Origin of the sequence: Pararhodobacter sp. CCB-MM2, assembly GCF_001691415.1 — a bacterium.
Lineage (GTDB): Bacteria > Pseudomonadota > Alphaproteobacteria > Rhodobacterales > Rhodobacteraceae > Pararhodobacter.
The window spans coordinates 54,856-261,548 of the sequence record NZ_LRRR01000004.1; the positions used below are offsets into that span (position 1 = coordinate 54,856).

Consider the following 206,693-nt stretch of genomic DNA (forward strand, 5'->3'; position numbering starts at 1 on the left):
TGTCGTGAGCCTCGAGACCCGCATCGCCCAAGGGCGCGGCGACGAGCCGGCCGATCTGGTGCTGAAGGGCGGCGTGGTCTGGGACATGGTCACCGGGGCGAAGATCCCCGGTGACGTCGCCATCTGCGGTGACCGGATCGTCGGCATCGGCGCGGAGTATGAGGGCAAGCGGGTCGTCGATGTGACCGGCAAGCTGCTGGTCCCGGGATTCATCGACACGCATCTGCATATCGAGAGCTCTTGCATCACCCCCTATGAATTCGACCGCTGCGTGCTGCCGCGCGGGGTGACGACGGCAATCTGCGACCCGCATGAAATCGCCAATGTCTGCGGGCTGACCGGCATCCGTTACTTCTTGGATGCCTCGGCCCGGACGGTGATGGATATCCGGGTGAACCTGTCCTCCTGCGTGCCGTCCACGCATATGGAGACCTCGGGCGCCATTCTGGAGGCCGAGGATCTGGCGCCGCTGGCCGACCATCCCCGCGTCATCGGGCTGGCCGAATTCATGAACTACCCCGGCGTGATCTATCGCGATCCGGGCTGCATGGCGAAGCTGAAGGCCTTCGAGGGGCGGCATATCGACGGCCATTCGCCGCTGCTGCGCGGCAAGGATCTGAACGCCTATATCTCGGCCGGCATCCGCACCGAGCATGAGAGCACCTCGGCGCCCGAGGCGATCGAGAAGCTGCAGAAGGGGATGCGGGTGCTGATCCGCGAGGGTTCGGTGTCGAAGGATCTGGAGGCCTTGGCCGAGATCCTGACGCCGATCACCTCGGCCTATCTGTGCCTGTGCACCGATGACCGTAACCCGCTGGATATCGCCGAGCACGGGCATCTGGATTACATGATCCGCCGCCTGATCGAAAAGGGCTGCGACCCGTTGGCGGTCTACCGCGCGGCGTCCCTGTCGGCGGCCGAGGCCTTCGGACTGAAGGATCGCGGCCATGTCGCGCCGGGCAAGCGGGCGGATATCGTGGTGCTGGACGACCCCGCGCAATGCCGGGCCGAGATGGTGTTCTGCGGCGGTGTGCTGGCCTCGGACGAGGCCTTTGCCGCGCGCGAGATCATCGAGCCGGTCGCCCGGGGTTCCGTCCATGTTCCGGCATTGAGCGCCGAGAGCTTCCGCTACGCCTCGAACAACCCCGAGACGCCGGTGATCGGCATCTGGCCCGGCAAGATCCTGACCGAGCATCAGACGGTGCAGGTTCCGGCCACCGATGGCGACAAGCGGCCCGACCCGGCGCAGGACCTTGCGCGGATCACGGTGATCGAGCGGCATGGCAAGAATGGCAACATCGCCAATGGCTTCGTGCGGGGATTTGCTTTGAAGCGGGGGGCGATCGCCTCGACCGTCTGCCATGACCACCACAATATCGCGGTGATCGGCGCGGATTATGCGGACATGCAACTGGCGGCCGAGCGGCTGGGTCAGATCGAGGGCGGTTTCGTCGTCGTCGAGGGCGGCAAGGTGCTGGCGGAATTGGCACTGCCAGTGGCGGGGCTGATGTCGCTGGAGCCTTTCGAGCATGTGCGCGACCGGTTGGTCGAGCTGCGCGAGGCGGCGAAATCGCTAGGCGTCGAGCTGGAGGAGCCGTTCCTGCAGCTGGCCTTCGTGGCGCTGCCGGTGATCCCGCATCTGAAGATCACCGATTTCGGCCTCGTCGATGTCGACAAGTTCGAGGTGATCGGCTGAGCGGCTCTCGGTGAAAAGGGAAGGGGGGCTGTCTGCCCCCCTCGTCGCTGCGCTCCTCACCCCCCGAGGATATTTCCGGCACAAAGACGGGGGGCTCAGAGCTCGCTGTCCTCGTCATCGGCCGTGGGCTCTTCAGAGCCATCGGGGGCGCGGAAGCCGAGGGCAACCACGTATTTCTCGGAACTGTCCGAGCGGCTGGCGGGCGGCTTCACGTTGTGGACCTTGGTGAAGCGCCGCTTCAGGAGCTGCTGCAGATCCCCCTCGGCGCCGCCGGCGAGGACCTTGGCGACGAAGGTGCCGCCCGGGGCCAGCACGTCGAAGGCGAAATAGGCGGCGTGTTCGCACAGGGCCATGATGCGCAGGTGGTCGGTCTGCTTGTGCCCCGACGAGGCCGCGGCCATGTCCGACATCACCACATCGGCCTGACCGGCGAGCCAGTCCTTGACCTTGTCATCTGCGCCGTCCTCGAGGAAATCGAGGACATGGGCCTCGGCACCGGCCAGCGTCTCGACCTCCTGCAGGTCGACGCCCAGCACCGTGCCGCGGCGTTTGCCCTTCTTCTCGCCCAACGCATTCACGCGCTCGACCGCGACCTGCAGCCAGCCGCCGGGGGCGCAGCCCAGATCGACCACCCGCGCGCCGGGCACGAGGAAGCGGAACTTGTCGTCGAGTTCGATCAGCTTGAAGGCGGCGCGGCCGCGGAAGCCCTCACGCCGCGCGCGGGCGACATAGGGGTCGTTGAGCTGACGCTCCAGCCAGCGGGTCGAGCTGAGCTTGCGGCCCTTGGCGGTCTTGACCTTGACCTTCAGGTCGCGCTGCCCGCGCCCCGAGGTGTTCTTGGTCCCGCCCGGTTTCGAGCCACCCGATTTTCCCGGCGGAGTCGCCATCATCCTGTCCTTTCGCACGCCCGCCACGGATCGACCGCAGCGGGATGGCTACATAGCGCAAAGGCTACAGCCCCGCCAGCACCCCGTCGCGGGTCATCTGGGCATAAAGCAGCCCTTCGCGCAGCCCTCGGTCCGCGACGGACATCACATCCGTGGGCCAGACCCGCATCAACGCCTGCAGGATCGCCGCGCCCGACATGATCAACCCGTGACGCTCGCGTCCGATACGGGGATCGGTGCGGCGGCCTTCGGGGCCGAGTTGCAGGTAGTCGCGGATCACCTTGTCGATCTGGGTCGAGGTCATGCGCAGCCCGTCGACCTTGTTCCGGTCGTAGCGTTTCAGCCCCAGATACGAGGCCGCCACCGTCGTCACCGTGCCCGAGGTGCCGATGATCTGGAACCCTTCGCGGGGCGCGGGATTCTCGTAGGGCGAGAAGTCCTGCAGCTGTTCCTCGAAATGCCAGGACATCAGCGCGAAACGGGCGGCATCGTCTTCGACATCGGTGAATTGTTCGCGCAGGGTGGCCACGCCCAAGGGCACCGAGATCCAGTCGACGACGCGGGGCGCGCCGGGCTTCACCGGCGGCATCTCAACCGAGCGCAGGCCCAGCTTCACATCGAGGATCGAGCGGCGTCGTTCCTCGGGTGCGACGCCCGAGAGGTCGAGCCACACCAGCTCCGTCGAGCCGCCACCGATGTCGATGACCAGCAGTTGCTCGGTCTCAGCCGCCACGAGGGGCGCGCAGGAAATGACGGCAAGGCGCGCTTCTTCCTCAGCCGGGATGATCTCCAGCCTGAGGCCGGTCTCGCGCTGGACCTTGCGGATGAATTCGCTGGAATTGCGGGCGCGGCGACAGGCCTCGGTCGCGACCAGACGCATGCGGCGCACGGAATGGTCGTCCAGCTTGCGGCGGCAGATGCGCAGGGCCTGCACCGTGCGGGCCATGGGGCCATGACCCAACCGGCCGGTGCTTTCCAGCCCGGTGCCCAGCTCGACGGCGCGAGAGAAGCTGTCGATGACTTCAAATTGCGCGCCGTTGGGCCGCGCAATCAGCATGCGACAGGAATTGGTCCCCAGGTCGAGGGCAGCATAAACCCCCCCATCCGCGGGACTAGTTTGGCGCTTCGGCTCTGTTCCGCCCGGAGTCCGCCCCTTGCGGTTCGGCCTCGACGATTTCGGATGCGCCGCCGCGCCTGCGGGACGCTCGGGCGTCATCGTAACGCCCTCCATTTCGTGTTACCCCCACCCTAAAGATGGGCCCGGTCGCGCGCAAGGGATCGAAACGCGACGGCAGGCTATCGACGGGGCTCACACCAAGCCCGGCGCGCCTCGCCCTGAGTCACGAGGTGGTGAACAGGCGGGAGTGCGCCTAGCGGCCTTTGGCTCAAGGCCAGACCGCGCAACCTTTTGGGGGAACCTTCCGCGCTTCGTTGCGTTATCTCGTCAATCAAGGGGCAACAGGCCCCGCTTTGGGAAATGACGGGAGAATACCGATGAAAACCCTTCTTGCGACCGCCGCTGCCGCAACCGTTCTGGGCACTGCCGCCTTTGCTTCGGGCCCGGTGGCCCCGGCGCCTTACGTGGCCCCGGTGACTGTTGCTCCGGTGGCGACCTATGACTGGACCGGTGCCTATGCCGGTGCCGGTGTCACCTACGGCCGTATGGGCATGGACACCAACGGCGGCGCGCTGGACTACCCGGACGCGACCGGCTGGGGTGGCAGCGTCATCGCTGGTTACAACTGGCAGCAGGGCAACATGGTCTACGGTGGTGAAGTCGCGCTCGACTTCTCGAACCGCGATGGCAGCAACGATTGCGGTATCGCCGGTCAAAGCTGTGACAGCTTCGCCGACCACCAGGCCTCGATCCGTGGCCGCGTCGGTTATGCCATGGACCGCTCGCTGATGTTCATGACCGTGGGCTATGGCTCTGACTCGCGCTCGGTGCGCACCTCGGTCGCCGGTGGCGACGGTGCCCGCTTCACCGGCCCGATGCTGGGTGTCGGCTACGAGCAGGCCGTCGGCAATGGCGACTGGACCATGCGCGGTGACCTTGAGCACTACTTCTACGGCGACGAAGACCTGAACGGTGTCACCACCGACGGCGATTCGAGCCTCGTGCGCTTCTCGCTGATCCGTCGCTTCTGATCGGCGACGATCCCTGAACATCACCGGGTTTCCCTGAACCCGCTCGACCGCCCCGGATCCTGTCCGGGGCGGTTTTTTCGTATCCGAGGATGCCGGCGCCTATCCGACACGGATCGCCCACGGATCGCCCGCACCTCATGATGTGCGTGAGGATTTTTCACATCCGGCCCGCTGGCCAAGCGGGGCGCGCGGCTGGTATCACTCGCGTCGCAAGCCGCCGGGGCCATGTCGCATTCAAAGCGGTGACAGAGGCCGCGACGGGTCACAAACGGGGAAACCCAGCAGGAGCGCGCCGCATGTCCGACGAAGTGATGCAACCCGTGACCATCGTCTATTGGCGCGACATCCCCGCGCAGGTGATCGTCGGCAAGGGCCGGCGTGGCGCCAAGGTGCAGCTGCCCGAACGCTTCGAACAGGCGATCGACCGTTGCGCGATGAAGGTCGGCGCCCGCGATACCGACAGCTACCTGTCGGAATGGCGCAAGGGCGACCCCTACGATGTCGCTGGCGACCAGCAAGAGGTCGCCCGCGCCGAGGCCGCACGGCTGGAACAGGACTACGACGCAGAGACGATCAAGGCGCTGATTGCCAACGACGGCTGGCAAGCGCGTGGCTAATCTCTGGGAGGTTTTCATGGCTCTGTTCCCCTTTGGCCGCAAGGCCGCCCCTGCCGCGACCGGCTCGGAAGCGCTGGCCGCGTTCCTCAACGGTTATTCCATCGAGGTGATGCCCCGCACGGCTGAGAAGGTTGCCGATTTCCGCACCCTTCTGCCCGCTGGCACCCGCGTCTACATCGCCCATATCGAGGGCACGCCGATCGAGGAAATGGCCGCCACCGCCAAGCGCCTGCGTGAGGAAGGCTACGAGCCGATGCCGCACTTCCCGGCCCGGATCATCGCCGACCGCGCGATGCTGGCCGATTGGGTCGCGCGCTATCAGGGCGAGGCCGGCGTGAAGCAGGGCCTGATCCTGGCCGGCAACCCGCAAAAGCAGCTGGGCGCCTTCGATTCGTCCATGCAGCTGCTGGAATCGGGCTGCTTTGATGGCTTCGAGCGTCTGCATGTCGCCGGTCACCCGGAAGGCAACAAAGACATCGACCCCGATGGCTCGGACCGCATGATCATGGAAGCCGCGCGCTGGAAGCAGGCGTTCTCCGAGCGCACCGACGCGAAGATGGCCATGGCCACGCAATTCTGCTTCGAGGCCGGTCCGGTGATCGACTGGGTCAACAACCTGCGCGCCAACGGCATCGACCTGCCGGTGCATATCGGCGTGGCCGGTCCCGCCAAGCTGCAGACGCTGATCAAGTTCGCCATCGCCTGCGGTGTCGGCCCCTCGCTGAAGGTGCTGCAGAAGCGCGCGATGGATGTCTCGAAGCTGCTGCTGCCCTACGAGCCCGACGAGTTCCTGCAGGCGCTGGCCGAGCACAAGGCCGCGAACCCGGACTTCGGCATCGAGTCGGTGCACTTCTTCCCGCTGGGCGGCATCAAGACGAACGCCGAATGGACCCACCGTCACGGCCAGCGCCCCGTGCGCGACGCCGCCTGAGGATTCGGAACTCTATGCCCCGCACCGCGCTGCTCTTCGATCTTGACGGCACGATGCTGCACACGGATCCGATCCACTATCAGATCTATGTGGAGCTGATGGCGGCGCGGGGCATCCAGATCGACGAGGCCTTCTACAACGCCCATGTCCACGGCCGGATCAATTCCGATGTGTTCCGCGAGTTCCTGCCCGAGGAGACGGACCCGCAAGGCCTGTCCGACGCCAAAGAAGCCGAGTTCCGTCGCCGCCTGCCGCGCCCCTATCCCGCGATGCCCGGCCTGACCGCGCTGCTGGACCGGGCCGAGGCTGCGGGCCATGCGATGGCCGTGGTCACGAATGCCAATCCGCTCAATGCCGAGGCCATGCTGCAGGCCATCGGTGAGCGGTCACGCTTCGATATCGTCATCAGCGGCGAGAAATGTGCCCGCGGCAAGCCGCATCCCGATCCCTATCTGACGGCGATGGACCGCCTCGCCATTGCGCCCGAACTCTGCATTGCCTTCGAGGACAGCCCCGCCGGCATCCGCTCGGCCCGTGACGCCGGTGCACGGGTGATCGGTATCCGCTCGTCCCTGTCCCATGACGCCCTCATTGCTGCTGGCGCCCATGCCAGCATCCAAGATTTCACCGATCCCGCGCTCGAGCAGCATCTCGAACGCCCAGAAGGAGCCCTGCCATGACCCGTACCGTCCTCGAATCCGCCACCAAGACGGTGGTCATCGGCTTTGACGAGCCGTTCTGCGTGATCGGCGAGCGCATCAACCCGACCGGCCGCAAGAAGCTGGCCGCCGAGCTGGAGCTGGGCGATTTCTCGACCGTCGAGAAGGACGCGCTGGAGCAGGTCGTCTGCGGGGCCACCGTGCTCGACATCAACTCGGGCGCCGTGTTCTCGAACAAGATGGCCGAAGATCCGCGCTATGCCGACAACAACTTCGTCGAGCCGCCGCTGATGAAGCAGCTGGTCGAGGTCGTGCAGGCCGTCACCGACGTGCCGCTCTGCATCGACAGCTCGGTTCCCGGCGCGCTGGAAGCCGGCCTGATGGCCGCCAAGGGCCGTCCCTTGCTGAACTCGGTCACCGGCGAGGAAGAGCGTCTGGAACTGGTCCTGCCGCTGGTCAAGAAATACAACGTGCCGGTCGTGGCGATCTCGAACGACGACACCGGCATCTCGGAAGACCCCGATGTCCGCTTCGCCGTGGCGAAGAAGATTGTCGAGCGCGCCGCTGATTTCGGCATCCCCGCGCATGACATCGTCGTCGACCCGCTGGTGATGCCGATCGGCGCCATGGCGACCGCCGGCCATCAGGTCTTCGCGCTGGTCCGCCGTCTGCGCGACGAGCTGGGCGTGAACACCACCTGCGGCGCCTCGAACATCTCGTTCGGCCTGCCGAACCGTCACGGCATCAACGGCGCCTTCCTGCCCATGGCCATCGGCGCCGGCATGACCTCGGCGATCATGAACCCCGTGCGTTCGCAGGAGATGGAGGCGATCCGCGCCGCCAACCTGCTGATGAACCACGATCCGAACGGCGGCGAGTGGATCCGTCTGGCCAAGGTGCTGGAAGCGATGAAGGAAGGCGCGACCTTCGCCGAAGCCTCGTTGGCTGCGCAGGCCTCGGCCTCGGGCCGTCGCGGTGGTCGTCGCGGCCGCGGCTGATCTCAGCCCCTCACAATGAACAACGGGCGCCCTTTCAGGCGCCCGTTTGCGTTCAAGACCTAGGTCTCACCCGCGCGGCAGGGCGATGATCGCGCGGCCGTCCAGATCGGCGACCTCGACATGATCGTCGAACCAATGCCAGGCCACGTCATGGCAATCGGCCGAGAAGACGGGCGTCGCCAGCGTCTCGCCAGTGGCAAGGTCGACAACAGCGTTGCGGATCACCGTCACCAGCTGCGAGGTGCCGGGATCGCCCGAGAAATACTGCAACAGCGCGATCCGGCCGCCGTAGCGGGGCAGCACTACGAAATCCAGAACGCGCGGGATCACCGGCGCATCGGTCAGCAGCGGAATTTCCAGATCGGGATGGGTTTCGCTGACGGCGGTGAAGGCGAAATTCTCGCCCTCGACGACGTACCAACCGACGGCTGAATCACTCGGCTGCGGCAGATCGCATTCCGCCCCGGCGGCCGAGGCAAACCCGACGAGGGCCAGAGAAAAGGCTGTCGCGAAGCTTTTCATCGGCCCGTCCTTTCGTCGCCCTCTGCACCATGGGGCCGAGTCTGCGCAACTCGGCCTCAGGATTCAACCGGCGCGGGCACGGGAACGCCCCCGATGCGCGGGATCACGCCTTTGCGGCGATGGCGGCAGCAGCCCCGCCCATCACGGCAGCACTGAGGCGATTGGACAGCCGGACCGCGCGCGGGGTTTTCAGGAAGGCCCGCGCCCGATGCGCCATCAACATCCACAGCCCATCCGCCACGGCCAGCACCACCACGGCCACCGCCGCCAGCGAGGCCGCCGCGCTGAAGCCCGCCACCGGCAGCTCAATGAGCGAGGGCAGCAGGGCGAGGTAGAACACCATGATCTTCGGATTGCCCATGGTCAGCGCCAGTCCCGCGCCGAACATCGACAGGGCCGAGCCCTTCTTCGGCAGCTCCTTGCCCGCCGTGTCGGCCGGCGCGCGCCACATCTGCACGGCCATCCACACCAGATAGGCCACGCCCGCCCATTTCAGCACAGCAAATCCCGCCTGAAAGGTCTGCGCCAGCGTCGTCAGGCCGGTCAGCGCCATGGACAGCCAGATCACCTCGCTCACCCACATCGCCGCCACGAAGGGCAAGACATCCCGCCAGCCGCGCGACAGGACGCGGGCCACCAGCGCCGCAATCGACGGCCCGGGCGAGCCGGCGGCGATGAACAGGGCGAGGGCGAAAACGGACAGTGACAGAAGATCCACGGCAAACTCCTCCAACTTGGCCCGCCAGCTTGGCCGCGCCCCAACGGCATTGCAAGCCGGGTCGCGGTTTCCCATGTGCTTCGCGCCCCGCGCAGGCTATCCTGTCCCGGTTCACGCGTTCCCCGGAGTGCCGCCGATGTCCCGTCCCAATGCCCGCAACCTCGCCGGAGCGGTCGCCCTCGTGGCTGTCGCATCGCTGGCCACGCAATACGTCGTCTCCAACGCGCGGCCCGGCATGGGCGACCCGCTGACCACCCTGTGGTCACTGGCGCGCTATTTCACCATCCTGACCAATGCCTTGGTGGCCATCGGCTTCGGCGCTTATGCCATGGGCCGGCGGCCGTCGGACCGGACAATGGCGGGGATCGTACTGGCCATCGGCCTCGTGGGGGTGGTCTATCACCTGCTGCTGGCCCCGTCCTCGCCCCTGCAGGGGCTCGATTTCTGGGCCGATCTGGGCCTGCATACGCTGGTGCCGCTGGGGGCGGTCGGCTGGTGGCTGGGTTGGGGCGGCAAGGGCCTGCATCTGCGCGATTTGCCCTATTGGGTGGTCTGGCCGCTGGCCTATTGCGCCTATGCCCTGATCCGGGGCGCGGTGGACGGGCGCTATCCGTATTTCTTCCTCGATCTGGGCACGCATGACGTGGCCTTCGTCGCCACCTATGTCGCCGGGATCAGCGGTGGGTTCCTCGGCGCCGGACTGGCGATGCTGGTGCTGGCGCGCAGCCTGCGCGCGGTGGGGATCTCGCGCTAAGGGCTTGACGCAGATCAACGTGGGCGCCGATGCTGGGGGCTAAGGTCACCTCACACGCGAACACGGGAGTTGAGCATGTACAAGCACATCATCGTCGCCGTTGACCTCAGCCATGGCGCCGCCGGCAAGGCGCTGATCGTCAAGGCCGTCGACCTTCTGGACGAGGGCGGGGTCATCCGTCTGCTGCATGTCCTCGAGGACGTTCCCAGCTATATCGCCGCCGAGCTGCCGCGCGATCTGAACGACCGCCGTCAGGCCGAGGCCAAGGTCGAGCTGACGCTTCTCGCCGACGGCGTCGCCGCCGATGTCCAGAGCGAGATCCGCACCGGCGCCGCCGCCAGCCAGATCCTGCAATGCGCCGATGACAATGGCGCGGATCTGGTGATGATCGCCTCGCACCGTCCGGGCCTGAGCGATTATTTCATCGGCTCGACCGCCGCACGCGTCGTGCGTCACGCACAATGCTCGGTGCTGATCTCTCGCTGATCAAGACGGGGCCGGAGATCCCGGCCCCTGCCACTCAGGCGATCTTATAGCCTTCGTCGCGCAGACGCGCGGCCACGGCGGCGATATGCGCCGGGCCGATCTCGCAGCAGCCGCCGACCAGCGTCGCGCCCTGCCGCACCCAGCCCATGATGAATTCCGCATAGCGATCGGGCGTCATCTCCGGTCGCGGTGACAGGGCGTCCACCGTCGGGCTGTCCTTCAGGAACTCCGAGGTGATCTGCGTGAAGCCGTTGGCATAGGCGCCGAAGGGCTTGCCGAAACGCGCCAGCACCGGCATCGCCTGATCCATCGCCTCGGGGGCCGAGCAATTGGCCAGCACTGCGTCGACCCCGGCAACCAGCGGCGCCAGATCCGCCACATCCTCGCCAGAGCGCAATTTGCGGCCATCCTCATCATCCACGGTGACCGACAGCCACAACGGCTTGGTCGGCGCCCCTTGCCGCGCACCCTCGATCAGCGCCGCGGCATGGGCAAGCGAGGCGACACTCTCCCCCAATAGCACATCGACCCGCGGGGCGAGGATTGCCGCCACCTCGGCATATTTCGCGACGGCCTCGGCATGTGGCGGCAGGGTATCCGGCCGATAGGACGCCACCAGCGGCCCCATCGACCCCGCCAACAGGCCACGCCCCTGCGCATCCCGCGCACGCTCGGCCTCGCTCAGCGCCGCGTCGTAGAGCGCTGCAAAGCGGTGATCGAGGGCCACCTTCACCAGCCGGTCGTGGTGGATCGCATAGGTATTGGTCGTCGCGAGGCTCGCGCCGGCGGCGAAGTAATCCGCGTGGATCGCCTGCACCATGCCGGGATGATCCATCATCACCCGCGTGGCCCAAAGCGGCGTGGGCTCATCGCCCGAGCGGCGGACCAGCTCCTGTCCCATCCCGCCATCCATCAAGGTAATCGTGGTCATTGCTACGCCCCGAAAAGAACTCCCGCGTTCCATGCGCCGCGAGACCGCCACCAACAGGCGATGGAATGACGCTATGCGCCGTCTACGTCCCGCTCACCATCCGAAATCCGCACAGAAACGGGCGCCACGTCGACGCCGCCCCCCTCATCTTCGTTCTGAAAGTATCCTCGGGGGGTGAGGAGCGCAGCGACGAGGGGGGCAGACAGCCCCCCTGCTTCCTTACCGCATCCGCTTGGACTGCCGCATCAGCAACACGCCCGCCACGGTGACCGCAAGCGCCACGATGCCGATGATGATCGTCGCCAGCGCGTTCACATCCGGGCTCACCCCCAGGCGCACCTTCGAGAAGATCACCATCGGCAGCGTCGAGGCGCCGGGCCCCGAGACGAAGCTCGCGATCACCAGATCGTCCAGCGACAGCGTGAAGGCCAGCAACCAGCCCGAGACGAGGGCCGGGGCGATCACCGGCAGGGTGATGTCGAAGAACACCCGCACCGGCCCCGCACCGAGGTCGCGCGCGGCTTCCTCGAGGCTTTCGTCCATGTCCCGCAGCCGCGACTGGGCGATGACGGCGACATAGGCGGCGGTGAAGGTCGCGTGGGCGATGATCACCGTCAGCATGCCCCGGCCAGCGGGCCAACCCAAGACGCCCTCCATGGCGACGAAGAGAAGCAGCAGCGACAGGCCGATGATCACCTCGGGCATGACCAGCGGGGCGGTGATCATGCCGGTCATCAGCAACTTGCCCCGGAACTTGCCGAAGCGGGTCAGCACGAAGGCCGCCAGCGTGCCCATCACCGTGGCGATGGAGGCGGCCCAGGCCCCGACCTTGAGGCTGATCCAGGCCGCGCCCAGCATCTGCCCGTCGTCCAGAAGTTCCCCGTACCAGCGCGTCGAGAAGCCGCCCCAGACGGTGACCAACCGGCTTTCGTTGAACGAGAAGATCACCAGCGAGACGATCGGTGCATAGAGGAAGGCAAAGCCCAGCGTGGCCACGATGGGCAGGAACCAGCCGCGTTTCATCAGTCGCGCTCCTCTTGCCGGTTCTGCACCGATTGCAGCCACATGGTGGGGGCGACGACGAGGAACAGCATGACGATCGCCACGGCCGAAGCCACGGGCCAATCGCGCGCCGAGAAGAACTCGTCCCACAGCGTCCGGCCGATCATCAGCGTATCGGGCCCGCCGAGCAGCGCCGGGATCACGTATTCGCCAATGGCCGGGATGAAGACCAGCATGGAGCCCGCGATGATCCCCGGCATGGACAGGGGCAGCGTCACGGTCAGGAAGGTGACCGAGGGGCGCGCGCCAAGGTCGCTGGCGGCTTCCAGCAGCGCGTCATCGAGCTTCACGAGGTTGGCGTAGAGCGGCAGGATCATGAAGGGCAGGTAGGTGTAGACGATGCCGATATAGACGGCGAAATCGGTCTGCATCATCACCAAGGGCTCGTCGATAACACCGAGCCACATCAGCACGTTGTTGATGACCCCCTCGCGGCGCAGGAACCCGATCCACGCATAGACCCGCAGCAGGAACGAGGTCCAGAACGGCAGGATCACCAGCAGCAGCAGGATCGACCGCCGCGGCTCGGGCGAGCGGGCGATGTAATAGGCGATGGGATAGCCCAGCAACAGCGCGAAGATCGTCGAGATAAAGGCGACCTTGATCGACGACAGATAGGCATTGAGATAGAGCGCATCGCCGAGGATGAAGCGGTAGTTTTCGAGGCTGGCGATGATCTCCAGATTGCCGTCGCGATCGGTTTCCCACAGCGGCGAATAGGGCGGGCGGGCAATCATCGTCTCGGCCAGCGAGATCCGGCCCAGCACGAAGAACGGCACCAGAAAGAAGACGAAGAACCACAGAAGCGGGATGGCGATGACCATCCAGCGGTCCGACCAGCCCATGCGCCGCGAGATCAGGAAGTAGACGAAGGCGGGCGCGATGATGAGAAAGAGCGCGGCTTGCAGTCCGGGCGGCAGCGCGAGCCAGCCGACGAACAGCGCCCCGGCCAAACCCGCGAGACCCGCTGCCAGCATGGTCAGCGGCTTGTAGCGCCGGGGCTTCGGCGCACCCTGGCTTTGCGGGTCAGGGCTCATTGCGTCAGCACCCGGAAATCGCTGGGCTCGAAGCCGACATGGACCTGCTCGTCCCAGGTGATCGGCGTGTCGCGACGCGATTCATTGGCCTGCGTCACGCGGATCAGACGGCCATTGGCCAGCCGCACCACATACGACGACATATGGCCGACATAGCCCATGTCCTGCACCACGCCGGGCACGGAATTGGCGATGTCGGGGCGTGGCTCGCGGGTCAGCCAGACGCGCTCGGGGCGGATCGCCAACCAGACGGTCTGGCCTTGCGTCAGCCCGGCGGTCGGCGGCACCACCACGGGGCCGAGGTCGTCGGTCTCGACCCGCATCAGGTCCGGCGCGGCGGGGCCGGCCTTGCCTTCGATCAGGTTCACCGAGCCGATGAAATCCGCGACGAAGCGGGACTTCGGCGTCTCATAGATCTCGCGCGGCTCGCCGACCTGCGTGATCACGCCCTCGGTCATCACGCCGATACGGGTGGCGAGCGTCATCGCCTCGTCCTGGTCGTGGGTCACGACGATGAAGGTCACGCCCAGCGTTTCCTGAATATTCACCAGCTCGAACTGGGTCTCCTCGCGCAGCTTCTTGTCCAGCGCGCCGAGGGGTTCGTCGAGCAGCAGCAGCTTCGGCTGTTTCGCCAAGGCGCGGGCAAGGGCCACGCGCTGCCGCTGGCCGCCGGACAGCTGATGCGGCTTGCGGCTGGCGAATTTCTCCAGCTTCACCAGCTTCAGCATCTCGCCCACGCGCTCATAGGCCTCGGCCTTGGACTTGCCTTCGCGCAGAAGGCCATACGCGATGTTCTTTTCGACCGACATATGCGGGAACAGCGCATAGCTCTGGAACATCATGTTCGTCGGCCGCTTGTCGGCGGGAACGCCCGCCATGTCCTGCCCGTCGATCAGGATCTGCCCCGCCGTGGGGGTCTCGAAGCCCGAGAGCATGCGCAGGAGGGTCGACTTGCCGCAGCCCGATCCGCCCAGAAGGCAGAACAGCTCGGATCGGTACACATCGAGGCTGACATCATCGACCGCGGTAAAGTCACCGAACCGCTTGGTGACATTGCGGATCGAGATGAACGGCTTGGCTGCGGGGTCCCGCCACGGTTTGGTATTCGCGGCAAGTGCCGGGTTGCTGGTCATCGAAACGCCTTTGCCGAAGGAAAATGCCCCGCCCGAGGGTACGGGCGGGGCTGGTAGGTTACTGACCGGTCCGCACGCGGGTCCAAAGGCGCGTGATCAGGCGGTCGGTCCGGCTGTCATGCGGGCGCAGGGTCCAGAAATTGGCCTGGGTTTCCGCCGGCGGGTAGATGGTCGGATCGTTCAGCACTTCTTCGTCGATGAACTCGTTCGAGGCAGCGACAGCGTTCGGATAGGCGACGTAGTTGGTGTTCGCCGCAGCGACATGGGCGTCCATCATGAAGTTGATGAAAGCATGGGCCGCTTCCGGGTTCGGCGCATCGGCGGGGATCGCCATCATGTCGAACCACAGGTTCGCGCCCTCTTTCGGGATCACATAGGCCACTTCGACGCCGGTGCCGGCTTCCTCGGCACGGGCCGCCGCCTGCAGCACGTCACCCGACCAGCCGACCGCCACGCAGATCTCGCCATTGGCAAGGTCCGAGATGTATTGCGACGAATGGAAATAGCGCAGCGAGGGGCGGATGGTGTCCAGCATCGCCACGGCCTGCTCAAGGTCCGCCTCATCGGTCGAGAGCGGGTCGAGGCCGAGGTAGCGCAGGGCCGCCGGCAGGATCTCGGTGTGGTCGTCGAGGAAGGCGATGCCGCAATCCGCCAGCTGCGAGGCGATCTCGGGATCAAACACGAGGCTCCAGCTGTCGACGACGTAATCCTCGCCCAGACGCTCGGCCACGGCGGCGGTGTTGTAGCCGATGCCGGTGGTGCCCCACATGTAGACGACGGCATGCTCGTTGCCCTCGTCGAAGGAGGAGGCGAGGCCCATCAGATGCTCGTCGAGGTTCGACCAGTTCGGCAGCAGCTCGCGGTTCAGCGGCTGGTAGATGCCGGCTGCGATCTGGCGCTGCAGGTAGTTGCCGGTCGGCACGACCACGTCAAAGCCCGACGAGCCGCCCAGCATGCGCGCTTCCAGCGTGTCGTTCGAATCATAGACGTCGTAGTTGACGGTGATCCCGGTCTCGGCGGTGAATTGCTCGAGGGTTTCCTCGGCGATGTAGTCCGACCAGTTGTAGACGTTGACGACCTGCTGGGCCTGGGCCAGGCCGGTCGTCGAGGCCAGCGCGACCAGGGCGGTCGTCGTCAGCATTGTGCGCATGGATTTCTCTCTCCGTTGGGCCCCTTGCGGGGGTTCTGTTGGCTGGACTCTGAAGGTCCTTGGCCAAAAGTCTGCGAAAATATGATCAAAACCTCAAGCAAGGATTTTTCCCGCACCCCGGACCCGAGGGCTGGACGACTCGTCCAGCCCGCGAACGCGCATGCCAATGGCAAGGACGTTATCCAGTGCCTCAGGAAGCGGCAAGCATCTCGCGACGCAGGAGAACTCCGGTCTGGGATTCGTCCAGATCGACATCCGCCATGCCCAGAATTTCGCCTTTTGCCACGTCCCGGCGCAGTCGAACGCGATGGGCCAGACCGATCGGCAAAGACGCGTTCCGGGCCGAGGTTTCCGCAGGGCACGCCTTGCCCCAGACGGTGTAGCCGCCTTCGCCATCCAGCATCTCACCGGCCCTCAGGTCGCGCTTGGCGACCGCCACGGCATCGCCCCGCCATTCCCGTGTCTGGCCCGTGGCCTCGCCCCGCAGCGCGGCCGAGAGGACGCTGACCGACAGTTCCATGCCGATCAGGTGGAAGGGTTTGTACATCGCCGCATATTGCCCGGTTTCATCCGTCGGCAGGCCGTATTGCTTGAAGCAGGCAGCGGCGTAGTCACTTTGCGCCTTCAAGACGACATAGACGCCCCAGCGCAGGTCGCGGAACACGGGCCGCCCGTCGCGCTCCAGGGACGAGACCACCTCGACCATCCCGTCACGCTTCAGCTGCCCGCCGACCGAGCTGGGCCGGAGGATACGCGCGAGGTCATCGACGCCGCAGGGCGGGAAGGCAAGGCCGTCCTCCGGGACATCCAGCCCGCAGGCATTGGCGATTGCCGCCATCTCGATCGCCGATTTCGTGCCGTCGAGGAACGAGTTGAACATCTGCGGGTTCATCCCCGCCTTGGCCGCTTCCTCGGGCGTGAGGCCGTAATGCGGCCAGACGCCATCCGGCGTCACCGAATGGTAGATCGGCAGGTACTTCGTACCCTTGCCGGCCGCGGCGACCTCGAACCCCGTGGCGCGGGCCCAGTCGACCATCTCGCTGACCAAAGCCGGCTGATCGCCATAGGCCATGGAATAGACCAGCCCCGCCGCGCGCGCCTGCTTGGCCAGCACGGCGCCCGCCAGCACATCGGCCTCGACATTGACCATGACCACATGCTTGCCGCCATCTAAGGCGGCGCGGGCGTGGTTGAGGCCCGCCTCGGGCGCGCCGGTCGCCTCGATCACCACATCCGTCTGGGCCTGCGCCAGCTCCAGCCCGTCATCGATGAATTGCGTCGCGGCGATGCGCTCGTCGCTCCAGCCCACCGCGCGGCAGGCGGCGCGGGCGCGCTCGGGGTCCAGATCGGCGATATGGCTGACGGTCAGCCCGGCGATATGCGGCACCTGCGCCAAGAACATCGAGCCGAATTTCCCCGCGCCGATCAGGGCGGCGCGGACGGGTTTGCCGTCTTCCCCGCGGGTGCGGGCCAAGGTGGACAGGTTCATGCAAAGCTCCCCTCTTTGCGGCGGCGCATGAGGATCAGCGCCATCAGATTCAAGGCCGCCGGGATGGCGAACACCAACCCCGGCAGGTCGATCCAGGCCCCATCGCCCGAAACGCGGGCAAAGACCTGAGTGTAAAGGATCGGCGCCACGATCATGCCCATCGCATGCAATGAGGACAGCGCGCCCTGCAGCTCGCCCTGTTGGTCGGCGGCGGCGCGGTCCGACATCTCGGCGCGCAGGGCAGGGTTCACCAATCCCGACAGCGCCGAGATCGGGATCATCACCAACGCCAGCGCGCCGTTTTCCACGAAGACCAGCACCGAGAAGGACAGGATCGCCGCCAGCGTCCCCAGCATCATCGCCCCCCGGCGTCCGAGGTGGCGGATCGCCGGGCGGATCAGCACGCCCTGCACCACGACCGCGCCGACGCCGTACCACGCCAGCGACAGGCCGACCTGTCCGGGTGTCCAGCCGAAGCGGGCGGTGGCGAAATAGGCCCAGACGACCGGGTAGACGACGAAGGCGAATTCAAACGCCGTGTAGATCGACAGGTAGCGCCCCAGACCCGGCAGATGGGTGATCGCCCGGAAGGCGCCGAACGGGTTGGCCCGGCGCCAGTTGAAGGGGCGGCGATGCTCGGGCCGCAGGCTTTCGCGCATGACCAGCGCCCCGAAGGCAAGGTTCAGCGCGGTGATCGCCGCGGCGCCGATAAAGGGCGCGCGGGTGCCGTATTCGGCCAGCAAGCCACCGACCGCCGGCCCGAGGATGAAGCCGAAGCCATAGGCCGCGCCAATGAGACCAAAGCGCTGGGCCTTCTCCTCGGGCGTGGAGATGTCGGCGACATAGGCGGTGGCGGTCGAATAGGTGGCGGAGGTGATGCCGTTGACCAGCCGGGCTAGCAGGATCAGCCAGACCGTCCCGGCCAGCGCGAGGATCACGTAATCCCCGGCCAGCACCAGCAGCGACAGCAACAGGATCGGCTTGCGCCCGAAGCGATCCGACAGGTTCCCCAGCACCGGTCCGAACAGGAACTGCATCACCGCGAAGCCGCCCGTCAGCACGCCGCCCCAAAGCGCCGCATGGGACAGATCCTCGCCCGTCACCTCGCGCAGAAGGTCGGGCATGACCGGCATGATCAGGCCGAAGCCGATGGCGTCCAGCACCATGGTGGTCAGGATGAACAGCACGGGCAGGGATCGGCGCATTGGCGGCCTCAGGGCTACATTTTCAACGAAGGGGTCAGGAATTTGGAGGAAAACCCTGACCAAACTATCACTTTCTCAACTTTGTAGATGTCCCGTGTCGCGCAGGAAGCCGGCCAGCGCCTCGGCATAGGCGTCGGGTTGATCGACGCAGGGCAGATGGCCGGCACCCCGGATCAGCTGGAAGCGCGAGCCGGGGACCAGCTCGGCGGTCTCGCGCACCAGATCCGGCGGCGTCGAGCCATCCTCGGAGCCGGCGATGGCCAGCAGCGGCAGGCGCAGACCCGAGGTCGGGGTGTAGAAATCCGTGCCCGAGATCGCATTGGCGCAGCCGACATAACCCTGCAGCGGCGTGCGGGTCAGCAGGTGGCGCCAAGCCGTGACCTCGGCGGTCTCGCGGAAGGCGCGGGGGAACCAGCGCTCCAAGGTGGCATCGGCGAGGGCCTCGATCCCCTCGGCCTCGAGCGTGGCGATGCGCTGCCGCCAGACATCCGCATTGCCGATCTTGGCGGCGGTGTTGGACAGGACCAAAGCGCGCACCAGATCCAGCCGCTTCACCGCAAGCCCCTGCGCCACCAGCCCGCCGATCGACAGGCCCACGACCATCGCGTCCTTCAGCGCGAGGTGATCCATCAGCCGCTCGGCATCGCGCACCAGCGCACCCATGGAGTAGGCGCCGCCGGGGGCATCCGACAGCCCATGCCCGCGCAGCGAATAGCGCAGCACCCGCAGGCCCCGCGGCAGCAGCGGCACCAGCTTGTCCCACAGCCGCAGATCGGTCCCCAGCGCGTGGATCAGCACCAAAGGCGGCCCCTCGGGATCGCCGGACAGCTGGTAGTGCAGGCGAATGTCGCCCAGATCGGCCATGTGCATCTGAAATCTCCCTTGGTGCCCAACATCGGCAGTTTTCGCGTCCTCGGCAAGCGACCTTGGCGCCATGACCTTGAACAGGCGGGGCAAAGTTGCGATCTGGGGGGCCGGAGGTACCCATGCACCAGACCAATCCCGTCCTCGATTTCCTGCTGACCCGCCGCTCGCGCCCGGCCGCTGCCCTGACCGCGCCCGCGCCCGACGCCGCCGCGCTGGAGGTCCTGATGACCGCCGCCGCCCGTGTGCCCGACCATGGCGCGCTGGTGCCGTGGCGCTTCCTCGTGATCGGGCCCGCCGCCCGCGCGCGCCTGTCCAACCTGATCCGCGAGCGTGGCCCGGTGCTGGGCATCGACCCCGCCAAGGTCGAGAAATCGGCGATGAGCTGGCAGAACGCGCCGATGATCGTCGGCGTGGTCTCGGCCCCGGTGCCGTCCGAGAAGGCGCCCGAGCTGGAGCAGGTCCTCTCCGCCGGCGCCGTCTGTGCGGCGTTGGTCAATGCAGCGCTGGCCTCGGGCTGGGGGGCTGCGTGGATCACCGGCTGGGCGGCCTTCGACCGAACGTTCCTTGAGGACGGCCTCGGGCTGCAACCGGGCGAACAGATCGCCGGTTTCGTCCATATAGGAACCTGCGAGACCGCGCCGGCGGAGCGTCCGCGCCCGGATCTGGCCGCCATCACGCAGCATCTCGACGTATGATCCTCGGTTCGATCTTCGCGGCGCTGGGGCAATTCGACGACCCGCGCTTCCGCCGGGTGGTGCTGATGGGCCTCGGCCTGTCGGTGCTGCTGCTGGTCGCGCTGTATGTCGTGCTGGTCTGGCTGATCTTCTGGCTGGTGCCGGACTCTGTGTCCCTGCCGTGGCTGGGTGAGGTCGGCGGGATCGACACCGCGCTGTCGCTGGCCTCGATCCCGCTGATGCTGGTGCTGTCGGTGTTCCTGATGGTGCCAGTCGCCTCAGGCTTCACCGGCCTGTTCCTCGATCAGGTCGCGGATGCCGTCGAGGCCCGCCACTACCCGATGCTACCGCCGGCCGAGGGTGCACCATTCCTCAGCCAGCTGGCCGACGCGCTGCGCTATATGGCGCTCTTGATCGCGCTGAACCTCGTGGGGCTGCTGATCGTCATTTTCACCGCCGGGACCGGCCTTGTCGTGTTCTGGGTGATCAACGGCTTCCTGCTGTCGCGGGAGTATTTCACCGCCGTCGCCCTGCGTCGCATGGCCCCGGACGAGGCGCATAGGATGCGGCGCGCCAATACCGGTACGCTTTGGATCGCGGGCGTGTTGTTCGCCATCCCGCTGTCGATCCCGGTGGTGAACCTGTTCGTGCCGGTTCTGGGCACGGCGGCCTTCACCCATCTGTTCCACCGCCTCGCCCGCGGCTGAGGCAAAGGCACCGGCAGACAAAAGCAAAGGGGGGCGTCGCGGCCCCCCTTCGTCGTTTCAGATCTCGCCCATCATCCAGCGGTGGAAGATGTCCACGTCGCGGATGGTGATCCAGCCCGACAGGATGATCGCGCAGATCGCGGCCCAGATCACCGCCGCGACGATGGTGGTGATCAAGAGCTTGCGCTTGAAGTTCAGGTTATGCGGCGCCGAGGAGGGCGTGCCGGCGACGACCTGACCCGCCTCACCCTGCGTCGTGGTGCGCAGGGGCAGCACGCAGAGCAGCGTCAGGAACCAGACGAAGGCGAAGATGACGAAGGCGGAGAAGGGGGGCAGCATCAGACTTGCTCCAGTTCGACGAGGCAGCCGTTGAAGTCCTTGGGATGCAGGAACAGCACGGGCTTGCCATGCGCGCCGATCTTCGGCTCTCCGGTGCCCAGAACGCGCGCGCCCTCGGCCTTCAGCTTGTCGCGGGCGGCGAGGATATCATCGACCTCGTAGCAGATGTGGTGGATGCCGCCCGCGGGGTTCTTCTCGAGGAAGCCCTTGATCGGGCTGTCATCGCCCAAGGGGTACAGCAGCTCGATCTTGGTGTTGGGCAGGGTGATGAATACCACGGTCACGCCGTGGTCGGGCTCGTCCTGCGGGGCACCGACATCGGCGCCGAGCGTGTTGCGATATTGCGCCGAGGCGGCCTCGAGATCCGGCACGGCGATGGCGACATGGTTCAGACGGCCGATCATGGCATTCCCCCCTGCGAGTTAACCTGCATTCCCGGGTTCAATATAGGGCAGGGCCAAGAAAGCAAGGGACGCATGGCCGCAGGTCGCGACGTCGCGGGTAACGATCTTGGCCGATTCCGAGTCGATATTTACCAGCTGGAAACCAATCTGGCGCAGCATGGAGGCCTGCCATGGAGAATCCAGATGCCTGTACCTGCCTTCCAGTCGTCCCGCTCGCGCCCTCCATCTCCCTATCAGGGCCGTGTTCCCGCTCCTGTCACGCAAATGGGCCCCTCGGCGGGCAGTTTCGCGATGCCGCCGCGCACCATGCTGCTGGTCGAGGATAGCCGCTTCGCTGCTGAAGCCGTGCGCCTGATCTGCCGCCGCGCCGGTATCCGCCTGCGCCGTGCCGATTCGCTGGCCAATGCCGCGCTGCACTTGCGGGTCTATCGCCCTGACATCGCCCTCATCGACCTCGGGCTGCCCGATGGGTCGGGGCTGGACCTGATCGCGGCGCTGCACCGCTCGCATGTCCGCCCGCGCCGCATGGTGGCGATCAGCGGGGATCTGTCCCTGCGCGACGCCGCGCTGCAGGCCGGGGCGGATGCCTTCCTGCTGAAGCCCATCAGCCTGACCCGCCATCTGGCGGTGATGACCGGCGAGGCTGCCGACACCGGCGATACCGAGCGGGATTGGGAAGCCGAATGGGACGAATACTGCGACAGCATCGCCGAGCGCAATGCAGGCGCCGATCCCATGGCCCTGCGCGACGATCTGCGGCTGGTACATGACCTGCTGCAAGGCGCGCCTGAGCCGGGGAAAGTGGCCTACGCGGGCCAGTTCCTCGCCTCCGTCGGCCATGCGATGCACGACCCCGCGCTGGCCGAAGCGGCCCGCGCCGCCAGCGAGGCCGGTGATCGCCATTCCCTCGCCGCGCTGGTCGAGGCCAAGAAGCGCCGCACCGCGGATCTGAAAACCGCGATCTGAGCGGACTTGCAGGACGCCAAGCATGAGGGGGCCGATTTGGCCCCCTTTGTCATTGTCGGTCTAAACGGCGCCGGTTCTGCCGAAGTGCGTATTTGTTGCAGAGTGAAGGGTCAGCCGCCGCCGATCAAGGCGCCCGCCGCGAAGACGAGGGCGCCGCCCAGCACCACCTGGAAGGTTGCGCGCAGGAAGGGCGTGTCCATGTAGCGGTTCTGGATCCAGACGATGGCCCAGAGTTCGACGAAGACGACGATCATGGCGATGATGGTCGCGGTCCAGAAATGCGGGATCAGATAGGGCAGGGCATGGCCGAGGCCCCCCAGCGTCGTCATCACCCCCGCCGCGATCCCGCGTTTGACCGGAGAGCCCCGGCCGGACAGCTGCCCGTCATCCGAGGCCGCCTCGGTGAAGCCCATGGAGATGCCCGCACCGATCGACGCCGCAAGACCCACGAGGAAGGTCGTATGCGTGTCCTGCGTGGCGAAGGCGGTAGCGAAGATCGGCGCCAGCGTCGAGACCGATCCATCCATCAGACCGGCCAGCCCCGGCTGCACCCAGGTCAGCACGAATTGGCGATGGGCGGTCGCATCCTCGGCCGCGCGGGCGTCTTCGCCCAGATGCTTGTCTTCCAGCGCATGGGCGGCGTTCTCATGGCCCAGCTCGGCCGCGGCCAGATCGCCCAGCAGCTTGCGCGTCGCCGCGTCCGAGGTGCGCTGCGCGGCCAGCTGGTAGAAGGACCCCGCCTGCCGCTCCATGGCCTCGGCCTCGGTGCGGATCTGTTCCAGCGACATCGTCTCCATCAGCCAGACGGGTTTGCGGGCATAGAACCCCGCCACATGCTCGCGGCGGATCAGGGGAATCACCTCGCCGAAGCGGATGCGGTGCAGGGCGATCAGCCGCTGGCGGTGGCGATCCTCCTCTTCGGCCATGCCGTCGAACACGGCGGCAGACGACGGGTAATCCGCCCGCAGTTTCTCGGCATAAGACCGATAGATGCGCGAATCGTCCTCCTCGGACGAGATGGCCAGTGCCAGGATTTCCTGTTCCGACAAGTCCTTGAACCGTCGGCGGTTGCGGTAGCTGGTGAGCATGGGAGGTCCCCTGATTTCTTGGAATCATTCTAAACTGTGCCGCGTTGCGCCGACAAGGGGCCTTGGGGTCGCAGGCCGCGCTTGGCGCAATCGGGGGACGCGTGGTTCAATACACGGGCATCGTGGCGCGTGGAGGGTTCTGGAATGGCGTGGAAACAGGCAGGGCTGATGGCGATCCTGGTCGCAGGCTTGGCGACCGGGGCCTCGGCGCAGCAGGCGTGGCAGCTGGCCGGCCAGTTGGAGGCGCCCGCCGGCGCGCGGATCGGGCCGCTCACGGCCTCGGCCAGCGGGGCGCTGGCGGCGGGGGTGATCTGGCAGGAGGACGGCACATTCGCGGGCCGGATCTGGAGCCTGCCGGACGGATTGATCCTCACCCGGGTCGAGGGGGTCTTCCCCGCGCTCTTGCCCCTGCGCTTCGCCCAGAGGTTCGATGACCCGCAGGGCCTGTCCGGCGCGGTCTATGCCCATTCCCGCCGCGCGTTGCGGGCGTGGCAGGTGGTCGACGGGGCGCCGCTGATCGATCAGACCTTCGAGGGCGAGACGCTGGTCAACGACATCGCCTTCGACGCGTGGAACGGTCGCTACATGGTCAGCCACGACATCGGGGCCATCGACGTGCTGGGGCGCGACGGCGCTTGGGTCGCGCAGATCGAGGCCGATGCGCTACGCCCGCATGAGGATTTCACCTTCAGCGATGACGGGCGGTTGATGGTGCTGGCCTCGGCGGCTTTCACCCTGACGGCGCAGATGCGGGATCTGCCCTATGATTGCGCGCAGGCGGATTGCGAGACGGCCTATCGGGATCTGGTGGGCTCCTATGGCCCCTATGAGCGGCTGTTGGCGGTCGACCGGGCCGGGGCACGTCTGGCCAGCCTGCCGGTGATCGACCCCGCCCATGCCGGAGAGGCGATGGGCGCGACGCGGCCGGTTGCCGTGCCGACCGTGCGGATCTGGGCAGAGCTGCAGGATTGGCGCAGCGACATGCCCGCCGTGCTGGAGCTGACCGGGTTCGAGATCCCGCCCTATCGGGGCGCCTTCTCGGAGGACGGCACGCGGTTCCTGTCGTTGGAGGAGGGCGGTCGCCTCAGCCTGTGGGACGCAATGGACGGCAGCCTGCTGATGCAACGCGAGGGGGTGCAAGGGGCCACCTTCGTGCCAGGGGGCGAGGCGCTGTTCCTGCACCTGACGAATGGCGAAAGCTGGATCGCCGGCGCCAAGGAGGGCGTCCTACGCCAACAGCTTCCGCAACCCGCGGCCGAGGTGCTGTTTGGCGAGGGTGGTCGGGTGATGGTCACCTACACGCCCGGCGAGCCCCTCGCGCGGGTCTGGCGTCAGCCCTGAGTGACGCGGAACCCGGCGTGGCGGTCGTGGCGGCTTTGGCCCGTCCAGTGCACGAAGGGCCAGGCGTAGTACCAGATCAGCCCCAGCGCGATTAGGGCCGAGAGGGCGATCACGCCCCAGATCCCCAGCGCCGTCACGGGCAATCCGCCCGGCAGGGTCGGCAGCACGGCGATCAGCGCCAAGGGGCCAAGACGCAGGGCCTCGCGCCACAGGGGGCGGGGGCGGCCCTCCGGGACGATCCGCAGCGCGAACAGGCGCTTGCCCGGCGTCTGCCAGCCGCGCGCCGTGAACCAGGCCGACAGCAGGGCAAGCAGCAGCAACGTCGTGACCGAGCCCCAAGGCTTCGTCGTCACCGGCTCCAGCGCGGCGTTCACGGGGACGGAGAGTTGGCGGCTGGTGCGCTGGGCGGCCTCACGGTCGTCGGACAGGACCACGCGCAGCTCTTGCCCGTCCGGCAAGCCGAAGAGGGTGCGATCACACAGGCGCAGGGTGTAGGGGCCGGTATCGCCGAGGATCTGGCTCAGCCATGCCGGCGCCTGTTCGACGGGCGCGCAGGTGAAGCCGCGGACAGCGATGACGGGGGCGGGCAGGCGCATCCCCGCGCCGGTAAACGGCAGGAACAGCGCGATCACCACGGCGGTGACGAGCAGGCTGTCGACGACAAGGGCCAGCGCGCGCCGGACCAGAAGGCGGGGCGGCGCGCTGGCTTGCATGTCTTAAATATTCTCGGGCTGCGGCATGCCGAGGACGTGGTAGCCCGAGTCCACCATGATCACGTCGCCGGTCGTGCAGGCGCCGTAATCCGAGCACAGGAACACCGCCGCGCCACCCACGGATTCCAGCGTCGCGTTGTGGCGCAGGGGGGCGTTGGCCTCGGTATGGCGGAAGGTCTTGCGCGCACCGCCGATGGCCGCACCGGCCAGCGTCTTCATCGGGCCGGGCGAGATCGCGTTGACGCGGATCGCCTGCGGCCCAAGGTCATTGGCGAGGTAGCGAACCGAGGCTTCCAGCGCCGCCTTGGCCACGCCCATCACGTTGTAGAACGGCGTCACCCGGTTCGAGCCGCCGTAGGTCAGCGTGATGATCGAGCCGCCCTCGGGCATCAGTTCCGAGGCCCGGCGCGAGATGTCGATCAGCGAGTAGCACGAGATATCGAGCGAGTTTTTGAAGTTCGCGCGGCTGGTGTTGGTGATCCGGCCCGCCAGCTCGTTCTTGTCGGAATAGGCGATGGCGTGGACGACGAAATCCAGCGTGCCCCAGCGGTCCTTCAGCGCCGCGAAGGCCGCATCCAGGCTCTCGTCGCTGGTCACGTCGACATCCACCAGGAAATCCGAGCCGACCGAGGCGGCGAGCGGTTCGACCCGCTTGCCGAAGGCCTCGCCCTGATAGCTGAAGGCCAGTTCGGCGCCCTCGGCGGCCAGCGCCGAGGCGATGCCCCAGGCGATGGAACGCTCGTTGGCGACGCCCATCACCAGCCCGCGCTTGCCCTTCATCAGATCGGCCATGGATCTTACTCCGCGAATTTCGACATCACGAGCGTGGCGTTGGTGCCACCGAAACCGAAGGAGTTCGACAGCACCGAGTCATGCTCGACGCCCTCGCGCAGTTCGGTGCAGATTTCCTCGGGCTTCAGCTCGGGGTCCAGCTCGGTCACGTTGATCGAGGGGGCGATGAAGCTGCCGTTCAGCATGAGCAGCGAATAGATCGCCTCATGCACGCCGGTGGCGCCCAGCGAGTGGCCGGTCATCGACTTGGTCGAGGCGATCGGCGGCACATTGCCCTCGCCGAAGACGCGGCGCACGGCCTTCACCTCGGTGACGTCGCCCGCCGGCGTCGAGGTGCCATGCGCGTTGATATAGGTGATCTTGCGATCCTTCGGCAGGGTCGAGATCGCCAGCTTCATCGACCGCTCGCCGCCTTCGCCCGAGGGCGCGACCATGTCATGGCCGTCCGAGGTGGCGCCGTAGCCGGTGACTTCGGCATAGATCTTCGCGCCACGGGCAAGGGCGTGGTTGAGTTCTTCCAGCACCACGACACCGCCGCCGCCGGCGATGACGAAGCCATCGCGCGAGGCGTCGAAGGTGCGAGAGGCGGTGGCCGGCGCGTCATTGTACTTGGACGACATCGCGCCCATCGCGTCGAAGAGGCAGGACAGGGTCCAGTCCAGCTCCTCGCCGCCGCCGGCGAAGACGATATCCTGCTTGCCCATCTGAATCAGCTCGGTGCCGTTGCCGATGCAATGCGCCGAGGTCGAGCAGGCCGAGGTGATCGAGTAGTTCACGCCTTTGATCTTGAAGGGCGTCGCCAGCGTGGCCGAGTTCGTCGACGACATGCAGCGGGTGACCATGAACGGCCCCATACGCTTGGGCGAGCCCTTCTCGATCACGGTGTTATGGGCGACGAAGAAATTCGAGGTCGAGGGACCGCCCGAACCCATGATCAGGCCCGTGCGCTCGTTCGAGACCTCGGCCTCGGTCAGGCCGCTGTCGGCGATGGCCTGCTGCATGGACAGGAAGTTGTAGGCCGCACCCGGGCCCATGAAGCGCAGGTCGCGCTTGTCGATATGCGCGGCGAGGTCGATCTGCGGCATGCCGTGGACTTGGCTGCGGAAGCCGTGCTCGGCATATTCGGGGGAGAAGACGATGCCCGAGCGTCCGGCGCGCAGGCTGGCCTCGACTTCGGCGGCAGAATTGCCGATGGGCGAGATGATGCCGATCCCGGTGATGACGACGCGACGCATGAATGCTCCCTCTTCGTTGGCCCAATAGCTTAGGCGTGGCGTATGTAGCCACGCCAAGCTGAAATTACTACCGCTTTCTTGTGCTTTGTCCCGCCGCAGCGCGGCATCGGGCAGGGCCTCAAGGCCCAAGCGCTCAAGGTTTACGGAAGGTCATGTATTGCGGTACGCGGCCTTCGCGCAGCGCCTTCTTCTCGTAGCGGGTCGAGAACCAGTCGGGCCAGGCCTCATGGCTGTCCGACACCAGCTGGAACCCGGCCTGCGGGACCTCTTCCAGCGTCTGGCGGGCATAGTCCGGAATATCGGTCGCCACGCGGAACTCGGCACCCGGTTTGCAGACCCGGAACAGCGGCTCCAGATGGTCCTGCGTGACGAACCGCCGACGATGGTGGCGCGCCTTGGGCCAAGGGTCGGGGTAGTTGAGGAAGACGCGCTCGAAGGTGGCATCGGGCAGCACGTCGAACAGATCGCGCACATCGCCCGGATGCAGCTTCAGGTTCGGGCAGGGCTGGTCCCGGAGCAACCCGAGCGCCATGGCGACACCGTTGACGAAGGGCTCGCAGCCGATGAGGCGGATGTCTGGATAGCTCCGGGCCATATGCGCCATATGCTCGCCGCCGCCGAAACCAACCTCCAGCCACCACGGGCCATTGCCGGGGATCGCTTGGTTCAGGTCCAGCACATGTCGGTCCGGGTTCTCGTCGATCGACACGTCGCGCAGCCGCAGGGCGGGCAGGTCCTGCGTCAGGTATTCACGCTGGGACGAGCGCAGGGTCTTGCCATGCACACGGCCGTAGAAATTGCGATGCGTCCGCAGCGCGGCAAGCGCGGGATGCGGCGGCAGGTCGGGTTTGGAGCGATCCTCGGTCATGCGCGCGCTCCTACGCGGGGCAGGGGCGCGGCGTCAAGGTGTCACCCCCGTCCGCGATAGGTCGCGACGCCCTGATCGGGGATCCAGACGCCTTCTGGTGCGGGGCCGGTCTGGAAGAACACGTCGATGGGAATGCCGCCACGCGGATACCAATAGCCGCCGATCCTGAGCCACTCGGGGTCCAGGAGCTCGACGAGGCGCTTGCCGATATGGATCGTGCAATCCTCGTGGAAGGCGCCGTGGTTGCGGAAGGAGAAGAGGAAGAGCTTCAGGCTCTTGCTCTCGACCAGCCATTTGCCGGGGATGTAGTCGATGACCAGATGCGCGAAATCGGGCTGGCCGGTCATCGGGCAAAGCGAGGTGAACTCGGGCGCGGTGAAACGCACGACGGCCTGCGTGCCCTCATGGCCATAGGGCACGCGCTCGAGCTGCGCGTCCTCGGGCGAGGTGGGCACGGCGGTCGTCTGGCCGAGCTGGGTGAGGCCGGCGGTATCGGTCTTGGGCATCGGGGACTCCCTCAGGGTTCGCGGGTCAGGCGCGCTGGATCAGGAACAGGCCCAGCCCCATGAACCCGATCCCCGCCGCGCGCAAGAGGGTGATCGGCCGCACGATGGCGCCAAACAGGCCGAACTGGTCGATGGCTGCGGCCGAGACGACCTGTCCGAGCAGCACGAAGAACACCGCATTGCCGACCCCGAAGCGCGGCGCGACGAAGGTGACGGAGAGGACGTAGAAACAGACGAAACAGCCGGCGAGGAAGAGATGCCAGGGCTGGCCGGGCAATTGCGCGAAGCCGGCGGGGCCCTGGGTGAGGAACATCACTACGACAGCGCCGGTCAGCGCCACGCAGAACAGCACCACGGCGGCGACAGTGGGCGAGCCGATCCGCGCGCCGAGCTGGGCGTTGAGGGCGGCGAGGATCGGGATGCCGATGCCTGCGGCAAGCATGATGGCGGCGTAGCGCAGGGTCTCGGGCATCGGGTCTCTCCGGGAATTGGCCTTGCGCAAACCTGACGTCGGGCAGGGCACAAGGCAAGGGCGGGTTTCACCCTCGTCCGGCATGCCTCCGGCACGCAGGCCTCGCGCGACCAAGGGGCCTCGCTTCGCTCGGCCTAAGGGGGCGCTGCCCCCAGCCCTCGGCTTGGGCCTCGGGGGTTCGGGCCTGAGGACGCGCCACTGGCGCCTCCTCCGGGCGGCCCTCACCCCCCCCCCGGGATATTTGTGGAACGAAGATGAGAAAGGACGCGCGCCCTGTGTTTCACTCTGCGATAAATACTCGGCAACGGAGCCGCAGCGGGCAGGAATGGAAAAGGGCGCATTGCGCGCCCCATCACCTTGTTTCAAATACTCATGCGGCGCCAGCAACAGGGCGTGCCGCGTGGTTCAGAGTGCCGCTTTCAGCGCGTCGATCAGGTCGGTGCGTTCCCAGCTGAAGCCGCCATCGGCCTCGGGGGCGCGGCCGAAATGGCCATAGGCTGCCGTGCGCTGGTAGATCGGGCGGTTCATGCCCAGATGGGTGCGGATCCCACGCGGGGTCAGGTCCATGCTGCGGGCGACGGCGCGTTCGATGGCCTCGTCATCCACTTGGCCCGTGCCATGGGTGTCGACATAGATCGACAGCGGCTTGGCGACACCGATGGCATAGCTCAGCTGCAGGGTGCAGCGCTTGGCGAGGCCCGCGGCGACCACGTTTTTGGCGAGGTAGCGCGCGGCATAGGCGGCCGATCGGTCGACTTTGGTGGGATCTTTCCCCGAGAAGGCGCCGCCGCCATGGGGTGCTGCACCGCCATAGGTGTCGACGATGATCTTACGCCCGGTGAGGCCCGCGTCGCCATCCGGCCCGCCGATCACGAACTTGCCGGTCGGGTTGACGTGCCATTCGGTGGCGGCGTCGATCCAGCCCCCGGGCAGGGTGGTGCGGATATAGGGCTCGACGATGGCGCGGACGTCGTCCGAGGTCAGATCGGGGTCCAGATGCTGGGTCGAGAGCACGATCGAGCTGACGCCCACCGGCTTCGAATCCCGGTAGCGGATCGACAGCTGCGACTTGGCGTCCGGCCCCAGCGCCGGCTCGGTGCCGTTCTTGCGGACCTCGGCCAGTTTTTTGAGGATGGCATGCGCATAGAGGATGGGCGCAGGCATCAGCTCGGGCGTCTCGTCGGTCGCATAGCCGAACATGATGCCCTGATCGCCGGCGCCTTCATCCTTGTTGCCGGCGGCATCGACGCCCTGGGCAATATCGGCGGATTGCGCGTGCAGGTAGCTGTCCACGACCATGTTGGCCCAGTGGAAGCCGTTCTGCTCGTAGCCGATGTCGCGCACGCAGTCGCGGGCGATCTCTTCGACGCGGGAAATGACCGAGGCCGGGCCGCGAACCTCGCCCCCGATCACCACGCGGTCGGTGGTGGCAAAGGTCTCGCAGGCGACGCGGGATTGCGGGTCCTCGGCCAGGAAGGCATCGAGGATGGCGTCGGAAATGCGGTCACAGACCTTGTCGGGATGCCCCTCGGAGACGGATTCCGAGGTGAAGACGTAATTCGTTCGGCTCATGGGAAGGGTGCTCCATTAGGTGTCGCCGTCACGCCAGGAAGCCGTTGTGACGGAATAATGACCCGGCTATCCCGAGCACGGGGCAGCGTCAATGCCTTTGTCCGTTGCCTTTTCCGCGTCTTGTCGCGGCATAGGCCAGCATCAGCCCTGCCAGCGCCAGCAGCAGATGCCAGGGCGCATCGCCCCATCGGGCATAGGGCGTGGGGGGCAGGGCCCCCGGCAGCGCCACGTCCAAGGCCCCCATCTGGTCGAGGCCCAGCTGTGCCGTCACCCGGCCGCGGGCGTCGATCATCGCCGAGATGCCGGTATTGGCGGCGCGCGCCAAGGGCAGGCCCAGTTCGATCGCGCGAAGGCGGGCCTGGGCGAAATGCTGGAACGGGCCGATGCGGTGGCCGAACCACGCGTCGTTCGTGGCCTGCAGGATCCAATCGGGGCGTTCCTCGGTCCGCAAGTCGCGGGGGAAGACGGCCTCGTAGCAGATCACCGGCAAGGCGCGGCCGGCGGGGCCGAGGTCCATCAGCGCGGGGCCGGGGCCGGGCGAATAGCCCGCCAGCATCCGCGCGGCGAGGCCGCCCCAGCCCTGTTCCGCCGCCCAATCGCCGATCACCGGGATGTATTCGCCGAAGGGAACGAGGTGGTGCTTGTCATAGACCTGCCCGACCTCGCCCGAGGCGTCGATCAGCGCCAGGCTGTTGTAATAGCGGGAAATACCGCCGTCATAGGTCTCGCGTTGGATGCCGATCACGGTGGGGACCTGCGCGGCCTCGGCGACCATCAGGAGGCCGTCGCCGGGGTTGTTCAGCAAGAAGGGCACGGCGGTCTCGGGCCAGATCACCAGATCGGGCGGCGTGTCCGACGAGGCCGCGCTGAGGTCCAGATGACGCTCGAAGAACGGGCGCACGAGATCGCGCTGCCATTTCTGGTCTTGCGGGATATTGGCCTGCACGAGGCGCAGGGTCACGCCGGGACCCTCGGGCAGGGGCTGGGCGAGGCGGTTCTGGCCCCAAAGCCAGCCCCCGGCCAGCGACAGGGCGGCGACGCCGGCGGCCAGCCCGGCCAGCAGACGGCGCGATTGTTGCCAGCGCAGTGCTGCGACGGCCAGCGCGGCGGACAGGCCTAGGGTCAGGGCCGAGAGCAACAGGGGGCCGCCGAGGCTGGCCAGCTGGTCAACGGGCGTGCCCACCCAGATATGACCGGACAGCGCCCAGGGGAAGCCGGTGAACAACAGGCCGCGGATGTCTTCGAACACCAAGATCGCCAGGGCGATGCGCCAGACGCGGGCGGTGGGGCGCAGGGTGGTGCGGCTGGCCAGCCAGGCGGGCAGGGCCCAGAACAGCGCCATCCCGCCGGCCATCAGTGCCAGTGCGAAGGGGGCCATCCATCCCGTGCTGGCGGCATCGACGAAGAAGGGCTCTACGATCCAGAGCATCACCGGCGCGAAATGCCCGAGGCCCGTCAGCATCATCCGCCCCATCGCCGCACGGGGCGAGGGGGCGCGGGCCGCCAACCAGAACGCCCAGCCAAGGCCGAGGATCGTCAGTGGCCACAGACCCCAAGGCGCCTGACCGGGCGCGGCCAGAAGACCGGCGGCAAGCGCGGCCAGACCGCTCCGGCTGGGCAGGAGGCGCATGATCAGGCAGTGCCGGGCAGGGCGGCTTCGTCCTCGGTGCCGGCGGTCTCGGGGCTGCGAGACTGGCGCAGACGCACGCGCTTCACGCGGCGCGGGTCGGCATCGATCACCTCGATCTCGTAACCGGCAGGATGCTCGACCACCTGACCGCGGGCCGGAACACGGCCCAGCAGCAGGTATACAAGCCCGCCCATCGTATCGACATCCTCGTCCTCGATGCCGACGCGCAGGTCGTAGCCCGTGGCATCCTTGAGGTCATCGAGCATCGCCCGGGCCTGGATCAGCCAGGTGTCGGCGCTTTCCTCGGTCCACAGATGCTCGTCTTCGGTGTCGTGCTCGTCGTCGATCTGACCGACCACCTGCTCCAGCAGATCCTCGATCGTCACCAGCCCGTCCACGCCGCCGTATTCGTCGATCACCAAGGCCATATGCGTGCGCTCTGTCTGCATCTTCTGCAGCAGCACGATCAGCGGCATCGAGGGCGGGACATAGAGCATCGGTCGCAGAAGCGAGGCGATGTCGATCTCGCCGCCGAGGTCGAAACCTTTCTTCAGCACAAGATCCTTGAGCAACAACAGGCCGATCGGCTTGTCCAGCGTCTCGCTGTAGACCGGCAGGCGGGAGAACCCACTCTCGCGGAAGACCTCGATCAGCTCGTCGCGCTCGGTATCCTCGGCGATGGCCACGATCTCGGCCTTGGGGATGGACACATCGGCCACCCGCAACCGGCGCAGGTTGGCCAGCCCCGGCAGGACCTGCCGCATGGAATCGCTGAGCGCCGTATCGGCCTCGCTTTGCGCTTCCTGTGGCGAGAGCGCCTCGAATAGACGGGCAAAAAGCCCCCGATTATGGGAATTGCCGTCCGGACTCTGGTCGTCGCCGTCGGAACTGTCGGCCGCGGCGGGCGCCCCCGAAGTGATGTCGCTCATGGGTCCTTTCCGAACCTGTTACCAATCAATCGAGCCCGGCCACGCCGGACTCGTCGTCTGCATATGGATCGGCGATGCCCATGGTTGCAAGGATCGCCACCTCGGTTTTTTCCATCAAAGCCGCATCTGCGTCGGTTTCATGGTCATATCCGAGTAAATGAAGTGTTGAGTGTACCACCAGATGGGTGACGTGATCGTGAAGGCTCTTGCCCTGCTCCTCGGCCTCGCGCGCGCAGGTCTCATAGGCCAAAGCCATGTCGCCCAGAGGTTCCGGGTCCTCGGCGGTGCCGGTCTCGGGCTCCTCGGGCAGGGCGCCGTCTTCCTCGGGCGACAGGTCCCATGAGGGCCAGGACAGCACATTCGTCGGCTTGTCCTTGGCACGGAACTCGGCGTTCAGAACCTTGATGCGCGCGTCGTCGCAGGCCAGCACGCTCACCTCGAAACAGGCGGGATCATGGCCCAGATGGACAAGCGTCGCGTCAATAGCCGAGCGCGCCAGAGGGTCGAGTTCCCCCCAGCGCGGCTCTTCGTCGTTGATGTCGAGTTGCACGCTCATGGCGAGCGGACATGCCTTTCCGTGGGACCGCTCAGACCTGCGAGGGCGATTGCCGGTCGTAGGCCTCGATGATGCGGGCGACCAGCGGGTGGCGCACGACATCGACGGCGGTGAAGTAATTGAAGCCGATACCTTTCACACCCTGCAGGATGCGCTCGGCCACGACAAGGCCCGAGGTCACGCCGCGCGGCAGGTCGACCTGCGTGCGGTCGCCGGTGATCGCCATGCGCGAACCCTCGCCGAGACGGGTGAGGAACATCTTCATCTGCAGCTCGGTCGCGTTCTGCGCCTCGTCGAGGACGACGAAGGCATTGGCCAGCGTACGGCCGCGCATGAAGGCGAGGGGCGCGATCTCGATGCGCTTTTCTTCCAAGAGCTTCGGCAGGGTCTTGGCCGGCAGGAAGTCGTTCAGCGCGTCATAGAGCGGCTGCATGTAGGGATCGACCTTCTCCTTCATGTCGCCCGGCAGATAGCCCAGCTTCTCGCCGGCCTCGACCGCGGGACGCGACAGGATGATCCGGTCGACATGGCCTTCGATGAAGAAGTTCACCGCGGCGGCGACAGCGATATAGGTTTTGCCGGTGCCCGCCGGGCCGATGCCGAAGTTCAGCTCGTTCTCGAACAGCGAGCGCGCGTAATCTTGCTGCGCCTTGGTCCGGGGGGCCACGTTCTTCTTGCGGGTGCGGATCTCGACGGCGCCCGTGCGGAACATCTCGAGCTGCTTTTCCGCCTTCTCTCCGGCCGAGAGGCGCACAGCGCCATCCACGTCGCCCGATTCCATCGGCTTGCCGTCTTTCAGGCGGGAATAGAGTGACTTGAGCGTTTCGGCTGCGCGGGCGCGGGAATGCTCCTGGCCCATGATATGCAGCTGATTTCCCCGATGGATGATCTGGACGCCCAGCTCATCTTCCAGCTTGACCAGATTGCGGTCGTATTCGCCGCAAAGGTCGACCAGCAATCGGTTGTCGGCGAATTCAAGCAGGGTCTGCATGGAATCACCGGCGGTGGGCGGGGGTGTCAGCGCGCTGATGCCCAAATGGCTCTCCTCTCTGAGGTCCCGGGCTGGATCGTCGGGTTGATCCGTGTGGGATGAGTTCATGCTGCCCCTCAATTGCACATGTCGCAAGCGACGTTCGCATGACAGATAATCACGGAACGCGCAGTGTCCAAAACTAGTTCCTCTGTGGGATAAATATGCGACATCTGGTGCAGAGGGCGCACACTCCCACTAGGGATCGGAAGTCTGATTGACTTTTCATGGGTTTCGACGTTCAATTCGCGCCGTGGTTCCCGTGCTCAGACACGCTCGGCTGCCAAGGAATTGGGCGCCGATCCGGTGATGCGGACCCGTACCAGATCCCCCGGTTTCGCGTCGCAATTGCTCACATGCACGGCATGCAGGTGGTCGGACTTGCCCACCATCTGGCCCGGCAGGCGGCCGGTCTTCTCGATCAGCACGCCGACCTCGCGCCCGACCATCGCCTCCTGTGCCGCGCGCTGCTGTTCGGTGATCAGCGCCTGCAGACGGTAAAGCCGGTCGTCCAGCACCGAATCGGGCAGCACCGGACGCTCCGCCGCGGGCGTGCCGGGGCGGGCCGAGTATTTGAAGGTGAAGGCCGAGTGATAGCCGACAGCCCGCACGAGGCTCAGCGTGTCCTGAAAATCCTCCTCGGTCTCGCCGGGGAAGCCGACGATGAAATCGCCCGACAGCGCCAGATCCGGCCGTGCCGCGCGCAGGCGCTCGATCAGCGCGAGGTAGTCCGCCGCCTTATGCTTGCGGTTCATGCCCTTCAGCACCCGGTCCGAGCCCGATTGGACGGGCAGGTGGAGATAGGGCATCAGTTTCTCGACCTCGGCATGGGCGGCGATCAGGTCGTCCGTCATGTCATTGGGATGCGAAGTCGTGTAGCGGATGCGCCAGAGCCCGTCGATCTCGGCCAGCGCCCGCACGAGGCGGCCCAAGGTCCAGACCTCGCCGTCCGGCCCCTCGCCATGGTAGCCGTTGACGTTCTGGCCGAGCAGGGTGAGTTCTCGCACCCCCCGCTCCACCAGATCCCGTGCCTCACGCAGCAGGCGCTCGACCGGACGGCTGACCTCGGCGCCGCGAGTATAGGGCACAACACAGAAAGCGCAGAACTTGTCGCAGCCCTCCTGCACGGTGAGGAAGGCGGTCGGGCCGCGGCTGGCGCGGGGGCCCTTCGGCAGGCGCTCGAACTTGTCTTCCTCGGGGAAGTCGGTGTCGACGGGACGGGCGCCCGCGCGCGCGGCCTGCTCCATTTCGGGCAGGCGGTGATAGGTCTGCGGGCCGACGACGAGGTCGACGACCGGCGCACGGCGCAGGATCTCCTCGCCCTCGGCTTGGGCAACGCAGCCGGCGATGCCGATCTTGAGGTCCGGATTGGCGTCCTTTAGAGGGCGCAGGCGGCCCAGTTCGGAATAGACCTTCTCGGCGGCCTTCTCGCGGATATGGCAGGTGTTGAGCAGGATCATGTCCGCATCATCGGCGCGGTCCGTCGTGACATAGCCGTTGGCGCCCATGGCCTCGGCCATACGCTCGCTGTCATAGACGTTCATCTGGCAGCCGTAGGTCTTGATGAACAGCTTTTTGGGCGCGGTCATGAGGAAATCCTGTCGCTGGTTGCGCCGCAGATAACCCGGAACGCGGCCCGCTTCAACGTCGAGGGCCAGGTGAGGTTCTCCCGCCCGTCGCTCGCGGATCTGCGATCCACTCCCTCCCGTAGGGCCGGGCGGGGGGACTGCCGTCCCCCCCGCGCCCCCCTGCGGATATTTTGGGAGCAAAGATGAGAGGCGGGTGGAGGCGGAGCACGATCCTCCAGGCCTCCGTCCATCTTCGTTCTAAAAATATCCTCCGGGGTGAGGCCGCAGGCCGAGGGGGCGGACAGCCCCCTCCCTTTTGCCGAGCGAAGCGAGGCTTGGTCGCGCGAGACCTGCTTGGCGGAGCCATGCCGGGCGAGGGCGAAACCCCTCACCCTTGGTCAAAGCGTCTGAAACAGCCCGGAGATTCGCTGGGCTTCCTCAGCCATCCCCCAGGGCGGGTTCACAACGAACAGGCCGGAGCCAATCATCCGGTGCCCCTCACGTGCGGGCGGGAAGCGGACCTCGTGGCGCAGCGCACCCTCGTTCTGTGCTTCCAGCGCCGAGAGCATGGCGCGATGGCGATTGTCGGTCAGGATCGGGTACCAGAGCGCGAGGATGCCGACATTCCATTTCCGTGCGATCTGGGCGAAGAACTTCGGCATGGCCTCATAGTCAGACGCGGTCTCGAAAGAGGGATCGACCAGCATCATCCCGCGCCGCGGCTGCGGGGGCGTCAGCTCCTGCGCCTTGGTGAAACCATCGGCCTTGTGGACGCGGACCGGAAAGTCGAGCATCGCCTCGTTGAGGGCCGCGTACTCCTGCGGGTGCTTCTCGGCGAGATGGACATTGTCCGTGTCACGCAGCAACAGCGCCGCCACCAGGGGCGAGCCGGGATAGGCGCTCGGGCCATGATCCGCGCGCACCTGTTCCAGAACCCGGCGGTAGGGATGCCCGGCAGGTAGCTTCGCGGCAAGCCGGCCGATGCCCTGCGCGGCCTCGCCGGTCTTCACCGCCTCGGGCGCCGAGAGGTCATAGAGCCCGCGTCCGGCATGGGTCTCGAGATAGGTGAGCGGTTTGTCCTTCTGCACCAGATAATCGAGCACCCAGGCCAGCAACGCATGCTTGTGGACATCCGCCAAGTTCCCGGCGTGATACAGGTGCTGGTAGCTGAGCATGGGTCAGGTCTTGCGGCGCAGGCGCACGACGACATCGACGCGCGCGATCTCGCATCCCTCCGGCGGCTCGGGCAGGCGCAGAATCTCCAGCTGGTCGGCCGGGGCGTCAGTCAGCTTCTGGCTGTCTTCCCAGAAGTAATGCGGATGGTCGTCGATCCGTGTGTCGAAATACGAGCGCGAGGCATCGACGGTGATCTCGTTCAAAAGCCCCGCCTCGCAGAAGGCACGCAGCGTGTTGTAAACGGTGGCCAGCGAGACCTTCTCGCCGCTGTCCTGCGCGGCAGCAAACAGGCTCTCGGCCGTGACATGCCGGTTCTGCCCATCCCCCATCAGCAGCGAGGCGAGGGCGAGGCGTTGCCGCGTCGGGCGCAGGCCGGCCTCGGTGAGCCAACTTGCGGCGACGTCCTGGGCCTTGGAAGTCTGGGGGGCGAATTCGCGCATCATGCCCCCTTATAAGGCCCGAGCGGGCCCGGATTCAATGGGGATGCGCCGGCCGGCCCTGCTGACTTGCTTTATCAACCCGGTTTGCGTGCCTTGTCAGCATGGCGCCCGGTGGTTAGACGGGTTCAAGCAACTCCGGAGGATCAAGAGCATGTCGCAATACCCTAGCCAATTTGACAAGGAAGCCCTGCTGGCCTGCGCCCGCGGCGAATTGTTCGGGCCGGGCAACGCGCAGCTTCCGGCCCCGCCGATGCTGATGATGGACCGCATCACCGAGATCTCGGGCGATGGCGGCCTGCACGGCAAGGGGCATGTCGTGGCCGAGTTCGACATCACCCCGGATCTGTGGTTCTTCGATTGCCACTTCCCCGGTAACCCGATCATGCCGGGCTGCTTGGGCCTCGACGGTCTGTGGCAGCTCACCGGCTTCAACCTCGGCTGGCGCGGCTGGCTGGGGCGCGGCTATGCGCTGGGCGTCGGTGAAGTGAAGCTCACGGGCATGGTGCGCCCGGACCGCAAGATGTTGACCTACAAAGTTGATTTCACCAAGGCGATCCAAACGCGCCGTCTGACCATGGGCGTGGCCGACGGCATCGTCGAAGCCGATGGCGAAGTGATCTACCAGGTCAAGGACATGAAAGTGGCCCTGAGCGAAAGCTGAGGCAGCGCTTCGGGGCGGGAGAGGGGTTTCGCCCTGACCGCCCGCGCCCTTCGGGCACAGGCGCCTGCGGGCGACCGGCAAGGGGGGCTTTGCCCCCCTCTTTGGCTTCGCCAAATTCACCCCCCAGGATATTTTCGGAACGAAGATGAACGCCGTCGCTGCTAGGGCTGCGCAGGCAGCAAGCGTCCTGATCTCTTCGTTCTGAAAATATCCTTGGGGGTGAGGCCGCAGGCCGAGGGGGCAGATAGCCCCTTCTTTTCTTTTGGCGCCGAGCGAAGCGAGGCGCCCGGTCGCGCGAGGCCTGCGTGCCGGAGGCATGCCGGACGAGGGCGAAACCCCCTCTGTCGTCAGGGCAGGGGCGTCACGCTGACAGGCGCGCCACCGTCGCGGCCGAACAGCAGCACCTGGCCATTCTGATCCACCACCACCAGCCAATCCTGCGCGAAAGTCACGGCTGCAGGAATTGAGCCTTCGGGCAGGATCACGCTCTCGGGCAGCTGGGGCAGGGGCGCGGCCGAGCCCAGCCTCGTGACAAGCAGACCGACGATGGTTAGAAGGCCCAAGATCATCACCACCATCAGCGTGATGACCAGCATCTTCAGAAAACGCAGATCCGCAGGGAGCGCTACCGTGTCGTCATCAGAAGTCTTTTCGGCCGGGGGCAGCGACGCGGACATGGACGGGGATTCCCTCGAGATCGTGGTGGTCATCGGGGCGAACCCGCCCGACCGTCTTGATAAGGCGCTGGCCCGCGATGTGCCAGAGGAAGCGTCTCTCTCGCGCTCGCGTCTGGCCAAGCTGATCGCCGAGGGCGCCGTCAGCCGCGGCGGAGAGCCGCTGACCGACACCAAGGCCAAGGTCACCGAGGGCGAGGAGATCGTCATCGCCATTGAGGCCGCCGTTGAGCTCGACGCGCTGCCCGAGGATATTCCGCTCACCGTGCTCTACGAGGACGACGACCTGATCGTCATCGACAAACCCGCCGGCATGGTCGTCCATCCCGCGCCCGGCACGCCGCGTGGCACCTTGGTCAATGCGCTGCTGCATCATTGCGGCGACACGCTGTCGGGGATCGGCGGGGCCAAGCGGCCGGGCATCGTGCACCGGATCGACAAGGACACGTCGGGCTTGCTGGTCGTGGCGAAGACCGACCGCGCCCACCATGGCCTCGCCGCGCAGTTCGAGGCGCATTCCGTCGACCGCGTCTATCAGGCGCTGGTGAATGGTGTGCCGGATGCAGGCGACCCGCGGCTCAAGGGCGTCAAGGGCACCAGTTTCGAACAGGGCGGGGTGCTGAAGATCCAGACGCGGCTCGACCGTCACCGCCATGATCGCCAGAAACAGGCGGTGTTCTTCGACCGCGGGCGCCATGCCGTGACCCGTGCCAAGGTGCTTGAAGCGATCGGCACCCCGCCGCAGGTGGCGCTGATGGAATGTCGGCTGGAGACGGGGCGCACCCACCAGATCCGCGTGCATATGGCCCATGTCGGCCATGGCCTCGTCGGTGATCCGGTCTATGGCGGGCGGCGCAAGGCCTCACCCAATGCGCTGCCGGCTGGCGGGGCCGAGGCCTTGGCGGCCTTCCCGCGTCAGGCGCTGCATGCGGCGACGCTGGGGTTCATCCACCCCGTAAGCGAAGAGCGGCTGACCTTCGTCTCGCCGCTCCCCAAGGATTTCCAGGATCTTCTGACCACGCTTGGTGGGTAAGACTGGGCGCCTAAGCGGCCGGGACATAGGCGTCCCGGCGCTTCGCGTCCTCAGCAGCGGCGACCGCGGCCGACCGGATCGGCATAACCGCCAATATCGCTGTCGGTGCAGCTGCGACGGCCCCGGCCATTGCCGACCGGATCGGCATAGGCGCCGCCGTCGCTGTCGGTGATGCCGCTGCGGTAGGTCACGATCCGGGTGCCGCCACGACCCGCGCCGGCCGGATCGGCATAGGCGCCGGTGTCGGCATCGGTGATCCCGGTCGAGACGCAGCCCGCCAGCGCCGTGGTGCCCCCGAAGGTGCCCAGCAGGAACGCGCGACGGCCGAAGCCGCGGCTGGTGGTAATCTCGGCATCGGTCAGCGTGGCTTTCTTGCTCTTCGCTTCGTCTGACATGCGCAAATCTCTCAATAAAGTGAATCAACCCTCCTACTTTGGGCGCCCGTCATGGCTGCGTCAAGGAAATCAAGGGCTCAGACCCGTTTCGTGATCGGCGCAGCTCCCCCATTGCAACGCGGCCGCCGATCCTGTCCAATCGGCGCATTACGACAGGGCCCTGTCCCCGCGCGTGCCGGTTTTGTGTCCCGCGCCATGGGCCCGCAAACGGGAGTTTTCGATGAAGGATTCGCCAAGCCAGCCCCAGACGGCGGCCCAGCCCCCGGTGGATTTCGCCGAGGCCATTGCGCCCCTGACCACCGAGGCGTTCTTCGAGCAACATTTCGAGAAGACGCATCTGGTCATCCGCCGCGAGGACCCGGACTATTACACCCGGCTCCTCTCGTTGCCCGATATCGACCGGGTGCTGACGCAGATGCTGATCCCGGCCGAGGACATCAAGCTGGTCCAAAAGGGCCGGACCTTCACCGACGACGACTACATCATGCCCTCGGGCTTTGCCGATCCGGTGCGGGTGATCAACACGTTCGGCGAGGGCGCGACGGTGGTGCTGCCGGGCCTGCAGAAACGGCTGCCCAAGCTGCAGGCCTATTGCCGCTCGCTGGAGACGGTGTTCAGCTGCGATCTGCAGACCAACATCTACTTCACGCCCCCCGATGCCCAGGGCTTCAAGACGCATTACGACAGCCACGACGTGATTGTCCTGCAGATCGCCGGCTCGAAGACCTGGAACATCTACGAGAGCCCGTTGGAACTGCCCCTTCGCAGCCAAGGGTTTGAGCCCGAGGGCTTCGAGGCCGGCGCGCTGATCGACACCTTCACCCTGCAGGCGGGCGACATGTGCTACGTCCCGCGCGGCGTGGTGCATGACGCCCGCGCCACCGACGAGCTGTCGCTGCACATCACCACGGGTCTGCTGACCCCGCGCTGGATCGACCTGATCGTCGAGGCCGTCTCGCAGCTGGCTCTGGACGATGCGGCCTTCCGCCGCGCCGTGCCGCCGGGCTATGCCAACGAGGGTTTCGATCAGGCCCCGGCGCGTCAGACCTTCAAGGACCTGCTGCAACGCGCCGTCGACGGCATCGACGCCGGCGCAACGCTGGACAGCTTCGGGCATGAGTTCCGCCGCCGCCGCATTCCGGTGGTGCCGGGCCAGCTGATGCAGATGTTCAACGCCGAGGCGATCGGGCCCGGCACCGAGCTGCGCCGCCGTGCCGACCTGATCCCGCTCCTCAGCCTTGAGGGCGACGAGGTAGTGCTGGCCGTCTTCGGCGCCGAGATCCGCTTCCCGGCCCATGTCGCAGACAGCCTGCGCGATGCCCTGGGGCGCGAGGGGTTCCGGGTGGGCGAGCTGGCCGGCGATCTCGACGAGGCCGGGCAAGCGGTGATGACGCGGCGGCTGGTGCAGGAAGGCGTGCTCTTCGCGGTCTGACACTCAGCGGGGAAGGGCCCTGCGATGGAGGCCTCCGTCATTCTGATCCTTACAGCCATCGCGCATTACGCGCTGCAACTGGCGGTGCTGTTGCGAGCGCTGATCCGACCGGGGCGCGAGGCCACCTCGCGGCTGGCCTGGGTGCTGGTGATCCTGTCGGTGCCGGCCTTGGGCGTGGTGCTTTACCTGCTGCTGGGTGAGGTCAGCCCGGGACGACGGCGGGCCGAGCGCATGCGCGCCGTGCGCGCGGGCCTGCCGACCGAGGCGCCGGGCATCGCGCAGGCCGAGGTGCCCGACCGGGCCGAGGCCGCCTTCGGGCGGGCCGCTTCGGTCAATGGCTTCGCGGTTTTGCCCGGCAACCGGGTCAGCCTGAGCGACGACGCCTCCGGCCAACTGGCCGCGCTCGTTGAGGCGATCGACGCGGCCGAACGCCACGTGCATATCGTCGTCTACATCTGGCTGACCGATGAGACCGGCCGCGCTTTGGCCGAGGCGGTGATGCGCGCTGCCGCACGCGGCGTGACGTGTCGAGTGATGGTCGACGGCCTCGGCTCGCGCGCCCTGGTGCGCTCGGATCTGTGGCGCGCGATGACGGCGGCCGGGGTGAAGACGCGGATCGCCTTCGACACGCGCTGGGCGGCCGGGCGCTCGCTTCTGGGGCGGGTGGACATCCGCAACCACCGCAAGATCTTCGTGATCGACGGGGCGCTGGCCTTCTGTGGCAGCCGCAATTGCGCCGATCCGGCCTTTCTGCCCAAGGCGAAATACGCCCCGTGGCACGATGTGCTGATGCGGCTGGAGGGGCCGGTGGTCTGGCAGGTGCAGGCGCTGTTCGCGGCCGACTGGACCGGCGGCGGCGGCGACGCCTTGAGCGCCGAGCTGGCCGTGGCCCCTGCCGCCGCCCCGGACGGCGTGCCCGGGCTCGCCTTCGGTACCGGGCCGGATCTGTCGCCGGGGGCGGTGGCCGATGTGGTCGGGTTGTTGCTGGCGGCGGCCCGGCAGGAGGTGGTGATCTCCACCCCCTATTTCGTGCCGACGGCGGGCCTGCTGGAGCAGCTGCGCGCCACGGCCCTGCGCGGTGTGGCGGTGACGCTGATCCTGCCTGCCCGCAACGATTCCCGCATGGTCGCCTTCGCCAGCCGCGCCACCTATCCGGGGTTGATGCAGGCGGGGGTGCGGATCGTCGAACATGCGCCGGGCCTTCTGCACGCCAAGACCCTGCGGGTGGACGAGGGGCTGATGATGCTGGGCTCGGCCAACCTCGACCGGCGGTCCTTTGAGCTGAATTTCGAGAACAACATCCTGCTGGCCGATCCCGTCGCCACCGCCGATTTGGCGGCGCTTCAGACCCGTTGGATCGCGGCCTCGCGGGTGTTGACGGCGGGTGAGGTGGCGGGCTGGTCGCTGCCGCGCCGGCTGGCCCATAACATCGCGGCGATGATCAGCCCGGTGTTGTGACAGGTCCAAAGGGGGAACTTCGTGCCTTGAACGACGTTGTTAGCGTCCCTAGATACAAAATCCGACGGATCACGGGCCGCAATCCGTGTAACCCGAAACGATCCTGAAAGGAGTACACACCCGGTGGCCGATTACACCAGCCTTCCCGCCCCCAGTCCCGAGCAGGGCCTGAACCGCTATCTGCAAGAGATCCGCCGGTTCCCCATGCTGGAGCCGGAAGAGGAATACATGCTGGCCAAGCGCTGGGTGGACCATCAGGACACGGGCGCCGCGCACAAGCTTGTCACCTCGCACCTGCGCCTCGCCGCCAAGATCGCCATGGGCTATCGCGGCTATGGCCTGCCGCAGGCCGAGGTGATCTCGGAAGCGAACGTGGGCCTGATGCAGGCCGTGAAGCGGTTCGACCCGGAAAAGGGCTTCCGTCTGGCCACCTATGCGATGTGGTGGATCCGCGCCTCGATCCAGGAATATATCCTGCGGTCCTGGTCGATGGTGAAGCTGGGCACGACCTCGGCGCAGAAGAAGCTGTTCTTCAACCTGCGCAAGGCGAAGGCCCGGATTGGTGCCATCGAGGAAGGCGATCTGCGCCCCGAGAATGTGAAGCAGCTGGCCGAGGACCTGAGCGTCTCCGAGCAGGAGGTGGTTGACATGAACCGCCGTCTGGCCGGCTCGGACGCGTCCCTGAACGTGACGGTCGGTGGGGATGAGGGTTCGTCCTCGTGGCAGGACTGGCTTGAGGACGAGGATGCCGATCAGGCCGGCGCCTATGCCGAGCGGGACGAGTTCGAAGCGCGTCAGCAGATGCTGATGGAGGCGATGGATGTCCTCAACGAGCGTGAACGCGACATCCTGACCGAGCGCCGTCTGGCCGAGCCGCCGGTGACGCTGGAAGACCTGAGCGCGAAATACAATGTCTCGCGCGAGCGCATTCGCCAGATCGAGGTCCGGGCCTTCGAGAAGCTGCAGGGCCGGATGACCGAGATCGCCCGCGAGAAGGGCATGATCCCGGCGTGACGTGTAGGGTGGGGTTTCACCCCACCTTTGGACGCGATGGTGGGGTGAAACCCCACCCTACGGGGGGCACAGTAGACCCTGCCCGGAACAAGGCCGTAGGCCGCCGGGCCAGCGCCGGCCCGGCTCTCCCGTCACGCCATCATCACCGGATAAAGCGTCGCCACCAAGAGCCCCGCCATCGTCCAGTTGAACGCCCGCAGCCGCGCCGGATCTCGCAGCCAGCCGCGCAGCAGCACCCCCATCCCCGCCCAGGAGCTCACGCTCGGCAGGTTCACCGCGCCGAACACCAGCGCCACCAGCGCCACCGACTGCCAATCGGCCTCGGGCGCGTAAAGGGTGCAGGCAGTCAGCGCCATGCTCCAGGCCTTGGGGTTCACCCATTGGAACCCCGCCGCCTGAAAGAAGCCGAAGGGCTTCGCGTCCAGCTGCGCCTCGCCCGAGGGCGGCGCCGAATGCGCGATCTTCCACGCCAGCCACAGCAGATAGGCCACCGAGGCCACCGTGAGCACGTCATGCAACGGTGGCCAGAGCGCAAACAACCCGGCCAGCCCCACGCCCACCAGCGCCGTCATCACCGTGAACCCCACGCCGATGCCCAGCATATGCGGGACCGTCCGCCGGAAGCCGAAGTTCACGCCCGAGGCCAGCAGCATCAGGTTGTTCGGCCCCGGCGTGATCGACGAGACAAAGGCATAGGCGATGAGGGCAAGGAGCAGGTCTTGGGGCAGCATGGTCCGAAATCCGAGATTGACGCGCAATCCTATGCGGCCCGACCCCGAATTGAATTGCGTTGATCGTGCCGTCGGCGCTATCTGTGCAATCCATGACCGACATCGACGCCATTTCCGACAAGATATTGCGCGAGCTTTCTCGCGACGGCCGGATCTCGAACCTCGAGCTGGCCGAGCGTGTCGGCCTCTCGCCCTCGGCCTGTCTGCGCAGGGTGCAGGACCTTGAACGGCGGGGCGTGATCAAGGGGTATCGCGCGGTGCTGGACCCGATGCAGACCGGCAAGGGCTTTGTCGTCTATGTCTCGGTCGGCCTCGGGACTCATACCAAGTTCAGTCAGGAGAGCTTTGAACGGGCGATGAAATCCGCCCCTCAGGTGCGCGAATGTCACAATGTGACAGGCACGATCGAGTATCTGATCCGGGTCGAGGTCGCCGATCTGGCGGCCTACAAGCATTTCCACACCGAGATCCTCGGCACCCTGCCGCAGGTGACGGCCATCACCACCTTCGTCGTCATGGGGTCGCCCAAGGATGAACGCGCCTGAAACCGCATCAGACCTCAAGGTCTGGGCCCGCATCGGCCTCCTCAGTTTCGGCGGTCCGGCCGGGCAGATCGCGCTGATGCACCGCGAACTCGTCGATCAACGCCAATGGATCGACGAGGCGCGCTTCTTGCATGCCCTCAACTTCTGCATGCTGCTGCCGGGGCCCGAGGCGATGCAGCTGGCCACCTATATCGGCTGGCTGCGCGGCGGCTGGCGTGGCGGCATGATCGCCGGTGGCCTCTTCGTGCTGCCGGGCGTCGTGGCGATCATGGCGCTGAGCTGGATCTATGTCCTCGCCGGCGATGTCGCCTGGATCGAGGGCGCGTTCTTCGGCCTCAAGGCCGCCGTCATCGCCATCGTCGCGCAGGCCCTTGTCCGTATTGCAAAAAAGGCGGTGAAAGGCTGGGTTCAGGCGGCCATCGCGCTCGCCGCCTTCGCCGCGCTCTTCGTGCTTTCGGTGCCGTTCCCGCTGGTCGTGCTCGCCGCCGCGCTGATCGGTTGGCTCATGGCGCGCGGGCAGGGCGCCTCCGAGGCGCCGCCGGCCCGTGTCTCCACCCTGAAGCCGGCGCTCATCTGGGCCGCGCTCTGGCTTGGGCCCGTCGCGGCGCTGATCTTGATCCTCGGCGGCGACAATGTGCTGGCTCAGGTCGCGCTCTATTTCAGCCAGATGGCGGTGCTGACCTTCGGCGGCGCCTATGCCGTCTTGGCTTGGGTCGCGCAGGCGGCGGTCGAGCAGTACCATTGGCTGACCGCGCCGCAGATGCTCGATGGCCTCGCCATGGCCGAGACGACCCCCGGCCCCTTGATCATGGTCACGCAATTCGTAGGCTTCATGGCGGGCTGGCAGGCGGGCGGGCTGTGGCTCGCCACCCTCGCCGCGCTGGTCACCACCTGGGCCACCTTCGCGCCCTGCTTCCTGTGGATCTTCGCCGGCGCGCCGCATGCTGAGCGCCTGCGCCACAGCCCCGCGCTGGCGGGCGCCCTCAGCGCCGTCACCGCCGCCGTGGTCGGCGTCATCGCCAATCTCGGCCTGTGGTTCGCGCTGCACACGCTCTGGCCCGGCGGAAGTTTCGACCCTTGGGCTGCCGGGCTGACGGCTCTGGCGCTTCTCGCGGCCTTCGCACTGAAGGCGGGGCCGGGCGTGCTGATCCTCGGGGCCGCAGGGGCGGGCATCGTCCTGCGCCTCGCGGGACTGGTGTGAGCCCTCGCAACGCGCTATCACCCCCGCGATTGCAGCGCTTCGAGGTTCCCATGTCCGCCCACGCCACCCCGATCCCGATGACCGCCCGCCGCTCTGGCCCGCTGAAGGGCGTGGCCGAGGTGCCCGGCGACAAGTCGATCAGCCACCGCGCGCTGATCCTCGGTGCGCTCTCGGTGGGTGAGACCTCGGTGACCGGGTTGCTGGAGGGCCAGGACGTGCTCGACACCGCCGCCGCGATGCGGGCTTTCGGCGCCACCGTCACCCGCCATGGCGAGGGCGAATGGACGGTCAACGGCGTCGGCGTCGGCGGCTTTGCCGAGCCGAGCCAAGTCATTGACTGCGGCAATTCGGGCACCGGCGTGCGCCTCATCATGGGCGCGATGGCCACGACGCCGATCGCCGCGACCTTCACCGGCGACGCGAGCCTGAACAAGCGCCCGATGGGCCGCGTTACCGACCCGCTGGCCCTTTTCGGCGCCAAGGCTGTCGGCCGCGCGGGCGGCAAGCTTCCGCTGACGATGATCGGCGCGGCCGAGCCGGTGCCGGTGCGCTACACCCTGCCGATGCCCTCCGCTCAGGTGAAATCCGCCGTGCTGCTCGCCGGCCTCAACGCGCCGGGCGAGACCGTGGTGATCGAGCCCGAGGCGACCCGCGACCATACCGAGCGCATGCTGCGCGGCTTCGGCGCCGAGGTCGATGTGCAAGAAACGCCCGAGGGCCGCGTGATCACCCTGAAGGGCCAGCCCGAGCTCACCGGCCAGCGCGTCGCCGTGCCGCGCGACCCATCGTCTGCCGCTTTCCCGGTCTGCGCCGCCCTTCTGGTGCCGGGCTCCGAGATCACCGTCCCCGGCGTCTCGCGCAACCCGACGCGCGACGGGCTCTATGTCACGCTTCTGGAAATGGGCGCTGACATCGCCTTCGAGAACCCGCGTGAAGAGGGCGGCGAGCCGGTCGCCGACCTGCGCGTGCGCTACTCTCCGGACCTCAAGGGCGTCGAGACGCCCGAGGACCGCGCGGCCTCGATGATCGACGAATTCCCCATCCTTTCGGTCGTCGCCTCGATGGCCAAGGGCACGACCGTGATGCGCGGCGTGAAGGAACTCCGCGTCAAGGAGAGCGACCGCATCGACGCCATGGCGCGCGGGCTTGAGGCCTGCGGCGTCAAGATCGAAGAGGACGAGGACACGCTCATCGTCCACGGCACGGGCTCGGTTCCGGGCGGCGCGACCTGCGCGACGCATCTCGACCACCGCATCGCCATGAGCTTCCTCGTCTTGGGGATGGTGTCGGAAACGCCGGTCTCGGTCGATGATGGCGGGCCGATCGCCACGTCGTTCCCGATCTTCGAGCCCTTGATGTCGGGCCTCGGCGCGAGCGTCTCGCGCGACAATTCGTGACGCGGCTGGTCAACTGGGGTCTGCCGCTGCTGACCGCGGCGGTCTATGCCTATCTGGCGGGGTACCTGGGCAGCCAATTGCTGCGCGAGGCCGGGGGGCTTATGCCCTACGACCTGCGCATCCTCGGCTACGACCTGCATGCCGCGCGAGACTTCCTGCGCGCGCTGACGCCGGAGGGCTTCGCGCTGTACCAAGGCCCGGTGATGGTCGCGGATTACCTGTTCCCGGCGCTGATGGGCCTGTGCTTCCTGTGGTGGATGCGGCCGTTCAAGGGCGTGTTCGGCATGGTCTGCATGATGGTGGCGATCAGCTATACGGCGCTCGATTGGGGCGAAAACATGCTGATCCAGCGCATGCTGGCGGCGGGGCCTGATTGGGTGAACCCCTCGGACATTTTCGGGGCCAGTGCCTTTACGCAAGGCAAGTTCGCGGTTTTCGCCTTGGCGGCGGTCCTGGCGGTGCGCGCAAGCTGGCGTCGCGTGAGGCGGTGAGACCCGGGGGCTTCGCGCCCCCGGACCCCCGCGGGATATTTATAGAGCAAAGATGAAGGGGCGCTTGGTTGTGCCCCTCACCTTGTTTCAAATACTCTCTTGCGGGGTGCCAAGGGGCGCCTCAAAGGGGCGGGATCGCCCAACTTTCACCCGGCGCGAGGGCGCGGAAGGCATCGGGCGCAACGTCCTGGGCGCTGAGGGCCTCGGTCAGGGCGACGGGCGGGGCTTCGCGACCTTCATCCGTCAGCTGGAACGTCCCCCAGTGATGGCCCACGCCCCAGCGCGCGCCTGAGAGGCGGAAGCCTTGCAGCGCCTCATGCGGGTCCTGATGCTGGGCGCGCATGAACCAGCGGGGTTCGTAGGCGCCAATCGGCAGGATCGCGGCGCGCAGGGGGCCGTGGCGGGCGGGGAGGTCGCGGTAGGGGCGGCCCTCGTCGAAGCCTGTGTCGCCGATATGCAGGATCTTGCCCGAGGGCCCTTCGATCACGAAGGCGGCCCAGAGCGCCATTGAGCGGTCGCGGGTGCCGCGCGCCGACCAATGGTGGCAGGGCTCCAGATGCACGGCGAGCGGGCCAAAGTGCAGGATCTCGCCCCAATCGGCGGTCAGCACGCGCAGGCCCGTGCCCTTGAGGATCGCGTCATTACCCAGAGGCGTCAGCACTACGGGATCATGCGCGGCCTTCAGGCGCTTCAGCGTCAGAAGGTCGAGGTGGTCGTAATGGTTGTGGCTCAGCAGCACCGCGTCGATCTTCGGCAGATGCGCGAAATCGATGCCGGGGTCGGCGACGCGGCGGGGGCCGGCGAACTGGAAGGGCGAGGCACGTTCGGACCAGACCGGGTCGGTGAGCAGGTTGAGGCCCGCCGTTTGAATGAGCAGTGTCGCATGGCCGACCATGGTGATCGTCAGATCCGCCACCTGCGCCTCGGGGCGGGTCTTGGTCACCGGCACGCGGGCGGGCCATTGCTGGCGTTGCCCCTCGCGTTGCCAGCGTAGCATGTCCCGAAAGCCGCGCGGGGCCTCGCCGCCGGGGTTGAAGAAGCGCGTCCCGTCGAAATGGTCGCTGACAGGGCCGGAATAATAGCGGTTGCGGGGCATGCAGGTCTCCTTTCCTCGCATATCGGGCCTGTCTCGCGGCTTTCAACCCCGGCAGGCTTGCGCTAGGCAGGCGGAAAACACAGGAGGCCCGCCATGATCTTCACCATCGCCGTCGACGGACCCGCCGCAGCCGGCAAGGGCACGATCAGCCGCGCGCTGGCCGAGGCCTTCGGCTTCGCCCATCTCGACACCGGGCTTCTCTATCGGGCCGTGGGGGCCAAGGCGGGCGACCCGGTCGCCGCCGCGCGCTCGCTTTCGCCTGAGGATCTTGCCCGCGACGATCTGCGCAGCATGGCGGCGGGGCAGGCGGCAAGCGTCGTTGCGGCGATCCCCGAGGTCCGCGCGGCTTTGGTCGCCTTCCAGCAGGATTTCGCCCGGCGCGAGGGCGGGGCGGTGCTCGATGGTCGCGACATCGGCACGGTGATCTGCCCCGGCGCCGAAGTGAAGCTCTTCGTCACCGCCTCGGCCGAGGTGCGGGCCCATCGCCGTTGGCTGGAGGTCGGCGGCGACGAGGCACAGGTGCTGGCCGAGGTGAAGGCCCGCGACGAGCGCGACATGAACCGTGCCGATGCGCCCCTCAAACCGGCCGCCGACTCGATCCTGATCGACACCTCGACCCTGTCCATCGACGAGGCCGTGGCGCAGGCCGCGGCGATCGTCCGCAGGCGGCTTGGCTGAACCTTCCTTTGCCTTGAACCCGGTTCAGGCTAGAACAACCTGAAGCATCCCAGGAGACCCGATGTCCGACGCCCCGCACGATTCGATCCTCAAAGCCGTCATCAAGCCGGTGCACCGCGAGGGTTATCCTTTCATCGGCATCTTCGCCGTGGTGACGCTGGTGCTGTTCCTGATCTGGCAGCCGCTGGGTTGGGTGGGCGTGGTGCTGACCGTCTGGTGCTATTATTTCTTCCGCGACCCGGACCGCTACACCCCGCAGCGCGAGGGGCTGATCATCAGCCCGGCCGACGGGGTGATCTCGCTGATCGAGCCCGCCGCACCGCCCGCCGAACTCGGCATGGGCGACACGCCGCTGACCCGCGTCTCGGTGTTCATGAACGTCTTCAACTGCCATGTGAACCGCCTGCCGATCGCCGGCACGGTGACCGCGGTCAGCTACCGGCCGGGCAAGTTCTTCAACGCCTCGCTGGACAAGGCGTCGGTGGACAACGAGCGCAACTCGGTCGCCGTGCAGATGGCCGACGGGCGCAAGTTGGCCGTGGTGCAGATCGCAGGCCTCGTTGCCCGCCGCATCGTCTGCGACGTGAAACCCGGCACTGTCCTGGAAACCGGCGAACGCTTCGGCATGATCCGCTTCGGCTCGCGCCTCGATGTCTACCTGCCCGAAGGGGTGGAGCCGCTGGTCTCGCTGGGGCAGGCGATGGTTGCGGGTGAAACCGTTCTCGCCGATCTGCGTTCTGATGAGACACGCCGCACCGCCGAGATCCGCTAAGCCATGACCCAAGAGCCCCCCATCCCCGAAGACGACGCCGAGGCCGCCGACCGCCGCACGCTTCCGGTCGTGCAGCTGATCCCCAATCTGGTGACGCTGCTCGGCCTTTGCGCGGGCCTCACCTCGATGCGCTATGCCATGGCCGAGGCCTATACCACGGCGGCGGTGCTGATCGTGCTGGCGGCTTTGGTCGACGGGATGGACGGGCTTCTGGCACGCAAGCTGAACGCGGCGAGCCATTTCGGCGCGGAACTCGATTCGCTGTCGGATTTCGTCTGCTTCGGCGTCGCGCCGGGCGTCTTCGTCTACAGTTTCACGCTGAACCAATGGCCGGGCCTCGGCTGGCCGTTGGTGCTGGTCTACGTCCTCTGCGCCTGCCTGCGTCTGGCGCGCTTCAACGTGAACCGCAACGCGCCCCCGCCACCGGGCCGGGCGCATTTCGTGGGGGTTCCGGCCCCGGCGGGCGCCATGCTGTGCCTGCTGCCGATCTACCTGACGCTGGCCGGCTGGATCGACATGCGGGATTGGCCGGGCGTCTCGGGCGTCTATGTGGCAATCGTCGGCCTGCTGATGATCTCGCGCTTGCCGACGCCGTCGCCCAAGGCCTGGCGGGTGCCGCGCAACCGCGCCGTTTTCGTCATGGTCGCGGTCGCGATCTATGCGGGCGCCCTGGCCACACGGCCCTTCGTGGTGCTGGTTCTCTCGGATCTTGCCTACCTTGCCGTGCTGGCTTGGGGCAGCTGGAGAGAAAGGGCGCGTCTCGCGTGATTTTCGCGCTTGACGCCCTCCGTCAGACCCCCTAGAGAACGCCCTACGCGCGGTTGTAGCTCAGTTGGTTAGAGTACCGGCCTGTCACGCCGGGGGTCGCGGGTTCGAGCCCCGTCAACCGCGCCACTTCTTCCTCGAAGGCCCCGTTCAGGGGTCTTTTTTTATGCCCGACGCCATGGCGCGCCCCTGCAGGCGAGCAGGGGAGAGCGAGGAAGATCAAAGGCTTGATCGCCGCCTACGTTCCGCCATGGCAGAATCAGAGCGCCGCGAATCCCCGGAATTCCTGCTGCCAAAGATCGGTCCTTCGGGGGGCGCGAAAAAATTTTCAGCCGGAAAAGCCAACGTCTGTTGGCTGCGATCATCATTCCGTCACATCCCCTGTCACGCCGGTGTCTTTTTCGCGCATTTCGCGCTTGACCCTATCCGCCGGACCCCCTAGAGAACGCCTCAACGCGGTTGTAGCTCAGTTGGTTAGAGTACCGGCCTGTCACGCCGGGGGTCGCGGGTTCGAGCCCCGTCAACCGCGCCACTTCCTCCTTTGGGAGGGATGAAACAAAGCCCCGCAAGGGGCTTTTTTCATATCCGGATTTCCCGTTTTCCCCGACTGGTACTGGCCGGCGCGAATCGCGCCCACTGGCGTTTTCAGGCGCCAAGCGATACCCTGCGCCAAACTTCCGGCATCGAGGCGAAAATGATTGCAGTTCAAGGGTTTGAAGGGCTGAAAGTCGGCGTTCTGGGGCTCGGGCGCTCGGGCCTTGCCACCTGCGCCGCGCTGAAGGCCGGCGGCGCCGAGGTTTGCGCTTGGGACGACAGCCCCGAGGGCCGCGCCAAGGCCGAGGCCGAGGGCTTCACCCCCGTCGATCTGACCCGCCAGACGGCGATGGAGAATTTGGCCGCGCTGATCACCTCGCCTGGTATCCCGCATCTCTATCCCGCGCCGCATCCGGTCATCGCCGCGGCCCTCGCCGCCGGGGTGCCGGTGGACAATGACATCTCGCTCTTCTTCCGTGCGCTGGCCGACAGCGACGAGGCGCCCAAGGTCATCTGCGTCACAGGCTCCAACGGAAAATCCACCACCACCGCGCTGATCGCGCATCTTCTGGCCGAGGCCGGACGTGAGGTGCGCATGGCGGGGAATATCGGCACGGGCGTGCTCTCCATCGACCTGCCGGACGAGGAGGGCGTCGTCGTGCTGGAGCTGTCGAGCTACCAGACCGACCTCGCGCGCCATCTGGCCCCGGATGTCGCCGTCTTCACCAATCTCAGCCCCGATCATCTCGACCGCCACGGCGGCATGGGCGGCTATTTCGCCGCCAAGCGCCGTCTGTTCACCGAAGGCGCGCCCTCCCGCGCGGTGATCGGCGTGGATGAGACCGAGGGGCAATATCTGGCGATGCAGCTGGCCGAGGGGCCGGACGACAGCCGGGTGATCCGCATTTCCTCGGGTCAGAAGCTGCAGGGGCAGGGCTGGTCCGTGTTTGCGCGCAAGGGCTTCCTGTCCGAATGGCGCAACGGACGGCAGGTGGCGTCCATTGACCTGCGCCCCATCGCCGGGCTGCCGGGCGCGCATAACCACCAGAACGCCTGCGCCGCCTATGCCGCCGTGCGCGCGCTAGGTCTGGCGCCGCGGATCATCGAGGGGGGGCTTGCGAGTTTCCAGGGCCTGCCGCATCGGAGCCAGCTGATCGGCGAGCGTGATGGTGTGAAATTCGTCAACGATTCCAAGGCGACGAATGTGGATTCCGCCGCCAAGGCGCTGCAGGCCTTCCCCAAGGTTCGCTGGATCGCCGGGGGCCTCGGCAAGGACGGCGGGATCGCCGCTCTGGCGCCGCATCTGGGGTCGGTCACCAAGGCCTATATGATCGGCCATTCGGCGCGAGATTTCGCCCTGCAGCTGGGCCAGACCCCGCATGAGATCTGCGAGACGATGGAGCGTGCCGTCGCCCGCGCTGCCGAGGAGGCCGAGCCGGGCGAGGTGGTGCTGCTGGCCCCGGCCGCGGCGAGTTTCGACCAATATCCGAACTTCGAGAAGCGTGGCGATCATTTTGCTGCGCTTGTGCAGGATCTGCTCAAAGGATAAGCGGTTCTGCAAGCGGGGCCGTTGGAGGGGGGCGCTGCCCCCGTCGCTATGCGCGACTCCCCCGGGATATTTGGAGAGCAAAGATGGCGCAGGTCGATGATTCCGTGGCGCAGGACGGCGACAGCCTGTCCGGCTTCCTGCTGGCGCTGGCCGCCTATCTGATCTGGGGCGCGCTGCCTTTGTACCTGCATCTGGTCAACCATGTGCCGCTGCCCGAGGTGCTGGCCCATCGTGTCGTCTGGTCGGTGCCGATCGCGCTGGTGGCGTTGATGATCCTCGGGCGGACGGCGGATCTGAAGCGGGCGCTGCGCTCGCCGCGGCTTTTGGGGATGGCGGGGCTGACGGCGCTGTTCGTCTCGGTCAACTGGAGCGTCTATCTCTATGCGATCCAGTCGGGGCAAGTGCTGGACGCGGCGTTGGGTTATTACATCAACCCGTTGTTTTCGGTCCTGCTCGGCGCCTTGGTGCTTCGCGAGAAGTTGACCCGCCCGCAATGGGCGGCGGTGGCGCTGGCCGGACTGGCCGTCGTGGTGCTGACCGTCGATGCCGGAAGCCTGCCACTGATCTCCTTGGCGCTGACCGTGAGCTGGGGGATCTATGCGCTGCTGAAGCGGGCGCTGCCGATCGGGCCGAACCAGGGCTTTACCTTGGAGGTGATCCTGCTCGCGCCCTTCGGCTTGATCTACCTCGGCTGGTTGGCCGCGCGGGGCGAGATGGTCTTCGCGACGAGTGGCCTGAGCGACGTCCTGCTGTTGCTGGGCTGTGGCGTGGTCACGGCGGTGCCCTTGATGCTGTATGCGAACGGCGCGAAGCGGCTGCGGCTGACGACCATCGCGCTGATGCAATACATCGCGCCGACCTTCGTCTTCCTGATCGCCGTCTTCGTATTCGGCGAGCCCTTCGAGGGCGCGAAACTGGTGGCTTTCCCGATGATCTGGGCCGCATTGGCGCTGTATTCGGCCGATCTGTGGTTCCGACGTCGGTAAGTGACTGGCCAGAGTCCTTCGTTCGCGCTATCCTGTGTGTCGAGACCCGGACAACCGGGCGTTGAACATATCGATTTGGCAGATCGAGCAGGACAGTCATGACGGAAATGGTTCATGGCAGCATCCCCGCCCAGCAGGGCGAGCCGGTGCTGTCGCGCTGGTGGCGTACGGTGGATCGCTGGACGATCAGCAGCGTGTTGTTGCTGGTGGCAATCGGGCTTCTGTTGGCACTGGCCTCGTCGCCGCCGCTGGCGACCCGCAACCATTTGCCGCCGTTCCATTATTTCGAACGCCACCTGATCTTCGTCGCGATGAGCGTCGGCATCATGCTGTTCGTCTCGATGCGCAGCCCCGAAACGGTGCGCCGCTGGGCGGTGTTGGGCTTCATCATCGGCTTCGCCACCCTGCTGGCCCTGCCGGTGATCGGCACCGACTTCGGCAAGGGCGCGACGCGCTGGCTGTCTCTGGGCTTCACCTCGATCCAGCCGTCGGAATTCGTCAAGCCGTGCCTCGCCGTGACCGCCGGCTGGCTTCTGGCTGCAGGGCAGGACCTGAACGGCCCGCCGGGACGGCTGATGTCGCTGGGCGTGACCGTCGCGACCGTGGGTCTGCTGGTCATCCAGCCGGACTTCGGCCAATCGGCGCTGGTGCTGTTCGGCTGGGGCGCGATGTATTTCGTCTCGGGCGCCTCGATCGTCATCATCACCGGGCTGGCCGCGACCGTCGTTGGCGGCGGCTTCATCGCCTATAACGTCTCCGAGCACTTCGCCCGCCGGATCGACGCCTTCCTCAGTGCCGAACTCGATGCCCGCTCGCAGCTGGGCTATGCGACCTCGGCCATCCAGGAGGGCGGTCTGTGGGGCATGGGCGTGGGCGAGGGGCAGGTGAAATGGCAGCTGCCCGACGCCCATACCGACTTTGTCATCGCCGTCGCGGCCGAGGAATACGGCTTCCTGCTGGTGGCCCTGATCATCGCCCTCTACGCGGTGATCTGCCTTCGCGCCCTGATGCGCCTGACGCGCGAGCGTGATCCCTTCGTGCGCCTCGCCGGCACCGGCCTTGTCGCCATGCTCTCGGCGCAGGCGATGATCAACATGGGCGTCGCCGTGCGCCTGCTGCCCGCCAAGGGCATGACCCTGCCATTCATCAGCCAAGGCGGCTCGTCCCTTCTGGCCATGGGGCTGATGACGGGGATGTTGCTTGCGCTCACTCGGTCGCGCCCGCAGGGTGAGATCTCTGAACTTCTGCAGAACCGGGGACGTTGAATGGCACGCCACGCAGGTCGCAAACCCCCGCTGGCGGTGATCGCTGCCGGGGGGACCGGGGGGCATATGTTCCCCGCACAGGCTTTGGCCGAAGAGCTGCTGGCCCGGGGCTGGCGCGTCGTCCTCTCCACCGATGCCCGCGGCGCGCGCTATGCCGGCGGCTTCCCCGAGGCTGTTGAGCGTCGCGTCGTCGGCTCCGCCACCTTCGCGCGGGGCGGGGTGCTGGCCAAGCTGCTGGTGCCGTTCCGCATCGGTGGGGGCGTGGTGAAGGCCGTGGTGTCGATGCTGCTGGACCGCCCCTCGGTCGTGGCGGGCTTCGGCGGCTATCCCTCGATCCCGGCGCTGTCGGCGGCGACGATCCTGCGCCTGCCGCGGCTGATCCATGAACAGAACGGCGTGCTGGGCCGGGTGAACGAGATCTTCGCCAAGCGCGTCTCGGCCGTCGCCTGTGGCACATGGCCGACCGCCTTGCCCGCCGGGGTCGAGGGCATCCATACCGGCAATCCCGTGCGCAGCGCGGTGCGTGAACGGGCCCGCGCGCCCTATATCGAACCTGGACCCTATCCGATGTCGCTGGTGGTGATCGGCGGCAGTCAGGGGGCGCGCATCCTTTCGGACGTGGTGCCCGCCGCGCTGGCGATGCTGCCGGACGGCCTGCGCCAGCATCTGCGTGTCGCTCAGCAGGCCCGCCCCGAGGATCTGGACCGCGTGATCGCCGCCTACGACGCGGCCGGGATCGACGCCGAGGTCGAGCCCTTCTTTGCCGACATTCCCGCCCGTTTCGCCGAGGCGCAGCTGGTGATCTCGCGCTCGGGGGCTTCGACGGTGGCGGATCTGACGGTGATCGGCCGCCCCTCGGTGCTGGTGCCCTATGCCGCCGCGATCCGGGGCGAGCAGCATGCCAATGCGCGCGGGCTGGTCGAGGCTGATGCCGCCGTGCTGATGCCCGAGAATGCCTTCACGCCCGAGGCGCTGGCCGATGCCGTCACCTCCATCCTGACCCAGCCGCAGGCCGCGGTGCAGATGTCGCTGGCCGCGCAGCGCCTCGGCATCCCGGATGCGGCCGCCCGCCTTGCCGATCTGGCCGAGCATCTCGCTGGCCCTCCCGCCTGAAAGACCACGCATGAATACGCTGCTACCCGCGGGGCTGGGCCCCATCCATTTCATCGGTATCGGCGGCATCGGCATGTCCGGCATCGCCGAGATGCTGCTGGGGCAGGGCTATGCCGTGCAGGGTTCCGACGCCAAGGGCTCGGCCATCACCGAGCGTCTGGCGGGGCTGGGGGCGGTGATCCATGTCGGCCATGAGGCCGTGCATGTGCAGGGCGCGGCGGTGGTCGTGGCCTCGACCGCGATCAAGCCCTCGAACCCGGAATATGCCGAGGCCAAGCGCCTTGGCCTGCCGGTCGTGCGCCGCGCCGAGATGCTGGCCGAGCTGATGCGCCTGCGCCGGACCATCTCGTTGGCCGGGACGCATGGCAAGACGACAACGACGACGATGATGGCCGCGATGCTCGAGGCCGGCGGCTTCGATCCCGGTGTGATCAACGGCGGGATCATCCATGCCTATGGCTCGAACGCCAAGGACGGCGCGGGCGAGTGGATGGTGGTCGAGGCCGACGAGAGCGACGGCTCCTTCAACATCCTGCCGACGCATGTGGCCGTGGTCACCAATATCGACCCCGAGCATCTTGAGCATTGGGGCGATTTCGACGCCCTGCGTGAGGGCTTCCTGCGCTTCGTCCAAGGCATTCCCTTCTACGGCCTGGCCGTGCTGTGCATCGACCATCCCGAAGTCGCGGCTTTGGCAGAAAAGGTCCAGAACCGCCGCGTGGTGACCTTTGGCTTCCGGCCGGAAGCGGACGTCCGGGCTGAGGGGCTGAGGTTCGAAAAGGGCAAGGCTTGTTTCGACATTGCCGTCGGCCACGGGGTAGAATGTCGGAAAATTGACAATGGGACCCTGCCGATGCCCGGCGATCACAACGTCTCAAACGCTTTGGCCTCGGTCGCGGTGGGGTTGGATCTTGGAATGTCTGACGACCAGATCCGCGCCGCTTTGGCGGGCTTTGCCGGGGTCGGTCGCCGCTTCACCCGCGTGGGTGAGGTCGGGGGTGTCACGATCATCGACGATTATGGCCACCACCCGGTCGAGATCGCCGCCGTGATCAAGGCCGCGCGCCAGTCGCTGGGCGGAGAGGGGCGGGTGATCGCCGTGCACCAGCCGCATCGCTTCACGCGCCTGTCTTCGCTGTTCGGCGAGTTCACGCGCTGCTTCGACGGCGCCGATGTCGTGGGTATCGCCGAGGTCTATTCGGCGGGCGAGGACCCGATCCCCGGTATCGACCGCGACCATCTGGTGGCGTCGATTTCGGCGCATGGCCATGCCTCGGCGCATGCGCTGAAGACCGAGGATGATCTGGAAGCCCTCGTTCGGGCCGAGGCGAAACCCGGCGACATGGTGGTCTGCCTTGGTGCCGGTACAATCAGCGCTTGGGCCCATGGCCTGCCGGCGCGTTTGCAAGACTGAGGATCCCGAGATGAGCCCCAACACCCTGATCGTCGTTCTCTTGGCTTTCGCGGTGGGGCTGGTGCCAGGATGGCTGCTGGGCCGCAATACCGGCGCCTGGGGCGCTTTGGCCTGGGCCGCGCTGTTGGTCTTCACCATGTTCGGCCTGATGGCGATGGGCCGGCTTTCGGTCGGGTTCAACGGCCTCGCCTATAGCGCCGGCGCGATCATGATGCTCGCCCCCGCCGCTTTCGGTGCGCTGGTCGGCGGAGGCGCGAGCCTGCTGGTGAAGCGCAAGCCGTAAATCAGATCAGGCGGCGAGGCGTTTGCGCCGGGCGCGCTCGGGTTCCGCCATGCTGCGGGCTTGCGGACGCGGCAAGGTGCGCGGCGTGGACGGGCGTGCGCGCTGGCTGCGGTGATCTTGCCAGGCTTGAGCCGCTTCAAGCAGCAGGCACAGGGCAAAGCCGACCATCGTCGCCCCGGCGTATAGGCGGCCGTCGTAGATCCCGTTCAGCATGGCAATCAGGACGGCGCTGCCGGTGAGGCTGGCGGCAATGGCGAAAGGGCGGAACTTGCGGCGCATGTCGGCCGAGGGGAGCGGGAGGCGCGGCAGGGTCAGGGCCTGCGGCTGATCGGGAAGAAGGGTCATAGAGAGATATCCGAATGTGTTCGCGAGGTTGCAGAGCCAACGCCGCCACACCGCGCGAAGTTCCGCCGAAAAACGCTCGCGCCCGGCAAACGCTTTCGTGATCGACGGCAGGCTGGCCCACGGGCCGCGCGGATGCCCTTGCTCACAAGGCGCGGGTGGCTTTCAGGGCGGCAATTCTGCCACAGGAGCGCCGCAACCTGAGCGGGTGCCGGACCCTTGGTTGCGTCCCTCATCAGACCCCGGACGTCGCTAGAAATAGCGGTCCGTCGCGAACGAAACGCCTACAGCTTGTGGTTTCGGCGCCTGAAAGGCGGTCTTGTTGCGGGCCCGTATTGCGGCGGGATCGGGGCGGCACCGGGGCAGGGCGCGCAAAAAGGGAGTTGGAAACGCAGGCGTTTGCGCTAGAATGCTTCCACGGGTGCAGATTTGTTTTCTGGCGGGCGTTCCATGGTCTTGGAGCCGTCTGTCGTGATCTGTGCCGCAAAAATGAAAGCAGGCCGACCGGGCAACAGATCCGGCGGTTGAGAGGGGCCCAAAGCCCCCGGAAGAAAGGGGTCGCAAAGACCCCGCGAGAGGCAGAGTTGGTGGGCATGTCGAGCAGGGCAGCCCCCACAGTGGCGGTTTTGATGGGCGGACCCTCGGCTGAGCGCGAGGTGTCGCTGTCTTCGGGGCGCATGTGCGCGGCCGCGCTGCGGGAGGCGGGATTCAACGTCGTCGAGGTCGATGCCGGCCGCGATCTGGCCGAACGGCTGGTCGCGCTGAAGCCGGACGCCTGTTTCAACGCGCTGCATGGCCGTTGGGGCGAGGACGGCTGCGTACAGGGCCTGCTGGAATGGCTGCAGATCCCCTATACCCATTCGGGCGTGCTGGCCTCGGCGCTGGCCATGGACAAGGAACGCACCAAGCAGGCCTATCGCGAGGCCGGGTTGCCGGTCGTGGACAGCCTGCTGGCCTCCAAGGACGCCGTGCGCGCGGCCCATGTCATGGCGCCCCCCTATGTGGTGAAGCCCTATAACGAGGGCTCGTCCGTCGGCGTCTGGCTGGTGATGGACGAGAACAACGGCCCGCCCCAGCTTGATGACGCGATGCCCGATACGGTCATGGTCGAGGCCTATGTGCCGGGCCGTGAGCTGACCTGCTCGGTCTTCGGCGACCGGGCGCTGACGGTGACCGATATCGTCACCACCGGCTGGTACGATTACGACGCCAAGTACAAGGCGGGCGGCTCGTCGCATGTGGTGCCGGCGCAGGTCCCGGCCGAGATCTTCGACGCCTGCATGGACTACGCGCTACGGGCCCATCAGGCGCTGGGGTGCCGCGGCCTCAGCCGCACCGACTTCCGCTGGGATGAGGCGCGTGGCCTCGCCGGGCTGGTGCTGCTGGAGACCAACACCCAGCCGGGGATGACGCCCACCTCGCTCAGCCCGGAACAGGCGGCGCATTGCGGCATCAGCTTCCCCGAACTCTGCCGCTTGCTGGTGGAGGACGCCTCGTGTCAGCGCTGAAGAGCGACGAACCTCCTGCGATGCGGGCGCGCACGGACAGCGCCTGGGTCTGGCCTGACCGGCTGGAAGTGACGCCGCCCGCGGTTCCCGCCGGGCGGCCGGTCCGTTCGCGCAGCCTGCCCAAGGGCCGTTGGTCCATCGACATGCCCGACCGCGCCTGGCCGCCGCTGCCCGAAGGCATGCGCGCCGCTCGCGGTCCTGAGGGCGACTTGCTGGAGCCCTTCGCCGAGGAAGAGCCCGAGCTGGACGCCGTCCCGTTCGAGACCGTACCCGCCCCGCGCCGCCCGCAGGCCGATCTTGACCGCCCCGAAGCCCCGGTCACACCCGCCGTGCCCGGCTTCATCGCGCAATCGCGCGCCGCGAAAGGGTTCGTCGGTGGCGGGGACACGCCCGAGGGCGGCTTCAGCTTCCAGCTGGGGGCCAATGCTGCCGCCGTCATGGATTGGCCGGTCGAGGACGAGGCCCCGCGTCGCCATGACCCCTCGCCGAGCCGTCTGGCCTACCGCCTCAACCGCATGTGGCTCACCCCCGGGATCCGCCGCTTCGTGCGCTTCGGTCTGCCGCTGCTTCTGGTGCTGTCCTTCGCCGCCGGGTGGATGTCGAAGCCCGAGAACCGCGCCATGCTGGAGGCCTCGATCAACGGTGTGATCGACCATGTGCAGAACCAGCCGATGTTCCGGGTGAACTCGGCTGAGGTGATCTCGGCCTCGCCGGAAGTGGCCGAGGGCGTCGAGAGCCTTCTGAACCTGCATTTCCCGGTCTCCTCCTGGGATCTGGACCTTGCCGAGCTGCGCGCCACGGCGGAATCCCTCGATGCCGTCGAAGGGGCCTGGCTGCAGATCCGGTCGGGCGGCGTGTTGGAGATCCGTTTGACCGAGCGTGTCCCGGCCATGGTCTGGCGCGCGCCGGAGGGGCTGTACCTCGTCGATGACGAAGGGCACCGCGTCGCCCGGCTGGCCACCCGCGCCGCCCGCGCCGACCTGCCGCTGATCGCCGGCGAGGGCGCCACCGCCGCTGTGGCCGAAGCACAGACCCTCTGGGCTGCTGCAGCGCCGATTCAGTCGCGGATGCGCGGCCTCGTACGCGTGTCTGAGCGCCGCTGGGACGTCGTTCTGGACCGCGATCAGCGCATCCTGTTGCCGGCCGAAGGCGCCCTCGAGGCGCTGGAACGCGTCGTCGCCATGTCCGAGGGCGTGCAGCAACAACTTCTGTCCCGGGACGTGCAGATCGTCGACATGCGCAACCCGGCCCGCCCGACCCTGCGGCTGACCGCCGCCGCGATGCAAGACCTCACCCGCAACCGCAACCAGTCCACCGGAGCCTCAAGCCGATGACCGTTCTCTATGAATCGCAACGCGCCATGCGCAACCTGCGCCGTCAGGCCATGCAACGCGGTGTCATCGCGGTGATGGATGTCGGCACGCACAAGGTGGCCTGTCTGATCCTGAAATTCGGCGTCTCGGACGGCCCGCGTGAGGGCTCGGGCGTGGGGAACATGGCGGGGCAGGCGGCGTTCCGGGTGATCGGCGCGGGCACCACCTGTTCGCGCGGCGTCCGCTTCGGCGAGATCGTCGCCATGCGCGAGACCGAACGCGCCGTGCGCACCGCCCTGCAAAACGCGCAGAAGATGGCGCAGACGCGGGTAGATCATGCGATCCTGACCTTCTCGGGCGGGGACATGCGCAGCTACGGGCTTGAGGGCAGCGTGGAGCTGGAGAGCGAGCGCGTGAGCGAGAACGACATCGCCCGCGTGCTGGATGCTTGCGATGCGCCCGATCTGGGCCATGGCCGCGAGGCGCTGCACGCGCAGCCGGTGAATTTCGTGCTCGATCACCGTTCGGGTCTGGCCGATCCTCGCGGGCAGGCCGGTCGCCGGCTGGGCTGCGACATGCACATGCTGGGCGTCGATACGGATGTGGTGCAGAACCTCGTGCATTGCCTGAAGCGCTGCGATGTCGAGGTCGCGGGTCTGGCGGCGGCGCCCTATGTCTCGGGCCGGGCCTCGCTGGTCGAGGACGAGCAGGAGCTGGGCGCGGCGGCAATCGACCTTGGCGGCGGCACGACCACGCTGTCGATCTTCATCAAGGGCCATATGATCTATGCCGACACCGTGCGGCTGGGCGGCGATCACATCACCGGTGACATCGCCAAGGGTCTGCAGATCCCCTATTCGACGGCCGAGCGGATCAAGACTTTCCACGGCGGGCTGATGGCCACGGGCCAAGACGACCGCCAGCGCATCGAGATCGGTGGCGATAGCGGCGATTGGGAAAAGGACCGGCGGACGGTCACCCGCTCGGAGCTGATCGGCATCATGCGCCCCCGCATGGCCGAGATCCTCGAGGAAGTGCGCGCCCGTCTGGATGTCGCGGGCTTCGACCATCTGCCCAGCCAGCAGATCGTGCTGACGGGGGGCGGAAGCCAGGTTCCGGGCCTCGACGGCATGGCGGCGCGCATCCTCGGGCCGCAGGTGCGGCTCGGTCGGCCGATCCGCGTGCCGGGTCTGCCTCAGGCGGCGACGGGGCCGGAATATGCGGCCATCGTCGGGCTGTGCCAGTATGCGGCCCATCCCCAGGACGAATGGTGGGATTTTGACATTCCTGCCCAGATGTTCGCGGCGCGCCCGCTCAAGCGCGCGATGAAGTGGTTCCGCGACAACTGGTGATTGCTTGGGCGCCTGAATGTCAGACATTCGGCGCCAGCCTCATCTCAACATCGACATGAAAGCCCCTGATCGCGCGTGAAAAAACGTGGATCGGGGGTTCTGCCTCCAGACCCCTCGCGGCAAATTTCCGCGGGAATCTAAGCCTTTGCGTGGTTTTGGTTCGTTTTTTTGATGACGCCGATTCTCGCTCAGGTTAAGATTGGTACAAATCTGGCAAATCACCAATGACCGGATGACCACCGAGCAAATCGGCCCGGGAATTCCGGCAAAAGAATACAGGCGGACAGAATGACTCTTACCTTCATTGCGACTGAACCTCAGGACCTGACTCCGCGCATCACCGTATTCGGGGTGGGCGGTGCCGGCGGCAACGCGGTCAACAACATGATCGACCAAGCCCTCGAGGGCGTCGATTTCGTGGTGGCCAACACCGACGCTCAGGCGCTGCAGCAATCGAAGGCCTCGACCCGCATCCAGCTGGGCGTTCAGGCCACCGAGGGTCTGGGCGCCGGTGCGCGTCCCGAGGTCGGCGCCAATGCCGCCGCCGAGACGCTGGAAGAGATCATGGACCATCTGGCGGGCGCACACATGTGCTTCATCACCGCCGGCATGGGCGGCGGCACCGGCACCGGCGCCGCGCCGATCATCGCGCAGGCCGCGCGTGAGATGGGCATTCTGACCGTCGGCGTCGTGACCAAGCCTTTCGCCTTCGAGGGCGGCAAGCGCATGCGTCAGGCCGAGCAGGGCGTCGAAGAGCTGCAGAAGGTCGTCGACACCCTCATCATCATTCCGAACCAGAACCTGTTCCGCCTCGCCAACGAGCGCACGACCTTCACGGAAGCCTTCTCGCTGGCCGATGACGTGCTGTATCAGGGCGTGAAGGGCGTGACCGACCTCATGGTCCGTCCGGGCATGATCAACCTCGACTTCGCCGACGTCCGCGCGGTGATGGACGAGATGGGCAAGGCCATGATGGGCACCGGCGAGGCCACCGGCGAAGACCGCGCCCGTCAGGCCGCCGAGAAGGCGATTGCCAATCCGCTGCTTGATGAGATCAGCCTCAACGGCGCTCGCGGCGTGCTGATTAACATCACCGGCGGCCATGACCTGACCCTGTTCGAACTCGACGAGGCCGCGAACCTCATCCGCAACAAGGTCGACCCGGAAGCCAACATCATCGTCGGCTCGACGCTGGACCCCGAGATGGAAGGCGCGATCCGCGTCTCCGTCGTCGCCACCGGCATCGAAGCGCAAGCCGTCGTCGCCGACGTCCCGCGCCGCCGCATGGCTGAGCCGCTGAACGCCGATGTGCCGGCCGTCGAAGCCCCGGTCGAGGCGCCGGCCTACGAGGCCCCCGCTGCCTACGACGCACCGACCTACGACCATGGCTACGAGGCCCCGGCGCAGGAAACCGCCTACGAGCAGCCGGCCGACGAGGTCCCGATGTTCGAGCCCGCCGCTCAGGCTGCCCCGGTCTACGAGCCGCAGGCCTATGAGCAGCCGAGCTACGAACAGCCGGCCTACGAGCCCGCGCCCGCCCGTGCCGCTGCCCCGCAGCAGCCGCGCATGGCCGCCCGTGCCGAGCCCCGGATGCCGGAACAGCGCATGCCCGAGCAGCGTATGCCTGAGCCGCGCATGGAAACCCGGGCCGAGCCGGTGCAGGAAGATTTCTTCCTGGAAGACGTGCTGGACGAAGACACGCAGCGCAGCCCGCGTCGCACCGTCGTGACCGTGCAGCCGCAGCCGGTCGCCAAGCAACCCGCGCCGCAGCCGGCTCCCCAGCCGATGCAGCAGCAGCCCGCGCATCAGCCTGAGGCCGCCTATACCGCGCCGCGTCGCAACCCCGGTGAGCCCAGCCCCGAAGCGCTGGCCCGCCTGCGCCGCGCCGTCGAGAAGCAGCCCGAAGCCCCGGCCGCGCGCCGTCCGATGGCCCCCGCGCCGCAGCCGGCCCCGCAGCCCGAGGCCCGTCGCGGTGGCATCAGCGGCCTGATCCATCGCATGGCCGGTGGCCATGGTGGCAGCCAAGCCGCCGCCGCTGCCGAGCAGCCGGCACGCCACAACCGGGCCCAGCCGCAGGTTCAGGCCTATGACGACGAGCCGCAGCATCGCGCTCAGGACCAGATCGAGATCCCGGCCTTCCTGCGTCGCCAAGCGAATTAAGCTGTAACAAACGATCACTTCGATACCTCGAAGTTCCTTAAAGAGCCGGCGAAAGCTGGCTCTTTTCTTTTTGTTTTCAGAGGGATACGGAGGGGCGTCCGGGGGTGCGCGGAAACTCGCGCATGCGTGAGACCTCTGTTACATCGTGTTACAAAGCGTGACTTGAGCATTGGATAACGCGCCCGTAAGGAATTTGTGAGCCGAGCAGCGTCGGGGGTTTTCCCTTACGCCTATTCCAAACAAGCCGAGGGCAAACTCGTGCAGACCACTCTTTCGCAAGTCACCCGCTTCGACGGCGTCGCCCTGCATTCGGGCCTGCCCGTCGCGCTGAACGTGCACCCGGCCCCTGCCGGTCACGGCATCGTCTTCGACCGTCTGGATCTGGACCTTCCGGCCGCTGCGCGCCGTGTGAAGGTCTCGCCCGAGGCGCTGATCGAAGCCAACCTCTGCACCAAGATCGGCAACGCCCACGGCACCACCGTCGCCACCATCGAGCACCTGATGGCCGCTCTGGCGGGCTGCGGTATCCACAACGCGCTGATCACCCTCGACGGCCCTGAGGTTCCGATCCTCGACGGCTCGTCGCGCCCCTTCGTCGCCGCCTTTGTCGAGGCCGGCATCCGTGAACTCTCGGCCCCGCTGCGGGCGATCCGCGTGCTGGCCCCGGTCGAAGTGCGCATGGGCGACGCCTGGGCCCGCCTGGAGCCCGCCGACACGCTGTCCATCGCCTTTGAGATCGACTTCCCCGATGCCGCCATCGGCCATCAGGAATACGAGCTGGAGCTGTGCAACGGCACCTTCGTGCGCGAACTCAGCGATTGCCGCACCTTCTGCCGTCAGCAGGACGTGGATTTCATGCGCGCCAATGGCCTCGCGCTTGGCGGGAATTACGAGAACGCCGTCGTGGTGCAGGGCGCGGATGTGCTCAGCCCCGGTGGCCTGCGCCGCGCCAATGAGCCGGTGCGTCACAAGATGCTCGACGCGATGGGCGATCTGGCTGTGGCCGGTGCGCCGATCCTTGGCCGCTATGTCGGCCACCGCGCCGGTCACACGCTGACCGGCCGTCTGGTGCGCGCGCTGATGGCGCAGCCGGGGGCCTTCGAATGGGTCACCGTCGACGCTGAACAGGCGCATTCGATGCCGGGCGCGGGCGTTTGCGACGCGGATCTGCTGGCCACCGCATAAGCGAGGCTTCGCGCATCGGTGGCGGCTGTGGTAGACACCGCCGAACGGGCCCGGATTTCAGCGCATTGCCGTTTTGCGTGTCCTCTGCAAACATGTTACGAGACGCCCGGGGATTGCCTCCGGGCAATCGGGATTCGGCCCTGAAGGGGCGGTGAAGAAAAGAGGATCGGCATGGCTGGCACCGGGGTTGGAGGGGCGCGGAAGCTCTCCTCGCTCATGTTGACGGGGGCGCTGGTGCTGGTGCTCGCGGCCTGTTCCAACGAAGTCGGCGAGACGGAGCCGCTGGACGGGTTCACCGCGGAGGAGATCTTCGCGCGTGGCGAATATGTTCTGGAGAGCAGCAGCCGCCCCGAAGAATCGCTGCGCTATTTCCGCGAGATCGAACGCATCTACCCCTATACCGACTGGGCGCGCCGCTCGATCGTGATGCAGGCCTATGCCCAGCATCAGGCGGGGCAGTACGATGAGGCCCGTGGTTCGGCCAACCGGTTCCTCGATCAGTATCCGGGCGATCCGGACGCGGCTTGGGCGGCCTATATCGTCGCGCTGACCTATTACGACCAGATCGAGGACGTGGGCCGCGACCAAGGCCTGACCTTCCAGGCGCTCACGCATCTGCGCTATGTGATCGAGCAATATCCGAACACCGAATATGCTCGTTCGGCGGTGCTGAAATTCGACCTCGCCTTCGACCGCCTCGCGGCCAAGGAGATGGAGATCGGACGCTTCTATCTGGCGCGCGGGAATTATCAGGCGGCGGTCAACCGCTTCCGCGTGGTGGTCGAGGATTACCAGACGACGACGCAGACCCCCGAGGCGCTGCATCGTCTGGTCGAATCCTACCTCGCCCTTGGTCTTCGGGCCGAGGCGCAGACGGCTGGCGCGATCCTGGGCCATAACTTCCGCTCGAACCCGTTCTACGAGGACAGCTTCCGTCTGTTGACCGAAGCCGGGCTGACGGATCAGGCGGACGGCGAGAGCTGGCTGCGCGAGATCTACCGTCGCACCGTGCGCGGCGACTGGATCTGACGGGAGCATCAGGCCGCCATGCTGCGCAGCCTCGCCATTCGGGACATGCTGTTGATCGACCGGCTGGACCTTGAGTTCCGGGCCGGTCTCAACGTGCTCACCGGCGAGACCGGCGCGGGCAAATCCATCCTTCTCGACAGTCTGGGCTTCGTGCTGGGCTGGCGTGGGCGGGCCGATCTGGTGCGTCAGGGCGCCGCGCAGGGCGAGGTCGAGGCGGTCTTCGATCTGGAGCCGGGTCATCCCGGTCTCAAGGTGCTGGAAGAGGCGGGTATCGGCTACGAGGACGAGCTGATCCTGCGCCGCGTCAACACCGCTGAGGGGCGCAAGACCGCGTGGATCAACGACCGCCGCGCCTCGGGCGATGTGCTGCGCGCATTGTCCGAGACTTTGGTGGAGCTGCATGGCCAGCATGACGACCGGGGCCTGCTGAACCCGCGCGGGCATCGGCAATTGCTGGATGCCTATGCGGGCGTCGAGGCGGAACTGTCGGCGGTGCGCGCGGAATGGCGGGGCCTGTCCGAGGCACGGCGCAAGCGGGAAGGGGCAGCCGAACGGCTGGCCGGTCTGCGCGCCGAAGAGGAATTCCTGCGCCACGCGGTCAAGGAGTTGGACGCGCTCGACCCGCAACCGGGCGAGGAGGCGGAACTCGACGCGCGCCGCCGCCTGATGCAGGCCGCTGCCCGGATGGCTGGGGATGTCGCCAAGGCGCGACAGGCTCTGGGCGAGGACGGGGCCGAGCGGCTGGCGCTGGACGCGCTGCGTTGGCTGGAAGATGCGTCCGAAGGGCTGGAAGGCCGGCTCGACGCGGCCATCGAGGCGCTGAACCGCGCGATCACCGAATTGGGCGAGGCTTCAAGCGAAGTCGACGGCGCGCTGGACGCGCTGGACGCTGACCCGGCCGAGCTGGAGCGCGTCGAAGAGCGCCTGTTCGCCCTTCGGGGGCTGGCGCGCAAGCATTCCGTGCTGCCCGACGATCTGGGCAACCACGCCGCCGCCCTGCGTGAGCGACTGGAGGCGCTGGATGCCGGTGACAACGGCGTCGCCAAGCTGGCACAGGCCGAGGCCGAGGCGCGCAAGCGGTTCGACGCGGCCTGTGCGCTGCTCGGTGAAAAGCGCCGTGCAGCGGCGGGGCAGCTCGATGCGGCGATGGCCGCCGAGCTGGCGCCGCTGAAGATGGAACGCGCGGTGTTCCAGACCATCATCGTGCCGTCCGAGCCGGGCCCCGAGGGCGCCGAGGCCGTCAGCTTCGAGGTCGCCACCAACCCCGGCGCGCCGGCGGGGGCGTTGAACAAGATCGCCTCGGGCGGCGAACTCTCGCGCTTCCTGTTGGCGCTGAAGGTCTGCCTCAGCCGGGGTCAGTCCGGCGTGACGATGATCTTCGACGAGATCGACCGCGGTGTCGGCGGGGCCACGGCGGATGCCGTCGGGCGTCGTCTGCGTGCGCTGGCCGAGGGCGCGCAGGTGCTGGTCGTCACCCACTCGCCGCAGGTCGCGGCGCTTGGCGCGCATCACTGGCGGGTCGAGAAACGGGTTCACGAGGGCGTCACTCTCAGCCATGTGACGCCGCTTTCCGCCGATGAGCGTATCGACGAGATTGCCCGCATGATTTCCGGCGATACCATATCGGATGCGGCGCGGGGCGCGGCGAAGGCGCTGATCGGCGCCTGACGCGATCCCGCTGCCACGAATGGCAACGGGCAGGGCGCGAACCCTCCCCTGATCGAGGAAGAGCGGACATGAAAACGCGTATCGTCATCCTGGCGGCCCTGGCGGGCGCCACCCTTCTGTCGGCCTGCGGCGACGTGCCGGACATGCGCCGCGGCTTTCCCATCCGCTCGGGCGGCGGCTCGTCAGGTAGCACGACGGTCATGCCGGCACCGATGCCGACACCGGGGGCTCCGTCCTCGTCGGCGGCCGAGAATGCCTGCATGAGCGCCGGTCGGGATGCAGGCTTCGGCGTCTCGGGTGTGGTGGGTACGCAGGAGGTCTCGGGCGCAGATGGCATCGCCACCTCGCGCGACGTGATGCTCAGCGTGACCCGCGGCGGGCAGGCGCTGCAGGTGCGCTGCAGCTACAATTACGCCAGCGCTTCGGCCCGGATCATGACCCTTTAAGGCCCGCGCAGACAGCAGAACGCCCGGCTCTGGCCGGGCGTTTCGCATGTCGGGGGAGGGACCCCTCAAGCAGGGTTCGGTACGGCCCCGGAGACTTGAGCGGGCGCTTCGGTGGCGGCGTTACGCTCGGCCTCACGCTCGGCGGCGGGGTTCGGACGCGGCGCCCCGGTCAGGGTCCGCCAGGCGTCGTATTGCGACTGGAAGACGCGGCCGTTCAGGTCGTGCAGGAAATGCGTCTTGCCCAGACGGTCGGTCACCGGACCCTTCACCTCGGACAGATGCAGCCCGATGCCCAGATCCTTCAGCCGCGTGTTGATCGCCTCCAGGCTCTCCAGCGCCGAGAAGTCGATCTCGTTCACCGCCGAGCACATCAGCACCACGTTCTTGATCCGTTGACCCGAGGCGAGACGATCCTGGATCAGGTCCTCCAGATAGCGGGCGTTGACGAAATACAGGCTCTCGTCGACGCGCAGGGTCAGCAGATCCTCATGCGTCTCGACCTTGTGGCGGTTGATGTTGCGGAAATGCTGGGTGCCCGGGACCAGACCCACCTCGGCCACATGCGGCTTCGATGTCTTGTAGAGGTGCAGGCCAATGGACAGGATCACGCCGGTCGACACGCCGGTTTCGACGCCAAAGCCCAGGGTCAACAGGATCGTCGCGGCGACAGCGAAGAAGTCGGCCTTGGAGTAACCCCAGGTCTTCTTGAGGATCGAGAAGTCGACCAGCGACAGCACGGCAACGATGATCGTCGCGGCCAAGGTGGCTTTCGGCAGGAAATAGACCAGCGGCGTCAGGGCGACGGCGGCGATGGCCAGACCCACGGCGGTAAAGGCACCCGCGGCGGGCGTCTCGGCGCCTGCGTCGAAGTTCACGACCGAGCGGGCGAAGCCGCCGGTGACAGGATAGCCGCCGGTGAAGGCCGCGCCGATATTCGCAGCCCCAAGGCCGATCAGCTCCTGGTCCGGGTTGATGCGCTGGCGCTTTTTCGCGGCCAGCGTCTGCGCGACCGAGATCGACTCGACAAAGCCGATGACCGAGATCAGCAGGGCCGGCACGAACAGCTGCTTCAGCAGCTCAGGCGAGAAGGACGGCATGGTCAGCGGCGGCAGCGATTGCGGCACCTCACCCACGACGGCCACGCCCCGGTCCCCCAGACCCAGCGCCCAGGTCAGGACGGTGGTGACGACGACGGCCGCGACCGGGCCAGCCTTGGTCAGCACATCCGACATCCGCGGCCCAAGGCCCATGGCCCGCAGGCGCGGCTTCAGACCCTTGCGGACCCAGAACAGGAAGGCGGTGGCCGAAACGCCGATCACCAAAGTGATCGGGTTGGTATCCCCCAGATGCGCGAACAGGGTCTCCAGCACTTCCAGCAGGTTATCCCCGCCGGCGCTGATGCCCAGCACATGCTTCAACTGTGACGCGGCGATCAGGATGCCCGAGGCCGTGATGAAGCCCGCGATCACCGGATGTGACAGGAAATTCGCGAGGAACCCCAGCTTGAACACCCCCATCACCAGCAGCATCGCGCCCGACAGGAAGGCCAGCGTCAGCGCCGCGAGGGCATAGCCCATGGTCCCCGTCTCGGCGATGTTGCCGATGGCAGCGGCGGTCATCAACGAGACGACGGCCACCGGCCCCACGGCCAGCGCGCGCGAGGTGCCGAAGATCGCGTACAGGATGATCGGTGCGATCGAGGCATAGATGCCGGCCTCGGGCGGCAGGCCCGCCAGCAGGGCATAGGCCAGCGATTGCGGGATCAGCATGATCGTCACGATGACGGCGGCGATCATGTCATTAGAGAAGGCGTCGCGGTCGTAGCGGCGGCCCCAGTCCAGAATGGGCAGGTATTTGGCGAGGGACATGGGAGGATGCCTTTCAGCTCGGGCAGGGTGGGCGCCTGTCAGACGGGCGCCCGGCTTTCGTTCATTGCGATTTGGCGGTGACCTTCTCGGGCGTCGCCATCCATTCCTTCCCGCGCAGCATACCCTTCCAATAGATCGGGGGCAGAAGTTTTTCCTTCAGCAACCAGGCCGCGCGGGTGGGCTTGGTGCCATCGACGAGGAATTTCGGGAAGCTCGGCAGCAGCGCACCGCCATAGCCGAACTCGGCCAGCACGATCTTGCCGCGCTCGACAGTCAGCGGGCACGAGCCGTAGCCGTTATAGATCGCCGAGGGCGAGCGGCCGTCGATGTCGTCCGCCACGTTCTGCGCCACCACCGGCGCCTGCATCCGTGCGGCGGCGGCGGTCTTGGCGTTGGGGGCGTTCATCACGTCGCCCAAGGACCAGATGTTGTCATAGGTCTTGTGGCGCAGGGTCGATTGATCGACATCCACCCAGCCCGCCGCATCGGCCAGAGGCGAGACGCGGATGAAATCGGGCGCGGTCTGCGGCGGCACGACATGGAGCATGTCGAAGTCCATCGTCACTGTGGTCGGCTCGGTCTCGGGCTTCGCGACCTTGAAGGTGGCGGTCTTGGCTTGGCCGTCGACGGCGATCAGGTTGTGGAAGAAATTGGTCTCGATCCCGTATTTCTTCACATAGCCTTCCAGCGCCGGGACGTAATCCTTGACCCCGAACAGCACGCCGCCCGCATTGTTGAACTTGACCTCGATATCCTTCAGCACGCCGCGCTTCAGCCACGCGTCCGAGGACAGATACATCGCCTTCTGCGGCGCACCGGCGCATTTGATCGGCATCGGCGGCTGGCTGAAGATCGCGCGGCCCCGGTTCAGATTTTGCACCAGCTCCCAAGTATAAGGCGCGAGGTCATAGCGGTAGTTCGAGGTGACGCCATTGCGGCCCAACGTCTCGACCAGACCGTCGATCTTTGCCCAGTCCAGCTTCAGACCGGGGGTGACGATCAGGCGGGTGTATTTCACCACGCGGCAGCCATCGAGGATGACGGCGTTATTCGCAGGCTCAAACGCCGCGACGGCGGATTTGATCCAATGGACGCCCTGCGGGATCAGGCTGCCCATGGTACGGGCGGTGGATTGCGCGTCGAAGATGCCGCCGCCCACCATGGTCCAGCCGGGCTGGTAATAGTGGATGTCGGCGGGGTCGATCAGCGCGATGTTCAGCCCCGGCTTGCGCGATTTCAACGAAGCCGCGACGGCAATGCCGCCCGCGCCCGCGCCGACGATGACCACGTCGAAGCTGGCATCGCCCGTATCGGTCGGTGTCTTGCCGCCATTGGCGATGCGCCGTGCGACGCCGTTCATGTCATAGCCCGCGGCCTTGGTCGCGGCGAGGATCTCGGGCAGGGGGCGGGTCTTCGCCATCGACAGCGACCACAGAGTGGCCGAGCGCGTGCCGGTGCGGCAATAGCCCAGGATCGGGCCGGGGAGTTCGCGCAGCGCCACCTCCATCGCCTCGGCATCCTCATCGCGGACCATGCCGGGGGTCACGGGAACATAGCGCGCCTCAAGGCCCTGTGCCTTCGCGGCGGCCTCGATTTCCTCGAACGTCGGCTGGTCCGCGCCTTCGCCATCGGGACGGTTGCAGATGATGGCGCGGAAACCCAGTGCCTTCGCCTCGGCCACATCGGCGAGCGAGATCTGCGGGCTGACGGACAACGTGTCCGAGATTTTCTTGGGGTCCATGAAATCCTCCTCCTAAGGCCGGTCGCCGGGGCAGGCGCCCGAAACAGAGACGCGAGTTACAGGTTTTGCCGGGACGGGTCTGTGACTGAGTCACGTCCGTATAGACAAATTCGAACTTTTGAATACATCAAGTGATGCGAAGATGCAAGCCCTCCCGTTGCGGCCGCATCCTGCGCCGAAGTTCTGAAGAAAAAGCGAAAGGGGCCCGGCAGTTGGCCGGACCCCTTTGAGACGGGATTGCAGGTCGCTCTGGCTCAGGCGTGCGGGAAGACCCGCCCGTCAAACAGCTTGCGCGCGGTCCGGAGCGTACCCGCGCCAGTGACCGCGCCCGCGTCATCCGTCTCGATCAGCACCTCGGCGGCGCCGGTCGGATGCTCGATCAGATAGCGCCCATCCGCGGGGATCTGCGCCAGCTTGGCGGCGGGCGAGCCCTCCAGCGTGCAGGCCGTCGCCACGCTGACCGCAGCGAAGACCCCGATCGAGGCATGCGCGCGGTGCGGGATGAAGCTGCGGGTGTTGATCGCGCCGCCCTCGGTCGGGGCAGACACCAGCGTCATCTTCGGCACCGACTTCTCGGTCACGTCGCCCAGATTCATCATCGGCCCGACCTTCAACCGGATCGCCTCGATCTTAGCTTTCAGCTCGGTGTCGCCCTCCAGTCCCTCGCGGCTCTCCTGCCCGGTCTTGCCGAAAGCCGAGGCCGCCATAATCACGCAAGGCATGCCGTTGTCGATCAGCGTGCATTCGACGCCGTCCACCACGTCCACGATATTCCCGGACGGCAGAAGCTCGCCGCACATGGAGCCCGCGATATTCTGGAATATCAGCGGCACCGGCGCATGCGAGCCCGGCACGCCGTCAATCCGCGCCTCGCCGGCGTAATTCACCCGCCCACCCGGCGTCTGCACTACGGCTTTAGCCACTTCGCCCGTGTTCAGCATATGGATCCGCACCGGCGTCTCATCGCCCGCCACGGCCACCAGTCCCCGCTCGATCGCCGCCGGCCCGACGCCGGCCAGAATATTCCCGCAGGCCTGCGCGTCCGAGACCAAGGCCTGATCGACGAAGACCTGCAGGAACAGGTAATCCACATCGGCATCTTCCCTCGTGGACGGCCCGAGGATCGCCACCTTCGAAGTCAGCGGATCCGCCCCGCCGATCCCGTCGATTTGCCGCGCATCGGGCGAGCCCATCACCGCCAGCAGCAACGCATCCCGCGCCGCCACCTCGGAGGGCATGTCAGAGGCCAGAAAATACGCCCCCTTCGAAGTCCCGCCCCGCATCCAGAGGCAGGGAATGCCATCCTCAACCGGATTGCCCATCTTTACTCTCCAAATATCCTCGGGGGGTCCGGGGGGCAGACAGCCCCCCGGGGATCAGCCACTAAGACCGTCAGATGTATTTCAGACCCTTCTCGGCCAGCCGCGGACGCATGTTGTAGATGTCGAGCCCCAGCTCGCCCGCCGCCAGCTTCACGCGCTTGGCTTCCTCGGCATCGAGGCGCTTCTGCGCGGCGGCCTGCACCTCGGCAGCTTTCTCGCGCGGGACGACGACCACACCGTCATCATCGGCGATGATCACGTCACCCGGATTGACCAGCGCGCCGGCGCAGACGATGGGGATGTTGACCGAACCCAGCGTCTCCTTGACCGTGCCTTGGGCCGAGACGGCGGTCGACCAGACACCGAAGCCCATCTGACGCAGATCGCGCGTGTCGCGCACGCCCGCGTCAATGATCAGCGCCTTGCAGCCGCGCGCCATGGCCGAGGTCGCCAGAAGGTCACCGAAATAGCCCATGTCGCAAGGCGAAGTCGGCGCGAGCACCATCACGTCGCCTTCCTGCAGCTGCTCGATGGCGACATGGATCATCCAGTTGTCGCCGGGCGCGGCCGAGATCGTCACGGCCGAGCCGCAGATCGTCAGGTCCTGCTGGATCGGGCGCATCTTGCAGCCCATCAGGCCCGTACGGCCCTGCGCCTCGTGCACGGTTGCGACGCCGGCCTTGCCGAGCGCTTCGATGATCGCCTTGTCGGCGCGGTCGATGTTCTGGACGACAACAGCCATTTTCGGCCCCTTTTCAAAATGGAATGCCCGATAGGTGGCGGGAGACGGAAGCGGGGGCGCCGTCGGCGGGCGCCCCCGTCCTGATCGCGCTCCGGGCCTGCGCGGGCTTGCTACCGCGCGGCGCGGACCTCCCCGCGATCAAAGGCCCGATGAAACAGGCGAGGGGTCAGAGTTCGTCGACGGTGCGCGGGAAGATCGACTCGAAGCCTTCCGCGTATTTGCAGTCGCGACCGCCCGACATCCCGCCCGAGTTGCGCTTGAAGTGGTTGGCGCGCTGCTGGGCCACGCGGGTGTAGTATTCCCACAGGTGGACCTGGCCGTTCATGGCCTCCATCGCGGCTTTCTTCTTCTCCCAGACCGGGGTGATGTCGAGGAAGACCGACGGCTTCCAGCCCATCTGCTCGGTCTGGTGCGGCTCGAACAGGTAGACCTGCGGCGCGCCCAGAACCTTCTCGCCGGGGTTATGGCCCCAGGCCTGCGCGGTGGCGCGGCATTCCAGCACGATCTGCGTGGTGTTCATGTGGTCCGAGTTATACGGGTCCCAACGCGAGTGCGACATCATGAAGGCGGGCTGCACGTCGCGCATCACCTGCACCAGTTTCATGCGGTCGTCGCGGGTGAAATCCATCGGATAATCGCCGAGATCGAACTCCACGAGGTCATGGACCCCCAGCGCCTTGGCGGCGGCCTCGGCCTCGGCCTTGCGGATCGACTTCACCTCGTCGAGGGTCTTGCCCTCTTTCCACAGCTTGGCGCTTTCGCCGCGCTCGCCATAGGACAGGCAGGCGACGGTGACGTTGTAGCCCAGCTCGGCATGCAGCGCGATGGCGCCGCCGCAGCGCCAGACGAAGTCGGCGGCATGCGCGCTGACGATCAGCGCGGTTTTCTTTTTCTCGGTCATGGATAGCTCCTCCAGAACTGGGGCGAAATGTGCGGCCGATGCGGCGGTTTGTCCAATCGGAAACAGGTGCGCCGGTATAAGGACGTGCTATTGTCGCCTAGAATACAGAGGGGGGAGAGGCACCATGGACAGGCTGGCATTCATCGGTTTCGGCGAGGCCGGGCAGGCTTTCGCAAGCGACATCCGGCGCGAGGCCTTGGCGGGGATCGCGGCTTTCGACATCGCCGGTCGCCAGAACGATATGGTCGCGGCAGAAGTCACGCCCGGATCGCGGGCAGAGGCCCTGTCCGGGGCGGCGGCTGTCTGGTGCCTGGTGACCGCCGACCGGGCCGAGGAGGCGGCAACCGATTGTGCCGCGTTGCTGACGCCCGGGGCGTTCTGGTTTGACGGCAATTCCTGCTCGCCCGGGGCCAAGCGCCGCTCGGCGGCGGTGATCGAGGCCGCTGGCGGGCGCTATGTCGATGTGGCGATCATGGCGCCGGTGCATCCGGCCCGCGCCTCGGTCCCCTTGCTGCTGGCCGGCCCGCATGCCGAGGCGGCGGCGGCATGGCTGGCGGGGATCGGCATGGCCGGCACGGTGGTCGGGGACGCGGTCGGTCAGGCCTCGACGATCAAGATGCTGCGCTCGGTGATGATCAAGGGGATCGAGGCGCTGACAGCCGAAAGCCTGCTGGCGGCGCGCCGGGCGGGGGTGGATGGAAAGGTGCTGGCCAGCCTGCAACGCTCGGACCCCGGCTTCGACTGGACCGCGCGCTCGGCCTATAACTTCGAGCGAATGGCACATCACGGCAAGCGCCGCGCGGCGGAGATGCGTGAGGTTGCGAAGACCGTCGAAGAGCTGGGCCTCGCCGGGCGCATGGCCGCCGCGACGGCGCTGTGGCAGGACGAGATCGCGGCACTGGCGGTCGACATGGGCGAGGGCACGGACGAGGCCTTCGGCGCGCGCGCGGATGCCCTTCTGTCGGCCCTCTCGAAATGACGCCCAGCCTGCGCCATCTGCGGGTGTTTCTGGCGGTGCTGGACGAGGGCACGGTCACCGCGGCGGCGCGCGTTTGCCATGTCTCGCAACCGGCGGCCAGTCAGGCGATGGCGCGGCTTGAGGCCGAGGCGGGCATGGCGCTGATCCATCACGGCAGGGAAGGCGCCGGGCCGACTGAGGCGGGGCTGGCCTATGGGCACCGGGTGCGCCGGGCCTTGGCGCGGCTCGATACGGCGCTGGCGGCCTTGGCACCCCGGCTGGTGCTGACGGCCACGCGGGCGCAGCTGATGGCGCTGATCGCCGTGCGCGACGCCGAGAATTTCACGCTGGCGGCCAAGCGTCTGGGCCTGTCTCAGCCCAGCGTCCACCGCGCCGTGACACAGCTGGAATCCGAGGCCGGGCGGCCCCTGTTCAAGCGCACGGGCAAGCGGATGCAACCCGCCCGGGCGGCGCAGGCGCTGGCCGATGCGGCGCGGCTGTGTTTCTCCGAGCTGGAGCAGGCGGCGGCGGAACTGGGCGATATGGCAGGCCGCGAGGCCGGGCAGATCGTCATCGGGGCGATGCCCCTGTCGCGCTCGATCGTGTTGCCGCGCGCACTGGCCGAGTTCCGGCGTCAGCGACCGACGCTGCCGTTGCGGATCATGGACGGCCCTTATGAGGACTTGCTGCTGGGCTTGCGGCGGGGTGAGATCGACCTGTTGATCGGGGCCCTGCGCCAACCCGCGCCAGTGCCCGAAGTGGTCGAGGAGGCGCTGTTCACCGACGATCTGGTTCTGGTGGCGCGACCCGGCCATCCGCTGCTGTCCGGCCGGCCCGATCCGGCGCGTCTGGCGGATTACCCGTGGATCTTGCCGCGCGAGGACACGCCGTCGCGCGCACATTTCGAGACGGCCTTGTCACGGCTGGGCGGGGCAGGGCTGTCGCGGCCGGCGACCATCGAATGCGGCTCGGCGGTATTGATGCGGGAGTTGCTGCTGTTGTCCGACCATGTCGGCTGTATCAGCCGCCTTCAGGCCGGGGCCGAGATCGCGCTGGGGGCGCTGATCCCGTTGGAGCTGGCGCTGCCGGACACGACGCGCGCCATCGGGGTGACCACGCGCGACGATTGGTTGCCCACCGCCGCGCAGGCGCAATTCGTGGAAATCCTGCGCCGGGTTGGCCAGACGCTGTGACGTCCGGCCCTGCCCGAGGCGATACGATTACAGCGGGCGACGATACCGCAGCATCACGGCGTTGGTGCCGGGGTTGTAATCGCCAATGTCGGCGTTGCTCAGGTGGTCGATGGACAGCATGACGCTGGAGCCGCCGGCAAAGCGATAGCCCACACCGAACAGCGAGCGGATCTCGATCGCATGGCCGAGGTCGGTCTCGTTGTCGTGGTAGAGGCCGGGCATGATGCTGCCCTCAAGATACCACGCCGGGCCGAGGTTCGCCTGAACGGCGAAACCGATCCCCAGCCAGGCATCGCCCAGCTCGTTGACGCGACCGGCGGTGGCGAAGGAGCCGGTGAAAGCGCCGGTGTTGAAGCGCGAGGGGCCCTGAAGCTCGAAACCCAGCAGCAGGGCATCCGATTCCGCGCCTTCGACATGAGCACCGAAATCGAAGGTCAGGCTCTGACCCGAGGCATTGTCACTGGTGGCGGCGAGGGCGGCGAAGGCCAAAGCGGCCACGGTAACGCCAGACAGCAGGGCCGCGCGGCCCCGTTGGGTGAAATTCAGCATGCTTGCCTCAATATGTTTGCTCGGCCGGACTTTGGCGCCAGCCGTTCCGATCAGCATTGAGGGGATGGCGCGCGCCGGTCAAGCCTTTGCTTCCATGCCGTTAAGCAAAGCACGCAGTCGTGTCCTGGTTGCATCGGGCGCCACTGTTGAAAGCGGCGCCCAGCGTGTGATCAGAGGGTCGGACCTTCCGCGCGCGCGATCTGCAGGGCCAGCTCGGCGCGGGCCTGGGCCATGAAGAAGGCGGCCTCGGGCGTTTCGGCGATTCGGGTGGCCATCCAGGCCTGCACCGCGATCCAGCCCGCGCGCAGGACGCTGTCGGCCATGCCGGCTTGCCGGGTGCGGTCAGGCTCGGCCATGGCGCGGGCCATGAAGGCGGCGAAATCCTCGATCACGGCGGCCATGGCGGGGTGGTTGGCGCATTCGGCACGGGCGCGGGTCAGGAAGATCTCCAGCGCCGCGCCGCCGTCGCCCAGCGTCTGACGCAGGAAGAAATCCTGCCCCTGCATGCCGGTCGTGCCTTCGTAGATCGCGAAGACGCGGCTGTCGCGCAGGCTTTGCTCCAGCGGGTAATCCTGCGTGAAGCCCGCGCCGCCCAGCACCATGATTGCCTTGCCGGCGGTGTCGAAGCCGAGCTCGGCGCCGAAATTCTTGATCAGCGGCAGCATCCAGGCGTTGAGGCGGCGGGCGTCCTCGTCCTCGGCGGACAGGTCGGCCGAGGTCGCGGCCTCCAGCATCGCCAACCGGTAGAGGTCGATCGCGGATTTCAGCGCGATGAGTTGGCGGCGGACATCCGGGTGCTCGATGATCGGCACCGGCGGTTCCTTGGGATTGCCACCCTGACGGCGGTCCTGCGCATGGATCGCGGCCACGTCATGGCATTTCAGCGCGGTGCCGAGGCCTTGGCAGGCCACCGTCAGGCGCATGTGGCGGATCATCGTGAAGAGCTGTGCGAGACCGCGCCCCTCGGTGCCGATAAGGCGGGCCGGGGCCTCGTCGAACAGCAATGCGCAAGTGGGTGAGCCATGCAGGCCCATCTTTTCCTCGATGCGGTCGCAGGTCACGCCCGGGCCGCGCTCGACGAGGAACAGCGACAGGCCACGCGTGCCCGGCTCGGTGCCGGTGCGCGCCAGCAGGCAATGGCCGATGCGCTCGCGGATGTCATGGTCGCCGAAGCTGATCCAGATCTTCTGGCCGCTGACCTTCCAGCCGTCCCCGTCCGGCACGGCCCGCGTACGGATGCGCCCCACATCCGAGCCCGCGCCGGGTTCGGAAATGCAGATCGTCGCACAACGCTCGCCGGCGATCAGGGCCGGAACCCAATCGTCGCGCATCTCGGGCGCGGCCCATTCGGCCAGCAGCAGGGCCGCCGAGCGGGTGCCGCCCACGGACATCATGAAGGCGGGGGCGGCGCGCTCGAACAAGGGGTTGGCGGCGGCGAAGAGCGTAAGGGGCATGCCCATCCCGCCGAAATCCTCGGGGTGCTCAAGGCCCAGCCAGCCACCCTCGGCGAGGGCGTCGAAGGCGGCGTGATAGGCCTCGGGGACCGTGACCTTGCCGTTTGCGAACTGGGCGCCGATGCGGTCGGCCGGGATATCCACCGGGGCCACGACGCTTTCCGCGACCTTGGCGGCCTCGGTGAGGATCGAGGACAGGGTTTCATCGTCAATCGCCCCTCGCACGCGCGCCCAGTTGGGCGTGCGGTTGAGGGCGTCGATCATGGCGTCGGCATCGGCGGAATAGGTCACATCAGGCTCGGCAGATAGAGGACAAAGGCAGGGGCGGCGATGGCGAGGATCACCACGGCGAGGTCAGCCACGAGGAAGGGCACGACGCCGCGGAAGATCTGCGCCACGGTGGCATATTGGCTGGCGACGTTTCGGATGACGAAGACGTTCATCCCCACGGGCGGTGTGATCATGCCCACCTCCAAGAGCTTGACCAGCAGCACGCCGAACCAGACGAGGTCGATACCCTCCTGCCGGAAGATCGGCAGCAGCACGGGCAGGGTGACCATCATCGCGCCGAAGGGCTCCATGAACATGCCGAGGATCAGGTAGATGATCACGACGATCACCATCAGCTGGACATAGCTCAGGTCCGCGCCGGCGACGAAGTTCGACAGGAAGCCCGAGAGGCCTGTCATGCCTAGGAAGCGGGTGAACATCGCGGCACCGACGCCGATGATGAACAGCGAGGCCGAGGTCTGCAGCGTCTCGATCATCGAGGTGCGGAAGATTTCCCAGCTCATGCGGCGGGTGATTGTGCCGATGATGAGCGAACCCAAGGCGCCGACGGCACCGGCTTCGGTTGCGGTGAACAGGCCCGAGAACAGCCCGCCGAACACCACCAGCATCAGCAGCAGCACCGGCCAGATCTTCAGGATCGCGCGCTTGGTATCGACGCCGTCTGCGTCCAGCGGCCGCGGCGGGGCGATATCGGGGCGCAGCCAGCAGGTCAGCAGCACGATGATCGAATAGCTGACGGCGGTGACGAGGCCGATGGTGATGCCGCCGACGAAGACCTTGGTGATCGAGGTCTCGGCAAAGACGCCATAGACGATCATCAGGATCGAGGGCGGGATCAGCGCGCCGATGGTGCCGCCCGCGGCGATGGCGCCCGAGGCGAAGCTGGGCGAATAGCCCGAGCGGACCATTTCCGGGATGGCGATCCGGCCCATGGCGGCGGCGGTGGCCAAGGACGAGCCGCAGACGGCAGCGAAGCCCGAGCAGGCGAAGATCGACGAGATCGCCAGCGCGCCCGGCACCCGGCGCAGGACGGCCTTGGCCGCCTCGAACAGGCCGGCGGTGAGGCCCGCATGGTACGAGATGAAGCCCATCAGCAGGAACATCGGCACGGCGGACAGGGTCCAGTTGGCGATGAAGCTGAAGGGGGTGTTGGCGACGATGCCGATGGCGGGCGTGAGGCCCAGCATCCAGGCCACGCCGCCGAACGAGACGCCGATCAGGGCGATGGCGACGGGCACGCGCAGGGCCAGCAGCACGAACAGGGCTGCGACGCCGAAGAAGCCGGTGGTGATGCTCATGACGCACTATCCTTGGGGGCGGTATCCTTGACGCGCGGATCCTTGGTGGGCGAGACGAGGCGGATGAAGGTGACCAGCGCGGCCAGCCCGAAGCCCAGCGGCGGGATCCAATAGGCGGGCCAGGTGAAGACGCGGGTCTGGTTGGCCATCAGGAAGCTGCCGCGCGCGGTGTTCGACAGCGCGGTTTGCAGCGTGACCCAGGCCAGCACCAGATAGACCAGCGTGGTGATCAGCGAGACGATGCGGTCCGACACGCGCTTGGTCCGCGGGCTGAGGAAGCCGTCGATGAACTCGACCGAGACCATGCCGCCCGATTTCTCGACCCAGGCCAGCGGGATGAAGGCCAGCGAGACCATGTAGTAATGCGTCACCACCTCGAAGGTGGCGGGGACCGGTTGGTTGAACAGGTTGCGCAGGGTGATGTCGACGGCGACGTGGGCCATCAGCGCCAGTGTGGCGATAGCCCCGAGGACGGCCAGAAAGGCCAGAGCCTTGTCCTCGATCAGTTCCAGGCGGTTCATGGGGGAGTTCTCCGGCTTGGCCGCAGGGGCCCGTGACGGATGGCAGGGCAGGGCCGCCGGGCACCGCATGGGGTGCCCGGCGACCGGTTCATTCGGTTACTGACCGTAGGTGTTCATGTCGACATGCGACCAGACTTCGTCATAGACGCGCTGGGCCATCTGCACCGGGTCGCTCTCCACCTCGTTGGCGACGCCTTCCCAGTAGCTGTAGAGCTCTTGGAAGCGGGCGATGCGCTCGGCGGCATCGGTGATGCCGTAACGCTCGGCCGAAACGCTTGCGGCGGTTTCGGCTTCGGTGGCGATGAACTCGGCCACGGCGGCGGCGAATTCCGGGCTGGCTTCGTGGATGTTGATGCCGGCCTCACGCGCGGCGGCCTCGGCCTCCATCGGCATCTCGCGGCCCCAGCGGTCGGTGAAGTCCGCGTTGGCGCGGTTCGCGGCGCGGGCCATGGCTTCGCGGTCCTCGACCGAGAGGCTCGCCCAGGTGATGCCCGAGGTGTGGAAGTTCGAGGTCGACTGGTACAGGCCCAGCGGCACGAACAGCACGTCGGTGATCACGTCGACCAGACGGAACGAGATCAGGTCAGCGATCGAGGCCATCGAGCCATCGACGACGCCCTGGCTGATCGCCTCGAAGGTGTCGTTGACCGAGATCTGCGCGGGCACGGCGCCGAAATGCTCGGCGAAGCGGGCCCAGGGCGCGCCGCCCGAGCGCAGGCGAAGGCCTTGCAGGTCCTCGATGGTGTTGACCGGGCGGGTGGTCAGGATCTCGTAGACGTCCGAGGCGCCCGAGCCGAGGTAGACGAAGCCGAACTCGGTCATCTCGGCCTGGCAGGGCTCGCATTCGACCATGAACTGGGTCATGGCGGCCGCGGCAGCCTGGCTGTTGCCCGAGGTCAGCGACAGCTCACCGGCCAGCGACATGTAGGGCAGTTCCGCCGGGAAATAGAGGGGCAGGAAGTTGCCCACTTCGGCGACCTGGCTCAGCAGCGCGTCCTTCATCTGGCCGAGGTTGACCACTTCCGGGCCCAGCGTCGTGGTGCCCAGACGGCCGTTGGATTCCTCAGGCAGATATTGCGCGAAATTGGTGTAGAGCACGCCGTTGGCCGGGTGGGCCGGCGGCGCTGCGGGCGCGATGCGCAGGACGCGATCCTGGGCGGCGGCGCTGAAGGCGAGGACCGACGCGGCAAGCGTCAGCCCGGCAAGTTTCGTGAGTTTCATCTTTTGTCTCCTCCCAAAGACGCCCGATGTGCTCAGAGGTTCAGAAGCCTCTGCGCATTCTCTTTCAGGATGAGGGGGCGTACCTCGTCCCGAAAATCCGCTTTCTCGAAATCTGCCAGCCAGCGGTCCGGCGTGATCGCCGGCCAGTCCGAGCCGAACAGCATCTTCTTGCGCAGCATCGTGTTGGCGTACTGCACGAGAATCTTGGGGAAATACTTCGGCGACCAGCCCGAGAGGTCGATGTAGACATTGGGCTTGTGGGTCGCGACCGACAGCGCCTCTTCCTGCCAGGGGAACGAGGGATGCGCGAGGATGATCTTCAGGTCGGGGAAGTCCACCGCCACGTCATCGACCAGCATCGGGTTCGAGTATTTCAGCCGCATGCCCATGCCGCCGCGCATGCCTGCGCCGACGCCGGTCTGGCCGGTGTGGAACAGCGCGATCGCGCCTTCGTCCTGAATGGCCTCGTAAAGCTCGTAGGCCATGCGGTCGTTGGGGTAGAAGCCCTGCATCGTCGGGTGGAACTTGAAGCCCTTGATGCCGTAGTCGCGCACCAGTCGCCGGGCCTCGCGCACGCCCATCTTGCCCTTGTGCGGGTCGATCGAGGCGAAGGGGATCAGGATGTCGTCATTCTCGGCGCAGAGCTGGGCGATTTCCTCGTTGTGGTAGCGGCGGAAGCCGGTCTCGCGCTCGGCATCGACGGCGAAGATCACCGCAGCGATCTTGCGCTCACGGTAATATTGCGCGGTTTCGGGGATCGTCGGCAGCATGCCATCGGCCCCGGCCGGGTTTTTGAAATAGCGCGCCATGCCGGCCTGGAACTCGTTGTACCCGTCGTCACGGCAGGTATCGCAGGGCTCCTCGGCATGCGTATGGATGTCGATGGCGATGATCTCGTCCATGTTTATGGGCATTCGGGCGGCTCCTGGAAGTTCAGTTTCTTGAGCAGCACGAGCAGCGTGGCCATTTCCTCGTCAGAGAGGCCCACGCGCTCGGCGCGGTGCACGGCCAGGAAATGGCCGCGATAAGCTTCGAGATGTTCCTTGCCCGCCGCCGTCAGCGACAGCAGGACCGAGCGGCGGTCCTCAGGGGGCACGGTGCGCGTGACATGACCCGCGCGCACGAGGCGCTGGATCAGCTTGGTCATGTGCGCGGGCTTGATGTTCAAGGTCCGCGCCAGCGTGCCCTGCTTCAGCTCGGGATTGAGGCCCAGCACCCAAAGGACGGTGAACTCGCCCGGCCGCACCTCGGTATCGGCAAACTGGGCGAAGAACTGGTCATAGGCGCGGGTCTGCGTCATCCGCAGCATGAAGCCGACCGAGCTGGTCAGCTCGCCCAGCTCGACGGCATCGTCTTCGACCGGGGCGAGCGTGCTCTCCATGGCGTCACGCGTTCGGGTTGGTGACCTTGCCTGCCCGCTTCGACAGGAAGGCATTGAGGCGCGCTTCGGCCTCGGGCGAGGTGGCGGTGAAGGACGAGATCAGGCTTTCCACCCACAGTCCGTCGTCCTGCGCCATGTCGTTGATGCGGGGCAGGGCGTGGATGATCGCGTAGTTCGACAGCTCGGCATTGGTGGCAGCGCGGGCGGCCATCTTCACGGCCTCGTCCAGCGCCATGCCCTCGGCCGCGACATAATTGACGATGCCCCAGCGTTCGGCGGTATCGGCATCGACCGAACGGCCGGTGAGCATGAGGTCGGTCATGCGCGAGACACCCATCAGCCGCGCCGTGCGGGCCGAGGCGCCGCCGCCGACGAAGATGCCGCGCTGGCCTTCGGGCAGGGCGAAGAAGGCGGTCTTGTCCGCCACGCGCACATGGACCGAGGACGCCAGTTCCAGCCCGCCGCCGACGACCGCGCCATGCAGCGCCGCGAACCACGGCAGCTTGCCGCGCTGGATGCGGGCGAAGACTTCGTGCCAGCGGCGCGAGCCCTGCACACCCTCGAACGGGGTCTTCTTGACGTGTTCGGCAAGGTCCAGACCGGCGCAGAAATGCGGGCCATGGCCATGGATCACGGCAGCCTTCGCGCGGCCCTCGATCTCGGTGATGGCGCTGTTCAGCTCCTCGACGAAAGCGTCCGAGATCGCGTTGCGCTTGGCCGGGCGGTTGAGGCCCAGAATGGCGACATCGCCGTTATACTCAAGTGTGAGGTAGTCCATGCCTGACCCTGTCGCAGATTGTTTGCGAACCGCTCCTCCCCGGCTTCCTCCTCCGGTCGATTCTTGAGGCGCAGTATCCCGGCAGAAAGTATCCGTGTAAACAATTAATCGCTATCCGTGGAAAAAGTATCTGTGTAAACAATTTCCGGGGAGGACTTTATCATGACAGAATCACCGTTGCGTTCCGTCCGGCTCTGGCAGCCCGAGATCGAGTGGGAGCACCGCGAGGACGGCAGCCTTCTGGTCTGGCAGAAGGGCAAGTTGGACGCCTATCCCGTTCGGATGTCGGACAAGATCCACGAATGGGCCGGCAAGACACCCGATGTGACCTGGATGGCCGAACGGGGCCCGGACGGCGACTGGCAGCGCACGAGCTACGCCGAGATGCTGGCAGCGGTCAGGGCCATCGGTCAATACCTTCTGGATCTGGGCCTCTCGACCGAGCGGCCGCTGGTGATCCTCTCCGCGAATTCGGTCGCCCACGGTCTGATGGCCTTAGGCGCGCAATATGTGGGCATCCCGTCCGCCGCCATCGCGCCGGCCTATGCCCTCGCCTCGGGCGAATACGGCAAGCTGGAATCGGTGCGCGACCAGATCACGCCGGGCGCCGTCTTCGCCGAGGATACGACCCCGTTCCTGCCCGCCATCGAGGCCGTCTTCCCGGGCCTGCCGCTGCTGGGCAAGGCCGGGCCCGGTCTGGCGCTGGACTGGGCTGCGCTGCTGGCCACCCCGGTGACCGAGGCTGTCGACGCCGCCAACGCGGCGACCGGCCCCGATACCGTGGCGAAGTTCCTGTTCACCTCGGGCACCACCGGCAGCCCCAAGGCTGTCACCCAGACCCAGCGCATGATGTGCGCGAACATGGAGCAGATGACCGAGTGCTACGCCTTCCTGCGCGACGAGCCGCCGGTGATCCTCGATTGGGCGCCGTGGAACCATGTCGCGGCGGGGAACCTCGTGTTCAACGCGACGATCTATAACGGCGGCACCTTCTATATCGACGGTGGCCGCCCCACGCCGAAGATGATGCCCGAGACGATCCGCAACCTGCGCGAGGTCGGCACCAACTGGTATTTCAACGTCCCCTTCGGCTACGAGATGCTGGTCGAGGCGATGGAGAACGACCTCGAGCTTGCCAAGGCCTTTTTCGGTAAGCTGCAGTTCAAGTATTACGCCGGCGCCGCGATGGCCGCGCATACTTGGGCCGCGCTGGAGAAGCTGGCGATCAAGGCGACCGGGCAGCGGGTGCAGTTGGGCACCGGCCTCGGCGCGACCGAGACGGCGCCCTTCGCCATCTTCAACACCGATCCCGATGCCGCGCCCGGCAACCTCGGCGTGCCCGCGAAGGAAGTGATCCTGAAGCTGGTGCCGGTCGAGGGGAAATGGGAGGTCCGCGTCAAGGGGCCGAACGTGACCCCGGGCTATTGGCGCAATCCCAAGCTGACGGCCGAGGCTTTCGACGAGGAAGGCTTCTACTGCCTCGGCGACGCGCTGAAATTCGCGGACCCGGATGATCCCTCAAAGGGCTTCTTCTTCGACGGGCGCGTGGCCGAGAACTTCAAGCTTTCGACCGGGACTTGGGTCGGCGTCGGCGCTTTGCGCGCGAAACTCACGGATGCGCTGGGCGGCTATGCCCGCGATGCGGTGATCGTGGGCGAGGGCGAGGACAGCCTCGGCGCGCTGCTGGTGCCGTTCCGTCCGGCGATCGAGAAGCTGGTGCCGGGCGGCGAGGGGATGGCGGATGCCGAACTCTTCACCCATCCGACCCTGCGCGCGGAACTGGCCACGCGGCTCAAGGCCTATAACGCCACGGCGACGGGCTCGTCGCTGCGCGTGCCGCGGGTGATGATGCTGGTCGAACCCTTGGATCTGCAGAAGGGCGAGGTGACCGACAAGGGCTCGGTCAACCAGCGCGCGGTGCGGGCGCAGCGGGCGGATCTGGTGGCGGCGCTCTATGCGGGCGACGCGCGGGTCATCGAAAGCGGAAAGGGCTGAGAGATGCAGATCGACGGAACTTCGGTCCTGGTGACCGGCGCGGGCTCGGGGCTGGGCGAGGCGACAGCGCGGATGCTGGCGGCGCGCGGCGCGAAGGTGGCGATCCTCGACCGCGACGCGGCCAAGGGCGCGGCCGTCGCGGCCGAGATCGGTGGCGTGTCGGCGATGGGGGACGTGACCTCGGAGGCCGATGTGAACGCGGCGCTGGACGTTGCGACCTCGGCGCACGGCGTGCCGCGCATCGTCGTCAATTGCGCGGGCATTGGCACCGCCGGGCGCGTCCTGGGCCGTGATGGCCCCTTGGCGCTGGAGGCCTTCCAGCGCACGATCAACGTCAACCTGATCGGCACCTTCAACGTGCTGCGCCTCTCTGCCGCGCGGATGGCCGAGGCAGAGCCGCTTGAGGATGGCGAACGGGGCGTGGTGATCAATACCGCCTCCGTCGCGGCCTTCGACGGGCAGATCGGGCAGGCGGCCTATTCGGCCTCGAAGGGTGGCATCGTTGCCATGTCCCTGCCCATCGCGCGGGAATTGGCGCGAGTCGGTGTGCGGGTCAACGTGATCGCGCCGGGGATCTTCCTGACGCCCTTGCTTTATACCTTGCCCGAGGAGGCGCAGAAGGCCTTGGCGGCCGGCATTCCCTTCCCGCAGCGGCTGGGCGATCCAGCCGAATTCGCGGATACCGTCTGCTTCATGGCCCAGAACCGCTATATCAACGGTGAATGCGTGCGGCTGGACGGCTCGGCCCGTTTGGCGCCGAAGTGATGGCAGGGCCCGGGGGCGCGTCCTCCGGGCCTTGTTGCCCCGCGGTGCCGTTGGCCTGCGTATTTGGGGCAGAATGAAGGAGCTTTCGCCGCGCCCGTGATTTGTATACATTCGGTGTATACACGGGGGGATTATGTCGGAAGCGAAATCGGAATCGAAAAGCGTCAACCTGACGAAGCGCGCGGTCTATGAGCTGCGGCAGCGGATCATCCATGGCGGGTTGGCAGGCGGCACGCGGCTTTACGAGGTCGCGCTCTCGGAGGAATTGCAGATCTCTCGCACGCCGGTGCGCGAGGCGATGTCCCGTCTGGCCGAGGAGGGCCTCTTGGAGCGCGCCTCGGGCGGCGGGTTTCAGGTCCGCAGTTTCAGCTACCGCGATGTGACCGATGCGATCGAGCTGCGCGGCGTGCTGGAAGGCACGGCGGCGCGCTTGGCGGCCGAGCAGGGGGCCGACAAGACGGCGCTGGCCGAGATCGGCGCGATCCTCGACGAGCTTGATGATTGCTTCGCGGGCGAGGCTGGTGAGAGCCTCGATTTCGACCGCTACAGCGAGTTGAACGGGCAATTCCACGCGAAACTGGCGGAATTGTGCCAAAGCAACGTGATCCTGCGCGAGCTCGAGCGGGTGAAAAGCCTGCCCTTCGCCTCGCCCTCGGCCTTCGTGCTGGGCAGCCAGCAAACCCGCCGCTCGCTGCAATCGCTGGTCGTGGCGCAGGCCCAGCATCGGGCGCTGGTGCAGGCGATCGAGCGGCGTGAGGGCGTGCGGGCCGAGGCCATCGCGCGCGAGCATGCGCGCATCGCCCGGGCCAATCTGGAGCAGACCTTCATCACCGAGACACAGGCGCCCGATAGCCTGCCGGGGATCGCGTTGATCACGCGCTGAGATAACGAGGGTCGTGCATACAAATTTTGCCGATCCTGACGCCAGCCTGACAATTCCGCTTGCAATACCGCTCACTTCGCCTATCCATGTATACATTCTTGCCTTGGGAGGAGAATCGAGATGGCTGCTACCAGCCTTGAAGCCCTGATCGCTGAGCAGGGCGGCAACCCCGTCCAGATGCTGCGCAACTCGAAGATCGGCATGTATGTCTATCCGGTCGTCGCGCCTGAATTCTCGAACTGGCGTGTCGAACAGGAAGCCTGGCGCAAATCCGCCGTGCTGTTCGACCAGTCGCACCACATGGACGAGCTGATCGTCGAAGGTCCGCAAGCCACCGAGTTCCTTGCCTATCACGGCATCAACGCCTTCGGGAACTTTGGCCTGAACCGCGCCAAGCACTACGTCCCGGTCACCCCGGCCGGCCACGTGATCGGCGACCACATCATCTTCCGCGAGCGTGAAGACAAATATGTTCTGGTCGGCCGCGCGCCCACCTCGAACTGGCTGATGTTCGCCGCCGCCTACGGCAAGTGGAACGTCCGCATCCGCTACGACCCGCGGTCGCCGTCGCGCCCCGAGGGCGAGCGCGTCCTGCGTGAGCATTACCGCTTCCAGATCCAGGGTCCGGATGCCGGCGCGATCTTCGAGAAAATGAACGGCGGTCCGATCCCGGACATCAAGTTCTTCCACGTCGAATGGATCAACATCGGCTCGAAGAAGGTCCAGGCACTGCGCCACGGCATGTCGGGCGCGCCGGGTCTGGAGATCTGGGGTCCGTACAAGGACAAGGACTACATCCACGCGACCGTCATGCAGGCCGCCCGCGACGCTGGCGTGAACCTCGTGCAGTGCGGCTCGCGCGCTTACTCGACCAACACGCTGGAATCGGGCTGGATCCCGTCGCCGCTGCCGGGCATCTACACCGGCGACGGCATGACCAAGGCCTTCCGCGAATGGCTGGGTACCGACATGTACGAAGCGGCGGGCGCCATCGGCGGCTCGTATGTTTCGGACAACATCGAGGACTATTACGTCAACCCGTTCGAACTGGGTTATGACTTCTATATCGGCTGGAAGAAGGACGACTTCGTCGGCAAGGCCGCGCTGGAGAAGATCAAGGCCGAAGGTCCGAAGCGCAAGAAGGTCACCTTCGAGTGGAACCGCGACGACGTTCTGAAAGTCATCGCCTCCAGCTTCGAGCAGGGCACGCCCTACAAGTGGATCGACTTCCCGCAGCCGAACTACGCCTCGTCCTCGGCCGACATGGTCGTCAACGACAAGGGCGCGATGGTCGGCATGTCGATGTTCAACGGCTACTCGTTCAACGAGCGCTGCCTGCTGAGCCTTGGCGTGGTGAACACCGACGTGCAGGTGGGTGACGTTCTGACCCTGAAATGGGGTGAGCCCGAGCCGACCGGCAAGACCTCGACCGAGACCCACAAGCAGGCCGAGATCCGCGTGCGCGTCTCGCCGACCCCGTATTCGTCGGAAGCCCGCACGAACTACGCGGACAGCTGGCGTACCCGCTCGTAAGAGCCTTGGGGCGGCGGTGGGGAGACCCGCCGCCGCCTGACGGAGGGTCTGGGCCGCGACCCACAGCTATAGCAGTCTCTTATGGTGGTCGCCGCAAAAAGAATTTTTTCGCGCGGCGAAGTTGGTCATAGTGGCCCGGACGGATCGTTTCGAAACGGATCGTACCGTTCAGGGGGCGCGTGAACGCCCCGAACCTTGGGAGGAACTACCATGCTCGATTTCTCGACCCTGCGTCTTGCGGGTGCGGCGGCGACGGCTGCCGCGATGCTGGCCGCTCCGGCCGGTGCCACCACGCTGCGCTTCGCCCATTGGGTGCCCCCGCAGCACACGCTGACCGCCTCCACCATCGAACCGCTGCAGGCCGCCGTGGCCGAGGCCGGCGTCGAGATCCAGGTGTTCCCCGGCGGCGAGCTGGGCGCTGGCCCGCTGGAGCAATATGTCCGCGCCGTGACCGGCGTTGCTGACATCGTCTGGGGCCTCGAGGGCTATACCTCGTCGCAATTCCCGCGCACCATGATCTCGGAACTGCCGGGCGCACTGCCCGAGGGCATGACCGGCTACGACATGCTGTGGAACGCTCAGGAAGCCGGCCAGCTGGACGGCGAGTTCCCGGGCACGCATCCGCTGGCGCTGTGGCTGTCGGAACCCAACATCTTCATCATGCGCGGCCATGACATCCGCACGCCCGCCGATCTGGCCGGCCTGAAGATCCGCGTGTCGGGTTCGGCCGCTGCCGCTGCCGTCGAAGCGCTGGGCGCGACCCCGGTGCAGATGCCGGCTGGCGAGATCTACAACTCGCTGCAGACGGGCCTCATTGACGGCGTGATCACCGGGGCCTCGGCCGTGGGCGACTTCCGTCTGGACGAAGTGGCCGACAGCTACACGCTGGGCGCGCCGCTCGGTCGCATCTCGTTCTACGTTGTGATGAACCAAGGCGCCTATGACGGTCTGTCGGACGAAGAGCGTGCCGCGCTCGACGCCATCGCCGGCCGCACCCTGTCGGCCTCGGCCGAGGAGGGCTGGAACGCCCGCGCCGCTTCGGTGATCGAGTCGCTGAACGCGGCCGGTGACAACACCGTCTACACGCTGACCGACGAAGAAGCCGCCGCCTTTGGCGAGTTGACGCTGCCGGTGCGTGACGCGGTGGTTGCCGGTGTCGACGGCGGCGCCGACGTTCTTGCGACGATGCAGGGTCAGTAACTTGCTGGCTACGCTTGATAAAGTTGCGGGCAGGGTGATTGCCCTGTCCGCAATGCTCGGCACCCTTGGCTTGATCGCCGAGGTTGTCGTGATCCTGATCGACGTGGTCGGGCGCTATTTCGGCTCGCCGTTGCGCGGCGCGCAGGACATCACCCAGATGGGCATGGTCGTGCTGGTCTTTGGCGGCATGGCCCTGTGCGACCGGACGGGCGGGCATATCGCGGTCGACCTGTTCGAACGCTCCATGGCCAAATGGCTGGTCCGGCTGACCGACATCCTCGGCGCCGTTGCGGGCTTTGGCATCTTCGCGGGTATCGCGTGGAACATGTGGAAATCGGCGGCGATCTCCAACATGCTGAACCTCGCCACCAACATCATTCACCTGCCGAAGGACTGGTTCCAGTACTTCGTCGTGGTCTGCTGCGTGATCACCGCCGCGGGAATGCTCCTGCGCGCCGTTTCGCTGATCCTCGGGGGACCGTTGCGCCATCCTGAAAGCCACACGTCATGACCGAATTCCAAGTCGGCCTTCTGGGCATGGGCGCGCTGTTCGTTCTGCTGGGGTTCCGCATTCCCGTCGCTTTCGCCATGTTCGTGGTGGGCTTCTTCGGGATCTGGAACCTGCACAGCCTCAACGCGGCGATGAACTACCTCGCGTCGGAAAGCTTCACCATCGCCTCCTCGGCCGAGCTGGTCGTGGTGCCGCTGTTCATCCTGATGGGCAACGTCGCGACCGAGACCGGCATGTCCCGCCGCCTCTATGACGCGGCCTATGCGATGATCGGCTCCGTCCGGGGCGGTCTGGCCTCGGCCACGATCATCGGCTGTGGCGGCTTCGCGGCGCTGTCAGGCTCGTCGGTGGCTTCGGCCCTGACGATGGGCAAGGTCTCGCTGGGCGAGATGGACCGCTTCAAATACGACCCGCGCCTGTCGACCGGCGCAGTGGCCGCAGGCGGTACGCTGGGCATCCTGATCCCGCCGTCCACGGGCTTCGTGATCTACGCGATCCTGACGCAGGAATCGATCGGGCGGCTGTTCCTTGCGGGCGTGTTGCCGGGCCTTTTGCTGCTGCTGATGTTCGTGCTGACCGTCATGGTCCAGTGCTGGCTGAAGCCCGAGATGGGCCCCGCCGGTCCCAAGACCACCACCTCCGAGAAGTTTCGGGCCATGGTCGGCGCGCTGCCGATCCTGTCGGTGATCCTGCTGACCATCGGCGGCATCTACACCGGCATCTTCTCCCCGACCGAGGCCTCGGCCGTCGGCGCGGGCCTGATCATCGCCATCGGCCTGATCTCGCGCAAGCTGACGCTCATGGCCTTCTGGAACGCGGCGAAATCGTCGGTGGTGACCACGGCGACGGTGATGTTCATCCTGATCGGCGCCCATATGATCATCCCGTTCATGGCGCTGAGCCACATCCCGCAGGAACTGGGGCATTTCCTGTCCGAGCTGGACATGCCGCGTATCGTGGTGCTGTTCCTGATCCTCGGCTGCTACCTGATCCTGGGCTGCTTCCTTGAAGGCTTCGCGATGCTGGTGCTGACGATGCCGATCTTCTTCCCGGTGATCCAGCAGCTGGGCTTCGATCCGATCTGGTTCGGCGTCCTCGTAGTGCTGACGCTGGAGATGGGCCTGATCTCGCCGCCGGTCGGTGTGAACGTGTTCATCGTGAAATCGGTGGCGCCGAACGTGCCGCTGGGCACGATCTTCCGCGGTGTCGGCCCGTTCTGGGTGGCGATGATCGTCACACTCCTGCTGCTGGTCGCTTTCCCGCAGATCTCTCTGATCCTGCCCAACACGATGATCAACTGACATGACCACGACCCTGCTGATCCCCGGACTTCTGTGTGATGCCTTCTGCTGGGAGGCGACGCTCGCGCGCCTGCCCGATGCGAAGGTGGCCGACCTGTCGACGCAGGACGACCTCACGCAGATGGCGCGGGATCTGCTGGAGCAGAACCCCGGCCGCCTTCGGGTGGCCGGGCATTCCATGGGCGCCCGCGTGGCCATGGAGATGGCGCGCCTCGCGCCCGAGCGGATCGAGAAGCTGTCGCTGTTGGACACCGGCATCCATCCGCTGAAGGAAGGCGAGCCCGCCAAGCGCGCCGAGATCGTCAAGTTCGCCTATGACAACGGGATGCAGGCGCTGGCCGACCGCTGGCTGCCCCCCATGGTCTGGGCCGAGAACCAGAAGAACACCGCGCTGATGGCCGGCCTCAACGCCATGGTCCTGCGCATGAATCCCGACCTGCACGCGCGCCAAATCAACGCGCTGGTCACGCGCCCCGATGCCTCGGCCTATCTCGACCAGATCACCTGCCCGGTGCTGCTGATCGTCGGCCGTCAGGACCAATGGTCCCCCGTTTCGCAGCATGAGGACATGCTCGCGCTGCTGCCCGACGCCCGTCTCGAAATCATCGAGGAGGCGGGTCACTTCGCCCCGGTCGAACGCCCCGATGCGGTGGCCGACCTGTTGTCCGAGTTCCTCAAGGACTGAACCGATGCAAAATCCTGACCCGGGGGCGATCCCCGAGACCCCGCTCTTCGACCGGGAACGATCCCACATGGGCTACGAGCTGAACAAGATGGCCATGGCCCTTGTGTCCGAAGCCAACCGCAAGGCTTTCGCAGCCGATGAGGAAGCCTTCCTCGACCGCTACAAGCTGAGCCCCGAACAACGCGCGGCCGTGCTGGCCCGCGACTGGCAGGAGATGGTCCGCCTTGGTGGCAACATCTTCTACATCCTCAAGATTTCGGCGCTGAACCCGATGCCGGTGACGGCCATCGGTGCGGCGCAGGTGGGCATGGATCACGAGGATTTCCTCGTGCAACGCCTTGGCAAGGAGCGCCGCAATGGCTGAACTCATCGGTGGCTGCGGCACCTCGCATGTGCCTTCGATCGGCATCGCCCTGGACCGGGGCCTGCAGGACACGCCCGACTGGAAACCCTTCTTCGACGGCTACATCCCGGCGAAGGAATGGATCGCCGAGCAGAAGCCCGACATTGCCGTGGTGATCTTCAACGACCATGGCAACGCCTTCTTCCTCGACCGCGTGCCAACCTTGGCGCTGGGGGTGGCCGAGGAGTACCAGATCATCGACGAGGGCTGGGGCAAGCGGGACATCCCCGCCTTCAAGGGCGCCGCGGATTTCAGCTGGCACCTGGCCGACGCGATGGTCGAGGGGCATTTCGATCCGCTGATCTGCCGCGAGATCGAGCTCGACCACGGCATCCAGGTGCCGATGGAGCTGTTCTTCGGCCGTCCCGCCGAGTGGCCGGTGAAGATCGTGCCGATCTTCGTCAACACCGTGCAATACCCGATCCCCACGCCGCAGCGCATGTGGGAGCTGGGCCAGCTTCTGCGCAAGGCGATCGAAAGCTGGCCGGGCAACGAGCGCATCGTGGTCTTCGGCACCGGCGGTCTGACCCACCAGCTGCAGGGCGCGCGCGCGGGCTTCATGAACCGCGACGCCGACAAGGCATGGCTGGCGGAGATCGGTCCCAACCCCGAGAAATATCGCGGCTGGACGCGAGAGCAGTTCGTCGAGACCTTCGGCTCGGAAGGGGCGGAGCTGATCATGTGGCTGGTGATGCGCGGCTGCATGGACGCGGAGGTCCGCACCGTGATGTCGCATTACTACGCCCCCGCCTCGATGACCGGGGCCGGCATGGTGGTGCTGGAAAACGAGGGCGCGGCCTGATGTTCTTCCTCATGCGCTGCACCCACCGCGAGAATGCCGACGAGGCCCGCGACGCCCTGCGGCCGGCCCATCGCGAGTGGAACCGCTCGGGGGCGAATGGCCTCGTGTCGGTGATCACCGGCTCGGCCCTGTGGACTGACGAGGGTGTGGCGCTGGGGCATTGGGGTGTGATCGAAGCGGCCTCGTTGGCCGATGCGCGCACCTATATCGAGGGCGATCCCTTCGTGACCGGAGGGGTCGTGACCGGGATCGAACTCACGCGGATGGCGGATGGTTTCGCCGCCGACCGCATCAACCCCCGCCTGACCGTCTGAGGGAGGAGACATCATGGCCCTGTTCAATTTCCGCAAATCCGCGCCGACCGATGGCACGAAATCCGAGCTGCTGCCGGGTCTGCTGCAAGGCGCCTCGATCGAGGTGATGCCGCGCACCGCCGCCAAGGTCGAGAGCTTCCGCGACATCCTGCCTGAGGGCACCCGCGTCTATGTCGCGCATATCGACGGCACGCCCATCGACGAGATGGTCGCCACCGTGAAGCGCCTCACCGACGAGGGCTTCCCGGCCATGCCGCATGTGCCCGCGCGCATCATCGACAGCCGTGCCACGCTGGAGACCTGGCTCAAACGCTATCGCGAGGAAGCGGGCGCCGAGCAGGCGTTGGTTCTGGCGGGCGGCGTGCCGACGGTGGCGGGCGAGTTCACCTCGGCCATCGACCTTTTGAAAACCGGCGTGTTCGACCAGCTCGGTTTCAAGCGCCTGCATGTCGCCGGTCACCCCGAGGGCAACAAGGACATCGACCCCAAGGGCGGCACCAAGGTCGTCGACGAGGCGCTGATGTGGAAGCAGGGCTTCTCGCAGCAGACCGATGCCGAGATGGCCATCGCCACGCAATTCGCCTTCGAGGCCGGTCCGATCATCGCCTGGGCCGAGCGGCTGGCGGCCATGGGCGTGACGCTGCCGATCCATCTGGGCGTCGCGGGTCCGACCAAGCTGCAAACGTTGATCAAATTCGCCATCGCTTGCGGCGTCGGCCCCTCGCTGGGCGTGCTGCAAAAGCGGGCGATGGATCTGTCGAAGCTGCTGTTGCCGTTCGAGCCGACCGAGCTGCTGGAGGAAATCGCCGCCTACAAAGCCGCGCATCCCGAGAGCCTTCTCGACAAGATCCACATCTTCCCGCTGGGGGGGATCAAGACCTCGGCGACGTGGCTCGGTGAGAACAAGTGACTGACCGGGGGGCTGCCGCCCCCCGGTCCCCCTGCGAGTATTTTCAACAAGATGATAGGGCGGGGAGCCACGACAGGCTGGCGTCGGTCGGGCCGTTCGGACGGTATTCTGCACCGAAGGGGCCGGGCCAGTCGAGTTGGGGGAGCAGCGCGGCATAGTCGACCGCGCCATGATCCGGCGCGCCGCGATCCGGGACGGCGGCGAATTGGACATGGCCGATGAGCGCGCGGTGGCGGCGGTAGGTCGTCAGCACGTCACCCTCGGTCCGGCCGACATGGTAGCAGTCGAACATCAGTTTCAGGTTGGGAAAGCCGAGGGCGGTGCAGGTCTGCGCCGCCCGTTCCTGTGTCGGCAGATGGTAGCCCGGCACGTCATGGGCGTTGAGCGCCTCGATCAGGATCGTCAGGTCGGGCGCGGTTTCGCAGGCATGGGTGAGGTTGGCGCGGAAGGTAGCCTCATCACCGTCCTTGCCCGCCATCACATGCACCGCGCGCGTGCCGGTGGCGCGGGCATAGGCCACGGCCTCGTCAATGGCGGCGCGGGCTTCGGCCTCGCGGCCCTTCAGCGCGGCGAGGCCGAACTCGCCGGGGCCGCCGGGGCGGGTGTTGAGGCCGATCATCGGTAGGCCGGTCTCGGCCAGGGCCTTCGCCACTGCTTCGGGTGGGGTGGTGTAGGGCCAGTGGCATTCGACGGCCTTGAAGCCCGCCTTTGCGGCGGCGTGGATCGCCTCAGTCAGCGGCAGCTCGGTCCAGAGGAAGCCGAGATTGGCCGAGAAGGCCCTCACAGCGTCACGACATGGTTGTCCCAGGACCGGGACCGCAGGCCCAGCGGGCGCGCGCGACCCTCGGTCACCTGCAGCACGCCGCCGCCACCATCCGTGGTCAGGAAGCCGCCGGGGCAGGGCGCGAGGCCGCAGACATCTGCCCGCGCCGTCGCGCCGAGGAAAGTCCCTTGCGCGTCAAAGCGGTGCAGCCGGTTGCCGCGGGGCGAAGTGATGCCTACCTCGCCATCCGAGAAGGCGCAGGAGCCGGCATAGCCCTGCATCAGCGCCTGTTCCTCGGCCGGGGCGGAGGCGAGGATCGGCGCTTCGCCACGGCGGTGCAGACCCAGAAGCGGGACCACCTGCGACGGCTCGCCCTCCCATTGCATCGCAAAAGCCAGAACCCCATCCTCATGCGCCAGATGGCGGATCGAGTTGAAATGCAGCGAGGGCTCCAGCGCGACCCGTTCGACCACCTCATCGCCCTGAATATAGACCAGCGAGGGCGCCATCTCCGGCACGTTCAGCTTGGTGCGGTCGGTGGGATCGGTGGCGATGCCGCCATTGGCGACGGCGAAGACGTCACCCGGCAGGCGCAGCACCTCATGCGGGCCGATGCCGCCGGTCTCGATCTGGCCCAGGCGGCGATACTCGCTGTCCCAGATGCCGAGGAAGCCCTGGCTGTCCGAGGCCCGCTGCTCGACCGTGTAGAGCGTGAGCCCGTCCTCGGTAAAGGCGCCGTGGCCATTGAACTGCATCCCCTCGGGCGGGGTCAGCTGGCGGATCAGCGCGCCCGAGCCGCAATCGAGCACCAGAGCGAAGGCACCGGGGCGGCGGGCGAAGGCCACGGCCTCGGGCCGGGTCGGATGCGCGGCACCGGCATGGCCACGGGCGGGCAGGGGCAGGCGGAAGGTGTCCGCGCCGTCCTCGGCGATGCCGAAGAGGGCGTAGGTGCCGTCAGCCTCGCGGGCACAGGCCAGCCAGCGGGGGCTGCCCGCATCGGCCCAGGAGGGTTTCGGGGCGGCGACGGCCATCAGGCCGGCAAGGAAGGTGCGGCGCGAGGTCATGGCTCAGTCTCCGTCCAGCGAGTTGAAGCCCGGCGCGATGCCCATTTCTTCGCCGATATGCACGATCAGCGCATCGCCGGCGGCGCGGATGCGGCCCTGCCAACTCTCCAGCCGGAACCGGGCCTGTGGGTCTTCGACGTCCTGAAATGCCGGGTCCTCGATGCCGGCGCCAAAATAGGCGGCGGCGGAGAAGGCGCTGTCGACGGCCTCGACGGAATGGCCGGCCAGCGACTGCGCCATGGCCTGGATCGCGGCCATCGACAGCTCGATATTGCGCTGGCTGCGGCCCGCGCGCCAGGTCTCGGCACGCGTCGGGCGCGGGCGATCCGGGGTGCCCATCGGCTGGCCAAGGCGCTGGTCGGCGTTGAATTCCACCCCGCCGTGCAGCTGAGTGAAGATCGCGCGCTCGGCCTCGTTGGCGGAGAGGAATTGCGCGTTGTCGGGGCTGCCGGCGCTGCGCAGGGCGGGAGCGAAATCCTCGCGCCACGCCAGATCCAGCGCAGCGGCTTGCGAGGCGAGGTCCTGCGCCATCACCTGCACCAGCGTGCAGGAATAGCTGCCGGCCTCGTAGCTGGCGAAATCGGGATCGTAGAGCATGGTCTCCAGCGCATAGAGCCCGCGCGCGGCGGCCGAGACCTGCGCGAAATCACTGGCATCGGTGCCCATCGCATCCTCGCCCTCGATCATCCGGGCCAAGGTGCGACGGCCTGAGTTTCGGCCGTCCGGCCAGAAGGCGATGGTCAGCGCGGCCAGCTCTTGCGGGCCCATGCGCAGATGGCCGATCGCCAGCCAGGCGTCGAAGGCGGCGTTCCAGGCGTCGGTGACGGCGGCCGGGCGACAATCGGCAGCGGCGGCGGTGGCCAGCGCGGTGCTGGCCTCGGCGAAGGCGGCGGTGCCGGGCAGGACCTGCGCGTCCAGCACCTGTCCGACATCGGCAAGCGCCGGCGAGGCGGTCAGGGCAAGAAGGGCAAGGGCGTTGAGGTGGCGCATCAGAGGCTCCCTAGGAAACGCAGAAGGGCGGCACGGTCATCGGGCGCAAGCTCGACGATCTGGTCGCGGGCGGATTGGGCCTCGCCGCCGTGCCAGAGGATCGCCTCCAGCAGGGTACGGGCGCGGCCGTCATGAAGGAAGTTGGCATAGCCGCTGACCCGTTCGGTCAGGCCGATGCCCCAAAGCGGCGCGGTGCGCCATTCGGTGCCGGTGGCGCGCCCCTCGGGGCGGTGATCGGCCAGCCCCTCGCCCATGTCGTGCAGCAGCAGGTCGGTATAGGGCCAGATCAGCTGGAAGCTGCGCGGGTCGTCACGGTCGCGAAGACGGGCAGTCACATGGGCCGGGCGATGGCAGGCCGCGCAGCCGGCCTCGTGGAAGATCGCCCGGCCGCGCAGGACCTCGGGGTCGCTGACATCGCGGCGCGCGGGCACGCCCAGCATGCCGGTGTAGAAGGTCACGAGGTTCAGCGCCGGGTCCGGCACTTCCAGCCCGCCATGCGTCTCATCGCCGCCGTCAGGCGCGTCGCGGCAGGCGGTCTGCGCGGCCGTGCAATCGCCCCAACCCGCAGGCAGCAGTGCGGTCGACAGGCCGATGTCGCTGGAGAAAGCCATGGCGGATTGTTCGCGCAGGCTGGGGGCGCCGGCCTTGTGGCCGAAGCGGCCCAGCATCGGCGCGTCGAATTCCAGCGACCAGACGATGTTCGCGCGGCCCGAGATGCCGTCGCCATCCGCGTCGTCGGGATCGGCGAGGGCGAGGATCTCGGCGGCAGGGATGGCCTCCAGAAGCCCGAGGCCGATCATCTGCGGCGCCACGCGCGGGCTGAGCATCGCCGCCTCGCCCAAGGGGCCGAAGGCCAGATCCTCAGGGCGCCACAAGGGGCGACGCAGGCTGGCCGTCTCGCCGCCGTTGAGGGCGACGGGGATCTCTTCCCAGTCGACGGCGAGGTGGTATTCGGCCTGTTGGCCCTGAATGGCGAAATCCTGCATCTGGCTGCCGTAGACCGGATGCGGCTCGGTCGCGATCCATTCGGCGATACCGTCGGGGCCAGCCGTGCCGTCGGGGGCCGGGACGGAGATCCGCAGGAACAGCGAGGAATGGTCGGCCCCCTCGACGGGCGGCTGGCCGCGCCCGCCTCGCTGGTGGCAATTGCTGCAGCCACGCGCATTGAACAGCGGGCCCAGCCCATCCGACGCGATGGTCGAGGCAGGGGCGGAGGCCCATTGCCGCTCGAACAGGGCCTGACCCAGCCGGAAGGTCATCGCCTGCTCGCGGGTCAGGTTGGCGGGGGGCTGCAGGAAAGCATCGTTGCCACGGCGCACACGCACGGTTCCGGCGCCCCCGGCGCGCAGCTCGAACCGCTGGGCCTGTGTGGGGTCGGTGGGGGCCGCGGTGGCGGCCTCGAGGCGGGTGATTTCCTGCGGGGTGCGGGGCAGGGCGTCGAGGTGCAGGTCGGGCAGATCCTGCGCAAGCGCAGGCGGGGCGAGGTGGGGCAGGGCCGCAATGAGCCCTGCCGCCAGAACGATCTTACTCGGCTTCGTCCATCGGCGCGGCGTTGAGCAGCGCATAGCGTTCGTCTCCGAGGCGGGCATAGAGGTCGAGCTGGGTTTCAAGGAAGTCGATATGACCTTCCTCGTCCGTCAGCAGCTCCTGGAACAGCTCCATCGACACGAAGTCGTTGACCGAGGCGCAATAGGCGCGCGCCTCGCGATACAGTGCGGCGGCCTCCTGCTCGGCGGCGAGGTCGGCTTCCAGCGTCTCTTTCGGCGTCTCGCCGATGCGCAGCGAATCGAGCTTTTGCAGGTTCGGATGCCCGCCGAGGAAGATGATCCGGGTGATCAGCTTGTCGGCGTGATGCATCTCCTCGATGCTTTCCGCGCGGCTTTTCTTCGCCATCTTGGCAAGACCCCAATCGTCCTGCAGGCGGTAATGCAGCCAATACTGGCTGACCGCCGTCAGTTCCGACCGCAGGGCCCGGTTGAGATAGTCGATGACCTTTGCGTCACCCTTCATGGCTCTCTCTCCTGTGTGGCGTGGCGCGCAGGGCGCGCAGCTCCATGGGGACTTCGGTATTCGGATTCGCCCGCATGGTCGAGAGAAACTGCGTCATGCAGCCGCCACAGTCCACCGACTTTCCCAAGGCGCGGTAAACCTTGCCGGGGGTGATGATGGTGTGCGGGTCCGAGGCGCGCATCCAGTCGACCGCGGCATGAATGTCGCGGTCGGAGATGCCTTGGCAGGAACAGACGATCATCGTCGGACCTCCGATCGGGCGGTTACTGGAACACCGCCGAGGGGTTGTCGAGGCTGTCCGAGCCTTCCAGCTCGATTCCGTCGAGACCCAGCGCGGCGATGGCACGCTCGATGTCGCGGGTCTGGTCGACCAACGCGTTGACGGCGCCCATGATGACCTCTTCGCCCTGCGCGTTGCCCGGTGCGAGCATCATGTCGTAGGACATGCCGCCCTCGGCGGTGTCGACCATGGTCTGCAGCGCGGCGACCGAGGCATCCAGCTTCGCGGTCAGCGCGGTATCCAGCGCGGCGTCATGCTCGGCCACGTAATCCGACAGGCTGGGGCCGGTCACGACCGAGCCATCGACGCGGGTATATTCGCCGACATAGACGTTCCGGATGCCGAGCGCGTCATAGTAATGGCTGTAATGCGTGTTGTCCGAGAAGCAGTCATGCTCTTCCTCGGGGTCGTTCAGCATCAGGCCCAGCCGGATACGCTCGCCCGCCAGCTCACCGTAGGACAGAGAGCCCATGCCGGTCAGGATCGTCGACAGGCCGGCGTTTTCGTCGGCCATCACGGCCTCGCGCGCGGCGCCGCCTTCGGTCCAGTTGCCGGCCATTTCTTGCAGGTCGGCGATCAGCAATTCGGTCGCGGCGCGCAGATAGGCGGCGCGGCGGTCGCAATTGCCGTTGGTGCAGTCATCACCTTGGGCATAGTCGGTCCACGGACGGTCACCGGCGCCAGCGTCGGTGCCGTTCAGATCCTGACCCCAAAGCAGGAATTCGATGGCGTGATAGCCGGTGGCCACGTTGGCCTCGACCGAGTCGGCCTCTTGCAGCACGTCTTGCAGCAGGGCGGGGGTGATCTCGGTCGCGTCGATCTCCTCGCCGGCGATGGCGAAGGTCGGGTTGGCGATCACGTTCAGCTCGGCGGCGGGGTTGTCGTCACCGCCGATGTAGCTGCGCGAGACATAGTCGATCAGGCCTTCGTCCAGCGGCCAGGCGTTCACGCGGCCTTCCCAATCGTCGACGATGGAGTTGCCGAAGCGGAAGGCCTCGGTCTGCTGATAGGGCACGCGGGCGGCACGCCATGCGGTGCGGGCGGCCTCCAGCCCCTCGGCCGAGGGGGCGGCGAGGAAGTCCTCGATCGCGCTTTGCAGCGCCTGCGCCGTGGTGACCGAGTCGGCATAGCCCGCTTCGGCAATGCTGGCATAGGTGGTCAGCACCTCGGACGGCGTCACGGCCGAGGCAGCGCCCGGCAGGGCGATGGCGGCGGCGATGGTCAGGCTACGGGCAAAGGGCGAAATACGGCGCATGGAGTCCTCAGGCTGGCATGGCACCCCGCTGAAACGGGGGGCGAAGGTCTTGCCGGGCTGACCCGTGGTCGCTGCGCACAGGATGGCTTGGCTTGGCCGCACCATGCGTCCGGCCCGGCCCGAAGTCAATCCTGATATTTTTGCTTGGGAATAAGCGCGCGCCGGCGCCTGTGGGGTTCACCCCAGCAGTTTCGCCATGTGCCGCATCGCCAGCGAGTAGCCGTGAATGCCGAAACCGGCCATCACCGCATCGGCGCGCAGGCTGACGTAGGAATGATGGCGGAAGGCTTCGCGCTTGTGGACCTGGCTGATGTGGACCTCGATCACCGGCCCCTCGAAGGTGTTGAGCGCGTCCAGAACCGCAACCGAGGTATGGGTCAGCGCCGCCGGGTTGATGATGATGCCGGCCGCCTGTTCGCGGGCCTCGTGGATCCAGTCGACGATCTGCCCCTCCCAGTTGGACTGGCGCAGCAAGGTCTCCAGCCCGGCCTCGCGGCCGATCTCGGCGCATTGGGTAGCCACATCATCCAGCGTGTCATGGCCGTAGATCTCGGGCTGGCGCTTGCCCAGCAGGTTGAGGTTCGGGCCGTTGAGAATATGGATCATCCGGGTCATTACGCGTCCTGCCGTCTGGGTTGGGGCGACACTAACGCCGCCTTGATGCCGAAACCAGAGGCACCGCACCGTGCGCCGGACAGCTTTCCGCGCAAGCACGGAAATGTGCCTTGGCGCGCGCTTGGTGGTTGGGCCAAGCCACGCTACCTTGGCAACAGGCCGACCATCGGCCCAATGGCAGGAGGCCCCATGCGCAGTGTCGGCAGTTTCATCGCGCTCAACCGTTTCGGCGTTGGTGCCGCGCCGGGGGATGAGGCCCGCATGGGCGATGACCCGCGTGGCTGGCTGTTGGCGCAGATCCGCCCCGATGCCCCGTTGCCGCATCGGCTGCGCGAGTTCCGATCCTCGGATGAGATCATCACCGGCATCTACACTGCCCGCTTCGAAGGCGCGGAGGCCCGACGCGAAGCGGTCCGGCAAGCCATGGGGCAGGATTTTCGGGCCGAGCTTCTGGCCCGGGCCCGCAACATGACCCGCACCGAAGGTGTTCTGGCCGAGCGGATGGTGCAGTTCTGGTCCAACCACTTCACCGTCTCGCTGACCCGCGGCGCGCGCAACGGCGCTGCCATTGCCGCCTATGAGCGCGAAGCGATCCGCCCGCATATCTTCGGCCGCTTCGCCGATATGCTGCGGGCCGTGGCGCGGCATCCTTCGATGCTCGATTACCTCGACAACACGCGCTCGGTGGGGCCGGAGTCGCCAGCCGGGCAGCGTCGCCGCGAGACCCGCGAGATCGAGACGACGCTCAACGAGAACTTCGCCCGCGAGCTGCTGGAGCTGCACACGCTGGGCGTCGATGGCGGCTACGCGCAGGCCGACGTGGTGCAGACCGCGCTGATCCTCACCGGCTGGAGCCACGGCGGCTATCGGCGAGGGGGCGACGAGCGGGTGCATGGCCGCTTCCAGTTCGTCCGGCGTCAGCACCAGCCCGGCGACAAGACGGTGCTGGGCGTGACCTACCCCGAGGCCGGCGAGGAAGAAGGCCTGTCCCTGCTGGCCGACCTTGCCCGCCACCCCTCGACGGCCCGGCATATCGCGCTGAAACTGGCGCGCCATTTCATCGCCGACGACCCGCCCGACGCGGCGGTCGCCCAACTCGCCCGCGTGTTCCAGGACACGGACGGTGATCTGGCGCAGGTGACCGCGGCGCTGATCTCGCTCGATGAGGCTTGGGCCGATCCGCTGGCCAAGGTCAAATCGCACCACGATTTCATCATCGCCCTGCACCGGGCCAGCGGCCTGCGCCTGACGCGCGAGACCTATTTCCAGCCCTTGAACCTGCTGGGCGCCTATCCGTTCTCGGCGCCCTCGCCGGCGGGGTGGGGCGACCGCGCGGAGGATTGGCTGGGACCGGAATCGCTAATGATCCGGCTGGAATTCGCCCGCGCCTTTGCGGGACGTCTGCCCGGCACCTTGATCCCGGCCGAGGTGATGGAGGCCACGATCGGCCCCGTCGCGCCCGAGGTGACGCAGACATGGGTGCACCGCGCACCCTCGGGCGATGCGGGCCTTGCGATGATTTTCTCCAGCCCCGAATTCCAGAGGAGGTGAGTATGCTGAACCGCCGTTCCTTCCTGCGCCTGACCGGCACGGGGCTGGCCTATGCGGGGGTCGCCGGGGCGCTGACGGCCTCGGGCGCGGCCTTCGCCTCGGCCCCCACGGACAACCGCTTCGTCTTCGTCTTCCTGCGCGGGGGCCTTGATGGCCTGCACGCGCTGGTGCCGTGGGCCGATGCCGATTACCACCGGCTGCGCCCACAGCTGGGCGCGCCTTTGCGCCCGTCCGAGGGCGGGGCGATCGACCTCAACGGCTATTTCGGGCTGCATCAGGACCTGTCGGCACTGATGCCGCTGTGGCAATCGGGCGAGTTGAGCTTCATCCCGGCCGCCACCACGCGCTACCGCGACCGTTCGCATTTCGACGGGCAGAACTTGCTGGAGAACGGCACGGGGCGTCCCAACGGCGCGCGGGATGGTTGGCTGAACCGCGCCATTGTCGAGCTGAACGGCGGCGACCGGCGTCTGGGCCTGTCACTGGGCCCCTCGGTGCCGCTGATCCTGCAGGGGCCGGCGCCGGTGCAGGCGTGGTCGAACGAGCAGCTGCCCGATCTCGACGAGGATTTCCTGCAGCGGCTGGCCGTGGTCTATCGCCATGATCCGGCCTTCCAGTCGGCGCTGGCCGCCGCCATGGGCACGCCCGAGCCGGACATGTCCGCTGATGCCCCGACGCGCGACAATTTCGTCATCGCCGCCCGTGCCGCCGCCGATATCCTCGCCGCGCCCGAGGGCCCGCGGATCGGCGTCTTGGAGATGAGCGGATGGGACACTCATTACGGCCAGCCGGGGCGTCTGCCGCGTTTGTTCCAGCGTCTGTCCGAAGGGCTCTTGGCCCTGCGCGAGGGGTTGGGGCAGGACTGGTCGCGCACCGTCGTCATGGTCGCGTCGGAGTTCGGGCGCACCGCGGCCGAGAACGGTAGTCAGGGCACCGACCATGGCACGGGCGGACTGGCGATGCTGGCGGGCGGTGCGGTCAGGGGCGGGCAGATCGCCGGCGACTGGCCGGGGCTGAGTGCGGCGGCGCTGTTCGAGGATCGCGACCTGCGCGCGGTGAATGCCTACGAGTCCGTGTTCAAGACGATCCTGATCCAGCATCTGGGGCTGGATGCAGGCTTTGCCGAACGCGTGGTCTTCCCGGAAAGTCAGTCCTTGGCGCCTTTCGAAGGGATCTTGCGGGCTTGAATGTCAGTCTTTTGATGGTCTGACATTTTAATTTTCTATGAATTTCTGAAGCTTGCCGTCATCGGTTTTGTGCAAGAATGAAGGGCGGGCCGCTGCTGCGGACCCGCCCTTTTCCCTGCGTTTGCGGGGCTTTCCTGCCCGATCTGGCCTTAGTTCCGGCGGTGCGCCGACAGGGCCTCGCCGCCCAGCATCCTTGACAGAAGCCAACGCAGCCGGTCCTTCAGCCCCTCCATCACCGAGAAGACCGAGGGCACGAAAAGCAGGCTCAACGCGGTCGACAGAAGCAGGCCGCCGATCACCGCGATGGCCATCGGCGCGCGGAACTCGCCGCCCGTGGCATGGGCCAGCGCCGAGGGGATCATGCCCGCCGTCATGGCGATGGTGGTCATGATGATCGGGCGCGCGCGCTTGTGTCCGGCCTCGATCATCGCGGTCGAGCGGTCGAGCCCCTCCTTCACGCCTTCCAGCGCAAATTCGACCAGCATGATCGCGTTCTTCGTGACGATCCCCATCAGCATCAGGAAGCCGATCACAACCGACAGGCCGATCCCCGAGCCATAGAGATAGAGCGCGAAGATCGCGCCGCCGATCGCCAGAGGCAGCGACAGCATGATCGTCAGCGGCGTGACGAAGCTGTTGAACAGCAAGACCAGCACCACATAGACCAGCATCAGGCCCGCCCCCATCGCCAGAGCGAACGAGCTGAAGATCTCACCCATCGTCTCCACATCGCCCGACGGCTGGATCGCCGCGCCTTCGGGCATCTGGGTGTTGGCGGGCAGGGCATAGATCGCTTCGGTCGCCGGGCCCAGATAGACGCCGGGGGCAAGGTCGGCCTCGATCGACACGCGGTAGCGGCGGTCGTAGCGCTCGATCACCGAGGTGCCCGAGGCCAGCCGGATATCCGCCACCGCGCCCAAGGGCACCATCGCGCCCGAGGACGAGGGGATGCGGAAGCCGATCAGCCGGGTGATGTCGTTGCGCGTCTCCTCGTTCAGGCGCACGCGGATCGGCAGACGTTCCTCGCCCGCGTCGAACTGCGCGAGGTTGGCGTCGATATCGCCGATGGTCGCCACCCGGATGGCCGAGGCCAGCGTCGCCGCCGTCACGCCCAGCTCGGCTGCGCGGTCGGGGTTGGGGATGATCTGGATCTCGGGCCGCAGCAGCGCCGCTTCCGAGGCCACGCCGCGCAGCTCCGTCAGGCCGCGCATCTGGTGCAGCAACATCGTCGCCGCCTCGGAGGCTGCGGCTTCGGTATCGGCCAGCACGTTGATCGTCACCTCGCGCGTGCCCTCGGCCCCCAGTACGAAGGCGCGGACGTCGGGCAGGTCGGCAAGGCGTTCCTCGATCTCGGCGTTAATCTGGGTCCAGGAGCGGTCCCGCTCTTCCTTGTCGCCGTAATTGACCTGAATGCTGAGGGTCGTGGCCGAGGAACCGTTGACGAAGACACGCTCCACCTCCTCGACCGCTTCGATCCGGGTCGAGATCTGCTGCGCGACCGCGCGGGCCTCGGACAGGGTCGTGCCGGGGGGCAGATCGACCGAGACGACCGAACGGCCGGCATCCGAGGGTGGGACGAATTCCTGCGGCAGCAAGGTCGCGGAATAGATCGAGGCGGCGAAGATGCCGACGCCCGCCAGCAGCGTGATCGTGCGGTTGCGCAGGGTCCAGCGCAGCACGGTCAGATAGCCGCGCATGAGGAAGCCGTCTTTCTGCGCATGCTCGCCCGCGCCGGGTTTGGAGCGCATGAAATAGGCGGCGAAGAGGGGCGTGATCAGGCGGGCCACGGCCAGCGAGAACAGCACGGCCACGGCCACCGTCAGGCCGAATTGCTTGAAGAACTCGCCGGCGATGCCGCCCATGAAGCTGACCGGCGCGAAGACCGCGACGATGGTCAGCGAGATGGCGATCACCGTCGTGCCGATCTCGGTCGCGGCTTCCATCGCGGCCTCATAGGCCGGGCGTCCCATGTGGATGTGCCGGTCGATGTTCTCGATCTCGACGATGGCGTCATCGACAAGGATGCCGACCACCAGCGTGATCCCTAGAAGCGAGATGGTGTTGAGCGAAAAGCCCAGCAAATCCATGACGATGAAGGTCGGAATGGCGGACAGGGGAAGGGCCACGAAGGCCACCACCGTCGCGCGCCAGTTGCGCAGGAACAGGAACACCACGATGATCGCCAGGATCGCGCCCTCGTAGAGCGTGTCCATGGCGGATTCGAAATTGGCCTCGGTGTAGATCGTCGCGTCGTCGATCAGCTCGAAGGCGGTGTCGGGGTATTCGTGCTGCAGCTCGGCCAGCCGTTCGCGCGCGCTGTCGGCGGCCACGAGGTCCGAGGCCCCAGTCGCGCGGAACACACCGAAGGCCACCACGGGGCGGCCGTTGAACAGGGCGAAATTCTCGGCTTCGGCGGCGCCGTCGGTGACGCTGCCCAGCTGGTTCAGCGGCACCGTCTGGCCCGTGGGCAGGCGGATCGGCGTCGCGGCCAGCTGCTCCAGCGATTGGGCCGAGCCAAGCGCGCGGATCACGTATTCAGAGCCGTAGAGATCGCCCTGACCGCCCCCCTGATCGAGGTTCGTCTGCGCCAACTGCTGGCTGACCGAGGCCGCGCTGAGGTTCAGTGCCAGCAGGCGGTCGGGGTCCAGATCCACGCGGATCTCGCGCTCGGCCCCGCCAAGACGGGTGACCGAGCCCACGCCGGCCCCGCCCTGAAGGCTGCGGGCCACCACGTCGTCGACGAAGGTGGACAGCTCTTCGATGGAGCGCGTCTGGTCGGCGACGGCATAGGTGAGGATCGGCCGGCCCGTGAAATCAAGGCGTTGCACGGTCGGGTCCGAGGTCGTGTCGGGCATCTGGTCGCGCGCGGCGGTCACGGCATCCTTGACGTCATTGAGGGCGCGGTCGGTATCCGTGCCCATCTCGAACTGGATGGTCAGCGAGGCCGAGCCGTCGCGGGCCGTGGCTTCGATATGCCTGAGACCGGCGATGTCGCTGACCTCGTCCTCGATGGGCTGGATCACCTGACTGGCGATCTCGGAGGGGGCGGTGCCGGGGGCGCTGACGCTGATCGTCACCACCGGAAGGTCCACGTTGGGCATCTCGGTCACCGGCAGGCGCCCGAAACTGACGAGGCCCGCGATCACCAGCACAAGGAAGGCGGCAATCGGCGGGACGGGATTCTTGATCGACCAGGTCGAGAGGTTCATTCGCTCTGCTCCGGCGTGTCGCCTGCGCGGATCGGGCGGACGTGATCGCCCGCAGCGAAGAAGGCGCCGGCGCGGGCGACGACCTCGTCCCCGGCGTCAAGGCCCGAGAGGACCTCCTGCCAGCCTTCCCACGCCAGCCCGGTGTCGACCGCGACCCGTTCCAGCGCGTTGTCGCCGTCGACGCGGTAGACGAAGCTGCCCTCGGTGTCGCGCAGGACCGAGGCCAGCGGCACGGCCAGCCCCTCACGATCCGCGACGACGACCATGCCGCCGACATAGAGGCCGGGACGCAGGCCGTCGCTGTCCTCCAGCGCGATGCGGACCTCGCCCAGACGGGTCGTGGCGCTGACGATGGGGGCGACGCGGCGGACCTCGCCTTGCACGGGCGGCAGCGAGGCGATGCGCAGCTGAGCCGGCGCGCCGGGGTGCAGCAGTACCAGCTCGGTTTCCAGCACTTCGGTCGTGGCCTCGACCACGCCGTCTTCGATCAGGCGGAAGATCGGCTCGCCGGCGGTGGCGGCGATGGCACCGATCTGGCCGTTGCGTTCCGAGATGATGCCGGCGACGGGGGCGGTGATGGTCGCGTTCTCCAGATCCAGCTGCGCCACTTCCAGCGAGGCCCGGGCCTGTTCCAGCGCCGCTTCGGCCGCCTGTACCCCGTCGCGCGCCGATTGTGCCGAGGCCTCGGCCCCAAGCTGCGCGGTCAGCGCCTCATCCAGCGAGGCCTGCGTGGCGGTGCCGCTTTCGCGCAGCGCGCGCATCCGCTCCAGCACCTGATTGGCCTGCCGCAACTGCGCCTCGCTGGCCGAAACCTGGCTTTGGGCTTGTCCGCGCGCGGCTTGCGCGTTCGACAGCGCGGCCTCGGCCTGAGCGACGCGCAGGGTCAGCGTGCGCTCGTCGATGCGGGCCAGCACGTCGCCGGCCGCGACCCGGTCGCCCACGTCGACATTCAGCGCGGTGATGGCAAAGCCGCCGGTATGCGGGAAGACCAGCACCTCGTTGCGCGCGATCAAGGAGCCGGTGACCGGCACCACCTGCCGCATCGGCCGGGTCTGCGCAGAAGCGACGGTGACGGCGGGGGCATGGGCGCTGTCCTGCGCCAAGGCGGGCAGGGGGGCCACGGCGGCGAGGCTGAGCAGGGCCGCGAAGGGTAGGGTCAGACGCATCCGGTCCTCCGGCTGTTCGGCACCGGGGGCGCCATTGTGTTCAATTTCAACTGAACGCAAATAGGGGGTCGCTTGCGCGCGGTCAAGGAGCGTTCAGCCTTGAATGAACGATACGATGCTTTAGAATTGGACGTGTCAGAAGGATGGGCCATGACCGCCGAGATTTCCACCATTCGCACCGAGTTTATCGACTTCATGGGCCGCGCGCTGGAGCAGCAGGGCCTGTCGCCGATTGCCGGACGGATTCTGGGGTTGTTGATCTTCGATGGTGACGCGCGGTCGTTCTCAGAGCTGGCCGAGGAGTTGGGCGTCTCGCGCGGGTCGATCAGCGCCAACGCCAAGTTGCTGGTGCACAAGGGCACCATCGTGAAGGAGAACCGCGCGGGAGACCGGCAGGATTACTTCCGCATCGCCGAGGAAAGCTTCGAAGTCATGCTCACCTCGTTGCGCGAGCGCGTACTGCAGACCGCGAGTTCGGTGCAGGACTTCGCCGATGCGCTGCCGGGCGACCAATCGGCGCGGCGACGGCTCTGCGGCATGGCGGAATTCTACCGCGCGATGGCCGAGGGGATCGCCCTCGCCAAGGCGCGGCTGGCCAAGATCCGCTGTTAGGCGCGGACCTTGGCCCCCGGTGCGATGGTGGGCGCGGCGGCGTTCAGCGCCTCGATGGCGAAGCCCGCGGCCTTCTTGTAGCCGGCCATGAAGGCCGCGCGTTCCTCGGGCGGGATCACGTCGTCGATATTGTCGAACTCGCCGCCGCAGCGGTCATCCACCAGATTGAGCAGCCCGAAGGGGCCCGCGCCGCGGTTGCGCAGGATCAGGGCCGAGACCGGTCCGCAAAGCGTCTCGTCGAAGGATTGCAGCGCAGCCGGGTTGGCCCCGTGTGCCACCATCATCGCGCCCAAGGTTCGCGCGTCGATGATCGCTTGTGAGGCGCCGTTCGAGCCGGTCGGATACATCGCATGCGCCGCATCGCCGATCAGCAGCACGCGGCCGTCCTGCCACGTCTCGATGGGATCGCGGTCGATCATCGGGTTCTCATAGGCGACCGAGGCGCCCCGGATCAGGCCCGGCACATCCAGCCAATCCCAGGTCCAGCCGTCGAAATGATGGGCGAAATCCTCGATCCCCACCTGCCGGAACCAGCCGGTATTCTCATGCGCCGAGGGGTCGTCATAGGTGACCTCGGCGATCCAGTTCACATCGGCGAGGCCATCCGCATCGGGATGCGAGATCGGGTAGATTACCATCCGGTGCCGATGCGTGCCGAGACCGACGAAGCTCGATCCGGTGCGGATGGGCTTCGCGCGTGTCACGCCGCGCCACATCACCGCGCCGCCCCAATGGATCGGCGGCTGCTGAGGATGCATCTGCGCGCGGATGGCGGAGTGGATCCCGTCGGCGCCGATCAGCATCGACCCCGCGATCTCGCGTCCGTCTTCCAAGAGCGCGGTGACGCCGTGGTCGTCCTGACGATAGCCGGTGACCCGCGCGCCGGTGATCACGCTGTCCGCGCCGAGGCGTTCCAGCACCGTCCGATAGAGCAACATGTGGAAATCGCCGCGATGGACGGCGTATTGCGGCCAGTTGTAGCCGGCTTCCAGCCCGCGCTTCTCGGCATAGACATCGTTGCCGTTGAGGCCAACGAGCGCCCATTCGCGGGCGGGCAGGCCGACGCCATCGAGCGTCGCCGCGTCGATCCCGAGGTCGAAGAGTTCGCGCACCGCGTTGGGCTGCAGGTTGATGCCGACGCCCAGGGGTTTCAGCTCGCGCACCGATTCCAGCACGAGGCAGGGCACGCCGATCTGATGCAGTGTCAGCGCCGTGGTCAGGCCGGCAATGCCGCCGCCCGCAATCAGGACCTTATCCATGAAACCCTCCGTCTCTCCCGGCGCGGTTCTGGCAGAGAGCCACGCCGGGATCAACGGATTTGGTTCATCCGCTTTACGAAACCGAGCGCAGGGGGCGTCCCGGGGCCAGACGGCTGGCGGCGGCGGTGATCGCATCCGCATCGATGCCGAAATGGTGGTAGAGATCGGCGATGGTGCCGGTCTGGCCGAAATGCTCGACCCCCAAGGGCACCGTGCGATGCCCCGCGACACCGCCGAGCCACGCCAAAGTCGCCGGATGGCCGTCGATCACCGTGATCAGCGTGCAATGCGCGGGCAGGCGTCCCATGATCCGCTCGATATGGGACATGGCGCCGTGATGGCCACGCGCGCGGTCGCGCTGGGCCGCCGTCCAGCCCGCGTTCAGCCGGTCGGCCGAGGTCACGGCGAGGACGCCCACGTCGCGGCGACCCTCGGCGATGCGGCCGGCGGCCTCGATGGCCTCAGGCCCGACGCAGCCCTGATAGGCGATGACTACCTCGGCATTCGGGCCGGGCTCGCGCAGCCAATAGGCGCCGTCGATCACGCCCTGCGCGAAATCGGGATCGGCGCGGCGCAGGGGTTGCTCCACGGGCCGCGTCGACAGGCGCAGATAGACCGAACCGCCGGTCTCGTCGCGCAGCCAGGTCCGCTCGTCCGGATCGCCCTCGCCATCGCGCTGGAGGTAGTCGAAGGACCAGTCCATGATCAGCGCGAGTTCATCCAGATAGGCGGGCTCGAAAGCGGCGATGCCGTCTTGCGACATGCCGATCAGCGGTGAGCCGATGGATTGATGCGCGCCGCCTTCGGGCGCCAGCGTCACGCCCGAAGGCGTGCCGACCAGCATGAAGCGCGAATCCTGATAGCAGGCGTAGTTCAGCGCATCGAGGCCGCGGGCGACGAAGGGGTCATAGACCGTGCCGATGGGAATGAGCCGCTCGCCGAACAGCGAATGCGACAGGCCGGCAGCACCCAGCATCAGCATCAGGTTCATCTCGGCGATGCCCAATTCGATATGCTGCCCCTCGGGCCCGAAGGCCCATTTCTGCGTGGAGGGGATGTTCTGGTCGCGGAAGGTATCGGCCTGAATGTCCCGCGCGAACAGCCCGCGCCGGTTGACCCAGGGGCCGAGATTGGTGCTGACCGTCACATCGGGCGACATGGTGACGATGCGGTCGGCGAGCGGGCCACCTTTCTTGGCGATTTCGTCCAGCACCTTGCCGAAGCCCTGCTGCGTCGACAGCGCCTTCTCGCTGAAGGGCTGCACGCCGGGGGCGGGCAGGGCAGGCGCGGAATAGCGGCGGCGGCCCTTGGCGAAGAAGGGGACCTTGGACAGGAAGTCCTGCAGGGCCTTCTTGTCCTCCACGGCGGCGAAGGGCTCCCATTCCTGCCCCTCGGGCACGCCCATGACCTTCTGGAACCCGGCCATCTGCGAGGGCGTCATCAGCCCGGCATGGTTGTCCTTGTGACCGGCGAGCGGCGTGCCCCAGCCCTTGATCGTATAGGCGAGGAAGACTGTCGGCGTCTCGTCCTTGGCCTCGTCGAAGGCCTCGCAGAGCGTCGGCAGGCAATGGCCGCCGAGGTTCTCCATCAGCGCCGAGAGCTCGGGGTCCGAGCGTTTCTCGATCAGCGCGGTGACCGGGCCTTGGTCGCCCAGATCCTCCATCAGCCGCTTGCGCCAGGCCGCCCCGCCCTGGAAGGTCAGCGCGGAATAGAGCTGGTTGGGGCAGTTGTCGATCCAGCCCTTCAGCGCCTCGCCGCCCGGTTCCGCGAAGGCCGCGCGTTGCAGCGCGCCGTATTTCACCCGCACCACGCGCCAGCTGAAGGCCGAGAAGATCGCCTCGATCCGCTTGAACAGCCCCTCGCGCACGACACCGTCGAGCGACTGGCGGTTATAGTCGATGATCCACCAGGTGTTGCGCAGATCGTGCTTCCAGCCCTCCTGCAGGGCCTCGTAGATATTGCCCTCATCGAGTTCCGCATCGCCGATCAGCGCGACCATCCGGCCCAGAGGTGCGGCGCGGCCGTGGCCGGCGAGGTAATCCTGAGCGATGGAGGCAAAGAGCGGCATCGCCGCTCCCAGACCCACCGAGCCCGTCGAGAAATCGACATCGTCGATATCCTTGGTGCGCGACGGATAGCTCTGGGCGCCGCCATAGCCGCGGAAATTCTCCAGCTTCGCGCGCGTCTGGTTGCCCATCAGGTACTGGATCGCATGGAAAACCGGCGAGGCATGGGGCTTGACCGCCACCCGATCCTCGGGCCGCAGGGCGTGGAAATAGAGCGCCGTCAGGATCGCCGCCATCGAAGCGGACGAGGCCTGATGCCCGCCGACCTTCACATCGCCCTCGCCCTTGGGGCGCAGGTGGTTGGCATTGTGCACGGTCCAGCAGGCGAGCCACAACAGGCGGCGGTGCAGGATGTCGAGTTGGTCGGTCATGAGGCTCCTCCGGTCGGTCGCGCGAGCATAGCGCGGGGCGGATGGTGGGTGTTTGCAATCTTGGCGCCGGCGCGGCAGAAAAGGACGGAAACCGGCGTCGGGATGGGAGTTGACGATGGAAACCACCGTTCTTGACGAGATCGACCGCCGCATCCTGCGCCGGCTGCAGGGCGATGGCCGCGCCTCGGTGCAGGAGATCAGCGAGGCGGTTGGCCTCTCGCCCTCGGCCGTGGCGCGGCGCATCAAGCGCCTGGAAGACGCGGGTACCATAGCAGGATACCGCGCGATTCTCGACGAGGCCGCGCTGGGCTATGGCGTTTCGGTCTTCGTTTCGGTGCGGCTCGACCGGCAGATCGACGGCGCCTTGGCCAGTTTCGAGGCCGCGGTGCGCGCTTTCCCGGAGGTCGTCGATTGCTGGCTGATGACCGGCAACCGCGACTACCTGCTGCGCGTCGCGACCTCGTCCTTGGGGGCGTTCGAGACCTTCCTCACGGGGAAGCTGACCAAGGTGCCGGGCGTGGCATCCTTGGAAAGCTCGATCCCCCTGCGGCGGGTCAAGGCCGACCTCGCACGGACGCTTTAGGCCGAAAAAGGCAGCTCCGTCGGCGTGACCGCGACCGCGCCCGAGGGCAGAGCGGCCGTCAGCCCCACGGCGCCGAGCGGGATGTCCGAGGCCAGAAGCGCCATGCCGATGCTGCGACCGAGGCGGGGCGAATAGGCGAGGTCGCTCATCACGCCCACCTCCTTGCCGCCGTGCATGAGCGCGACCGGATTGCCTGCCGCCTCGGGCCGCCCCTCGACCCAGAGTCCCACGCGACGGCGCACGGGCGGGGTCTTGGCCTTGGCCATCAGCGCCGCGCGGCCGACGAAATCATGCCCGCCCTCGAGGTCCACCAGCGCACCGAGCCCCATCTCGAACGGGTCCGCCGGGGTCACCTGCAGCCGCATGTCCGAGCCATAGGAGACAAGCCCGCTCTCGATCCGTTCGATATCGTTGGGGGCGCCGGGGCCGATGCCGAAGGCGCGTCCGGCCTCGGCCACCTTGTCCCAAAGCGCCTCGCCCTTGGTCGCGTCGGTGAGATACAGCTCGAACCCGCCCTGTTTCGACCAGCCCGAACGCGCCAGCACCATCGGGATGCCGTCGAGTTCGGTCTCGCGGAACCAGAAGTACTTCAGCTCCCGCACCCAGTCGCCGAACATTTGCGCGACGAGGTCCGTAGCCTTCGGCCCCTGGATCGCCAGCGGCGACACATCGGGCTCGAGGACCTTGACGTTCCAGCCTTTCTCCCGCGCGATGGCCTGCGCGAAGAGATGGATGTCGCTATCCGCGACCGAGAGCCAGAAGCGCGTGTCGCTGAGTTTCAGCAGCACCGGGTCGTTGATCAGATGCCCGTCATAATCGCAGATCGGCACGTAGCGGCCTTGGCCCAGCTTGGTCCCCGCCAGATTGCGCGGGGTCAGGTACTGGGCGAGCTTGGCGGCGTCGGGGCCGTTCAGCTCGACCTGCCTTTGGGCGGCCACGTCCCACATCGCCACGCCCTCCATCAGGCGGCGATACTCGCCCTCGGGGTCGCCGAAATGGGCCGGGATCAGCATGTGGTTGTAGACCGAGAAGGACCGGACGCCGGCGCGGATCGTCGCCTCATAGTAAGGCGATTTGCGAAGGTTCGAGCCGATGGCGATATCGAGTTGCATTTGGGCCCTTTCGTCAGTCACGCAGCCGCTGCCAGCGTGTTATCAAGCGCTTGGCCGAGATCGGCAAGCAGATCCTCGACCTCTTCCAGCCCCACCGACAGCCGCACCAGCCCCTCGGCGATGCCATGGCGGGCGCGCTCCTCGGGCGTGTAGGTCGAATGGGTCATCGAGGCCGGATGCTGGATCAGGCTCTCGGCATCGCCCAGCGACACGGCGCGGCGGATGAGGTCGAGCCGGTTCATCATCGCCCGTCCGGCCTCCAACCCGCCCTTCAGCTCGAAGGCGATCATCGCGCCGAAGCCGGGCATCTGACGCGCGGCCAGCGCGTGCTGCGGGAAGGATTTGAGGCCCGGATAATCGACACGGGCGACGGCGGGATGCGTCTCCAGCCACTCGGCCACCGCCAGCGCGTTGGCGCAATGGGCCTGCATGCGCAGCTTCAGCGTCTTCAGGCCCCGCAGCACCAGCATCGCCGTGAAGGGCGCCATCACCGAGCCGGTCATGTCCTTCATGCCCACCAGCCGCACCTGCGCCATCATCTCGGCTGTACCGACCGCGATCCCGGCCACGAGGTCGCCATGCCCGCCCATGTATTTCGTCGCCGAATGCACGACAACATCGGCCCCCAGCTCAATGGGCCGGGTCAGCACGGGCGTGGCATAGGTGTTGTCGACAACCACCGTCGCGCCGGCCTTGTGAGCGATGGCGCTGATCCCGGCGATGTCGACGAGGCGCATGTTCGGGTTGGCCGGGGTCTCGAAATACACGACACGGGTGCGGGGGCTGATCGCGGCCGCCAGCGCCTCGGGGTCGGTCAGGTCGACATGGGTGATGGTGATCCCGAACCGCGCGAGGCCGTGCTGGAAGAAGGCGAAGGTGCAGCCATAGAGTGTTTCGTCGCAGATCACCTCGTCGCCGGGCTGCAACAGCGTCCACATCACCGAAGTGATCGCCCCCATGCCCGAGGCCAGCGCCAGCCCCGCCTCGGCCCCCTCCAGCGCGGCGACCCGGCGCTCCAGCAGGTCGGTCGTCGGGTTCGAGATGCGGGAATAGACATGGCCCTGTGCCTCGCCGGCGAAGATCGCGCTGCCCTGCTCGACGCTGTCGAAGGCAAAGGTCGAGGACAGGTGCAAAGGCGGGGTCAACGCGCCCTGATGGTCGCGCGGATCGTGGCCGAGATGGATGGCGCGGGTGGCGAAGCCTTTGGTCATGGTCGTGTTCCCTGTTGAACCTTGTTGGCATCAGGTTAGGCCCGAGGCTCTGGCAACGGCTGCCAAAGACTGCCATGATTGGGTCAATTATTGGCAGGAATGAGAAGTGAGGGGCGCAATGTCTGAGATGGATGCCAAGGATTGGCAGATCCTGCGCGCGTTGCAGCGCGACGGGCGAATGACGAATCAGGATCTCTCGGCCGAGGTGAACCTCTCGCCCTCGCCCTGCCTCAGGCGCGTGCGGCTGATGGAGGAGCGCGGCGTGATCACCGGCTATACCGCCGCCGCCGATCCCAAGGCCTGCGGGCTGGCGGTCACCGCCTTCATCCGCATCACACTGGCGCGGCATGATCTGGAGGCCGTCGCACGGTTTGAAAACCGGGTGCAGGATATCGACGAGATCCTCGACTGCCATCTGTTGACCGGCGAGGCGGATTACCTGCTGCGGGTGCTGGTCGCGGATCTGGATGCCTACGAGGATTTCGTGCGCAACCGGCTGCACCGGATCACCGGCATCGCCTCGATTTCCACCAGCCTCGTCTTCGGCGTGATCAAGCAAAGCCGCGTCTTCCCGGCCCCCGCCTGAGCCCTAGCGCGTCACGCCCCGGCGCTTGAGCAGGGCCTCCAGCCAATCGGCGAAGGCGCGCACGCGGGGGGCGAGGTTGCGGCGGCTGGGGTAGAGGAAGCTCACGGTCATCGGGTCGGGGGCGAGGTCGGGCAGGATCTCGACGAGCCGCCCGTCCTGCAGCGCCGCCTCAAAGGAATGGCGCGGGGCCTGGATGATGCCGAGGCCCGAGAGCGCGGCGGCGTAATAACTCTCGGCATTGTCGACGCAGAAGCGGCTCTGCATCGGCACGCTGACGGCGCCCTTCAGCTCCAGCTCGGCCGTACGGGCGGGCATGTGTTGGGCGAAATTCACCAGCCAGTGCTGGGACAGTTCCTCGGGCGTCTGGGGCTGGCCGTGCCGCGCGATGTAGTCGGCGCTGGCGACGCTGGCCTGCGGGGAATAGCCCAGCACGCGGGAGATCATCTCGCTATCCGCGCGCTCGCCCATGCGCACCACGGCATCAACGCCCTCGGACAGAAGGTCGATGCGCCGGTCGGTGGCGGAGAGGTCCAGCGTCAGTTCGGGGTGCGCGTCGAGGAACTCGGGCAGGGCGGGGATCACCGTCCGCCGCGCCAGCCGCGAGGGCATGTCGATGCGCAGATGCCCGGTGAGGGCGGCGGGGGCGGCCGAGAACAGCGTCTCGGCTTCGTCCATCGCATCGATCAGCCCACGGGCATGGGCGAGGTAGCGCAGCCCGTCCGGGGTGGGGCGCAGGGCGCGGGTCGTGCGGTGCAGAAGCTGCGCGCCGAGCCGGTTCTCCAGCCCCTGCACCATGGTCGAGAGGGTCGAGCGCGGCAGGCCCAGAACCTCCGCGGCGCGGGTGAACGAGCCGCTGTCGACGATCTGGGCAAAGACTTCCATCTGGCGAATGCGGTCCATGGGTATTGTTCGCATTTTTCGACGGATGCTGTCAATTCACGTGCGTTTATCCGATTTGTTCGACGCTCTATCTCGGGTCCATCAACCAAGGAGATGGACATGACTTATGCATTGGTGACGGGCGGCAGCCGGGGGCTGGGCCGCGACATGGCGCTGAAACTGGCCGAGGGCGGCTGGGACGTGGCGCTGACCTACCTCGGCAACGCGGCCAAGGCCGCCGAGGTGGTGGCCGAGATCGAGGCGATGGGCCGCCGCGCCGTGGCCCTGCCGCTGGACGTCGAAGCCGGCGGGTTCGAGACCTTCGCGGCGGCGCTGGACCGGGCGATCGGCGGCGAGAAACTGGGCGCGCTGATCAACAACGCCGGCATCGGCATCCACGCCAGCTTTGCCGAGACCAGTGAGGCGCAATTCGACCAGCTGATGGCGATCCACCTGAAGGCGCCGTTCTTCCTGACGCAGGCGCTGCTGGGACAGCTCGCGGACGGGGCCTCGGTGGTCAATATCTCGACCGGCCTCGCGCGGTTCAGCTCGCCGGGCTATGCGGCCTATGCGACGATGAAGGGCGGGGTCGAGGTGCTGACGCGCTATCAGGCGAAGGAACTGGGCGCGCGGGGCATCCGCGTCAACGCCGTGGCGCCGGGGGCGATCGAGACCGATTTCGGCGGGGGTGCAGTGCGCGACACGCCGCTGGTCAACGCCTTCGTGGCCTCGAACACGGCGCTGGGCCGGGCCGGTCTGCCGGGCGATATCGGCGGGGTCGTTGCCTTCCTGTGCTCGGAAGCCGGGCGCTGGGTGACGGGCCAGCGGCTGGAAGCCTCGGGCGGGATGTTCCTGTAAACAATGGAGAACGCGCGGGCCCTCGGGTCCGCGCGTTTTGCTATCGGGGCTCCAGCGCGAGATGCACCGAGAGGGGGCCGTATTCCGGCCAGCGGGTCATCTCGGGCGCTTGCAGCAGGGTGAAGCGCGTCACCTTCCCGGTGATCTGGCGCAAGACCTCCTCCAAAAGGACCCGGGCCAACGGTGCGCCGGGGCACATGTGCGGGCCGCGCCCGAAGGTCACGAGGTCGGTCTCGCCGCGGTCCAGCCGGTAGGTGTCGGGCTCGGGGAAGACATCGCCGTCGCGGTTGCCCGAGGTGAAGACCACCGCCAGCGGATCGCCCACCTTCACCAGCTTGCCGCCCAGTTCCACGTCGTGCCGCGCGGTGCGGGCGAAGCCGCGATAGGGCGTGTAGAGGCGTAGGAGTTCCTCCAGCGCCACCGGCATCAGGTCGGGGTTCTCTGTCAGCTCGGCGTGGTGCTCGGGGTGGCGCGCCAGATGCACGGCCATCGAGCCGATGAAGGTCGTGGGGGCGATGATGCCGACCAGCAGGAATTGCCGCAGCGCGCCGAGGATCTTGTCATCGGGCAGCGCCTCGCCCTCCCAACGGACGGCGAGGAGGTTCGACACCGGGTCCAGATCGGGGTCCTGCGGGTTGGCCTTGCGGTCCTCAATGAGCCGCGCGGCGATGTTATAAAGCGCGTCCGAGCGTTCGCGCAACGTGTCGAAATCCTGCCGTTGCAGGGCCATGTTGAACTCGGCGCCGACGAGGCGGATTTCCTCGGCGTCCTGAGGGTTCAGCCGGAAGAACTCGGCCAGCAGGGCGATCGGCAGGATGAACGAGAAGCCCGCGCAGATATCGCCGCCGCCGCGGGCGATCCAGGGGTCGAGATGGTCGGCCACCATTTTCGCGATCACGGGTTTCCACGCCTCGATCCGGCGCGGGCTGAGGAAGCGCAGGACGGCATTGCGGTAGGGGATGTTGCCGGGCGGATCGAGGTGCAGGGGCGGGCGGCGCTGGGTCGTGGCCACCGGGGGCACGACATTCTGCACGGTCGTCGTGAAGGTCTGCCACTCGGTCAGCACGCGGCAGATGTCGGCGTGTTTGGTGACGGCCCAGAAGCCACCCATCTCCTCGGCCCAGGCGACCGGGCAATGGCCGCGCAGCTCAGCGAACAGGGCATGGGGGCTGTCGAAATCCTCGACCTCGGGGACGATGAAATCAGGGGTATGGGTCATTGGAACACGAGCCCCAGCTTGGTCACGCCGTATTCCGTCCAGCGCGCCCATTGCACCGGCTCGCCCAGTCGGAACGGGGGCAGGGAGGCCAGCACGTCGAGGGTGATCCGCGCCTGAAGCTTCGCCACCGACTGGCCGATGCACAGATGCGGACCGATGCCGAAGGCGATGTGGCGGTTGGGGCTGCGGTCCTCGATGAAGCGCATGGGGGCGGGGAAGACCTCAGGGTCTCGGTTGGCCGAGAGGAAGTTCAGCGCGACGGGGCAGCCCTCGGGGATCTTGGTGCCACGCATTTCGGTGTCTTGGGTGGCGACGCGCACCAGCGCCTGATTGGGCGAATAGCAGCGCAGCATTTCCTCGATCAACAGGCGCCGGTCGACCTGATCCGCGCGCAGGCGGGTCTGAAGATCCGGGGCCTGCGCCAGATGCCAGGCCATCGAGCAGAGGAAGTTGCGCGGCACGACATGGCCGCCGATCAGCATGAGGCGGACCATGCCGGCCAGTTCCTCGAAACTGTAGGCGCCCCCCTCGGGCGTGTAGGCCATAAGGCCCGAGACGATGTCCGTCTCAGGATCGCGCGGGGCCTTCATGCGGTCCTCGACCAAGGCCAGCGCGAAGCCGTCGATCTGACGGCTGATGCCGCCGGCCGTGGACAGGTCACCCCGCTGGACGGCGGCGACGTAATCATGGCCGAGATGCCCCAGTTCCTCGGATTCCGACAGGTCCATGCCAGCGAGGATGCAGAGCGAGCCGACCGTGAAGGGCGCGGCGAAGCCCTCGCCGAACTCGGGGGCGTTGGAGGCTTGCAAGCTGGTCGCCAATTCCTCGGCCAACGCGCGCAGGGGGGCCTCGATGGCACGGATCCGGTTCTCCTTGAAGAACAGGTTCAGACCCTTGCGATAGCGGTTGGCCTCGGGCGGGTCCTTCTGCAGCGGCAGGCGCGGCAGACCGGCGCGGGGCGAACTGGGGATCACCGTCTGCTTGGTTGCGGTGAAGGTCTCGTAGTCCTTCGAGGCCTGCACCACGTCGGCATACTTTGTCAGCGTGTAGAACCCGCCCCAATTCTGCGAGCCGGCGACCGGGCAGCCCTCGCGCAGCCGCGCCAGTTCGGCCTGTGGGTCGGCGAGCGTCTGGTCGCCATGCGGGTCCCAGTCATGGGGGATGGCACTCATCGGGCGAAGACCGTCGTCGGCAGCCATAGCGATATCTCCGGGACGTAGGTGACAAGGAGGAGGAAGCCGACCATCGCCAGCACGAAGGGCAGGACACCCTTGATGGCCTCACTGAGGGGCGCGCGGGCGATGGAGGACAGAACGAACAGGTTCAGCCCGATCGGCGGGGTGAGGAAGGCGATTTCCATGTTCACGATCAGCACGATGCCGAAATGAATGGGGTCGATGCCAAGGGACGACAGCAAGGGCAGCACGATGGGCGTCACGATCAGCAGCACCGCGACGGCATCGAGGAACATCCCCATGATGAGCATGATGATGTTGAGCGCGATCAGGAATTGCCAGGGCTCAAGCCCGGTGTCGGTGGCCCAATGGACCAGCTGCGTGGGGATGCCCGATCCGGTGATCCAATGGGCGAACAGCATGGCGAACATGACGATGAAGGTCACGGCCGAGGCCGCTTTCATCGCCTCGGCGGTCATGCCGAACACGTCCTTCCAGCCGACCTCGCGGTAGATCAACACGGCGATCAGCACCGAGGAAATCGCTGCGACCCCGGCGGATTCGGTGACCGTGGTGATGCCGGTGTAGATGCCGACGAAGACCGAGATCGGGATGAACAGCGCGGGCAGGGCGCGCAGATTGCGTTTCACGAACTCCTCGCCCGAGACCCGCGTGCCCGAGGCAAAGCCGCGCTTGCGCGAGATCACCATGACCACGGCGGCGAGGATGATGGCTTGGATCAGGCCCGGGATCACGCCGGCAAGGAACAGCCTCGGGACCGAGACTTCGGCGATCAGGCCGTAGAGGATCATCGACAGCGACGGCGGGATCAGGATGCCCAAGGTGCCCGAGGCGCCTACGGTGCCCAAGGCGAAGGGCCGGTCATAGCCGCGCGCCATCATGGCGGGGATCAGGAAGGTGCCCATCGCCATGGCGGTGACGACCGACGAGCCCGAGATCGCCGCGAAAAGCGTGGTTGCGACGACGCAGACCAGACCCAGCCCGCCACGGAAATGGCCGACCCAGGCCTCGGCTGCGTCGATGATGATCCGGGCGATGCCGCCCCTTTGCATGAAGGTCGCGGCCATCACGAAAAACGGTACGGCGAGGAATGTGGTCGAGTTGATGCCCGACACCGAGGTCATCGCCGCGTCGAACAGCGGACGGCCCTCGAAGGACAGCATGACCATGGCCGCAACGCCCAGCGCCACGAAGATCGGCGCGCCGAGCGCCATCAGCACCAGCATGCCGCCAAGGCCGAGAAGGGCTTCCATGTTACTCGACCTTTCCGGGGATTTCTGGCGCGGTGGTGATGCCTCGGCCCTTGATCGCCAGCAGCAGCATCTTGGCCACCATCAGGCCCATGCCGACGGGCAGGGCGAGGAACAGGAACCAAGCCTGCGGCGTGCGCAGCGACGATCCCGAGCGGTCGTCGAGCATCTTCGAGAATTCAAAGGCTTCCCAGCCATACCACGCCATGGTGGCGCAGAAGGCCAGGGTCAGCACGAAGGTGAAGATCGCCGCGGCCTTCTGCCAGCGGGCGGGCAGGGCGCCGGTGACGATCTCGGTGTTGATATGACGCCCCTCGGCCGCCAGAACGGAGCCGGCGATGATGCTGGCCCAGACGATGAAATAGAGCGCGACCTCGTCGGCCCAGTCGACGGCATGCTGTGGTGCCAGCACCCGCACCGCCGCGCCGCCCATGAAGGTGAACAACGCACAGAGCACCAGCAGGCCGATCAGCACGGTCTCCAGACGGGACCATGCTTTGAGGAGAGTATCGATCACGGGCGAGACCCCTTCAATCAGAGGGGGCGGGGCCGGGACGGGCCCCGCCGGTCTGGCTCAGTCAGCGTGCAGGGCGGCAGCGACGCGGCCGACATACTCGGCATTCATGCCGGACGAGGCGACGATCTCGTCCTGCACGCCCATCATCCGCTCGCGCATCGCGGCGACGGTCTCCTCGGAGGGATCGGCATAAACCACGCCATTCGCTTCATTGGTCGCGCGGGCGGCGTCCAGCTCCTCGGCGGCGTGATCGCGCGCCCAGCCGACGACCTGACCCCAGGCGTCGTTGATGACCTGCTGCTGCTCTTCGCTCATGCCGCTCATCGAGCGAGCCGAGACGAGCGGGATATACACCCCCCAGCCGGCATTGTCGTTGAAGGCATGCTGGATGCCCGCCTCCCAAAGCCGCCCGCCCGAGATGGTGAGGTCGGTGACCGAGCCCAGGCCGGCGATCTGGCCCTGCGTCAGTTGCAGGACGATCTCGGTGCGGGGCGTGGCGACGCCGTTGATGCCCATCGCGCCCATGATGGCGACAACGACGGGGCTCGGTGGGGTGGCGACAGTGCGGCCTTCGAGTGCTTCGTAGCTGTCGGCGGGTTCCACGGTGAAAGCGGTCTGGTTCGGCGCGAATTCGAAATGCCCGCCGGTCGGCACCATGATGCCGCGGTTGGCCAACATGCCCCAGAGCTCGGTGCCCAGATCGCTGTCGAGGATCCCGCGCACATCGTCACGCGAGGCGCCGAAGAACATCGGCAGGGTGATGACGCTGAGGTTCGGCTCAAGCCGGCTCAGGGTCGGCGAGGCCTGGATCGACATGTCCAAGGCGCCCGAGGCCAGCGCCCTGATCGCATCGGCCGAGTTGTAGAGCTGGCCCGCCGGGAAGACCTCGACGTTGATCTCGCCGTTGGACAGGGTGTGAATCGCCTCGGCCCAGCGTTCGGCGGCCTGGTTGCGGACATGGCCCGGCGGGGTTTCCACCGAGAGCCGCAGGTCCAGCGCCAGTGCGCCCGAGGCGAAGGTGAGAGCCGTGGCCAAAGCCGCGCTCAGGGTCAGTGCCTTTGTCATCATGTCGAATCCTCCTCCCGATGGATTGCGATGGTGTCAGTCGGTCGTGACGGGGCCCGCGCCCAATCTCGGCGCCGGGCGGTCGGTCCCCGGCCCGCCGTGGCGGAACCGGAAACCGGCATTCAGGATGCGCTGCGGGCCATGGGCGCCGGGCAGCGTCAGGAACAGATCGCGGTCCTCAAGATGCGGCATCGCCAGCGCGTCGCCCACCCCCTGCACCCGCGCGGCCGGCACGCCGAGGCGGCGGAATTCGGCCTCCCAGTCGGCGGCGGGGCGGGCGGAGAGGGCGCGAGCGATCTCGGCCGCCATGGCATCGGCATTCGCCGCGCGGGCGGCCCGGTCGGCGAAGCGCGGGTCGGCCAGCAGGTCGGAGAGGCCGAGGATGCCGAGGGTCTTCGCCACATGCCCGTCCTCGACCGCGCCGATCGTGATCTCGGTCCCTTCGGCGCAGGCAAACGTGTCCGAGGTCGGCGCGCGCGAGAAGCCGCGGTTGCCGGTTCTCACTGGCGCCTCACCGGTCATCAGCATCGGGTTCACCACCGACAGCATCATCACCAGCGCCGCATCCAGCATGGCGACGTCGATCTCCTGACCCTCGGCCAACCCCCGTTCGCGCTGCAGCAGCGCGGTCTGGATGGCGAAGGCGGCCAGAAGGCCGGTGAAGGTGTCGACCAGCGGAAAGCCGATGCGTTGGGCGGGATCGCCCGGCAGGCCCGAGAGCAACATCAGGCCCGAGAGGCTCTGGATGATCTGGTCCATCGCCGCGACATCCGCGAGCGGCCCGACCTGCCCGAAACCCGAGATCGCACACCAGACGAGGTGCGGATATTTCGCCCGCATCGCCTCGGCCCCCAGACCCAGACGGGCCATGACGCCGGGGCGGAAATTCTCGACCACCACATCCGAGGCGGCAATGATCGCCTCGGCCTCGGCGCGGCCTTCCTCGGTCTTCAGATCCAGCACCACCGAGCCCTTGCCCGCGTTGATGCCGGCGAAAGCCGGGGCCATGCCGCGCTGGGCGGGATCGAGGGTGTAGTTACGCAGGTTGTCGCCGCGCGCGGGCTCGATCTTCAGCACCTCGGCGCCGTTGAGCGCAAGGAAATGCGTGGCCAGCGGGCCCGCCACGACATGGCTGAAATCGGCGACCTTGATCCCCGTCAATGCCCTTTGGGTCATCGACATCCTCCCCTTATGGTTCATAGAGTGAACTATTTGCTGAGTCTGTCAACGTTCTTTTCTCACCTTGTCGATGCCGGCCTGCACGCGGGCGCGGGCCTCGGGGCCGTTCCAGGCGCGTTCGTCCACCATGTCGGCGTCAATCGTCACGACGGTGATCCCGGCCTGTTCCAACGCATGGGCGATGAAGCGCGTGCCATAGCCCGAGGGCCGGTCGGCCGAGGGCACGATGATCACCGCGAGGTCGATGCGGCTGCGCAAAGCCTCCTTCACATGCCAGGCCCCGGCCCAGGGCGCCTGATGCAGGTGCTCGTTCATGTCGGTGACGCGGGCGGCCAAGGCGCGGACCGGGTCGCCGTGGATGGCGCGCAGATAGCCGTCGGCGGCGAAGGGCAGGTACATCGACCATGCAAAGACCGCGCCCTGATCCTCGAACGAGGCGTAGAAGCTGGTGTCGAACCACAGGCCGGCGCCGATCCACATCATGCGGATCTGTTCGTCCCCGCAGACGGCGGCCCCCTCGCGCACCCGCTCGGCCACCGCATCGCGGAAGCGTTTGGCATGGGATAGCGCCCAATCGCTGCCCCGGTGCCACTGCGGGATCATCACGTTGGGGATCATTTCCGAGATGCGGATCGGCAGGCGCGGGGCCTCGGCGATCAGGCCCGCGGCTTCCTCGAACAGGCGCTCCTGCGCGTCGATATTCGCCATGAGGCGGTCCAGCGCGCCTTCCTCTGTGCGGCGGCCCGCTATGTCCTCGGCCATCGCAGTCAATTCGAGGATCTCGGCGCTCATCAGGTCCAGCCGGTCTCGGCCCACCTCGCCCTCCCAGTCTTCGCGCAGGGGCGTCCACCAATCGGGCGAGGGTGCGGAATGGCCCGGCGCGGTGAGGATCTTCAACGGTGCGCCGGTCAGTCGCGCCCATTCCGCGAAAATCAGCGGGTGGTCATCGGCCGAAGCGCGGGCGCAGAGCAGGCCGGGCGCGGGCAACCCGCCCCAAGGCTGGACCTCGGGCCGGCCGTCCATCGCGGCGAACAGCGGCAGGGCCGAGTATTTGGCGAGGTTGCGGTGGAAGCCCGCGGCCTCGGAGGCGTCGAGGTGGTGCGTGCTCAGCTTCTTCGCCGCGATGACCGAGGACCACCATTGGTTCACCACGACCGGCATTCCGAGCGCGTGGAACACCTCCAACGGCGTGTCGGCATTGGCGAAGGCATAAGGCTCGCCGGCCTTCAGTCGTGCGCGGAGCGATTGCGCCCAGTCGCGCTGATAGGCGGTGGCTTCTAGGGTGCAGGGCAGGGTCATCGCAGGTCTCCCGCCAGGTCGGAGGGTTGCGGCCAGGCGGGCAGGAAGCCGAGGTCGGTGAAGCGGATCCCCAGCGCCTCGCAGAGCCGCGCCACGCCGGGGCGGCGCCAGCCGTGCAGGTCGTCATGGGGATCGACCTGCCAAACCAGATGCTCAATGCGCCTTTCGCGCAGCAGGGTCTCAAGATCGCCTTCGGGCGCGTCGATGCCGGTCAGGTCCAACACCAGCGCTCCCTGACGGTCGAGCCACTCTTGCAGCACTGCATTCCCCAAGGGCGCACCCGCCAAGGCCAGACGCGGGCCGTTGGTCGGGCCGCCCTGCGCGGTATCGACCGCGTGTCCCGAGGCACGCGCGTCCAGCCTGCGCCTTTGCGCCTCGGCGCCCGAGATCTGGCCCTCGGATTGCAGCTGCTCCAGCGCCGCGAGGGGGCCGAACCGATCAAGCACGGCGCCGCGGGGCAGGCCGGTCAAAGCCTCCTTCAGCCGCGCAACCTGCGCCGCATCGAAGGTCCGAGCAGCCTCGCTGTCCCCGCGTGCGGTGTTCCACAAGAGCAGCGGCGGCCCGTCCGGCAGCAGGCCCAAGCGCCGCAGTTCCTGCGCATAGCGATAGGCATGCAGCGCGCCCGGCCCTTGTCGCCAGATCACCACGGCGGCGACATTGGGCAGGCCACGTTCCAACGCAAACAGGAAGGACCGCACGAAAGGATCGAGGAACGGCTCCAACATCGGCGCGATGCGGCTCGCCTCGGGTTCCGGCGTGAAGACCCGCGTCAGGTCGCGAACCGCGAGCCCGGCCAGCAGCGGATGATCCAGCGGCACGCCATGCCCGAACAGCGCCAAGACCTGCTCACCCATCCTGCCCCTCCCAAGACAACTGGTTCACTCTATCAACTAAATCCACCGCCATTGCAACAGCACATCTTGCGCGTCTCGCGGCGCGGGGGCAGGGTGGCGGCATGAGCGAGGAGACGCCCCCGACCGGCCCCGACAACCGCGCCTTCCGATTCAAATCGGGAGCGGTGATCCGGGCTGGCTGGCTGTCGCAGGACCTGCCGTTCCTCTCGCGCTCCTTGCGCTATCTGATCCGCGGGCAGGGCGACGAGCTGCGCCATGACCACGATCTGGAAAGCGGCGATATCGGCGTCTTGGCGGTGGTGGCCTCAAACCCCGGGGTCACGCAGAACGACCTCGCGGCCTCGCTGGTGCTGAAGAAATCCGCCGTCACGCGCGTCGTGCAGCGGCTGGAGAAGCGCGGCTTTCTGACCCGCCGCCGCAGCCCGCAGGACCGGCGCGCGAATCTGCTGACGCTGACCGAAACGGGCGAGGCGGTCTCGGCCCGGCTGCGCGCGGCGACGCAGGCCAAGCATGACAAATGGTTCGAGACAATCGCACCGGAAGAACGCGCGGTGTTCTTCGACGTGCTGTTCCGCCTCGTCGACCATCTGGCCGAGACCCATTCCGGCGATCTGCCCGAGAGCGACGACGACTGAGTTTCACTCTGCCGGAAATACTCACCTTCTAATCCAGCGTCCGCCGGAAGCGCAGCAACGCCCCCAGCGCGAAGACCAGAACGAAGATGCCCAAGGCGGCGAGCGAATCCGAGACCTCGGCCGCCGTCGCGCCCTTCAGCATCACCGACCGGATCAGCCGCAGGAAATGCGTGAGCGGGAAGATCTCGCCCAGCATCTGCGCCCAGTCCGGCATGCCGCGATAGGGGAACATGAAGCCCGAGAGCAGCAGCGACGGCAGGAAGAAGAAGAAGGTCACCTGCATCGCCTGCATCTGCGTGCGCGAGATGGTCGAGATCAAGTAGCCGAGGATCACCAGCGCCAGCACGAAGATGAACACGCCGCCGAGGATCAGGCCCAGAGAGCCGACGAAAGGCACGCCGAACATCGCCTTCGCCGCGACCAGCACCACCGTCACCTGCACCGCGCCGACGGCGAGGTAAGGCATGACCTTGCCTAGCATGATCTCCAGAGGTGTCGCGGGCATCGACAGCAGGTTTTCCATCGTCCCGCGCTCGGTCTCGCGGGTCAGGGCCATGGCGGTCATCATCACCATCGTCAGCTGCAGGATCACCCCCAGCAGGGCGGGCACGATGTTGTATTGCGTGATGCCCTCGGGGTTGTAGCGGCGGTGTACGACGATTTCGACGGGGGCCTGCGGGGCCTGCGTCCCGGCTTCGCGCGCAAGGGCCGAGGCGGCGACGGTCGAGAGGGTGGAAATCGCGCCAGAGGCGACCGAAGGGTCGGTGGCATCGGCCTCGATCAACAGCTGCGCTTGGTCGCCGCGCTCGATCCGGCGGCCGAAATCCGAGGGAACGGTGACGACGAAGCTGACATCGCCGCGCGCGATCATCACCTCGGCCTCGCCCGCCGTCGCATCGGGGGCGATGAAGCGGTAATAGCCGGTGAGTTCCAAGGCCGAGACCATGGCGCGGGTGAAGCGGTCCTGCGTGGGGGCGACCAGTGCGGCGGGCAGGCCCTTGGGGTCGGTGTTGATGGCAAAACCGAACAGCACCAGCTGCAGCAGCGGCACGGCCAGCATCATGGCGAAGGTCAGTCGGTCGCGCCGCATCTGGATCGATTCCTTCAGCAGCAGGGCCTTCAGCCGCCCAAGGGAAAACCCGCCCCTCATGCCATATTGTCCGTGCTGGCGCCCATCAGCTGGATGAACACATCCTCGAGCGAGGTCTCGGCGGGTTCGGCGCGGCAATCGGTCTCCTCGGCCACCCTGGCGACCGTCGCGTTCAGCGCCGCGCCGTCCTTGCCGACCACGTGCAGCGTCGCGCCGAAAGGGGCGACCTGATCGACGCCCGGCGCCCCGCGCAGGCGTTTCGCCGCCTCGCCGCCGCCGGGGCCGGTCAGCACCATCGTCGTCAGCCCCGCATCACGCACCACCTCGGCCACAGTGCCCTGCGCGATCAGATGGCCGTAGCTGATATAGGCGATGCGGTGGCAGCGCTCGGCCTCGTCCATGTAATGCGTGGACACCAGCACCGTGAGGCCGCCATGCGCCAGCCGGTGGATCTCGTCCCAGAATTCGCGCCGCGCCTTGGGGTCGACGCCGGCCGTGGGCTCGTCGAGCATCAGGAGGTCCGGCTTGTGCATGACGCAGGCCGCCAGCGCCAACCGCTGCTTCCAGCCGCCCGAGAGTGACCCCGCCAGCTGCCCCTTGCGCGAGGTGAGCCCAAGGTCCTCCAGCGTCTCGGCCACGACCTTGCGGATCGGCTTCATGCCATAGAGACCGGCGACGAAGCGCAGGTTCTCCTCGATCGTCAGATCCTCGTAGAACGAGAATTTCTGCGTCATGTAGCCGACGCGCCGCTTGATCGCCCCGCGCTCGCGCCGGATGTCGAGGCCCAGCACGCGGCCCTCGCCCTCGTCGGGCTCCAGAAGGCCGCACATCATGCGGATCGTCGTCGTCTTGCCCGAGCCGTTGGGGCCGAGGAAGCCCATGATCTCGCCCTTCGCGACCTCCAGCGTGACCTTGTCGACCACCTTCCGCTCGCCAAAGCGTTTGGTCAGATCGGTGACCGAGATCGCGGCTTCGCTCATTCGGTGCCGTCCGGCAGGGCCACATCGACGATCTGGCCGGGGTGCAGATGGCTACCATCGGGGCCGGGCAGGGGCGCGGCCTCGATCAGATAGACCAGCGTCTGGCGGTTCTGCAGCGAATAGATGACGGGCGGGGTGAACTCGGGCTCATCCGAGATATAGGTGATCCGCGCCTGCAGGCCGGGGGCGCAGCCGTCGCAATTGACGCTGAGCGCATCGCCGACCGAAATGGCGGCGACGCTGCTTTCCGGCACATAGAGCCGCAGCTTCACCGCATCCTCGCCCAGAACCGAGAGGACGGGGGCCGAGGGGCCAGCGATCTCGCCGGGCTGGCGGATTACGTCGACCACGGTGACCGGATGGGGCAGCGAGAGGACCCGCTGGTCGAGCTGCCATTGCGCCCGCTCCTGCGCGGCCTCGGCGGCTTGGACGGCGGCTTCGGCCCCGACGATGGCCTGCGGGCGGGCGGGCAGGCGGGCGACCGCGAGCTGCGCCTCGATCTGCGCGACGGCGGCTTCGGCCACGCGCACGGCGGTCTCGGCATCGTCCAGTTGCGCGTCCGGCACGACGCCGCGCTCGGCCAAACCGCGCACCCGGTCGCGCTGGTGCTGCGCCTCGTCGCGCTGGGCCTCGGCCGAGACGAGATTGGCCTCGATCACCCGGATTTCCTCAGGGCGCGCGCCTTCGGTCAGGTTCTCCAGCGCGGCGCGGGCCTGTGCCACGGCGGCTTGTGCCTCGGCCAGGGCGATCTCGGCGTCGCGGGTCTCCATCCGGGCCAGCACGGCGCCCGCTTCGACCCGGTCCCCGCGCGCGACCTCAAGGGCTGCAATCTGCGCGGATTGGACGGGGGCGACGAGGGTGTAGATTCCCTCGACATAGCCGGTAGCAAAGGGGGCGGGCGGCGCGCAGAGGGCGAACAGCGAGGCCGCAAGCGGCAGGGAACATAGGAAGCTCATGAGCGCGCCTTTCGTCTGTGCCGATCCTGCGCCAAGGGCGATGCCGGGGCAAGAGCGCGGACGCGCGGCATGTCGCTGCAGGGAAACAAGCTTTGCCGATCGCTGCAATAAATGCTTCCGTTTGGAATGTTCTGGGGCGTATAAAATCGCCGAAAATTTCGATCAGGCGGAGGACATCGTGATTCTCGCTCAGGAAACGCTGGGGGCATCGGCCCTGTCGACGGTCGTTGGATATCTGGCGCAGCGGACCAATGTCTGCGCCAAGGTCATCGACCGCGAGGGGCGGGTCGTCGCCGTCAACCGCCGCGGTCTGGAATTGCTCGAGGCCGAGGCCGATGATGTCTGCGGCGAGGTCTGGGCGCAGTTCTGGACGGGCGACGAGCAGGCCACAGCCGCGGGTGCGGTCGAATGCGCCTTCGCGGGTAAACCGAACGAATTCGTGGGCACCTTCCGCAGCAACGGTCGCCTCAGCGCGTGGGAGGTTGAGTGCCTGCCGTTGGAATGGGAGAAGGGTGCGGTGTCGAAGGTGTTGGTCCTGTCGTCCCGCATGGCCGAACCGATCGAAGCGACCGAAGCCGCGTTGGCCACCCATCCGCAGGCCGAACTTCTGGCCAAGCTCAGCGAGACGCTGCACGCGATGACCAATGTCTCGACGGTTTCGACCAGCGGCGCCAACCTGTTGCGCCGGGGCGTCGACGGGGACCGGGCGAAGATCCTTGCCGATGCGCTGGAAGATGCGGGACGCCGGGCCTCGGCCGCGATCCAGGAGCTGGGTGAGCTGCTGAACCGCCGGCCGAGCTGAACTCAGCCAGCGGCCCCGCAACCGTCAGGGTTTCAGCAGCTTTGCCAAGCCCTTGGACAGGGTTTCGATGGTGAAGGGCTTCTGGATCACCGGGGCCGAAGGGAAGCGCGACAGCTGATCCCCCTCACCGGCATAGCCCGAGGCCAGCACGAAGGGCACGCCCTGCGCCGCCAGAACCTGCGCCACCGGCAGGCTGGTCTCCGCCCCGAGGTTCACGTCCAGCACCGCCAGTTTCAACGGATGCGATTCCGCGATCCGCAGCGCCTCGGCCACCGAGCCTGCGACATGCACCTTGTCGGCGCCGAGCGTCTCCAGGATGTCGGCGGCGTCCATGGCGATGATCATGTTGTCCTCGACCACCAAGGCCGTGCCCGACAGGCTGGGCGCGGGCGCCGCCAGCTGCACGCCTGCGGGTTCGGGCGCCGGCTCGTCCGGGGCGAGGGTGATGAACCGCTCGGGCAGGGCGAAGTCCGCGACAAGGCCGGTGACGGCGAAGCGGATGTCGGCGGTGCCCTTCAGCTCGAACGGCACCGATTTCTCGATGATCGTGGTGCCGAAGCCCCGACGCTCGGGCGCGCGGACCGGCGGGCCGCCGGCCTCTGCCCAGCGCAGCCGGGTGATGCCGTCGGGGCGATGATCGATGGTCACCTCAACCCGGCCGGCAGGCACCGAGAGCGCGCCATATTTAACCGAGTTCGTCACCAGTTCGTGGAACACCAGCGCCATGGTCGAGAAGGCCTCAGGCGCCAGAAGGATGCGCGGGCCTTCGATGCTGACGCGGTGGCTTTCGCCGGCGATATAGGCGTCCAACTCCTTGTTCAGCAGCGCCCGGAACGGCACTGGCGACCATTCGGTCGAGGTCAGCTGATCATGCGCCTGTGCCAGCGCGTGGATGCGGCCATCGACGGCGGCGGTGAAATCCTCGATCGAGTTGGCCGAGCGTTTCGACTGCCCAACCAGCGAGCGGATCAGGCCCAGCACGTTGCGCACGCGGTGGTTCAGCTCGGCGATCAACAGCTCTTGCTGGTCCTGCGCACGCTTGCGCTCGGCATTCACCTCGTCCGAGAGCTTCAGCACGACTTCCAGCAGGGTCACGCGGATCGCCTCGGCGGCGCGCAGGGCGGTGGCCGACCATTGCTCGGACCGAGCGCCGACATCTTCCTTCCAGATCTCGAAGCTCTTGCGCGGGGTGAGGCGCGCGCCGTGCTGGCCCACTTCGACGGGTTTGTTGGGATTGCCGGCCCAGTTGACCTGCCGCACGACCTCGGTGCGGAACAGCACGATGTAGTCCCGCGGCGTGCGCGAGATCGGGATGGCGAGAATCCCCGCACAGGTCTCAGTCGCGTCGGCCATCGACGGCAGGCGCAGCGAGAGATGGTCGGTCGCATAGACCCGGCTGGCCGCGGCGGTGTTGAGGAACCGCGCGATGGTCTGGAACTGCGCCTTGGTCGGCGCAGCCCCGCGGGTGCTGTATTCGCCGTCCGAATACAGCGCGATGCCGTCATGCGGCACGACCTTGCCGATTTCCTCGGCGATGGTGGGGAAGACGGTGTCCAGCGACTCGCCCGAGGACAGGCGCACCATCAGGCGGTCATGCAGGCGCTGGGCGCGGCCGGCGGCGTCCGAGGTTTCCTTGGCCTCCTGCCGTTCGATCTCGTAGGCGAAGAACTGGGCCAGAAGCTCGATGGCGGTGCGGCGCTCGTAGTCGATGTACAACGGCGCGCGGTGGTGGCAGGCGAACAGGCCCCACAGCTCGCCCCGGTGCATGATCGACACCGACATCGACGCCCGGACCTTCATGTTGCGCAGGTATTCAAGGTGAATGGGCGAGACCGCGCGGGTCACGGCCATCGACAGATCCAGCGGCGTGCCCTCGGGACTGACCTGCGGCTGGATCGGCGAGACGTGGTCATCCACATCCTTGATCAGCCGCAAGAGGCTGCGCTTGTACAGCTCGCGCGCCTGACGGGGGATGTCCGAGGCGGGGAAATGCATCCCCATGTAGGTCTCGGTATCCTCGGCGTCCTTGGCTTCGGCGATGACGGTGCCGTCGCCTTCCGGGCCGAAGCGGTAGACCATCACCCGGTCGAAGCCGGTGAGCGCGCGCAATTGTTCGGCCGCGGCATGGGCCGAGGTCAAGGTATCGCGCTGGATCGAAACCCGGCGCAGCATCGGCTGGATCAGCGCCAGCTCGTCATGGCCATTGCCGCGCAGCTTGGGTTCGAATTCGAAGACGAAGCTGTGGCCGGATTGGTGGCTGGAGAGGTCGAACAACCGTCCATCGCCGAACAGGTCATAGCCAAAGGCGCGCACGACGCTGTTCTCGTGCGAGGCAGTGCCGATCGCGTCGCGCAGCCGGTGCATCGCGGCGCGGGGCAGGAACAGCGACAGCGGCTGGCCGATCATCTCGGCCGCGGGCAGGCCCAGCAGTTTGTCAGCATTCTCGGACACATGCTGGACGATCCAGTCGGCCGAGATGGCGATCAGAGTGCCGAAGCTTTGGACATTGCCCAAAAGGTGGATCGGCTCGCGGTCGCAATTGGTCAGATCAACGGGGACGTCGGTCGGGATAAAGGCGTCGGCCATCAGGAGGCTGCCTGCACCGGCAGCGCGGCCTCAGTCTCGGCCTCGGTGGGGAAGGGCTGGCCCAGCACCTCGTCTGCGGCAGCGAGGAACACCGAGAAAGCGTCACGCGCATCGCGCAGGATGCTGTGGGCCTGCGCCTCGTCGGGGTCGATACTCCGCATGCGTTCACAGAAGGCGCGCCAGGCGGCCATATCGGGCTCAAGGCCGAAGGGGCCGGTCTGTTGATCCTCGGGCAGGGCGCGCCGCATCATCGCGTTGCCCATCTGCGCGCCCAAGGTGACATAGGCCACGGCATCGGGGTGCAGGCAGGCGACGGGCGTGGGGTTGCACAGCTCGGGCTCGACGCCGCATTCGGCCTCCAGCACGTCGATCTGCCGGTGCAGGACGGCGCTGCCTTCGGCGGCGTCACCGGCACAGGCGGCGCGCAGGCTGCGGAAGCCCAGCAGCTGGATGCGGCAGAACTCGGCGCGGCGTTCCGGTTTGAGGAGGTTCAGGGCCGAGAGGCGGGCGTCGAGGGCTTGGTGTCTCTCGTCGGTGCTGTGCTTGAGGGCGTCACGCAGGGTGGTGGGCCGGGGGCGCGGAGCGTTCCGCGGCGCGGCGAGGTCTTCTTGCTTGTCCAGCACGTCGTTCGCAATCCTGTTGTCGTCTTGGCGTCATCGACGAGGCGGGGCCAAGGCGAGCGCATTGCGAGGGAAACGCCGGGTGCGGCGGAAAGTTCCGTTGAGCGGACGATATTTTCGCGCTGGGCAAGGTCCCGTCTGTTCCGTTGCTTTCAAGGCGCATCGGCGGTCCAGAAGGCGGCGCTTCGGGTGATGAGCCCCGTGACGGACAGATCCACGACCGAGAAACCGACCTCCGCCCGATACGCCCCGGCGTCGATGCGCCAGCCGCCGGCGCCCGCATCCCATCGCGCGAAGGCACGGGGAGGGAGGGGAAGGGTCAGGCGCGTCTCGGCCCCGGCGGCGAGGGCGACACGCTCGAAGGCCTGCAGCTGCCGTACCGGGCGCGACGGGTCCGGGTGGCCTAGGTACAGTTGCACTACCGTCGCGCCGTCCCGCTCCGAGAGATTGCGCAGGGTGACCGCCACCCGGTCCGGCCCGATGTCGGCGTCCGCCAGTTGGAACCGTGCGTAGCTCAGCCCGTGGCCGAAGGGGAACAGCGGCGCGATGCCGCTGCGGTCATGGTGGCGATAGCCGGTGAACAGCCCCTCGGTATAGGTCACCGCGCCGTCGACGCCGGGATAGGCCTGCGGGTCATGGCCGACGATGCTGTCGGCCAGCGTGACCGGGAAGGTCTGGGGCAGGCGGCCGCCGGGCTCGGCCGCGCCGAACAGCACGTCGGCGATGGCATGGCCGGCCTCCTGTCCCGGATACCACGCCTGCAGCACGGCGGGGGCGGCCGCGATCCATGGCATCGCCACCGGTCCGCCGGTTTGCAGCACGACGACGGTGTTGGGGTTCGCAGCCAGAACAGCGGCGATCAAGGCGTCCTGCGCGCCGGGCAGCGTGATGTCGGTCAGATCGGAGCCTTCGGTATCCCACTCGCCCGAGCGTCCGGCAAAGACCAGCGCGACATCGGCATCTGCGGCCCGTCGCGCCGCCTCGGCGATGGCGTCAGCGCCCAACACGGGGCCAAGACCGAAGCGAAACGCCGTGTGCTGCAGGTTGTCGCCGGTGCGGGCGGTCAGCTCCAGCGTCAGGTCGAGGTCTTGGCCAGTGGCGAGGTCCAGCTCGACCGTCACCTCGTCGCAGCCTTCCTCGAAGAAGGTACGGCCCTTGGTCCAGCCCTCGCGAAGGTCGATCACCGTCGCGCCATTGAGGATCAGCCGCGCCGGGCCGGTCGTGTGCAAGCCCAGCCGGTAGCGGCCAGTCGTCATCACGCGGTGCCGGCCCCGGATGCGGGCCGAGAAATCGGTGGGGGAGACCGCGCCGTCCGCCACGGGTTCGGTCCAGAAGGCGGTCGATTGATCGAGCGTCTGGCGCGCGACGACCGGGCCCTGAAGCTCGGGGCCTGCGTGGAAGTCGACGTGGAAGGCGCCGTGCAGCAGCGGCTCCCAGCGGTGGTTGGTGCAGCCGGGCGCGTGGCTCAGCACCTCCTCGCCCAGCCGGGCCACCAGCCCGTCCCAAGGGCTAACGCGGCGATGGGGGTTCAGCTGGGCCGAGCCGCCGCCCATGATCTGTGCGACCTTGGCATTGGGGCCGATCACCGCGATCCGCCCCGGCGCGGCCAGCGGCAAGAGCCCGCCGTTCTTCAACAACACCATGCCCGCCGCCCCGGCGCGACGGATCAGGGCGCGGTGTTCGGGCCGGTCCTCGGCGCGCTCCGCATGCGGGCGGGGGCCGTCCAGCACGCCGGTCCGGGCCATCAGCCGCAGGACGGCCAGCGCCCGATCGCGGATAAGTGCGGCCGGGATCGCCCCGGCCTCGACCGCCGTGACCAAGGCGGCGCCCCGGTCGCGCGAGGGGCCGGGCATTTCGATATCCAGCCCCGCCGCCAGCGTCGGCGCCATCGAGCGCGAGCCGAACCAATCCGAGATCACCGCCCCGTCAAAGCCCCAGTCCCCGCGCAGGACATCGCGCAGAAGCCTAGTGTTCTCAGCGCTATAGGTGCCGTTCAGCCGGTTGTACGAGGTCATCACCGCCCAGGCCCCGCCCTGACGCACGGCGGCCTCGAACGGGCGCAGATACATCTCGCGCAGGGTCTCTTCGTCGATGCGGGAATCGACCGTGGTGCGCTCGATCTCGGATTCGTTGCCGGCGAAATGCTTGGGCGTCGCGGCGATGCCCTTGGCCTGCAGCCCGCGGACATAGGCGACCGCCAGCGCGGCGGCGAGCTCAGGGTCCTCGCTATGGCATTCGAAATTGCGCCCGTTCAGCGGCGTGCGCTGCAGGTTGATCGTCGGCCCCAGCGCCACCTGCGCCCCTTTGGACCGCATCTCCTCGGCAATGGCGCCCGCCACGTCGGAGACAAGCGCGGGGTCCCAGCTGGCCCCCAGCGCAATCCCAACCGGGAACGCCGCCGCGCTGACCCCACCGACCAGAGAGCCCGAGCCGCGCGCGCCGTTGGGGCCGTCGCTCATCCGCAAGGCGCCGATGTTCAGGCGCGGGATCGCGGGCAGGGACCAGAAATCCGCCCCCGACAGCAGCGCGACCTGCTCGGCCAGCGTCAGACGATCGACGAGCGTCTCCGGCGTTTCAGCCATCGGTGATCTCGACGCTGAGCACCTGCCGGTAGGGGCGGTCGGGGCTGCACATCATGGTCGGAAACTCGACCCGGTTCACCGCATTCGGCAGGCCCGAGGGCTCAAGACAGAAGCCGTCGCGCGGCGCGAAGGGGGCGCCCAGCCCATGGCCGGAATACAGCTGCGCGCCGGGTTGGTCGCTCCACATCCGCAGGCGCAGACCGCCTTCGGCATGGAACTCGGCCACCGGCACTTCCGGGTCACGCGCGGGATCGAACAGCAGGAAATCATCGGCGTCGGCAGGCAGCGGGGCGGGGGTGCGCAGATCATAGGGCGCGGCGGGCAGGCGGGTGCCGGTCATGATGCCCGCGGCGTCGCGCTGCAGCCGTTCCGGGGCGTCGATGCGGCCCGTGATCTTGCCGCCGCCCAATCGGTAGTAATTGTGTTGCGCCAGCGAGATCGGCGTTTCGCGGTCCACCCGGGCCCGCATGTCCCAGGTCAGGCGATGGCCGGTCAGGGTCATCTCGACCTCGAAGTCCACGGAGCCGGGGAAGCCCATGGCCCCGTCCGGCGAGTGGTGGGACAGGAGCAGGCGGCGCGGGCCGTCCATATCGATCCGCCAATCGACGGCGTAGAGCCCGCCGGCGCCGCCATGCAGCTGGTTCGCGCCGTCATTGGCCTGCAGGATCACCGTCTGGTCGTTCTGCCGGTAGCGCGCACCGCCGATCCGGTTGGCGACCCGCCCGACAATGGCCCCGAGGAAGAAGGGATCGCGGCGATACGCCTCGGCCTCGGCATGGCCCAGAACGGCCGAGACCTCGGTGCCGCCGCTGGGCAGGCGCCAGTCCTGAACCCGGGCGCCATAGCCCAGAACCGACACGCGCACCGCGCCGTCTTCGAGAACTGCCTTGTCCATGCCTGCTCCTGCATCCGGGCGCGTCGTTACCGCTGACACTATGGCGTTTCGCCACGGAAAGGCCAGTGCTGTCGTGGCGGGGTGGTCAGTGGCGAGCAGGAATTGCATCGTGTTCCCAGTTGCTTAGATAGCCTTGCGCTTCGCCGCATGCGCTCAGGGGCAAGACCTGCCCATTTCCTGCGCGCAGGCTTGCTGGCCCTTGGGGCAGGGCTGGAAAAGCTGCTGGGGCTGGGAAGCCGTCGTTGCAATTTGATCAAATACTTGCTCAACTGAGTCGCAACCGGGGTGATGGGGAAGGGTAATCATGGGCCTTGCGACGCTGATCGTGACCAATGCGCGTGTCCTGACGATGGACGATGACAACCCCCGCGCCGAGGCCATCGCGCTGCAGGGCGAGCGGATTCTGGCGCTGGGCGATACCGCGACGATCCTGTCGCTGGCAGGCGGCGGGTGCCAGGTGATCGACGCGGGCGGGGCCACCGTGCTGCCGGGTTTCATCGAGAGCCACCTGCACCTTTTCATGGGCGGCAACGAGCTGGCGCATCTGCAACTCCTCGGCGTCGAAGGCCCCGAGGCGCTGACCGAGGCGCTGACCGCCTATGCCAGCGCCAACCCGGATGCGGTGATGCTGATGGGGCAGGGCTGCGATTACGCGATCTACGGTCGCTCGCTCACCCGTCACGACATCGACGCTATCGTCGCCGACCGTCCCGTGCTGTTCACCGCAGCCGATCACCACACCGCCTGGGCCAATACCAAGGCGCTGGAGATGGCGGGGATCCTGCAGGGGCGCAGCCTCGGCACCGGCAACGAGATCGTCATGGGCGAGGACGGCCTCGCGACGGGCGAGTTGCGGGAATTCGAGGCCTTCTCGCCGGTGCTGAAACTGACCGGGCAGGACCGCATCAATGCCGGGATCGCCACGGGCGAGGAACCGGTGCCGACGCCCTCGCATGACGACCTGATGGCGGATCTGGAGCCGATGGAGCGGGGGCTGCAGCATTGCGCGAAACAGGGCTTTACCTCGCTCGTGAACATGGACGGCAACCGCTACACGCTGCTGGTTCTCTCAGAGTTGCGGCGGCAAGGGCGGCTGACCGCGCGGGTCCGTGTGCCCTTCCACTACCGGCCCCATCGGCAGGTCGCGGATCTGGCCGGCGCGACATCGCTGTCCGACGAGTTCCGCGATGACTGGCTGTCATCGGGCTTCGTGAAGCTGTTCATGGACGGCGTTGTCGACAGCGAGACGGCGGCGATGATCCATGACTACCCGGACAGCCCCGGCTGGAAGGGCGACCCGCTGCACACGGCCGAGCGCTTCAACGAGATCGCCATCGAAGCCGACCGCCGGGGCCTGCAGATCGCCGTCCATGCCATCGGTGACGGGGCGGTTCGGCGGGTGCTTGATGGCTACGAGGCCGCGCAGGCGGCCAATGGCAAGCGCGATGCGCGCCACCGGATCGAGCATATCGAACTGATCGACCGCGCCGATGTACCGCGACTGGCTGCGCTGGGCGTCACCGCCTCGATCCAGCCGGTGCATGCGCCCGGCGCGATGGATTTCCCCGTCTTTCCAACGATGAACAAGCTGGCAAAGCACCGCTGGAAGGATGCCTATCTCTGCCGCGAACTGGCCGAGGCGGGCGCGCATCTGGCCTTCGCCTCGGACTGGCCGGTCGCCGATATCAACCCGTTCCGCGGCATTCAGGCCGCCATGACCCGCCCGACCTATGAGGGCGCGAACGACCAGTCGCTGGATCTGATGGCGGCGCTGAAGGGCTATACCATCGGTGGCGCCTATGCCGAGCATACGGAGGACCGCAAGGGCATGCTGAAACCCGGATACCTCGCCGATCTGGTGATCCTGTCGGGCGATATCGAGGCCACCGCGCCCGAGGAGATCGGCACCATGAGTGCCGCCAAGACCATCTGCGGCGGGCGCGTCGTCTGGGAGGGCGCGGCATGAGCGGCAACGAGATCGAGATTAGCGGCCTTGGCAAGGTCTTCGGGCAGGGGGCATCGGCCTTCCGGGCGCTGTCGGACATCAACCTGACCATCGGCACGGGCGAGTTCTTCACGCTGCTGGGCCCCTCGGGCTGCGGCAAGACCACGCTTCTGCGCACCATCGCCGGGTTCGAGGCGCCCTCTTCGGGCAGTCTGCGGATCAACGGCGAGGAGGTCGCGGCCAAGGGTCCGAATGCCCGTCCGGTGAACACCGTCTTCCAGAATTACGCGCTCTTCCCGCATATGAGCGTCGCGCAGAATATCGGCTTCGGGCTGAAGATGCTGGGCAAGCCGAAATCCGAGATCGACGCCACGGTGGCCGAGATGCTGCGCCTCGTGCGGATGGAGGCGATGAAGGACCGTAAACCGTCCGAGATCTCGGGCGGGCAGCAGCAGCGGGTGGCGCTGGCGCGGGCCTTGGCGCCCCGGCCTCGGGTGCTGCTGCTCGACGAGCCACTCAGCGCCCTGGATCTGAAGCTACGGAAGGAAATGCAGAGCGAACTCAAACGCTTGCAATCCGAGACCGGGATCACCTTCGTCTTCGTCACCCACGATCAGGAGGAGGCGCTGACGATGTCCGACCGGATCGCGGTGATGAGCGCGGGCCGCATCCTGCAACTGGGCACCCCGCATGAGATCTACCACGCCCCCGCCGACCGCTTCGTCGCGGATTTCATCGGCGATACCAACTTCCTGACGGTCCCGGTGGCAGCCTCGGACGGGCAGGCGGCAACCGTGACCCTGCCGGGCGGCACGCAAGCCGCCGCGCGTCTGCCCGAGGGGATGATCCCCGTGACCGGGCAGGAGGTCACCGCCGTCGTGCGCCCGGAACAGGCCACGCTGATGCCCGCCGGTCAGGGCGAGATGCAGGCGACGGTCGGCACCAGCACCTTCTTCGGCACTGACACCCATATCCATCTGACGCTGTCGGACGGGCAGGGCTTCATCCTGCGCCGCCAGAACGCCACCGACATGGCCTCGCCCGAGCCGGGTCAGACGGTCGGCATCGGCCTTGGCGCGGGCACGCTCCGCATCCTGAAGGACTGATCCCATGGCCGCGCGCGACGATACCGAACGCCACGGCTGGAAATGGCTCCTCAGCGCGCCCGCGCTTCTTGTGCTGCTGGTCGCGGCCTCGGGGCCGTTGATGATCGTGGCGGTCTATTCCTTCCTTAGCCCCGGTAACATCGGCGGGGTGACTTGGGACTTCTCGACCGAGGGCTGGTTCAAGGTCTTCTTTTCCCGCGATATTTTCGAACCCGAGAATGTCAGCTGGAACTGGGCCAACCTCACCGTCTTCGGCCGAACGGTCTGGCTGTCGGTGCAGACGACACTGATCTGCGCCTTCCTCGGCTTCCCGACCGCGTGGTTCATCGCCACCCGTACGCCCGAGAAACGCGCGCTGTGGCTTTTCCTGATCACCATCCCCTTCTGGACCAACCTGCTGATCCGCACCTTCGCCATTCAGGAACTCATTCGCGGCACCGGCATGATCAACACCGTGCTGATGGCGCTGGGCATCATCGATGAGCCGCTGCAGTTGCTCTATTCGAACTTCGCGATCCTGCTGGGCATGGCCTATGTCTTCCTGCCGCTGATGGTGCTGCCGCTCTATGCGGCGATGGACAAGCTGGATTTCCGGCTGGTCGAGGCGGGCTATGACCTCTACGCCAGCCGCGCCCGCGTGCTGTGGCACGTGATCCTGCCCTTGGTGAAGCCGGGCTTCGTCGCGGGCTCGATCCTCGTCTTCATTCCGTCGATCGGCGCCTATGTGACTCCGCGCGTGCTGGGCGGCGGGCGGACGATGATGCTGGGCAACTTGATCGCGCTGCAATTCGGACAGGGGCGCAACTGGCCGCTCGGTGCGGCGCTGTCGATGCTGCTGCTCATTGTCGTCATGGCGGCGCTGGTCTTCTACCTGCGCGCGGTCAATTCCGAGGAGGGCAAACGCCGTGGCTAAGTCCTATGACGTGCGCCGCCTGCCGGGCTTCGGCGTGATCGCGGTGGCAACCTTCGTGCTGCTTTACCTGCCGATCCTCGTGCTGGTGGTGTTCAGCTTCAACGCCGGCCCCTCGCAATCGGAATGGGACGGGTTCTCGCTGCAATGGTACTACGCCGCCTTCGCCAATGAGCAGGTGCAGGACGTGTCCATCCGCTCGCTCTGGCTGGCAGCGGTGGCGGCCAGCGTGGCAACCGCGCTGGCGGTGCCGGCGGCCCTGGCGACGACGCGGGTCAGCCGCTTCCCCGGCCAGACGATGATCTATGCGCTGATCAACCAGCCCCTCATGGTGCCCGAGATCGTCACCGGCATCGCCCTGCTGATCGTCGTTGCCTGGGTCAAGGTGAGCACGGGCTATACCGGGATGGGATACCTTGTGGCCGCGCACACGGCCTTCTGCATCCCCTTCGCCTATCTGCCCATTCGCGCGCGGCTCGAGACACTGGACCCGACGCTGGAGACCGCCGCCTCGGACCTCTACGCGAGCCCCTTGCAAGCCTTCCGCTACATCACGCTGCCTTTGCTGGTGCCCGGCATCGCCGCCGGATTCATGTTGGGTTTCGTGATTTCCCTCGATACCGTCGTCATCACCGAATTCGTGAAATCGGCCGGTCAGGATACCCTGCCGACCTATATGCTCGGCCAGCTGCGCCGGGTCATCACGCCCGAGATGAACGCGATCGCCACGTTGTTCCTGGCCCTGTCGCTGCTCTTCGTGACCGCGTTCTTCCTGATCACCCGCAAGCGCGGCTGATCCAATCAAGACCAACGACCAAGAACCAACTGGGAGCCAACACATGAAAAAGACACTGGTTTCGACGCTCGCCCTGCTGGCCTCGGCCGGGATGGCGCATGCCGATGGCGTGCTGAACATCTACAACTGGGGCAACTACACCAGCCCCGAGCTGATCGAGCAGTTCACCGCCGACACCGGCATCGAGGTGACGATCACCGACTTCGACTCGAACGAGACGGCGCTGGCCCGCATCCGGCAGGGCGGCCACGGCTTCGATATCGTCGTGCCGACGCATTCCTACGTCCAGACCTGGATCTCGGAAGGCCTGCTGCAACCGCTCGACCCCGAGATCGTCACGGATCGCGGCAACATCGCCCCGCAATGGGTGGATGTCGATTTCGACCCGGGCCGCGAATACACCGTGCCGTGGCAATGGGGCACGACCGGGATCGCGGTCAACACCTCGGTCTATGACGGCGACATCAACACCGCCGACATCATCTTTAACCCGCCCGAGGCGCTCGATGGCCGCATCAACGTCATCCCCGAGATGTCGGACGTGATGGCCATCGCCATCTACGCCGCCGGCGGGGACAACGTGTGCACGACCGACATGGATGTGCTGCGCGCCACCCGCGACATGCTGATGGAGGCCAAGCCGCATTGGCTGTCGCTGGATTACGGCACGATCGACAACTACGTCGCCGGTGACATCCTTGCGGGCATCTACTGGAACGGCGCCACCATGCGCGCCCGCCTGCAAAACGAGGATATCGCCTATGGCTATCCGGCCACCGGCTATCCGGTGTGGATGGACAATGCCGCCGTTCTGGCCGACGCCCAGAACACCGAGAATGCGATGATCTTCATCAACTACATCCTCCAGCCCGAGCATGCGGCGATGCTGTCGAACTTCGCGCGCTACGGCAATGGTGTGGCTGGCTCCGAGGAATTCATGGACGCCGACATGCAATCCGCGCCCGAGATCGTGATCCCCGAGGAACTGGTCGAGGCCGGTCGCTTCTCGCCGGCTTGCCCGCAGGAGATCCAGGATATCCGCACGCAGATCTGGACCGAGCTGCTGCAGTAAACGCGCCTTGCCGCGCGGGAAGGGGGCCTCTCGGGGCCCCCTTCGTCATGCGCGTTTGAGGCGCGGCAGCAGGGCCTTCCACCAAGGGCGACGGACCGGGCGCGAGCCGGAAGCGGCCTCGCGTTCGGTCGCGCGCTTCTCCTCGCGCTGGGCGTTGCGCAGGTCCAGAAGGTTCGCAGCGTTCTGGTCCAGCGGGCGGCCATCGACGCCGTGGCGCCGGTAGGCCCGCATCAGGTCTTGTGAAAGCAGGGGTAGCATGTGGGATGCTCCTTGGTCTGGGACATCCCTTTAGTTATTTCGCTTGAGGCCCGGAGGCGACGCAGCAATAAATGCCTATATGATAGGTGAGGTATCGTATGGCGCCGGATTGGAAGACGCTGCCCCCGCTCACCGCCCTGCGCGCCTTTGATCAGGCGGCGCGGGCGGGCAGCTTCGCGGGTGCGGCGCGGGCGTTGAATGTCACGCATGCCGCCGTGGCCCAGCAGGTGCGCGCGCTGGAGGCCGATCTGGGCGTCGCGCTGCTGCGGCGGGCCGGGCGCGGTGTCGCACTGACCGCCGAGGGGACGACGCTGGCGCAGGCCTTGGCCGAAGGGTTCGACCGCCTCGCGCAGGGCGTCGAGGACCTGCGTGCGCAGGCCGCCGGGCGGCCCCTGCAGATCACCGCGACGGTGTTTTTCGTGCAGATCGTGCTGATGCCCTTGCTCGACCGGTTCTGGGCCGAGCATCCTGGCTTCCGCCTGTCCTTCCATCCCACGCAGGACGCCGTCGATCTGGCGGCCGAGGGGCTGGACCTAGCCCTGCGGACCAGCATGGTGCCCGATCCCGACTGGCCGGGCCTGCAGTCCGAACTGCTTCTCGCCACCCGCCGGATCGCCGTCGCGGCCCCTTCGCTCTGGCGGGACGGGACGGTGCCGCTGACGGATCTGCCGTGGATCTACCAGCGCGGCTTCGCCTTCGCCGAGGACCCGATGCGCGAGGTCGGTGTCGACATGGCGCAGGTGCGGCAGATCTGGCCCGGCGCCGCGATGCTGGAGATTTCAGCAGCGTTGCGGGGGCTCGGCGTGCTCATCGCGTCCGAGATGCTGGTGCGCGAGGAGTTGGACAGCGGCCGCCTTGTCCGCGTGCCGCTGCCGACGGAATCCCCGGTCTATTACTTCGCCGCAACGCCCAAGGGGCCGATGCGCCCGCAGACGCGGGTCTTCATCGACTGGCTGAAAGCGGCGCTGCTGGCTCAGGCCTGAGCCTCGGCCCGGCGAGCGAGATACTCGGCCCAGCGGTCCTTGCGGAAGCGGGCGAGGGTCGCCGCCTCGGCAGGCGTCAGCACCACCAGCTCCAACGGGTCGCCGGCGCGGAGTTGTGCGAAGCCGTCGGTGTCGTCGTCCAGCACCGTGGCGATCTTGGGATAGCCGCCGGTGGTCTGGTGATCGGCCATCAGCAGCGTCGGCACACCGTCGCCCGCCACCTGAACCGAGCCCCGCAGGATCGGCTCCGAGGGGATCGACAGCGCGTCGCCCAACTCCAGCTTCGGACCCTTCAGCCGCATCCCCATCCGGTCGCCCTGCGCCGTCACTTGCCACGGCCCGGCACGGAAAGTCTCCAGAGTCTCGGCCGGAAAGCAGCGGTCCTGCGGGCCCATGACGACATGCAGCTTCTGGCGCGGGCGGCAGGTGACGGGCAGGGGGAGGTCGCGCTCGGGCCGGGTCTGGGCGTCGATGATGCGCAGCGTCTGGCCCGACTTCACCACCCCGCCACCCAGCCCCGATCCGGCATGGGTCGAGGCGCTGCCGAGCCAACGTGGGCAGTCCAGCGCGCCCGCGAAAGCGACATAGGCCCAGGCGCCCCAATGGCCGGGGCGGATCACCAGCGTCTCGCCCGCCGTCAGGGTGACGACATGCCATGAGGCCAGCTTGCGCGCGCCCGCTTCCACCACGAAGGCGCCGCCGGTCACGGCAAGCGAGACGGTACCTTCGGTGCAGGTCATCCGCAGCCCGCCGAGCGAGACCTCGATCACCGGCGCGCCGGCGGGATTGCCCAAAGCGAGATTGGCCAAAGCCAGCGCCTTGCGGTCCATCCCGCCCGAGGAAGGGACCCCGAAGCGCATATGGCCGGGGCGGCCCGCGTCCTGAAGGCTGACCAAGGGCCCGGCGAAATCGACATGGAACAGGGCGTCAGCCATTTTGGGCCTCATATTCGGCCAGCGACAAGCGTTTGAAGCGGACCTGATCGCCCACGTCGAAGAGGAAGGGCCGGTCTTCGGCGCCGGTTAGGATCTTCGCAGGCGAGCGGCCGAGGATCCACCAACCGGTCGGCATGGTCAGCGTCGTGATCAGACATTGCGCGCCCGCGACGATGACCGACCCCGCCGCCACACCCCGCACCGGCGCCGGTTTGCGGTCCATGCGCAGCTCGGGCCGGACGCCGGCCATATAGGCATAGCCCGGCGCGAAACCGTAGAGATAGACGCGGTAATCGCCCGCCAGATGCGCGTTGATCACGGCCTCTTCGCTGAGGCCCAGCTTCATCGCCACTTCGGGCAGGTCGCGTGCGAAGGGGGCCTCGTAGCAGATACCGATCTCATGCGTGACGGGCGCGCTTGCCTCGGCACCGGAAGCGCCCAACAGCGAGGTCACATGCGCGCCGATGGCGGCGTGGTCGGTCAGCGCGGGGTCGAACTCGACCAGCAGGTTGACGAAGGCGGGCACGGCTTCGCGCAGGCCGGGGGCAGGATGGGTGCTCAGGGCATGATCCAGCCGCAAGACGGCGGCATGGGCGGTATCGTCGAGCGCCTCGGCAAACTCCACCAGCAGCGCGTGGTCGGCGACGGGGGTGAGGCGCGGCGTCTCGGGCGTGGGGGTCACAGGAAGCTCTCCACGCTGACCCCGGCGGCGAGGAGGCGCTTGCGGACCTCGGTGGCCATCGCCACCGCGCCGGGGCTGTCACCATGCACGCAGATCGATTGCGCCGCCAAGGGGATCGCGTCACCGCCGACGGTCGGCATGAGCCCGGTCTCCAGATAGCGCAGCAGCCGGTCCGAGGCCTCGGCGGGATCATGGATCATCGCGCCGGGCTGCGAGCGGGGGACGAGACGGCCCTCCGGCGTGTAGCCCCGGTCGGCGAAGATCTCGGAGAAGACCGGCAAGCCCGCCTCGCGCGCAGCGATCTCCAGCTCGGTCCCCGAGATGGCGAGCAGCGCCAGCCGCCCGGGCTGCGCCGCAACCGCCTCGCAGATCGCGTCGGCCACCGCGCGGTTGTCGGCGCCCAGATTGGCCAAGGCGCCATGCGCCTTCACATAGGCGACCTCCGCCCCCGCCAAAGCCGCGACGCCCGTGAGCGCGCCGATCTGCGCCGCGACCATCCGCGCGATCTCGGCAGGCGTCATCGGGATCACCCGGCGGCCGAAGCCCTCGCGGTCGACATAGCCCGGATGCGCGCCAATCACGACGCCCTTGGCCGAGGCCGTGCGCAGGGTCTGATACATCGTCTCAGGGTCCGAGGCATGGCCGCCGCAGGCCACATTGGCCGAGGTGACGATGCCCAGCATCGCCGTGTCGTCGCCCATCGCCCAGGGGCCGAAGCTCTCGCCGAGGTCGGAATTGAGGTCGATGCGCATGGGGCCCTCCGGTCAGGTCTCAGGCCGAACCAAACCCCAAGGCGCGGCAAGGTCAAGGAGTGCGAGGCCGGGCCGGTCGGAAAATTCCCGATATATCTTGATTTCCGATATATCGGGATTAGTTTCGCCGGCATGAAACCTGACGCCTCCCATCGCCCCCGCAAGCGCCTCTTCGATTACGGCGAGCTGCGGCTTCTGATCCTTGCCATGATCGGCGAGCATCCGCGGCATGGCTATGAGATCATCAAGGCATTGGAGGACCGGTTCCGCGGCCGCTATTCCCCCAGCCCCGGCGTGGTCTATCCGGCGCTGAGCTGGCTGGAGGATCTGGGCTATATCGCCATCACGCCCGATGCGGGCGGGCGGAAATTGTCAACGATTACAGCAGCAGGGCAGAGCTTCCTTGCTGCGAACGAAGGGGCGGTCGCGGATCTACTGACCCGCAAACCGCCCTGCCGACCCCTGATGCCCGACGAGGTCGAGACGGCGATGGATGCCGTCAAGGCCGCGCTCCGGGCCCAGCTCTCCGCCAGCCCTACGCCCGAGCGGATCACCGCCATCGCCGCCGTCCTGAACCGCGCGGCCGAAAGCCTGAACGACGGCTCGTGACCGTCATCCCTTCATCGGACACACCGACCATGGAACAGATCATCACCCGCCACCGCCACGAACTCAAACGCCGCCAGTTGACGGTGGCCGGGGTGGCGACCCTCACCCCCCACATGATCCGCATCACGCTCTCGGGCGAGGATCTGGCGGATTTCACGTCGCTCGCGCCCGACGACCATCTGAAGCTGATGATCGACACGGGCGCCGAGAAGCCCGAGATGCGCGACTACACGCCCCGCGCCTATGACAACGCCGCCCGCACGCTGGTCGTCGATTTCGCCGTGCACGAGGCCGGCCCTGCGACCGCCTGGGCGCTGGGCGCTAAAGCCGGCGACAGCCTGACCATCGGCGGCCCGCGCGGCTCGGCCGTGGTGGCGCCGGTGTTCGACTGGTGGCTGTTCATCACCGACGAGACCGGCCTCCCCGCGATGGGCCGCTGGGTCGAGGAACTGCCGGCGGGGCAAACCGTCATCACCCTGGGCGCCGTTCCCGAGGCGGCGGACGAGCAGGTCTGGACCTCGGCCGCGACGCAGCAAGCCCATTGGGTGCACCGCCCGGTCGAACAGGCCGCCGAGATCGCGCCCCTCTTGGACGCAGCGAAGGGCATCGCGTTGCCCGAGGGTCGCGGCTTCATCTGGATCGCCGCCGAGGCCAAGGTCGCCCGTGCCCTGCGCGATCATTTCGAGGAACGCGGCCATCCGCGTCATCAGATGAAGGCCGCAGGCTACTGGATCGACGGTCAGGCCGACGCCAGCGACAAGTCGCTCGACTAAACCGGATCGCCGCGCGACAGGCGCTGGAGGAAGGCCTCGGCCTCGTCCAGCACCGTCGCGCGGTGTTTCGCGTCCATGCGGTCCCAGGTGCGGTACATCTGCGCCATGCGGGGATTGCCCTCGAACCGGTCGCGATGGCGGTCGAGGAGTTTCCAATAGAGCAGGTTGAACGGGCAGGCCTTCTCGCCGGTCTTGGCCTTCACGCTATAATCGCAGGCGCCGCAATAATCCGACATCTTGTCGATGTAATTCCCTGACGAGACATAGGGTTTCGACCCCACCAGCCCGCCATCCGCGAATTGGCTCATGCCGACGGTATTCGGCGCCTCGACCCATTCGAAGGCGTCGATATAGACCGCGAGATACCAGTCATGCACCTCGGCCGGATTGATCCCGGCGATGAGGGCGAAATTGCCGGTGATCATCAGGCGCTGGATGTGATGGGCATAGGCCTCGTCCCGCGTCTGGGCGACGGCGTGGCTAAGGCAATTCATCCGTGTCTTCGCGCCCCAATAGAGCGGCGGCAATTTGCGATGGTGGTTCAGCTGGTTGCGGTGCGGATACTCGGGCCCTTCGCGGAAATAGATGCCGCGCATGAATTCCCGCCAGCCGAGGATCTGACGGATATAGCCCTCGGCGGCATTCAAAGGCGCGTGGCCGTCGAGATAGGCCTTTTCGACCCGCTGGCAGATATCGAGCGCATCGAGCAGACCGATATTGAGATAGGCCGAGATCAGCGAATGATAGAGGAAGCGGTTCCCCTGCAGCATCGCGTCCTGATAATCGCCGAACGAGGGCAGGGCGTGTTTGATGAAGTGATCGAGCACCTTTCCTGCCTGATCGGCATCCGTCGCATAGCCGAAGGGTTTGAGCGTCCCGAAATTCTTGCCGAAGTGGGTTTCCACGAGGTCCAGCACCTCGGCGACCGTCGCGTCGGGTTCAAACCAGAGGGGTTTCGGGGCGAATAGGTCATCGGGCGCGGGTTTGCGGTTCTCGGAATCGTAATTCCATTTGCCGCCCTCGGGCTGGTCGCCGTCCATCAACAGGCCGGTCTTGCGCCGCATCTCGCGGTAGAAATACTCCATCCGCAGCGCCTTGCGCCCCTCGGCCCAAGTGTCGAACTCGCGGTGCGAGGCGATGAAGCGGCTGTCCTCCAGAAGCGTCACGTCGAGCGGCATGTCCTGCAGCGCCTCGATCAGCCGCCACTCGCCGGGGCGGGTGGCGAGCACCTTTGACGTGCCATGCTGGTCGGCGCGGCGCAGGAGTTCGCCGGGGATGGAGCCCGCGTTGTCTTCGTCATCGAGCCGCGTGTAGTCGACCTGCCAGCCATCGTCCCGCAGCCGGGCGGCGAATTTGCGCATGGCGGCGAAGATCAGCGCGATCTTCTTGGGGTGGTGGGGCACATAGGCGGCCTCGTCGGCGACCTCGGCCATGACCACGCGGTCCTGCGCCTTGTCGGCCCGTTTCAGCGCCGGGATCTCGGGCGAGAGCTGGTCGCCGAGGATCAGGATCAGCCTCACCACGGCACCGCCTTGCCGGCCCAGTCGAAGAACTGCCCGGTCTCCTTCGACGTCAAATTGTTCAGCACGCGCAACAGGTTATCCGCCGATTCGGACGCCGTAACCTTGCGATGCGCGGGGTAATCTGCGGTGAAGGCCGTCTCTACGGTGCCGGGATGTAGGGCGACAATGACCGCCTCGGGGCGCTTTCGGGACAACTCTATCGCAGCGGTGCGGGTGATCTGGTTCGCCGCTGCCTTGGCCGCGCGGTAGCTGTACCAGCCGCCCATGCCATTGTCGCCGATAGACCCGACCCGCGCCGTCAGCACGCCAACCGAACAGCGGCCCGAGCGGGGCAGGAGGCGGGGCAATTCCTTCAGCACCAGCGCCGGGCCGATGGCGTTGACGGCGAAGACCTGTGCCATCACTTCGGCGTCGATCTCGGCCAAGGATTTCTCGGGGCGCGCGCCCTCGGGCGACAGGATGCCCGTCGCGACCAGCACCCGGTCGAAGGGGCCGTCCACCGCGCCCAGAACCCGCGCGACGGACGCGGTGTCCGTCACATCAAGCCCGTCGTCGCGGCGCGAGAGGGCCACGACCTCTTCGCCCCGGGCCCGGAGCGTTGCGTCCAGCGCCGCACCGATCCCGCCCGAGGCGCCGATCACCAGAGTTCGTGTCACGTCTTTCCCTTTCCCGATCCGACCCAGTTAGCGCGGGGCCGGACGAGGGAAAGGGGCTCAGAAATCGAGCCGCAACAGTCGGCCCGGCGCGCCATCTTCCAGCACCCAGACCGTGCCGTCGGGGGCTACGTCGACATCGCGGATGCGCGCGCCCATGTCCCAACGCTCGGCCTCAGCCGGCTGGCCGCCCTCGAACGAGAGGCGGATCAACGCTTGCCCCGCCAAGGCGCCGACCAGCGCGGAGCCTTGCCAGTCGGGGAAATCCTCGCCGTGGTAGAAGGCCAGCCCCGAGGGCGCGGTGCCCGTGCCCCAGGCGTGTTCCGGCGGGGTGAAATCGGGGTTGGTGTCGTGATGCGGGATCGCGGCGAAATCGTAGCCGACGCCCTCGGACACCTCGCCCCAGCCGTAGTTCAGGCCGGGCTCAATGCGGTTGACCTCATCGCCGCCGCGCGGGCCCATCTCGTGCTCCCACAGGACGCCGTCCGCATCGAAGGCGAGGCCATAGGGATTGCGGTGGCCTGTGGTCCAGGTCTGCGCCCGGAACCCACCTTCCGAGGCCCAAGGGTTGTCCTCGGGCACCGAGCCGTCCAGCAGGAGGCGGATGATCTTGCCGCGCGCCATGTCGGGGTCTTGCGCGTGCTGCTCTTCCTGCCGTTCGCCCAGCGTCAGGAAGACATGCTCGCCGGCCGGGTCGAAGGCGATGATCGCGCCGGGATGACCGCCCCAGCTTTGCTGCGGCTGGCGGAAGATCTCGGTCAGATCGGCCAATTGCGCGGTGCCGTCGCCTTGGCGCAAGACAGCATGGGCCAAAGTGATCTGCGTGCCGTTCTCGGACGGGGCGGAATAGCTGAGATAGATCCGCCCGGTCTGTGCGTAATCCGGCGAGGCCGCGACATCATGCAGGCCGACCTGACCGCCGGCGGCCACGGGGGGCAGGTTGGTGACCTCGGTCCGCTCGCCATCCGGCGTGAGCAGGAACAGGCGGCCCTCGATCTCGGTGACCAGCAGGCGGTTGTCGGGCAAGAAGCCGATCGCCCAAGGGTCCTGAAATTCTGCCACCGGGGTCGGGGTGAAGGGCTGCGTTTCCGAGGGGTAGGGCGCCGAGGGCAGGTAGCCGGTCGAGCGGTTCCCTTGCGCAACGGCGGCAATGGTGACGACGCTGGCCCCGGTCAACAGGGCAGCGGCAAACAGGATCGGGCGGCGGCGCATGACGTCTCCGTCTTTGGGGTCCGGTCTGAGGGCGCCCAAAGCGCGGGCGCTGCCATGCATGTAGGGGTGAGGAGGCGTTTCTCCCAGCCTTGGGATGCTGACGTTTCCGTCAACGGGGCGGGAAAACGGCAAAAGCCGGGCGGGGGGCCCGGCTTTTCAAGGGTCTGGAGGAAGGATCAGGCCAGTGAAGGGACCTTGAAGCAGGCGACGCGGCGACCGGGGGCGACCTCTCGCAGGGCCGGGCGGCCGAGGCGGCAGCCGTCATCCGCCAAGGGGCAGCGGTCCGAGAAACGGCAACCCGGCGGGGGATTGCGCGCATCCGGCAGCCCGCCGGTCAGGGGCAGCGGTTCGTGCGATTGATCCACGCTGGGCACCGGCACCGCCTGCACCAGCGCGCGGGTATAGGGGTGCAGCGGATTGGTCACCACGTCCTTGGTCGGCCCGTCCTCGACCACGGAACCCAGATACATGGTGATCGTGCGCTCGCAGACATAGCGCACCAGCGCGAGGTCGTGGCTGATGAACACCGCCGCCAGCCCCATCGTGTCGCGCACCTCTCGCAGGACGTTGAGGATGCCGGCGCGGACCGAGACGTCGAGCATCGAGACCGGCTCATCCGCGACGATGAAATCGGGCTGCAGCACCAGCGCACGGGCCAGAACCACGCGCTGCAACTGCCCGCCGGACAATTGGTGCGGGTAGCTGTCCAGAAGGTGCATCATCCCGTCGAGCTGCACCCGGACCAGCGCTTCGGCAACCATGCGGTCGTGCTTATCTTCGGGGACGCGGGTGTTGAACAGCGGCTCATAGAGACTGCGGCGGATGGTGAAATGCGGGTTCAACGCGTCGAACGGGTTCTGGAACACCAGCTGCGCCCGGCGGCGGAAGGCGAGTTCCTCCTCATGGCTCAACGCGGACAGGTCCTGACCCGCGAAGGTGATCTTGCCGCCCGTGGGCTCGATCAGCTTCAGCAGCATCCGGCCCAAGGTCGTCTTGCCGCAACCGGATTCACCAACGATGCCAATGGTCTCGCCGCGCTTCAGCGTGAAGCTGATATCGCTGACGGCATCGACCTTGGGCGTCCGGCTGCGCAGCACGTCGCCCAAAGATCGCGTCAGGGTGAAGCTTTTCGACAGGTTGTCGACGTCGAGCAGGATCTCGTCGCGCATGCTGGTATCCTTCATGCCGTCACCACGCCGCGCCAGACAGCCGGGTCCTTGGCCTGTTCGCGCAGTTCCGCCGTTTCATGCGCGCGGTGGCAGAGCGAGTAATGCTCGGGGCCGACCTGCACCTCGACCGGTTCCTGCTTGCAGATCTCGGTCGCGAAGGGGCAGCGCGCACGGAAGCGGCAACCCTCGGGCGGGTGAAACAGCAGGGGCGGGCCGCCTTCGATGGGGGACAGCTCGCGCTCCTCGTCGGCCGAGAGTTCGGGAAAGGCGTTGTAAAGGCCGATGGTATAGGCATGCGAGGGCTTGGTCAGCACGTCGCGCACGGGGCCTTTTTCGACGACTTTGCCCGCGTACATCACGACCACATAGTCGCAGACATAGGCCACGACCGAGATGTCGTGCGTGACCAGCACGACCGACAGGCCGAATTCCCGCTGCAGGCGCGAGAAGGTGTCCAGCACCTGACGTTGGATGATCACATCGAGAGCGGTGACCGGCTCGTCGGCGATCACGAGACGCGGGTTCAGCGCCAGCGACAGGGCAATCGAGGCACGCTGCCGCATGCCGCCCGAGAACTGGTGCGGATAGTCGCGCAGGCGCTTCATCTCCAGCCCGACCATGGCGAAGAGCTCCTCGGCGCGCTTCTTCGCCTCGGCTTTCTTCATGCCGCCGCGCTTGACCAACACCTCGACGATCTGGTCGCCGACGCGCCAGACCGGATCGAGCGCATTCATCGCCGATTGCGGGATATAGGCGATGTCGCGCCAGCGCAGGTCGTTCATCTCGCGCTCGGAGAGCTTGAGGATATCGCGCCCGTCGAACACGGCCTCGCCCCCCGCGAAGGCCGCGACCGAGGGCATGACGCGCAGGAGCGAGCGCACGGCAGTGGTCTTGCCGCAGCCGGATTCGCCCACGACACCGACGACCTTGCCCTCGGGCACGTCAAACGAGATGCCGTCGACGGCATGGACCGGGCCCTTGCGGGTTTTGTAGTGGATCTTCAGATCCTTGACCGAAAGCAGCATCGGCTCAGCCTTTCAGTTTCGGGAACAGGACTTCCTCGTAGCCGCGGCTGATGAAGAAGCCGGCCATGACGACGAGGACGATGCACAGGCCGGGGGGCACGAACCAGTTGTACTGGCCGCGGCCCATGGCCTGACTGGCGTAGGCGTCTTGCAGCATGTAGCCCCAGCTTACGGTGTTCGACGGCCCGAAGCCGAGGAAGCTGACCGAGGCTTCCGTGAGGATTGCCCAACCGACCGCGACCGACGTGTAGAGGAAGGCCAAGGACAGCACGTTGGGCGCGATATGCACGAAGAGGATGCGCCATTGCCCGGCGCCGGTGACGCGGGCGGCCTCGACAAAGGCGCGCTCGCGCAGGGACATGACCTGACTGCGGATCACGCGGGCCGAGTTCGGCCACAGGAGCAGGGCGATCCCGAGGACCACGTTCGACTGCGCGGCACCGAGGAACGAGGCCAGCACGATGACGAAGGGCAGGAAGGGGATGCCCAGCGCGATATCGGCCAGACGCATCAGCAGGTTGTCGGCCCAGCCGCCGAAATAGCCCGAGATCAGGCCGACCAGCGTGCCGATCGCTACCACACAGAGCGCGGCGGTGATGCCGACGGCCAGCGCCGAGCGGGTGCCGATCACCAGCTGCGAGTAGATGTCGCGCCCGCCATAGGTGGTGCCGAGCCAATGCTCGCTCCCGGCAGGCAGGTTGCGGGCCAGCTGGTAGGTCTCTTCGTTCAGCAGGATTTCCAGCGGCTCGTAATGGATGAGTTGGTCGGCGAAGATCGCCGTCAGCACAAAGAGCGCGTAGATCACAAGGCCGATGGCGGCATAGGCGTTCTCGGAGGGAACCCGCCAGAAGGCGCGGAAGGCACGGCCGGCCATGGCGGCAAGGCCCGAGCGACGGGGGGCGCTGGCGAGGTCGGGCAGGCGCGCAAGGGCGCGCTGTTCGACGCTGCGGGCGCCCGCGGTATCAGTTGCTTGCGGCAAGACGGATCCTCGGGTCGAGCAGGTGATAGGTCATGTCGGCGATGAAGTTCATGGCGATCAGCACGGCGGTGATGATCAGGAACGCGCCCTGCGCCAGCGGGTAATCCGAGGCCGAGACGGCGTTGACCAGCAGGCGGCCGATGCCGGGCCACGAGAAGATCGTCTCGACGACGACATTGCCGCCGATGGCGCTGCCGACACCCAGCGCGAAGGCGGTGGCGACGGGCAGCATGGCGTTGCGGGCGGCGTGGTTGAGGACGATGGTGCGCGAGCTGAGGCCCTTCATCTTGCCCATCGTCACGAATTCCTCCTGCAGGATCTCGATCATGTTCGAGCGCATCAGCAGCAGCGGCAGGCCTTGCAGGTAGATGGCCAGCGTCAGCACCGGCAGGGCGAGGTGGCGCAGGTAATCCAGCGTGAAGATCCGCTCCCATTCGCTGTCATAGGACAGGCCGACCGTGTTGGCGCCGCCGGCCGGGAACCAGCCGAGGTGGAAGCTGAAGAACGCCAGCAGCACCATGCCCAGCCAGAATTCCGGTGCGGCGCGGGTGGCGAGGGCCAGCGGGATGCCGATCCCCTCGACCGTGGTGCCCCGGCGCCAGGCCAGATAGGCCCCCGCGAGGACACCGAAGACATAGGCGACGACCAGCCCCGACATGGTCAGGATCACGGTGTTGGGCAGGGCCTCCATCACCACATCCGTGACCGGGCGGCGATGGAAGAAGCTTTGGCCCAGATCACCCTGAAGGACGTTCTGGATGAAGATCAGGTACTGCTCGAACAGGCTCTTGTCCAAGCCGAAGCGGGCGATGAGCGCCTGCTGCTGCTCCAGCGTGGTGGTCTGGTCGATGAACGCGGCCAGGGGAGAGCCCGGCATGAGACGGAACATGAAGAACAGGATCGTTCCGACGATCCAGAGCACAAGGATCGAGTAGAACAATCTGGACAGCACGTATTTCATGCCGGGCTCCGAGTTAGGTCAGGGTCTTACCGATGGACAGGCGCGATCAGTATTGTTCGCTCACGCCAGCCGGATAGTGCAGCGCGCCATCGACGATGGAATAGCCGGCATCCTCGAGCATGGCCGTGACCACGTCCATGCCCATCGGCACTTCCTCGGTCGCGGCATCGTACCAGAAGGGCAGGGCCGGCGAGACATGGCTGTTGGCCGGGCGTCCGAAGCCGTTGTAGGCCGCGCCGGTGATCAGGCGACGGTTGACGGCAAACGACAAGGCGCGGCGGAAGGCCGGGTCATCGAAGGGCGCGCGGCGGCAGTTGAAGGCCAGGTACTGGAAGCCGATGTCGGTGACATCCACCACCTCGATATCGCCATCCGCGGCCGCGGCGTCGATCAAGAGCTGAGGATCGCCGGTGTAGTCGGTGAGGAAGTTCAGCTCACCCGAACGGAGCATGCCCAGCGCAGCCTCGACGTTGAGGACAACGCGCATGATCAGACGCTCCACCTTCGGCGCGGCGAAGTGATCGGCGACGGCATCGAGCACCACTTCCGACTGGTTCCAGCGGTTGAACTTGAACGGACCCGAGCCGACACGCGACTCCTCGAGCACGGCCTCGGCGCTTTCGCCTTCGGACAGGTTGGCCAGCAGCGGACCCCAGATATGCTCGGGGATGATGTTGAGCTTGGCCAGCGTCGACGTCTCGAAGGCCGCATTCGGCTGGGCCAGTTCCAGCGTGAAGGTGCGGTCGTCGATCTTCTCCAGCGCGACGATCGGGTCGACGAAGGGCTTGTACATCGGCGCAACGCCCGCCTGCTGCGGCGATTGCAGCGAGAACATCAGATCCTCGACGCGCACCGGCTCGCCATCGTGGAACGTCATGCCCTCGCGCATGGTGATCGTAGCCAGCGTGCCCTCGTCGTTCCAAGTGACCGATTCCGCGCCCGAGGGCTTGGGCAGGCCATCCTCGCCGATGCGCATGATGCGGTCCCAGATCAGCTCGGTCATCCAGCTGTCGCCGGCTCCCGAGATGTAATAGGGGTTGATCGCGTTCAGCTCGTTGGCCGTGTTCATGATCAGGTCCTTCTGATCGCCCAGCGGCTGGACGTTGGTGAAGGACAGGAAGTTCTTGATGCCCAGACCCGGCTGATTGACCATGGTCGCCGCGTCGAACACCGTCTTGTCGAAGGCATAGGACTTGGTGGGGTAGACGAGGAACAGGTAAGGCTGGTCCTGGTTGATGATCTCCTGCGCCTGATAGATCAGCGCCTTGCGGGCTTCGCGATCCATCTCCAGACGCTGGGCTTCGGCCACGCGGTCGTATTCGGGGTTGTTGTAACCCACGAAGTTGTAGCCCACCTCGATGTTCTGTGAGTGGAACAGGTTCATCACGAATTCATCGGGGTCCGAACGTTCCGGGCGGCCGACCATCTGCCACATGGTCACATCCCAGCTGTCCCGGTTGTACCAGACGACATCCGACAGCTGGTTTTGCGGCAGGCCCGAGACGGTCACGTCAAGGCCCAGATCGCTCCATACCTGCGCGATCAGTTCTGCCGCCTGATATTGCTGCGGGTTGGCGGCTTGCGCGCGGCTGTAGAGCGTCAGCGCGCGCACGGGGGTCGTGGCCTGCGCCAGCGCGACCTTGGGCAGCCCGGCAAGGCTGGCCACCAATGCGCCCGAGGCGCTGGTGCTGAGGAATTTTCTGCGAGTGATGGACATCGTCGTTACCTCCGTTGGGGTCGGCACAGGATGGTCGGCCGGTTTCTCTCAGTTGGGGGATTTGTTTCGCTAGCCGAAAACTTGTTTTATTTACTATGGAACATGCGAAACATCAGGTAAACAAGAATCACCAACAGGAACGGAAATCTCTCCCCATGGAACGCACGGAAGTCTCAATAATTGAGCAGGTAACCCTTGATCACGCTTGGGAATTGGTCACCACTTTCGCAGGTCGCGAACGGTGGCGTCCTGAGGATGTCAATGACGCGGGCGATCTGATCGCCGACCGTCTGAAGGCGCTGGGCCTTCCCGTCACGGTGCATCGCCCGACGGTCTGCCTGTCGATTCCCCTCTCGGCCAGTGTGACGCTGGATGGCGAGGAAATGTTCGCCAAGCCCCCGTCCTCGTCCAAGAGTTGCCCGCAAGGGGTCCCCGGCGAGCTGTTCTATATGCCCGCCCAGAAATCCTCGCTGCGCAGCTATAACAAGAAGGCCATGGCGTTCTTCGGCGAGGGCGTCGGCACCGATGCCGAGATGCGCGAAAAAGTGGCAGGCAAGATCCTGATTACCGAGGGTTTCGGCAATCCGGCGCTGGCCGCCATCGCGATGGATTGGGGCGCCATCGGTCTCATCGCCGTCAATCCGGGCGTCGACACGCATTGGGGCACCTGCACCACGGTTTGGGGTTCGCCCGACCTCGACGATTTCGGTCGCAAGCCGACGATCCCGGTGATCGCCGTTGCCAATCCGGTAGGCACAAAGCTGATCGAGCGGGCCAAGAAGGGTGCGACCGAGGTCACGATCAAGACCGAGATGCAGGAAGGCTGGTTCGAGCAGGCGATTCCGGTCGTCGAGATCCCCGGAACCGTCGAGCCCGAGAAATTCGTCCTGCTGCACGGACACTATGATTCGTGGGATGTGGGCGTCGGCGACAACGCCACGGGCGACGCGACGATGCTGGAAGTCGCGCGCGTGCTTTGGGAGAATCGCGACAAGCTCTACCGCTCGGTCCGCGTGGCCTGGTGGCCGGGGCATTCGACCGGGCGTTATGCCGGCTCGACCTGGTTCTCGGACCATTTCGCGCTGGATCTCGACGCGAATTGCGTGATGCAGGTGAATTGCGACAGCCCCGGCTGCCGTTGGGCCACGTCCTACCACCAGACCACCTCGATGACCGAGACCTGGGCGCTGGTGAAGGACGTGATCGAGCAGATCGCCGGCCAGACCCCGGTGATGCAGCGCCCGCATCAGGCGGGGGATTATTCCTTCAACAACATCGGGATTTCGTCCTTCTTCATGCTGTCCTCGACCATGCCGGACGATCTGCGGGCCGAGAAAGGCTATTACGCCGTCTCGGGCTGCGGCGGGAACATCGCCTGGCATACCGAGAACGACACGATGGAGATCGCCGACAAGGGTGTGTTGGACACCGACATCAAGATCTACCTCGAATCGGTCTGGCGCGTGGCCAATGCGCCCGTGATCCCGGTCGATTGGCGCGCGACATTGGTCGAATTCCGCGAGACCGCGGCGAAATACACCAAGGCTGCGGGCGAGGCGGTGGACCTGAAGGCCGTGAGCGGCGCCATCGAGGCTTTGGGTGGCGCGCTCGACGCCTTCTATGCGGGGGTCGAGGCCGGTTCCATTCCGGCGGCCAAGGCCAATGAGGTGCAGATGCGCCTCGCGCGGATCCTCGTGCCGGTGAACTACACCACCGCGCCGCGCTTCACTCATGACCCGGCGATCACCCGCGCGCCCTTGCCGCTGATCGAGGGGGTGATGGACCTCGCCCATGTCCCCGCCGAAATGCGCAATGTCACGCTGACCCAGTTGATGCGCGGCGCGAACCGCACGGCGGCGGCGCTGATCGAGGCGAAGCGGCTGGTCGACAGCGCGCTCTGACCGGGTGCCAAAAGGAAACCCCGCGCGAGCGATCGCGCGGGGTTTTTTCTTATCATGTTGAGGGGGTTACTCGGCGGCCAACGGCCTGCTGATCTGCCCGTCCTCTTCGACCTGAACGCCGTAATCCCGCGCCGCGCCCTCGGGCGTGACATAGCCCAGCCGCAGGTCGCGGGCGATCAGGGCGGCATCGCGCTCGGCCGGGTCGCCGAAGCCGCCGCCGCCCGGTTGGGCGAAGCGACATAGATCTCCTTTCTCCATCACCCCGCGACCCGAACGCGCGAAAGGGGCATCGTCGCGGATCTGGATCACGCCGGCCGCGCCGGGCAACGCGCCCTCGCGGCCCATCGCGGGCTCGACTAGCCGTCCGCCCGAGAAGGCGACCTGCACCGGCGTGTCATTGAGGCATTCCATCACCGTCTCCTGACCCAGACCGCCCCGGAACTTCCCCGCCCCGCCGGTATCGGGCCGCAACTCGCGCGAGACGACGCGGAATGGCGCCTCCAGCTCGAACAGCTCGACCGAGGTGGTGGCGATGTTGCCCGGGAAGACAACAGCGGAATTGCCGTCGCGGTCGCGGAAGGCGCCTTGCCCGCCCTGGGCGTTGTAATGCGACAAGAATTCCCGCCCGTCCGGCCCGGTGCCCGAGAATTTCTCGGTCCAGAGCGGATAGGTCCCGGACGGTGCCATCGCGAGCTCCGGCGCCACCTGATAGATCGCGCCCATCAGTGCCTCGACCGTGAAATACGACAGAAGCGAGCGGTACATGCCCGGCGCCGGGAAGGTCGGGTTCAGCACCGTGCCTTCCGGCACCGACAGCACCACCGGCCGGAAGGCGCCCGCATTCATCGGCAGGTCGGGGCAGAGCGTGGCGATGAAGGGGAAGACCGAATAGGCTCGGGTGATGTTCAAGACCGCGTTGATCGGCATCGCCACCTGCGCCGAGGTGCCGGTGAAATCGAGATGCACCGCGCCCTCGCGCACCTGCAGCGTCACGGCGATCTTCAGCCGCGCGCCCTTGTCGTCGGTGATCTCGTGGAACACTTCGGAATGCGCCTCGCCCAAAGGCAGGCGCGAGAGGGCCTTGCGGAACATGCCCTCGGTCGCGTCGCAGATCTGGGTCGCGAGGTCTTCGAGCTGTTCCAGCCCGAAATCCTCCATCAGCGCGACGATGCCCTTGGCGCCGACGCGGTTGGCGGCGATCTGGGCCGAAATGTCGCCCAGAACCTTCTCGGACATGCGGACGTTGCGTGCGAGCAGGCGATAGAGCTCGTCATTGCGCTCGCCCGCGCGCCAGAGCTTCGAGACCGGGATGATGACCCCCTCCTCGTAGACCTCGCGCGCGTCGGTGGCGCCGAGCCGCCCACCCATATCGGCATGATGCGCGCAGGTGCAGGCGAAACCGGCAAGCCGGCCCCGGTGGAAGATCGGCGTCGCCACGAAGACATCGGGCGCATGGCCCGCGCCGACCCAGGGGTCGTTGCAGATCAGGATATCGCCGTCCTCCAGCGTCTCGGCCGGGTAGGTGTCCAGCATCTCGCGGATCACCGTGGGCGTCGATCCGGCCTGACCGGGGGTGCATTGGCTCGATTGTGCCAGCATGGTGCCCCGGGCGTCATAGAGCGCGCAGGCGTAGTCCTGATTGTCGCGCACGATGAGCGAGAAGGCGGTGCGTTCCAGCGTCGTCGCGATCTCGTCCGCGACCGAGATCAGGCGTGACCACATGACCTGCAGGCGGATGGCGTCGAAGGCATGGGTCATGCGCGGGCTCCGGTGGTGATTTCCAGCCAGCCGGCTGCATTGCGGCGGGCCTCGGCGCCGGTGCCAATATGGATCGTGGCGCCGGGCTGGATGAGGATGGCGGGGCCGGCGATGACCTCCGGCGCGCCGGGGGCGAGAGCGGCGAAGCGCAGGATGCGCGTGTCGACCATCGCGCCTTGGGACTGGTCCCAGACCTTGCGGCGGCGGGTCTCGGCCTGGTCGGCGGGCAGGGGGGTGAAGCCCGGCCCCTGCGTCTCGGCCATGGCTTCGACGCGCAGGGTCACGATCTCGACCTGCATGTCGTCATAGACATAGCCATAGGCCTCCAGATAGGCCGTCCGGAACGCCTCGGCGATGGCGCCGCGGCCGAGATCCTCCAGCGGCACGCGCAGCTGATGGCCCTGACCGATGTAGCGCAGATCGGCGAACAGGCTGAAGCGTTGCGGCGCGCCGGGAGCGGAGGCCGCGATAATCGCGCCCGCCTGTGCCTGCAAATCGCCATAGACCTCGGCCAGCGCCGCCTCGTCCAGCTCGTCGAGCCGGCGCGGATAGGAGCGCGCGACCTCGTAGCTGGGCTCGGCCATCAGGAAACCCAGGGCCGAGAACACCCCGGCGGCCTCGGGGACGATGATCTTCGGCACCTTCAGCTTGCGGGCGATCTCCATCGCATGCAGGGGCCCGCCGCCGCCAAAGGCCACCATCGCCGTGCGGGTCAGGTCGCCCGCGTTCTCGGCGGCATAGATGCGCGCGGCCTGGCTCATGTTTTCGTTGACGATCTCGAGGATCGCGGCGGCGGCTTCCAGCACCGTCAGGCCGAGCTTGTCCGCCACTTCGCGCACGATGGCGTCCTCGGCGGCCTTGCGGTCCAGCGTGATGCCCCCCGCCGCGAATTCCGCCGGATCGAGGTAGCCGAGCACGAGGTTCGCATCCGTCACCGTCGGCAACAACCCGCCGCGCCCGAAACAGGCGGGGCCCGGATCGGCGACGGCGCTTTCGGGGCCGACCTTCAGCCGCCCGAGGTCATCGACATGGGCAATCGACCCGCCGCCCGCGCCGATCTCGATCAGATCGACGGTCGGCACGGCCAGAGGCGTGCCCGAGCCGCGGCGGAAGCGGTGCACGCGGTCGACCTCATAGGCGCGGGTGATCGGCATCTCGCCGCGTCGGATGAGGCAGGTCTTCGCGGTGGTGCCGCCCATGTCGAAGGCGATGGCATCCGGGTGACCGGCCAGCCGCGCGAGGTTGCGGGCGGCCAGCACACCGCCGACGGGGCCGGATTCCGCCAGCCGGACCGGGGCCTGACGGGCGGTGCCGGCGGTGATCACGCCGCCGCCCGATTGCATCAGGTACAGCGGCACGCCATGCCCGCGCTCGGCCAGAGCACTTTCCACGCCGGCCAGATACCGGTCGACTTTGGGCTTCACATAGGCATTGAGCGTGGTGGTGGTGAAGCGCTCGAATTCGCGGATCTCGGGCAGCACGTCCGAGGAGAGGGACAGCGACAGGTCGATGCCCTGCGCGGCGGCGACGGCGGCGACCTGACGTTCGTGCGCGGGATTGGCATAGGCGTTGAGAAAGCAGATCGAGACGCTCTCGATGCCCTTCAGTTTCAGATCCTCCAGCACTTCGGCGACCTCGGCGGGATCGACCGGCGTGACCTCGGCCCCGTCGGGCGCCATGCGGCCCGCCACCCCAAGGCGCAGGTCACGCTCGACGATGGGCTTGGGGTATTCCTGACGGATGTCGTAGATGTCGTAGCGGATCTCGCGCCGGGTCTCGATGATGTCGCGAAAGCCCTTGTTGGTCAGCAGCGCGGTCTTCGCGCCCTTGCGTTCGAGGATTGCGTTGATCACCAGAGTGGTGCCGTGGATCAGCACCTTCAGCCCCTCGGAGAGGCCCGGATGACGCGCAGCGAGGGCGTCGATGCCCTGCATCAGACCGTCCTCTGGCGCCTCGGGGGTGGTGGCGACTTTCAACGTCTCGATCCGGCCGGTGGCGACCTCATAGAGGATGAAATCGGTGAAGCTGCCGCCGATATCGCAGCCGATGCGGTACTCGCTGAGGGGCATATCCTTCATGGCAAACGCTCCAGCATTCCCTTCATCAGGGCATAGCGTTCGGACAGCGACGAGATGCGGATCTGCTCATCGAGCGTATGCCCGCCCGCGCCATCGACCCCAAGGCCATCCAGCGTCGGCCGGATTGGCGCGGTGAAATTCCCGTCCGAGCCGCCGCCGGTCTTCAGGCCCCTCAGTTCGAAGCCAATCTCGGCGGCGATGCCCTTGGCGGTGTCGAAGAGTGCGTCGATCTCGGGCGTGCGCTCATAGGGCGGGCGGTTGAGGCCGCCGGTGATCTCCAGCCGCACATCGGGGTTCAGCGCGGTATAAGCGGCGACGAAGGCCTCGATACGCGCGGCCTCGGCCATGTTCTCGACGCGGATATCGATCTCGCACCAGGCCTGCGCGGGCACGACATTGGCGCCGGTGCCGCCGCCGATCAGGCCGACATTGCAGGTGGTGCCCGAGGCGTAATCGGTCAGCGCCTCGAAGGCGATGACGAGGCGGCAGAGTTCGGCAATGGCGGAGCGACCGTCCTGATGGCGCGCGCCGGAATGGGCGGGGCGACCGAAGGCCTTGGCCTCGTAGCGGAACACGCCTTTGCGGGCGACGACAATCTGGCCGCCTTCGCGCGCGGGTTCGGTGACGAGGACATAGCGCGCCTCCTCGGCCAGCCGTTCGATCAGAGCGCGCGAGGTGGGCGAGCCAACCTCTTCATCCGACACGAAAAGCTGCGTCACCGGCTGCGGCAGCGTGCCCTGCGCATGGGCATCGGCAGCGGCCCGCATGGCCAGATAGGCCCCTGCCTTCATGTCGTAGATCCCCGGTCCCCAGGCCGTGTCGCCCTCCATCCGGAAGGGGAACTCGGCCAAGGTGCCGCGCGGATGGACCGTGTCGTAATGGCTGAGGATCAGCACGCCGCCATTGCCCGAGGGCTTGGCGGCAGGATAGCGCGTGACGACATGCGGGCCGAAGCCGTCACGGCCCTCGATCACCTCGACCTCGGCGCCCAAAGCTGCGGCCTCGGCGCCAATCATGTCCGCAAGGCGCTCCAGCCCTTCCAGATCCTCGGTCTTGCTCTCGACCTCGACCCAGGTGCGGGCGCCGGCGAGAAGCTCGGCGTCTTTCGGTGACGGGCTCATTGCGCGGCCTCCAGATGTTCGGTTCCAATATCCCAGAACAGGCCGGCCATGATGGCGAGGCCCTGTTCGACGATGGGTTGCAGCAGATGTTCGTCGGGGCCGTGCTGCTTGCAGCCGCCATAGGAATGCGGGATCCAGATCACCGGGCAACCCAGATGTCGCGCGAAGATCTCGGAGGGCAGGCCGCCCGAGGAATTGGGCATCAGGGTCGGCGGCTTGCCGATGGTTTGCCCGACGCTGCCCATCACCCGGTCGACCCAAGGGTTATCGGGATCGGTGCGCCAGGCCGGGAAGCGGTTCTTCGGCAGGTTCTCGATCACGACCTGTTGGAAGCCATGGGCATCGAGATGTTCGCGCAGAGCGGGGATGAAGCGGCTCTCGTCGGCATCGACGGTATAGCGGATCTGGCAGCGGGCATAGGCCTCGGACTGGACGCCGTTGATGGGCTTGTCCGGCGCGCCGGTGACATAGGCCAGCACGATGAACGAGGTCCAGCCGTACATCTTCTCGGCCCGCTCCAGCCGCGCCTCGCCCCAGTCGTCGGGCATAATCAGCGTCGGGTCGGACGGGTCAACCACGATGCCCTTCAGCGCTTCGGTAACCTTGGCGGGGACGGATTTCGGCAGCCAGTCGTCGATCAGGATCTTGCCGCGGGGCGTGGTGATCGAGGCCAAGGCATGGGCGAGGATCAGGCCCGGATCCTCCAAGACGCCGCCCCAATGGCCGGAATGCCGGCTGCCTTCGCGCAGCTTGACGCGCAGGTCGAAGGCGATGGCGCCGCGGTTGCCGAGCTTGATATCGACCTTGTCGCGCTCCAGCCGCGGCCCGTCCGAGGCGAGCAGCACGTCGCAGGCCAGCGCCTCGGCCTCGGTTTCCAAGAGCACATCAAGGCCGATGGAGCCGATTTCCTCCGAGGTCTCGATGACGAATTTCGCGTTGAAACCCAGCCGCCCGCGATGGCGCAGAACGGTCTCCAGCGCTGCGATCCAGATCGCGTGCTGGCCCTTGTTGTCGGCGGTGCCGCGTCCGTACCAGCGTTCGCCCTCGACGGTCACGGTCCACGGGTCCAGCCCTTCGCGCCACAGCTCGGGGATGCCGCGCACCACGTCGCCGTGGCCGTAGCCCAGCACGGTCGGCAGGGCAGGGTCTTCCAGCCGATGCGCGATCAGGAAGGGCCCGCCGCCTTCGACCGGGTTGTCGAGAATGCGGCAGTCGAAGCCCAGAGGCTCCAGCGCCGGGACGATCTGCTCGCGCAGGTAGCGGTAGAGGTCGGGCAGGCGCTCGGCGTTCTGGCTTTCGGTGGGGACAGCGATCCGGCCGCGCAGGATGTCGAGAAACCGGCCGTCACGGGCCATGGTGGCGGCATCGTCGGTTGCGCGGATGCGGTCAGCTGTCATTTTTCACCTGTTGAAAAGTCTTTTTGTATAATAGAAACGAAGCGGCGCCGAACGCAACCGGGCAAACGTGGTTGTCCGGGGAAAAGGCGGATCAAACGCGAAAACCCGCCACGGGGGCGGGTTTGTGCATCGCGTCAGGTAAGAACTGCCTATGACTTCGGCATTTGCGCGCCATGCGCGCCGACGAGGCGGGTAATCTTGGTCCCGGCCTCGCGCAGAAGGTCCAGCACATGGCCCCGGTTCTCGGCGGGCAGAAGCTCGGTCTTGCCGGTCACGGCCATGGCGGCGGCGACTTCCGAGGTGCTGTCATAGATCGGGATGGCGATTGAATAGGTGGAGTGGTCCAGCTCGCCCTCGGACATCACCCAGCCATCGCGCCGGATCGTCGCCAGCGCCTCGCGCAGACGGTCGGGTTCGATCATCGTCAGCGAGGTGAAGCGGGCAAGCTCGCTGGCCAGAACGGCCTCGCGGACCTCCTCGGGGGCATAGGCCAGCAGCACCTTCGGGCCGCCCCCGGCATGCAGGGGGCCATGGCGGCCGATCTCGGCGAAGATGCGTTGTTCCTGCGTGCCACGGCGCAAGGCCACGGTGACCGAATGCATCCCGTCGCGGATCTGCACCGAGACGTTGCAGCCGGTCTCGCGCCGGATCTCGTCCATATGCGGCTCGGCGGCGGACAAAAGCTTCGACTGGCGCCGCGCCTGGTCGCCCAGCAACATCGCGCGCCACGAGAGGGAATAGGTCCGCCGCGCCGTGTCCTTGGCCACGAACCCGCGTTCTTCCAGCGTGAAGAGCAGGCGGAAGATCAGCGTCTTGGTGAAGCCCGTGCGCTCGGCCAGCTCCGAGACGCCGCTATCGGGCGCTTCGGCCAATGCCTCAAGAAGCAGCAACGCCCGATCAACCGCGGAAACCGTGTAACTCAAGGGACCCCCCACATGACGCAGCCGCAGAAAATACTGGCGCTGTTCCCGAAATAAGGGAATAGATGATTTATGCAACAATGAAAAGTTTTTTCACACATCGAAAAAACGGGAGATTTGAAGATGTTGGATGACCAGTTCCGCGACATTCGTTCGGTTCTCGACATGACATCGGCCGAGGCGTTGATCCACGCCTTCGCCAAGCAGGACCGCGAGATCCCCGAGGAGGCCAATAGAGGCGCCGAGATGATCGGCGCGGCCCTGCGCGCGAAGGGCATTCCGGTGACGATGCACAAGCCCGAGATCTATCTCTCGCTGCCCGGCGCGGCCTCGGTGACGCTTTCGGACGGCTCGGTGATGCGCGCCAAACCCCCGGCCTTCACCCTGTCCTGCCCCGAGGGGCGGACGGGCGAGCTGATCTACATGCCCGAGGCCGGCGGCGGCACACCCCTCGACCGCAACCCAGCCGAAAGCGGGGCGTTGGAACGCGCGCGGGGCAAGATCGCGGTGATCGAGGGCTTCGCTTTGCCGAACTTCATCGCGGGGCTCGAGGCCGTGGGCGCGATCGGCGCGATCGCCGTCAATCCGGGCGTCGACATCCATTGGGGCACGGTCTCGACGATCTGGGGCACGCCGGAATTGTCGGATCTGGCCCGTCTGCCGAAGATCCCCTCGGTCGCCGTGAACCGCCCCGATGGCGACCGGCTGATCGCTCTGGCCGCCGAGGGGGCGCGGGTCACGCTGAAGACCGAGCTTCAGGTCGGCTGGTTCCCGCAATACCTGCCGGTGGCCGAGATCCCCGCCGCCGATGGCAACCCGGAATTCGTGCTGATCCACGGCCATTACGACAGCTGGCGCGAGGGCGTGGGCGACAATGGCACGGGTAATGCCTGCATGCTGGCGGTGGCCGAGGCGCTCTGGGCGCTGCGCGACCAGTTGAAGCGGGGCGTGCGGCTGGCGTGGTGGCCGGGGCATTCGACCGGGCGCTATGCGGGCTCGGCCTGGTTCGCCGACACCTTTGCGCGCGATCTCGACAAGCATTGCGTCGCGCATCTCAACTGCGACAGCCCGGGCTGCCGTTGGGCCACCAGCTATGAGGTTGTGCAATGCCTGCCCGAGGCTCTGCCCTTCGTGCAGCAGGTGGTGGCGACGGTGACAGGGCAGGTGGCCAAGGGCAAGCGGCCGCAGCGCAATTCCGACTACACCTTCAACAACATCGGCGTGACCGGGCTGTTCAACGCCTCGTCGATGATGACCGACGAAGCGCGGGCCGAGCGCGGCTATTACGTCGTCGGCGGCTGCGGCGGCAACATCGCCTGGCACACCGAGAACGACACCTTCGAGATCGCCGATTTCGACGTGCTCAAGAAGGATGCCGAGCTCTATGCCACCGCCGTCTTCGGGTTGGCGACGGCCGAGGTTCTGCCCTTCGACTGGCGCCTGACCACCGCCGAATTCCGCGCCACCATCGCCGAGGCGCAGGCGGCCGTGGGCGCAGGCTTCGACTTCGCCCCCTCGGTCTCGGCGCTGGCGGATCTGGAGGCGGCTTTGGGCCGGTTCTATGCGGGCATCGACAGCGGGGCGGTCGCGCCGGCGCAGGCCTCGGACCGGATCCGCGAGATCGCGCGGGTGTTAGTGCCGGTGAACTTCGTCCGCGGTCCGCGCTTCACCCACGACCCCGCGCTGAACGTACCGCCGCTGCCGGGGATCGCGGATGCGAAGCTCTGGTCCTCGCTGGCGGAGGACAAGCGCGGGTTCCTGAAGGCACAGCTAATGCGCGGGCAGAACCGTTTGATCGACGCGTTGGAGCGGGCCAAAGCGTTGTTGGATTGAGAGATTCGACGGGTTGGGAAAGTGGAAGGGGGCGTCGCGGCGCCCCCTTCGTCATTCGAGCGGAAACCCCATTCGCTTCAGAATAGCGCGCAGGTTGATGCGGCCGTCGAGATACTCGACATTCGCATAACGGGCCTTGTGCCGCGCGGTCCAGGTGTCCTTTGGGCGGCCCTGCGCGAGTTCATGCGCGGCAAAGACCGTGTCATAGGCGGCCAAAGCTTCGGCCTCGCCCTCGGTCGAATAGTGCTCGCGGTGCAGGACCACGGATTGCGGCAAGCGGGGGCGGATGCCGGTTTCGGGCGGCGCCTCGTAGCCCAGAGCCATGCCGAACAGCACCATGGCGCGGGGCGGCAGGGCCAGCTCGCGCGCCACGAATTCCGGATCGTTGCGCAGATTGCCGATGTAGCAGCCGCCGAGCCCCGCCGATTGCGCGGCGAGCAGAATGTTCTGCGCCAGAATCGCCGCATCCGTCGCCGCGGCGATGAAATTGTCGACGAGGGGCAAGGCCCAGAGGTCCGCGCCTGTGGCTGCTCCGACCCGCTCGGCCCGTGACTGGTCGAGGACGAAGCACAGGATCACCGGCGCCTCGGCCACGAAGGCCTGCCCGCTCGAGGCCTTAGCGAAGCGCTGGCGGCGCGCGGGGTCGGTCACCGCCACCAGCGACACCGCCTGCATGTTGGACGAGGTCGCCGCCGATTGCCCGCAGGCGACCAGCGCCTCGAGCAGCCCCTCGGGCAGGGGACGGTCCTGATAGCGGCGGACCGAGCGGTGGCGCAGCATCAGTTCCATCACCGGCGTCAGCGGCAGGAGACCCTCCGGCCCCGCGCCGCCATAGCGGGTGGAAATCGGGTCGCTCATGCCGTCGCGAGCCTTGTCGCGGCGCGCAGGGCGGCGACGGTGCGGTTGACGCCGCGCATCAATTGCGTGCGTGCGAAGCCTTTCTCGGGCTCCGGCATCCCGGCGATCTGGCCCGCGACGGCGATCAGCGGCAGGGCCGGGACCGGCAGCGCGGGATCATGGGTGAAACGCGGCCCGCGCGTGTAGTTGAGCGGCACGAGGATCCGCGCGAGGCCCTGGATCACCGCGTTCGCCTGTGCCTCGGGCATCGAGGGGGCGGCGGCGTAGAAGGCGTCGAGCGCCTCGGCCAGATCGGACAGCGCCGCGCCCACTGGGGCCAGCAGAGCCGCCTCGGTGCGCGCGGCCTTGGCATAGCCCGACAGCGCGCCGTCGAATTCCGCCACCGTCGCGCGCCAGTCGAAGGGCAGGAGGGTCGCATTCGCCACGCTCATCACCGCACCGAGATAGAGCTTGATGTCACGCAGCAGCACGTCACGGTCGGCGATCTCCAGCGTGTCGTTCTCGGTATGCCAGGCGATGTTCCCGCCGCAGCCGCCGACCGTGTAATACTCCATCTCGCGCCGCTTCTCCTCGGTCATCGTCGAGGACAGCATGAAGAACGAGGTCAAGCCGATGTTGTTGAAGGAATAATCCCCGGCGCGCAGCGGGCGCTCGCCATGGCTCTCCTGCCCGGTGACGGCGCGGATCACGTCCTTGCAGAAGCCCTCGGCCTCGCTCATCCAGGCGACGTTCTCATAGACATCGGCCCAGCGGCAGCCCGGGCTGTCGCAATTCACCTGCGCCACGCAGTTCTCGTCGAGGTCGATGGCGAAAGTGTCGGCAAACCACGCCGAGCCCGCATAGCGCCCGGTCGAATGGCCCGGCCACCAGGCGATGCGCACCCCGCGCCGCAGATCGGCCCGCTTGGCCCAGAGCACCCGCGCGATCTCCAAGAGCGCCGCGTCGCCGGTGGCATTGTCGCCGACGCCCACGTCCCAGCTGTCGTAATGGCCGTGCAGAAGAACGAATTTCTCGGGCTCCACGGCGCCCTTGATGTCGACGACCGGGACGGGCGAAGAGAACCAGCCTTCCTCCAGCCGCGTCTTCAGCGTCACGCTGCCGCCCGCCTGTGCCAGCGCGATCAGCGCGGCGCCGTCGGGGTTGGACACGGCGGCGACCGGGATCATCGGCTTGCGCGGCAACCCGTCCAGATCCGGCGTACCCCAGATCGAGGAGCAGATGCCCCAGTGGCGGTCCACGCCGGGGTTGACGGCGATCACCCCGATCGCGCCTTTCTGCTGGAATTCCAGAACCTTCTGCGGGTTTGCGAAACCGTCCGTCAGGACGATCTTGCCGCGCAGGCTGTCGGCATCGGCCTCGGCATGGTTCTTGTCGTAGAAGCTGGCGGTGCCCTTGGCCAAGGTGCTGGGCACATGCACCAGGGTGCCACTCAGCCCCTCGGGCAGGCTTTTCGCGTAGGCCAGCGGCTTTGCCTTGTAGGTCACGCCGCCGGCTTCGACCGAGGCGTCATAGGGGATTGAGAGGTAAAGTTGCGCGTTCAGCAGCTCGCAGGGAACGCCATGCTCGGCCAGCCTGCGGGCGATGTCGCGGGCGGAGTCTGCCACATCCTCGGGCTTCCAGCGGGGGAAGGTGGCGAAATGCTCCACCAGCGCCCAGGGGGCCTCGATCGTCACTTGGTTGAGGGCCGCCTCGATCTTGGAATCCAGCATCGTCGTCGCTCCTGTCTGTCCACCACGTCCTGAGTCGCGGCATTTTGCTCAATCAGGGTGCATCGGAAAAAATTGTACGACAATCCCATATTGTACGACAATTTCTCTTGGGCTGAGGACCAAGCCCGCGTTAGGCTCCGAGTCGCCGCCAAAAGCGGCAGACAGGAATTCAGGCAGGCACAGCATGGACGATCTGCGGACGATCTTCGCCAAGGACCGACACTCAGAACCCCCCGAGGCCCCCGCGCCGCAGGCCCGTCAGGTCGAGCGCGAGCGCGTCTTCGCCGCCGTGCGCGCGGCCATCGTCGACGGCCGCATCGCGCCGGGCACCCGCCTGACCGAGCGCGCCCTGTGCGAGGCTTTCGACATTTCCCGCACCGTTGTGCGCGAGGTGATCCGCATGATCGCCGCCGAAAAGCTCGGCGATTTCGAGCCGCATGTCGGGCTGCGCGTGGCCGAACTGGCCCGCAAGCGCGTGGCCGAGATCTACGAGATCCGCACGGAACTCGAAGCCATCGTCGTGCGAGGTTTCCTCGCCGCCGCGTCCGACGCGGATATCGCCGTCGCGCGGGACTACGGCCAGCGGATGCTCGATGCGGCGGGGCAGGGCGACCGGCTCTCGGTTGTCGAGACCATGGCCGAGTTCGAGCGTTTCATGGCCCGCATCGCCGACCACAAGGTCGCGGCCGAGATGCTGGCCCAGCTCAACACCCGCGTCAGCATGCTGCGCCTCTTTGCCATGCGCGAACCGGGGCAGGTCGAGACCGGCATGGAGGGCGTGCGCGCCATCATCGCCGGCATCGTCAACCGTGACACGCAGGCCGCCGAACAGGCGGTGCGCACCTTCGTCCGCCGCTCGGGCGAGTCCGTGCTGCGTCACATGGACCGCCAGACAGACACCGAAACCCCAAAGGAAGAGACCGCGCCATGACACCGCCCCCCTCTGCCGCGACGGCGCTGAAGCCCGTCCCCGACACGCCGCTCTGCGATCCGGTCACGCTGGAGATCATCCGCGGCGCGATCATGGCGACCCAGCGCGAGATGGAAGCGCTGGTCGAGCGCACCGCCATCTCGGCCTTCATCCGCGAGAAGAAGGATTTCTACACCGCGCTGTTCGACGAGAACGGGGTGATGGCCGTGGGCTCGATGGTGCCGATCTTCGGCGACCTGACGACCCCGGTGTTCGAGAAATTCCCGCGCCACACGATGAAGCCGGGCGATCTCTATTGGTACAACGATTGCTACGGTTCGAAGGGCGCGGTCACCCATTCCAACGATCAGGTGCTGCTGGCCCCGGTGTTCCATGAAGGGCGCCTTTGCGCCTTCGTGATGGGCTGGGCGCATTTCGCCGATATCGGGGGGTTGCATCCCGGCTCGATCAGCCCCGACGCGACCTCGATCTATCAGGAGGGGATCATCGTGCCCCCGACCAAGGTGATCGACGCGGGCGTGGTCAACACGATGGCCTTGGATATCTTCCACCGCAATTCGCGCTATCCCGCGCAATCCGAGGGCGACATGTCGGCGCTGATGGCGGCGGTGAATCTCGGCGTCACACGCGTGGCCGAGGTTGTCGCGCGGCACGATGCCGATGTCGTCTCGGACGCGCTGGCGCAATTGCTCGAGCGGACGCGCAAGCTGGTGCGGACGAAACTGGCCGAGAATTTCGACTACGGCACCTATAAATTCGCCGACCAGATCGACTCGGATGGGCATGGCAACGGGCCGTTCAGCCTGCGCTTCGCGCTGACGCGCGAGAAGGAGCCGGACGGGCAGGACCGCTTCATCTTCGATGCCACGGAAAGCGACGATCAGGCGCCGGGGCCGGTGAACCTGATCATGAACAAGGGCGTGCCGGGCATGGCGCTGGGGCTGTTCTATCTGGGCGGTGATCCCTCGCAGGTCTGCAACGCGGGTGGCCCCTTGGCCATCGACGAGGTCCGCCTGCGCGAAGGTTCCATCGTGCAGCCGAAATTCCCGGCGCCTCTGGGGATGCGGGGGCTGACGATGATGCGGATGCTCGCGGTGCTCAACGGCATGGTCAACCGCGGCAAGGGCGGCGCGCCGGCGGCTCAATCGGCCTATGTCATCACCATCATGCGCGGCACCTATGGCAAGGAGACCGGCGCGCCCAAGGACTTCCTCTTGGCCGATGGCATCGGCGTCGGCTACGGCGCGCGCGATTTCGCCGACGGCATCGACGCGGTCTATTTCGTCGCGCAGGAGAATTACCCGGTCGAGTTTCTGGAAAGCGGCTATCCGGTGCGGCTGCGCAAATACGGCGTGGTGCCGGATTCCGGCGGGCCGGGGCGCTGGCGCGGCGGCACCGGGATCATCCGCGAATACGAGGTGCTGGCCGACGAGATCCGCCTCGCCGTGCGCATCGACGGGGTGAAGAACCCGCCCTGGGGCTATGGCGGCGGCAAGTCGGCGGGGGTCGGCGGCGCTTGGGTCAATCCGGGTACCGAGCGCGAGCATGTGATCCCGCCCCTGTCCGACGGCACACTTCTGGTGAAGGGCGACGTCCTGCGCATCCAGACCGGCGGCGGCGGCGGCATGGGCCATCCCTATGACCGGCCGGCCGAGGCGGTACTGGAGGACGTGCTCGGCGGCTTCGTGACGCCCGAGGCCGCGCGCGCCGAATACGGCGTGGTCATCACGGATGATGCGCTGGACCACGCCGCCACCGAGGCGCTGCGCGCCGACCGCCCGGCCGTGAAGGCCTTCCACCGCAACACCTATCGTGACGAGCTTTCCTGACATGGCCCTCGACAAAGAACCGACCTCGCTCGCCGTTGCCGTGGATATCGGCGGCACCTTCACCGATGTGGCGCTGGTGGATCACGCCACCGGCCGCAGCTGGCGCGCCAAGACGCCCTCGATCCCCTCGGATCCGTCCGAGGCCTTCCTGAACGGCATCCGCCTCGCCATGGGGCAGGCCGGGGCCTCGGGGCCGGATCTGGATCAGGTGCTGCATGGCACGACGGTCGCCACCAACATGATCCTCGAAGGCAAGGGCGCCCGCGCGGCCTTGGTCACCACGCGCGGCTTCCGGCATGTGCTGGCCATCGGCCGGCAGGACATCCCGCGCAAGGCCAATCTCTACACCTGGGTGAAGCCGATCCCGCCGGTCCCGGCCTCGCGCATCGTCGAGGTGGACGAGCGTGTCGCGGCGGGGGGTGCTGTGATCGATCCGCTCGATGACGCGAGCGTGCTGGCCGCCGCCAGGGCCATTCGCGGCATGAAGGTCGAGGCCGTGGCCATCTGCCTCCTGCACGCCTATGCCAACCCCGAGCATGAGCGCCGCGTGGCCGAGATCCTGCGCGCCGAGCTGCCGGATCTGGCGATCACCGTCTCCTCGGACGTGCTGCCGGTGGTGCGGGAATACGAGCGCTCGCTGACCACGGTGCTGAACGCGACGGTCATGCCGGGCGTCACCACCTATGTCTCGCGGCTGGAGCAACGGCTGAAGGACGAGGGCGCGACACCGCCCCTGATGCTGATGCAGTCGAATGGCGGCGTCGCGGGCGCACCGAAGATCCGCGTGGCCCCGGCGCTGACGGCGCTGTCCGGACCGGCGGCAGGCGTCGTCGGCGCGCGGGCCGAGGCCGAGGCTTGCGGCATCAAGGACATCATCACTGTCGATATCGGCGGTACCTCGGCTGATATCTGCCTGATCAAGGATGGCAAGATCGGGCTTACGCAGAATGGCTCGGTCGGGGAATGGCCGCTGGCGCTGCCGATGGTCGACATGATCACCATCGGCGCGGGCGGCGGCTCGCTGGCGCGGATCAAGAATGGCGGGCTCACCGTCGGCCCGGAAAGCTCCGGGGCGCGGCCGGGTCCGGCCTCCTATGGCCATGGCGGCACCGAGCCGACTGTGACCGACGCCCATGTCGTGCTGGGCCAGCTGCCCGCGCGGTTGCTGGGCGGCTCGATGACGCTCGATACCGGCGCGGCCGAGGCGGCCGTGGCTTCGGTCGCCCAGCCTCTGGGGCTGGATCAAGAGGCCGCCGCGCGCGGTATTCTGGCGATTGCCGACAACCACATGGTCGGTGCGATCCGCGTCGTCTCGGTCGAACGCGGCCATGATCCGCGCGACTTCACGTTGGTGCCCTTCGGCGGCGCGGGGCCGCTGCATGGCTGCGCGCTGGCGGACCTGCTGGGCATCCGCCGGGTGCTGGTCACCAACGCGCCGGGTGTTCTCTGTGCGAATGGTCTGCTGGCCGCCGATCTGAAGTCCGAATTCTCGCGCGCGCTGGCGATCCCCGGCCCGATGAACGGCCCCGAGACCGAGGCCGTCATCGCCGAGCTCGACGCGCAGGCCGAGGCCTGGCTCGACGAGGAGGACGTGCTGCAAGAGGCCCGCGTGATCGAGCGGGTGGCGTTGATGCGCTATGCCGGGCAGGGCGGCGAGATCGCCGTGCCGTGGTCGCCCGACCGCGCCGAGGTCGAGGCCAATTTCGCCGAGACCCATAAGGCGCTCTACGGCTTTTCGCTCTCGGCACCCATCGAGTTGGTCACCTTGCGCGTCCACGCCACGGGCCTTGCCCGCAACGCCCCCGCCGTGACGCTGGAGCCGGGCGAGGCACCCGCCCCGACCGAGTTCACTACCGTGCTGATCGACGGCGCCAAGACCGAGGTGCCGGTCATCGACCGCGCCACCCTTGGGGCCGGTGCGCGCTTCGAGGGCCCGTCGATCCTGACGCAGCTCGACACCACCACCTTCGTCGCGCCGGGCTGGTCCGGCGCGGTGCATCCCTCGGGCAACATCCTGCTGGAAAAGGCCGCCCTATGACTTCTGAGACGCTGCAACCTGTCCTCGACCATATCGGCGCGCGGGATGATGAGTATGTCACCCGGCTGATCGACTATGTGAAGAACCCCTCGATCAGCGCCCACAACATCGGCATCCGCGAGGTCTCGGAGCTGCTGGTGGCGATGCTGGGCAAGATGGGGATGGCGGTCGAATCCGTCCCCACCAAGGGGCATCCCTTCGTGCTGGCGAAATACGAGGTCGATCCGGCCAAGCCCACGGTGCTGCTCTACGGCCATTACGACGTGCAGCCGCCCGATCCCTTGGAGCTCTGGGAAAGCCCGCCCTTCGAGCCGACGATCCGGAACGGCCGGATCTATGCCCGCGGCGTCGGCGACAACAAGGGCCAGCATTTCGCGCAGATCATGGCGCTGGAGGCGCATCTGGCGGTCCACGGCACCTTGCCTTGCAACGTGATCTTCCTGCTGGAAGGCGAGGAAGAGATCGGCTCGCCGCAGATCGCCGATTTCGTGCGGGCGAACAAGGAGCGACTGAAGACCGATTTCGTCGTCACCGCCGACGGTCCCCTGCACGAGAGTGGGCGCGCCACGCTGACCTATGGCGTGCGCGGCATGTGCTCGTTCGAGCTGCGGGTGAAGACCGCCGCCCGCGACGCGCATTCGGGCAATTACGGCGGCGTCATGCCGAACGCGATCTGGACGCTGGTGCACCTGCTGGGCACGATGAAGACGCCCGATGGCACGATCACCATCGACGGCCTGCACGACCCGATCCTGCCGGTGACGGAGGCCGAGATCGCCGCGACGCAGGCCCTGCCCTTGGACCTTAAGGGCTACATGGCGAATATGGGTCTGGCGAAACTCGACGCGCCTGCCGACCGGCCGTTCTGGGACCGGCTGATGTTCCACCCGACGTTGACAATCAACGGGTTGCACGGCGGCTATGGCGGCCCGGGGTCCAAGTCGGTGCTGCCCTGCGAGGCGGTGGCGAAATGCGACATCCGTCTGGTCGAGGCGATGACGCCCGAGCAGGTGATGGACTGCGTGCGCGCCCATGTCGCCAAGCACGCGCCCGAGGTCGAAGTGATCTTCCACGGCGGCATGCTGCCCTCGAAGACCGACTTTGACAGCCCCTGGGGGCAGGTCATCCAGGAGGCCATCACCGAAGCGCGCGGCGAGGCGCCGCTGGTTTACCCCTGTGCGGGTGGCAGTCTTCCGGATTACGTCTTCACCAAGATCCTCGGCGTGCCGGCCTTCGTCATGCCGTATGCCAATGCCGACGAGGCCAACCACGCCCCCAACGAGAACATGGAAATCGGCCTGTTCCTCAAGGGGATACGGACCGGGGCGGCGCTTCTGGACCGTCTGGGAAAGATGTGACGAAAACGGCCCCCGGGATCACCGGGGGCCGTTCTCAGATCCCGCGCGCCGCCCGCGCCTTGCGCGTCGCGGTCAGTTTCATGCCCGGCTGCGCCAGTTTCGTCTGATCGCCGATCCAGGCATAGGCCAACAGGCAGGGATCCTGCTCGCCGGTGGTGATCCGGTGCTCGTGCTGCGGGCGGTTCAGGATCAGCGAGCCGGGCGCATAGACCGCCGTGTCATTCTCGGACCAGCCGCCGGCGATGGAGATATAGCTCTCCTCGATGCCGGAATGGCTGTGCTGGGGATAGGTCGTCGCGGGCGCGAACAGCACGAAGCCGAGGATCAGCGTCTCCGAACGCACCGGCCCCTGCGGCCCCAGCACCTCGCAATAGGCGTATTTGCGGGCCAGCGCCTTGGGCATCTTCTCGTAGCCATACTCCCAATGCAGCCGGTCGCGCACCTCGCGCAGCGCCCGCGCCATGCCCTGCATCGCGCCGCGCTCGCCCAGATCCAGCGTCCGGGCGAAATGCGCGGTCACCGGCTTTTGCGCGGGCGGGCGGGGCAGGATCGCCGGGTTCGCCGCCAAGATCTGCGACAGGGCGTTGCGGACCTTGGCCCGGTGCGAGCGGATGGGTTCGCTGCCCCCGGCCGAGCCGTGGCGATAAAGCGCCTCGAACTCACGCAGGAGGTAGTACCAATCCGGCGCGTCCCTCAGCAGGGTGACCGGCGGCTCCGAGGGGGCGGCATCCTCGGGCGGGGGCAGCATGGCCTCCATGGTGTCAGGCCAGATCGGGGGCGACGGGGACGACGACGCGGCCCCGGACTTCGCCTTTGAGGAATTTCGGCGCGGTCTCGATCACCTGATCGAAGGGCAGCTCGGTCATCAGGGCCTCCAGCTTCGCGAGGTCCAGCTCCTTGGCCAGCCGCGACCACGCCTCGCGACGGTCCTCGATGGGGCACATGACGCTGTCGACACCCGCCAGTGTGACGCCGCGCAGGATGAAGGGCGCAACGCTGGAGGGCAGGTCCATCCCCGCCGCCAACCCGCAGGCCGCGACCACGCCGCGATATTTCGTCTGCGCGATGACATTGGCCAGCACATGGCTACCCGCCACGTCGATGCCCGCCGCCCAACGCTCTTTGCCCAAGGGACGGCCGGGTTCCGTCAGCTCGGCCCGGTCGACGATGGAGGCGGCGCCGAGGCCCTTGAGGAACTCGGCCTCCGAGGCCCGACCCGTCACCGCGGCGACATTGTAGCCCGCCTTCGCCAGCAGTGCCACGGCGACCGAGCCGACCCCGCCCGCAGCGCCAGTCACGACGATTTCGCCCGAGGCGGGCGTGATGCCGTGCCGCTCCAGCGCCATGACGCACAGCATCGCCGTGTAGCCCGCGGTGCCGATCGCCATCGCCTGCCGCGCGCTCAGGCCCTCAGGCAGCGGCACCAGCCAATCGCCCTTGACGCGGGCCTGTTCGGCGAGGCCGCCCCAATGCTTCTCGCCCACGCCCCAGCCGTTCAGGATCACCTTGTCGCCGGGCTTCCACGCCGGATCGGCGCTCTCGCGCACGACGCCGGCGAAGTCGATCCCCGGCACCATCGGGAAGCTGCGCACCACCGGCGAGGCCCCGGTGATCGCCAACGCGTCCTTGTAGTTCAGGGTCGTGTAGGCGACATCGACCAGCACCTCGCCCTCGGGCAGGTCGGCCGTGGTGATCTGCCCCTCGCGGACGGTTTGCGGGCCCTTGGGGGCGTCGTCGGGTTTCTCGATCAGGATGGCTTTCATCGGGCGGGCTCCTTGCTGAGGGACGTCAGGAATAGCTCTGCGAACAGGCGCAGCGGCGTGGGGTCGGCTTCCAGCTTGGCGCGCAGGATCGCGCCTTCCCAACCGGTCCAGAAAAAGGCGGCGAGGGCCTGCGGATCGGCGCCGGCGGGCAGGGCGCCTTGGTTCTTGGCTTCGGACAGGCAGGCGGCGGTGCGGGTCTGCCAATCGGCCAGCGTCTCGATCAGGCGGACGCGGAAACTCTCGGGCAGCGCCGACATCTCCTGCCCGAGGTTGCCGACAAGGCAGCCGCGCCGGAAATTGTGCCGGGCCATGCCCTGTTCGGCCTGCCGGGTGAAGGCGCGCAACCGTTCCAGAGGGGGCAGCGACCTCTCGCCAAGACTGCGGTCGAGGAGCGTCGCGAAATACGCGCCATAGGCGTCGATCAGGGCCAGCCCGAAGGCCTCCTTGCTGGCGAAATAATGGTAGAACGAGCCCTTGGGCACGCCGGCATGACGCAGGATCTCGTCAACGCCGCTGGCGGAATAGCCGCGCTCCGTCAGATGGACGAGGCCCGAGCGGATCAGCCGCTGACGCGCCTCGGCATCCGCGGGATCGCGGCGGGGACGGCCCCGTTTGCGCGGGGAGGAATCGGGGGCGGGATCGGTCATGCGTAGTTCATAGACCGATCCGTCTAATAAAATCAAGCGACGCGTCAGAGCAGTGCGGCGACAACCTCGGGCGCCACGACATGGGCGTTGTGGGGCAGGCCGGGCAGGGTGCGGGCATCGGGGTCGATTCCTTGCATCGTTGCCAGATCGACCATCGGATCCTCGGAGCCTGCCGCCATCGACAGGGGGCAGCGCGCGCCACGCATCAGGTCCGGGACAGAAGGGCCGACCGCGCCGGACACGCCCGGCTGCATCGCCAGCGCGAAGCCGCCCGGCACCGCATGGACCCCGCGTGCGGTTTCTGGCGCGTCAGGGGCAATGAGGCCATGGAGGCCCGAGACCTTGGCGTAACGCTCCTGCGCTTCGGCCTCGGTGGCGAAGACTTTGCCGGGCTTTAAAGCCATCGCCTGTGCGCCGGCGATCTCGGCCTCGGACCATGTCAGCTTCACGCCGACCGTCAGCAGCCGCGCGGGCAGGGGGCCGAACAGCCCGCTCGCCAGCACCGCGCCGACGACCCCGCCGAAAGAATGACCCAACAGCGTGACGCGGGCCATGTCCTCGCCGGCCAGCAGCTCGGCCACATCCGCCGCGTGATTGCCAAAGCCGAAGGGCCCGGCCGAGGGCGAGAGGCCATGCCCGCGCAGATCCGGCGCGATCCAGCGCATCCCGCGCGCCTCGATCCGCCGCGCAACGCCGTGCCAGACCGCCCCCGTCGCGCCGAGGCCGTGCAGCAGTACCACCAGCCCGTCACCCTCGCCCCCGCGTTCCGTCCACAGCGCCATCGCATCCTCCCAGTTTGGGGCGATCATGCGGGCAAGCGGGCGGCGCCTCAAGCCGGCATCGCGCCTATCGCCGTCTGCAACAGGCGCAGGCCGAGCAGCGCCAGCAGGATCAGGATCGCCCGGTCGAAGGCCTGCCCCGACAGCCGCCGGCCCAGCCAGCCGCCGACCGGCATCCCCGCCATCACCAGCGCCAGCGCCACGAAGCCGCCGAGGAACAGGGGCAGGGGCAGCAGATCGACGGCGATCAGGCTCGCGCCCTGCATCAGCGTCATCGCCGTGAACAGGACCGAGACGGTAGCGACGAAGGTGCCGCGCGGCAGGCGCATCGCATTGAGATAGGTCAGCGAGGCCGGGGCCGAGATCCCCGTCGCCCCCTGCAGCGCGCCGCCGAGGAACCCCGCAGGCAGGCCGAGCGCCCGGCCCAGCCGCGGCGGCAGGCGGAAATCGGGCTGGGCCAGCCGCAGGATCACATAGGCCAGCACCGCGCCCGCCATCACCAGCGACAGGGCCCAGGCCGGGGCGACGGCCAGCAGCGCCGTGCCGCTGATCGCGCCCGCAAAGGCGCCGATCACCAGCTGCGCGAGATAGGCTCGGTCCGGCAGGTCGCGGCGGTATTGCCAGGCCTGCCAGAGGTTGCTCAGCGTGTTCGGCACCACCATCACCGCGATCGCCACATGCACGCCGTAGACCATGCTCAGCGCGGGAATGGCGAGGATCGGCGCACCGGCGCCGGCCGCGCCCTTCAGCACCCCGCCGGCGAAGATCGCCAGCGCGGCCAGCAGGATCAGCCAGGGATCGCCCTGCATCAGCGCCTGCATGGCTCAGTGCCGATCCGACAGGGCGATGCGAACGTCCAGCAGCGCCTGCCGCTTCTCGTCGCGGATCACGCGGATCGCGCGCTCCAGCGCCGCGGGCAGGTCGCGGCCATGCTCGACCTTCTCGACATGGGCGCGGCTGGCGGCGGCGATCATGGCGAAATCGGGCTGCGGCTGCAGCGAGGTCAGCGGCACCTCGTTGGCCTTGGCCGCCGCTCCCTCGGGATAGGTGCCAATCACCGAACGGCGCACGGCGTTCCAGATGCCGTTGTTCTTGACGACGGTCAGGATCGGCAGGTGCAGGGCCTCGGCGATCTGGTGGCAGGCGACGGGGTTGGCGAACATGTAGGAACCATCGCCGATCGCCGCGATCACCAGCCGGTCGCGATCCGCCAGCTGCGCCCCCAGCGCCGCCGGCATCCCCCAGCCGAGGCCGCCCGAATGCGGGTTGTTGAACAGCCGGTTCGGGCCCTTGATCTGCATCGCCCCCGGCACGACACCGAGTTCCGAGAACAGAAGCGCGTCAGCATCCATCGCCTCGGACAGGCAATGCGACAGGTATTCGCCGCTCATCGGCCCGGTGCAGCCGGCCTCGATCACGCCGAGCATCCGGGCGCGGCGGGCCTGATGCCGCTCGCGCAGGGCGGCGAGGCGGGCGGGGGCCTGCGCATCGGGGGCGCCCAGAGCCTCGATCAGCGCCGAGACCGTGGCGGCGGGGTCGGCCTGAATGGCGAGGTCGGTGCGGAACGACCGGACGGGCAGGCGGCGGAACAGGGGATCGGCGCCGATCTGGATCACCTTCACCTCGGGGCCCGGGCGATGCGCGGCCTCGATCCAGGGCACCGAGGCATCGAGGACGATCAGCAGATCCGCCCCCTCGATCGCGGCCTTGGGGTCATGGCCCAGATGGCAGGGATGGGCACCCGGCAGGACATTGCGGACGACGAAGGTCTCGGCCACGCCGATGCCCTGTGTCTCGGCCAGCACCGCCAGCGCGGCTGCCAGCCGTCCCTCGGGGTCGCCGCGCTGGCAGAGGATCACCGGCGATTTGGCGGCGCGCAGCATCGCCACCGCCTGCCGGATCGCCTCGGGCGCCGGATGGCCGGCGGCGGCGGGCTCCTGCACCGGGACGGCGGGGATATGGGCGGGGACCTCCTCCATCAGCGGCTCGCGCGGGAGGCTCAGGTACACCGGCCCCGGCGGCGCGCTTTTCGCCAGCGCCAGCGCGCGGCGGGGGAGCAGGTCGCCCTGCTCGGGGTAGCGCATCTCGTAGTGGAACTTGGTGACCTCGCGCACCATGGCGGATTGGTCGTACATCTCCTGCCCGTATTGCACCGGCGAGACCCGGCCGCCGGGGCGTCCGACCTCGGTCAGGGGCGTGCGGCCGGACATCATCACCAGCGGGATGTCGTCCGAGGCCGCGTTGATCATCCCCATCACGCAATTGGCGAGACCCACGTTCACATGCACCATCACCCCCTGCGGCCGCCCGGTCGCAAGGTAATAGCCATGCGCCATCGCCACGCCCGCCGTCTCATGCGGGACGATCAGCGGCTCGGGCTGGTCCGAGGGATGGAGGCGGGCCAGAGCCTCGATGATCGGTGGAAAGTCTGTCCCGCTATTTGAGAAGATATAGTCGATTCCATTCGCCTTGAGGCTGGAGAGCAGCGCCTCGGCCCCGGTTCGCCCCGTCGAGGCTGCATCGCCGCTCTGTACGGATTCCTCGGTTTTCTGGCTGAATTCTCTCATTTTATCCTCCCTCAAACCCTCTGATTTGCCTGTGCAGCAGACAAAAAGTGTTTCTCCCGTGAAACTTTTTGCTTGATCTGAGGGCGATGACAAGCAAAAACTCTGACGGAAATCTCACAATGCGGGATTTTAACCGATTCCGATCAACGGGATCGGGCCAAGGGAGGAAAACCATGACGTATCGACTGACAGGCCTTGGCCTGGGCATGGCGGCTGGCGTGACGCTGGCGGCGGCCCTCGCCAGCACCGCAAGTGCGCAGACCGTGGGTATCGCCACCTCGAACCCCGGATCGATCTTCCACAACATCGGCACCGCCGTGGCCTCGGCCGCGAACGAGGCCGGGTTGCGCGCGACGATCCAGCCCGCGACCAGCCCGAACCAGTACATCCCTCTCGTCGCCAGCGGCGGGATCGAATTCGGCGCCGCCAATTTCCAGGAAATCGCCTATGCCCATGATGGGCAGGAGTGGTTTTCGGGGCAGGAATACCCGGATCTGCAGCTCGTCGCGATGATCATGCCGATCGTCGAGGCGATCTTCGTGCGTGCCGACAGCGACATCCATTCGCTGCAGGACATGGTCGGCCAGCCGATGGTCGATGGCTACACGGCGCAGCAGACGATCCTGCCGCAGCTCGATGCGATCTACGCGACCGAGGGCCTGTCGCGCGCCGACTTCACGCCGGTCAACGTGCCCAGCGTCGTGGCGGGGGCGGATGCCTTCATCGCCGGGGATTCGGTCGGCTTCATCTTTGCCCATGGCGCCGGCAAGGTGATCGAAGCCGATGCCGCCGTCGGTGGCCTGCGCGCGCTCTCGGTCGAGCCCACGGACGAGAACCTCGCGCTGGCGCAGTCGCATTGGCCGGTCGCGTATTTCGAGCAGCTGACCGCAGGCTCGCGTCCCGGCGTCGAAGAAGACGGCTGGTACTTCGCCTATCCGATGGCGATCTTCACCAACGCCAATGTCGACGAGGACACCGTCTACCAGATGACGCGCGCGATCCACGACAACGTGGAGACCCTGCGCTCGACTTTCGGCGGTTTCCGCGCCTTCGACCCCGAGACGATGATGGTCCGCGAGAGCGGCTCGGTCGGCTATCACCCCGGCGCCGTCCGCTTCTATCAGGAAGCCGGTCTCTGGACCGAGTGAGGCCATGATGACGACCGAGATCGAACAGGGGACCGGGCTGTCCCGGCGCATCTGGCACCCGATGGCGATGGTATTGTGGTCGGCGATCACGCTCACCGCCATCGGCTGGTCGCTGGGGCTGCCCCGCACGCTGGGGATCAGCTATTATCCCCAGCAATTGCTGGCGATCCTTCTGGGATTGTCGGTGACCGTCGCCTTCCTGTCCTTGCCCGTTAAGGGCAATGGCATCCGCGAGGGGCGGCTTCCCTGGCTCGATCTCGGTCTCTCGGCCCTGGCCCTGCTGGCCACGGTCTGGATTGTCTGGGGCTATCCCACCTTCGTCACGCAGGTCTTCGCGCGCAAGCCCGAGGTCTGGCTGCCGGGGCTGGTGATGGTGCTCTTGCTGCTGGAGGCGCTGCGTCGGGCGACCGGCTGGGCGCTGGTGATCATCATCGCGGTGTTCCTGCTCTATGCGCTGTTCGGCAATATGGTGCCGGGGCGGCTGCAGGGACGGGCGCAGAACTGGCAGGTGCTCTCGGGCTACATGGCTTTGGATTCGAACGGTATTCTCGGCGTGCCGATGGCCGTCGCGGGCACTGTCGTCGTCTCCTTCATCCTGTTCGGGCAGCTTCTGAACACCACGGGCGGGTCGAATTTCTTCACCGATGGCGCTTTGCTGCTGATGGGCCGTTTCCGGGGTGGTGCCATGAAGATCGCCGTGCTGGCCTCGGGGCTGTTCGGCTCGATCTCGGGCTCGGCGGTGGCCAATGTCGCCGGCACCGGCGTCGTCACCGTCCCGATGATCAAACGCGACGGCTATCCCGCGCACAAGGCCGCCGCGATCGAGGCTGTGGCCTCCACGGGCGGCCAGCTGATGCCGCCGGTGATGGGCGCCGCCGCCTTCCTGATGGCGGAATTTCTCGGCGTCTCCTATGCCGCTGTCGCCTTGGCCGCGCTGGCGCCCGCGATCCTGTACTATGTCGCGCTGTTCATTCAGGCCGATCTGGAGGCCGCGAAGCTTGGCATCGCGCCCGTGCCCGCCGACCAGATCCCGCCCAAACGCGCGGTGGGGACGGGGCTGCACTTCCTGCTGTGCTTTGCGGTGCTGATCTACACCCTCTTCGCGCTGAGCTGGCAGCCCGAGCGTGCCGCCGTCGCCGCCACCGTGACCGTGATCCTGTCGGCGCTGCTGTTCGGCTACCGGGGGGAGCGTCCGGCGCTGTTGACGATCCTCGACTCGGTGCCCGCCACGGGACGCGCGGTGATCGAGATCCTTTTGATCTCGGGCGGTTCGGGGCTGGTGATCGGCGTGTTGAACGTCACGGGCCTGAGCTTCAACCTGACCTATGCGCTGGTGCAGTTGGGGCAGGGGAACCTGATCGCACTTCTGGCCCTGTCGGCGCTGGTGTGCATCGTCCTTGGCATGGGCCTGCCGACGCTGGGGGTCTATGTGCTGCTGGCCGCGCTGGTCGCGCCCGCGCTGATCGAGACCGGGGTCGAGCCCATCGCCGCGCATCTCTACGTCCTCTATTTCGGCATGATGTCGATGATCACGCCGCCCATCGCCATGGCTGCCTTCGCGGCCGCCTCGATTGCGGGGGCACGGCCGATGGCCACCGGCTTTGCCGCCATGCGCTTCGGCTGGGCGGCCTATCTGATGCCGGTGCTCTTCGTCTTCTCGCCCTCGCTCTTGCTGATCGGGCCGGGCACCGCCATCGCGCTGACCATCGCCACCGCGACCATCGGCGTCTGGCTGATCTCGGCCGCCATCGCCGGCTATATGGCGCAGCGGCTGTCGGGCCCGATGCGGGCGCTGTTTGCGCTGGCCGGACTGTTGGCGCTGGTCCCCGCTGATGCCTTTCCGGGCGCGGTCTATTCCGACGTCATCGGGGCCTTGGGCGGGCTGGTGCTGATCGCTATGAACTTCCTGTCTGCCAAAGGAAAACAGCCAGTGGAGTCCGGTACATGAGCGGTCTGAACAGCCTCGAGAAAGTCCTCGCCATCCTCGACCTCTTTTCCGAGGACCGGCTGGAATGGACGCCCGAGCAACTCATGCAGGAACTGGGCTACACGCGGCCCACGCTCTATCGGTACCTGAAGGTGCTGAAGGATGCGGGGCTGTTGGCCAGCCTGCATGGATCGGGCTTCACGCTGGGGCCGCGGGTCGTCGAGATGGATTACCTGCTGCGCCAGTCGGACCCGCTGATCCTGTGTGGTCAGTCGCAGATCGAGAAGCTTGCAGGCATGATCCCCTGCACCGCGCTTTTGGTGCGCTGGTATGGCGAGCGTATCCTCTGCGTGGCGGCGGAATGCTCCACCCCGAACCCGCTGTCGAGCTATCACCGCGGGCGCCCGATGCCGATCACCCGCGGCGCGATTGCCCGCTCGATCATCGCCAGCCTGCCGAAGCGCCAGCTGGTGCCCTTCATCGCCACCCATAGGGCCGAGCTTCAAGCCGTGGGCCTTGGCGCCACCGAGGACGAGATCCTCGAACGGCTGCGGCAGGTGCGCAAGCAGGGCTACACGGTGGCTTACGGCGAGGTCACCCCCGGCGTCGTCGGCATCGCCGCGCCGATCCTCGACAGCTCGGGCGTGCCCTTGGCCAGCATCTGCGTGACCGTGGCCGGCAACACCATCGGCAGCGACCGTATCGAGGAACTCGGCCGCGCCATCCAATCCTCCGCCGCCGAGATCTCGGCCCGCCTTGCCTCGCCGGCAAGCGTCGTGCCCGAGCCGGCTGCGCCCCCCGAATGACAGGAGAGACCCCATGAAGAAGATCGACGCGTTCAACCACATCTGGCCGAAGCCCTTTTTCGACGCGCTGATCGGCCATATCGGCACGATGAGCGATATTACCAAACGCTCGGGCGATGTGCCGATGATGACCGATCTCGACCGCCGCTTTCAGGTGATGGACGAATTCGGCCCGGACTATTGCCAGATCCTCTCGCTGGCTTCGCCGCCGCTGGAGAAGATCGTCGGCCCCGAGGCTGCGCTGGAACTCTCGCGCATCGGCTCGGATTCCATGGCGGAACTCTGCCAGAAATACCCCGACCGCTTCCCCGCCTTCATCGCCACCGCACCGATGAGCCACCCGGACGGCATGGTCTCGGAGGCCAAACGCGCGATCGAGGAGCTGGGCGCGGTCGGCGTGCAGATCTTCACCAATATCGGCGGCACGCCCGTCGACCTGCCGGATTACGCGCCGTTCTTCGAGTATATGAACTCGGTCAAGAAACCGGTCTGGCTGCACCCGGCGCGGGGCGCCAACATGACCGACTATGCCTCCGAGGCGGAATCGCAATACGAGATCTGGTGGACCTTCGGCTGGCCCTACGAGACCTCGGCGGCCATGGCGCGCATGGTCTTCTCGCAATTCTTCGACCGCTGGTCCGACCTCAAGGTCATCACCCACCACGCGGGCGGCATGATCCCCTATTTCGAGGGCCGCGTCGGCCCCGGCTGGGACCAGATGGGCGCGCGGACCTCGGGGCGTGACCTCGCCGCAGTGCGCAAGGCTCTGAAGCGCCCGCATCTGGAGTATTTCAAGGAATTCTATGCGGATACGGCGACCTTCGGGTCCAAGGCCGCGATCCGCCACGCGCTGGAATTCTTTGGTGAAGACCGCGTGGTCTTCGCCTCGGACGCGCCCTTCGATCCCGAAGGCGGCCCGATGTACATCCGCGAGACGATGCGCATCCTAGACAGCGAGGATTTCACCGACGAGATCCGCCGGAAGGTCTATCACGACAACATCGCCAACCTTCTGGGCCTGACTCTGTGATGCTGGCGCGGCATTACATCGACGGCGAATGGCTGGCCGAGGGGGCGTTGGGCGACAGTCTCGACCCCGCCTCGGGCGCGGTGCTGGGACAGTATCACGCGGGCAGCGCGGCGCTGGCGCATCAGGCCGCAGCCGCCGCCCGCCGGGCTTTCTTCGGCACCAGCTGGGCCATGGCGCCAAGGCAGCGGGCCGATGCGCTTTACCAATTCGCCGACCGGCTGGAGGCGGCGATCGACGAACTCACCGACCTCATTGTCGCCGAGAACGGGAAGCTGAGGGCCGAGGCGCGGGGCGAGATGATCGGCTCGATCTCGGAGGTGCGGTACTACGCGGGCCTCGCGCGGGCGATCCTCGGGCGCACGCTCGAAGCCACGCCCGGCAGCTTCTCGATCATGCACCGCGAGGCCGCGGGCGTCGCCGCGATCATCGTGCCGTGGAATGCGCCGGTCACGCTGCTGGTGCGCTCGCTGGGGCCGGCGCTGGCCGCGGGCTGCACCTGTGTGATCAAGCCCGCGCATCAGACGCCGTTGATCCATCAGAAGGTGATGGACTGCCTCGTGGATTGCCCCGCGCTGCCCAAAGGCGTGGTCAATTCCGTGAACGAGGCCGGGTCCGAGGTCGGCGAGGCTCTGGTCGCCTCGCCCGATGTCGATGTCATCAGCTTCACCGGCTCCTCGGCGACCGGGCGGCGGATCATGGCAGGCGCGGCGCCGACGCTGAAACGGGTCGGGCTGGAGCTGGGCGGCAAGGCGCCGGCGGTGGTGTTCGACGACGCCGACCTCGACCGCGCGGTGAAGGAGCTGACCGCGGCCGCGACGATGATGGCCGGGCAGATCTGCGTCGCGGCCACGCGCTTCCTCGTGCATGACGCGGTGCTGCCGGACTTCTCGGAGCGGATCACGGCGGCCTTCCGGGCGGTCCGCACCGGGCCGGGCGTGAAGGCGGACAGCCAGATGGGCTCGCTGATCGACAAGACCAATGAGCAGCGCCTGCACCGGCTGATCGAACAGGCGGGCGACGAGGGGGAACTCCTGCTCAAGGGCGACAACCCCTTCGGGCGCAACGGTGCCGGGGCCTTCGTCTCGCCCTCGCTGTTCCGCATCGAGGACACGGCGTCGCCACTGGTGCAGGAGGAGCTGTTCGGCCCCCTCGTCAGCGTCGAGCGCTTCGCCGACGAGGCCGAGGCCGTCGCCAAGGCCAATGCCACGCCCTACGGCCTCGCCGCCTCGGTCCATACGCGGGATCTGGAGCGCGCAATGCGCCTGTCGCGGGCGATCCGGGCGGGGACGGTCTGGCTCAATTGCCACAGCCGCCTCTTCCCCGAAGGCGAGACCGGCGGTTTCGGGCAATCCGGTCTCGGCCGGCTGCACGGGGTCGAGGGGCTGAACGAGTTCCTGGAAACGAAGCATATCTACATGGAGCAGGGCCTGCCTCGCGGCGCGGCCTGATCGGACATGGACCAAATACAGGACGTGATCATCGTCGGCGGGGGACCCGTCGGCATGGGGCTGGCCATCGACCTCGCGCAGCGCGGGCATTCCGTGGCGGTGGTCGAACGCTACGCCCAGCCGCAGCCGGTGCCGAAGGGGCAGAACCTCACGCAGCGCACCATGGAGCATATGCAGGCCTGGGGCTGCGAGGCCGAGATCCGCGCCGCGCGCTCGGTCCCCAAAGGCTATGGTATCGGCGGGCTGACCAGCCACGGCACGCTGCTGTCGGGCTATCACTACGATTGGCTGCAGCGTGATCTGGTTCGGCCGTATTACGCCACCGACAACGAGCGCCTGCCGCAATACGCGACCGAGGAGGTGCTGCGGGCCCGCGCAGCCCAGCTGCCGAACATCGCCCTGCATTACGGCATGACGGCCACCGCCGTGGTGCAGGACGCAGACGGCGTCAGCGTGACGATGGAACCGCGCAAGGGCGGCGAGGCGGTGACCCTGCGTGGCCGCTATGCCGTCGGCTCGGATGGCAGCCGCTCCTTCACCCGCGCCGAGGCCGGCATCACCGAGACCCTGCGCGATCATGACCGCAAGATGGTGCTTCTGGTCTTCGACGCGCCCGAGCTGCACCGGCTGCTGGAACGCTACCCCGAGAAGCAGTTCTACAACGTCCTGCACCCGGATCTGGAGGGCTATTGGCTGTTCTTCGGCCGCGTCGATCTGAAGGGCCGGTTCTTCTTTCACGCGCCCGTGCCCTTGGACACGACGCGCGACAATTTCGACTTCACCGCCTATCTGCACCGCGCTGCCGGGGCGGATTTCCCGGTGACGTTCGATCATATCGGCTTTTGGGACCTGCGCATCGCCATCGCCGACAGCTACCGCAAGGACCGCATCCTGATCGCCGGCGACGCCGCGCATTCGCACCCGCCCTATGGCGGCTTCGGCATCAACACCGGCTTCGAGGATGCGCGCAACCTCGGCTGGAAGCTCTCGGCGGTGCTGCAGGGCTGGGCGGGCGAGGGGCTGCTGGACAGCTATGATGCCGAGCGCCGGCCGGTCTTCGCCTCGACCGCGCGGGATTTCATCGAGAAGTTCATCCATGAGGACCGCGCGTTCCTTCATCGCTACGACCCGTCACGCGACCGCGCCGCTTTCGAGGCCGCATGGAACGCCCGCGCCAGCGGCGCCACGGCCGAGGTCAACGCCTTCGAGCCGAATTACGAGGGCTCACCCGTGGTGGTGGACGGGCCTGCGGGCCAGCCCAGTGCCAGCGGCCGCCATGTGTTCCGCGCGGAAGGCGGGCATCACCTGCCGCCCCGAGGGCTGTCGGACGGACGCTCGGTCTATGACGCGCTGGACGGGGGCTTCACGCTGATCGCGCTGGACCGCCCCGAGGCCGAGGTCAGCGCCTTTCAGGCCGAGGCCGCCGCGCTGGGCCTGCCGCTGACGATCCTGCGTGACACGCGAGACGGCGAACGGACGGACTGGGGCGCGGGGCTTATCCTCGTGCGGCCCGATGCCTTCGTGGCCTGGACCGGCGAGGAGGCGCGGGATCCGGCCCGCGTGCTCAAGGGGGCGATCGGTGCGACGAGCTAGGGAGTACCGCCGGGTTGGGAGACCGTGGCCCAGTGCGAGTAGCGGGGAACGATTGCGGGTTCGGCCGTCGTTCCCCGGTCGGTGCTGGCTCCTGCCTGTCGTGGCATGAGAAAAGGCGCGGACCATCGCTGGCCCGCGCCCTTTTTGTCTCAATCGGACCGGCTCAGAGGCGGTCGGCGATCACTTTGATCAGCGCCTTGTGGTCCTTGTCGAAGGCGCGGATGCCCTCGGCCAGTTTCTCGGTCGCCATGGCGTCGGCATTGAGTTCCCAGCGGAATTGCGCCTCGGTCAGGGTGCGCGCGGGCACGCCCGAGGCATTCTCCGGCGACAGGGCGCGGGGCAGTTCGGCCTCTTCCGCCGCCATCTCATCCAGCAGTTTCGGCGAGATGGTCAGACGGTCGCAACCGGCCAAGGCCTTGATCTGGCCTGCGTTGCGGAACGACGCGCCCATGACCACGGTCTGGATGCCGTTCGACTTGTAGTAATCGTAGATCGCGCGGACCGAGAGGACGCCGGGGTCCTGCTCGGGCGCATAGCCCTCGACGCCCTCGGCCTTCTTGTACCAGTCGGTGATGCGGCCGACGAAGGGCGAGATCAGGAACACGCCCGCTTCGGCGCAGGCCACGGCCTGAGCCATCGCAAAGAGCAGCGTCAGGTTGCAGTCGACGCCTTCCTTTTGCAGGATCTCGGCGGCACGGATGCCTTCCCAGGTCGCGGCGAGCTTGATCAGGATGTGCTCTTTGCCGATGCCGCGCGCGGCGTAATCGGCAACGATGGCGCGGGCGCGGGCGACCGAGGCTTCGGTGTCGAAGGACAGGACCGCGTCCACTTCGGTCGACACACGGCCCGGCACCAGCGTCGAGAGTTCGGCGCCCACGGCCACGGTCAGCGTGTCGCAGATCTGCTCGGCGCTCAGGCCCTTGGCCTTGCCCGCTTCGATCTCGCGCGCGACCAGCGCTTCCGCCGCCGGGTCCTTCAGTGCCGCCAGCACCAGCGAGGGGTTGGTGGTGCAGTCGACCGGCTTCAGGCGGCGCACCGCCGCGACCTCGCCGGTATCCGCGACCAGGGTGGTCATCGAGCCGAGTTGTTCCAGAACGCTGGCCATGGTCAGTTCCTCGTCGTTTCCGCTGTCAGGTCCGCGCCGCTTCACGCGCGGTGGCCTGGAGTTTCTCGAAAATGGCGAAGCGCCGCTCGTGCAGCGCCTGCGCATCGCCTCCCTGCGGCGCGTAGCGCTGCGCAAAGGACGACATGCCTGCCATGGCACCCTCCAAGTCCACATGCAAGCCCGCAGCGACGCTTCCGAGGATCGCAGCCCCCAGAAGCACCGGTTCTTCCGAGGCGGGCGCGGCGAGTTCCAGCCCGGCGGCATCGGCCAGAAGCTGGCGGATCATGTCCGAGCGTCCCGCGCCACCGCTGATGACGATGCGCTGGACCGGCGCGCCGGCGGCTTCCTGCGCGCGGATGATTTGTCTGAGGCCGTAGCCGATGCCGCATAGCCCCGCGATGTAGAGCGCGACAAGGCTGTCGAGATCGCGCTCCATCCCCAGCCCGGCGATGACGGCGCGGGTATGCGGATCGGCATGCGGCGCGCGGTTGCCGAGGAATTCGGGTACGACATGCACGCCGCCGGCCAGCGTCGCGGCATTGGGGTTTTGGCCCAGCAGCTGCTCGGCGCGCTGGGCGAGCCACGCGGGGAGGGAGAGCTCGTCGCGGGCGGCCTCGGCATGGGCCTCGGCGGCATGGGGGTGGAATTCCAGCAGCTGGTCGATGGCCGCGCCGGCGGCGGATTGGCCGCCCTCGTTGAGCCATTTCCCCGGCACCATGGCCGAGAAATAGGGGCCCCAGACGCCGGGGACGAAGACCGGCTCGGGCGTGGTGGTCATGGTGCAAGACGAGGTGCCGAAGACATAGGCGAGGTTCGCCTCGGCCCCGCCGCCGCCCTCGGCGCCCACGGACCCGATGCCGCCCGCATGCGCGTCGATGAGGCCTGCCGCGACCGGGGTGCCGGGATTGAGGCCCATGGCCTCGGCGGCCTCGGGCGAGAGGCCGGTGCCGAGGGGCGAGCCTGCATCGACGACAAGGCTGCCGATCCGGGCGAAATCCCCCGCTGCCAGATCGCCCAAGCCCACTTGCTCGAAATAGCTGCGGTCCCAGGCGCGCTCATGCCCCAGATAGGTCCATTTGCAGGTCACGGTGCAGATCGAGCGCGCCAGATCGCCGGTGGCTTTCCAGGTCAGGAAATCGGTGAGGTCCATGAATTGCCAGGCGGCGTTGTAGATTTCGGGCCGGTTTTCCTTGAGCCAGAGGAGCTTCGGCGTCTCCATCTCGGGCGAGATCCGCCCACCGACATAATCCAAGACCCGGTGGCCCATCGCGTTGATCCGCTCGGCCTGTTCCAGCGCGCGGTGGTCCATCCAGACCATGATATTGCGCTCAGGCACCGTGGGATCGCCGACGGGCAGGGGCGTGCCGTCCTCGCCCAGAACGACCAGCGAGCAGGTCGCGTCGAAGCCGATGCCCCGCACCTGATCCGCCGCCACGCCCGAGGCCGAGACGGCCCCGCGCACGGCCCGCACCACGGCGCGCCAGATGTCGCTGCCCGATTGCTCGACGATGACGCCGCCCTCGCGGTGAATGGCGATGGGGCTCTTGTCGCTGGCGACCATGCGGCCTTCGGTGGTGAAAATCCCCGCGCGGGCGCTGCCGGTGCCGACATCGATGCCCAAGAGGTATCCACCCGCCGGATGCGGATTGCGGGTCATGGGGTCTCTCCCGTCAAGAATGGGGCGCGATCAGAGATCGACGCTGTTAGGTAGCAGGACGAGGTCGCGCACGACGACGCCCTTGGGCCGGGTCAGCATGAAGACCAGCGCCTCGGCCACTTCGCGCGGCTGCATGAGCGAGCCATTGGCGAGGGCCTCCTCCATCTTCTCCTTCGGCCAATCGTCCAGCAGGGCGGTCACCACCGGGCCGGGCAGCACGGCGCCCATGCGGATGCCATGCGGCGCGACCTGACGGCGGGTGGCATGCAGGAAGGCCTGCACCGCGAATTTGGACGCGGTGTAGACCGGCTCCCAGACCACGGGCACGACGCCCGCGACCGAGCTGGTGAAGACGATATCGCCGGACCTGCGCTCGATCATGCCGGGCAGGACGGCGCGGACACAGCGGAAGGCCGCGTTGACATTGAGGTTGAGGACGCGGTCCCAGATGTCGGGATCGCCCTCGGCCGCGGGGCCGCCGACATAGGCGCCGGCATTGGCGTGGAAGATGTCGAGCGGGCCTGCCAGCGCCTCGATGCGGGCCGCCATACCATCGACCTGCGCCCCGTCAAGGAGGTCCACGACGAGCGGTTTCGCCCGCTCGCCGAGGTCTGCGCAAAGCGCCTCCAGCTTGGCACCGTCACGGTCGATCAAGACGACCGTGCAGCCCTGTTCCAAGAGGATCTTCGCGCATTCAAGCCCGATGCCCGAGGCCGCGCCGGTGACGGCGGCGACCTTTGAGTTGAGCGATTGAGCCATGGTTTTTCCTTTCTGCGGAAGGGGTTCAGGCGCGGCCGTGGCTGGCACGCGAGCGCCGGGCAAGGCTATCGACGATGACGGCGATGGCAAGGACGGCCCCGGTGATCATGTAGCGCAGGGACGAGCTGAGATTGAGCAGTGTCAGCCCGTTCGAGATCGCCATGATCACCAGCACACCCAGCAGCGCCGACCAGGCCGAGCCGCGTCCACCAAAGAGCGAGGTCCCCCCGATCACCGCCGCGGCGATGGCGTTGAGGTTCACGTCCCCCGTACCGGCCTGCTGGCTGGCCGAGGCGAGGCGGGCGGCGGCGAAGACCCCGCCGAGGGCCGCGAAGCTCGAACACAGCACGAAGGCCGAGAGGCGGATGCGCTGGACATTTATCCCTGAGCGACGCGCGGCCTCTGCATTGCCGCCGACAGCGAACATCGACCGGCCCCATTGGGTGCGCGTGAGCGCGTAGTTCAGGACCATCACGAAGAGGACGAAGACGCCGAACATCCACGGCACGCCGCGCCCGAGTTCGAGGTAATAGACCGCGACCAGAAGGGCGATTGTCAGCAGCGCGGCCTTTGCGATGACGACACTCATGCCGGCCGAGGACAGGTTCGCCTCGGCCCGGCGTCGGATCGTCTGCGCGCCCGAATAGAGCAGGAAGGCGCCCGGCAGCACGGCGAGGATGTAGGACAGCCAGGCGGGCATGATCAGCAGCTGACCAAAGCGCACCAGCGGCGAGGTGAAGGGCAGGTTGATCGAGCCGGTGGGCCCGAGGATGTAGAGCTGCAGGCCCAGAAGTGCCAACAGACCCGCGAGGGTGGCGACGAAGCTCGGCATCTCGAAGCGGTTCCGCAGGAAGCCGTAGAGCAGGCCGACGAGGGCGCCTGCGAGGACCGCGCCGACGATGGCGAGGGGCAGGGGCAGGCCGCTCTGCACCCAAAGGACGCCGGTGATCGCGGACGAAAGCCCACTCATCGAGCCGATCGACAGGTCGATTTCGCCCAGCAGCAGCACGCAGACCACGCCCAAGGCGATCAGGCCCACGGCGGCGGCGTCGAAGAGCAGGTTCACGAGGTTGTTCGGCGCGAGGAACACCGGGTTCAGCACGGTGAAGACGGCCGAGATCAGAAGCAGGCCGACAGCGACGGGCAACATGCCCAGATCGCCCGAGCGGACGCGGTCGATGAAGGCGCGGACGGCGCCGGCGATGCCCTCGTCATGGCGGACGCGGGTATCGGCACGGTCGAGGGTGGGTCTGGTATCGGTCATCTCAACGCTCCGCTTCTTCGAGCTTGCGCGCCGCGCGGCGCGAGACGGAATTCTCGGTGGCGCCGGTGATCGCGGCGACGAGGTCCTGATGGCTGCTCTCGGCGGTGAAGACGCCATTGTTGCGCCCCAGACGCAGGACGACGATGCGGTCGGCGACGGCGCGCACATCCTCCATATTGTGCGAGATCAGGATCACGCCATGGCCCCGGTCGCGCACCCGCTCGATGAGGTTCAGAACCTCGGCGGTCTGGGCAACACCCAAGGCGGCGGTGGGCTCGTCGAGCATGATGATCTTGGGATCGAGCAGCAGCGAGCGCGCGATGGCGACCGTTTGGCGCTGACCGCCCGAAAGGGAGGCGATGGGCTCGCGCACCGAGGGGATGCGGGCCGCAAGTTCCTGCAGCAGGGTCCAGGCGCGGACCTCCATCTGCACCTCATCCAGCCGCCAAGGGTTCACCTCGTGCCCGAGGAACAGGTTCGCGACGACATCGAGGTTCTCGCAAAGCGCAAGGTCTTGGAAAACCGTGGCAATGCCCATCTCCAAGGCCTTGCCGGGCGTGTCGAAATTCACCTCGCGACCCATATACTGGATCGTGCCCGAGGTCGGCTGATGGACCCCCGCCAGCACCTTGACCAGCGTCGATTTGCCGGCGCCGTTGTCGCCGACCAGCGCCACCACTTCGCCCGCATGGATATCAAGCTCGATATCCGCGAGCGCGGTGACTGCGCCGAATTGCTTGGACACGCCGCGAAGGCTGAGGATCAGATCCCCTTTCGTCAGGCTCTCACCCGTCCCGTTCATCGCATTCCTCCCCGAAAACCATTGCCGGGGTCTCCCGCCCCGGGGAAGGCGCGGCCCCCGGAGGGACCGCGCCGGTGTCAGCTTACTCGATAAGGCCCAGCGTGCGGCAGGCGTCGGCATATTCGGCGGTGCAGACCTCGTCGGTGGTCTGGATGCCGGCGTCGAAGATCAGCGCGCCGATGTTTTCCTGCGTGACCACGTCCGGCACGAAGAGCTGCGAGGGCGTGTCGTAGAGGGTGGTGGTCGCCTCGGGCGTCTCACCGTTCAGGAAGGCGACGGCGATCTCGGCCGCGGCACGGGCGACGATCTCCGAGGGCTTCGAGATGGTGTTGTACTGATCGCCCGAGATGATCAGCTGCAGCGCGGCGATGGTCGCATCGTTGCCGGTGACCGGCGGGACGGGATCGACGCCGGCGGCGCGCATGGCGGCGATGGCGCCACCCGCGGTGCCGTCATTGGCGGCGACCACGCCGATGATCTCGGCGCCGAAGCGGGTGATCTGGCCGGCGGCCCATTCCTGCGCGCGGGGCGGGGCCCAGTCGGGGGTGTCGAACTCGGCCAGCGTCACATAGGGCGAGGCGTCGAGCGCGCGGTCGATGCCGTCACGGATCAGGCCGGCAGCGGCGTCGGTCGGCGAGCCGTTGATCTGCAGGACGCCGGAACCCTCGGGCACGCCCTCGGCCTGCAGATGCTCGACCAGCGACTGGGCGATGGCATAGCCGATGCCCTCATTGTCGAAGGAGACGTAGTAATGCGCCGGCGAATCCGGGATCGGGCGGTCATAGGCGATGACCGTCACGTCCTGCGCACGGGCGATTTCCACCAAAGCGGCGGCGGCGGCGCTGTCGACGGGGTCGAGCACGATGACGCGGGCGCCCTGCGCGATCACCGAGTTGAACTGCTGCTGCTGCAGCGCCACATCGGCATTGCCGTTCTGGTAGATCAGCGTGCAATCGGCGCAGAGCTCCTGCATCGCGGACTGGAAGCCGGGCCAGTCATGCTCTTCATAGCGGGTCGAGGCTTGGTCGGGCATCAGGAAGGCCACGGTCTGCGCCGAGGCCGCCCCGGCCAGCAGCGTCGCGCCCAGAAGGGTCGAGACGGCGAGCTTGGTCTTGGTGTTCATTCTGGTTCTCCTCCACATGGACGTCGCCTTCGCACCGGGCGTGCAGGGGCGGGGCCGTGGCGTCACCGCCCGGCCCGAACGCGCCGCGACGACCGAAGCCGCCGGGTGATCGTCCAAATTCCTCCCCACGCACCCTGATTAGAGGCGCTCTATCGTTTGCGCAATGTTGCTCAACCGATGGAGCATGATTGGCGGATTGACATTTTTCTGTCAAGTCCTTCAATGGAGGGCAGGTAACAGGACTATGGGTGCATGTCGGATCGCGAGCAGAATTCTTCCAAGAGAACAACGATCTACGATCTGGCAAAGCTGGCAAACACCTCGCCCACGGCGGTCAGCTCGATCCTGAACGGCACCTGGAAGAAGCGCAGAATCAGCAAGCGTCTGGCCGAGGAGGTGACCCGCCTCGCCGAAGAGCAGGGCTATTCAACCAACATTCAGGCGAGCCTTCTGCGCCGGGCGCGGTCCAACATCGTGGGCATGATCGTGCCCAAATACGACAACCGCTATTTCGGTGACATGGCCGAACGGTTCGAGGCCATGGCGCGGGAGCGCGGGCTGTTCCCGGTCGTGACCTGCACGCAGCGAAACCCGGATCTGGAAATGGAGGCGGCAAAGGAGCTTTTGTCCTTTCAGGCCGAGACGCTGATCGCCACCGGCGCAACCGACCCGGACCGCATCACCGCGCTGTGCAAGGCGGCGGGGGTGACGTCGATCAACCTCGACCTTCCGGGCAGCGCGGCGCCGTCGATCATCTCGGACAATTACGCGGCCGCTCGGGCGCTGACAGAGATGATCCTCGACCGTTGCGCCGCCGATCTGGGCTGGACGGGGCCGTTGCATTTCGTCGGCGGCCGGATGAGCGACCACAACACGCTTGAGCGTCTGCGCGGCTTTCGCGATGCCCAAACGGCGCGGGGGATCACCCCGGTCGAGCAGAATGTGCTGGCGCGGGGCTATTCCGCCGACCAGTCCGAGGCAGCGCTCGAGCAATTGCGGGTCACGGGTCCGATGGGGCTGTTCGTCAACTCGACGATCTCGCTGGAGGGGGTGATGCGCTGGATCACCACCCATCGCGACGAGGCCGAACATCCGATCCGCTTCGGGACCTTCGACTGGGATCCGTTCGGGGCCTTCCTGCCCGGCAATGTCGGCATGGCGCGGCAGGATGTGGGGGGCATGCTGGCGCATCTCTTCGCCTTGATCGAGAACGGCGGCGAGGTGACCGCGCCGATCCTCGTGCCCTGTTCTCTAGAGTCGATCGCCGCGGCGCGGTGATGTCACGGCAGCTGCCCGATGCAGGCTGCGGAAAAGCCTTAATTTTCTCTTAACACGATCACGGATCCGTCATGATCGGGCTGTAGCCCGTGACCAAACATTCATGTGAAGGTCATCATGTCCGAAATTCGTCTCAGCCCCGTTGCTCTTATCGCTGCCTCGCTGGCCCTTCCGGGCGCGGCCATGGCGCAATCCGCCTGTACGCCCTCGGCTCCGATCAGCGGGGGGATTATCACCTGTAGCGGTCTGGGGACGGGGATCGTCGACGATACGCTCAGCGACTCGATGATCCAGGTGGCGGCGGATGCCAATATCCAAGGCGCGGCCCAAGGGTTCGAGTTCGACGACAACGTCGTCATGTTCAACAACGGGTCGATCACCGGGCTGGGCGATCACGGTGTTCAGGGTGACAACGACAGCGTCGTCATGAACTACGGTCGGATCGAGGGGATGGACGGCGACGGGGTGAACCTCGACGACGACAGCCGGGTCATCAACTATGGCACGATCATCGGCTCGGACGACGGCGTGCAGCTGGAAGCCAATGCCTTCGTGGTCAACGAGACGACTGGCTTCATCTATGGCGCCGACGAGGGCGTCAACATCAACGTCGACAATGCCACGCTGATCAACAAGGGGCGGATCGAAGCGGGTGACGACGCTGTCGACGCCGGCGAGAATGCGCAGATCGTCAACTATGGCACCATCACCTCGACCGGGGGCTCGCAGGACGGCATCGACCTCGATAGCGGGCAAGTCATCAATTACGGCACCATCCTTGCCATCGGCAGCGAGGACGGGATCGATTTCGACCCGTCGGTGAACGACTCGCTGGTGGTGAATGACGGCCTGATCGAGGGCAACATCGCCATCAATACCGATCCGGCCGATACCGGCGCGCAGACCGTGGTGAACAACGGCACCCTGCGCGGGCGCGGCGGCGTCGCGGTGAACCTCGGGGCGGGCGACGATGCGCTGCACCTGAGCTATGCCTCGGTCGTCGAGGGCCTGATCGAGATGGGCGATGGCATCGATACCGTCACCGTCTCGGGCATCCGGGCGCGTCGGTTGAGCTTCGGCTCGCTGCCGGAGATCCTGAACTACAACGGCCCGGGCCTTCTGGCGGGCAGCACGCTGCTGCTGATCGACCCGATGCCGCTGGCGGCGGCCGATCATCTGGCGCGTGGCGCGGCCTTCGGGGCCTCGGGCGCAGTGCTGGATCGCCATTCGATGAGCGACAGCTTCGTGGGTGTCTTCGGCTCGGGCACCGAGGTTGCGGCGGACGGCATGCTGCAAGGCTTCGACAGCCGCTCGGGCGGTGTGGTGGCCGGTTATGGCTTCGGTCCGGCGGCGGCCTTCGTGGCATTTGCCCAAAGCTCGGCCCGGATGCAGGACGGCGCGCATCGTCTGGATCAGACGGCGCTGATGGCCGGTGTCTCGACCGAACGGGCGACTGGCTCGGCCCATGGTCGCATCGCCGCGCTGGCCTACCTCGGCGTCACCAGCACCGAGCTGCGCAGCCCGGCGACCCTGTCGGGGGATGCGGACATGACCGGCGCGCTGCTGGGCCTTGGCCTGCGCTATTCGGACGGCTTCGGCGGCACGGGTGCGGCTCCGCTTGTCGATGTGAACGCGCAGCTGGATATCGTGCATCACCGCACCGGCAGCTATGCCCTCAGCGGTCTTGGCGCGACGATCACCGACCAGTCGGCCACGGCTCTGGGCCTGCATCTGGACCTCGGCATGCCGGTCGCGGTCGGCTCGGGCACGCTGCGCCCCTATCTGTTCGGCAACCTGCGCGGCGGTAGCCAAGGCGCGCTGACCATGTCCTTGGCCGGGTCCTCGACCAGCTTCGCCGCGATCGATGTGTTCGGTGACAGCAATTACGGGATCGGCGTGAGCTATGGCTCGGAGGCGCTGAGTGCCGGTGTGGAATGGGCGACCAACGCGCAGGACGAGCGTAGCCTCGGTGCGCATCTGACCTTCCGGCTGGCCTTCTGATCCGTCAGCAGTTTTGAAATTCGAAGGCCCCGCCAGCGCGCGGGGCCTTTCCTTTGTCCGGGCTTTGGGCCAGTTTCGCTGCAAATGCGAAAGAGGCCCCGATGACGCAAGATCCCACGCCCAGCCCGCAGGGGGAACTGACCCTGCAGACCGTGCCGATGCCGGCTGATACCAACTCGAACGGCGACATCTTCGGCGGTTGGGTGCTGAGCCAGATGGATATCGCGGGCGGCGTCGCGGCGCATAAGCGGGCCAAGGGGCGCACGGCGACGGTGGCGATCAACGCCATGCGCTTCCATGCGCCGGTGATGGTAGGCGACGTGTTCACCGTCTACACCAGCGTGGTGAAGACCGGCACGACCTCTGTCACGATCCATGTCGAGGCCTGGGTTCAGCGCGAGGTCGACGCGATCCAGATCCAAGTGACCGAGGCGGATTTCACCTTCGTCGCCATCGAGAAGTCGGGCGTGAAGCGGCCTCTGCCGCCGCTCTGAGCGCCGTCATTCAGACCAGCGGACAGGAGGCCGGTCATGAGCATCACCCATCTCGTCACCCATTCCGGGGGCTTCCATGCCGATGAGCTGCTGTCCTCGGTCATCCTGACCCGGCTGTTCCCCGAGGCCGAGCTTGTCCGCTCGCGCGATGCGGGCTGGATCACGCCGGGGCCGGGCAAGATCATCTACGACGTCGGCCGGGCCTATGACGTGGCGGCGGGGATCTTCGACCACCACCAGCGCCCGAACCCGCTGCGCCCCGATGGCCAGCCCTATTCCTCGTTCGGGTTGATCTGGGCGGAATACGGCCGGGCCTATCTGCGCGCGCTGGAGGTGCCCGAGGCGGACCTCGACGCCATCCACGCCAGCTTCGACGACAGCTTCGTGCTGCCCATCGACCAGATGGACAACGGCGCGATGGAGCCTTCGGTCGCGGGGCCGCTGTCCGGCCTGACGCTGCCGGTGCTGCTGGAGACGCTGAAGCCTGCCTTCGATGACCGCAGCCCCGATGCCGACGACGCGGCCTTCCTCGCGGCGCTGCCGGTGGCGCGTGCCTTTGTCGAAGCGTCGGTGCGCGGCAAGGCGGCCAAGGCCCGCGCCGAATTGCTGGTTGCGCAGGCGATCACGGCAGCCGGCGAGGGCCGTATTCTGGAGTTGCCGATGGGCATGCCCTTCCGCTCGGGCGTCGAGAAGGCGGGGGCAGATCACCTGCTGTTCGTCATCCATCCGCGCGACCGCGACTGGGCGCTGACCACGATCCGCAAAAGCGGCGACAGCTTCGAATCCCGCGCCGATCTGCCCGAGGCCTGGGCCGGGCTGACCGATGCCGCGCTGGAGACGGCCAGCGGCGTGCCGGGAGCGAAGTTCTGCCATAACGCGCGCTTCATCGCCGTGGCCTCGACCCGCGAGGCGATCCTGCGCATGGCCGAGCTGGCAGTGGCCGAGGCGGCCTGAGCCATGCCCGATTTCCTGTTCGACGGCCCCGCGTCGGCGCGGGCGACGATCTTGCTGGCGCATGGGGCCGTCGAACAGGAAATCGGGCATGGCTCAGGC

Annotated in this window: 194 protein-coding genes, 2 tRNA genes and 1 riboswitch (1 of these 197 running past the window's edge); of the genes, 87 read left to right on the plus strand and 109 right to left on the minus strand. The window is 67.1% G+C overall.

Annotated features, from left to right (window positions below):
* Positions 1 to 8 carry the final stretch of an NAD(P)-dependent oxidoreductase gene (locus BCY78_RS06440; RefSeq protein WP_068299497.1) on the plus strand. 865 nt of this gene lie to the left of the window's left edge, so 8 of the gene's 873 nt are visible here — the last part of the coding sequence; the start codon falls outside the window, past its left edge; the stop codon is at positions 6 to 8.
* A complete protein-coding gene (ade, locus tag BCY78_RS06445) occupies positions 5 to 1,696 on the plus strand; it encodes an adenine deaminase (protein ID WP_068299499.1) in 1,692 nt (563 codons plus the stop codon). Before BCY78_RS06440 ends, ade begins: the two co-directional genes overlap by 4 nt.
* Positions 1,697 to 1,791: 95 nt before the next feature.
* Here the strand turns inward: ade and BCY78_RS06450 are convergent, their stop codons facing one another.
* Both BCY78_RS06450 and BCY78_RS06455 read right to left on the minus strand, forming a co-directional pair.
* A complete protein-coding gene (locus BCY78_RS06450; RefSeq protein WP_068299500.1) occupies positions 1,792 to 2,586 on the minus strand; it encodes an RlmE family RNA methyltransferase in 795 nt (264 codons plus the stop codon).
* 61 nt (positions 2,587 to 2,647) lie between these two features.
* Complete coding sequence (locus tag BCY78_RS06455) at positions 2,648 to 3,799, minus strand: Ppx/GppA phosphatase family protein (RefSeq protein WP_068299501.1); 1,152 nt, start codon at positions 3,797 to 3,799, stop codon at positions 2,648 to 2,650.
* A 278-nt stretch (positions 3,800 to 4,077) separates the two neighbouring features.
* Here BCY78_RS06455 and BCY78_RS06460 point away from each other — a divergent pair, with 278 nt between their 5' ends.
* The 5 genes from BCY78_RS06460 to BCY78_RS06480 all read left to right on the plus strand — a co-directional run bounded on the left by BCY78_RS06460 (position 4,078) and on the right by BCY78_RS06480 (position 7,936).
* On the plus strand, positions 4,078 to 4,731 hold the full coding sequence (locus tag BCY78_RS06460) for an outer membrane protein (protein WP_068299504.1): 654 nt from the start codon (positions 4,078 to 4,080) through the stop codon (positions 4,729 to 4,731).
* A 311-nt stretch (positions 4,732 to 5,042) separates the two neighbouring features.
* Positions 5,043 to 5,348, plus strand: a complete 306-nt coding sequence (locus BCY78_RS06465; RefSeq protein WP_068299943.1) for a virulence factor — start codon at positions 5,043 to 5,045, stop codon at positions 5,346 to 5,348.
* Between the two features lie 16 nt (positions 5,349 to 5,364).
* Entirely contained in the window at positions 5,365 to 6,279 is a 915-nt protein-coding gene (locus tag BCY78_RS06470; RefSeq protein ID WP_068299510.1) for a 5,10-methylenetetrahydrofolate reductase, read from the plus strand.
* A 14-nt stretch (positions 6,280 to 6,293) separates the two neighbouring features.
* Positions 6,294 to 6,959, plus strand: coding sequence for an HAD family phosphatase (locus BCY78_RS06475; RefSeq protein ID WP_068299512.1), 666 nt, complete (start codon positions 6,294 to 6,296; stop codon positions 6,957 to 6,959).
* Positions 6,956 to 7,936 (plus strand): methyltetrahydrofolate cobalamin methyltransferase, encoded by a 981-nt coding sequence (locus tag BCY78_RS06480; RefSeq protein ID WP_068299514.1) that lies wholly within the window; start codon positions 6,956 to 6,958, stop codon positions 7,934 to 7,936. Before BCY78_RS06475 ends, BCY78_RS06480 begins: the two co-directional genes overlap by 4 nt.
* A 66-nt stretch (positions 7,937 to 8,002) precedes the next feature.
* Here BCY78_RS06480 and BCY78_RS06485 read toward each other — a convergent pair whose 3' ends face one another.
* Both BCY78_RS06485 and BCY78_RS06490 read right to left on the minus strand, forming a co-directional pair.
* On the minus strand, positions 8,003 to 8,458 hold the full coding sequence (locus BCY78_RS06485) for a hypothetical protein (protein ID WP_068299516.1): 456 nt from the start codon (positions 8,456 to 8,458) through the stop codon (positions 8,003 to 8,005).
* Positions 8,459 to 8,561: 103 nt separating this feature from the next.
* Positions 8,562 to 9,176, minus strand: a complete 615-nt coding sequence (locus BCY78_RS06490; RefSeq protein WP_068299517.1) for a LysE family translocator — start codon at positions 9,174 to 9,176, stop codon at positions 8,562 to 8,564.
* Positions 9,177 to 9,312: 136 nt separating this feature from the next.
* Between BCY78_RS06490 and BCY78_RS06495 the strand changes: the two genes are divergently transcribed.
* On the plus strand, positions 9,313 to 9,930 hold the full coding sequence (locus BCY78_RS06495; protein ID WP_068299519.1) for a Pr6Pr family membrane protein: 618 nt from the start codon (positions 9,313 to 9,315) through the stop codon (positions 9,928 to 9,930).
* A 75-nt stretch (positions 9,931 to 10,005) separates the two neighbouring features.
* Positions 10,006 to 10,416, plus strand: coding sequence for a universal stress protein (locus BCY78_RS06500; RefSeq protein ID WP_068299522.1), 411 nt, complete (start codon positions 10,006 to 10,008; stop codon positions 10,414 to 10,416).
* Positions 10,417 to 10,450: 34 nt separating this feature from the next.
* Here the strand turns inward: BCY78_RS06500 and BCY78_RS06505 are convergent, their stop codons facing one another.
* The 8 genes from BCY78_RS06505 to pcaD all read right to left on the minus strand — a co-directional run bounded on the left by BCY78_RS06505 (position 10,451) and on the right by pcaD (position 19,293).
* Entirely contained in the window at positions 10,451 to 11,347 is an 897-nt protein-coding gene (locus BCY78_RS06505; protein WP_068299524.1) for a homocysteine S-methyltransferase family protein, read from the minus strand.
* A gap of 219 nt (positions 11,348 to 11,566) precedes the next feature.
* Entirely contained in the window at positions 11,567 to 12,370 is an 804-nt protein-coding gene (locus BCY78_RS06510) for an ABC transporter permease subunit (RefSeq protein ID WP_068299526.1), read from the minus strand.
* The gene (locus BCY78_RS06515; protein WP_068299945.1) at positions 12,370 to 13,254 is read right to left on the minus strand and encodes an ABC transporter permease subunit; all 885 of its coding nucleotides are present in this window, start codon (positions 13,252 to 13,254) and stop codon (positions 12,370 to 12,372) included. The genes BCY78_RS06510 and BCY78_RS06515 overlap by 1 nt, the downstream gene beginning before the upstream one ends.
* Positions 13,255 to 13,442: 188 nt before the next feature.
* Entirely contained in the window at positions 13,443 to 14,579 is a 1,137-nt protein-coding gene (locus tag BCY78_RS06520; protein WP_068299529.1) for an ABC transporter ATP-binding protein, read from the minus strand.
* A gap of 58 nt (positions 14,580 to 14,637) precedes the next feature.
* The gene (locus tag BCY78_RS06525) at positions 14,638 to 15,729 is read right to left on the minus strand and encodes a polyamine ABC transporter substrate-binding protein (RefSeq protein ID WP_068299532.1); all 1,092 of its coding nucleotides are present in this window, start codon (positions 15,727 to 15,729) and stop codon (positions 14,638 to 14,640) included.
* 190 nt (positions 15,730 to 15,919) lie between these two features.
* Entirely contained in the window at positions 15,920 to 17,218 is a 1,299-nt protein-coding gene (locus BCY78_RS06530; RefSeq protein WP_068299534.1) for an NAD(P)H-dependent oxidoreductase, read from the minus strand.
* On the minus strand, positions 17,215 to 18,423 hold the full coding sequence (locus tag BCY78_RS06535; protein WP_068299536.1) for a TCR/Tet family MFS transporter: 1,209 nt from the start codon (positions 18,421 to 18,423) through the stop codon (positions 17,215 to 17,217). The genes BCY78_RS06530 and BCY78_RS06535 overlap by 4 nt, the downstream gene beginning before the upstream one ends.
* A gap of 75 nt (positions 18,424 to 18,498) precedes the next feature.
* Positions 18,499 to 19,293 (minus strand): 3-oxoadipate enol-lactonase, encoded by a 795-nt coding sequence (gene pcaD / locus BCY78_RS06540; protein WP_068299539.1) that lies wholly within the window; start codon positions 19,291 to 19,293, stop codon positions 18,499 to 18,501.
* Positions 19,294 to 19,409: 116 nt separating this feature from the next.
* Here pcaD and BCY78_RS06545 point away from each other — a divergent pair, with 116 nt between their 5' ends.
* Positions 19,410 to 19,985 carry a nitroreductase gene (locus tag BCY78_RS06545; RefSeq protein WP_068299541.1) on the plus strand — a complete coding sequence of 192 codons (576 nt, stop codon included), beginning with the start codon at positions 19,410 to 19,412 and terminating at the stop codon, positions 19,983 to 19,985.
* Positions 19,985 to 20,671, plus strand: a complete 687-nt coding sequence (locus BCY78_RS06550) for an EI24 domain-containing protein (RefSeq protein ID WP_369808695.1) — start codon at positions 19,985 to 19,987, stop codon at positions 20,669 to 20,671. The genes BCY78_RS06545 and BCY78_RS06550 overlap by 1 nt, the downstream gene beginning before the upstream one ends.
* A gap of 57 nt (positions 20,672 to 20,728) precedes the next feature.
* Here the strand turns inward: BCY78_RS06550 and BCY78_RS06555 are convergent, their stop codons facing one another.
* From BCY78_RS06555 to BCY78_RS25535, 3 genes are read right to left on the minus strand one after another with little or no spacing between them, the layout of a single operon-like run.
* A complete protein-coding gene (locus BCY78_RS06555; protein ID WP_068299547.1) occupies positions 20,729 to 21,010 on the minus strand; it encodes a DUF1467 family protein in 282 nt (93 codons plus the stop codon).
* A complete protein-coding gene (gene mce, locus BCY78_RS06560) occupies positions 21,010 to 21,414 on the minus strand; it encodes a methylmalonyl-CoA epimerase (protein ID WP_068299550.1) in 405 nt (134 codons plus the stop codon). Before mce ends, BCY78_RS06555 begins: the two co-directional genes overlap by 1 nt.
* 18 nt (positions 21,415 to 21,432) lie before the next feature.
* Entirely contained in the window at positions 21,433 to 21,573 is a 141-nt protein-coding gene (locus BCY78_RS25535) for a hypothetical protein (protein WP_158515905.1), read from the minus strand.
* 24 nt (positions 21,574 to 21,597) lie between these two features.
* Here BCY78_RS25535 and BCY78_RS06565 point away from each other — a divergent pair, with 24 nt between their 5' ends.
* A complete protein-coding gene (locus BCY78_RS06565; protein WP_158515906.1) occupies positions 21,598 to 22,380 on the plus strand; it encodes a response regulator in 783 nt (260 codons plus the stop codon).
* A 110-nt stretch (positions 22,381 to 22,490) separates the two neighbouring features.
* Here the strand turns inward: BCY78_RS06565 and mbfA are convergent, their stop codons facing one another.
* Entirely contained in the window at positions 22,491 to 23,468 is a 978-nt protein-coding gene (gene mbfA / locus BCY78_RS06570; protein ID WP_068299554.1) for an iron exporter MbfA, read from the minus strand.
* Positions 23,469 to 23,612: 144 nt separating this feature from the next.
* Here mbfA and BCY78_RS06575 point away from each other — a divergent pair, with 144 nt between their 5' ends.
* Positions 23,613 to 24,809: a hypothetical protein gene (locus BCY78_RS06575; RefSeq protein ID WP_068299557.1), complete on the plus strand. Its 1,197-nt coding sequence runs from the start codon at positions 23,613 to 23,615 to the stop codon at positions 24,807 to 24,809.
* Here the strand turns inward: BCY78_RS06575 and BCY78_RS06580 are convergent.
* From BCY78_RS06580 to irr, 14 genes are all read right to left on the minus strand, one after another.
* Positions 24,800 to 25,522: an RDD family protein gene (locus tag BCY78_RS06580; protein WP_068299561.1), complete on the minus strand. Its 723-nt coding sequence runs from the start codon at positions 25,520 to 25,522 to the stop codon at positions 24,800 to 24,802. The genes BCY78_RS06575 and BCY78_RS06580 overlap by 10 nt on opposite strands.
* Before the next feature lie 3 nt (positions 25,523 to 25,525).
* Positions 25,526 to 26,314 carry an enoyl-ACP reductase gene (locus BCY78_RS06585; protein ID WP_068299563.1) on the minus strand — a complete coding sequence of 263 codons (789 nt, stop codon included), beginning with the start codon at positions 26,312 to 26,314 and terminating at the stop codon, positions 25,526 to 25,528.
* 5 nt (positions 26,315 to 26,319) lie between these two features.
* Entirely contained in the window at positions 26,320 to 27,549 is a 1,230-nt protein-coding gene (fabB, locus tag BCY78_RS06590; protein WP_068299565.1) for a beta-ketoacyl-ACP synthase I, read from the minus strand.
* Between the two features lie 133 nt (positions 27,550 to 27,682).
* Positions 27,683 to 28,417, minus strand: a complete 735-nt coding sequence (locus BCY78_RS06595) for a tRNA (guanosine(46)-N(7))-methyltransferase TrmB (RefSeq protein ID WP_083194857.1) — start codon at positions 28,415 to 28,417, stop codon at positions 27,683 to 27,685.
* Positions 28,418 to 28,458: 41 nt separating this feature from the next.
* Positions 28,459 to 28,923: a preQ(1) synthase gene (gene queF / locus BCY78_RS06600; RefSeq protein WP_068299566.1), complete on the minus strand. Its 465-nt coding sequence runs from the start codon at positions 28,921 to 28,923 to the stop codon at positions 28,459 to 28,461.
* Between the two features lie 25 nt (positions 28,924 to 28,948).
* Positions 28,949 to 29,395: a DMT family transporter gene (locus tag BCY78_RS06605; protein WP_068299568.1), complete on the minus strand. Its 447-nt coding sequence runs from the start codon at positions 29,393 to 29,395 to the stop codon at positions 28,949 to 28,951.
* A gap of 405 nt (positions 29,396 to 29,800) precedes the next feature.
* Positions 29,801 to 30,967 carry a methionine adenosyltransferase gene (metK, locus tag BCY78_RS06610; RefSeq protein ID WP_068299570.1) on the minus strand — a complete coding sequence of 389 codons (1,167 nt, stop codon included), beginning with the start codon at positions 30,965 to 30,967 and terminating at the stop codon, positions 29,801 to 29,803.
* 8 nt (positions 30,968 to 30,975) lie between these two features.
* Positions 30,976 to 31,023, minus strand: a riboswitch (SAM-SAH riboswitch).
* Positions 31,024 to 31,055: 32 nt separating this feature from the next.
* Entirely contained in the window at positions 31,056 to 32,597 is a 1,542-nt protein-coding gene (lnt, locus tag BCY78_RS06615; RefSeq protein ID WP_068299574.1) for an apolipoprotein N-acyltransferase, read from the minus strand.
* 2 nt (positions 32,598 to 32,599) lie between these two features.
* Complete coding sequence (locus BCY78_RS06620) at positions 32,600 to 33,526, minus strand: hemolysin family protein (protein WP_068299577.1); 927 nt, start codon at positions 33,524 to 33,526, stop codon at positions 32,600 to 32,602.
* 25 nt (positions 33,527 to 33,551) lie between these two features.
* Positions 33,552 to 34,082, minus strand: a complete 531-nt coding sequence (gene ybeY / locus BCY78_RS06625) for an rRNA maturation RNase YbeY (protein ID WP_068299580.1) — start codon at positions 34,080 to 34,082, stop codon at positions 33,552 to 33,554.
* 31 nt (positions 34,083 to 34,113) lie between these two features.
* Entirely contained in the window at positions 34,114 to 35,073 is a 960-nt protein-coding gene (locus BCY78_RS06630; protein ID WP_225295557.1) for a PhoH family protein, read from the minus strand.
* A 305-nt stretch (positions 35,074 to 35,378) separates the two neighbouring features.
* Positions 35,379 to 36,701: a tRNA (N6-isopentenyl adenosine(37)-C2)-methylthiotransferase MiaB gene (gene miaB / locus BCY78_RS06635; protein ID WP_068299586.1), complete on the minus strand. Its 1,323-nt coding sequence runs from the start codon at positions 36,699 to 36,701 to the stop codon at positions 35,379 to 35,381.
* Positions 36,702 to 37,078: 377 nt separating this feature from the next.
* Positions 37,079 to 37,855, minus strand: coding sequence for a 23S rRNA (adenine(2030)-N(6))-methyltransferase RlmJ (locus BCY78_RS06640; RefSeq protein ID WP_068299589.1), 777 nt, complete (start codon positions 37,853 to 37,855; stop codon positions 37,079 to 37,081).
* 3 nt (positions 37,856 to 37,858) lie between these two features.
* Positions 37,859 to 38,299, minus strand: coding sequence for a Fur family transcriptional regulator Irr (irr, locus tag BCY78_RS06645; RefSeq protein ID WP_233499361.1), 441 nt, complete (start codon positions 38,297 to 38,299; stop codon positions 37,859 to 37,861).
* Positions 38,300 to 38,447: 148 nt separating this feature from the next.
* Between irr and fabA the strand changes: the two genes are divergently transcribed.
* Positions 38,448 to 38,957 (plus strand): bifunctional 3-hydroxydecanoyl-ACP dehydratase/trans-2-decenoyl-ACP isomerase, encoded by a 510-nt coding sequence (gene fabA / locus BCY78_RS06650; RefSeq protein ID WP_068299594.1) that lies wholly within the window; start codon positions 38,448 to 38,450, stop codon positions 38,955 to 38,957.
* A 347-nt stretch (positions 38,958 to 39,304) separates the two neighbouring features.
* On the opposite strand, the gene BCY78_RS06655 is transcribed toward fabA, so the two are convergent.
* Positions 39,305 to 39,634, minus strand: coding sequence for a DUF6476 family protein (locus BCY78_RS06655; protein ID WP_068299597.1), 330 nt, complete (start codon positions 39,632 to 39,634; stop codon positions 39,305 to 39,307).
* Here BCY78_RS06655 and BCY78_RS06660 point away from each other — a divergent pair.
* Entirely contained in the window at positions 39,633 to 40,664 is a 1,032-nt protein-coding gene (locus tag BCY78_RS06660; protein WP_068299601.1) for an RluA family pseudouridine synthase, read from the plus strand. The two genes, BCY78_RS06655 and BCY78_RS06660, sit on opposite strands and share 2 nt — an antisense overlap.
* 50 nt (positions 40,665 to 40,714) lie before the next feature.
* Here the strand turns inward: BCY78_RS06660 and BCY78_RS25940 are convergent, their stop codons facing one another.
* The gene (locus BCY78_RS25940) at positions 40,715 to 41,059 is read right to left on the minus strand and encodes a hypothetical protein (protein ID WP_233499362.1); all 345 of its coding nucleotides are present in this window, start codon (positions 41,057 to 41,059) and stop codon (positions 40,715 to 40,717) included.
* Positions 41,060 to 41,279: 220 nt separating this feature from the next.
* Here BCY78_RS25940 and BCY78_RS06670 point away from each other — a divergent pair, with 220 nt between their 5' ends.
* The 3 genes from BCY78_RS06670 to rpoH all read left to right on the plus strand — a co-directional run bounded on the left by BCY78_RS06670 (position 41,280) and on the right by rpoH (position 44,963).
* The gene (locus BCY78_RS06670) at positions 41,280 to 42,491 is read left to right on the plus strand and encodes a cupin domain-containing protein (protein ID WP_068299603.1); all 1,212 of its coding nucleotides are present in this window, start codon (positions 41,280 to 41,282) and stop codon (positions 42,489 to 42,491) included.
* Between the two features lie 24 nt (positions 42,492 to 42,515).
* Positions 42,516 to 43,949, plus strand: coding sequence for a cardiolipin synthase (gene cls, locus BCY78_RS06675; protein WP_068299606.1), 1,434 nt, complete (start codon positions 42,516 to 42,518; stop codon positions 43,947 to 43,949).
* Positions 43,950 to 44,072: 123 nt separating this feature from the next.
* Positions 44,073 to 44,963, plus strand: coding sequence for an RNA polymerase sigma factor RpoH (gene rpoH / locus BCY78_RS06680; protein ID WP_068299611.1), 891 nt, complete (start codon positions 44,073 to 44,075; stop codon positions 44,961 to 44,963).
* Positions 44,964 to 45,094: 131 nt separating this feature from the next.
* Here rpoH and BCY78_RS06685 read toward each other — a convergent pair whose 3' ends face one another.
* Positions 45,095 to 45,691, minus strand: coding sequence for a LysE family translocator (locus BCY78_RS06685; protein ID WP_139103102.1), 597 nt, complete (start codon positions 45,689 to 45,691; stop codon positions 45,095 to 45,097).
* A 95-nt stretch (positions 45,692 to 45,786) separates the two neighbouring features.
* Here BCY78_RS06685 and BCY78_RS06690 point away from each other — a divergent pair, with 95 nt between their 5' ends.
* From BCY78_RS06690 to BCY78_RS06705, 4 genes are read left to right on the plus strand one after another with little or no spacing between them, the layout of a single operon-like run.
* Positions 45,787 to 46,239, plus strand: coding sequence for an Lrp/AsnC family transcriptional regulator (locus BCY78_RS06690; RefSeq protein WP_068299949.1), 453 nt, complete (start codon positions 45,787 to 45,789; stop codon positions 46,237 to 46,239).
* The gene (chrA, locus tag BCY78_RS06695) at positions 46,226 to 47,440 is read left to right on the plus strand and encodes a chromate efflux transporter (RefSeq protein WP_068299617.1); all 1,215 of its coding nucleotides are present in this window, start codon (positions 46,226 to 46,228) and stop codon (positions 47,438 to 47,440) included. Before BCY78_RS06690 ends, chrA begins: the two co-directional genes overlap by 14 nt.
* Before the next feature lie 50 nt (positions 47,441 to 47,490).
* Positions 47,491 to 48,837 carry a 3-phosphoshikimate 1-carboxyvinyltransferase gene (aroA, locus tag BCY78_RS06700; protein WP_068299620.1) on the plus strand — a complete coding sequence of 449 codons (1,347 nt, stop codon included), beginning with the start codon at positions 47,491 to 47,493 and terminating at the stop codon, positions 48,835 to 48,837.
* Entirely contained in the window at positions 48,834 to 49,328 is a 495-nt protein-coding gene (locus tag BCY78_RS06705; RefSeq protein WP_068299621.1) for a hypothetical protein, read from the plus strand. Before aroA ends, BCY78_RS06705 begins: the two co-directional genes overlap by 4 nt.
* Before the next feature lie 121 nt (positions 49,329 to 49,449).
* Here BCY78_RS06705 and BCY78_RS06710 read toward each other — a convergent pair whose 3' ends face one another.
* Positions 49,450 to 50,424, minus strand: a complete 975-nt coding sequence (locus BCY78_RS06710; protein WP_083194858.1) for an MBL fold metallo-hydrolase — start codon at positions 50,422 to 50,424, stop codon at positions 49,450 to 49,452.
* A 93-nt stretch (positions 50,425 to 50,517) separates the two neighbouring features.
* Here BCY78_RS06710 and BCY78_RS06715 point away from each other — a divergent pair, with 93 nt between their 5' ends.
* The 11 genes from BCY78_RS06715 (at position 50,518) to BCY78_RS06765 (ending at position 59,783) form a co-directional block, all read left to right on the plus strand.
* A complete protein-coding gene (locus BCY78_RS06715; protein ID WP_068299632.1) occupies positions 50,518 to 51,102 on the plus strand; it encodes a d(CMP) kinase in 585 nt (194 codons plus the stop codon).
* Between the two features lie 61 nt (positions 51,103 to 51,163).
* Positions 51,164 to 51,874, plus strand: coding sequence for a phosphatidylserine decarboxylase (locus tag BCY78_RS06720; RefSeq protein WP_068299635.1), 711 nt, complete (start codon positions 51,164 to 51,166; stop codon positions 51,872 to 51,874).
* Positions 51,875 to 51,877: 3 nt separating this feature from the next.
* Positions 51,878 to 52,642, plus strand: coding sequence for a CDP-diacylglycerol--serine O-phosphatidyltransferase (pssA, locus tag BCY78_RS06725; RefSeq protein ID WP_068299642.1), 765 nt, complete (start codon positions 51,878 to 51,880; stop codon positions 52,640 to 52,642).
* A 49-nt stretch (positions 52,643 to 52,691) separates the two neighbouring features.
* Positions 52,692 to 52,768, plus strand: a tRNA-Asp gene (locus BCY78_RS06730).
* 326 nt (positions 52,769 to 53,094) lie between these two features.
* Positions 53,095 to 53,171: transfer RNA gene (locus BCY78_RS06735), tRNA-Asp, on the plus strand.
* Positions 53,172 to 53,333: 162 nt separating this feature from the next.
* Positions 53,334 to 54,722 carry a UDP-N-acetylmuramoyl-L-alanine--D-glutamate ligase gene (murD, locus tag BCY78_RS06740; RefSeq protein ID WP_068299645.1) on the plus strand — a complete coding sequence of 463 codons (1,389 nt, stop codon included), beginning with the start codon at positions 53,334 to 53,336 and terminating at the stop codon, positions 54,720 to 54,722.
* Between the two features lie 83 nt (positions 54,723 to 54,805).
* Positions 54,806 to 55,708 carry an EamA family transporter RarD gene (rarD, locus tag BCY78_RS06745; RefSeq protein WP_068299649.1) on the plus strand — a complete coding sequence of 301 codons (903 nt, stop codon included), beginning with the start codon at positions 54,806 to 54,808 and terminating at the stop codon, positions 55,706 to 55,708.
* Positions 55,709 to 55,806: 98 nt separating this feature from the next.
* Positions 55,807 to 56,973, plus strand: coding sequence for an FtsW/RodA/SpoVE family cell cycle protein (locus BCY78_RS06750; RefSeq protein WP_068299651.1), 1,167 nt, complete (start codon positions 55,807 to 55,809; stop codon positions 56,971 to 56,973).
* On the plus strand, positions 56,974 to 58,086 hold the full coding sequence (locus tag BCY78_RS06755; RefSeq protein ID WP_068299653.1) for a glycosyltransferase: 1,113 nt from the start codon (positions 56,974 to 56,976) through the stop codon (positions 58,084 to 58,086).
* A 10-nt stretch (positions 58,087 to 58,096) separates the two neighbouring features.
* On the plus strand, positions 58,097 to 59,500 hold the full coding sequence (gene murC, locus BCY78_RS06760; protein WP_068299656.1) for a UDP-N-acetylmuramate--L-alanine ligase: 1,404 nt from the start codon (positions 58,097 to 58,099) through the stop codon (positions 59,498 to 59,500).
* Positions 59,501 to 59,510: 10 nt separating this feature from the next.
* On the plus strand, positions 59,511 to 59,783 hold the full coding sequence (locus tag BCY78_RS06765; RefSeq protein WP_068299658.1) for a hypothetical protein: 273 nt from the start codon (positions 59,511 to 59,513) through the stop codon (positions 59,781 to 59,783).
* 6 nt (positions 59,784 to 59,789) lie between these two features.
* Here BCY78_RS06765 and BCY78_RS06770 read toward each other — a convergent pair whose 3' ends face one another.
* Complete coding sequence (locus tag BCY78_RS06770; RefSeq protein WP_068299661.1) at positions 59,790 to 60,128, minus strand: hypothetical protein; 339 nt, start codon at positions 60,126 to 60,128, stop codon at positions 59,790 to 59,792.
* Positions 60,129 to 60,754: 626 nt separating this feature from the next.
* Here BCY78_RS06770 and BCY78_RS06775 point away from each other — a divergent pair.
* The 8 genes from BCY78_RS06775 (at position 60,755) to BCY78_RS06810 (ending at position 70,786) form a co-directional block, all read left to right on the plus strand.
* Positions 60,755 to 61,633, plus strand: coding sequence for a D-alanine--D-alanine ligase (locus tag BCY78_RS06775; RefSeq protein WP_068299664.1), 879 nt, complete (start codon positions 60,755 to 60,757; stop codon positions 61,631 to 61,633).
* Positions 61,621 to 62,967 (plus strand): cell division protein FtsQ/DivIB, encoded by a 1,347-nt coding sequence (locus BCY78_RS06780; protein ID WP_233499363.1) that lies wholly within the window; start codon positions 61,621 to 61,623, stop codon positions 62,965 to 62,967. The genes BCY78_RS06775 and BCY78_RS06780 overlap by 13 nt, the downstream gene beginning before the upstream one ends.
* The gene (ftsA, locus tag BCY78_RS06785) at positions 62,964 to 64,298 is read left to right on the plus strand and encodes a cell division protein FtsA (RefSeq protein ID WP_068299666.1); all 1,335 of its coding nucleotides are present in this window, start codon (positions 62,964 to 62,966) and stop codon (positions 64,296 to 64,298) included. The genes BCY78_RS06780 and ftsA overlap by 4 nt, the downstream gene beginning before the upstream one ends.
* 288 nt (positions 64,299 to 64,586) lie before the next feature.
* A complete protein-coding gene (gene ftsZ, locus BCY78_RS06790) occupies positions 64,587 to 66,458 on the plus strand; it encodes a cell division protein FtsZ (RefSeq protein ID WP_068299669.1) in 1,872 nt (623 codons plus the stop codon).
* Between the two features lie 258 nt (positions 66,459 to 66,716).
* Entirely contained in the window at positions 66,717 to 67,643 is a 927-nt protein-coding gene (lpxC, locus tag BCY78_RS06795) for a UDP-3-O-acyl-N-acetylglucosamine deacetylase (RefSeq protein WP_068299676.1), read from the plus strand.
* A 171-nt stretch (positions 67,644 to 67,814) separates the two neighbouring features.
* Complete coding sequence (locus tag BCY78_RS06800; RefSeq protein WP_068299679.1) at positions 67,815 to 68,672, plus strand: outer membrane protein assembly factor BamD; 858 nt, start codon at positions 67,815 to 67,817, stop codon at positions 68,670 to 68,672.
* 18 nt (positions 68,673 to 68,690) lie between these two features.
* A complete protein-coding gene (gene recN / locus BCY78_RS06805) occupies positions 68,691 to 70,340 on the plus strand; it encodes a DNA repair protein RecN (protein WP_068299682.1) in 1,650 nt (549 codons plus the stop codon).
* A gap of 68 nt (positions 70,341 to 70,408) precedes the next feature.
* The gene (locus tag BCY78_RS06810; RefSeq protein WP_068299686.1) at positions 70,409 to 70,786 is read left to right on the plus strand and encodes a hypothetical protein; all 378 of its coding nucleotides are present in this window, start codon (positions 70,409 to 70,411) and stop codon (positions 70,784 to 70,786) included.
* A 65-nt stretch (positions 70,787 to 70,851) separates the two neighbouring features.
* On the opposite strand, the gene BCY78_RS06815 is transcribed toward BCY78_RS06810, so the two are convergent.
* The 5 genes from BCY78_RS06815 to BCY78_RS06835 form a co-directional block, all read right to left on the minus strand.
* A complete protein-coding gene (locus BCY78_RS06815; RefSeq protein WP_083194860.1) occupies positions 70,852 to 72,654 on the minus strand; it encodes a SulP family inorganic anion transporter in 1,803 nt (600 codons plus the stop codon).
* Positions 72,655 to 72,715: 61 nt separating this feature from the next.
* Positions 72,716 to 74,395 carry a bifunctional protein tyrosine phosphatase family protein/NAD(P)/FAD-dependent oxidoreductase gene (locus BCY78_RS06820; protein ID WP_068299689.1) on the minus strand — a complete coding sequence of 560 codons (1,680 nt, stop codon included), beginning with the start codon at positions 74,393 to 74,395 and terminating at the stop codon, positions 72,716 to 72,718.
* Between the two features lie 254 nt (positions 74,396 to 74,649).
* Positions 74,650 to 75,717 carry a 4-oxalomesaconate tautomerase gene (locus BCY78_RS06825; RefSeq protein ID WP_068299691.1) on the minus strand — a complete coding sequence of 356 codons (1,068 nt, stop codon included), beginning with the start codon at positions 75,715 to 75,717 and terminating at the stop codon, positions 74,650 to 74,652.
* 70 nt (positions 75,718 to 75,787) lie between these two features.
* A complete protein-coding gene (locus BCY78_RS06830; protein ID WP_068299692.1) occupies positions 75,788 to 76,459 on the minus strand; it encodes a 4-carboxy-4-hydroxy-2-oxoadipate aldolase/oxaloacetate decarboxylase in 672 nt (223 codons plus the stop codon).
* A gap of 166 nt (positions 76,460 to 76,625) precedes the next feature.
* The gene (locus BCY78_RS06835; protein ID WP_068299694.1) at positions 76,626 to 77,360 is read right to left on the minus strand and encodes a PIG-L deacetylase family protein; all 735 of its coding nucleotides are present in this window, start codon (positions 77,358 to 77,360) and stop codon (positions 76,626 to 76,628) included.
* A gap of 124 nt (positions 77,361 to 77,484) precedes the next feature.
* On the opposite strand from BCY78_RS06835, the gene BCY78_RS06840 reads away from it, so the two are divergent.
* A complete protein-coding gene (locus tag BCY78_RS06840; RefSeq protein WP_068299697.1) occupies positions 77,485 to 78,339 on the plus strand; it encodes an NAD(P)-dependent oxidoreductase in 855 nt (284 codons plus the stop codon).
* The gene (locus tag BCY78_RS06845) at positions 78,336 to 79,511 is read left to right on the plus strand and encodes a LysR family transcriptional regulator (RefSeq protein WP_068299699.1); all 1,176 of its coding nucleotides are present in this window, start codon (positions 78,336 to 78,338) and stop codon (positions 79,509 to 79,511) included. The genes BCY78_RS06840 and BCY78_RS06845 overlap by 4 nt, the downstream gene beginning before the upstream one ends.
* A 27-nt stretch (positions 79,512 to 79,538) precedes the next feature.
* On the opposite strand, the gene BCY78_RS06850 is transcribed toward BCY78_RS06845, so the two are convergent.
* From BCY78_RS06850 to BCY78_RS06885, 8 genes are all read right to left on the minus strand, one after another.
* Positions 79,539 to 80,060, minus strand: coding sequence for an acyloxyacyl hydrolase (locus tag BCY78_RS06850; protein ID WP_068299953.1), 522 nt, complete (start codon positions 80,058 to 80,060; stop codon positions 79,539 to 79,541).
* A gap of 170 nt (positions 80,061 to 80,230) precedes the next feature.
* Positions 80,231 to 81,805 carry an acyl-CoA dehydrogenase family protein gene (locus BCY78_RS06855; protein WP_068299703.1) on the minus strand — a complete coding sequence of 525 codons (1,575 nt, stop codon included), beginning with the start codon at positions 81,803 to 81,805 and terminating at the stop codon, positions 80,231 to 80,233.
* Positions 81,802 to 83,103, minus strand: a complete 1,302-nt coding sequence (locus BCY78_RS06860) for a TRAP transporter large permease (RefSeq protein ID WP_068299705.1) — start codon at positions 83,101 to 83,103, stop codon at positions 81,802 to 81,804. Before BCY78_RS06860 ends, BCY78_RS06855 begins: the two co-directional genes overlap by 4 nt.
* Positions 83,100 to 83,624: a TRAP transporter small permease gene (locus BCY78_RS06865; protein WP_068299710.1), complete on the minus strand. Its 525-nt coding sequence runs from the start codon at positions 83,622 to 83,624 to the stop codon at positions 83,100 to 83,102. The genes BCY78_RS06860 and BCY78_RS06865 overlap by 4 nt, the downstream gene beginning before the upstream one ends.
* Positions 83,625 to 83,720: 96 nt before the next feature.
* Positions 83,721 to 84,845 carry a TRAP transporter substrate-binding protein DctP gene (gene dctP / locus BCY78_RS06870; RefSeq protein WP_068299714.1) on the minus strand — a complete coding sequence of 375 codons (1,125 nt, stop codon included), beginning with the start codon at positions 84,843 to 84,845 and terminating at the stop codon, positions 83,721 to 83,723.
* Positions 84,846 to 84,877: 32 nt separating this feature from the next.
* Positions 84,878 to 85,759: an amidohydrolase family protein gene (locus BCY78_RS06875; protein WP_263643119.1), complete on the minus strand. Its 882-nt coding sequence runs from the start codon at positions 85,757 to 85,759 to the stop codon at positions 84,878 to 84,880.
* The gene (locus BCY78_RS06880; protein ID WP_068299717.1) at positions 85,750 to 86,226 is read right to left on the minus strand and encodes a MarR family winged helix-turn-helix transcriptional regulator; all 477 of its coding nucleotides are present in this window, start codon (positions 86,224 to 86,226) and stop codon (positions 85,750 to 85,752) included. Before BCY78_RS06880 ends, BCY78_RS06875 begins: the two co-directional genes overlap by 10 nt.
* 4 nt (positions 86,227 to 86,230) lie before the next feature.
* Positions 86,231 to 87,004, minus strand: coding sequence for a crotonase/enoyl-CoA hydratase family protein (locus tag BCY78_RS06885; RefSeq protein ID WP_068299722.1), 774 nt, complete (start codon positions 87,002 to 87,004; stop codon positions 86,231 to 86,233).
* 162 nt (positions 87,005 to 87,166) lie between these two features.
* On the opposite strand from BCY78_RS06885, the gene BCY78_RS06890 reads away from it, so the two are divergent.
* The 12 genes from BCY78_RS06890 (at position 87,167) to BCY78_RS06945 (ending at position 98,306) form a co-directional block, all read left to right on the plus strand.
* A complete protein-coding gene (locus tag BCY78_RS06890; RefSeq protein ID WP_068299723.1) occupies positions 87,167 to 88,999 on the plus strand; it encodes a feruloyl-CoA synthase in 1,833 nt (610 codons plus the stop codon).
* 3 nt (positions 89,000 to 89,002) lie between these two features.
* Positions 89,003 to 89,764 (plus strand): SDR family NAD(P)-dependent oxidoreductase, encoded by a 762-nt coding sequence (locus BCY78_RS06895; protein ID WP_068299724.1) that lies wholly within the window; start codon positions 89,003 to 89,005, stop codon positions 89,762 to 89,764.
* A 133-nt stretch (positions 89,765 to 89,897) separates the two neighbouring features.
* Positions 89,898 to 90,647 (plus strand): GntR family transcriptional regulator, encoded by a 750-nt coding sequence (locus tag BCY78_RS06900; protein ID WP_068299725.1) that lies wholly within the window; start codon positions 89,898 to 89,900, stop codon positions 90,645 to 90,647.
* A 120-nt stretch (positions 90,648 to 90,767) separates the two neighbouring features.
* The gene (locus BCY78_RS06905) at positions 90,768 to 92,180 is read left to right on the plus strand and encodes an aminomethyltransferase family protein (protein WP_068299727.1); all 1,413 of its coding nucleotides are present in this window, start codon (positions 90,768 to 90,770) and stop codon (positions 92,178 to 92,180) included.
* Positions 92,181 to 92,390: 210 nt separating this feature from the next.
* On the plus strand, positions 92,391 to 93,380 hold the full coding sequence (locus tag BCY78_RS06910) for a TRAP transporter substrate-binding protein (RefSeq protein WP_068299729.1): 990 nt from the start codon (positions 92,391 to 92,393) through the stop codon (positions 93,378 to 93,380).
* A 52-nt stretch (positions 93,381 to 93,432) separates the two neighbouring features.
* On the plus strand, positions 93,433 to 93,891 hold the full coding sequence (locus BCY78_RS06915; RefSeq protein ID WP_068299731.1) for a TRAP transporter small permease: 459 nt from the start codon (positions 93,433 to 93,435) through the stop codon (positions 93,889 to 93,891).
* A complete protein-coding gene (locus tag BCY78_RS06920; RefSeq protein ID WP_068299732.1) occupies positions 93,888 to 95,192 on the plus strand; it encodes a TRAP transporter large permease in 1,305 nt (434 codons plus the stop codon). Before BCY78_RS06915 ends, BCY78_RS06920 begins: the two co-directional genes overlap by 4 nt.
* 1 nt (position 95,193) lies before the next feature.
* Positions 95,194 to 95,877 (plus strand): alpha/beta fold hydrolase, encoded by a 684-nt coding sequence (locus tag BCY78_RS06925; RefSeq protein WP_068299733.1) that lies wholly within the window; start codon positions 95,194 to 95,196, stop codon positions 95,875 to 95,877.
* A gap of 4 nt (positions 95,878 to 95,881) precedes the next feature.
* Positions 95,882 to 96,241 carry an extradiol ring-cleavage dioxygenase gene (locus BCY78_RS06930; protein ID WP_068299736.1) on the plus strand — a complete coding sequence of 120 codons (360 nt, stop codon included), beginning with the start codon at positions 95,882 to 95,884 and terminating at the stop codon, positions 96,239 to 96,241.
* A complete protein-coding gene (locus tag BCY78_RS06935; RefSeq protein WP_068299741.1) occupies positions 96,234 to 97,082 on the plus strand; it encodes a class III extradiol dioxygenase family protein in 849 nt (282 codons plus the stop codon). Before BCY78_RS06930 ends, BCY78_RS06935 begins: the two co-directional genes overlap by 8 nt.
* Positions 97,082 to 97,396 carry a YciI family protein gene (locus BCY78_RS06940; RefSeq protein ID WP_068299744.1) on the plus strand — a complete coding sequence of 105 codons (315 nt, stop codon included), beginning with the start codon at positions 97,082 to 97,084 and terminating at the stop codon, positions 97,394 to 97,396. The genes BCY78_RS06935 and BCY78_RS06940 overlap by 1 nt, the downstream gene beginning before the upstream one ends.
* Positions 97,397 to 97,409: 13 nt before the next feature.
* On the plus strand, positions 97,410 to 98,306 hold the full coding sequence (locus tag BCY78_RS06945; RefSeq protein ID WP_068299746.1) for a 5,10-methylenetetrahydrofolate reductase: 897 nt from the start codon (positions 97,410 to 97,412) through the stop codon (positions 98,304 to 98,306).
* A 43-nt stretch (positions 98,307 to 98,349) separates the two neighbouring features.
* Here the strand turns inward: BCY78_RS06945 and BCY78_RS06950 are convergent, their stop codons facing one another.
* The 8 genes from BCY78_RS06950 to aroQ form a co-directional block, all read right to left on the minus strand.
* Positions 98,350 to 99,090 (minus strand): hydroxypyruvate isomerase family protein, encoded by a 741-nt coding sequence (locus BCY78_RS06950; protein WP_068299750.1) that lies wholly within the window; start codon positions 99,088 to 99,090, stop codon positions 98,350 to 98,352.
* Positions 99,087 to 100,133: a DUF1513 domain-containing protein gene (locus BCY78_RS06955; protein WP_068299753.1), complete on the minus strand. Its 1,047-nt coding sequence runs from the start codon at positions 100,131 to 100,133 to the stop codon at positions 99,087 to 99,089. The genes BCY78_RS06950 and BCY78_RS06955 overlap by 4 nt, the downstream gene beginning before the upstream one ends.
* Positions 100,134 to 100,136: 3 nt before the next feature.
* Positions 100,137 to 101,123 carry an imelysin family protein gene (locus tag BCY78_RS06960; protein ID WP_068299756.1) on the minus strand — a complete coding sequence of 329 codons (987 nt, stop codon included), beginning with the start codon at positions 101,121 to 101,123 and terminating at the stop codon, positions 100,137 to 100,139.
* Complete coding sequence (locus BCY78_RS06965) at positions 101,123 to 102,688, minus strand: di-heme oxidoredictase family protein (RefSeq protein WP_083194864.1); 1,566 nt, start codon at positions 102,686 to 102,688, stop codon at positions 101,123 to 101,125. Before BCY78_RS06965 ends, BCY78_RS06960 begins: the two co-directional genes overlap by 1 nt.
* A complete protein-coding gene (gene bfr / locus BCY78_RS06970; RefSeq protein ID WP_068299759.1) occupies positions 102,648 to 103,133 on the minus strand; it encodes a bacterioferritin in 486 nt (161 codons plus the stop codon). The genes BCY78_RS06965 and bfr overlap by 41 nt, the downstream gene beginning before the upstream one ends.
* The gene (locus BCY78_RS06975; protein ID WP_068299762.1) at positions 103,123 to 103,374 is read right to left on the minus strand and encodes a bacterioferritin-associated ferredoxin; all 252 of its coding nucleotides are present in this window, start codon (positions 103,372 to 103,374) and stop codon (positions 103,123 to 103,125) included. Before BCY78_RS06975 ends, bfr begins: the two co-directional genes overlap by 11 nt.
* A 22-nt stretch (positions 103,375 to 103,396) precedes the next feature.
* On the minus strand, positions 103,397 to 104,668 hold the full coding sequence (locus BCY78_RS06980) for an imelysin family protein (protein WP_083194865.1): 1,272 nt from the start codon (positions 104,666 to 104,668) through the stop codon (positions 103,397 to 103,399).
* A gap of 177 nt (positions 104,669 to 104,845) precedes the next feature.
* The gene (gene aroQ, locus BCY78_RS25190) at positions 104,846 to 105,283 is read right to left on the minus strand and encodes a type II 3-dehydroquinate dehydratase (RefSeq protein WP_068299765.1); all 438 of its coding nucleotides are present in this window, start codon (positions 105,281 to 105,283) and stop codon (positions 104,846 to 104,848) included.
* Between the two features lie 189 nt (positions 105,284 to 105,472).
* Here aroQ and BCY78_RS06990 point away from each other — a divergent pair, with 189 nt between their 5' ends.
* Both BCY78_RS06990 and BCY78_RS06995 read left to right on the plus strand, forming a co-directional pair.
* Positions 105,473 to 106,834: a DUF1800 family protein gene (locus tag BCY78_RS06990; RefSeq protein ID WP_158515907.1), complete on the plus strand. Its 1,362-nt coding sequence runs from the start codon at positions 105,473 to 105,475 to the stop codon at positions 106,832 to 106,834.
* Positions 106,835 to 106,836: 2 nt separating this feature from the next.
* Positions 106,837 to 108,021 carry a DUF1501 domain-containing protein gene (locus tag BCY78_RS06995; RefSeq protein ID WP_068299770.1) on the plus strand — a complete coding sequence of 395 codons (1,185 nt, stop codon included), beginning with the start codon at positions 106,837 to 106,839 and terminating at the stop codon, positions 108,019 to 108,021.
* Between the two features lie 149 nt (positions 108,022 to 108,170).
* On the opposite strand, the gene BCY78_RS07000 is transcribed toward BCY78_RS06995, so the two are convergent.
* Positions 108,171 to 111,230, minus strand: a complete 3,060-nt coding sequence (locus tag BCY78_RS07000; protein WP_068299771.1) for an efflux RND transporter permease subunit — start codon at positions 111,228 to 111,230, stop codon at positions 108,171 to 108,173.
* Positions 111,227 to 112,396 carry an efflux RND transporter periplasmic adaptor subunit gene (locus BCY78_RS07005; RefSeq protein WP_068299774.1) on the minus strand — a complete coding sequence of 390 codons (1,170 nt, stop codon included), beginning with the start codon at positions 112,394 to 112,396 and terminating at the stop codon, positions 111,227 to 111,229. The genes BCY78_RS07000 and BCY78_RS07005 overlap by 4 nt, the downstream gene beginning before the upstream one ends.
* Before the next feature lie 150 nt (positions 112,397 to 112,546).
* Between BCY78_RS07005 and BCY78_RS07010 the strand changes: the two genes are divergently transcribed.
* Positions 112,547 to 113,008, plus strand: a complete 462-nt coding sequence (locus tag BCY78_RS07010; protein WP_068299777.1) for a GbsR/MarR family transcriptional regulator — start codon at positions 112,547 to 112,549, stop codon at positions 113,006 to 113,008.
* Here BCY78_RS07010 and BCY78_RS07015 read toward each other — a convergent pair.
* Both BCY78_RS07015 and BCY78_RS07020 read right to left on the minus strand, forming a co-directional pair.
* Positions 113,005 to 114,267: a flavin-dependent oxidoreductase gene (locus BCY78_RS07015; RefSeq protein ID WP_068299780.1), complete on the minus strand. Its 1,263-nt coding sequence runs from the start codon at positions 114,265 to 114,267 to the stop codon at positions 113,005 to 113,007. The two genes, BCY78_RS07010 and BCY78_RS07015, sit on opposite strands and share 4 nt — an antisense overlap.
* Before the next feature lie 73 nt (positions 114,268 to 114,340).
* Entirely contained in the window at positions 114,341 to 116,704 is a 2,364-nt protein-coding gene (locus BCY78_RS07020; protein ID WP_068299783.1) for a transketolase, read from the minus strand.
* 115 nt (positions 116,705 to 116,819) lie between these two features.
* Here BCY78_RS07020 and BCY78_RS07025 point away from each other — a divergent pair, with 115 nt between their 5' ends.
* Positions 116,820 to 117,287 (plus strand): Lrp/AsnC family transcriptional regulator, encoded by a 468-nt coding sequence (locus BCY78_RS07025; protein WP_068299787.1) that lies wholly within the window; start codon positions 116,820 to 116,822, stop codon positions 117,285 to 117,287.
* On the opposite strand, the gene BCY78_RS07030 is transcribed toward BCY78_RS07025, so the two are convergent.
* Both BCY78_RS07030 and BCY78_RS07035 read right to left on the minus strand, forming a co-directional pair.
* Positions 117,284 to 118,399: a glycine cleavage T C-terminal barrel domain-containing protein gene (locus tag BCY78_RS07030; protein ID WP_068299788.1), complete on the minus strand. Its 1,116-nt coding sequence runs from the start codon at positions 118,397 to 118,399 to the stop codon at positions 117,284 to 117,286. The two genes, BCY78_RS07025 and BCY78_RS07030, sit on opposite strands and share 4 nt — an antisense overlap.
* 17 nt (positions 118,400 to 118,416) lie before the next feature.
* Complete coding sequence (locus tag BCY78_RS07035) at positions 118,417 to 119,610, minus strand: methionine gamma-lyase (protein ID WP_068299789.1); 1,194 nt, start codon at positions 119,608 to 119,610, stop codon at positions 118,417 to 118,419.
* 127 nt (positions 119,611 to 119,737) lie between these two features.
* On the opposite strand from BCY78_RS07035, the gene BCY78_RS07040 reads away from it, so the two are divergent.
* Complete coding sequence (locus BCY78_RS07040) at positions 119,738 to 120,196, plus strand: Lrp/AsnC family transcriptional regulator (RefSeq protein WP_068299792.1); 459 nt, start codon at positions 119,738 to 119,740, stop codon at positions 120,194 to 120,196.
* Positions 120,197 to 120,199: 3 nt separating this feature from the next.
* On the opposite strand, the gene BCY78_RS07045 is transcribed toward BCY78_RS07040, so the two are convergent.
* Positions 120,200 to 121,096 (minus strand): LysR family transcriptional regulator, encoded by an 897-nt coding sequence (locus BCY78_RS07045; RefSeq protein ID WP_068299796.1) that lies wholly within the window; start codon positions 121,094 to 121,096, stop codon positions 120,200 to 120,202.
* 99 nt (positions 121,097 to 121,195) lie between these two features.
* On the opposite strand from BCY78_RS07045, the gene BCY78_RS07050 reads away from it, so the two are divergent.
* Positions 121,196 to 121,933, plus strand: a complete 738-nt coding sequence (locus BCY78_RS07050) for an SDR family NAD(P)-dependent oxidoreductase (protein WP_083194868.1) — start codon at positions 121,196 to 121,198, stop codon at positions 121,931 to 121,933.
* A gap of 40 nt (positions 121,934 to 121,973) precedes the next feature.
* Here BCY78_RS07050 and BCY78_RS07055 read toward each other — a convergent pair whose 3' ends face one another.
* The 8 genes from BCY78_RS07055 to BCY78_RS07090 are packed head-to-tail and all read right to left on the minus strand — an operon-like array spanning position 121,974 to position 130,512.
* Positions 121,974 to 123,152 (minus strand): cytochrome P450, encoded by a 1,179-nt coding sequence (locus BCY78_RS07055; RefSeq protein WP_068299800.1) that lies wholly within the window; start codon positions 123,150 to 123,152, stop codon positions 121,974 to 121,976.
* Positions 123,149 to 124,351, minus strand: coding sequence for a cytochrome P450 (locus tag BCY78_RS07060; protein ID WP_068299803.1), 1,203 nt, complete (start codon positions 124,349 to 124,351; stop codon positions 123,149 to 123,151). Before BCY78_RS07060 ends, BCY78_RS07055 begins: the two co-directional genes overlap by 4 nt.
* Positions 124,321 to 125,601 carry a TRAP transporter large permease gene (locus tag BCY78_RS07065; protein ID WP_068299807.1) on the minus strand — a complete coding sequence of 427 codons (1,281 nt, stop codon included), beginning with the start codon at positions 125,599 to 125,601 and terminating at the stop codon, positions 124,321 to 124,323. Before BCY78_RS07065 ends, BCY78_RS07060 begins: the two co-directional genes overlap by 31 nt.
* A gap of 1 nt (position 125,602) precedes the next feature.
* The gene (locus tag BCY78_RS07070) at positions 125,603 to 126,115 is read right to left on the minus strand and encodes a TRAP transporter small permease (RefSeq protein WP_068299810.1); all 513 of its coding nucleotides are present in this window, start codon (positions 126,113 to 126,115) and stop codon (positions 125,603 to 125,605) included.
* A 57-nt stretch (positions 126,116 to 126,172) separates the two neighbouring features.
* Positions 126,173 to 127,183 carry a TRAP transporter substrate-binding protein DctP gene (gene dctP / locus BCY78_RS07075; RefSeq protein WP_068299814.1) on the minus strand — a complete coding sequence of 337 codons (1,011 nt, stop codon included), beginning with the start codon at positions 127,181 to 127,183 and terminating at the stop codon, positions 126,173 to 126,175.
* Between the two features lie 33 nt (positions 127,184 to 127,216).
* On the minus strand, positions 127,217 to 128,356 hold the full coding sequence (locus BCY78_RS07080; protein ID WP_068299960.1) for a CaiB/BaiF CoA-transferase family protein: 1,140 nt from the start codon (positions 128,354 to 128,356) through the stop codon (positions 127,217 to 127,219).
* 48 nt (positions 128,357 to 128,404) lie between these two features.
* Complete coding sequence (locus tag BCY78_RS07085; RefSeq protein WP_068299817.1) at positions 128,405 to 129,658, minus strand: 2-hydroxyacyl-CoA dehydratase family protein; 1,254 nt, start codon at positions 129,656 to 129,658, stop codon at positions 128,405 to 128,407.
* On the minus strand, positions 129,655 to 130,512 hold the full coding sequence (locus BCY78_RS07090; protein ID WP_068299819.1) for a hypothetical protein: 858 nt from the start codon (positions 130,510 to 130,512) through the stop codon (positions 129,655 to 129,657). Before BCY78_RS07090 ends, BCY78_RS07085 begins: the two co-directional genes overlap by 4 nt.
* Before the next feature lie 101 nt (positions 130,513 to 130,613).
* On the opposite strand from BCY78_RS07090, the gene BCY78_RS07095 reads away from it, so the two are divergent.
* Positions 130,614 to 131,147, plus strand: a complete 534-nt coding sequence (locus BCY78_RS07095; protein WP_083194869.1) for a MarR family winged helix-turn-helix transcriptional regulator — start codon at positions 130,614 to 130,616, stop codon at positions 131,145 to 131,147.
* A gap of 28 nt (positions 131,148 to 131,175) precedes the next feature.
* Here the strand turns inward: BCY78_RS07095 and BCY78_RS07100 are convergent, their stop codons facing one another.
* From BCY78_RS07100 to BCY78_RS07110, 3 genes are read right to left on the minus strand one after another with little or no spacing between them, the layout of a single operon-like run.
* Entirely contained in the window at positions 131,176 to 132,297 is a 1,122-nt protein-coding gene (locus BCY78_RS07100) for an ABC transporter permease (RefSeq protein WP_068299821.1), read from the minus strand.
* Positions 132,294 to 133,217 (minus strand): ABC transporter ATP-binding protein, encoded by a 924-nt coding sequence (locus tag BCY78_RS07105; protein WP_068299823.1) that lies wholly within the window; start codon positions 133,215 to 133,217, stop codon positions 132,294 to 132,296. Before BCY78_RS07105 ends, BCY78_RS07100 begins: the two co-directional genes overlap by 4 nt.
* Positions 133,214 to 134,173 carry an HlyD family secretion protein gene (locus BCY78_RS07110; protein ID WP_068299825.1) on the minus strand — a complete coding sequence of 320 codons (960 nt, stop codon included), beginning with the start codon at positions 134,171 to 134,173 and terminating at the stop codon, positions 133,214 to 133,216. Before BCY78_RS07110 ends, BCY78_RS07105 begins: the two co-directional genes overlap by 4 nt.
* A gap of 178 nt (positions 134,174 to 134,351) precedes the next feature.
* Here BCY78_RS07110 and BCY78_RS07115 point away from each other — a divergent pair, with 178 nt between their 5' ends.
* Positions 134,352 to 134,975 carry a PAS domain-containing protein gene (locus BCY78_RS07115; protein WP_158515908.1) on the plus strand — a complete coding sequence of 208 codons (624 nt, stop codon included), beginning with the start codon at positions 134,352 to 134,354 and terminating at the stop codon, positions 134,973 to 134,975.
* 24 nt (positions 134,976 to 134,999) lie between these two features.
* On the opposite strand, the gene BCY78_RS07120 is transcribed toward BCY78_RS07115, so the two are convergent.
* From BCY78_RS07120 to BCY78_RS07135, 4 genes are all read right to left on the minus strand, one after another.
* Positions 135,000 to 137,561: an HWE histidine kinase domain-containing protein gene (locus tag BCY78_RS07120; protein WP_068299830.1), complete on the minus strand. Its 2,562-nt coding sequence runs from the start codon at positions 137,559 to 137,561 to the stop codon at positions 135,000 to 135,002.
* On the minus strand, positions 137,561 to 138,184 hold the full coding sequence (locus BCY78_RS07125) for a hypothetical protein (protein ID WP_068299833.1): 624 nt from the start codon (positions 138,182 to 138,184) through the stop codon (positions 137,561 to 137,563). Before BCY78_RS07125 ends, BCY78_RS07120 begins: the two co-directional genes overlap by 1 nt.
* Positions 138,185 to 138,333: 149 nt before the next feature.
* Positions 138,334 to 140,763, minus strand: coding sequence for a glycoside hydrolase family 3 C-terminal domain-containing protein (locus BCY78_RS07130; protein WP_068299835.1), 2,430 nt, complete (start codon positions 140,761 to 140,763; stop codon positions 138,334 to 138,336).
* A complete protein-coding gene (locus BCY78_RS07135) occupies positions 140,756 to 141,658 on the minus strand; it encodes an aldose epimerase family protein (protein ID WP_068299836.1) in 903 nt (300 codons plus the stop codon). The genes BCY78_RS07130 and BCY78_RS07135 overlap by 8 nt, the downstream gene beginning before the upstream one ends.
* A gap of 304 nt (positions 141,659 to 141,962) precedes the next feature.
* Between BCY78_RS07135 and BCY78_RS07140 the strand changes: the two genes are divergently transcribed.
* Genes BCY78_RS07140 through BCY78_RS07160 form a run of 5 tightly spaced genes read left to right on the plus strand, consistent with a single transcriptional unit; the run spans position 141,963 to position 147,487 of the window.
* On the plus strand, positions 141,963 to 143,624 hold the full coding sequence (locus tag BCY78_RS07140) for an amidohydrolase (RefSeq protein ID WP_068299837.1): 1,662 nt from the start codon (positions 141,963 to 141,965) through the stop codon (positions 143,622 to 143,624).
* The gene (locus BCY78_RS07145) at positions 143,621 to 144,709 is read left to right on the plus strand and encodes an ABC transporter ATP-binding protein (RefSeq protein ID WP_068299839.1); all 1,089 of its coding nucleotides are present in this window, start codon (positions 143,621 to 143,623) and stop codon (positions 144,707 to 144,709) included. The genes BCY78_RS07140 and BCY78_RS07145 overlap by 4 nt, the downstream gene beginning before the upstream one ends.
* A 4-nt stretch (positions 144,710 to 144,713) precedes the next feature.
* Positions 144,714 to 145,622 carry an ABC transporter permease gene (locus tag BCY78_RS07150; protein ID WP_068299840.1) on the plus strand — a complete coding sequence of 303 codons (909 nt, stop codon included), beginning with the start codon at positions 144,714 to 144,716 and terminating at the stop codon, positions 145,620 to 145,622.
* Entirely contained in the window at positions 145,615 to 146,415 is an 801-nt protein-coding gene (locus tag BCY78_RS07155) for an ABC transporter permease (RefSeq protein WP_068299841.1), read from the plus strand. Before BCY78_RS07150 ends, BCY78_RS07155 begins: the two co-directional genes overlap by 8 nt.
* A 43-nt stretch (positions 146,416 to 146,458) precedes the next feature.
* A complete protein-coding gene (locus BCY78_RS07160; protein WP_068299842.1) occupies positions 146,459 to 147,487 on the plus strand; it encodes an extracellular solute-binding protein in 1,029 nt (342 codons plus the stop codon).
* Positions 147,488 to 147,532: 45 nt separating this feature from the next.
* Here the strand turns inward: BCY78_RS07160 and BCY78_RS07165 are convergent, their stop codons facing one another.
* Complete coding sequence (locus tag BCY78_RS07165; protein ID WP_068299844.1) at positions 147,533 to 147,745, minus strand: hypothetical protein; 213 nt, start codon at positions 147,743 to 147,745, stop codon at positions 147,533 to 147,535.
* Positions 147,746 to 147,843: 98 nt separating this feature from the next.
* Here BCY78_RS07165 and BCY78_RS07170 point away from each other — a divergent pair, with 98 nt between their 5' ends.
* Positions 147,844 to 148,728, plus strand: coding sequence for a LysR family transcriptional regulator (locus BCY78_RS07170; protein ID WP_068299845.1), 885 nt, complete (start codon positions 147,844 to 147,846; stop codon positions 148,726 to 148,728).
* On the opposite strand, the gene BCY78_RS07175 is transcribed toward BCY78_RS07170, so the two are convergent.
* From BCY78_RS07175 to BCY78_RS07185, 3 genes are read right to left on the minus strand one after another with little or no spacing between them, the layout of a single operon-like run.
* Positions 148,719 to 149,663 carry a biotin-dependent carboxyltransferase family protein gene (locus tag BCY78_RS07175; RefSeq protein ID WP_158515909.1) on the minus strand — a complete coding sequence of 315 codons (945 nt, stop codon included), beginning with the start codon at positions 149,661 to 149,663 and terminating at the stop codon, positions 148,719 to 148,721. The genes BCY78_RS07170 and BCY78_RS07175 overlap by 10 nt on opposite strands.
* A complete protein-coding gene (locus BCY78_RS07180; RefSeq protein WP_068299851.1) occupies positions 149,656 to 150,345 on the minus strand; it encodes an allophanate hydrolase subunit 1 in 690 nt (229 codons plus the stop codon). The genes BCY78_RS07175 and BCY78_RS07180 overlap by 8 nt, the downstream gene beginning before the upstream one ends.
* The gene (locus tag BCY78_RS07185) at positions 150,342 to 151,097 is read right to left on the minus strand and encodes a LamB/YcsF family protein (RefSeq protein WP_068299853.1); all 756 of its coding nucleotides are present in this window, start codon (positions 151,095 to 151,097) and stop codon (positions 150,342 to 150,344) included. Before BCY78_RS07185 ends, BCY78_RS07180 begins: the two co-directional genes overlap by 4 nt.
* A gap of 132 nt (positions 151,098 to 151,229) precedes the next feature.
* On the opposite strand from BCY78_RS07185, the gene BCY78_RS07190 reads away from it, so the two are divergent.
* Together BCY78_RS07190 and BCY78_RS07195 are read left to right on the plus strand one after the other, a co-directional pair.
* Entirely contained in the window at positions 151,230 to 151,706 is a 477-nt protein-coding gene (locus BCY78_RS07190) for a PadR family transcriptional regulator (protein ID WP_068299854.1), read from the plus strand.
* Positions 151,707 to 151,735: 29 nt separating this feature from the next.
* A complete protein-coding gene (locus tag BCY78_RS07195; RefSeq protein WP_068299855.1) occupies positions 151,736 to 152,479 on the plus strand; it encodes a siderophore-interacting protein in 744 nt (247 codons plus the stop codon).
* Here the strand turns inward: BCY78_RS07195 and BCY78_RS07200 are convergent.
* From BCY78_RS07200 to BCY78_RS07235, 8 genes are all read right to left on the minus strand, one after another.
* Positions 152,476 to 154,002 (minus strand): cryptochrome/photolyase family protein, encoded by a 1,527-nt coding sequence (locus tag BCY78_RS07200; RefSeq protein ID WP_068299856.1) that lies wholly within the window; start codon positions 154,000 to 154,002, stop codon positions 152,476 to 152,478. The two genes, BCY78_RS07195 and BCY78_RS07200, sit on opposite strands and share 4 nt — an antisense overlap.
* Positions 153,996 to 154,658 carry an SDR family NAD(P)-dependent oxidoreductase gene (locus BCY78_RS07205; protein ID WP_068299857.1) on the minus strand — a complete coding sequence of 221 codons (663 nt, stop codon included), beginning with the start codon at positions 154,656 to 154,658 and terminating at the stop codon, positions 153,996 to 153,998. The genes BCY78_RS07200 and BCY78_RS07205 overlap by 7 nt, the downstream gene beginning before the upstream one ends.
* Before the next feature lie 57 nt (positions 154,659 to 154,715).
* Positions 154,716 to 155,867, minus strand: a complete 1,152-nt coding sequence (locus tag BCY78_RS07210; RefSeq protein ID WP_068299858.1) for a PQQ-dependent sugar dehydrogenase — start codon at positions 155,865 to 155,867, stop codon at positions 154,716 to 154,718.
* A 176-nt stretch (positions 155,868 to 156,043) separates the two neighbouring features.
* Positions 156,044 to 157,051, minus strand: coding sequence for an ABC transporter ATP-binding protein (locus BCY78_RS07215; RefSeq protein ID WP_068299861.1), 1,008 nt, complete (start codon positions 157,049 to 157,051; stop codon positions 156,044 to 156,046).
* Positions 157,048 to 158,061: an ABC transporter ATP-binding protein gene (locus BCY78_RS07220; RefSeq protein ID WP_068299862.1), complete on the minus strand. Its 1,014-nt coding sequence runs from the start codon at positions 158,059 to 158,061 to the stop codon at positions 157,048 to 157,050. Before BCY78_RS07220 ends, BCY78_RS07215 begins: the two co-directional genes overlap by 4 nt.
* A gap of 4 nt (positions 158,062 to 158,065) precedes the next feature.
* Complete coding sequence (locus BCY78_RS07225) at positions 158,066 to 159,040, minus strand: ABC transporter permease (protein ID WP_225295360.1); 975 nt, start codon at positions 159,038 to 159,040, stop codon at positions 158,066 to 158,068.
* A complete protein-coding gene (locus tag BCY78_RS07230; protein WP_068299864.1) occupies positions 159,024 to 160,001 on the minus strand; it encodes an ABC transporter permease in 978 nt (325 codons plus the stop codon). Before BCY78_RS07230 ends, BCY78_RS07225 begins: the two co-directional genes overlap by 17 nt.
* A 46-nt stretch (positions 160,002 to 160,047) precedes the next feature.
* Positions 160,048 to 161,718, minus strand: coding sequence for an ABC transporter substrate-binding protein (locus BCY78_RS07235; protein WP_068299866.1), 1,671 nt, complete (start codon positions 161,716 to 161,718; stop codon positions 160,048 to 160,050).
* A gap of 155 nt (positions 161,719 to 161,873) precedes the next feature.
* Here BCY78_RS07235 and BCY78_RS07240 point away from each other — a divergent pair, with 155 nt between their 5' ends.
* Positions 161,874 to 163,619 (plus strand): M28 family peptidase, encoded by a 1,746-nt coding sequence (locus BCY78_RS07240; protein WP_068299868.1) that lies wholly within the window; start codon positions 161,874 to 161,876, stop codon positions 163,617 to 163,619.
* A gap of 66 nt (positions 163,620 to 163,685) precedes the next feature.
* Here the strand turns inward: BCY78_RS07240 and BCY78_RS07245 are convergent, their stop codons facing one another.
* From BCY78_RS07245 to BCY78_RS07265, 5 genes are all read right to left on the minus strand, one after another.
* Positions 163,686 to 165,377: a hydantoinase B/oxoprolinase family protein gene (locus tag BCY78_RS07245; protein WP_068299870.1), complete on the minus strand. Its 1,692-nt coding sequence runs from the start codon at positions 165,375 to 165,377 to the stop codon at positions 163,686 to 163,688.
* A complete protein-coding gene (locus BCY78_RS07250) occupies positions 165,374 to 167,455 on the minus strand; it encodes a hydantoinase/oxoprolinase family protein (protein ID WP_083194872.1) in 2,082 nt (693 codons plus the stop codon). The genes BCY78_RS07245 and BCY78_RS07250 overlap by 4 nt, the downstream gene beginning before the upstream one ends.
* Positions 167,452 to 168,576, minus strand: a complete 1,125-nt coding sequence (locus tag BCY78_RS07255) for a M20 family metallopeptidase (protein WP_068299872.1) — start codon at positions 168,574 to 168,576, stop codon at positions 167,452 to 167,454. The genes BCY78_RS07250 and BCY78_RS07255 overlap by 4 nt, the downstream gene beginning before the upstream one ends.
* On the minus strand, positions 168,573 to 169,973 hold the full coding sequence (locus BCY78_RS07260; RefSeq protein ID WP_068299874.1) for a M20/M25/M40 family metallo-hydrolase: 1,401 nt from the start codon (positions 169,971 to 169,973) through the stop codon (positions 168,573 to 168,575). Before BCY78_RS07260 ends, BCY78_RS07255 begins: the two co-directional genes overlap by 4 nt.
* 149 nt (positions 169,974 to 170,122) lie before the next feature.
* Positions 170,123 to 170,896, minus strand: a complete 774-nt coding sequence (locus tag BCY78_RS07265) for an IclR family transcriptional regulator (RefSeq protein WP_068299875.1) — start codon at positions 170,894 to 170,896, stop codon at positions 170,123 to 170,125.
* A gap of 120 nt (positions 170,897 to 171,016) precedes the next feature.
* On the opposite strand from BCY78_RS07265, the gene BCY78_RS07270 reads away from it, so the two are divergent.
* Positions 171,017 to 172,726 (plus strand): M28 family peptidase, encoded by a 1,710-nt coding sequence (locus BCY78_RS07270; RefSeq protein ID WP_068299877.1) that lies wholly within the window; start codon positions 171,017 to 171,019, stop codon positions 172,724 to 172,726.
* Between the two features lie 51 nt (positions 172,727 to 172,777).
* Here the strand turns inward: BCY78_RS07270 and BCY78_RS07275 are convergent, their stop codons facing one another.
* On the minus strand, positions 172,778 to 173,584 hold the full coding sequence (locus BCY78_RS07275; RefSeq protein WP_068299880.1) for a nitroreductase family protein: 807 nt from the start codon (positions 173,582 to 173,584) through the stop codon (positions 172,778 to 172,780).
* Positions 173,581 to 175,293, minus strand: coding sequence for a M28 family metallopeptidase (locus BCY78_RS07280; protein WP_068299882.1), 1,713 nt, complete (start codon positions 175,291 to 175,293; stop codon positions 173,581 to 173,583). Before BCY78_RS07280 ends, BCY78_RS07275 begins: the two co-directional genes overlap by 4 nt.
* A 184-nt stretch (positions 175,294 to 175,477) precedes the next feature.
* On the opposite strand from BCY78_RS07280, the gene BCY78_RS07285 reads away from it, so the two are divergent.
* The 4 genes from BCY78_RS07285 to BCY78_RS07300 are packed head-to-tail and all read left to right on the plus strand — an operon-like array spanning position 175,478 to position 181,449.
* Positions 175,478 to 176,224, plus strand: coding sequence for a GntR family transcriptional regulator (locus tag BCY78_RS07285; RefSeq protein ID WP_068299886.1), 747 nt, complete (start codon positions 175,478 to 175,480; stop codon positions 176,222 to 176,224).
* Positions 176,221 to 178,053, plus strand: a complete 1,833-nt coding sequence (locus tag BCY78_RS07290) for a hydantoinase B/oxoprolinase family protein (RefSeq protein ID WP_068299888.1) — start codon at positions 176,221 to 176,223, stop codon at positions 178,051 to 178,053. The genes BCY78_RS07285 and BCY78_RS07290 overlap by 4 nt, the downstream gene beginning before the upstream one ends.
* Position 178,054: 1 nt before the next feature.
* Positions 178,055 to 180,091 carry a hydantoinase/oxoprolinase family protein gene (locus BCY78_RS07295; protein WP_068299890.1) on the plus strand — a complete coding sequence of 679 codons (2,037 nt, stop codon included), beginning with the start codon at positions 178,055 to 178,057 and terminating at the stop codon, positions 180,089 to 180,091.
* Complete coding sequence (locus tag BCY78_RS07300) at positions 180,088 to 181,449, plus strand: M20/M25/M40 family metallo-hydrolase (protein WP_068299892.1); 1,362 nt, start codon at positions 180,088 to 180,090, stop codon at positions 181,447 to 181,449. Before BCY78_RS07295 ends, BCY78_RS07300 begins: the two co-directional genes overlap by 4 nt.
* 34 nt (positions 181,450 to 181,483) lie before the next feature.
* On the opposite strand, the gene BCY78_RS07305 is transcribed toward BCY78_RS07300, so the two are convergent.
* From BCY78_RS07305 to BCY78_RS07330, 6 genes are read right to left on the minus strand one after another with little or no spacing between them, the layout of a single operon-like run.
* Positions 181,484 to 182,197 (minus strand): dimethylsulfonioproprionate lyase family protein, encoded by a 714-nt coding sequence (locus BCY78_RS07305; RefSeq protein WP_068299967.1) that lies wholly within the window; start codon positions 182,195 to 182,197, stop codon positions 181,484 to 181,486.
* Between the two features lie 13 nt (positions 182,198 to 182,210).
* The gene (locus BCY78_RS07310) at positions 182,211 to 183,212 is read right to left on the minus strand and encodes an MDR family oxidoreductase (RefSeq protein ID WP_068299893.1); all 1,002 of its coding nucleotides are present in this window, start codon (positions 183,210 to 183,212) and stop codon (positions 182,211 to 182,213) included.
* A complete protein-coding gene (locus BCY78_RS07315; RefSeq protein WP_068299894.1) occupies positions 183,209 to 183,859 on the minus strand; it encodes a TetR/AcrR family transcriptional regulator in 651 nt (216 codons plus the stop codon). The genes BCY78_RS07310 and BCY78_RS07315 overlap by 4 nt, the downstream gene beginning before the upstream one ends.
* 44 nt (positions 183,860 to 183,903) lie before the next feature.
* Positions 183,904 to 184,668 (minus strand): alpha/beta fold hydrolase, encoded by a 765-nt coding sequence (locus BCY78_RS07320; protein ID WP_083194873.1) that lies wholly within the window; start codon positions 184,666 to 184,668, stop codon positions 183,904 to 183,906.
* A gap of 20 nt (positions 184,669 to 184,688) precedes the next feature.
* Positions 184,689 to 185,459 (minus strand): sulfite exporter TauE/SafE family protein, encoded by a 771-nt coding sequence (locus BCY78_RS07325; protein WP_083194874.1) that lies wholly within the window; start codon positions 185,457 to 185,459, stop codon positions 184,689 to 184,691.
* Positions 185,460 to 185,462: 3 nt separating this feature from the next.
* Entirely contained in the window at positions 185,463 to 187,205 is a 1,743-nt protein-coding gene (locus BCY78_RS07330; protein ID WP_083194875.1) for a thiamine pyrophosphate-requiring protein, read from the minus strand.
* A gap of 173 nt (positions 187,206 to 187,378) precedes the next feature.
* On the opposite strand from BCY78_RS07330, the gene BCY78_RS07335 reads away from it, so the two are divergent.
* The 6 genes from BCY78_RS07335 to BCY78_RS07360 are packed head-to-tail and all read left to right on the plus strand — an operon-like array spanning position 187,379 to position 195,157.
* Positions 187,379 to 188,353 (plus strand): TAXI family TRAP transporter solute-binding subunit, encoded by a 975-nt coding sequence (locus tag BCY78_RS07335; RefSeq protein WP_225295316.1) that lies wholly within the window; start codon positions 187,379 to 187,381, stop codon positions 188,351 to 188,353.
* Positions 188,354 to 188,360: 7 nt separating this feature from the next.
* Positions 188,361 to 190,301 (plus strand): TRAP transporter fused permease subunit, encoded by a 1,941-nt coding sequence (locus BCY78_RS07340; RefSeq protein WP_068299974.1) that lies wholly within the window; start codon positions 188,361 to 188,363, stop codon positions 190,299 to 190,301.
* The gene (locus tag BCY78_RS07345) at positions 190,298 to 191,086 is read left to right on the plus strand and encodes an IclR family transcriptional regulator (RefSeq protein ID WP_068299898.1); all 789 of its coding nucleotides are present in this window, start codon (positions 190,298 to 190,300) and stop codon (positions 191,084 to 191,086) included. The genes BCY78_RS07340 and BCY78_RS07345 overlap by 4 nt, the downstream gene beginning before the upstream one ends.
* 13 nt (positions 191,087 to 191,099) lie before the next feature.
* Positions 191,100 to 192,116 (plus strand): amidohydrolase family protein, encoded by a 1,017-nt coding sequence (locus BCY78_RS07350; RefSeq protein ID WP_068299901.1) that lies wholly within the window; start codon positions 191,100 to 191,102, stop codon positions 192,114 to 192,116.
* The gene (locus tag BCY78_RS07355; RefSeq protein ID WP_068299903.1) at positions 192,116 to 193,564 is read left to right on the plus strand and encodes an aldehyde dehydrogenase family protein; all 1,449 of its coding nucleotides are present in this window, start codon (positions 192,116 to 192,118) and stop codon (positions 193,562 to 193,564) included. Before BCY78_RS07350 ends, BCY78_RS07355 begins: the two co-directional genes overlap by 1 nt.
* Positions 193,565 to 193,570: 6 nt before the next feature.
* Positions 193,571 to 195,157 (plus strand): FAD-dependent oxidoreductase, encoded by a 1,587-nt coding sequence (locus BCY78_RS07360; protein WP_068299905.1) that lies wholly within the window; start codon positions 193,571 to 193,573, stop codon positions 195,155 to 195,157.
* 163 nt (positions 195,158 to 195,320) lie between these two features.
* On the opposite strand, the gene tal is transcribed toward BCY78_RS07360, so the two are convergent.
* The 6 genes from tal to BCY78_RS07390 form a co-directional block, all read right to left on the minus strand.
* Entirely contained in the window at positions 195,321 to 196,262 is a 942-nt protein-coding gene (gene tal, locus BCY78_RS07365) for a transaldolase (RefSeq protein WP_068299906.1), read from the minus strand.
* A 25-nt stretch (positions 196,263 to 196,287) separates the two neighbouring features.
* Positions 196,288 to 197,919, minus strand: a complete 1,632-nt coding sequence (locus BCY78_RS07370; RefSeq protein WP_068299908.1) for an FGGY-family carbohydrate kinase — start codon at positions 197,917 to 197,919, stop codon at positions 196,288 to 196,290.
* A gap of 30 nt (positions 197,920 to 197,949) precedes the next feature.
* A complete protein-coding gene (locus BCY78_RS07375; RefSeq protein WP_068299910.1) occupies positions 197,950 to 198,678 on the minus strand; it encodes an SDR family oxidoreductase in 729 nt (242 codons plus the stop codon).
* Between the two features lie 25 nt (positions 198,679 to 198,703).
* Complete coding sequence (locus BCY78_RS07380) at positions 198,704 to 199,942, minus strand: sugar ABC transporter permease (protein WP_068299912.1); 1,239 nt, start codon at positions 199,940 to 199,942, stop codon at positions 198,704 to 198,706.
* A gap of 1 nt (position 199,943) precedes the next feature.
* On the minus strand, positions 199,944 to 200,744 hold the full coding sequence (locus BCY78_RS07385) for an ATP-binding cassette domain-containing protein (protein ID WP_068299914.1): 801 nt from the start codon (positions 200,742 to 200,744) through the stop codon (positions 199,944 to 199,946).
* Between the two features lie 82 nt (positions 200,745 to 200,826).
* Positions 200,827 to 201,867, minus strand: a complete 1,041-nt coding sequence (locus tag BCY78_RS07390; protein ID WP_068299915.1) for a sugar ABC transporter substrate-binding protein — start codon at positions 201,865 to 201,867, stop codon at positions 200,827 to 200,829.
* 252 nt (positions 201,868 to 202,119) lie between these two features.
* Between BCY78_RS07390 and BCY78_RS07395 the strand changes: the two genes are divergently transcribed.
* The 4 genes from BCY78_RS07395 to BCY78_RS07410 all read left to right on the plus strand — a co-directional run bounded on the left by BCY78_RS07395 (position 202,120) and on the right by BCY78_RS07410 (position 206,594).
* The gene (locus tag BCY78_RS07395) at positions 202,120 to 203,145 is read left to right on the plus strand and encodes a substrate-binding domain-containing protein (protein WP_068299917.1); all 1,026 of its coding nucleotides are present in this window, start codon (positions 202,120 to 202,122) and stop codon (positions 203,143 to 203,145) included.
* Positions 203,146 to 203,262: 117 nt separating this feature from the next.
* Positions 203,263 to 205,146: an autotransporter outer membrane beta-barrel domain-containing protein gene (locus BCY78_RS07400; RefSeq protein ID WP_139103100.1), complete on the plus strand. Its 1,884-nt coding sequence runs from the start codon at positions 203,263 to 203,265 to the stop codon at positions 205,144 to 205,146.
* A gap of 101 nt (positions 205,147 to 205,247) precedes the next feature.
* Positions 205,248 to 205,640 (plus strand): acyl-CoA thioesterase, encoded by a 393-nt coding sequence (locus BCY78_RS07405; RefSeq protein ID WP_068299921.1) that lies wholly within the window; start codon positions 205,248 to 205,250, stop codon positions 205,638 to 205,640.
* A gap of 36 nt (positions 205,641 to 205,676) precedes the next feature.
* Complete coding sequence (locus BCY78_RS07410; protein ID WP_068299922.1) at positions 205,677 to 206,594, plus strand: MYG1 family protein; 918 nt, start codon at positions 205,677 to 205,679, stop codon at positions 206,592 to 206,594.
* The last annotated feature ends 99 nt before the right edge of the window (positions 206,595 to 206,693 follow it).

Bases quoted from the DNA above. Each gene is read 5' to 3' on its own strand.
- BCY78_RS06450 (WP_068299500.1), bottom strand. From the start codon at position 2,586: ATGATGGCGACTCCGCCGGGAAAATCGGGTGGCTCGAAACCGGGCGGG.
- BCY78_RS06455 (WP_068299501.1), bottom strand. From the start codon at position 3,799: ATGACGCCCGAGCGTCCCGCAGGCGCGGCGGCGCATCCGAAATCGTCG.
- BCY78_RS06460 (WP_068299504.1), top strand. From the start codon at position 4,078: ATGAAAACCCTTCTTGCGACCGCCGCTGCCGCAACCGTTCTGGGCACT.
- BCY78_RS06465 (WP_068299943.1), top strand. From the start codon at position 5,043: ATGCAACCCGTGACCATCGTCTATTGGCGCGACATCCCCGCGCAGGTG.
- BCY78_RS06470 (WP_068299510.1), top strand. From the start codon at position 5,365: ATGGCTCTGTTCCCCTTTGGCCGCAAGGCCGCCCCTGCCGCGACCGGC.
- BCY78_RS06475 (WP_068299512.1), top strand. From the start codon at position 6,294: ATGCCCCGCACCGCGCTGCTCTTCGATCTTGACGGCACGATGCTGCAC.
- BCY78_RS06480 (WP_068299514.1), top strand. From the start codon at position 6,956: ATGACCCGTACCGTCCTCGAATCCGCCACCAAGACGGTGGTCATCGGC.
- BCY78_RS06485 (WP_068299516.1), bottom strand. From the start codon at position 8,458: ATGAAAAGCTTCGCGACAGCCTTTTCTCTGGCCCTCGTCGGGTTTGCC.
- BCY78_RS06495 (WP_068299519.1), top strand. From the start codon at position 9,313: ATGTCCCGTCCCAATGCCCGCAACCTCGCCGGAGCGGTCGCCCTCGTG.
- BCY78_RS06500 (WP_068299522.1), top strand. From the start codon at position 10,006: ATGTACAAGCACATCATCGTCGCCGTTGACCTCAGCCATGGCGCCGCC.
- BCY78_RS06505 (WP_068299524.1), bottom strand. From the start codon at position 11,347: ATGACCACGATTACCTTGATGGATGGCGGGATGGGACAGGAGCTGGTC.
- BCY78_RS06510 (WP_068299526.1), bottom strand. From the start codon at position 12,370: ATGAAACGCGGCTGGTTCCTGCCCATCGTGGCCACGCTGGGCTTTGCC.
- BCY78_RS06515 (WP_068299945.1), bottom strand. From the start codon at position 13,254: ATGGGCTGGTCGGACCGCTGGATGGTCATCGCCATCCCGCTTCTGTGG.
- BCY78_RS06520 (WP_068299529.1), bottom strand. From the start codon at position 14,579: ATGACCAGCAACCCGGCACTTGCCGCGAATACCAAACCGTGGCGGGAC.
- BCY78_RS06525 (WP_068299532.1), bottom strand. From the start codon at position 15,729: ATGCGCACAATGCTGACGACGACCGCCCTGGTCGCGCTGGCCTCGACG.
- BCY78_RS06530 (WP_068299534.1), bottom strand. From the start codon at position 17,218: ATGAACCTGTCCACCTTGGCCCGCACCCGCGGGGAAGACGGCAAACCC.
- BCY78_RS06535 (WP_068299536.1), bottom strand. From the start codon at position 18,423: ATGCGCCGATCCCTGCCCGTGCTGTTCATCCTGACCACCATGGTGCTG.
- pcaD (WP_068299539.1), bottom strand. From the start codon at position 19,293: ATGCACATGGCCGATCTGGGCGACATTCGCCTGCACTACCAGCTGTCC.
- BCY78_RS06545 (WP_068299541.1), top strand. From the start codon at position 19,410: ATGCACCAGACCAATCCCGTCCTCGATTTCCTGCTGACCCGCCGCTCG.
- BCY78_RS06555 (WP_068299547.1), bottom strand. From the start codon at position 21,010: ATGCTGCCCCCCTTCTCCGCCTTCGTCATCTTCGCCTTCGTCTGGTTC.
- mce (WP_068299550.1), bottom strand. From the start codon at position 21,414: ATGATCGGCCGTCTGAACCATGTCGCCATCGCCGTGCCGGATCTCGAG.
- BCY78_RS25535 (WP_158515905.1), bottom strand. From the start codon at position 21,573: ATGCTGCGCCAGATTGGTTTCCAGCTGGTAAATATCGACTCGGAATCG.
- BCY78_RS06565 (WP_158515906.1), top strand. From the start codon at position 21,598: ATGCCTGTACCTGCCTTCCAGTCGTCCCGCTCGCGCCCTCCATCTCCC.
- mbfA (WP_068299554.1), bottom strand. From the start codon at position 23,468: ATGCTCACCAGCTACCGCAACCGCCGACGGTTCAAGGACTTGTCGGAA.
- BCY78_RS06575 (WP_068299557.1), top strand. From the start codon at position 23,613: ATGGCGTGGAAACAGGCAGGGCTGATGGCGATCCTGGTCGCAGGCTTG.
- BCY78_RS06580 (WP_068299561.1), bottom strand. From the start codon at position 25,522: ATGCAAGCCAGCGCGCCGCCCCGCCTTCTGGTCCGGCGCGCGCTGGCC.
- BCY78_RS06585 (WP_068299563.1), bottom strand. From the start codon at position 26,314: ATGGCCGATCTGATGAAGGGCAAGCGCGGGCTGGTGATGGGCGTCGCC.
- fabB (WP_068299565.1), bottom strand. From the start codon at position 27,549: ATGCGTCGCGTCGTCATCACCGGGATCGGCATCATCTCGCCCATCGGC.
- BCY78_RS06595 (WP_083194857.1), bottom strand. From the start codon at position 28,417: ATGACCGAGGATCGCTCCAAACCCGACCTGCCGCCGCATCCCGCGCTT.
- queF (WP_068299566.1), bottom strand. From the start codon at position 28,923: ATGCCCAAGACCGATACCGCCGGCCTCACCCAGCTCGGCCAGACGACC.
- BCY78_RS06605 (WP_068299568.1), bottom strand. From the start codon at position 29,395: ATGCCCGAGACCCTGCGCTACGCCGCCATCATGCTTGCCGCAGGCATC.
- metK (WP_068299570.1), bottom strand. From the start codon at position 30,967: ATGAGCCGAACGAATTACGTCTTCACCTCGGAATCCGTCTCCGAGGGG.
- lnt (WP_068299574.1), bottom strand. From the start codon at position 32,597: ATGCGCCTCCTGCCCAGCCGGAGCGGTCTGGCCGCGCTTGCCGCCGGT.
- BCY78_RS06620 (WP_068299577.1), bottom strand. From the start codon at position 33,526: ATGAGCGACATCACTTCGGGGGCGCCCGCCGCGGCCGACAGTTCCGAC.
- ybeY (WP_068299580.1), bottom strand. From the start codon at position 34,082: ATGAGCGTGCAACTCGACATCAACGACGAAGAGCCGCGCTGGGGGGAA.
- BCY78_RS06630 (WP_225295557.1), bottom strand. From the start codon at position 35,073: ATGCAGACCCTGCTTGAATTCGCCGACAACCGATTGCTGGTCGACCTT.
- miaB (WP_068299586.1), bottom strand. From the start codon at position 36,701: ATGACCGCGCCCAAAAAGCTGTTCATCAAGACCTACGGCTGCCAGATG.
- BCY78_RS06640 (WP_068299589.1), bottom strand. From the start codon at position 37,855: ATGCTCAGCTACCAGCACCTGTATCACGCCGGGAACTTGGCGGATGTC.
- irr (WP_233499361.1), bottom strand. From the start codon at position 38,299: ATGATGCGCGAATTCGCCCCCCAGACTTCCAAGGCCCAGGACGTCGCC.
- fabA (WP_068299594.1), top strand. From the start codon at position 38,448: ATGTCGCAATACCCTAGCCAATTTGACAAGGAAGCCCTGCTGGCCTGC.
- BCY78_RS06660 (WP_068299601.1), top strand. From the start codon at position 39,633: ATGGACGGGGATTCCCTCGAGATCGTGGTGGTCATCGGGGCGAACCCG.
- BCY78_RS06655 (WP_068299597.1), bottom strand. From the start codon at position 39,634: ATGTCCGCGTCGCTGCCCCCGGCCGAAAAGACTTCTGATGACGACACG.
- BCY78_RS25940 (WP_233499362.1), bottom strand. From the start codon at position 41,059: ATGTCAGACGAAGCGAAGAGCAAGAAAGCCACGCTGACCGATGCCGAG.
- BCY78_RS06670 (WP_068299603.1), top strand. From the start codon at position 41,280: ATGAAGGATTCGCCAAGCCAGCCCCAGACGGCGGCCCAGCCCCCGGTG.
- cls (WP_068299606.1), top strand. From the start codon at position 42,516: ATGGAGGCCTCCGTCATTCTGATCCTTACAGCCATCGCGCATTACGCG.
- BCY78_RS06690 (WP_068299949.1), top strand. From the start codon at position 45,787: ATGACCGACATCGACGCCATTTCCGACAAGATATTGCGCGAGCTTTCT.
- chrA (WP_068299617.1), top strand. From the start codon at position 46,226: ATGAACGCGCCTGAAACCGCATCAGACCTCAAGGTCTGGGCCCGCATC.
- aroA (WP_068299620.1), top strand. From the start codon at position 47,491: ATGTCCGCCCACGCCACCCCGATCCCGATGACCGCCCGCCGCTCTGGC.
- BCY78_RS06710 (WP_083194858.1), bottom strand. From the start codon at position 50,424: ATGCCCCGCAACCGCTATTATTCCGGCCCTGTCAGCGACCATTTCGAC.
- BCY78_RS06715 (WP_068299632.1), top strand. From the start codon at position 50,518: ATGATCTTCACCATCGCCGTCGACGGACCCGCCGCAGCCGGCAAGGGC.
- BCY78_RS06720 (WP_068299635.1), top strand. From the start codon at position 51,164: ATGTCCGACGCCCCGCACGATTCGATCCTCAAAGCCGTCATCAAGCCG.
- pssA (WP_068299642.1), top strand. From the start codon at position 51,878: ATGACCCAAGAGCCCCCCATCCCCGAAGACGACGCCGAGGCCGCCGAC.
- murD (WP_068299645.1), top strand. From the start codon at position 53,334: ATGATTGCAGTTCAAGGGTTTGAAGGGCTGAAAGTCGGCGTTCTGGGG.
- rarD (WP_068299649.1), top strand. From the start codon at position 54,806: ATGGCGCAGGTCGATGATTCCGTGGCGCAGGACGGCGACAGCCTGTCC.
- BCY78_RS06750 (WP_068299651.1), top strand. From the start codon at position 55,807: ATGACGGAAATGGTTCATGGCAGCATCCCCGCCCAGCAGGGCGAGCCG.
- BCY78_RS06755 (WP_068299653.1), top strand. From the start codon at position 56,974: ATGGCACGCCACGCAGGTCGCAAACCCCCGCTGGCGGTGATCGCTGCC.
- murC (WP_068299656.1), top strand. From the start codon at position 58,097: ATGAATACGCTGCTACCCGCGGGGCTGGGCCCCATCCATTTCATCGGT.
- BCY78_RS06765 (WP_068299658.1), top strand. From the start codon at position 59,511: ATGAGCCCCAACACCCTGATCGTCGTTCTCTTGGCTTTCGCGGTGGGG.
- BCY78_RS06770 (WP_068299661.1), bottom strand. From the start codon at position 60,128: ATGACCCTTCTTCCCGATCAGCCGCAGGCCCTGACCCTGCCGCGCCTC.
- BCY78_RS06775 (WP_068299664.1), top strand. From the start codon at position 60,755: ATGGGCGGACCCTCGGCTGAGCGCGAGGTGTCGCTGTCTTCGGGGCGC.
- ftsA (WP_068299666.1), top strand. From the start codon at position 62,964: ATGACCGTTCTCTATGAATCGCAACGCGCCATGCGCAACCTGCGCCGT.
- ftsZ (WP_068299669.1), top strand. From the start codon at position 64,587: ATGACTCTTACCTTCATTGCGACTGAACCTCAGGACCTGACTCCGCGC.
- BCY78_RS06800 (WP_068299679.1), top strand. From the start codon at position 67,815: ATGGCTGGCACCGGGGTTGGAGGGGCGCGGAAGCTCTCCTCGCTCATG.
- recN (WP_068299682.1), top strand. From the start codon at position 68,691: ATGCTGCGCAGCCTCGCCATTCGGGACATGCTGTTGATCGACCGGCTG.
- BCY78_RS06810 (WP_068299686.1), top strand. From the start codon at position 70,409: ATGAAAACGCGTATCGTCATCCTGGCGGCCCTGGCGGGCGCCACCCTT.
- BCY78_RS06815 (WP_083194860.1), bottom strand. From the start codon at position 72,654: ATGTCCCTCGCCAAATACCTGCCCATTCTGGACTGGGGCCGCCGCTAC.
- BCY78_RS06820 (WP_068299689.1), bottom strand. From the start codon at position 74,395: ATGGACCCCAAGAAAATCTCGGACACGTTGTCCGTCAGCCCGCAGATC.
- BCY78_RS06825 (WP_068299691.1), bottom strand. From the start codon at position 75,717: ATGGGCAATCCGGTTGAGGATGGCATTCCCTGCCTCTGGATGCGGGGC.
- BCY78_RS06830 (WP_068299692.1), bottom strand. From the start codon at position 76,459: ATGGCTGTTGTCGTCCAGAACATCGACCGCGCCGACAAGGCGATCATC.
- BCY78_RS06835 (WP_068299694.1), bottom strand. From the start codon at position 77,360: ATGACCGAGAAAAAGAAAACCGCGCTGATCGTCAGCGCGCATGCCGCC.
- BCY78_RS06840 (WP_068299697.1), top strand. From the start codon at position 77,485: ATGGACAGGCTGGCATTCATCGGTTTCGGCGAGGCCGGGCAGGCTTTC.
- BCY78_RS06845 (WP_068299699.1), top strand. From the start codon at position 78,336: ATGACGCCCAGCCTGCGCCATCTGCGGGTGTTTCTGGCGGTGCTGGAC.
- BCY78_RS06850 (WP_068299953.1), bottom strand. From the start codon at position 80,060: ATGCTGAATTTCACCCAACGGGGCCGCGCGGCCCTGCTGTCTGGCGTT.
- BCY78_RS06860 (WP_068299705.1), bottom strand. From the start codon at position 83,103: ATGAGCATCACCACCGGCTTCTTCGGCGTCGCAGCCCTGTTCGTGCTG.
- BCY78_RS06865 (WP_068299710.1), bottom strand. From the start codon at position 83,624: ATGAACCGCCTGGAACTGATCGAGGACAAGGCTCTGGCCTTTCTGGCC.
- dctP (WP_068299714.1), bottom strand. From the start codon at position 84,845: ATGAAACTCACGAAACTTGCCGGGCTGACGCTTGCCGCGTCGGTCCTC.
- BCY78_RS06875 (WP_263643119.1), bottom strand. From the start codon at position 85,759: ATGCCCATAAACATGGACGAGATCATCGCCATCGACATCCATACGCAT.
- BCY78_RS06880 (WP_068299717.1), bottom strand. From the start codon at position 86,226: ATGGAGAGCACGCTCGCCCCGGTCGAAGACGATGCCGTCGAGCTGGGC.
- BCY78_RS06885 (WP_068299722.1), bottom strand. From the start codon at position 87,004: ATGGACTACCTCACACTTGAGTATAACGGCGATGTCGCCATTCTGGGC.
- BCY78_RS06890 (WP_068299723.1), top strand. From the start codon at position 87,167: ATGACAGAATCACCGTTGCGTTCCGTCCGGCTCTGGCAGCCCGAGATC.
- BCY78_RS06895 (WP_068299724.1), top strand. From the start codon at position 89,003: ATGCAGATCGACGGAACTTCGGTCCTGGTGACCGGCGCGGGCTCGGGG.
- BCY78_RS06900 (WP_068299725.1), top strand. From the start codon at position 89,898: ATGTCGGAAGCGAAATCGGAATCGAAAAGCGTCAACCTGACGAAGCGC.
- BCY78_RS06905 (WP_068299727.1), top strand. From the start codon at position 90,768: ATGGCTGCTACCAGCCTTGAAGCCCTGATCGCTGAGCAGGGCGGCAAC.
- BCY78_RS06910 (WP_068299729.1), top strand. From the start codon at position 92,391: ATGCTCGATTTCTCGACCCTGCGTCTTGCGGGTGCGGCGGCGACGGCT.
- BCY78_RS06915 (WP_068299731.1), top strand. From the start codon at position 93,433: ATGCTCGGCACCCTTGGCTTGATCGCCGAGGTTGTCGTGATCCTGATC.
- BCY78_RS06920 (WP_068299732.1), top strand. From the start codon at position 93,888: ATGACCGAATTCCAAGTCGGCCTTCTGGGCATGGGCGCGCTGTTCGTT.
- BCY78_RS06925 (WP_068299733.1), top strand. From the start codon at position 95,194: ATGACCACGACCCTGCTGATCCCCGGACTTCTGTGTGATGCCTTCTGC.
- BCY78_RS06930 (WP_068299736.1), top strand. From the start codon at position 95,882: ATGCAAAATCCTGACCCGGGGGCGATCCCCGAGACCCCGCTCTTCGAC.
- BCY78_RS06935 (WP_068299741.1), top strand. From the start codon at position 96,234: ATGGCTGAACTCATCGGTGGCTGCGGCACCTCGCATGTGCCTTCGATC.
- BCY78_RS06940 (WP_068299744.1), top strand. From the start codon at position 97,082: ATGTTCTTCCTCATGCGCTGCACCCACCGCGAGAATGCCGACGAGGCC.
- BCY78_RS06945 (WP_068299746.1), top strand. From the start codon at position 97,410: ATGGCCCTGTTCAATTTCCGCAAATCCGCGCCGACCGATGGCACGAAA.
- BCY78_RS06955 (WP_068299753.1), bottom strand. From the start codon at position 100,133: ATGACCTCGCGCCGCACCTTCCTTGCCGGCCTGATGGCCGTCGCCGCC.
- BCY78_RS06960 (WP_068299756.1), bottom strand. From the start codon at position 101,123: ATGCGCCACCTCAACGCCCTTGCCCTTCTTGCCCTGACCGCCTCGCCG.
- BCY78_RS06965 (WP_083194864.1), bottom strand. From the start codon at position 102,688: ATGCGCTGCTCAACGCCGCGCCGATGGACGAAGCCGAGTAAGATCGTT.
- bfr (WP_068299759.1), bottom strand. From the start codon at position 103,133: ATGAAGGGTGACGCAAAGGTCATCGACTATCTCAACCGGGCCCTGCGG.
- BCY78_RS06975 (WP_068299762.1), bottom strand. From the start codon at position 103,374: ATGATCGTCTGTTCCTGCCAAGGCATCTCCGACCGCGACATTCATGCC.
- BCY78_RS06980 (WP_083194865.1), bottom strand. From the start codon at position 104,668: ATGCGCCGTATTTCGCCCTTTGCCCGTAGCCTGACCATCGCCGCCGCC.
- aroQ (WP_068299765.1), bottom strand. From the start codon at position 105,283: ATGACCCGGATGATCCATATTCTCAACGGCCCGAACCTCAACCTGCTG.
- BCY78_RS06990 (WP_158515907.1), top strand. From the start codon at position 105,473: ATGCGCAGTGTCGGCAGTTTCATCGCGCTCAACCGTTTCGGCGTTGGT.
- BCY78_RS06995 (WP_068299770.1), top strand. From the start codon at position 106,837: ATGCTGAACCGCCGTTCCTTCCTGCGCCTGACCGGCACGGGGCTGGCC.
- BCY78_RS07000 (WP_068299771.1), bottom strand. From the start codon at position 111,230: ATGAACCTCTCGACCTGGTCGATCAAGAATCCCGTCCCGCCGATTGCC.
- BCY78_RS07005 (WP_068299774.1), bottom strand. From the start codon at position 112,396: ATGCGTCTGACCCTACCCTTCGCGGCCCTGCTCAGCCTCGCCGCCGTG.
- BCY78_RS07010 (WP_068299777.1), top strand. From the start codon at position 112,547: ATGACCGCCGAGATTTCCACCATTCGCACCGAGTTTATCGACTTCATG.
- BCY78_RS07015 (WP_068299780.1), bottom strand. From the start codon at position 114,267: ATGGATAAGGTCCTGATTGCGGGCGGCGGCATTGCCGGCCTGACCACG.
- BCY78_RS07020 (WP_068299783.1), bottom strand. From the start codon at position 116,704: ATGACCGACCAACTCGACATCCTGCACCGCCGCCTGTTGTGGCTCGCC.
- BCY78_RS07025 (WP_068299787.1), top strand. From the start codon at position 116,820: ATGGAAACCACCGTTCTTGACGAGATCGACCGCCGCATCCTGCGCCGG.
- BCY78_RS07030 (WP_068299788.1), bottom strand. From the start codon at position 118,399: ATGCAACTCGATATCGCCATCGGCTCGAACCTTCGCAAATCGCCTTAC.
- BCY78_RS07035 (WP_068299789.1), bottom strand. From the start codon at position 119,610: ATGACCAAAGGCTTCGCCACCCGCGCCATCCATCTCGGCCACGATCCG.
- BCY78_RS07040 (WP_068299792.1), top strand. From the start codon at position 119,738: ATGGATGCCAAGGATTGGCAGATCCTGCGCGCGTTGCAGCGCGACGGG.
- BCY78_RS07045 (WP_068299796.1), bottom strand. From the start codon at position 121,096: ATGGACCGCATTCGCCAGATGGAAGTCTTTGCCCAGATCGTCGACAGC.
- BCY78_RS07050 (WP_083194868.1), top strand. From the start codon at position 121,196: ATGACTTATGCATTGGTGACGGGCGGCAGCCGGGGGCTGGGCCGCGAC.
- BCY78_RS07055 (WP_068299800.1), bottom strand. From the start codon at position 123,152: ATGACCCATACCCCTGATTTCATCGTCCCCGAGGTCGAGGATTTCGAC.
- BCY78_RS07060 (WP_068299803.1), bottom strand. From the start codon at position 124,351: ATGGCTGCCGACGACGGTCTTCGCCCGATGAGTGCCATCCCCCATGAC.
- BCY78_RS07065 (WP_068299807.1), bottom strand. From the start codon at position 125,601: ATGGAAGCCCTTCTCGGCCTTGGCGGCATGCTGGTGCTGATGGCGCTC.
- dctP (WP_068299814.1), bottom strand. From the start codon at position 127,183: ATGATGACAAAGGCACTGACCCTGAGCGCGGCTTTGGCCACGGCTCTC.
- BCY78_RS07080 (WP_068299960.1), bottom strand. From the start codon at position 128,356: ATGACCCAAAGGGCATTGACGGGGATCAAGGTCGCCGATTTCAGCCAT.
- BCY78_RS07085 (WP_068299817.1), bottom strand. From the start codon at position 129,658: ATGACCCTGCCCTGCACCCTAGAAGCCACCGCCTATCAGCGCGACTGG.
- BCY78_RS07090 (WP_068299819.1), bottom strand. From the start codon at position 130,512: ATGGGTGAGCAGGTCTTGGCGCTGTTCGGGCATGGCGTGCCGCTGGAT.
- BCY78_RS07095 (WP_083194869.1), top strand. From the start codon at position 130,614: ATGAGCGAGGAGACGCCCCCGACCGGCCCCGACAACCGCGCCTTCCGA.
- BCY78_RS07100 (WP_068299821.1), bottom strand. From the start codon at position 132,297: ATGAGGGGCGGGTTTTCCCTTGGGCGGCTGAAGGCCCTGCTGCTGAAG.
- BCY78_RS07105 (WP_068299823.1), bottom strand. From the start codon at position 133,217: ATGAGCGAAGCCGCGATCTCGGTCACCGATCTGACCAAACGCTTTGGC.
- BCY78_RS07110 (WP_068299825.1), bottom strand. From the start codon at position 134,173: ATGAGCTTCCTATGTTCCCTGCCGCTTGCGGCCTCGCTGTTCGCCCTC.
- BCY78_RS07120 (WP_068299830.1), bottom strand. From the start codon at position 137,561: ATGGCCGACGCCTTTATCCCGACCGACGTCCCCGTTGATCTGACCAAT.
- BCY78_RS07130 (WP_068299835.1), bottom strand. From the start codon at position 140,763: ATGGCTGAAACGCCGGAGACGCTCGTCGATCGTCTGACGCTGGCCGAG.
- BCY78_RS07135 (WP_068299836.1), bottom strand. From the start codon at position 141,658: ATGGACAAGGCAGTTCTCGAAGACGGCGCGGTGCGCGTGTCGGTTCTG.
- BCY78_RS07140 (WP_068299837.1), top strand. From the start codon at position 141,963: ATGGGCCTTGCGACGCTGATCGTGACCAATGCGCGTGTCCTGACGATG.
- BCY78_RS07145 (WP_068299839.1), top strand. From the start codon at position 143,621: ATGAGCGGCAACGAGATCGAGATTAGCGGCCTTGGCAAGGTCTTCGGG.
- BCY78_RS07150 (WP_068299840.1), top strand. From the start codon at position 144,714: ATGGCCGCGCGCGACGATACCGAACGCCACGGCTGGAAATGGCTCCTC.
- BCY78_RS07160 (WP_068299842.1), top strand. From the start codon at position 146,459: ATGAAAAAGACACTGGTTTCGACGCTCGCCCTGCTGGCCTCGGCCGGG.
- BCY78_RS07165 (WP_068299844.1), bottom strand. From the start codon at position 147,745: ATGCTACCCCTGCTTTCACAAGACCTGATGCGGGCCTACCGGCGCCAC.
- BCY78_RS07170 (WP_068299845.1), top strand. From the start codon at position 147,844: ATGGCGCCGGATTGGAAGACGCTGCCCCCGCTCACCGCCCTGCGCGCC.
- BCY78_RS07175 (WP_158515909.1), bottom strand. From the start codon at position 149,663: ATGGCTGACGCCCTGTTCCATGTCGATTTCGCCGGGCCCTTGGTCAGC.
- BCY78_RS07185 (WP_068299853.1), bottom strand. From the start codon at position 151,097: ATGCGCATCGACCTCAATTCCGACCTCGGCGAGAGCTTCGGCCCCTGG.
- BCY78_RS07190 (WP_068299854.1), top strand. From the start codon at position 151,230: ATGAAACCTGACGCCTCCCATCGCCCCCGCAAGCGCCTCTTCGATTAC.
- BCY78_RS07195 (WP_068299855.1), top strand. From the start codon at position 151,736: ATGGAACAGATCATCACCCGCCACCGCCACGAACTCAAACGCCGCCAG.
- BCY78_RS07210 (WP_068299858.1), bottom strand. From the start codon at position 155,867: ATGCGCCGCCGCCCGATCCTGTTTGCCGCTGCCCTGTTGACCGGGGCC.
- BCY78_RS07215 (WP_068299861.1), bottom strand. From the start codon at position 157,051: ATGAAGGATACCAGCATGCGCGACGAGATCCTGCTCGACGTCGACAAC.
- BCY78_RS07220 (WP_068299862.1), bottom strand. From the start codon at position 158,061: ATGCTGCTTTCGGTCAAGGATCTGAAGATCCACTACAAAACCCGCAAG.
- BCY78_RS07230 (WP_068299864.1), bottom strand. From the start codon at position 160,001: ATGAAATACGTGCTGTCCAGATTGTTCTACTCGATCCTTGTGCTCTGG.
- BCY78_RS07235 (WP_068299866.1), bottom strand. From the start codon at position 161,718: ATGTCCATCACTCGCAGAAAATTCCTCAGCACCAGCGCCTCGGGCGCA.
- BCY78_RS07240 (WP_068299868.1), top strand. From the start codon at position 161,874: ATGGAACGCACGGAAGTCTCAATAATTGAGCAGGTAACCCTTGATCAC.
- BCY78_RS07245 (WP_068299870.1), bottom strand. From the start codon at position 165,377: ATGACCCATGCCTTCGACGCCATCCGCCTGCAGGTCATGTGGTCACGC.
- BCY78_RS07250 (WP_083194872.1), bottom strand. From the start codon at position 167,455: ATGAAGGATATGCCCCTCAGCGAGTACCGCATCGGCTGCGATATCGGC.
- BCY78_RS07255 (WP_068299872.1), bottom strand. From the start codon at position 168,576: ATGAGCCCGTCACCGAAAGACGCCGAGCTTCTCGCCGGCGCCCGCACC.
- BCY78_RS07260 (WP_068299874.1), bottom strand. From the start codon at position 169,973: ATGACAGCTGACCGCATCCGCGCAACCGACGATGCCGCCACCATGGCC.
- BCY78_RS07270 (WP_068299877.1), top strand. From the start codon at position 171,017: ATGTTGGATGACCAGTTCCGCGACATTCGTTCGGTTCTCGACATGACA.
- BCY78_RS07275 (WP_068299880.1), bottom strand. From the start codon at position 173,584: ATGAGCGACCCGATTTCCACCCGCTATGGCGGCGCGGGGCCGGAGGGT.
- BCY78_RS07280 (WP_068299882.1), bottom strand. From the start codon at position 175,293: ATGCTGGATTCCAAGATCGAGGCGGCCCTCAACCAAGTGACGATCGAG.
- BCY78_RS07285 (WP_068299886.1), top strand. From the start codon at position 175,478: ATGGACGATCTGCGGACGATCTTCGCCAAGGACCGACACTCAGAACCC.
- BCY78_RS07290 (WP_068299888.1), top strand. From the start codon at position 176,221: ATGACACCGCCCCCCTCTGCCGCGACGGCGCTGAAGCCCGTCCCCGAC.
- BCY78_RS07295 (WP_068299890.1), top strand. From the start codon at position 178,055: ATGGCCCTCGACAAAGAACCGACCTCGCTCGCCGTTGCCGTGGATATC.
- BCY78_RS07300 (WP_068299892.1), top strand. From the start codon at position 180,088: ATGACTTCTGAGACGCTGCAACCTGTCCTCGACCATATCGGCGCGCGG.
- BCY78_RS07305 (WP_068299967.1), bottom strand. From the start codon at position 182,197: ATGCTGCCCCCGCCCGAGGATGCCGCCCCCTCGGAGCCGCCGGTCACC.
- BCY78_RS07310 (WP_068299893.1), bottom strand. From the start codon at position 183,212: ATGAAAGCCATCCTGATCGAGAAACCCGACGACGCCCCCAAGGGCCCG.
- BCY78_RS07315 (WP_068299894.1), bottom strand. From the start codon at position 183,859: ATGACCGATCCCGCCCCCGATTCCTCCCCGCGCAAACGGGGCCGTCCC.
- BCY78_RS07320 (WP_083194873.1), bottom strand. From the start codon at position 184,668: ATGATCGCCCCAAACTGGGAGGATGCGATGGCGCTGTGGACGGAACGC.
- BCY78_RS07325 (WP_083194874.1), bottom strand. From the start codon at position 185,459: ATGCAGGCGCTGATGCAGGGCGATCCCTGGCTGATCCTGCTGGCCGCG.
- BCY78_RS07330 (WP_083194875.1), bottom strand. From the start codon at position 187,205: ATGAGAGAATTCAGCCAGAAAACCGAGGAATCCGTACAGAGCGGCGAT.
- BCY78_RS07335 (WP_225295316.1), top strand. From the start codon at position 187,379: ATGACGTATCGACTGACAGGCCTTGGCCTGGGCATGGCGGCTGGCGTG.
- BCY78_RS07340 (WP_068299974.1), top strand. From the start codon at position 188,361: ATGACGACCGAGATCGAACAGGGGACCGGGCTGTCCCGGCGCATCTGG.
- BCY78_RS07345 (WP_068299898.1), top strand. From the start codon at position 190,298: ATGAGCGGTCTGAACAGCCTCGAGAAAGTCCTCGCCATCCTCGACCTC.
- BCY78_RS07350 (WP_068299901.1), top strand. From the start codon at position 191,100: ATGAAGAAGATCGACGCGTTCAACCACATCTGGCCGAAGCCCTTTTTC.
- BCY78_RS07355 (WP_068299903.1), top strand. From the start codon at position 192,116: ATGCTGGCGCGGCATTACATCGACGGCGAATGGCTGGCCGAGGGGGCG.
- BCY78_RS07360 (WP_068299905.1), top strand. From the start codon at position 193,571: ATGGACCAAATACAGGACGTGATCATCGTCGGCGGGGGACCCGTCGGC.
- tal (WP_068299906.1), bottom strand. From the start codon at position 196,262: ATGGCCAGCGTTCTGGAACAACTCGGCTCGATGACCACCCTGGTCGCG.
- BCY78_RS07370 (WP_068299908.1), bottom strand. From the start codon at position 197,919: ATGACCCGCAATCCGCATCCGGCGGGTGGATACCTCTTGGGCATCGAT.
- BCY78_RS07375 (WP_068299910.1), bottom strand. From the start codon at position 198,678: ATGGCTCAATCGCTCAACTCAAAGGTCGCCGCCGTCACCGGCGCGGCC.
- BCY78_RS07380 (WP_068299912.1), bottom strand. From the start codon at position 199,942: ATGACCGATACCAGACCCACCCTCGACCGTGCCGATACCCGCGTCCGC.
- BCY78_RS07385 (WP_068299914.1), bottom strand. From the start codon at position 200,744: ATGAACGGGACGGGTGAGAGCCTGACGAAAGGGGATCTGATCCTCAGC.
- BCY78_RS07390 (WP_068299915.1), bottom strand. From the start codon at position 201,867: ATGAACACCAAGACCAAGCTCGCCGTCTCGACCCTTCTGGGCGCGACG.
- BCY78_RS07395 (WP_068299917.1), top strand. From the start codon at position 202,120: ATGTCGGATCGCGAGCAGAATTCTTCCAAGAGAACAACGATCTACGAT.
- BCY78_RS07400 (WP_139103100.1), top strand. From the start codon at position 203,263: ATGTCCGAAATTCGTCTCAGCCCCGTTGCTCTTATCGCTGCCTCGCTG.
- BCY78_RS07405 (WP_068299921.1), top strand. From the start codon at position 205,248: ATGACGCAAGATCCCACGCCCAGCCCGCAGGGGGAACTGACCCTGCAG.
- BCY78_RS07410 (WP_068299922.1), top strand. From the start codon at position 205,677: ATGAGCATCACCCATCTCGTCACCCATTCCGGGGGCTTCCATGCCGAT.